Here is a 225,167-nt window from a genome sequence, read left to right on the forward strand (position 1 = left end):
CATGCTGCTCACCACCGTCGCGATGTTCGGCATGTCGACCCTGGACACCGGCTCCGGTACCGGCGTGATGTCGCTCTGGTTCGTGCTGATGGGCCTGGGCATCTCTCCGGTCATCGTCGGCGCCACCGAGGTCATCGTCGGCAACGCCCCGCTGGAGCTGTCCGGTGTGGCGGGCGGCCTGCAGCAGGCCGCGATGCAGGTCGGCGGCAGCCTGGGCACCGCCGTGCTCGGCGCGCTGATGGCCGCCAGGGTCACCGACGTGCTGCCGGGGAACTGGGCCAAGGCCGGTCTGCCGCCGGTCGAGGGCGCCCACGCCGAGGGCCTGAACCAGGCCGCCCAGCTCGGCATCGCCCCGCCGGCCCCGGCCGGCACCCCGCAGCAGGCGGTCGACGCGATGGCCTCCGCCGTCCACGACTCCTTCGTCAGCGGCATGTCGCTCGCCTTCGCGGTCGCCGCCGTGGTGGCCTTCGGGGCGGCCCTGCTCGGCCTGCTGACCCGCCGCGGCACCACCGACGCGGGCCCGGCCGTCCACATCTGACCCGGGCGCCACGACCGCGGCCCCGGACCCCGCCGGGTCCGGGGCCGCGGTCGTCCCGCTCCGGAGGACGACCCCGGGCGGGGACGGGAACGGCGAAGGGCCGGACCTCCGTGGCGGAGGTCCGGCCCTTCAGTGTGCCCACCGGCCGGTCAGGCGTCGCCGCCCGCGGCGCCCGGGTCGGCGGCCGCCACGTCCAGCAGCTGGTAGCGGTCGATCGCGTCCTTCAGGGCGCTGCGGTCGATCTTGCCCTGCTTGGCGAGCTCGGTGAGCACCGCCAGGACGACCGACTGCGCGTCGATGTGGAAGTAGCGACGCGCCGCACCGCGGGTGTCGGCGAAGCCGAAGCCGTCGGCGCCCAGCGACTGGTACCGGCCCGGCACCCAGCGCGAGATCTGGTCCGGCACGGCGCGCATCCAGTCGGAGACGGCGATGAACGGGCCCTCGGAGCCCTGGAGCTTCTGGGTCACGTACGGGACGCGCTCCTGCTCCTCGGGGTGCAGCAGGTTGAACTCCTCGGCCTCCACCGCGTCGCGGCGCAGCTCGTTCCAGGAGGTCGCGGACCAGACGTCGGCCTTGACGTTCCACTCCTCGGCGAGGATGCGCTGGGCCTCCAGGGCCCACGGCACCGCCACGCCGGAGGCGAGGATCTGGGCCGGGATCTGGCCGGCGGTGCCGGGCGCGTACCGGTGCAGACCCTTGAGGATGCCCTCGACGTCGACGTTCTCCGGCTCGGCCGGCATCTTGATCGGCTCGTTGTAGACGGTGAGGTAGTAGAACACGTCCTCGCCGTGCGGGTGCTGCTCGCTGGAGCCGTACATCCGCCGCAGACCGTCCTGGACGATGTGTGCGATCTCGAAGCCGTACGCCGGGTCGTAGGCGACGACGCCCGGGTTGGTCGAGGCCAGCAGGTGCGAGTGGCCGTCGGCGTGCTGCAGGCCCTCGCCGGTCAGCGTGGTCCGGCCGGCGGTGGCGCCGAGCACGAAGCCGCGGGCCAGCTGGTCGGCCATCTGCCAGAACTGGTCACCGGTGCGCTGGAACCCGAACATCGAGTAGAAGACGTACACCGGGATCAGCGGCTCGCCGTGGGTGGCGTAGGACGAGCCCGCGGCGATCAGCGAGGCGGTGCAGCCCGCCTCGGAGATGCCGTCGTGCAGCATCTGGCCGGTCGGGGACTCCTTGTACGCCAGCAGCAGCTCGCGGTCGACCGACTCGTAGGTCTGGCCGAGCGGGTTGTAGATCTTCGCCGACGGGAACAGCGAGTCCATCCCGAAGGTGCGGTACTCGTCCGGGGCGATCGGCACGAAGCGGTTGCCGATGCCCTTGTCGCGCATGAGGTCCTTGAGCAGCCGGACGAACGCCATGGTGGTGGCGATGGTCTGGTTGCCGGAGCCCTTCTTGACCGCCTTGTACGCGTCGTCGCCGGGCAGCTCCAGCTTGCGCGGGCGCACCTTGCGGGTCGGCACGTAGCCGCCCAGCTCCTGGCGGCGGTCGTGCATGTACTGGATCTCTTCGGAGTTGCGGCCCGGGTGGTAGTAGGGCGGGTAGCCCTCCTCGAGCTGCTTGTCCGTGATCGGCAGGTGCAGGCGGTCGCGGAAGCGCTTGAGGTCCTCGACCGTCAGCTTCTTCATCTGGTGGGTCGCGTTGCGGCCCTCGAAGTTCGGGCCGAGGGTCCAGCCCTTGACCGTCTGCGCGAGGATGACCGTCGGCTGGCCCTTGTGCTCGCGGGCCGCCTTGAACGCCGCGTAGATCTTGGCGTGGTCGTGGCCGCCGCGACCCAGGTGCTGGATCTGCTGGTCGGTCATGTTCTCGACCATCTTGCGCAGCCGCAGGTCGCCGCCGAAGAAGTGCTCGCGGATGTACGAGCCGGTCTCCGTCGCGTAGGTCTGGAACTGGCCGTCCACCGTGGTGTTCAGCTTGTTCACCAGGACGCCGTCGCGGTCCTGCGCGAGCAGCGGGTCCCAGCTGCGGTCCCAGATCAGCTTGATCACGTTCCAGCCGGCGCCCCGGAACTGGGACTCCAGCTCCTGGATGATCTTGCCGTTGCCGCGGACCGGGCCGTCGAGGCGCTGCAGGTTGCAGTTGACCACGAAGGTCAGGTTGTCCAGGCCCTCGCGGGCGGCGAGCGACAGCTGGCCGAGCGACTCGGGCTCGTCCATCTCGCCGTCGCCGAGGAAGGCGTAGACGTGCGAGTCGGAGGTGTCCTTGATGCCCCGGTGCTCCAGGTAGCGGTTCATCCGGGCTTGGTAGATCGCACCGAGCGGGCCGAGGCCCATCGAGACGGTCGGGAACTCCCAGAAGTCCGGCATCAGCCGCGGGTGCGGGTAGCTGGAGAGGCCGTACGGGAACTTCGACTTCTCCTGGCGGAAGGCGTCGAGCTGCTGCTCGGTCAGTCGGTCCAGGAGGAACGCGCGGGCGTAGATGCCGGGGGAGGCGTGACCCTGGAAGAAGATCTGGTCGCCCGACTCGCCCTCGGCGTCCTTGCCGCGGAAGAAGTAGTTGAAGCCGACGTCGTAGAGCGACGCCGAGGAGGCGAAGGTGGCGATGTGACCGCCCACGCCGATGCCCGGGCGCTGGGCGCGCGAGACCATGACGGCCGCGTTCCAGCGGGTCGCGTTGAGGACCTTGCGCTCGATCTCCTCGTTGCCGGGGAAGAAGGGCTCGTCCTTGGTGGCGATGGTGTTGACGTAGTCCGTGCTGCGCATCTCGGGCACGGCGACGCGCTTCTCGCGGGCGCGCTCGATCAGGCGGAGCATCAGGTAGCGGGCACGCTCGCGCCCCCGCTCGTCGATGGCCGCGTCAAGCGACTCCAGCCATTCCGCGGTCTCCTCGGGATCGAAGTCCGGGACCTGACTCGGAAGGCCGCCAATGATGATCGGGTTGCGATCGGATCCGGAAGCCACGCTGTTCCTTCACTGTCGGTCGAAACTTAGGTGTGTCGCGCCGCCTCCATCGTGCTACCGCGCTCGGAGATCCGTCATCTCTACCGATCGGTAACCGTTTCGCCTGGTGGGCGGCACGGTCTGGTGGTGTGCGGAGCGGGCGCTGTTGCCGACGCCGCGCACCACCGGGTGTTACGAAAAGAGGTGGTCCGACCTGGTTGCCCGTCCGTCCGATGGCGGGCGGTCGGGGTGAGGGCCAACAGGAGACTCTACGCCCGCGCACGCGCGGACCCCGAATGCCGTTCGCATCTCGGGCACGCGTACGGCCTGCGGACCGGGACCACCCGAAGCATCCTTGTCCTACGCAGAGAAGGGCAAATCGGTGTGATTCGCGACACCTCCGGCGGCGTGTCCCGGTGCGACACGTCAACCTTTGGAGGGGATCGGGGGTCGGGTACTTGCGCGAACCGCCGCGCCCGTGTGGACTACGGCCACAGCCTCGGCACGGATGCCGAGCCGAATACTGGAGGTTATTCCCGTGAGCGCGACCGCGGATCCCGCGGACAAGTCCAACCCGGCGCACCGTCTCGGTTTCGAGAAGGACCAGATCATCCAGGAGCTGGGGTACGACGAAGACACTGACCAGGAACTCCGCGAGGGCATCGAGGAGATCACCGGGACGGATCTCGTCGACGAGGACTACGACGACGTCGCCGACGCCGTCCTGCTGTGGCACCGCGACGACGACGGGGATCTGACCGACTCCCTCGTCGACGCCCTGGAATACCTGGCCGAGGGCGGCCTGATCTGGCTGCTGACGCCCAAGACCGGCCGTGACGGCCACATCGAGGCCTCCGACATCGCCGATGCGGCGCGTACCGCCGGCCTCTCGCAGACCAGCTCGATCGCCGTCGCCAAGGACTGGGCCGCGACCCGCCTGGCGACCAAGGCGGCCTCCAAGGGCGGCAAGCGCTGAACACCCCCTGAAGCCGTCGGACCGGGCCCCGCTGGAGCTTCCTCCAGCGGGGCCCGGCCGTTTCGGCGTCCGGGCTGGAGCCCCTGCCGGGGGTGGCGTTCGCCCAGGGCGAAAACGGCCGATCCGCGTACCGGCGGCCTCACCCGTCCGGCCGAACCGGCGCCGACGAATGCGAGGATGGCGCTCGTCGCGCCCGCCGCGCGGCCCTGTCGCGTTCAGAAAGGTCCCACCATGGCCATCGAGATCGGTACCGAGGCTCCGGACTTCGAGCTGAGGAACCAGCACGGCGAGCCGGTCAGGCTCTCCGACTTCCGGGGCGAGAAGAACGTCGTCCTGGTCTTCTACCCGTTCTCGTTCACCGGTGTCTGCACCGGAGAGGTCTGCGCGATCCAGAAGGAGCTGCCGCGTCTGCAGAACGACGAGGTGCAGGTGCTCGGCGTCTCCAACGACTCGCCCTTCACCCAGCGCGTCTTCGCCGACCAGGAGGGCCTGGACTTCCCGCTGCTCTCCGACTTCTGGCCGCACGGCGAGGTCTCCCGCGCCTACGGCGTCTTCGACGAGGAGAAGGGCTGCGCCGTGCGCGGCACCTTCGTGATCGACAAGGCCGGCGTGGTCCGCTGGAGCGTCGTGAACGACCTGCCGGACGCCCGCGACGAGCAGGAGTACCTGAAGGTCGTCGGCGCGCTCTGACGCGTCCGGGGGCGCTCGGCGCCCCGCGCGCAACCCCTGTGTGCGACCCTGCGCACACCTTCGTGCACGACCGTGCGGGATCCTGCGGGCCCGGCTTGGCGAGATTCGAACAGCCACGCCGGGCCCGTTCCCTGCCCGGGACGGGAACCCGGCACTACGATCGGTCCGTTGGCTGGTCAGAGGCTCGGCGGCAACCGCCCCCGACGCCTTGAACCGCACCACGGGGGCACCAGGGGTGCCTCCCGATTCTTGGAGGACAAGTGGGTGTCAGCCTGAGCAAGGGCGGCAATGTCTCGCTCACCAAGGAGGCTCCCGGCCTGGCCGCCGTGGTCGTCGGCCTTGGCTGGGACGTCCGTACCACCACCGGCACGGACTTCGACCTGGACGCCAGCGCCCTGCTCTGCAACGACCAGGGCAAGGTCGGCACGGACGGTAACTTCGTCTTCTTCAACAACCTGAAGAGCCCCGACGGCTCGGTCGAGCACACCGGCGACAACCTCACCGGTGAGGGCGAGGGCGACGACGAGCAGATCAAGGTCAACCTGGCCACCGTGCCGGCCGACGTGGCCAAGATCGTCTTCCCGGTGTCCATCTACGACGCCGAGAACCGGTCCCAGAACTTCGGCCAGGTCCGCAACGCGTTCATCCGCGTGGTCAACCAGGCCGACAACAGGGAGCTGGCCCGGTACGACCTCTCCGAGGACGCCTCGACCGAGACCGCGATGGTCTTCGGCGAGCTGTACCGCAACGGCGCCGAGTGGAAGTTCCGCGCCATCGGCCAGGGCTACGCCTCCGGCCTGCGCGGCATCGCCCAGGACTTCGGCGTCAACGTCTGAGTCCGGGACGGGCCCGGCGGGCCTGAGACGGTACCAGCGGGCCGGGGCGGCCGCGGACGTGACGCGTCCGTGGCCGCCCCGGCTTCGTGCTGTCCCGGCGCACTGGAAGGATGGGAGTTCAGGAAGTTCAGCCGGCCGGACGAGGCCGGACGGGGCCGCGGGGGAATACACCTGAGATGCGCCCCGGGAGGAAAGGGAGGAAGGACAGCCATGAGTGTCACGCTCGCCAAGGGTGGAAACGTCTCGCTGACCAAGGCCGCGCCGAACCTGACGCAGGTGCAGATCGGCCTCGGCTGGGACGCCCGCTCGACCACCGGTGCGCCGTTCGACCTCGACGCCAGCGCGCTGCTCTGCTCGGGAGGGCGGGTGCTCGGCGACGAGTACTTCGTCTTCTACAACAACCTGAAGAGCCCCGAGGGCTCGGTCGAGCACACCGGCGACAACCTCACCGGTGAGGGCGAGGGCGATGACGAGGTCGTGCTGGTCAACCTGGACCTCGTCCCGCCGCAGGTGGACAAGGTCGTGTTCCCGGTGTCGATCTACGACGCCGAGTCGCGGCTGCAGAACTTCGGCCAGGTGCGCAACGCCTACATCCGGGTGGTCAACTCCCTGGACGGTCAGGAGATCGCGCGCTACGACCTGACCGAGGACGCCTCCAGCGAGACCGCGATGATCTTCGGCGAGCTGTACCGATACGCGGGCGAGTGGAAGTTCCGCGCGGTTGGCCAGGGCTACGCCTCGGGCCTGCGCGGCATTGCCCTGGATTTCGGCGTAAACGTACAGTAAAGGCCCGAAACACGCAGACGTCGTGTTCGGTGCCATGAACTCGAAAGGTAACCAAGTCCCGTGTTCCTCCGCACATTCGGCTGGTCATTCGCGATCACCGTCATCGGGCTGATCGCAGCCGGCCTGCTCTGGGGAGCCGAGGGATTCGGCATTGTGCTGATCCTCTCCATCCTGGAGATCTCCCTGTCGTTCGACAACGCGGTGGTCAACGCCACGGTGTTGAAGCGGATGAACCCGTACTGGCAGAAGATCTTCCTCACCGTCGGCGTGCTGATCGCCGTCTTCGGCATGCGGCTCGTCTTCCCGCTGCTGGTCGTCGGCCTCACCGCGCACCTCAACCCGGCCACCGTCATCGACCTGGCGCTGCACTCGGACAAGACGTACGAGGGCATGACGTACGCCCAGTACCTGGAGGCGGCCAACCCGGCCATCGCGGCCTTCGGCGGCGTCTTCCTGCTGATGATCTTCCTCGACTTCATCTTCGAGGAGAAGGACTACAACTGGCTGGCCTGGATCGAGCGTCCGCTGCAGAAGGTCGGCAAGCTGGAGGCCCTCTCGACGGTCGTCGCGCTGGTCACGCTGCTCCTGGCGTCGAACTTCTTCGCCGGTGAGCACGCCGAGACGGTGCTGCTGGCCGGCGTGCTCGGCCTGGTCACCTACCTCTCCGTGAACGGACTCGCCTCGATCTTCGAGGCGGGCCTGGACGAGGAGGCCGAGAAGGAGGAGGAGGCGGAGAAGGCCGGGAAGTCCATCGTCCAGGTCGGCGGCAAGGCCGCGTTCTTCCTCTTCATGTACCTGGAGGTCCTGGACGCGTCGTTCTCCTTCGACGGCGTGGTCGGCGCGTTCGCCATCTCCAGCGACATCTTCCAGATCACCCTGGGTCTCGGCATCGGCGCGATGTACATCCGCTCGCTGACCGTCTTCCTGGTCCGCAAGGGCACCCTGGACGACTACGTGTACCTGGAGCACGGCGCGCACTACGCGATCGGTGCGCTCGCGGTGATCCTGATGGTCGGCATCGAGTACCACATCCCGGAGATCGTCACCGGCCTGATCGGCGTCGCGTTCATCGGTCTGGCACTCGGCTCGTCCATCCTGCGCAACCGCCGTGCGGCCGCCGAGGGCGGCGACGGCGAGGAGCAGGAGCTGGTGAGCTCCACCAAGTAGGCGCCCCGGCGCAGACACGAACGGCCCGTCCCCGGCGAGAGGGGGCGGGCCATTCGGTGTTCCGGGGTGTTCCGGGGTGCTCCGGTGGCGGTCCGGCGGCGGGACGCCGGTGTGGTTCGGTGCGCTGTCCGGCGCCGGGGTCCGGCACCCGGGTCCGGCACCGGGGCGCGGTCAGCCGAGCTGCTGCTCGATGGCGCGGAGCTTCCGCTCCAGCGAGTCCAGCTTGGGCATCGACAGGGTGTCGTCGTCGGCCGTCAGGTCGAGGGTCGAGCTGCGGTAGGACGAGGACGACGAGCCGCTGCGGTAGGAGGACTCCTCGGAGGTCCCGAGCGAGGAGGAGCCGAGAGCGGACGAGCCGAGGGTGGACGAGCCGAACGAGGTGCCGACGGCGGCCCGCGGGCGGCGGCCGGCCTCCAGGGCGCTGCGCGGGGCCGGCTCCAGCGAGGAGGCGGTCTGGGAGGTGGTGGCGTCCGCTCCGGTGGCTAGGGCAGGCTCCGTAGCGCTCGGGCCGTCTCCGGCGGCGGTGAGCGCGGGCACCTGGCGGCCGCCGCGGGCCCGGGCGAGCATGCCGCCCTGGCGGGCGATGGCCTTGAGCTCGGCGCGCTCGCGGCGGTCGGCGGTCCGGGCGCGCATCTTGGCGTCCAGCTTCGCCTGGCGCTCCTCACGCACCTCCTCGACGGCCTCGTCCAGGCTGCGGACGTTCTCCAGCAGCATCAGCGACCAGGCGGCGTAGGTCTCCCGGGGGGCGCGCATCCAGCGCACGATCCGGATCTGCGGCAGCGGGCGCGGGACCAGGCCCTGCTCGCGCAGCGCGGCCTTGCGGGTCTGCTTCAGCGCGCGGTCGAAGAGGATCGCGGCCGAGATCGACATGCCGGAGAAGAACTGCGGGGCGCCGTCGTGCGACACGCCGCGCGGGGCGTGCACCCAGTTGAACCAGGCCGAGGCGATCGCGAACACCCAGACCAGCAGGCGCGAACCGAGCGCCGCGTCACCGTGGCTGGCCTCGCGCACGGCGAGCACCGAGCAGAACATCGCCGCGCCGTCCAGGCCGAACGGGACGAGGTACTCCCAGCCGTTGGAGAGGCCGAGGTTCTCCTTGCCGAAGCCCACCAGGCCGTGGAACGACAGCGCGGCCGCGACGCCGGCGCAGCAGAACAGCAGGACGTAGGAGGAGATCCCGTAGATCATCTCCTTGCGCCGTCGGCGCTCCTCGCTGCGCTCCCAGGAGTCGCCGGGCTCCTCGGTCTTGCTGTTGTTCTTGAAGCGCAGCGTCGCCACCAGGATGGCGGTGAACAGCAGGGCTGCGCCGCCGATGACGGTCCAGACCAGCTGTATGGAGGTCAGGTTCATTGCGGGTCGGGCCTCGGGTTTCCGCAGGGGACAGGTCACAGTGCGACACGAGAGGACAGGACCCCTCCCCGGAACGGGGCCTGACGGTGCGTCGCTGCTGCCGGTGCGCCTCCGCACCCCTGGACGGGGGCGGGCGGGACACCTGTGCGGCAAGACGATATCGCGTCCGAGGGGGCGGCATGTTACGGGAGGGGAGCTTCGGCCCGCCAATCGACCCGCCGGTGGGGGTGGCGGTACCCTGCCGCGGCCGTCGGCGCCGCTCGGCGGTGTCCCGGGTGCCGGGGTGGGTAGGGAGTTCGTTACCCGGCGGGCGCGGTGATGCCCGATCATGGAGCGGCGGACCGTCAGACCGCCTGGCGGCCCTGGGGGAGGACTGGGATGGCCTCGATTTGGGAGTACCTGCGCGGGGAGCGGAACACGCTCGACCCGGGTGGGCAGTACAAGGTCACGCTCACCAAGTCCACCCCGCAGCACGCGATCACCGGGGCCGCGGCCACCACCGGCTACCTCTACGTCAACCTGCACTGGACCAACCGGATAGAGGCCCCGCGCGCGTCCGGCCGGGACGTGCTGCGGCGGTTCTTCAACCCGCGCATCCTCAGCCCGATGGAGCCGGACGCGCAGCACGCCCAGGTCAACGTGGACCTCGACCTGGCCTGCATGTACGAACTGGCCGACGGCAGCCGCGGTGTCGTCCAGCCGCTCGGCGGCTACTTCGGAGACCTGCAGCGCGCGCCCTACGTCAAGCTGAGCGGGGACGACCAGTACGGGGCGCCGTCCGGCGAGACGATGTACGTCAACCTGGAGAAGAAGGACCAGTTCAAGCGGCTGCTGATCTTCGTCTACATCTACGACGGCACGCCGGCGTTCGAACAGGCCAACGCCGTGGTGACGATCGTGCCGCAGACCGGTCCGCGGATCGAGATCAAGCTGGAGGAACGCGCCCACGCCGCGCGCTCCTGCGCCGTGGTGCTGATCGAGAACGCCGGGGACAACACGCTCACGGTGCGCCGCGAGGTGCGGTACGTGAACGGGTTCCAGGCGGACATCGACCGGCTGTACGGCTTCGGGATGCAGTGGCAGCGCGGGTACAAGAGCAGCTGACCCGGCCGACCGCCCGGCCACCGGTGGGTCCTCCGACGGCCGGCGGGGGAGGTGGGGCCCAGGACGGCCGGCCCTCCGGCGGCCGGGCGGCTCAGCGGGGCTGGAACTGCGGGCCCTGCGGCGGCAGCGCGAACTCCTCGGCGCCGGCCGGCCGCTGGCCCTGCCCCTGGTGCTGCGGGGGCTGGTGCTGCGCGGCGTTCGGCTGGGGGTAGCCGTAGCCGCCCTGCTGCGGTGGTTGCTGGGGCTGCTGGTGCGGGTAGCCGTAGCCGCCCTGCTGCTGGGCGTGCTGCGGCTGCGGGTAGGGCTGGTTCGGCGTCGGCTGGGGGTAGCCGTAGCCGCCCTGCTGCGGTGGTTGCTGGGGCTGCTGGTGCGGGTAGCCGTAGCCGCCCTGCTGCTGGGCGTGCTGCGGCTGCGGGTAGCCGTACCCCGGCCGGGTGTCCGGGGGCGCCGGCGGGGCGGGCGGCAGCGTGGGCGGCGCGGTCGGCGGAGGGGGGGAGTTGGCGGGGACGCCCGCGGCCGGCGCGGTGGTGGGCGGCGCGGGCGCGGCGGGCAGCGGGACGGCCGGGGCCAGGGTGTAGGTGCCGGGCTCCGGGCGAGGGGCGGGGCGGGGGTCCGGCGGCGCGGTGCGGGGGTCCACCGCCGGGGCGGCCGGGGCGGCGGAGCCGGCGTCCGTCTCGTCCTCGACGGTGATGCCGAAGTCGGTGGCCAGGCCGATCAGGCCCGAGGCGTACCCCTGGCCGACGGCCCGGAACTTCCAGGCCCCGGCCCGGCGGTAGAGCTCGCCCGCGACCAGTGCGGTCACGTCCTCGGCCTCCGGCATGGCGAATTCGGCGAGCGCGGGCACGCCCTCGCCGCCGGCGGCGTCGTAGAGCAGGACCCGCAGGCCGCTCACCGAGCGGAACGAACCGCCCTCGGAGGAGCCCGCCAGCACCACCCGGTCGACGTCGAGCGGCAGCTTGCCGAGCTCGGCCTCGATGGTGTCGACGACCTCGGCGCCGCCGGCCGTCTGCTGCTTGGGCAGGTGGCGGACCATGCCGGAGGGGTGCCGCGGCTGGTTGTAGAAGACGAAGTCGGCATCCGAACGGACCCTGCCGTCGGCGCCGAGCAGCAGCGCGGAAGCGTCCACGTCCGGCGCACCGGGCGTGGCGCTCCAGCGCAGCACGGCGCGGACCGCCGCGACCGGCAGTGCGATGTTGGCGCCCTTGGCCATCACGTGCGTCATAGCCGACCATCCTGCCTGTTCGCCACCCCTTCGGACAACGTGACCGAAGGTGGCGAATCGGAGGGACTTTGCCAACACTTGCGCTTTGTGAAGCGGAGGGTAATCTTCCGAGAATTCGATGTTTCGGAACAGCATTCGACCGGAAGCCGTCCGTACGATGGGCGGCCAGAGGCTCCCGGGAGAGTCCGGCGAGGCTCCGGTCAAGGGTTCGGCAGGGGGTGGCAGGAGCGCGTGCCCGGGAACCACCACGCCCGGTGAGTCGGTTGACCCTCTGGAAGACCCGCCCGTGCGGGGCGGGATCCGACGGTCCCGTTCCGAATCCAGCACACGACACCCCGCCCGACGTCCGCCCGGTGCCCCACCGGACCCGCGCCCGATCCGGCGCCCCGATCCGGCGCCCGCCCCCGCCCTGCCGCCAGCCCCGTGCCCGGTCCCGGTTCCTCCGGCGCCCCGAGCCTCCGTCGAGCCCGCTCGGCCCGTCCGACGAGCCCTTCGCACACCCGGAATCCCGCCGCAGAGGCGGTCACAACCCCTGAGGAGAGCACCTTGCGCCATTTCGGCCACCTCGCCGACGACGTACGCGGCCGGCTCTTCCTCGAACCGCCTCGCGACTTCTCCCCGGAGAGCGATGCGGCCGTCCTCGCGACCGCGCTCGGCGCCACGCTCTACAGCCCGGCCACCAGGCCGAGCCTGAAGGCGGACATCCGCAAGCAGGCGGCCCGAGGCGTCGTCTCGATGGTGCTCTGTCTGGAGGACTCGATCGCCGACCACGAGGTCGCCGGTGCCGAGGCCAACCTGGTCGCGCAGCTCGGCGCACTGTTCGAGGAGGCGGTGGGGGTGGACGCCTCGGTCGGGGGAACGTTCGACGGAACGGTCGCGGAAGGCGGGGTCGCACGGCCGGACGAGGGTGCCGTGAAGGCCGAAACCTTCACTGATTGCGCACATGATCTCCCCCTTCTCTTCGTTAGAGTGCGTGCCGCCGCCCAGATCACCGACCTCGTCGAGCGACTCGGCCCGGCGATCCGGCTCCTGACCGGGTTCGTGTTCCCCAAGTTCACCGACGAGAGCGGCGCGGAGTACCTGGAGGCGCTGACCGCCGCCGAGGCGGCCACCGGGCGGCGGCTGTTCGCAATGCCGGTCCTGGAGTCCCCGGAGCTGGCGCACCTGGAGACCCGCCGCGAGCAGCTGTTCGGCATCGCCCGGCTTCTCGACAAGTACCGCGAGCGCGTCCTCGCCGTCCGGCTCGGCGTGACCGACCTCTGCTCGGCGTACGGCCTGCGCCGCTCGCCCGACCTGACGGCGTACGACGTCGCCCTGGTCGCGGCGGTGATCGGGGACGTGGTGAACGTGCTCGGCCGGGCCGACGGCACCGGGTTCACCGTCACCGGGCCCGTCTGGGAGTACTTCCCGGTCCAGGAGCGGATGTTCAAGCCGCAGCTGCGCCGCACCCCGTTCGCCGAGGCCGAGCCCTCCGGGGAGGCGGTCCGGCAGCGGATCATCGAGCACGACCTGGACGGCCTGATCCGCGAGTTCGAGCTGGACCGGGCCAACGGCCTGCTCGGCAAGACCTGCATCCACCCCAGCCACGTCCCCGCCGTGCACGCGCTCTCGGTGGTCACGCACGAGGAGTACTGCGATGCCCGGGACATCCTCGACCAGGAACGCGACGGCGGCGGCGTGCTGCGCTCGGCGTACACCAACAAGATGAACGAGTCCAAGCCGCACCGGGCATGGGCGGAGCGCGTGCTGCTGCGCGCCGAGGTGTTCGGGGTGGCCCGGGAGGACGTCAGCTTCGCCGAACTGCTCTCGGCCTGCCTCTGTGGCTGAGGCTCCGCCGGGTGCCGGGTGCCGGGTGCCGGGTGCCGGGTGCCGGGTGGTGGGGGCCGGCGCCGGGTGGTGGGGGCTTTCGCCGGCACCGCTCGCGCCCCGGTTCGACCCCGCACTACCCTGTCCGACCCCGTACCACTGCAGGACCCCGCACGATCCGCAAGACCCCGCACGACTCGCACCATCGAAGGCAGGACCAGTAGTGACAGCACAGCAAGAGTGGACCGGCCGCTGGGTGGCCGACCGTGCCGGAGTCGCCCTGACCGGCTCGGACCGCCTCCCCGAACTGGTCGGGCTGGCCCTGCGCGAGAACCGCAGACGCGCGCACCTGCTGGTCTCCACCGTGCTCGGCAAGCACGTCCCGCAGCGCCCGTCCGTGGTGCACGGTGCCGGCCTCGACCTCGGCCGACGGGTGCGCGAGCTGCTCGGCGAGGCGGCGGCCGCGCGCGCCGTCGTACTCGGCTACGCGGAGACCGCGACCGGGCTCGGGCACAGCGTCGCCGACGGGCTGGACGCCCCCTACCTGCACTCCACCCGCCGCACGGTGGCCGGAGTGGCCCCGGTCGGCGGCTTCGAGGAGGAGCACTCGCACGCCACCTCCCACCTGCTGCTGCCCGCGGATCCCGAACTACTGGCCGGAGAGGGCCCGCTGGTCCTGGTGGACGACGAGTTCTCCACCGGCAACACCGTGCTCAACACCATTCGCGAGCTGCACCGCCTCCACCCGCGCGACCACTACGTCGTGGTGGCCCTGGTCGACCTGCGGGGCGAGGCGGACCGTGCCCGGCTGGCCGACACGGCGGCCGAACTCGGTACCCGGCTCGACCTGGTGGCCGCCGCCGGCGGCCGCGTGGAGCTGCCGGCCGACATCCTGGACCGCGCCGAGCGCCTGATCGCCGAGGTGGGCCCGGCGCCGGAGCCACCCGCCACCGTGCCGGCCCCGCTGGTCCGGGTCGAGCTGGACTGGCCGGAGGGCCTGCCGGACGGCGGCCGGCACGGTTTCACCGCCGCACACCGCGACCAACTGGACGCGGTGCTCCCGCAGTTGGCCGACCAGCTGGCGGCTGCGGTGGAACCGGCTGCGGTGGAACGGGCGGTGGTGGAACGGGCGGTGGTACAGCCGGGCGCCACGGGGGGAGACGGCGCCGATGACGCCGATCGGGCCGAGAACCGGGCCGCCGGCCGGGTGCTCGTCCTCGGCTTCGAGGAGCTGATGTACGCCCCGCTGCGCCTGGCCGGCGCCCTCGCCGAACGGCTCCCGCACGGCGAGGAGCGGGTCCACTACTCCACCACCACCCGCTCGCCCGTCCTCGCCGTGGACGACCCGGGCTACGCCATCCGCACCCGGCTCGCCTTCCCCGCCCACGACGACCCGAGCGACGACTCCCCGCGCGAGCGCTTCGTCTACAACGTCGCGCCCGGCACCGACCCGGACCGCCGCTTCGACACCGTCGTGCTGGTGGTCGACGACGTCGCCGACACCCCGGCCCTGCACGAGGGCGAGCGGGCCCTGCTGACCCAGCTGCGACAGGTCACCGACCGGGTGGTCCTCGCGGTGCTGCCCTCGCACCGCCCGGTGCGCCTGCCGCGTCCCCAGTACGGCCCCGACTTCTCCTCCTATCGTGCCGACGAGGTGGCCTGGCTGCTCAAGGATCTCTCCGACGTCGCCCTGGAAGCCCCGACCGAGGAACGCGAGGAGGCCGTCCAGAGCGGCGGCGCCCACTACGCGGAGTCGTTGCCGGTCGAGTACCAGCCCAGCCCGGAGTACCAGGAGCTGTTCCACCAGGCACTGCGGGTCTCCGCCCGTCGGATCGCCGTCGCCGTCGGAACCGTCGCCGAGACGCTGGTGCGCGAGCGCGGCCGCGGCCTGGTCCTCGCCTCGCTGGCCCGGGCCGGCACGCCGGTGGGCATCCTGATCCGCCGCTGGCTCGCCTTCTCGCACGGCCTGGCCACCCCGCACTACGCGGTGTCGATCATCCGCGGCCGCGGCATCGACCCGGTCGCGCTGCGCTACCTGGCCGCCCACCACCACGCCCCCGACGTGGTCTTCGTCGACGGCTGGACCGGCAAGGGCGCGATCACCCGTGAGCTCGCCGACGCCGTCGCCGGTACCGCCTTCGACCCCGGGCTCGCCGTTCTCGCCGACCCCGGCCGCTGCGTCCGCACCTACGGCACCCGCGACGACTTCCTGATCCCCTCCGCCTGCCTCAACTCCACCGTCTCCGGCCTCGTTTCGCGCACCGTGCTGCGCGCCGACCTGATCGGGCCGGACGACTTCCACGGCGCCAAGCACTACGCCGACCTGGCCGGCGCCGACGTCTCCGGGGCCTTCCTGGACACCGTCTCCGACCACTTCGCCGCCGTCCGCGAGGAGGCCCTGGCAGCGGCCGATCAGCTGGTCACCGCCGACCGCGCTCCCGACTGGGCCGGCTGGGCGGCCGTCGAGCGGATCAGCGCGGAGTACGGCATCGACAACGTCAACCTGGTCAAGCCCGGCGTCGGCGAGACCACCCGGGTCATGCTGCGCCGCGTCCCCTGGCGGGTGCTGGCCCGGCGCGGCGCCGGCGCCGACCTCGACCACGTCCGTCTGCTCGCCGCCCAGCGCGGCGTCCCCGTCGAGGAGGTGGACGACCTGCCGTACTCGTGCGTCGGTCTGATCCACCCCCGCTACAGCCGCGGAGCGACCGGCGTCTCCGGCACGGCCGTCCTCCTGAAGGAGTCCTGAACCCGATGAGCAGCACCGGCAGCTTCCTGGTCGCGAGCGACCTCGATCGCACGCTGATCTACTCCAACCGCGCCCTCGCGCTCGACGTGCCCGACCGGCTCGCTCCGCGGCTGCTCTCGGTCGAGGTGCACGACGGCAAGGCGCTGTCGTTCATGACCGAGCGGGCCGCCGCCATGCTGGTCGAGCTCGCCTGCGAGGCCCTGCTCGTGCCGGTCACCACCCGGACCAAGACGCAGTACGAGCGCGTCAACCTGCCCGGTCCGACGCCGGTTTGGATCCCCGCGTACGCGATCTGCAGCAACGGCGGGCGTCTGCTGGTCGACGGCGTGCCGGACGAGGACTGGCAGGCGGAGGTGGCCGGCCGGCTGGCCGCGGCCTCGGCGCCGCTGGCCGAGGTGGTCGAGCACCTGGCGTTGTGCGCCGACCCGGAGTGGACGCACAAGCGGCGGGTCGCCGACGACCTCTTCGCCTACCTGGTCGTGGAGCGCGCCGAGTTGCCGGCCGGCTGGCTGGAGGAGCTGACCGGCTGGTGCGCCGAACGCGGCTGGAGGGTCTCGCTGCAGGGCCGCAAGGTCTACGCCGTGCCGACGCCGCTCAGCAAGAGCGCGGCGCTGGCCGAGGTCGAGCGGCGGATCGGCGGGGCCACCGTGCTGGCGGCCGGCGACTCGCTGCTCGACGCGGACCTGTTGCTCGCGGCCGACGCCGGCTGGCGCCCGGGGCACGGCGAGCTGGCCGACAGCGGCTGGACGGCGCCGGGCGTCACCGCGCTCGACCAGGTAGGCGTGGCGGCAGGGGAGGAGATCGTCCGTCAGTTCCTCGCCCGGGTCCGGGGCGCCGTGGACGTGGCGGACGCCGTCGCGGCGGGGTAGTGCAGCCGGCGGGGCCGTCTGCGGCGGGGGCGTCCGTCGGTACCGGGCCGGGGACGCCCCCGGGCGACCGGCCGCTCAGCCGCAGCAGCCGCCCCCGCAGCAGCCGCCGCCCCCGCCCCCGGACGGGGCCTGCTGCGGGGCGCCGCCGGAGGCCGCGCCGGTGACGGCGACGGTCGACAGCAGCTTCACCGTGTCCTCGTGTCCCTGCGGGCAGACCGCCGGGTCGTTGGCCTGGGCCATCGTGCGGCGGAGTTCGAAGGTGGCCCCGCAGGAGCGGCAGCGGAAGTCGTAACGTGGCATACCGGCAGGGTACCCAGGCTCAGGCTGTGCGGCGCTTCTCCCGGACGTACAACTGCTTGCGGACCCGGGCCACAACCGAGCCGTCCGCCGCCAGCACCTCGGTGTCGAACCAGACCAGGGCCTTCTTGCCCTCCTGCGTGAGCTCGCGGATCTCGGCGAGGCGGTCCTCGGTGAGGACGAACTCGGCGAAGATGTCGCCGCGTCCGGGGGAGACGAAGCTGATCTCGGCGGCCGCGTCCCACACGACGTAGTCGCGGCCGAGGTTCTGCATCACCAGCAGCATCCAGAACGGGTCGGTCATCGCGAAGATCGAGCCGCCGAAGTGCGTGCCCACCCAGTTGCGGTTCAGTCGCCCGAGCCGGAGCCGGACCTTCGCCCGGCGGTAGTCGTCCGAGACGTCCAGGACCTTGACCCCGGCGAAGAGGAACGGCGGCCAGAGGTTGATGCCGCGCCGGAACGTGCGGGCGGAGACGTTGCGCTTACGAGCCATGGCGCGACTCTAGCCCACGAAGTTACCCGCGGGTAACCCTTCTCGGGGAGGCCTCCCCCTTCTCCTCCCCCGCCCCTCCCGTTCGCTTTCCCTTCCCCTCCGCCGCTCGTCTCCGGTGCGTCCTACCGGTGACCGCCGATGTCCCCGCGGATCATCCCCACCACCTGCGCCGCGGTCTCCCGCACCCCCGCCAGCTCCGTGAGGAAGTGCCAGTAGTCGGGGTGCCGGCCGGCCGCCTCCAGCTCGGCGACCGCCCGGTCCAGCCGGCCGACCGCCGCGTCCAGCGGAGCGGCGTGACGCGGGTCCGGCGCCTGCCGTCCCGCCATCGCCAGCCGCTGCGCGTCGCGAAGCGCGAACCTGGTCCGCTCGATCTCCCGGTTGGGGTCGTGCTGTACCTCGTTCAGCTGCCGCAGCCGCTCGTTCACCGCCACCACCGAGCCGTCCGCGGTGTCGAGCAGGGCGCGTACCGTGCCGATCGCGCCCGTCGCGTCCGCCCAGCGCTGCTCGTCGCGCGCCCGCGCGGCCTCCGTGAGTTTCTGCTCCGCCGCCCGTCCGGTCTCCGCGACCTGGTCCGGCACCCGCTGGAGGTCCTGCCAGCACGCGGTGGAGAACCGCCGCCGCAGCTCGCTCAGCGCCGGCTCCACCGTGGCGGCCTTCGTCTCCAGCGCCTGGATCCGCGTCCGCAGGCTGGCCACCCGCCGGTCGATCTCCCGGGCCCGCTCCGGCAGGTGCTCCGCGTCGGCGGCGATCGCGTCCGCCCGCTCCGTCACCCGCTCGGCCCGCTGCAGCGTCGCCGCCACACCGTGCCGGGCCGCCCCCTCGTTCAGCCGGCCCAGCTCCGGCGCCAGCTCGGCCAACCGGGCCGCCAGGTCGTCCGCCTTCAGCCCCGCCCCGCGCACCGCCTCCAGCGCGGTGGTCGCCGCCAGCAGCGACCGCTTCGCCTGCTCCACCGCCGGGGTCACCCGCATCAGCTGCGACTCCGCGTGCTGCAGCACCGGCTGCAGCCGCTCCAGGAACCCGTTCAGCTCCGCCTGCGCGGAACCGAGCTGCCCCTTCACGTCCTCCAGCTGATGCCGCGCCCGCGCCGCCGCCCCGGACTCCAGCTCCGCCGCGTCCAGATCGTGCGCGTCCAGCGCCGCGAGGTAGTTCACCGTCACCTGGTCGACCCGGCCGGAGATCGCCTCGAAGTCCGCCGCCGCCCGCTGGGCCGTCGCTCCGTCCGCAGCCGCGCGCACCGTCTCCACGGCCAGCCGCACCTCGCGCTGGGTCGAGTCCAGCTCGTAGAACGCCTGCTGTGCCGCGTCCCGGGCCGCCTTGGCCTCGGCCCGCATCCCTTCGCCGCTGCGCCGTCCCCACCAGCCGCCGCGCCCGCCGCCGGCACTGCCGAACGACGACGCCCCGGCTGCCGCCAGCGCGCCCGCGACCACCAGCGGCAGCACCAGCGCCTCGGCCACCGCGCTCCCCGGCTGCCGCCCCCGCCTGCTCCCGCCGGCCACCCTCACTGCGCGCTCCCTGATCCGACCGCTGTTCCTCCGCCCATTCTTCCCGATCACCCCACCCCACCGGCACCCCACCCGTCCCACTCGCCGACCACGTGCACCGGACCACCGTCCGGACCAGGTACCCTAGGCAGTCGTCGTCGCCCCTCCCGGGCCACGCCGGGGGCGCGTAGCTCAGTGGTAGAGCGCTGCTCTTACAAAGCAGATGTCGGCGGTTCGAAACCGTCCGCGCCCACAGACACGAAGGGTCCGTTCGCGAGGTGGCAGCCTCGGGGGCGGGCCCTTCGGGGTTTCGGGGCTGGGTTGGGAGGCGGGCTGGGGTGGGGCGGGGGAGGATCGGGGGTGGTGGGGAGGCGGACTGAGCCGACGAGCGGATGTGGTCGCTGATGGAGGAGCAGGTCGGAGCGGCCGGGGAGGGGGAGGGCCGGGCGGAGCTGTCGGCGCGGCTCAACTGTTTGCGGGCGGCCGTGCTGGGGGCCAATGACGGGGTGGTGTCCACGGCGGGGATCGTGACGGGTGTCGCCGGGGCGTCCGGCTCGCGGACGGCGCTGTTGGCGGCCGGGGTGGCGGGGCTGTTGGCGGGGGCGATGTCGATGGCGGCGGGGGAGTACGTCTCGGTCAGTACCCAGCGGGACACCGAGCGGGCGGCGCTGGAGAAGGAACGGCGCGAGCTGGCGGAGGACCCGGAGGGGGAGCTGGACGAGCTGGCCGACTTCTTCCGGGGGAGCGGGTTGAGCGACGGGCTGGCACGGCAGGTGGCCGTGGCGCTGACCGAACGGGACGCGCTGGCCGCGCACGCGCACACCGAGCTGGGCATCGACCCGAAGGCGCTGACCAATCCCTGGGAGGCGGCGCTCGCCAGCGCCGCCGCGTTCACGCTGGGCGCGCTGGTGCCGCTGCTCGCGGTGCTGCTGCCGCCGCAGGACTGGCGGTTGGCGGTGACCGTGGCGGCGGTGCTGGTCGCGCTGACGGTGTCGGGCTGGACGAGTGCCCGGCTGGGCGGCGCGGGGCCGGCCCGGGCGGTGCTGCGGAACGTCGTGGGCGGTGCGCTGGCGATGGTGGTGACGTACAGCGGCGGTGTGCTGCTCGATCACGTCACGGGATAGCGGAGTGCCGGGGGTGTCGTCCCGACAGGCGGGCCGGGTGGGGCTGTGTTTGTGTGGGCCCAAACCCTTGGGAGAGGTGGTCCACCGTGACGATGCCCCCGTTCGGATCGAACGATCCGTTCTCCGATCTGCTCAGCCGCTTCTTCGGGATGAGCCCGATGGCCTCCCCGCCCGCCGTCCAGCGGGTGCCGATCGGGCGGCTGCTGAGCGAGTCGGCGCAGGAGCTCCTCTCCCTCGCCGCGCAGCGGGCCGTCGAGGACGGCGGCAGCAACCTCGACACCGGGCACCTCGCCTGGGCGGCCACCCGGGTGGAGCCCTCGCGCCGGATGCTGGAGCGCGCGGGGGTCGACCCGAAGCAGCTGGCCGACGACCTGAGCAAGGCCCTGCCGGTCGGGGACGGGCCGGTCACACCGAACGGGCAGCCCTCGCTCACCCCGTCGGCCAAGCGTGCACTGCTCGCCGCCCACGCCCGCTCCCAGGCGGCGGGGGCGTCGTACATCGGGCCGGAGCACGTCCTCGGCGCGCTGCTGGAGGAGGAGCGGTCGGGCGCCGGCACGGCGCTGCGCGAGGCGGCGCCCTCGCAGGAGGCGCTGCGCACGGTGCTGGACGGTCGCGGCGTGGGCGGCGAGCGCAGCAGCACCGGCGCGCACCCCAGCCCGACGCCCACGCTGGACGAGTACGGCCGCGATCTCACCGACGAGGCCCGGGCCGGGCGGCTGGACCCGGTGGTGGGCCGGGCGGAGGAGATCGAGCAGACCGTCGAGATCCTCTCCCGCCGCACCAAGAACAACCCGGTGCTGATCGGCGAGCCGGGTGTCGGCAAGACCGCGATCGTCGAGGGACTGGCACAGCGGATCGTCTCGGGCGACGTGCCGCAGAGCCTCAAGGAGAAGCGGGTGGTCTCGCTCGACCTGACCGCCCTGGTGGCGGGCTCCAGGTACCGGGGGGAGTTCGAGGAGCGCCTGAAGTCGGTGATCGACGAGGTCACGGCGGCGGAGAAGAGCGTGATCCTCTTCCTGGACGAGCTGCACACCGTGGTCGGCGCGGGCGGGGGCGGCGAGGGCTCGATGGACGCCGGCAACATCCTCAAACCGGCCCTGGCCCGGGGGGAGTTGAGCGTGGTCGGCGCCACCACCCTGGACGAGTACCGCAAGCACGTGGAGAAGGACGCCGCGCTGGAGCGCCGCTTCCAGCCGGTGCTGGTGCCGGAGCCGAGCGTCGCCGAGACGATCGAGATCCTGCGGGGCCTGCGGGACGCGTACGAGGCGCACCATCAGGTGCGGTTCACCGACGAGGCGCTGGACGCCGCCGCGACCCTGTCCGACCGCTACGTCAGTGACCGCTTCCTGCCGGACAAGGCCATCGACCTGCTGGACCAGGCCGGGGCGCGGGTGCGGCTGCGCAGCCTGAGCGCCTCCACCGAGGCGATGCCGGTGCAGGAGCGGATCACCAAGCTGCGCCGCGAGCTGGAGGAAGCCGTCGCGGACGAGGAGTTCGTGCGGGCGGCCAACCTGAAGACCGAGCTGCGGCAGACCGAGGACGAGCTGGCGGTGATCGGGGAGTCCCGCGAGGAGGTCGTCGACGTCACCGCCGACGACATCGCGCAGGTGCTTTCGGGCCGGACCGGCATCCCGGTCGCCGAGCTGAACGCGACCGAGCGCGAGCGCCTGCTCCGGCTGGAGCAGCACCTCCACGAGAAGGTGATCGGGCAGGACCAGGCGGTCACCGCGGTCGCCCAGGCGGTGCGGCGCGGCCGGGCCGGGATGGGCGACCCGGAGCGGCCGACCGGCTCCTTCCTCTTCCTCGGCCCGACCGGGGTCGGCAAGACCGAGCTGGCCAAGGCACTGGCCGGGCTGCTGTTCGGCGACCCGGACCGGATGATCCGCTTCGACATGAGCGAGTTCCAGGAGAAGCACACCGTCTCCCGGCTGATCGGCTCGCCGCCCGGGTACGTCGGCTACGAGGAGGCCGGGCAGCTGACCGAGGCCGTCCGCCGCAAGCCGTACAGCGTGCTGCTCTTCGACGAGGTGGAGAAGGCGCATCCGGACGTCTTCAACCTGCTGCTGCAGGTGCTGGACGACGGCCGGCTGACGGACTCCCAGGGGCGCACGGTCGACTTCCGCAACACCGTGGTGATCATGACCAGCAACATCGGCTCGCAGCGGATCCTCGACCACGCCGGTGACGTGGACGAGATCCGCGACGACCTGATGCGCGACCTCCGGGCACGGTTCCGCCCGGAGTTCCTCAACCGGATCGACGAGGTGATCGTCTTCCACGCGCTCACCCGGGAGGACCTGCTCCAGGTGGTGGACCTGATGCTGGAGCGCAACCGGCGCCGGCTGCGGGCGCAGGACGTCCGGCTGGAGGTCACCGAGGGCGCCAAGGAGTGGCTGGTGAACCGTGGCTACCAGCCGGAGTTCGGGGCGCGGCCGCTGCGCCGGACGATCCAGTCGGAGCTGGACAACCGGATCTCCAACCTGCTGCTGGACGGCACGGTGCAGGAGGGGGACACGCTGCTCGCCGAGGTGAGCGGCGGTGACCTGGTGGTGGCGCCGGCCGGGCCGGAGCCCTCGGCGACCGCCGAGGGGGCGGCGCCCCACACGGCGTAGCCGCAGGTCGACGGAACCGCCAAAGGGCGGGGGTGGGGGCGGGGGCCGGACCCCGCCCCCGCGTCGTCCTCAGTCCTGCTGCGGTCAGTCCTGTTGCGGGAAGACCTCGCGCAGCAGCGGGTCGGGCAGCCCGCGGCGGTGCCACTCCCGGGGGTAGCCCAGCGAGACCTCCTGGAAGCGGATGCCGTCGTAGCTGGTCACCCGGGGGATGTGCAGGTGGCCGTAGATCATCGCGGCGGTGTTGAAGCGGCGGTGCCAGTCGGCGGTCAGCTCGGTGCCGCACCACTGGGCGAACTCCGGGTACCAGAGGATCTCGGTGGGCTGGCGGACCAGCGGGTAGTGGTTGACCAGGACGAGCGGCAGCTGCGGGTCGTGGGCCGCGAGCCGTTCCCCGGTGAGGCGGACGCGTTCACGGCACCAGGAGTCGCGGTCCGGGAACGGGTCGGGGTGGAGCATCCGCTCGTCCGTGCAGACCACGCCGCTGCTGTAGGCGGCGGCCAGGGACTCCTCCTTGGTGGTCGTCCCCGGGGCCCGGAAGGAGTAGTCGTACAGAAGGAACAGGGGCGCGACGGCGACCGGGCCGCCGGCGCCCTCCCAGACCGGGTAGGGGTCCTCGGGGGTCACGACGCCGAGGCCGCGGCAGAGTTCCACCAGGTGCTCGTAGCGGGCCACGCCGCGCAGCTGCACCGGGTCGTCGGGGTGGGTCCAGAGCTCGTGGTTGCCGGGGGCCCAGATCACCCGGGCGAAGCGCTCGGCCAGCAGCCCCAGGGCCCACTCGATCGAGGTGGTGAGTTCGGCGACGTCGCCGGCGACGATCAGCCAGTCGTCGGGGGACTCGGGCTGCAGCTTCTCCACCAGGTCACGGTTCTCCTGGTAGGAGATGTGCAGGTCGCTCACGGCGAGCAGACGGCCGGCCCGGCCGGTCCCTCCCGCCCGTGCGGCGCCCGCGTCGCTCCGGTTCTCGGTGGTCACTCCAGCCCCCATGTGGTCACCCGGCCCATGGCGCCACAGTACGTGGTGGATGCGGACGGTGTCCCGGGTTGGCCGGATCATGCCGGATACCGCGGCGGCGTCCTGAGCGGGGCTCAGTCGCCGATCTGCCAGAGCACTCCGTGGGCGGTGGCGTTGGTGACGACGAGGATGACCAGTGCGGCCACGCCGAGCACGAGGCCCAGGACGGCGCGCCCGCGGCGGCTCGTACCACGGACGAGGGCGAGCGTGGCGAGCGTGATCGCGAGCGGGCCGAGGACGAGGTTGAAGAGCAGCAGGCCCGGCAGGCCGAGCAGGAACGAGGCGACGGCCAGGTTGTCGGCCTCGGCGGTGCTGTGACGGGGCGTGACGGTGCTCATGATGGCGAATGGTCCTTCCGGGGGAGGAAGAGCGCGGACGGGAGCGGGCGGGCTCATACTCGGGACTCTGCACGGGCCGGGGCGTGGGGTTCAGCGCTGTCGCAGCCGGGCGAGGCCCTCGCGGGCGCCGAACGCCAGCAGCCAGGCGGTGATGGCGGCGGAGGCGGTGAGGAAGACCGGGAGCGAGGTGTGGGCGGCGGCGCCGACCAGGGCGCCCAGGGCGATGAGGGCGGTGAGCAGGATCATGACGGTCCCCTCCAGAGGCCGTGCGCCGTCGGTCGGCACGGCTTTCGGTTTACAACTGTTCGCTGAATCCTCCGCCACTCTACGCCTGGCTGGCCAAGTTCGGCAAACACTTGTTTACTGAATGGCGTGAGTCACACCATGGGGGCCAGGCAGGCCCAGAAGCGGCAGAGTCGGCGTGCGTTGCTGGACGCGGGGCTGCACCTGTTGGCCGATCAGAACCTGGCGAGCCTCGGCGTGCGCGAGGTCACCCGTGCCGCCGGGCTCTCGCCGGCCGCGTTCTACCGACACTTCCCCGACCTCGCCGCGCTCGGCGTGGCCCTGGTCGAGGAGTCGCTCGCCAGCCTCCACGTCATGATCCGCTCGGTGCTCGCCGGCGGGGACGGGGCCGAGGAGGTGATCGACCGGGCGGTGGAGGTGATCGAGCAGCACGTCCGCGACCACCGTCCGCACGTGCGCTTCCTCGCGCGGGAGCGGCACGGCGGGGTCCGCCGGGTGCGGGAGGCGATCGACGCCGAGCTGGGGCGCTTCGCCGCCGAGGTCGGGGCGGCGCTGGCGCTCCAGTCCGCGTCCGAGGGGTGGAGCCCGGAGGACCTTCAGATGTTGGCGGAGCTCTACGTCGACCGGATGGTCTCCACGGCCGCCGCCTTCCTGGAGGCGCTGGAGGCGCTGGAGGTCCCGGGCGCCGACTCGTACGCGGACCCGGGGGCCTCCGCGGACCCGGGGGCCTCCCCGGGCGCCGACCCGGCCGCAGTGCGACGGATCGCCGTCGCGGCCGGGTTCCAGCTTCGGTTGATCAGTGTCGGACGCCGCCACTGGCACGACAGTTGAACCCCGCCGGCCGCACCGGCCGGACCTGACCTCTCCGTTGTGGTCGGACTCTTGACATCACGTCATGTCCGCGCCAGCTTTGGTGCACCCCCACAGCGAGAGGTCTCTCATGAAGAAGCCGCTCATAGGCATGCTCGCCACGCTCCTGTTCGCCGGGGCCGCCGCCCTGGCCGGCGCCCCCGGCGCGGCGGCCGCCCCGTCGCCGGCCGCCCTCGCCGCGGCCGGGACCGGAACGCAGGACCAGGCCCCGGCGCAGGGACAGGCGCCGGTCGCCGCCGTGAACTTCGCCGGGACGGTGGCGCTCAGCAACTGCTCCGGCTCGCTGGTCCGGCTCCCCGGCTCCGCCGCCGGCGACCCGGCGCTCGTGCTCTCCAACGGCCACTGCCTGGAGACCGGGTTCCCCGGCCCCGGTGAGGTGCTTGTCAACCGGTCCTCCAACCGGTCCTTCACGCTGCTCAACTCCTCCGGCGGGAAGGCCGCCACGCTGCGCGCCACCAAGATGGTCTACGGGACGATGACCGACACCGATGTGTCGATCTACCAGCTGAACACCACCTACGCCTCGATCAAGTCGCGCTACGGCATCGCCCCGCTCACCGTGTCGGCGACCCACCCGGTGCAGGGCACCCCGATCAAGGTCGTCTCCGGGTACTGGAAGAGGATCTACTCCTGCTCGATCGACGGCTTCGCCTACCGGCTGAAGGAGGGCAGCTGGACCTGGAAGGACTCGGTCCGCTACACCTCCAGCTGCAACACCATCGGCGGCACCTCCGGCTCGCCCGTGGTCGACGTCAACACCGGCCAGGTCGTCGCCGTGAACAACACGGGCAACGAGGACGGCCAGCGCTGCACCGACAACAACCCCTGCGAGGTCGACCCGAACGGTGTGGTGACCGTCCGCCAGGGCATCAACTACGCCCAGGAGACCTACGGCATCCCGGCCTGCTTCGCCGCCGGCAACCGCCTCGACCTCGCCCTGCCCGGCTGCACCCTGCCGCGCCCCTGACCAGCACACCTTTCGCCGGTGGGCCATCCGCGATCCCGCGGGTGGCCCACTCGGCCGTCTACCGGACGGCCGACCCGACGGCAGCCGCCCGCCGGCTGCCGGAGAGTGTCCGACAGTTCCGTTGATCCGATGGAGAGTTGATGTCAACCAAGCTCAGAAGGCTGCTGGTCGCCGTCCTGCTCGTACCGCTGCTCGGCCTCGGCGCGGCTACGCCCGCCCTGGCGCAGCCCGACCCGGGGGCGGCCGCCGGCGCGGCCGGCTCCGTCGCCGACAACCCCTCGGCCGACATCAGGGACCGGCTCGCGGCCATCCCGGGCATGACCGTCACCGAGGAGAAGCCCGCCGGCGACGCCGAGCACCGCTACTTCCTGCTCACCTACACCCAGCCGATCGACCACTTCCGCCCCTGGCTGGGCACCTTCCAGCAGCGGCTGAGCGTGCTGCACCGCGGCTACGACCGCCCGACCGTCTTCTACACCAACGGCTACACGCTGCGCACCACGCCGTCCCGCACCGAGCCGGCCAGGCTGACCGACGGCAACCAGGTCTCGATCGAGTACCGCTACTTCACGCCGTCCCGGCCGGAGCCCGCCGACTGGACGAAGGCCGGCATCCGGCAGGCCGCCACCGACTCGCACCGGATCATCACCGCGCTCAAGCGGATCTACCAGCGCGAGTGGCTCTCCACCGGGGCCAGCAAGGGCGGCATGTCCTCCACCTACCACCGCCGCTTCTTCCCCGACGACGTGAACGGCACCATCGCCTACGTCGCGCCGAACGACGTCGACAACCGCGAGGACTCCGCCTACACCGAGTTCTTCCGGAACGTCGGCACCCCGGAGTGCCGCGCCGCGCTCTCGGCGGCCCAGCGTGAGCTGCTGGTCCGCCGCGACCGCCTGGAGGCCCGCTACGTGGCCGACAACGTTGCCGCGGGTTCGACGTTCACCACCACGGGCAGCGCCGACCGGGCGTACGAGGCCGGGGTGCTCGACACGGTCTGGGCGTTCTGGCAGTACAGCACCGAGGCGGACTGCGCCAGCGTGCCGGCCGCGGCCACCGCCACCGACGACCAGCTGTACGCGTGGTTCGACGCGCAGGTCGGCATCACCGGGAACAGCGACCAGTCGCTCGCCACCTACACGCCCTACTACTACCAGGCGGGCACCGAACTGGGTTCGCCCACCTTCGCCGTGCCGCACCTCAAGGGCGTGCTGAACTACGACTTCAAGGAGCTGTACTCGCCGCGGACGTACGTGCCGAAGAACATCCCGATGCGGTTCGACCCGTCCGCGATGCGCGACATCGACCGCTGGGTGCGGCACTCGTCCGAGCGGATCATCTTCGTCTACGGCCAGAACGACCCGTGGGGCGCCGAGCCGTTCCGGCTGGGCTGGGGCAGTGAGGACAGCTACGTCTACACCGTTCCCGGCGGCAACCACGGCTCCAACATCGGCAAGCTGCCGGCGGCGGAGTCGGCGGAGGCCACCGCCAAGGTGCTGGAGTGGGCCGGCCTGGCCGACGCCGAGGGCGCACGTTCGCTCGCCCAGAGCCACCGGATCCCGCCGTTCGGCCCGCTGGACGAGGAGGGCCTGAAGGTCGAGCGGGACCGCCCCTGAGGCCGGTCCCTCCGGGGCCACCCGCCGGCAGCGCGCCGGAGGGTGGCCCCTTCGCGTGCTCCGTGTGCGCGCCCCCTCCCCGAAGCGCTGAATCAGTGCTTCAATTCTTCCATGGCCTACCGACGCACGCCCGCCGTCCAAGCCCGGCTCGACGCCCAGCGCGAAGCGGTGCTCCAGGCCGCGGTCGGGCTGCTCGCCGAGCGCGGGTACGGCGGCTGCTCGATGGCGGCGGTGGCGGACCGCGCCGGGATCGCCACCGGCAGCCTCTACCAGCACTTCGCCAACAAGGCGGAGCTGTCGGTGGAGCTGTTCCGCCGGGTGGTGAACCGGGAGATCGACGCCGTCCACGCGGCCGTCGCCCGCCGCGAGTCCCCGGAGCAGCGGATCGCGGCCGTGGTGGAGACCTTCGCCGCCCGTGCCCTGCGCGCGCCGCGGCTCGCCCACGCGCTGCTGGTCGAGCCGGCCGATGCCGTCGTGGACGCCGAGCGGCTGGTCTTCCGGCGGGCCTTCCGCGACGTGATCGCCGCGGAGATCGCGGTCGCGCTGGCGGCCGGCCGGCTGCCCCGGCAGGACCCGGAGCTGACCGCCGCCGCGATCGTCGGCGCGGTCGGCGAGGCGCTGGCCGGGCCGCTGGCAGCGGCCCCCGCACCCCGAGCACAGGCGCGAGCACAAGCACAAGCACACGGCCGGGCTCCGGCTCCGGAGCCGACGGCCGCACCCGCCCCCGGGGACGACCTGCCCGACGTCGTCCCCGCCCTGGTCTCCTTCACCCTGCGTGCCCTGGGAGGACGCGATGACAGCGACGCATGAGGTCACCAACCAGGTGCCCCTGCCGTACGGACACGACACCGCCGCCGACCCGGCCCTGATCGCCGCCCTGCACCGGGCCGGCGCCGGCTGGGCCGAGGACGAGCTGCACGAGCTCGGCCGCCTGGCCGGTTCCGAGCAGGCCGCCGAGTGGGGCCGGCTGGCCAACGAGAACCCGCCCGTCCTGCGCACCCACGACCGCTTCGGGCACCGGATCGACGAGGTCGAGTTCCATCCGTACTGGCACGAGCTGATGCGAACCGCCGTCGGTCACGGCCTGCACGCCGCCCCGTGGCAGGACGACCGGCCGGGCGCGCACTCCGCCCGCGCGGCCAAGTTCCTCGTCTGGGGCCAGGTCGAGGCCGGCCACACCTGCCCGATCTCGATGACCTACGCCGCCGTCCCCGCCCTGCGTGCGACCCCCTCGCTCGCGGCCGGGCTGGAGCCGCTGCTGGCCTCCCGGGAGTACGACTTCGGACTGCGCGAGCCGCACGCCAAGCGCGGGCTCATCGCCGGAATGTCGATGACCGAGAAGCAGGGCGGTTCGGACGTCCGGACCAACACCACCACCGCCGTCCCGCACGCCGACGGCACCTACCGGCTCACCGGGCACAAGTGGTTCACCTCGGCGCCGATGTCCGACCTCTTCCTGACGCTCGCCCAGGCGCCCGGCGGGCTCAGCTGCTTCATGGTGCCGCGGATCCTGCCCGACGGCGGGCGCAACCGCTTCCACCTCCAGCGGCTCAAGGACAAGCTGGGCAACAAGTCCAACGCCTCCGCCGAGATCGAGTACGACGGCGCGGTCGGGTGGCTGGTCGGCGAGGAGGGGCGCGGCGTGCCGACCATCATCGAGATGGTCAACACGACCCGGCTCGACTGCACCGTCGGCGCCGCCTCCGGCATGCGCCTGGGGGCCACCCGCGCGGTGCACCACGCGCTCCACCGGCAGGCGTTCGGCCGGGCGCTCGTCGACCAGCCGCTGATGCGCAACGTGCTCGCCGACCTGGTCGTCGAGTCGGAGGCGGCCACCACGGTCGCGATGCGCCTCGCCCAGGCCACCGACGGCGCGCTGGCCGGGGACGAGACCGAGGCGCTGGTCCGGCGGCTCGGTCTGGCGGTGAGCAAGTACTGGGTCTGCAAGCGCGGTCCGGCACACGCCGCCGAGGCCCTGGAGTGCCTCGGCGGCAACGGGTACGTCGAGGAGTCCGGCATGCCCCGGCTCTACCGGGAAGCACCGCTGGTCTCGATCTGGGAGGGCTCCGGCAACGTGGCCGCCCTGGACGCACTGCGAGCCATGGCCAGGCGTCCGGAGACCGTCGAGGCCTTCCTCGGCGAGCTGGACGCGGCGGCCGGTGCGGACCGCCGGTTGGACGCGGCCGTGGGCGACCTGCGCAAGCAGCTCGCCGACCCGGGTGAACTGGAGTTCCGCACCCGCCGGCTGGTCGAGTCGATGGCGCTGGCCTTCCAGGGGTCGCTGCTGGTGCGCCACGGCGACCCGGCGGTGGCCGACGCCTTCTGCGCCTCCCGCCTCGGCGGCGACCACGGCGCCGCCTTCGGCACGCTGCCGGCAGGCGTGGACGCCGGGGCGATCATCGACCGTGCCCGTCCGGTGCCCGCATGAGCGGCGGGCACCCGGGCGGCACCGGGCGGCGGACGGCCGGTCGGGCCGACGCCGCGCCCGGGGCGGCCGACGCCGCCGGTCGGGCCGACGCCGCGGAGGTGGAGGCGGCCGAGGTCCGCGCCTTCTGGCGGGGCCTCGGCCTCCCCGGCCTGATCGACGTGCACACCCACTTCATGTCGCAGAACGTCCTGGACAAGGTGTGGGCGTACTTCGACGCGGCCGGCCCGCTGGTGGACCGGCCGTGGCCGATCACCTACCGCGAGGCCGAGGACGAACGGGTCGGCCGGCTGCGGGACTTCGGCGTCCGGGCGTTCACGTCCATGCTCTACCCGCACAAGCCCGGCATGGCCGACTGGCTCAACGGCTGGGCCGCCGGCTTCGCCGCCCGCACCCCGGGCTGCCTGCACACCGCCACCTTCTTCCCGGAGCCCGGCGCGCCCGGGTACGTGGCCCGGGCGCTCGCGGACGGCGCCAGGGTCTTCAAGGCGCACCTCCAGGTCGGCGGGTACGACCCGGCGGACCGGCTGCTCGACGAGGTCTGGGGCCTGCTGGCCGAGACCGGCACGCCGGTGGTGACGCACTGCGGCTCGGGGCCCGTCCCCGGCAAGTACACCGGCGCGGGTCCGATCGGTGAGGTGCTCGCCCGGCACCCGCGGCTGCGGCTGGTGGTGGCCCATCTCGGGATGCCGGAGTACACCGACTTCCTCGACCTCGCCGAGCGGTACCCGGAGGTCCGGCTCGACACCACCATCGCCTTCACCGACTTCGCCGAGCGGGACACGCCGTTCCCGCCCGCCGAACTGCCGCGCCTGGCGGGGCTCCGGGAGCGGATCCTGCTCGGCAGCGACTTCCCCAACATCCCGTACCGGTACCGGCACCAGCTGGAGGCGCTGGAGCGGCTGGGGCTGGGGGAGGAGTGGCTGCGGGCGGTCTGCCACGACAACGCCGCCCGGTTGTTCGGGCTGTCCGTGCATCCGACCGGCTGACGGGCGGTGCCGGCGGTGCCGGTGGTGCGGTCGGGTGCCGGGCGGCCGGGCCGTAAGGGAGCGGCCGGGCGCCCCGGGCCCGGTGCCCCGCCCGTCGGCGCACCCCCTCCGCCCGCCGGGGGCTCACGCCACGGTGGCGAGCACCCGGAGCACCTCCCCGTGCAGCCCGGGCGGGGCGGCGAGGAAGCTGTCGGAGGTGGTCGACCAGGCCGCCCCGGCGGCGTCCGTCACCGCCGCCCCCGCCTCGGCGGCGATCAGCGCGCCCGGCAGCAGGTTGACCGCGTCCGTCCCGTACTCCCAGAACAGCGTCAGGTGCCCGGATCCCACCTGGGCCACCTGCAGGGCGGTCGGCCCGAGGTTGCGCACCGCCAGGACCTCGGCCAGCACCGCCGTCAGCGAGGCGCCGGCCCGGCGCAGCGCCGGTTCGTCCGCGGCGACCAGCGGCGGCTGGCTGGTCCCGGCGACGGCCACCGCGAGCTCCCGCTCCGGCGGCGCGACGGGCCTCCCGTCCAGCTCGGCCCCGCCGCCCCGCACCGCGCGGTAGGTCCGCCCGCCGAGCTGCGGCGCGTGCACCACGGACAGCACCGCGGCCCCGTCCCGGACCAGGGTGGCGGTGACCGCCCACTGCTGCTGCCCGAGCAGGTACTGCACGGCGCCGTCGGTGGCGTCGCAGAGCCACCACTCGCCCCCGGTCGGCACCGTGCCCTCCAGTTCGTCCGTCACCCAGCCCGCCTCCGGACGGAGTTCGGCCAGCCGGGCCCGCAGCTCGGCGGCGGCCGGGCCGTCCAGTTCGGCGAAGTGCGCCATCGCCTCCGCCACCGTCCGCCCGGGGGTCGGCCCGGCCGGGCGCACTGCGGCCAGCCGGGCGCCCACCGCCCGGACCGCCGTCTCGACACCCGGCAACAGCTCCCTGAGCTCCCGGACCTCGTCGTTCATCGCCGACTCCCTTCCCCGGTTCCCCGGGCCGAGCGGGTCCCCGTCGGCCGGGTTCTGTTCGATTCAGGACAAGGAGTACCGTCAGGGCCGCCGAACAGGACGCTCGAACCGGGCTCGACGACGGAGATCGGACACCGTGGACCTCTCAGTAGCCGATCCGGACACCGTGCTGGACGCGCTGGACCGCCGGCTGGTCTGCGCGCTCCAGGTCGACGGCCGGGCCGAGACCGGCCGGATCGCCGAGGTGCTCGGCGTCTCCACCCGGACGGTCACCCGCCGCCTCGCCCGGCTCCACCGGTCCGGGCTGCTGCGGGTGGTCCGGATGCCCGACGTCGAGGACGCGGCGGTCGGTGCGCTGCTGCTGCGGGTCCGGGTGCTCCGCGGCAAGGTCGACACCGTCGCACGGGCGCTCGCCGACCGGTCGGACGTGCCGTTCGTCGACGTGATGCTCGGCGGCCAGGAGGTCGGCGCGGTGGTGCTCAGCGACGCCGGCTCCCGGGACCGGCTGCTGTACGGGCAACTGCCCGCCACGGCGGCGGTCACCGAGACCACCACCCACGCCGTGCTGCACGCCTACGCCGACGCCGGCCAGTGGCGGGCCGGCTACCTGGACGAGGCCGAGGCGGCAGCCCTGGCCCCGCCGCCGTCCGTCCCGCGGCCGGCGGCGGGGGAGACACCGCTCGACGCGCTCGACCGCGCGCTGCTGGCGCGGCTCGGCACCGACGCCCGGCAGTCCCACGCCGCGCTCGCGGCGGCGGTCGGTGCGCCCGAGTCGACGGTCCGCCGCCGGCTGCACCGGCTGGCCGAGGGCGGGCTGCTGCGCACCCACACCACGATCGACCCGCGCCTGCTGGGCATGGCCGTGGACGCCAACCTCTGGCTCGACGTGCCCCCGGGCCGGCTCGCCGAGGTCGGCACGGCACTGGCCGGCCACCCCCAGGTACACGGGGTGTTCGCCACCAGCGGCCCGGCCAACCTGATGGCCACCGTGTTCTGCCCGGACCACGGTGGCCTCTACCGCTTCGTCACCGGGACGCTCGGCCCGCTCGGCATCACCCGGGCCGAGACGGCGATCGTCGGACGGGCCGTCAAGCGGGCGGGCGTCGTGCTGTCGGACACGGCCCGGCCGCCGCGGATCAGGCTCCGGTAGTGGATCCGGGGCGGATGATCATCAGAACCACCACCACGGCCCAGAGCAGGTTGAACACCCCGGCCGTCATCGGCAGCAGCTTCAGACCCTGGACGGCCTTGCCGTGCTCCGCCGCGTCGGCGTCGAGGTCGAGTGCGTCCACCGCGGCCTGCTGCGCGGGCAGGACGAAGAGCAGCAGCGAGAGGCCAGCGAGCGCGGTGAGCACCATCGAGACGATCAGCCAGGACTGCCCGAGCACGTCCATCACCTGGGCGACGCCGATGCCCATCACCGGGACGGCTATCCCCAGCAGGGCGTAGACCTGGGTGATCCGGTGCAGCGTGCGCAGGATCCCCGCGTCGGCCGCCCGGTCGGGCCCGCCGGCCAGTGCGGCCCGGGCCTTCCGCGGGAACATGCTGACGGCCACCGCGACGGGGCCGATGAACAGCACCGAGGCGAGGACGTGCAGGCTCAGCAGGAACTTGGCCATGGCGGGGACACCCCTTGGATCCAACGGGGGCTGCGCACCGGTGAGGCGGCGCGGACAGCCGGGGCGTGCGGTTCCGACCCCGAGCACGCACGCTAACACCGCTTATCCGGAGGCCGTCCGCGCGGGTCCGGGGCCCCGAAGGCGGTGGGAGGCCCCCGCTCCCGAGGGGCTCCGCGGCCTCAGCCGGCCTCGGGCGCCAGCGTCACGATGCGCGGGGCGGCGGTGCTCGCCGCACAGATCACCGCGCCCCGGACGGGGTCCGTCCAGTCGACCAGGTGGAGGTCCTGGTAGCGGCTCCGCAGCGGCCGGCCCGGCGGGACGTCCAGCGGCAGCGCGGAGAGGTCGACCTCCGCGAGCCCGTCCAGGCTGGTCCGCCCGAGCTTGATCAGAGACTCCTTGCGCACCCACTGCCGCAGGAACGCCCGGCCAGGCTCCGGGTGCGTCTCCACCCGCTGCAGCTCCGCCGGGGCGAGCACCCGGCCGGCGACCTGGAGGAGCGAGCCGCTGCGCGCCGTCAGCTCGACGTCGACGCCGACCGGGTGGCGGCCGGCGGCGGCCGCGACCACGCCGTGGGTGTGCGAGAGGCTGACCCGGACGTCCGGGTGGTCCGGGAGGGAGGGGCGGCCGTGGTCGGCCTTGCCGCAGTCCGGGCAGTTCTGGGCCAGCGTGATCGTGTCGGCCGCCACGCCGAGCAGGCGGGCGGCGCAGAGCCGGACCAGGATGTGCGCGGCGGTGAAGTCCGCCCGGCCGGACTCCTGCCGGAACCGCGCGGCGCGCTCGCGCTCGACCGCGGTGAGCAGGTGCTCGCCGGCCTCGGGGTGCCGCAGCACGTCCGCGCTGGCCGACACGGCGGCGATCGGGGCGTGCGGGTCCTGGTCCTCGGAAGTCATGTCCCCAACCTAGCCGGACGCGCAGGCGCCGGGCGCGTTGGCCCGTCCGGATGATTGGCGGATCGGTGCTGATGGTCCGTAGGGTATGTTTCGTCCGATTTCGTGACTTATATTGTGAATCTTCCGGAATTGATCCGGTATCAAGTGAGCTGCGGGGCAGGTCGGTGCGGCCTGCCCCCTTCGCGGTGCGGAGGACGTTTCGATGGGTCAGGGCAGCACCGGTGCGCCGGGACACAGGACAACCGCCACCAGGGGGCCGGTCGCGGTCCGGCGGCGCCGCGCCGTCCGGATCGGTGTGGCGACCGCGGTCGCCGCAGTGCCGATGGCCGCCGTACTGACGGCCGGTTCGGCCGCTCCGCTGGCGCCGCCGCTGGGCGCCTGCACCGGGCCCGACTGCCCGGCCACCTGGCCCACGCCCCCGCACAACGGCGACTTCGCCGGGCGGGACGCCACGATCAACGTCTTCACCGGCGGCGACTACACGGTCACCGGCCGGGCCGCCGAGGCGGAGGGCAGGATCGTCACCCTCGGCGATCTCACCGTGGACAAGAGCCAGGGCGGCGGTGCCTTCAACATGGGCGTGGTGGGCGTCGGTTCGAGGGTGGTGCCGCCCGACGGGAGCGACTTCGTCACCGTCGGCGGCGACGTGGACGTGAGGTCCGGCAACCGGATCCTCATCGGCGGCAGCGACGCCACGCACCGGGTCTTCGGCAACCTGCGTCACGCGGGCGACCTCACCGGTACGGTCGACATCGACCCCGCCGGGCAGGCGATCAAGGACGCGGGTGCCGTCGCGCCCTTCCGGGGGCTGCGGACCCGGATCGAGGAGATCTCCACGTGCACCGGCAGGGCGACCGCCACCGGCACCGTCACCGTGACGAACAGCGAGGCGACCTTCGCCGGCGACGGGACCAGCAGGCGGCAGGTCTTCAACGTCGACCGGAACCTCGGCTCGGCGGCCCGGCAGATCGGCCTGGTCTTCACCGGCATCCCCGCCGGCGCCACCGTGGTGGTCAACGTCCTGCCGGACGACGCGATCATCAACACCTACACCGGCACCGGCCTGCCGGGGGACCAGATCACCGAGCTGCGCCCCCGGCTGCTGTGGAACTTCCCCACCGCCACCACCGCGCGGCTGCTGGGCGGTGCGCAGTTCCAGGGCTCGGTGATGGCCGGCAACCCGGCCTCGACCACCACCATCGCGATGCCCGGCGTGAACGGTCGGGTCTACCTGGCCGGCAACCTGGTCCAGACCGGCAGCGGTGGCTACGAGATCCACAGCTACCCCTTCGACGGGGACCTGCCGGACTGCGCCGCGACGCCGAGCCCGTCGCCGACCTCGCCGTCCCCCTCCCCGACCTCGCCGAGCCCGACCTCGACCACCACCTCGCCGAAGCCGACCACCACGTCGCCGAAGCCGACGTCCCCCAGACCGACGTCCCCCAGACCGACCTCCCCGACCCCCACCTGGACGGAGTCCGGCTCGTCGAGCGCGTCGCCGACCGGTGCGACCACGCACCCGACCAGCCGCCGCCCCACCAGCCACCGGCCGACCAGCGGTTCCCCGACCGGCGGTGCTGAACTGCCGTCGACCGGCGGGAGCGGCGCCCCGGCCGTCCTCGGCCTCGCCGGCGCCGGTCTGCTGGCCCTCGGCGGACTCGGAGTCCTGGCCGCCCGCCGCCGCGGCCGGCACAGCTAGGGCGTACAGGGCCCGCGACGCCGGACGGCCCTCGCCCCGGTACGGGCGAGGGCCGTCCGGTGCGTACCCGTCCGGTGCGCGCCCTCAGTGCTCGTCGAAGAAGCGTGCCACTGTCGCGCGCTCGGCGGCCACGGCCGACACCGGCTCGCCGACCACCCGCCCCGCCAGCTCGACGGCCAGCTCGCCCACGTCGTGCCGGAGCGTGACGGCGGCGAGCGCCTGGTCCACGGCTATCTGCGCGCGCGCCTCGGCGACCAGCCGGTCGCGCTCCCGGAGACCCTCCTCGCGGGCGGTCGCGATGGCCGCCGCGCCCTGCTCGGCGGCCTCCTGCCGGATCCGGGCCGCCTCGTGCCGGGCGTCCGCCAGCACCTTCCGGTACGCCTCGTGCGTCCGGTCGGCCTCGGCGTCGAGCTCCTCCGCACGCTCCAGCCGGCCCTCGGTGGCGTCCCGGCGCTCGGCCTGCACCCGCTCGATCCGCGGCAGGACCTTCCGCCCGAGCAGCCAGGTCATCAGGAAGAAGCAGGCCAGGCCGACGACCAGTGCGGCCGGCTCGGGCTTCAGCGGTCCGAGTTTCTCCAGGTCCATGCACCCCTCCTGCGCTCTGACGAGCCGTCATGAGTAATGCTGCCCCGGCGTGTTGCGGTGAACCGTCGGGGAGGGGGTGCGGGGGAGGCCGTCGCGGACCCCGCGCCTCAGGTCACCTCGCCGCGGCGGGAGAAGCGCTCCTCGCGCCACTCGCCGCTCTCCAGCACCTCGGCCAGCTGCTGCGCTGCGTCCCAGACGTCGGTGTGGGAGAGGTAGAGCGGGGTGAAGCCGAACCGCATGAGGTCCGGGGCGCGGAAGTCCCCGATGACCCCGCGCTCGATCAGCGCCTGCACCACCGGGTACCCGTCGGCGTGCCGCAGGGCCACCTGGCTGCCGCGTCGGGCGTGCTCGCGCGGGGTGGCCACCTCGATCCCGTCCAGGCCCTCCACCAGGGTGATGAACAGGTCGGTCAGCGCCAGGCTCTTGGCCCGCACCGCGGCCAGGTCGGCCCGCTCCCAGACGTCCAGCGAGGACTCCAGGGCGGCCTGGCCGAGCAGCGAGGGCGAACTGGTGAGGAAGCGGCCGATGCCGTCCTTCGGGTCGTACCCGGGCTCGAAGGCGAACGGGCGGGCATGCCCGAACCAGCCGCTCAGCGGCTGCTGCGGACCGGCCGCCAGGTGCCGGCGGGCGACGTGGAGGAAAGCCGGCGAGCCGGGGCCGCCGTTCAGGTACTTGTAGGTGCAGCCGACCGCGAAGTCCGCTCCGGCCGCACCGAGCTCGACCGGGAGCGCGCCCACCGAGTGGCAGACGTCCCAGATCATCAGGGCGCCCGCGGCCTGCACCCGGGCGGTGATGCCGGGCATGTCCAGCAGCTCGCCGGTGCGGTAGTCCACGTGCGAGAGGACGACCGCGGCGACGTCCCCGTCCAGGTGCCGGTCCAGCTCCTCCGGCGTGACCAGGACGCTGCGCGCGCCCTCGAAGAGCGCGGTCACGCCCTCGGCGATGTACAGGTCGGTGGGGAAGGCCGCGCCGTCGCCGAGCACCGTCCGGCGGCCGGGGCGCAGCCGCAGCGCGGCGGTCAGCACCTTGAACAGGTTGACCGAGGTGGTGTCGCAGACCACCACCTCGTCCGGCTCGGCCCCGATCAGCGGCGCGATCCGCTGGCCCAGCCGGTACGGCTGCTCGAACCAGCCGGCCTCGTTCCAGCTGCGGATCAGCTCGCGGCCCCACTCCTCCTCGACGACCTGCCGCACCCGCCCGGGGGTGCGGGCCGGCAGCGCGCCGAGCGAGTTCCCGTCCAGGTAGACGACGCCGTCCGGCAGGGCGAACTCCTTGCGGAACGCCGCCAGCGGGTCTACGGCGTCCAGCGCCGCGCACTCCTCGCGCGTGATCATGCCCACCTTCTTGCCCACTCTCTCGCTCACAGCTCGCTCACATCTCGTCCCGGACGGACCACAGCTCGGGGAAGACGTCCTGCTCGGCCGCCTTGCGCAGCCAGCTCAGGCCGCTGGAGCCGCCCGAACCCGGTTTGGCTCCCATCGCCCGGCGGACCGCCGCCAGGTGGCGCTGGCGCCAGCGGGTCACCCGCTCGGCGACGTCCAGCAGCGCCTCGGCGAGCGGCTGGAGGGAGGCGAGGTCCGGGTCGGTGTAGACCCGGCGCCAGGCCGCCTCCACCGCCGGGTCGGTCCGGTGGCGCTGCTCGGAGGGCTCGTGCGGCACGGCGAGCCCGCGCCGGGCCAGCAGGGCCAGTGCGTCGTCGTACAGGCTGGCGGAGCGCAGCGCCTCGGCCAGCTCGGCACGCGTCTCCGGCACCTCGTCGTACATCCGCAGCAGCGCGGCGTTCTTGTTGCCGAGCAGGAACTCCAGGTGCAGGAAGGCCGAGGACTGGAAGCCCGAGGCCTCGCCGAAGACCGAGCGGAAGGCGTTGAACTCCTGCGGCGTCATGGTCGCCAGCAGGTCCCAGGACTCCACCAGCACGTCCTGGGCGTGGGTGCCCCGGCGCAGTGCGGCGAGCGCCTCCGGCAGGTCGTCCTCGCGCAGCGCATGCTGGGCGATCGTCCACTCGTGCCGCAGCAGGCCGAAGAGCAGCTCCATCACCTGGGTGGTGACGATGAACGACAGCTCGGCCGGCACCTTGCTGCGCGGGTTCTGCAGGCTGTGCAGCTCCGCCAGCCGGGCGTAGCGCGCGTACGGGGTGCCGTGACCCGGCTCGCCGCCCCGAACGAACGACAGGCTGGGTGTTTCCACCGAGTCGTGCCCCATCCCGATCCCTCCTGATGACCCCGTCCGTTGCGGGGGCCCCATTGTGCGGCGGTCACGGCCTGCTCTTGAATGGGTTCCGGGCACGGTAACCGCTCTCGAACCTGTCGTTCGCGAGGTCTTCGGGCCGACCGGCTTTACGATCGTGAAATCACCGCCGGAAGGCGCTCCGACGGTCGCCGGAGCCCCGCTGACCTGCGCCGAACGGCCGGCCGGAGTGCCGGCCGGCCCCAGACCTCCCGGGAGTCGCCATGGACGCCGTCGACCGCCGCCTGCTGGCCGAGCTGCAGGCCGACGCCCGGCTCTCGTACAACGAACTCTCCCGCCGGGTGAGCCTCTCCGCACCCGCCGTCGCCGAGCGGGTGCGCCGTCTGGAGGCCGACGGGGTGATCGCCGGCTACCACGCGCACGTCGACCCCGCCCGGGCCGGGCTGCCGATCACCGCGCTGGTCCAGCTCCAGTGCTACGGGCCGCGCTGCGTGCTGCGCGATCCCGAGGTGGCGACCTGGCCGGAGGTGCTGCAACTGCACCGGGTGACCGGCGGGGCCTGCTGCATCCTGCTGGTCGCGGTGCCCGCGATGGCGGACTTCGAGGCGCTGATCGACCGGCTCGGCGCCCACGGGCAGCCTGCCAGCTCGATGATCCTCTCCAGCCCGGTGCCCTGGCGCCCGGTGGTCGCGCCGTAGGTTCCGGTGGGGCCGTCCCCGCTCAGTGGCCCTCGGCGATGGGGACGCCGAGCCCGGCCAGGCCGTTCAGGAAGAGCTCGACGCCTACCGCCGCGAGCAGCAGGCCGAGGAGTCGGGAGACCACCTCCAGCGAGGTGCGGTGGGTGCGCTGCATCAGCGGTGCGAGCGCCGCCACGCAGAAGTAGTTGATCACCACGACCGAGACGTAGGCGCCCACGACGGTGGTCCGCCAGCCCCAGTCGTCCTTGGCGAGCGAGGCCACCAGGACCGCGCTGATCGCCAGCGGGCTGGCGATGTAGGGCAGCAGCAGTTCGCGGATGCCGTCGACCATCGGGTTGCGCAGGTGCTCGTCCTCCTCGTCGCTTCCGGCCCCGAGGTGGATGCCCAGGACAAGCGCGACGGCGTAGATGAAGAAGATCACGCCGCCGGCCAGCTGGATCGACTGGTCGCTGATGTGGAACAGCGAGGTGACGGCGTCGGCGGTGTAGCTGAGCACCAGCCCGATCACCGCCGAGATCACGGTGGACCAGGCCGCCAGCCGACGCAGCTCCCCGGTGGTGCGGGTGCCCGCCAGCCGGGCGAAGGAGAGCAGGACCTTCGGCGGCCCCACCACGGCGAAGAAGGCGATGAAGGCGCTGCTCAGGTTGAAGACGAACATGTGCCAAGGATGGCCGGGATGATCATCGGAGCTGGACTGCCACGCCCTCGGAGCGCAAGGTGGCCAGGATCGCGTCGAAGTAGTCGAGCCGCCGCTCGCCGATGACGACGGTGCCGGTGAGGTGCCGCCGGGCCGTCCCGGCCTCCTCCCAGATCAGGGTGAACGGGGGCGTGGGGCCGAAGCTGCCGTGCAGGCAGTCGGCCAGGGCGTCGAGGTTGGAGCCGTAGTAGCCGCCGGGGCCGATCAGCGCGGCGCCGAGCGCGGTGTAGAAGGCGGCGCGGTCGGTGATCCGGCTGCCGTCCAGGACGTAGACGGGCGGTTCGGGCCGGGTGACGCTCATCGGCTCTCTTCCTGGGCGCGGCGATATTCCTCGATGACTCGATGTTCGCCCGGATGGCGGTCCCGAGTCGAGTCGGCACGCCCTTTCGGCTGCTATGGAAGCCGGATCACCCTCCGCTGGAACGAGGATTCGACATGTGTCTCAACCGTAAGGATCTGGGCCTGCTGGCCCTGCGCAGCGCCGTCGGCGGGGTGCTGATCGCGCACGGCACGCAGAAGCTGTTCGGCTGGTTCGGGGGCGGCGGCCTCGATGCGACCGCCGAGGCGATGGAGCACATGGGCTTCCATCCGGGGCGGCGGAGCGCCCTCGCGGCGGGCCTCGGCGAGGCCGGCGGCGGCGCGATGCTGGTGGCCGGGCTGGCCACGCCGGCGGCCGGCGCGGTGGTGGCCGGCACCATGGCCGGAGCCGTCGCGGTGCACGCGCCGGCGGGCTTCTTCATGACCTCCGGGGGCTACGAGTACCCGGCCTTCCTGGGGGCGACCGGCCTGGCACTGGGCCTGGCCGGTCCGGGCCGGTACTCGCTGGACCACTGGAGCGGGCACGCCTTCGACCGCCCGTCGGTGGGTGTACTGGCCTTCCTCGCCAGTGCGGCCGGGGCCTACGGCGTGGTGGCCCGCCGCCGGCACGTGGTGCGGCTGCGCGAGGAGCGGGCCGTCGTGGAGTCGGAGTCGCAGGAGGGCTCCGGGCTGTCCTGACCCCGACCCGAAGGCGGGAGGCCCCGGTCCGCTCCGGGGCCTCCCGCACGCCCGCGGCCGGCGGGGCCGGCGGGGCCGGCCCCACTGGCAGTCTCACCCGGATGCGCCGCCCTGCTGGCGGACCCGGCCGCCGCCGCCGAGGGTGGGCCGGGAGGCGTGCCGGGTACCCCGGCGCCGGGCAGAATCGAGGACCCGATGGACCGCCAGCCGGACCGCCAGTCGTTGACCGGGGCGACCCGCCCCACCCGCACCACCGTCGCCGACGTGACCGCCCCGGTGGTCCGCCGCCCGCGGCGCGCCGTGGCCGGCGTGCTGGCGGCCGCCGTGCTCGGCGGCGCAGCGCTGGCGGGCTGTTCCTCGGACGGCAAGGCGAGCAGCGTCGTCTCCTCGGCCGCCGGCGCGGTGGAGTCCGGCCTCTCCGCCGCGGCGTCCGCGGCAGCCTCCGCCGCGGCCTCGGCGGCCTCCTCGGTGGCGAGCGGGCTCTCATCGGCGGCCGCGTCCGCCGCCGCGTCGGCCGAGGCGGCGGCCTCGTCGGCGATCGCGAGCGTCAAGGGCGGGCTGGACGCCAAGGGCGACGTCACCGCCGGCGCGGTGACGATCGGCTCGGACGGCAAGGCCTCGGTGCCGCTCACCGTGAAGAACAGCGGGCAGCAGTCCAACCGGTACGTGATCCAGGTCAACTTCACCGACGACTCCGGCAACGTGCTGGATGCGACGGCGGTGACCGTTCCGGACGTGGCCGCCGGGCAGAGTGCCCAGGCCACCGCGACCAGCAACCGCAACCTCACCGGCACCGTCAAGGCGGAGGTGGCCAACGCCGTCCGGTACTGAGCCCGGGAGCGACGGAGATCCGGCGCAGTACCGGATCCGCGCCCGGTACCGGACCCGGCGCGGTGCCGGACCGCAGGTCGGCGGGGGTGCCGGGGGAGAGGGCCAACCTTAAGGGCGGCTCAAGGGCCGCCGGCACCCCTTGACGGGGTAGTTGGTCTAGTCCATTTTAGTGCCCAGGTGCAGGGAGCCCCTGAACCGGCGTCAGCGGTCCGCCGCTGGCGCCGGTTCGGCATATCCCGGTGTCCGTCACGGCACGTCCCCGCTCGATTCCCTCCCCCGTTCTGTCATGTCCTGGTCGTGCGGCCCCACCCCGTACGTGTCCCCCAGCGCCGACGGAATCCCCCACAGACCAGGAGTCACGCACCCATGCTCCGTTCACGCATCGAAAGGGCCGGCAGCCCGGCCCCGGAGCCCGGCCGCCGCCGGCGCCCGAAGAGCCTGGCCGCCCTCGCGGCCGGGACCACCGCCTCCCTGCTGCTCGGCGCGGGCCTCGCCCTCGGCGGCGGCGCCGCGGCCAACGCGGCCGTCACCAACTCCACGGGCGCGCCCGCCACCAGTGGCGGCATCAAGGTGGCCTACTTCGACCAGTGGTCGATCTATGCGAACGCGTACTACCCCAAGACGATCCAGGACACCGGCGTGGCCGGGAAACTGGACTACCTGATCTACTCGTTCGCCAACATCCACCCGACCGGCCTGGGCTGCTTCGAGGCCACCAAGGCCGCCAACCAGGACGACAACAACCCGAACGCCGGCGACGGCGCGGGCGACGCCTTCGCGGACTACCAGAAGAGCTTCGGCCCGGACATCTCGGTGGACGGCGTCGGCGACGTCTGGGGCCAGCCGATCGCGGGCAACTTCAACCAGCTCAAGAAGCTGAAGGCGAAGAACCCCAACCTCAAGATCCTTATCTCGCTGGGCGGTTGGACCTACTCCAAGTACTTCTCGGCGGCGGCCGCCACGGACGCCTCGCGCAAGCACCTGGTCTCGTCCTGCATCGACATGTTCATCAAGGGCAACCTGCCGGCCGACGCCGGCTACGGCGGCCCGGGTTCGGCGGCCGGCGTCTTCGACGGCATCGACATCGACTGGGAGTACCCGGGCGGCGGCGGCCACACCGGCAACCTCTCCAGCCCGAACGACAAGCAGAACTTCACCCTGCTGCTGAAGGAGCTGCGCGAGCAGCTCGACGCCCAGGGCAAGGCCGACGGCAAGACCTACGCCACCGCGGCAGCGGTCGGCGCCGGCCAGGACAAGATCCGGAACGTCGAGACCGACAAGATCGGCCAGTACCTGACGTTCCTGGACATCATGACCTACGACATGCACGGTGCGTGGGACGCCAAGGGGCCGACCAACCACCAGGCCCCGATCTACTCCGGCCCGGACGACCCGATGGCCCCGGCCGCGCCGGGCCACGGCAAGTACTCGGTCGACGCCGCGATCAAGGCCTACACCGCCGGCGACGCCGACTACGGCATCCCGGGCGGCTTCCCCGCGAAGAAGATCAACGTGGGCATCCCGTTCTACTACCGCGGGTGGACCGGCGTTCCGAACAACGGCCGCAACGGCCTCTTCCAGTCCGCCACCGGCCCGGCCGCCGGCGCCTCGATGTCCGGCAGCGTGCCCGGCATCCAGATGTACAAGGAGCTGGCCGGCTTCGTCGACAACCCGGCGAAGACGTTCTGGGACGACACCGCGAAGACCACGTACTTCTACGACGGCACCACGTTCTGGAGCGGTGAGGACGCCCGCTCGATCCAGGCCAAGGTGGACTACGCCCACTGCAACGGCCTCGGCGGTTCCTTCGCCTTCTCGCTGTACGACCTGGGCGCGAAGACCGCGCTGTTCGACAAGATGGTCGAGGCCACCAACGGCTCCGCCGCGGGATGCCCGGCCGCCCCGACCACGCCGCCGACCACGCCTCCGACGACCTCGCCGACCACGCCGCCCACCACGCCTCCGACCACGCCGCCCACCACGCCTCCGACGACCCCGGCCGGTTGCGCCGGGGCCCCGGGCTGGGACGCGGCCGCCACCTACGCGACCGCCGGCACCAAGGTCTCCTGGAAGGGCCACTACTACACGAACAAGTGGTGGACCAAGGGCGAGGACCCCGCCACCACCGGCCAGTGGGGCGTCTGGACCGACAACGGTCCCTGCTGACGCGGCACTGAGCCGACGAGGGCCTGACGGACCCTCGCACCGTACGAGTCCGGCCCGCCGGGGAGCTGCTCCCCGGCGGGCCGGACCGCTGTCGTCCCCCGACTCCGCCGCCCCGTCACCCTCGCCGGGCCGGGCCGGACGTGCCGGATCAGTCCAGGTCCGCGGTGCGTCCCAGGGCGTCCGGCTGGGACTCCTCGATCCGCCGCAGCATCCGGGCCAGCTGGTTGGAGAGGACGGCGCGCTCGTCTCCGGAGAGGTCCTGGAGCAGTTCCTCCTCGAAGACGGCGGCCATCCGCATCGACTCCAGCCACTTGTCGCGGCCGTTATCGGTCAGCTCGATGATCACCCGGACCCGGTTGGTCTCGTCGCGCTCCCGGGTCACCAGGTCCTCGGCGACCATCCGGTCGATCCGGTGCGTCATCGCCGCCGGGGTGAGGCCGAGCCGCTTGGCCAGCTCGCCCGGACCCAGCCGGTACGGGCTGCCGGCGACCACCAGGGCCTTGAGCACCTCCCACTCCGCGGAGGTGATTCCGAGCACAGTCAGCTGCCGGTCATAGGCGACGCCCATCCGCCGGGCGACCCGGGAGAGCGTCTGCACGATGGTCTCCACCTGCGGGTCCACGGTGGGGAACTCCCGCTGGTAGACGGCCACCTGCTCGGCGATGCCCAGCTCTCGGGCGGTGGCCGGCGCGGGCTTCTCTGCAGTCATGCGGACCAGTGTCGCACGCGGGGTGCACCCCTTAAGCCTTTGACTCCTCACTCTTCTGGTGCTAAGACTATATCTCGCAAGACTTTAGCTCTTAAATCTTCTGGTCTTAAGAGTGTTCAGTGAAACAGTGAAGGGGTGTGCACGGTGGCCGGCACGGTGAAGCAGCAGAGGCAGCAGACGCGCGGGGCGGGCCCGCTGCGCCGCGTCCAGATCGGGAATGCGCTGAGCGCGTTCGGCAGCGGGTTCACGATGCCGTACATGTTCGTGTACGTGGACCAGGTGCGCGGCCTGGGCTCGCTGGCCGCGGGGATGGTGTTCACCGTCTTCGCGCTGGCCGCGCTCGCCGTGCTCCCGCTCACCGGGCGCGGCATCGACCGGTACGGCCCGCGCCCGGTGCTGCTGGCCGGCGCCGCCCTGGCCGCCACCGGTGCGTTCGCCTTCGGCCACGCCACCGGCACCCCGGCCCTGCTGGTCTCGTCCTTCCTGTTCGGCGCGGGTGTCACCACCTGCCAGCCGGCGCTGGCCACGATGATCGTCCGCTGCTCGACCGCCGCGACCCGCTCGCACGCCTTCGCGCTGCAGTTCACCCTGGTCAACCTGGGGATGGGCATCGGCGCGCTGGTCGGCGGCCAGATCGTCGACGTCGCCGACCCGGCCAGCCTGACCCGGCTGTTCACCATCGAGGCCGCGACCTTCCTGGGCCTGGCCCTGGTCACCGGCACCGCGCACGTTTCGAAGGGCCACTGGCCGCACGCCGCCCCCGTCCTGGTCCAGGAGAAGGCGGACGGCCCGCAGGGTCTGCGCGCCCTGGTCGCCGACAAGGCGATGCTGCGGCTCTGCGTCCTCGCCGGCCTGATCTTCTTCACCTGCTACGGCCAGTTCGAGTCCGGCGTCGCGGCCTTCGCCACCGACACCGTCGGCACCGCGCCCTCCACCCTGGGCATCGCCATCGGCGCCAACGCGCTGACCATCGTGGTGCTGCAGATGTTCATGGTGCGGATCACCGCGCGCCGCCGCCGCACCACCGCGATGGCCGCGGCCGGCGTGGTCTGGCTCGGCGCCTGGGCGATGGCCCTGGTCGCCGGTCTGATCCGGACCGAGACCATGGCCGCCACGGTCGCGATCGTCTCGATCTACGCCCTGTTCGGGGTCGGCGAGTCCCTGCTCGCCCCCACCATGGGCCCGATCGTCGCCGACCTCGCCCCGGCCCGCCTGCTCGGCACCTACAACGCCGGGTACGCCCTGGTGAAGCAGATCGCGATCGCGGTCGGCCCGGCCGTCGGCGTGCTGCTGGTCGGCTCCGGCACCTGGCCGCTCTACCTGGCGGCGATGGCCGGTTCCACCCTGCTGGTCGTCGCCCTGGCGCTGCGGCTGCGGCCGTACCTCACCGCCGCCCAGGACAACGCGCCGGCCCCGGCCCCGGTCCGCACCCTCCCGATCCGGGAGCTGCAGACCGCCGCGTGACGCGCGCCGTGCGACGCCCCGCACGGCCGTGCGACGGGCGCCCACCAGGTCACCTGGTCGGCGCCCGTCGCGCTTGGTTTCCCGACGACCGACACATAGTGTCGGTTGCTGTTGACCGCCCGGCCCCGGCCGGCACAGGCGAGACAGGCGAATCGGCGAGGCAATGACGCAAGCGGCGCTCACGCACCCACCCGCACCCCCGGCCCCCGCAGCCCCCGTACCGGCTCCGCGGGGGCTGCTGCGCCGGGCGGCCGATTGGTCCGGCTGGCTCGGGCCGATCGGGGTGGCGCTGTTCGCCGGGCTGCTGCGCTTCTGGAACCTCGGCTACCCCAACGCCTTCGTCTTCGACGAGACGTACTACCCCAAGGACGCCTGGTCGCTGCTCCGGCAGGGCTACGAGGGCACCTGGCCGGACAGCGCCAACGCCGACATCCTCGCCGTCCCGCAGCAGATCCCGCTCACCTCCGCGCCCGAGTTCATCGCCCACCCGCCGCTCGGCAAGTGGGTGATCTCGCTCGGCGAGTGGGCGTTCGGCCTGCACCCCTTCGGCTGGCGGTTCATGACCGCCCTGCTCGGCACCGTCACCGTGCTGATGCTCGCCCGGATCGGCCGCCGGCTCTTCGGATCCACCCTGCTCGGCTGCACCGCCGCCCTGTTGATGGCGGTCGACGGCCTCCAACTGGTGATGAGCCGGATCGGTCTGCTGGACGGCGTCCAGATGTTCTTCGTGCTCGCCGCGTTCGGCAGCCTGCTGATCGACCGCGACCGCACCCGCGCCCGGCTCGCCGTCGTCCGCGACGCACACGGCGGCGACACCGTCCGGCTGGGGTGGCGGCCCTGGCGGATCGCCGCCGGCATCCTCATCGGCGCCGCCGGCGCGGTCAAGTGGAACGGCGCCATGGTGCTGGTCGCCTTCGGCCTGCTCACCGTCCTGTGGGACCAGTCCGGCCGCCGCTGGGCCGGTGCCCGCCGTCCCTGGCGCTCGATGCTGCGCCGGGACGCGCTGCCCGCCCTGCTCGCGGTGGCCGGTTCGGCCCTGGTGGTCTACGTCGGGGCCTGGGCCGGCTGGCTGGCCACCGGCGGCGGCTACGACCGGCTCTGGGCCGCCGACCGTGCCGGACTCTCCCCGGCGAGCCTCCTCGGCGTCCCGTTGCCGCAGGTGCCGATGACCTGGGTGCCCGCGCCGCTGCGCAGTCTCTGGCACTACCACTCGCAGATGTACGACTTCAACACCGGGCTGAGCACCCCGCACACCTACCAGTCCAACCCGTTCAGCTGGCTGGTCCAGGGCCGTCCGGTCTCCATGTACTGGGAGCAGGTGCCGGCCGGGCAGCAGGGGTGCACCGCCTCCGGCGGCTGCGCCACGCAGATCCTCGGCCTCGGCACCCCGCTGCTCTGGTGGACGGCCTGCTTCGCCCTGGCCTACCTGCTCTGGCGCTGGTTCTTCCGACGGGACTGGCGCTCGGGCGCGGTGCTCTGCGCCGTCGCCGGCGTCTACCTGCCCTGGTTCCGGTACCAGGAGCGGACCGTCTTCTCCTTCTACATGGTCGTCCTGGTGCCGTTCCTCTGCCTCGCCGTCGCCCAGATGCTCGGCGCCATGCTCGGCCCGGAGGGCTGCTCGCCGCGTCGGCGCCGGATCGGAGCGGCCGGGGCCGGGCTGATCGTGCTGGCGATCGTGGGCTGCTTCGCGTTCTTCTACCCGCTCTACACGGCGGAGGTGATCCCGATGTCGTCCTGGCAGGACCGGATGTGGTTCACCAGCTGGATCTGACCGCCGTGACCCGGTCGGCGGCCGACCAGCTGCTGCCGGTCACCCCCGGGCTCGGGGTGGTCACCGCGGTCCTGCTCGCCGCCGCCGTGGCGGTGGCCGGCCGGGGCCTGCTCGGCCACGGGCACGCCGTGCTGCGGGCCGGACTGCGAGCGGTGGTGCAGCTGGCCGCCGTCGCGCTGGTGATCACCTGGGTGGTCGGCTCGCTCTGGTGGTCGGCGCTGTTCGTCCTGTTGATGTTCGCGGTCGCGGTCCGGACGGCCGGGCGACGGATGACCCGGGGGCCGGCCTGGGTCTGGGCCGCCGCGCCGATCGCGGCCGGGGTGGCTCCCGTTCTCGGGCTGCTGCTGGCCGTCGGGCTGCTGCCCCCGAAGGGCCTGTCGGTGATCCCGGTCGCCGGCATCCTGATCGGCGGCGCGCTCACCGCTACCTCGCTGGCCGGCCGGCGCGCGCTGGACGAGCTGCGACAGCGGCACGGCGAGGTGGAGGCGGCGCTGGCGCTCGGCTTCGAGGAGCGTGACGCCCGGCTGGAGATCTGTCGCACCGCGGCCGCCACCTCGCTCGTCCCGGCCCTCGACCAGACCCGGACGGTGGGCCTGGTCACGCTGCCCGGCGCGTTCGTCGGCATGCTGCTCGGCGGGGCCACCCCGGTGCAGGCGGGCGCGGTGCAGCTGTTCGTGCTGGTCGCGCTGCTCGCGGTGGAGTCGGTGGCGATCGTGGTGGTGCTGGAGCTGGTGGCCCGGGGCCGGGTGGCCACCGGGCCGGCGACCGGCGGGAGGCCGGACGGCATCGGGTAGTCTGGACGGCGTTGAAGGGGAGTAGCCCTCCACCGGACCGTCGACATACTGGCCCCCGCGCGGGCCCGGCGCCCGGGGCGCGCGTCTTTCGGGGCGGTGCCGGCGAGACCTTCGGCCGCAGTGCTGTGACTTCTGACCAGTGCTGTCGGGCCGGAGCGACCCCTGACGGAGCTGCCGAGGCCGGACAGCCCGACCGAGGGATACCGATCTCCCCATGAGCCTGACCGTCGCCGTCATCACGTTCGGCATCGTCTTCCTGGCCGAACTGCCGGACAAGACCGCACTGGCCAGCCTGATGCTCGGCGCCAAGTACCGCGCGAGCCACGTCTTCGCCGGTATCGCCGCCGCCTTCGCCCTCCAGGTCGGCATCGCCCTGGTCGCCGGGCAACTGCTCTCGCTGCTGCCGCAGCGCTGGGTGGAGGGCGTCACCGGCGTGCTCTTCCTGGCCGGCGCGGCCATGCTGCTCTTCCACGGCGGCGGGGGCGAGGACGGGCACGCGGCCAAGGAGCCGTCCTCGAACGGCTTCTGGAAGGTGGCCGGGGCCAGCTTCGTGGTCGTCGCGGTGGCCGAGTTCGGCGACCTCACCCAGATCATGACCGCCAACCTGGCCGCCAAGTACGCCGACCCGCTCGCCGTCGGCCTCGGCGCCTGGCTGGCGCTCTGCGCCGTCGCCGGGATCGCGATCCTCGGTGGTCAGAAACTGCTGAAGCACGTCCCGATGAAGGTGATCATCCGGGTGGCCGCCGGCGTGATGGTCCTGATGGCCGGGGCCAGCATCTTCCGCGCCGTCACCGGCTGACGGCCGCTCAGCAGTCGCCCGGGTCGCTCTCCAGTGCGGCCCGGGTCTTGGGTCCGTACACCGCGCCGCCGGCGATGACCTCGCCCTTGATCTTGTAGCTGCGCTGGAAGTCGGCCAGCACGCTCTGGGTCCACCAGTCGAAGGTGCCGGTCGCGATCGATTTGTCGACGAATCCGCAGGAGGCGGCGGAGAGCCGCAGCTGCATGTCCTTGACGTCCGGTCCGCTCATCCCGCGCTCCAGCACCCGGGTGGTGGGCGTGGGGGTCGGCGTCGGGGTGCTGGTCGGGGTGGGGGTCGGCGCCTGGGTGGTCGGCGCCGGAGCCGGGGGCGCCGCGGGGGGAGCCGCGACCGTGGTGGGGGTGGCCGCCGGGGCCGCGGTCCTGCTCGGCTTCGCCGTTCTGCTCGGGCTCGGGCTCGGCGCCTCGCTGCTGGACGGCGGCGCGCTCGGGCTCGGGGGCGGCGCGGGCGTGGTCGGGTCGACCGGCGCTGGGGCCAGCGTGCGGGACGGCAGGGGCTGCGCCTGCCGCTCGGGCTCGCCGGAAGGCGTCACGGCGTAGGCGAGGCCGACGGTGAGCGCCAGCAGGCCGGCGCCGGCCGCGACCACCAGTCCCCGGCGCCGGGTCAGCGGGCTGCCCGCGGCCTGCTCCTGCGCACGCCGGGCCGCCCGGCCGCCGGTGCGGGCGGAGCCGTCGGGGGCCGCACCGGCGAAGGCGAACAGGCCGATCTCGTCGCCACCGTCCGCCGCCGGCTCCTCCGTGCCGTCGTAGGGGTGCTGCGGGTCGTGCGGGTGCCGCTCGTCGTAGTCGTGCCGCGGGTCGTAGGGCTGCCGACCGTACGGCGCCTGCTGACCGTACGGCGGCTGCGGTGCGGTCGGGGCCTGCTGAGGTGCCGACATCACCGGGGGCAGCACGGCGGTCGCGTGGGCGTCCGCGTCCGGACCGGTCGGCGGGGCAGCCGGCGGCCGGTGGCCGATCGGCTGCCCGGCCGAAGGTGCCCGGGCCGGTACGGGCCGGGTCGGCGGCAGCAGGGTGGTGGCGAACGGATCCGCCGGGGCACCGGCCGCCGTGGGGGCTGCCACCTGACCGGCGGCCAGCGGCACGTACGGGCGCACCAGCGGCGGGCCCTCCAGCTGCGGCAGCACGGCCGTCTCGATGAGTGCCGGGTCGGTGAGCGCCGGGTCGGGGAGGCAGCTGCACCCGGCGGAGCGTGCGGTTCCGCACGTCGGGCAGTGCTGGTCCGGCATCGGCCGGCCCTCCTCGGTCTCGGATCTGGCCCCGTGTCTGCTCGGGCGCGTGTTCCCGGGGGCGAACGCGCCTGATTATGCAGGACGTCCCCGTGGGCGGACAGGGGTGTCCGGCCCGGTCCGGGGGTGTTGTGCCGGTTGGTGGTGTTTGTTGCCTGATGAACGGTCGGCGCCCCGGGGGCGTACCCCGGATGGCGGTCGGAGTGACGTTCGGCTCAACTGGACGGCGCAAACCAGGGCATTTCTGACAGCATGGTGAGTCGGGAGTGATCTTTCGCACGGACCCCGGCCCGACCGGGGCCGCGACCCCTACGGAGACCCCATGACGGATCCGATCGCCGCGTCCGGCCGGAGCCCGGCGAGCGAGCCGGGTCCGCCGCAGGTCTCCGCCCGCAACCTCTGGGTGCCCATCGGCGCCCTGCTGCTGGCGATGCTGCTGGCCGCGCTCGACCAGACCATCGTCTCCACCGCGCTGCCCACCATCGTCAGCGACCTCGGCGGCCTGGAGCACCTCTCCTGGGTGGTCACCGCCTACCTGCTCGCCTCGACCGCGGCCACCCCGCTCTGGGGGAAGCTCGGCGACATGTACGGCCGGAAGCGCTTCTTCCAGGCCGCGATCGTCATCTTCCTGGTGGGCTCGGCGCTCTGCGGCGTCGCCCAGAACATGGGCGAGCTGATCGCCTTCCGCGCGCTCCAGGGCCTCGGCGGCGGCGGGCTGATCGTGCTCACCCAGGCCATCGTCGGCGACCTCGTCCCGCCCCGGGACCGCGGCAAGTACCAGGGCCTCTTCGGCGCGGTCTTCGGCGTCACCAGCGTGCTCGGGCCGCTGCTCGGGGGGCTGTTCGTGGACCATCTCAGCTGGCGCTGGGTCTTCTACGTCAACCTGCCGATCGGCGTGGTCGCCCTGGTGGTGATCGCCGCCGTGCTGCACGGCGTCGAGGTGAAGCACCGCCACCGGATCGACTACCTCGGCACCGTGCTGATCGCCGCGGTGGCCACCTGCCTGGTCCTGATGACCTCGCTCGGCGGGACGACCTGGGCCTGGAGCTCCTGGCGGATCACCGGCCTGGGCGTGCTGGGGGCGCTGCTGCTCGTCGCCTTCGTTCTGGTCGAGCGGACCGCGGCCGAACCGGTGCTGCCGCTGCGGCTGTTCCGCTCGCGGACGTTCAGCCTGGTCGCCGTCATCTCCTTCGTGGTCGGCTTCGCGATGTTCGGGGCGCTGACCTACCTGCCGACCTTCCTCCAGGTGGTCATGGGCGTCTCGCCGACGCTGTCCGGCATCCACATGCTGCCGATGGTGCTCGGGATGCTGGCGACCTCGATCGGCTCGGGCCAGGTCGTCGCCCGGACCGGCCACTACCGGGCGTTCCCGATCGCCGGAACGGCCGTCACCACCGTCGGCCTGGTCCTGCTCTCCCGGCTCGACGAGAACACCGGCACCTTCGAGATGAGCTGCTACTTCCTGGTCTTCGGCCTCGGCCTGGGGCTGGTGATGCAGGTGCTGGTGCTGATCGTGCAGAACTCCGTCGGCTACCGGGACCTGGGCGTGGCCACCGCCGGTGCCACCTTCTTCCGCTCCATCGGGGCGTCCTTCGGCGTCTCCGTCTTCGGGGCGGTCTTCGCGGGCGGCCTGGCCGACCGGCTGCGGGACGCCCTGGCCGGCGTGCCGCTGCCACCCGGCTTCGACCCCGGGGCGATCACCGCCGACCCACGCGTGATCGACGGGCTCCCGGAGGCCACCCAGACCGCGATCCTGCACGCCTACGCCGAGTCGATCACCCAGGTCTTCCTCTACGCGGTGCCGATCGCCGCCCTCGCCTTCGTGCTCTCGCTCTTCCTGCGCGAACAGAAGCTCCGTGAGACGGTGACCGCCCCGGACCTGAGCGAGTCGATCGGTGTCAACCCGGTGGAACGCTCCTCGCTGGACGAGATCGCCCGTGCGCTGTCGGTGCTGAACAGCCGCGAGGCCCGGCGGGACCTCTTCCGCCGGATCACCGCCACGGCCGGGCTCGACCTCAAGCCCGCCTCCAGCTGGCTGCTGCTGCAGACGTACCACCACGGCTCGGTCGAGCCGGCGGAGCTGGCCGAGCGCCGGATCGTCCCGTTCGCGGTGATCGACGAAGCCGTCCGCGAGGTGGAGGGGCGCGGCCTCGCCTCCCGCACCGGCGGACTGCCGCTGCGCCTGACCGAGCCCGGCGAGGCGGTCGCACTCCGGCTGGTCGCGGCCCGCCGGGAGCAGCTCGCGGAGCTCCTCGGGGACTGGGACGAGAAGCAGTTCGACGACCTCGCCGCCCTGCTGACCAGGCTCTCCACGACGCTCTGCGCCGACCGCCGGGACCGGCCGGACCCGGCCGGCCCGGAACCCCCGTACCGGGGCGAGGGCCGGTCGTTCTGACGCCGCGAGGCGGCCGGGTCGGGGCGTGGCTCCGGCCCGGGGCCGGAGGGGTCGAGGGGGCCCCGGAGGCCCACGAGGCGCCCGGGGTACGCAGGGCAGGAGTCGACCGGTGTGGCGCAAGTCATAAGCATGGCCCCGCGCCCAGTGGGGGAGAGAGTGCATGACAATGCGTCGGCGACGCCGACCGGTTCACGACGCGGGCTCAGGACGATTGCTAAGCCATCCCGGCCGGATCCTCATCGACGGCGCCACGGTGGTCCACCAGGATGGGTGATCAGTTGTTCGTCGAACCTTTGGGGGAGGTTCGCTGTGACCTGCACATCATCGTGGACCGTGCGCGGACCGGTCGCGGCGGCTGCCGCGGCGGCGGTGCTCACGGGCGGTTCGGTGGCGGAGGCGCAGCCCGCCGCCCGTGACGCGGTGCCGGTGGTCGAAGCGGCGGCGGTGCCTGCCGCCGAAGCCCGGGCCGAGGAGCGGGCGGGCGACGGCCTGAGCGCCGTGGCCCACTTCTACGGGGCCCTGAGCACGGGGAACACCGCTCTGATGGCGCGGGCGGTCAGCCGGGGCTGGGTCGACGTCCCGACCCGCCCGGGCCTCGGCACCGGCGTGGCCGGGGCACAGCAACTCGTCCGCGAGGTCCGGGCGGCCTTCCCGGACCTGGTGGAGGCCGTCACCGGCATCACCCGCAGCGGCGACCGGATCCACGTGTCGCTGCAGCACTGCGGTACGCACTCGGCGGAGTTCGCCGGCGTCCCGGCGACGTACAAGTACGTCTGCTTCCGCGGCGAGGAGACCCAGACCGTCAGGAACGGCCTGATCTCCAGCACGGAGCACTGGGAAGACATCGACGGATTCCTCAAGGAGGTCGGAAAGTGACCGCGAACATCACCCCTCGCCGGGCGGACGACTCGGGCGATCTGAAGAACTACCTGCTGGACAGCACGGACCTGGTGAAGATACCCGGCCTGGTCCGCAGCGAGACGGTCAGCCAGGAGGAGTGCTACCGCCTCATGGTGGAGGGCACCAAGGAGACCTACTCGCACGAGGAGGTCTTCGGCCAGTACTGCTCGCTCGGCGAGTACATCGACGTCCCCTACGACGTCGTGTTCGAGTACGCGGCCAACGTCCACTCGATGGAGGAGTGGACGTTCAGCGTCCGGGACCTGCGCCACGTCGGAGGCGGCCTCTACCGGGGCACCGAGGCCATCCAGCCGAACACCGAGATCTTCATCCGCGCCGACGTGATGAAGGGCCCCGAGCACGGGCTGGTGTTCTACCCCTGTGCCTGGGACCAGGGCAAGGAGCTCTGGATGCGCTACTACTTCACGTTCATCGACGCGAACAAGACGCTGGGCCGTCCCGGCACCGTGGTGCTCTGGACCAACTGCAAGCACCCGTACTACGACCGGTCCGTCACCGACGTCCCGGACTACATCGCCGAGGGCCGGGCCCGCACCGACCGGTACTGGGTCGGCGACATCTGGCCGAACTTCGACGCCATCCACCGCATCGAGACGGCCAACCTCAAGCGGATCCTGGAGCACCGCTTCGGCAACGGCCGGGCCGGCGGCTGACGGCATGGCGACGGAACCGAAGGGCCACACCGCCGGCCCGCAGGCACAGCTGATCGACGTGGTGAACGTCCTGCCCGACTGCGTGGTCTCCAACGCCGGCGCCCCGGGGGCCGACGACGACCTCGGCGACCACGAGTTCTTCCGCGGCGTCGCGGAGCGCAGGTTCGCCTCGCCGGACCAGACCTCGGCCGAGCTGGGCGCGGCGGCCTGCACCAAGCTCCTCGACCGCACGGGGCTGGCCGCCGACGAGGTCGACCTCATCATCTACAACTGCATCTTCAACGACACGTTCTGGCCCGGGATCGGCTCGGCGGTGCAGTCGGAGATCGGAGCCACCCGCGCCACCGTGCTCCAGCTCGACACCAGCTGCTGCTCCTGGCTGTCCGGGCTGCGCACCGCCAAGGCGTTCGTGGAGTCCGGCATCCACCGGAACGTCATCGTCCTGACGGTGACCAACTTCGTCTCCCGGCTACCGGAGTTCCAGAGCTCCAAGCGCTCCCGGGTGCTCGGCGACGGCGCCACCGCCACGCTGGTGGCACCCGGCCGTCCGAGCATCCTCTCCGCCTACGAGCGCTCGCACGGCGAGAACTACGGCCTGCTGCGCTTCGAACCGGAGCTGGTCGACGGGGTGTTCCGCAACTACTGGGAGCGCGGCTGCGGGCCGATCACGGTGAACTTCACCAAGGAGCGGCTGGCGGCCATCCGGGAGAACTCGATGTCCCTGGTGCCGGACGCGGTCGCCGCCAGCCTCGCCGAGGCGGGCCTGACGAGCGACGACGTCGACTACCTGATCACGCACCAGCCGAACGAGGACTTCCTCGCCGAGTGGCGCAAGCGGTGCGGGATCGAGGAGGCGCGGACGCACGACACGCTGGCGAAGTACGGCAACCTCTTCGCCGGCTCCATCCCGGTGACGGTCGCGGACGCACTGGACCGCGGCCTGATCAAGGACGGCAACATCCTCGCCTTCGGGACCTTCGCCAACGGCGGGGACCTGGTGAGCGCCATGACCGTCCGCTGGCACGCGGACCGGTGACAAAGCGCGCCGCCCGGCCGGGGGCGTGACCCCGGGTCGGAGCGGGGCGGGACGGCCGGCCGGACCGGTGGGGACACGGGGACGGCCGGCTGCTCCGGCATGCACGGGAACGACGGGGAGGCCGGCCGGACCGGCTTGACGGGGGACCAACGGGGAGAGAAGGCAGGGGGAGAGATGGCAGGGGCAACGACGACGGGGACGACGACGGAGGCCGCCACGGTGCCGGACCGGGCCGGGTCGGCGGCGGCGTCGGACCGGGCAGGAGCGACCGCGGCGACGGTCGCCGACGCGCTGGTCACGTCGCTGCGCGACTGGGGCGTGCGGTACGTCTTCGGCGTCAGCGGCGCCAACATCGAGCATCTGCACGACGCGATCCACCGCCTCGGACGCGGCCGGCTGGCCTCGGTCCTGGCCCGCCGCGAGGACGGCGCCGCCTTCATGGCCGACGGACACGCCCGGGTGCACCGCACGCTCGGCGTCTGCTGCTCGACCTCCGGCGGCGCGCTGGTCAACCTGGCGGTCGGCCTGGCCGAGTCCTACGCGGAGTCCGTCCCGGTGCTCGCGCTGGTCGGACAGCCGCCGCAGGCGCTGGCGGGCAAGGGCGCGTTCCAGGACGGCTCCGGCATCGGGCGGACGGTGGACGCCGCGCTGCTGCTGTCGGCCGTCACCAAGCGCACCGTGACGCTGACCGACCCGGAGCGGCTCTGGGACGAGCTGGCGGAGGCGGCCCGCACCGCCCTGTCCGGGCGCCCCGGCCCGGTGGCACTGCTGGTGCCCCGGGACGTCTTCGAGCGGACGGTGCCCGAGCGGCCGGCCGACTGGCCGTCCGCGCCCGAGGAACTGGTCGAGCGGCCCGAGACGGACGAGGACGAGGTGCGGGCCCTGTTCGACGCGCTGCGGGAGGCGCAGCGGCCGGTCGTGCTGCTGGGGCACGGCGTGCGCCGCAGCGCGGACCGCAACGCGGTGGCGGAGTTCGTCCGGGAGGCGCGCATCCCGGTCGCCACCACGATGTCGGCGCGCGCCGAGTTCTCCAACTCCGACCCGTTGTTCCTCGGCGTGGCAGGTGTGGTGGGCCACCCCTCCGCGCACGCCGCGGTGCGGGACTCCGACCTCGTCGTGGCGATCGGCGCGGGCCTGAACGCGATGACCCGGGGCCCGCTCGGCGATCTGCGCGGGGACCGCCTGGCAGTGGTCAACATCGACCCCGGGGAGGCGTCCCGCGCGGCCTCACCCGGGTTGGTGGTGCGGGCGGACGCCGGCGCGGCGGCCCGGCGGCTCCTTGAGCTGCTGCGCAAGGAGCCCTTCCAGGCCGAGGAGTTGTCGGGCTACCGGCGGACGAGGTTCCGGCCGCGGCCGGCACCCGGGCTCGGCCCGGTGCAGGCCGGCGGCGGCCTGATGCAGAGCGAGGCGATCGCCGCGCTGACCGCCTGGCTCCCGGCCGAGGGGCACCTGGTGCTGGACGCGGGCAACTGCGCGTCCGCCGCGATCCACCTCAGCGACGTGCCCGACGGGGCCAGCTCGACCATCGCGCTGGGCGCGGGCGGCATGGGCTACAGCCTCGGCGCGGCCGTCGGCGCCCAACTGGGCTCCGCCGCCGGCGTCCGCACCGTGGTGATCCTCGGTGACGGCGCGTTCCTGATGAACGGCCTGGAGGTGCACACCGCGGTCGACCTGCGGCTGCCCGTCCTGTACGTGGTGTTCAACAACGCCATGCACGGCATGTGCGTGACCAGACAGCAGACCTACTTCGACTCCCGGATCGAGTCGGTGCGCTACGCACCGGTGGACATCGCCACGGTGGCGCGCGGCCTCGGCGGCCCGGACCGCCTCTGGGTGGCGAGCGTCGACAGCCGGGAGGAGCTCGACCGGGCCCTGGCCGAGTACGCGGGCCGCAGCGCCGCGGCCCCCGAAGGGACCGGCCTGCCGGGGCTGCTGGAGTTGCGGCTCGCCCGGGAGGAGGTGCCGCCGTTCACGCCGTTCCTGCCGCTCGACGAGCCGACCTACTTCGTCGACGAGGCGGCGCCGGCGGCGGTCACGGTGCCGGCGCCGCGTTCGGCGGCGCCGGGCCGGTCGGGGGTGTCGGCGTGAGCGTGGGCGTCGGCGGGGTCGGCCGGGTCGGCACCGACGAGTCCGGTCCGGCCCGCTGCCCGGCGTGGCCGAAGCCGTCGCGGAGGCCGCCGCCGAGGCACTCCGCCGTGGAACTGTGAAGGGAAGGAGTGAGGAATGACTGTTCTCGTCATCGGCGCGACGGGGTTCCAGGGCGGTGCCGTGGCCCGGCTGCTAGCCGAACAGGGGCGGCCGGTGCGCGGCTTCGCCCGGACCGTCTCGACCGCGGACAAGGCCGTCCCCGGCGTGGACGTCGTCACCGGCGACCTCGGGGACGCGGACTCCGTGCGGAAGGCCTTCGCCGGCGTCACCCACGCATCCGCCGTGATCCCCCAGGTCTACGACCGCGACACGGTGGTGCGCTTCGCGCGGAACGTCGCCCGTGCGGCCCGCGAGGAGGGCGTCGAGCGGCTCGTCGTGAACGGCAACACCCGCGTCCCCGCGCAGCGCACGGAGTTCACCGGCTTCGAGACCCGGCGGGAGGCCGAGCAGATCCTGCTGGAGTCCGGCGTCCCGACGACCGCGCTGCGTCCGCCGGTCTACCTGGACAACCTCTACAGCCCCATCGCCGGGCCCGCGCTGGTCAACGACGGCGTGCTGGCCTTCCCGGTGCCGCGGCCGGTGCGGATCGCCTGGCTCTCCCACGAGGACCTCGCCAGGGCCACGGTGGCCGCGCTGGCCACCGCCGACCTCGCGGGGGAGACGATCGACCTGGGCGGCGCCGAGCTGCTGAGCGGCCCGGAGCTGGCCGAGCGGTTCACCGCCGGTCTGGGCCGCGAGGTCCGCTATGTCCCGCTGCCGCCCGAGCAGTTCGAGGCCGGGCTGGCCCAGGCCTTCGGTCCGGAGACCGCTGCCGGGATCGCCGGCACCTACCGCTGGGTCGCCACCGAGGAGGGGGCTGGCCTGCTGGAGTCCGACCCGGCGGCGGTGGAGTCGGCGCTGGGCATCCGGCTGACCCCGGCGGCCGATTGGATCGCCGCCCGCGACTGGCAGGTCTGGGCGGCGCGATGAGGCGCGCGGCGGTGTCGTGAAGAGCCGCTGGCCCCGAGCACCCGGTTGCTCAAGGCCGTGGCCGTCCCCGCCGGGGCGAGCCCCCGCCGGCTGGGCATGAGTCCTGCACCGTACCTGCACAAGGTCGGGGCCGGGCGGGAGCCGGGACGGTGCGGTGCCGGGGACGGTCCGCGGCCTCGGGGTCAGGAGACCGCGCGGACCGCCGGGCCGTGGAGGCTCGGGCCGTGGAGGCTGGGGCGACTGCCCCGGTATTCGCCCGGCGGCATCCCGAACCACTTGCGGAAGGCGAGGTGGAAGCCGACGCTGCTGCGGTAACCGACCGCCTCCGGAATGACGGACAGGGCCCGGTCGGTCTCCGTGAGCAGCCGGGCCGCCTCCCGCATCCGGCGGGCGGTCAGATGCCGGCCGGGGCTCTCGCCGACCAGCTCGCGGAAGGCCGCGGTGAACGCCGTCCGGGACATCCGCGCCTCGTGGGCCAGCCGTTCGACCGTCCACGCTTCCCCGAACCTGCCGTACACGGCGAGCAGCGCTCGGCTGATGCCGGGGTGGTTGAGCGCCCGCATCGCCGGATAGTCGTCGGCCAGGCGCTTCGCCGCCTCGCCGCGCAGCGCCAGGCCGAGTGCCAGGACCAGGGCGGTCTCGAAGCCGCGCACGCTGATCAACCGGTGCTCGCCGGGGTCCCCGTCGGGCTCCGCGGACAGCGCGTCCAACGTGTGGTGCAGCAGCGGCTGCCGCCGGACGAGACCGCGGTCCAGCACGATCATCGGCGGCAGCGCCCGGTACAGCGCCGACTCGCCGGCGGAGTTGTAGGACAGACCGCCGCAGAGCATCCGGGTCTCCGGTCCGGGCCCGGGCAGCCGTACCACTCCGAACCCCTCGGACGCCCCGGGCGGCAGCGGGGTGGCGGGGGTTGCGGCGTCCTGACCCGCCACGGCGCGCTCGGCGGTCCGGCCGGCCAGGACGGTCGGCAGCGGTACGGCCTTCCGTCCGGGCCGGTCGCTCAGCGCGTGCGGAGCCCCCCACGGGAAGATCGCAAGGTCGCCCTGGCGCAGCACCGAGCTGCGCAGATGGAGTGCGGCGCCGGGCAGTTCGACCTCGTCGGCGAGGGTCGCCCAGCACGAGCCCTCGACGATGTAGTGCAGCACCGCACAGTTCTCGGCCGGGCCGCGGATCCCCCAGGGCGCCCGAACGCGCCAGTGGGTGTGGAACGCCCCCTCCAGACGGAGCGAGCCGAGCAGTTCGCCGAGTACGTCGTCCATGAGTCCAGTCCCCCCGGCACAGGCTACTGCGGACGGGGGCCGCTTCTCATTGCGGAAGCTTTAAACCTCACGGGCGGGGCTTACAGCAAGATGACATATCGTCAAATCGGTCCCACGTCGCACCGATTGCTGCGGGCGGTGGGGTGCTCCCGGAGGCGACGGCGCCCGCACCGCGGCGGGTCGCCGTGGTGCGGGCGGGCGGTCGTCTGCGGGGGGTGCGGGCGGCCGTGAGCGGCTGTCGGCGCGCCCGCTCCGGCCGCGTCAGTCCAGGCGGACCTGGCCGCCGCGGTTCAGGTAGTCGACCATGCCCCAGGAGGCCTCGTTGTTGCGCAGGTTCGAGGTCAGGTTGCCGCCGCGGCCGGCCGGGACGTAGTTGGCGTCGCCGTAGAACCACGGGTAGACCCAGACGCCGATGGTGGAGCTGCTGGCGTTCTCGACGGAGGCGGCGTTGTTGCGCACCTTCTGGCCGTAGCCGGCCGAGCCGTACTGGTCCTTCTTCCAGAAGGTCTCGTCGATCTGGCCGTCCTGGAGCTGGTATTCCATCGTCATCGCGCCTTCGGCGCCCGGCGAGTAGTAGATGCAGAACATGAGGCCGCTGGCGCCGCCGCTGTCCTTGCACCGGACCGGCGAGGACCAGGTGCTCCATCCGTTGATGGTGGTGGTGCTGGCGTTGGCCGGGACCGCGCCGGTGAGCATGGTGGTGCCGGCGACGGCGAGGGCGGCCGCGCCGGTGGCCAGGCGGCGGCCTGCGGACTTGAGCTTCATCGGTCGATGGCTCCTTCACTGGGTGGTGGTGTCGACGGTCCGCGGAATCGGTCCGCGGGCCGGGGGAGATGGTCAGAGGGTGGGCGGCGCGGGGGAGGACCAGTCGTGGTCGAGCAGCCGTCCGAGCGAGCGGACCTCGGAGTCGAGCGCCGCCTTGACGGTCGCCAGGTCCTTCGCGCGGCGGCCGATCGCGACGTTCTGCAGGGTCGACTCGGTGGCGAACCAGATGCCGGTGAGGTTGGTGCGGCGCTTGCAGTCGACGTCCGCCACGGCCTGGGCGATCTCCGTCGCGCTCGGCACCGGGTCCTTCATCGACGGCACGGCGGTGGGAGCCTGCAGCGGATCCGGGAGGTCGAAGCCGTGCTCCTTCATGCAGCCGGTCCAGGCGGCGATCGCCGCGGCCACCTCCGGGGCGGACTTCGACTCGGTGAAGCTCCCCGACTTGATCTCGGTCACCGCACCCTGCGGGCCGTTGCCGGGGCCCTGCGGGCCGCCGGCCGCGCCCGGCATGATCCGGTCGAGCTCGGCGAAGCAGCCTCCGTCCGGGAGTGGCTTGCCCTGGTACGAGGTCGCACGGGTGCCCTGCGCCTGGTCGACGCCGAGCAGGACGGTCCTCGCGGCGGCGGGGAGCGCGGCCAGTGAGGCCGGCTGTTCGCCCGCGGCGGGCGCGGCCGCCGTCTGGGGCATGTGGTAGCCCCAGCGGGCGGCGCTGTCCGGTTCGGTGACGCCGTAGCGGCGGTTCATCGGGGTGTAGGTGCGGGCGGCCGTGTCGTCCGGCCCGGGCTTGGCCGGCACCGGGTAGTCCAGCCCGTACCGCTTCATGCAGGAGCCGGTGGCCGCCTTGCGGACCCACTCGAACTGCACGGACTGAACCGGTGTCAGCATGTACTGTTCAATGGGAAGATGGAGCTCGTCCACACCGGTGCCCGCCGACGGCGTCGCCACCGGGGTGGTCGGCGGTACGACGATCGGCGCCGCCGCGGGCGGCCCGCCTGCGCAGCCGCTCAGCGTGGTGAGTGCGGCGAGGGCGGCGAACGTCGCCCGCAGCCCGGTGCCCGGGCCGCGGGCGGCGAACGTCGCCCGCAGCCCGGTGCCCGGGCCGACGGCGCCCGGCGCGCGGCCGGACGTCCGGCCGCGGGCAGTCCTTCCGCTCCCGCTCAAGGGCATGGCGGATCGCTCCTCGGTTCTGGGGGCAGGGGTTCGGCCGGTGCGACTCGACGCGTCGCGACCCGGCGGGCCCGGCTCGACGCCGGGCGATGGCCAGCCTAGGTGCCCGATCCGGGCCGATCGCCGCGTTCAATCCCGTGGGACGGAGCAGACTTCGTCCCACCGTCGTGACCAGCACTTTGAGACGTCACGCAGCCCGAAGTGGAGACGTCCCACGGTCGCCGGCGTCAGGTGTAGGAGACTGCTCGCACGATGAGAACCGGGACTCGCCGAGCCCCGGTCGATGAGGAGGTGCGTCATGTCCGTCGTGAAGATCAACGTGCTGACCGTTCCGGCCGAGCAGCGGGCGGAGCTGGAGAAGCGGTTCGCGTCGCGGGCCGGATCCGTCGAGAACTCGGACGGCTTCGAGTGGTTCGAACTGCTGCGCCCGGTCGAGGGGACGGACCAGTACCTGGTCTACACCCGCTGGCGCAGCGAGGAGGACTTCAAGGCCTGGATGGAGGGCCCCATGCAGGCGGCTCACCGTCAGGGTCCGCCGGCCGCCGAGGGCGAGGCGCCCAAGCGCCCCGCCGCGTCCGGCTCCACCCTGTGGTCCTTCGAGGTCGTCCAGTCGGCCGGCCCCAAGGCCTGAGGCTCCACCCCGCCCGGCGCGGCCCCGGACCCGTCCGGGCCGCGCCGGTGTCAGGTGCCGATGGGATCCCCTGTATCCGCGCACCTGCAGGCAGCGCTGAGGTTCTGGCCTCTGCACTCCCCGCGTCGGGGGACGCGCCCGGCCCGAGAGGAGCGACGGGCGAGAACCTGGGCAAGTGTCGAGAGCTCAGGCGGGTAGCACCTGGTGGGGGGTGGTTGGCTGCCGTTCGGCGATGAGGTCCGGCAGTCGGCGCATGTCGTGGAAGACGACGGTGTCGGGGCCTTCGAGGCGTTCGGCCGGGGTGAGTCCGCCGGCGTAGCCGAAGGCTCGCATGCCGGCGGCGCGGGCAGCGTGGACGCCGGGTCGGCTGTCCTCGACGACCGCGCAGGCTTCGGGATCGACGCCCATCTGCCGGGCGGCGTGCAGGAACAGGTCGGGGGCGGGCTTGCCGCGGGAGACTTCGGTGGAACTGTAGATGCGGCCTGCGAAGCGTTCGTAGAGGCCGGTGCGGCCCAGGGTGTGCCGCATCTTGTCGTGGGAGCCGCTGGAGGCGACGCACGTCGGCAGAGTGAGCGCATCGAGTGCTTCCGGCAAGCCGTCGACCGGGGCGAGCTCGGCGTCCACGGCCTCCCGGTGGAGCTGCTCGAACTTCTCCGACCAGATCGCGGCCGTGTCCGGGCCGAGCCGGGCGGCGATCTGCTCGTGGATGGCGGCGTGCGAGCGCCCGATGAACCGGTCCACGACCTCGTCCTCGGTCAGCGGCCACCCGAGTTCGGCTCCGAGGGTGACCTGGACACGAGCGGCGATGCGCTCGCTGTCGACCAGCACGCCGTCGCAGTCGAATATGACGAGTTCAACGGGCTTGATCATTCCCGCAGCATAGGCCTTGCCGTTCACACTGCGGCGGCGACACCCGTCGGAACTCCACTGTGCTGGAGACCGATTGGGAGGCGACGTTCCGCACCGTCCCCCGCCGGCTGTTCCTGCCGAACTCCTCCCTCCGCGCGGGGCGAGTGGATCCACAGGGCGGAACACCTCGTCCAGTGGCGAGAGTTGAGCGGCTCGGGCATCCCGCTCGTCCGGCCGGTCATGTCGTCGGCCGACCGGCTGATGCGGGGCGCGTCGCGTGGCGCTCGGCGTGCGCCGGGTGGGGTGCGCTTGCGCCGCCCGATCGGGTGACAGGAAGGGGAATCGGGCGCCCGGCTGCGGCATTGCGGTGACCATTGCGGCGCGGGTGCCCGGAAGGGCGCCCGGTGTTCGACGAACAGTGAGGCCCGGCGGTGCTGGAACACCCCGGGGCGCGGCACCAGGAGAACGAGAGCTCCCGAATGCACATTCATCGTATCCCCCGGCATGCGCCCGGGTACACGATCCTGGACAACGGGCATGTCGTCCGTAAGCACTCGCTGAGTTGGGCCGCGCGGGGGTTGCTCGGCTACCTGCTCAGCCTGCCCGACGGTTCCCGCGAGGACGTCCGGACGCTCGCCGCGAAGAGCGTGGAGGGCCGCGCGACCGTGGCTCGCGCCCTGCGTGAGCTCCAAGAGGCCGGCCACTACATCCGTCGGACGCACCGCGACCCGGTCACCGGCCAGGTCCGGACGGTGGTCTCCGTCCACGAAGTGCCCGTAACGGGCAAAGCGGTGCACACGGTGCCGCCGCTTCCCGCCACTCCGGCCGCCGGTCGGCCCGGAGCCGGGCCGACGGGGGCGGGAACGCGGGAAGCCCTTCCGTGAAGGAAGGGACGAAGGATGTGGAAGAGCCTTCCGTCCCTCCGTCCGAGAAGCCGACGGTGCCGATCGCGCCGTCGCCCCGCTCGTCGCACATGACGGCGGGCCTGGCACTGTTGCTCGAACTCGGTCGCCGCGAGCCCCGTTTCGCCCTGGCCGGCAGGCCGCTGAGCGACCAGGCGGGCCGGGTGGAGGGTCTGCTCGCGGGCGGCTGGACCGCGGACGCGCTGACGAGCATCCCGGCCGCACCGCTGCCGGAGAGGATCACCTGCAGCGTCGGGGCGATCGTCTCGGCGAGGCTGGCGGCGGTGCCGCCGGTCCCGGGAGGCGAACACGTGGCCGCCGTGCAGGTGGTGGGCGCCGTCGGTCACGAGTGTCCCGGGAGGGACGGCCTGTGCGGACGGCCGGTGGCCGCGGCCGGAAAGGTGTGTCCCGCGTGCCGGGGCGGCCGCACCCACTGATGGCCGATCACCCGTTCAGTCTGCACGGCTCTTCCGGCCTCACTACACTGGGTAGACCTGACTAGCAGTCAGGTGATTCCCCGGGGCTCCGGCCCCTTGAGTCGGCGCGGGCCGAGTGGAGGAGAGTCATGCCGCACTGGCAGAGCTTCCTGTGTGGAGCTGTGGGCGGTGGGCTGATCTTCCTCGTCTCCCTCTACCGCCATCTTCAGACCAGACGACAGTGGCCTTGGCGGGTCAAGAACGGCCCGACGTTCGGCATATACGTCACCGGCGAGCTGATTCGCATCGTTCTCGGCGCAATCGTCGCGTGGGGGCTGGCTGCGTCAGGTCCGCTCGGAACGCTGGGCGCGCTGATGGCCGGGGCGGGCGCCCCGGCCATCCTCGAACAATGGCAGCGCATGGGCCCGCACGTGGCGGCTGCCGGCCAGCAGGAGGGCGGCGGCACTCCTGTGCGGACTCCCCGTCAGGCCACGAGGGCGTCGCGAGGGCGAAAGCCCGCGCCGGAGTCGCCCGAGAGCCTGTCCACATCGACGGTATCCGAAGGTGGTGCGTGAAATGGCCGCGAGACTCTCCGATGCCCTGGCAAGGCGTGGGCCCGGCTACGAGTTCGACACCGCGGACAGCTGGTCCATGCCGCGGAGTTCTCGGATCGAGCGTGTTCTCGACGCCGTCACGCACAGCGGTCCGGGGTATTCGCCGGCCTCGGTACAGGAACTGGTCGAGAACCTCACCGCAGAGCGGCAGGCCAAGGCACACCTTGCGGAGTTCCTGGTGGAGTCCGTCAAGCGGCTGCTCGCGTTGCAGGACCACATGGAAGGTCGGCATTCGAGAGATGCCCGGAAGTGTGAGTTCCACCGGGTCGAGTTCAGGGAAGGGCTCCGCGATTTCTCCCTGTTCTTCGACGCCGAGTTCCAGTCGATCCTGCGGGAGATGAGAGAGAGCGCCGGTCCGCTCGACCTTCGGCAGCGCTATCTGATCGCGCGGTTTTCGAGACTGCACCGGAAGACGAGTGCGCTGTTCAGGGAGCTCGAAGACGAACTGGAGAAGCAGGAGAAGGCTCCTGAGGGTCCCGCCGTGCCGATCGCAGGGGCCGCTGGACGGGTCCTCCCCCGCCATGGTTCCGTGAGCGCGACCCGGCAGGTCAACCGTTCGCTCGCAAGCCTCCTGAACTCGGCGGTCAGGTAGCGGATCGGGGGCCCTCCGGCCGGCGGGAGAGCCCCCTCACGCCTCCGGCGGGCGGAACGTCGCCGGGGCGTCGAAGGCGGCGCGGCGGGTGGTCCGGCGCAGGGCGCGCAGGACGGACGTGCCGAGGGTGAGGCAGAGTACGACCGTGAGCGCCGCCCGGGGCAGGTCCCAGCCGAGCGAGGTGGCCAGGCAGTAGGCCGCGAACCGGACCAGGTTGGCGCTGACCGGGTCGCCCGGGACGAACGAGATCGAACCGGCGAGGCCCGCGATGTAGGGCCAGCCCTGGAGGTTCATCACCGTGCCGTAGAGGACCGAGGCCACGGCCCCGTACGCCGCGAGCATGACGAGCTCGCCGCGGCCGCGCAGGGTGGCGGCGCCCGGGAGCAGGCCCGCGCCGAGGCAGACCCAGCCCATGGCGAGCATCTGGAACGGCAGCCACGGCCCGACCCCGCCGGTCAGCAGCGCAGAGGCGAACATCGACAGCGAGCCGAGGACGAAGCCGAAGCCCGGCCCGAGCACCCGCCCGGCCAGCACCATGAGGAAGAACATCGGCTCCAGCCCGGCCGTCCCGGCGCCGAGCGGCCGCAGTGCGGCACCCGCGGCGGCGAGGACGCCGAGCAGGGCCACCGACTTGGCGTCCAGACCGGGCGCGCCACCGCCCGCCGAGCGCCCCTCGGAGATCTGGGCGACGACGACGGCGAGCAGGAGGGGCAGCAGGAGGGCGAACAGCCACGGGGCGTCGGTCGAGTGGCCGACCAGCGCGGAGTCGGTGGCAGCGAGCAGTGGCCAGCCGAAGCCGGCCACACCGACCAGTGAGGTGAGCGCCAGGACGGCGATCGAGCGGCGGCCGAGCGGGACGGGACGGGCGAGCCGGCGGCGGGTGGCGGTGAGCGTGTCCGCCGCGGGGACGGTCTTCGGGTCGGCGGCGGTCACGACGGCTCGACCTCCGCCAGGGCCCGCTCGACCTGGTGCACGGTGAGCCACGGGCCCGGGGCGAGCACCTTGGCGACCTGCGGCGCGAAGGCCGGGGAGGAGACCACGACCTCGGGGGTCGGGCCGTCCGCGACGATCTCGCCGTCCGCCATGATGACCGTGCGGTGGGCCAGCTCGGCGGCCAGCTCGACGTCGTGGGTGGCGAGCAGGACGGTGTGGCCCTCGGCGGCGAGCGCGCGCAGGATCTCGACCAGCCGGGCCTTGGCGGCGTAGTCCAGACCGCGGGTCGGCTCGTCCAGCAGCACCAGCGGCGGGCGCGCGGTCAGCACGACGGCCAGCGCGAGGGTGAGCCGCTGGCCCTCGGAGAGGTCGCGGGGGTGCGCGGCGTCGGGGACCCCGGGCAGCAGTCGCTCGACCAGGGCGCGGCAGGTGCCCGGGGCGGCGCCCGCGTCGGTGTCGGCGGCGGCGCACTCGGCGACGACGCTCTCCCCGTACAGCAGGTCGCGCGGATCCTGCGGGACGAGACCGACCTGGCGGATCAGCTCGGCGGGCCGGGTGCGGTGCGGCGTGCGGCCGCCGACCCGGACGCTGCCCGATGCGGGCTCGTGCAGGCCCACGAGCGTGCCGAGCAGGGTGGACTTGCCGGCGCCGTTGCGGCCCATGAGCGCCGTGATCTCGCCCGGGCGGAGGACGAGGTCCACGCCGCGCAGGGCCGGCACCGGGCCGCGTTTGACGACCAGGCGCTCGGCCTTCGCGACGGGGGAGACGGCGCCCCCTGGCGAGGCGACCCCCGTCGTACCGGCCTCCGCCGCGGCGGCCGGCCGCAGGCCGTCGAGGCGCGCGCGGAGGGAGGCGGCCTTGCGGCGGGCGTCCCGCACCGAGAGCGGCAGTGGACGCCAGCCGGCCAGCCGGCCGAGGCCGACGACGGGCGGGTGGACGGGGGAATGGGCCATCACCTCGGCGGGTTCGCCGAGGACGGGCGGTCCGCCGGGGCTCAGCAGCAGGACCTGGTCGGCGTACTGGACCACCCGCTCCAGCCGGTGCTCGGCCATCAGCACGGTGGTGCCGAGGTCGTGGACCAGCCGTTGCAGCACGGCCAGCACCTCCTCGGCCGCGCCCGGGTCGAGCGCGGACGTGGGCTCGTCGAGGACCAGCACCCGCGGATGGGCGGTGAGCACCGAGCCGACGGCGACGCGCTGCTGCTGGCCGCCGGAGAGCGAGGTGAGCGCGCGGTCGCGCAGGTCGGTGAGGCCGAGCAGGTCCAGCGTGTCCTCCACCCGCCGCCGCATCACGTCCGGTGCCAGGCCCAACGACTCCATTCCGTAGGCGAGTTCGTCCTCGACCGTGTCGGTGACGAAGTGCGCGAGCGGGTCCTGGCCCACGGTGCCGACCAGGTCGGCGAGTTCGCGCGGCCGGTGCTCCCGGGTGTCGCGGCCGCCGACGGTCACCCGGCCGTGCAGCACGCCGCCGGTGAAGTGCGGGACGAGGCCGCTCACCGTGCCCAGCAGGGTGGACTTGCCGGAGCCGGACGGGCCCACCAGCAGGCAGAGTTCGCCCTCGGGGACGGTCAGGTCGACGCCGCTGAGCGCCGGGGCGGCGGCGTCGGAGTACTGCACGGATACCTGCTCGAAGGTGATCACGAAACCCTCCGGGGCGGATGCGGGGCGGCGAACGCCGGGACCAGGCCGATCAGGACGGCGAGGACGGCGGCCAGGGGCAGGGCGGGTGCGGTCGGCGGCACGACGGTGGGCGCGAAGGCGGTCGGGTCGACGCCGGCGAGCCAGATCGTCGACGCGGCCACCGCGGCGCCGGATCCGGCGGTCAGCCACTCGGGCAGCGCCCACGGATCGGGGCGGTAGCGGGTCCGTACCGAACGGCGGCTGCCGAGCAGCAGGCCGGCGAAGGCGGCGGCCAGGCCGAGCAGCAGGACCGGCACGGCCCAGCCGGCGCCGCCGGCCGTGAGCAGCCCGTACGCGGCGAGGCAGATCCCGAGCAGACCGGCCAGGGTGAGGGCGGCGGTGGTGCGGGCCAGAGGCCGCGGGACGTCGGCGGTGCGGCCGAAGCCACGGGTGTCCATGGCGGCGGCGAGTGCCACCGAACGCTCCAACGCGCCCTCCAGGACGGGAAGTCCGACGCTCAGCACGGCGGCGATACCGCGGTCGGTGCGTCCGCGCAGGCGGCGGGCGGCGCGCAACCGCCGGACGTCGGCGACCAGGTTGGGCGCGAAGGTCATCGCCACCACGACGGCCACGCCGGCCTCGTAGAGTGCGCCGGGGAGCGTGCGCAGCAGCCGGGCGGGACTGGCGAGGGCGTTGGCGGCGCCGACGCAGACCAGCAGGGTGGCCAGCCGCAGGCCGTCGTAGAGCGCGGCGAGCAGGCCCTCGACGGTGACCCGGCCGCCGATGCGCACGCCCTGGGCCCAGTCGGGCAGCGGTACCTCGGGGAGGGTGAGGAGGACGTGCGTGCCGGGGATCGGCGAGCCGAGCAGCACGGCGAAGAGCAGGCGGATGCCGAGCACGAGCAGGCCGAGCCGGAGGAAGGCGCCGTAGGAGCGCGACCACGGTGCATCGCCGCGCCTGGCCGCCACGACGTAGCCGGCCACGGCGGCGAGCAGGAGCAGGAGGAGCGGGTTGGTGGTCCGGGTGGCGGCCGCGCCCAGGCCGAGCGCCCACAGCCACCAGGCCCCGGGGTGCAGCTGGCGGGGGCCTGCGGGTGGGCGGCGGGCGGCGCGGGGCGGGCCGGAGGCGCGGGATTCGGTCACGGGGGAGCGGTCCAGGGTCGGGTGCGGGCGGGTCTGGGGCCGGTGCGGGCGGGGCGGTGCCGGTTCCGGGCGGGAGGTCGGGCGGGCCGACCCCCGCTCCAGAGGGTCGCTCCAGCGGTGGGGAGGCGTGCGCCGCTCAGCGCCGGCGGCGGCCCTGCCAGAGCGCGCCTGCGGCCAGGACGGCCACCAGGGCGGCGCCGGCGATCAGGCCGATGTCGGGGCCGGCGTCGCCACTTCGGCTACTGGCGCCGCTCCCGCCTCCGCTGCCCGTGCCGCTGCCGTCGGCGGCCTGTGCGGAGGGCTTGTCGGCCGTGCCGAGCCGGTCGCCGCAGCCGGACTCCGGGTAGCCGGCGATGGCGCAGAGCAGGCCGTTGGTGTCGTACCGCAGGGGTGGGGCGACGGTGGCCAGCACCTCGGCCGAGGTGGCGTCGGCGGGGACGACGGCGCACGCCGTCCGGGGCCCGGGCGGGGTCTCGCCGGCGGCGTCCGCGGCGGTGCCGAAGTCGAGGACCACGGCGATCCGCTTGCGCCCGGACCGTTCCGGCGTGCTGCCGCAGATCGCGGCGAAGTCCCCGGGGCCGCCGGGCCGGGCGGCGTCCCGGCCGCCGTCCGGGCTCACCGCGAAGCGCCACCCGTCCACGCCGCCGTCCTGCGGGACGTAGACGGCGGGCCCTTGCCGCTGGTACGCCCAGGCGCCGTCGGACCACTTCCAGAACGACCAGTACCGGTATCCGGCCCCGGCCGCCTGGGCCCAGGCCGCCTGGGCCGGGGCCGCCGCGAGCATCAGCAGGATCAGCAGCCCGGTGATCACTCCGGCGGCGAACCGGACGACCGCCGGCGCCACCCGCCGGCAGCACGGCTGCTTGTCGGGCGCCGCCGTCTCACCCGCCACGCCCGGGTGGGACGCCGCACCCGGGCCGGACACGAAGCCCGGGCCGGCCGTGGCGTCCGGCCCGGGGGTGGCGGGGCCGGTCACGGCTTCTGGCCGCGCTTGCGCTGGAGGCTGAGCACCAGGCCGCCGCCGATGCCGATCAGCAGGCCCACGCCGATCAGCCACCACTGCCCGATGCCGCCGTCCTTCTTCTCCTCGGCCGGAGCCGACGACGCCGCGGCGGTCGAGGCGGCCGAGACCGCCTTGGGCGCCGGGCCGAGGGCGGTCAGCTGCGCGACCAGGTCGCCGCCGAACGAGGCCGGGTCGCGCTGGGCGGCCTGGGCGACCATCAGCAGCGTGGCGGTGGCGGCGGCGTCGGTGCCGCCCTTGGTCCAGGTGACGCCCTCCTGGGCGAGCCAGTCCACCGCGCCGGCGGCCTGCTGCGGGTGGCCGCCCTGGATCAGGCCGAGCGCGGCCCAGGCGGTGGCCGTGTAGTCGGGGGTCGGGGCGGCGCCCGGCGTGGTCAGCATGAGGTGCTGTCCACCCGCCGCGAGCTGCGCGGTCAGGTAGGCCCCGACGGCCTCGGCGGAGTCGGCGTGCGCGACCGGCGCCCCCGCCGGGGCAGAACCCGAAGCCGGCGTCGCGGCCGAACCGTCGGCGCACGGCAGGGCCTTGGGCGCGGCGTCGGTCCGGTTGGTGTTGGTGACCGGCAGCTTCCCGCCGGCCGCGGCCAGCGAGGCCTGGCCGGTGGCGAGCGTGTTCGCTTCGAGCGCCCCGTCCGGCTTGGGCTGGTAGGCGAAGGCGCCGCGCTGGTCGGCGGGAGCGGCGCAGCCGAGCTGGAAGAGCGCCAGCCCGTCGAAGGCGTTCTTGCCGGCCTTGGCGACGCCGGCCGGGTCTGCCTTGGCGGCGAACAGGGCGTTCACGGCCAGGCCGGTGGAGTCGGCGTCGCCGGGGCTTCCGGGGTTGTAGGCCCAGCTGCCGTCCGCGTTCTGGTTGGCCTTGAGCCACTGGACGCCCTTGTCGACGGCGTCCTGGTGCCCGCCGAGCGCGATCAGGGCCTGGACGGCGACGGCCGTCGCGTTGCTGTCCTCGGTCTTGGCGTCGCACGCGGCCGTGGTGTCGGCCCGGAACGACGGCCAGCCGCCGTCCGCGCACTGCTGGCCGGTGAGCCAGGAGACGGCCGAGTCGGCGGGCGTCACCTTGGCGCCGGCCAGCGCGGTGAGGGCGAGCGACTGCCGCCAGACCCCGTCGTACGTCGGGTCGCCCTTGCCGTACAGGCCCTCGGGGGCGGCGGGGGCGGCGCTCGGGGAGGGGCTGTCGGCGAGGGCCGGTGCGGCGGCGGTGCCGGTCAGCAGCGCAGCGGTCAGGGCGGCGGCGCCCAGGCGGGCGGCGGTGAGCATGGTCGGTTGAGCCTTTCGGTGAGCGGTGTGGTGGCCCGTGGGCCGATCCGTAGTCCTCGACGGTGCCGGGCGCTGCTCCTGCCCGGACTGGCCGCTCGCTTCGCCCCGGGCAATCCGACTCGCCCGGCCGTCCGGCGCCGGGCTCACGGTTGCGGGTCAGTGCCGGATTCGCACCGGCTTTCCCCGGGGGAGAAGCGGGATGGAGTTGTCTTGCCCGTCGACTCTAGCCGCCGCGCGGAGCCCGTCGGACCGACGTGGGCGAGAACACGTTCCACTCGCGGCCCGGCGCGGCCCGGTGCGCCGGGCCGGCCGCGGCCGTGGGGGCGTCCGAGGCCTCGCCCGGGCGTGCCGGGGGCGGGGGCGGGAGTCGGGCGGACGGGGAGAGCCGGGGGAGGGTCGGCGGAGGCCCGGGGGAGACACGGTGGAGGAACGGGGCGAGGGACGGCCCCGAATCGGCGCGGCCCTGCCCCGACGGAGCGCGGGCCGGTTCCGCGCACCCCTCAGGGCAGGGTGAGCAGCTGCGCCGCCGTGTGCAGGTCGGCGCGGACCTCCGCGATCGAGGCCCGGCCGGAGAGCCACGACACCAGGGCGGAGTGCCAGGTGTGCTCGATCACCCGGACGGCGGCACGCTGGCTCTCGGTGGGCGGGCCGGACTGGCCGATCGCGTCGAGGATCAACTGCCCGGTGGCCGAGCTCACCAGGTCCACCTCGGCGCTCACCGAGCGGTCGGCGAAGGAGAGGGCCCGGACCATCGCCTCGGCCAGCAGCGGCTCGCGCTGGAGCGCGTGGAACGCCCGGGTGAGCGTCTCGGCGACCCGCGGCGCCGGCTCCCGCTCGGCCGGCGGATGGCGCCTGACCTGCTCCTGAAGGCCCTGGAGCTGTTCCAGCATCACCGCCACCAGCAGGTGCACCTTGGACGGGAAGTACCGGTACAGGGTGCCGAGTGCGACCTGCGCGCCCTCCGCGACCTCGCGCATCTGCACCGCCTCGTACCCGCCGCGGGCGGCCAGGGCGGTGGCCGCGCGCAGGATCCGCCGGCGCCGTTCGGCCTGGCGCGCGGTCAGTGCGGTCAGTGGCGGGTCGGTCGCGCACGACCCGGGCCGAGCAGTGGTGGGCGGGCCGGGCGGCGGGCTGCAGGAGGAGTCGGCCGGCGGGGCCGTGGCCCCGGCCGGGGGAACGGTCGGATCCGCGGCGTCGGCGGTGGGAACGGTGGTGGGCGCGGGCGTGGCGGACGACGGCAAGGATGCTCCCGGGGCGCGAGAGTGGCGAGGTGTCCAACATGGTTCCGACGTGGTTCCGAACCGGTCCGGAACCGGTCCGGCGGAGCCGCTCCGGCGGGTCCGGTCGGGTGGTCCGGCGTGGCGTGAATCACCAGCCCTGGCGTCTGACGGAATGCTACGGGCCGGTATCTTCGAGGTCTCTCATTGTTCACATGGTCACTGGTGAACTCCACACCACACTGAAACCTGATCTACTTTAGCGACCGGCGGCACACCCGGCAGCCGACCGGCAGCACACCTAGCAGCAGAGATGGGGGCCGACGATGACCGCGCAGCCGCTGCGGATCGCCCTGTTGTCGTACCGCGGCGACCCGTTCTGCGGTGGCCAGGGCGTGTACGTACGTCACCTCTCCCGTGAACTGGCCCGCCTCGGGCACCACGTGGACGTGATCGGCGCTCAGCCGTACCCGGTGCTGGACGAGGTGGAGGGCCCCGGCTCGGTCCGCCTGGTCGAGCTGCCGAGCCTGGACCTCTACCGCGCCGACGATCCCTTCCGCACCCCCGCCCTCGCCGAGTACCGCGGTCTGGTGGACGTGCTGGAGGTCGCCGCCATGCGCACCGGCGGCTTCCCCGAGCCGCTGACGTTCTCGCTCCGCGCCCGCCAGTTCCTGGCCCGGCACAAGGGCCGCTACGACGTGGTGCACGACAACCAGACCCTCGGCTACGGCCTGCTCGGGCTGGCCCGGCACGGGTTTCCGCTGGTCACCACGATCCACCACCCGATCACCGTCGACCGGCAGCTGGAGCTGGACGCGGCCACCACCCGGCTGCGGCGGCTCTCGCTCCGCCGCTGGTACGCGTTCACCCGGATGCAGCGCCGGGTCGCCGCGCGGCTGGATCACATCGTCACCGTCTCCGGCTCCTCGAAGCGGGAGATCGTCGAACACCTGGGCGCCGCGCCCGGCGCGGTCTCGGTGGTGCCGATCGGCGCCGACACCCGGCTCTGGTCGCCGTCCGATCGGATCGCCCGGGTGTCCGGCCGGATCGTCACCACCTCCAGCGCCGACGTCCCGCTCAAGGGGCTCGTCCACCTGGTGGAGGCACTGGCGAAGGTCCGCACCGAGCGGGACGCGCACCTGGTCGTGGTCGGCAAGCCGCAGAAGGAGCAGGGGCCGGTCTCGGACGCGGTGCGGCGCTTCGGGCTGGAGCAGCACATCGAGTTCCGCACCGGGCTGACCGACGAGGAACTGGTCGACCTGTACCGCTCGGCCGAGGTGGCCTGCGTGCCGTCCCTGTACGAGGGCTTCTCGCTGCCGGCCGCCGAGGCGATGGCCACCGGCACGCCGTTGGTCGCCACCACCGGCGGGGCGATCCCCGAGGTGGCCGGGCCGGACGGCGGGACCTGCCTGGCGGTGCCCCCGGGCGACGCGGGCGCGCTGGCGGCCGCGCTCGGCCGGCTGCTGGACGACCCGGAACTGCGCCGGACCCTCGGCGAGGCCGGTCGCGAGCGGGTGTTGGAGCGGTTCACCTGGCGGCGGGCCGCCGAACTGACCGCGGAGGCCTACCGGGAGGCGATCGCCACCGGGACCGGGCGGCGGGCCCGCTCCGGTCCGGGCTGGCGCTATGTCGCCTGACGGCGCGTCGGGCCGTGCCGTCCGCTCCGCGCCGGGCCAGGCCCGGCGAAGCTCGCGGCGGCCGGCTCCAGGTCGGCTCGGGCCCGGCTCCAGGTCGGCCCGGGCCGGAAACGTTTGGTACCAAAGGAATGGGAGCCCGCAGTGCTGACCGTTGATTTCTCGCGCTTCCCGCTCGCCCCTGGCGACCGGGTGCTCGACCTGGGCTGCGGCGGGGGGCGGCACGCGTTCGAGTGCTACCGGCGCGGGGCCAACGTGGTCGCCCTCGACCAGAACACCGAGGAGATCGCCGAGGTCAGGAAGTGGTTCGCGGCCATGGAGCAGGCCGGCGAGGCCCCCGAGGGCGCGTCGGCGGTCGCGATCGAGGGCAACGCGCTGGCCCTTCCGTTCGAGGACGAGTACTTCGACAAGATCATCATCTCCGAGGTGATGGAGCACATCCCGGACGACAAGGGCGTGCTCAACGAGATGTTCCGGGTGCTCAAGCCCGGCGGCCTGCTCGCCGTCACCGTGCCGCGCTGGCTGCCGGAGAAGATCTGCTGGGCGCTCTCCGACGAGTACCACGAGGTCGAGGGCGGTCACATCCGGATCTACCGCGGCGACGAGCTGCTCGGCAAGCTCAAGGACGCCGGCCTGGAGCCGTACGGCACCCACCACGCGCACGCGCTGCACTCGCCGTACTGGTGGATCAAGTGCGCCGTCGGCGTGGACAACGACAAGGCGCTGCCGGTCAAGGCCTACCACCAGCTGCTGGTCTGGGACATCGTCGGCACCCCGGTGATCAGCACCCTCACCAAGGCCGCCGAGAAGGCGCTCAACCCGGTCATCGGCAAGAGCTTCGTCGCCTACGCCTCCAAGCCGAACCGCGCTCCGGGCGGGGTGGCGTGACCGCCGCCGTTCCCGAGGTGCTGCTGCTGGACGGGGTGCTCGACGCCGAGCAGGCCGCCGGCACCGTCCGCAGCATCCTCGCGGAGCAGCAGCGCGACGGCGCCATACCGTGGTTCACCGGGCACCACCTCGACCCGTGGGACCACACCGAGGCGGCGATGGCCCTCGACACGGCCGGCGAGCACGCGGCCGCGGAGGCCGCCTACCGCTGGCTGGCGGACCGCCAGAACGCCGACGGCTCCTGGTACGCGGCCTACGGTTACGGGCACGGCGGCCCGGACGGCGAGGTGGTCAACGCCGCCAAGGAGACCAACTTCTGCGCGTACGTCGCGGTCGGCGTCTGGCACCACCACCTCAGCACCGGCGACGACGCCTTCCTGGAGTGGATCTGGCCCGTCGTCCGGCGCGCGCTGGACTTCATCGTCGGCCTGCGGCTGCCCGGCGGACCGATCGCGTGGCGGGTGGCCGAGAACGGCGCGGCGACCGACGAGGCGCTGCTGACCGGTTCCTCCAGCATCCTGCACGCCCTGCGCTGCGGCCTGGCGATCGCCGACTACCTGGAGGAGCCGCAGCCCGACTGGGAGCTGGCGGCCGGTCGGCTGCGGCACGCGATCGCGCACCACCCCGAGCGGTTCCTGGACAAGGACCGCTTCTCGATGGACTGGTACTACCCGGTGCTCGGCACCGCGCTGCGCGGCCCGGCCGCGCTGGAGCGGATCGAGCGGGAGTGGGACCGTTTCGTCGTCCCGGGCCTGGGCGTCCGCTGCGTCAGCGACCGGCCCTGGGTGACCGGCGGCGAGAGTGCCGAACTGGCCCTGGCGCTCTGGGCGGTGGGTGAATCCGACCGCGCGGTGGACATCCTGCGCTGGATCCAGAAGCACCTGCGGCACGCCGACGGCTCGTACTGGACCGGGTACGTGTTCGAGGACGACGCCATCTGGCCCGAGGAACGCACGACCTGGACGGCGGGGGCGCTGCTGCTGGCCGTGGCCGCGCTCGGCGGCGACCCGGCCACGGTGGCGGTCTTCGGCGGCGACGACCTGCCGACCGGGCTGGTGGTCCAGGACTGCTGCTGAGCGGCCCGGCGGGGTCGCGTGCCCGTGAACGGTTGCGTCCTGCGGGGCCGCGCGCCCGGGTGCCGTTGCGTTCCGCGCGGTCGCGCGCCCGTGGAGTCGGCGTCAGGGCCCGGTGGACGCCGAAGGGGGCGGGACCGGAGAGATCCGGTCCCGCCCCCTTCGGCATGGTGCTGTCCGTCGTCCGGACGTCAGCCGCGCTGGATGCCCGTGGTGTCGACGAGCACGCCCTGGGTGCCGTCCTGGAGCTGGGCGACCAGCGCGGTGCCGCGCTGCTCGACCGCCAGGTACCAGGTGCCCGGGATCAGCTCGCCGACCGGGCCGCCGGCAGGGTTGTCCTTCGCGGCCAGCTGGCGCGGCGCCGGAACGGCGAACCAGAACGGCGCGAAGTCGGCCGACGGAGCCCCCGGGGCGGGCTGGGCCTGGCCGGCCGGGGCCGGCTGCGGGCCGGCCTGGGCCGCCGCGTCCTGCGGCTGGCCGGGCTGCGGGGCCGGGTAGCCGTAGCCGCCGGGCTGGCCGCCGAAGGCCGGGGACTGCGCCTGGTGCGGGTCCTGGCCCTGGGCCGGGTAGCCGTACTGGCCGGGCTGGCCCGGCTGCGGGGCCGGGTAGCCGCCGGCGAAGCCCTGCGGGGCGGCCGGCTTGTCGGTCACCAGCGGGGCCTTCAGGGCGGGCACCAGCGGGCCGGCCGCGGCCGCACCGGCGAGCACGATCAGCGCGATGACGGCGAGCCAGGCGCCGAAGCCGTGGTCCAGGCCCTTCGGGCCGCCGCCCAGCGCCCAGATCGAGGTCCAGAGCGCGGTGACGGCGAAGGCGACGCCCCACTGGTCCAGCCGCAGGCCGAGCACCTGGCGGTTGGTGGCGGCGGCGCCCTGGAAACGCTGCACCAGGATCAGCGCGGCGGCGATGATGCCGAGCAGGAAGACCGAGGGCAGGATGGGGAACAGGTCGCTGTCCCAGGCGTTCGTCGAGGTGTCGCCGCAGTACCTGCCGCTGCAGTCAACGGTCCAGTACGGCAGGAAGGATGCGATGAAGAGCAGGACGGCCGCACCTGCGACGGCGGCGTCTCCCCTGGTGAGAGCGCGCAGATTCACTAACGTTCCCCTCGTTGGTGTGTCGTGGTCGGCGGTTTTGCGTGGTCGGCTTGGCCGGCCCGGAAACTCCGAACGGACCAGAAGCCTAGGGCCAACCGCCTCGCGGGTGCACAGCGGGCTCGGGAATGGGGCGAAGTCGTTGCAAACTGCGCGCGTCCGTCCCCCTGCCGTCCACCATCGGGTCGGACGGTTCCTTCCCATCCGGACGCGGTCCGGATCCTTCCCGCCGCCTACCGCGTGGTCAGAAACGTCGTCAGCGCGTCGGCGATCCCCTGGGCCGCCTGCTGGCGCCACTGAGGGTCCGTCATCCGCTTGGCGTCGGTCGAGTTGCGCATGTTACCGCACTCGATGAACACCTTGGGGACGTTCGAGAGGTTCAACCCGCCGAGGTCGGAGCGGGTGTCGAGGCCCTGACTCGCCGTGTAGTCGGCGTACGGCTCACCCGTGGCCGAGCGGAAGCCGTCGCGCAGCAGCAGGCCGAGCCGGTGCGAGGGCGCGACGATCGCCGAGGTGTCCGCCTTCCCCGCGACCACCTTGGCGGGCATGATCACGTGGAAGCCGGTGCCGCCGGCCGGACCGCCGTCCCCGTGCACGGAGACCGCCGCGTCGGCGTGCGCCTCGTTCCCGGCCCTGGCGCGCTCGTCGATGCACGGGCCCCACGGCCGGTCGCCGTCCTGGACCAGCACCACCGTGGCGCCGCGGGCGGTGAGGATCGCCCGGGCCCGGCGGACCACGTCCAGCGTGAACTCGGCCTCGGTGAAGCCGGCGTTGGTGGAGGTGCCGGTGGTGTCGCACTCCTTGCGGGCGTTGCCGATGTCCACCTGGCGGTTGATCTCGGTGGTGTGGGCGAAGTTGCCGGGGTTGTGGCCGGGGTCGAGCAGGACGGTCCGGCCGGTGAGCGCTGTGGCCGAGGACGCCCCGGGGCCTCCGGAGGCGGCGGGAGCCGAGGCGACCGGCGCCGTGGTGCCCGGTCCGGCGGACGGCGCCGTGGTGCCCGTGGCGCCGGGGGCTGCCTCGGCGGGCGTGGCGGCGGAGGGCGCCGCGGGAGAGCTCGGCGGGGCCGCCGCCGTGCCGGTCCCGGCGCCGTCCGGGCCGGCCGTCCCCGACCCGCTCGTCCCGCTGGGGGTGCCGGCCGCACCGGCGGGTGCCGTGCCGTCCGCTCGGTCGTGGCCTCCGACGGCCTGCCAGCCCAGCCAGCCGGCCAGGCAGAGCGGCACCACGACGCCCACCACGGTGGTGGTGCGCAGCAGGAGGGAACGGCGGGGCCGGTCGTTGTCGTCGCGCGTGCCGGGGGTGGTGCGGGTCACGGGTGGTTCAGATCCTGTCCTGGGTGCGCGTGGTCAGGCCGTAGGTGTCGGCGATCGGCTTCCACTTCGCCACGAAGTCCTTCTTCGCCTGCGTGGCCTGCGGGTTGAGCTCGTCGGCGCGCTTCTTGTCGGCGGTGTTCGGGGCGGTGCCGGAGCAGCCCTGGGCCGATACCGACCGCGCCCAGCTCGCGTACGCGCGGTCGATGTCGGCGGACAGCTGCCAGGCCGACTTCAGCGTGGCCACCGCCTCCGCGCCGCCGGGCAGGTCGGTGACGGACAGTGCGGCGAGTTTGGTGAGCAGCTGGTCGCGCTGCTTGGCGCCGTTGTCGAAGACCTGCGCCGAGCTGTCGATGTCCGGTTTGGCGGGGCAGCTGTTCACCTTGGCGACCGCGTTGCCGATCGGCGCCTTCGCGCTCTCGCCCTGGGTCAGCAGCTCGTCCAGCGCCTTCGCCTGGCTCTGCGCGTTGGGGCCGGGCGCGCCGTCCGTCGGGCTGGCGGACGCGCCGGGGGAGGCCGTGTCGCCGGCGGTCGGGCTCGGCGCGCCGGCCGCGTCGGTGGGCACCGGGGCGGGCTGCGGGCTGCCGGAGCCGGTCGGGGCGTCCGCGGTGGCGGACGGGGCCGGGGCGGCCTGGTCGGAGGAGGAGCCCTTGTCCTTCACCGCCCAGAGGATGCCGCCGCCGAGCGCCAGCACGAACAGCACGGCGAAGGCGAGCAGCAGCGGTGCGCGCTTGTTGCCGGGGCGGTCCTCGTCGTCCAGGTCCTCGTAGCCGGTGGCGTAGTCCGGCTGCCCGTAGGCCTGTCCGTAGGGCTGGGAGCCGTAGGGCGCGGCGTCGTACGGCTGCGGGTACGCCTGCTGGGGGTGGCTCTGCGGTGGGTACGGGGCGCCCTGGGGCGCCTGGGGCGGGGCCGCAGGGTAGCCGGGGGCACCGGCCGGGGGCTGCGGGGCGCCCGGGTACGGACCCCGGCTCTGCGGGGCCGCGTGGTCCGGGAAGCCCGCGCCGGGGGCGGCCGGCGGGGCGGACGCCGGGAAGGCCGCCGCGGTCGGGGCGTCGTGGCCGGGGGCCGGGGCCAGGTACGGGCGTGCGCCGAGCGGCGGGCCCTGGTCGCCGACGGCGCCCGGCGCGGGCGGCTGGACCATCGGCGAGTGGGGCGGCTGCGGGGCCAGGGACGGCTGCGCCGGCGGCTGGAGCGCTCCGGCGGGCGGGGCCGGGGGCACGGTGGGGTTCGGCGCGGCCGCGGTGGCGGGCTGCTGCTGCGGGCCGCGGACCCAGCCGCCGGCGCCGCCGCGCGCGGTGGGGTCCCAGACCGCCGGAGCGGTGTTCTGCTGGTCGGTCATTGTGCTGGCCCCCACAGTCCGCCGGATGCTCTGCCTGGTGTCGTGTCGCCGCGTGTCCGTGCGGCCCGTCCTGGGGGCTGCCCGGTCGCCTGCCGCTCCGGCCGAACGGCCGCGCGGACACCGTACCGTTCGAACCCCCGCCCGACAGCCCCGGCACGACGTTAGAGCATCCGTGATCGCCTGTGGGGGCGGTCGGCGGATCTGCCCGGGGGTACGGCGGGAGCGCGGGGCCCGGCCGGCCGCCGGCGGTGCGGTCGGTCCGCGGTGCGGTCAGCCGGTGGTGCGGCGCAGCACGCGCAGGGAACCGGTCACCGAGATCTCCTCGAAGCCCTCGGCGAGCGCCCGCAGGTACACCCGGTAGGGCGCCTGGCCGCCGTCCGCCGGGTCGGGGAAGACGTCGTGCACGACCAGCAGGCCCTCGGGCGCCAGGTGCGGCACCCAGCCCTCGTAGTCGCCGGTGGCGTGCTCGTCGGTGTGGCCGCCGTCGATGAAGACCAGGCCGAGCCGGCCGCCCCAGAGCGCGGCGATCTGCGGAGAGCGGCCCACCAGCGCGACCACGTGCTCCTCCAGACCGGCCGCGTGCAGCGCGCGGCGGAACCGGGGGAGCGTGTCCATCAGGCCCACCTCCGGGTCCACGAGCTCCGGGTCGTGGTACTCCCAGCCGGGCTGCTGCTCCTCGGAGCCGCGGTGGTGATCGACGGTGAGCGCCACCGTCCCCGTCTCCCGGGCCGCCCCGGCGAGCAGGATCGCCGACCGTCCGCAGTACGTGCCGATCTCCAGCGCCGGCAGCCCGGTGCGCCGCGCGGCCGTCACGGCGGCGGCGTACAGCGCGAGGCCCTCGTCGACCGGCATGAAGCCGGTCGCGCCCTCGAACGCCGCCAGCACGTCGGCCCCGGGGCGGACGGTCTCCAGGAGGTCGGACATGCGGGGCTCCTTGCCGGGGTGATCGGGGCGGCTGCTTCGCCGTCGGACCCTACTCGACGGTACGGCCCGCCGTCGCCCCCGGCCCCGGGCCCGGCCCACCGGGTGCCGCCGCCGACCTGCAACGCCTGCGACCTGCCCGGCTGTGCCGGGTGCCGCCGCGGCCCGGGGCGCCCCGGGCCTGCGGGTGGAACGTGTTCTACTACGCGCGGGCGCGTCGTGCCAGAATCGGCTCCGACCCACCGATCCGAGGGGACGGGAGCAGCCCCATGCGCGCAGCCATCCTGCACAAGACCGGCCAGGACACGCTCGACGTCCGCGACGACGTGGCGGCCGTGGGCTTCGGCCCCGGAAAGGTGCGGGTCCGCCTGCGGGCGGCCAGCCTCTGCCACTCGGACCTCTCGGCGATGAACGGCGTCCTGCCGCAGCCCGCGCCGTTCGTGCCCGGACACGAGGGTGCCGGGGACGTCGTCGAGGTCGGCGAGGGCGTGACCGGGGTCGAGGTCGGTGACCGGGTGGTGCTCTGCTGGATGCCCCCCTGCGGCAGCTGCGTGCACTGCGAGCGCGGTCGCGGGCACCTCTGCGTGAGCAGCCTGCGCCGGCTCGGCGCGCCGGGCTTCCGCTTCGATGAGGACGGCGCGGGCGGACCGGTCGAGGCCTCCGGCTTCTACGGCACGGGCTCGTTCGCCGAGGAGGTGGTGGTCGAGCGCGACGCCGTGATCAAGGTCCCCGAAGACCTGCCGTACGAGCTGGCCGCCCTGATCGGCTGCGGGGTGACCACGGGCATCGGTGCCGCCGTCCACACCGCGCGGGTCGAGCCGGGCGCCTCGGTCGCGGTGATCGGTGCGGGCGGCGTGGGCGTCGCGACCGTGCAGGGTGCGCGGGTCTGCGGCGCCGGCCGGATCGCGGTGGTGGACCCGGTCGACTCGCGGCGCGAGCGGGCGCTGGCCTTCGGGGCCACCGACGCGCTCGCCCCCGAGGAGCTGAAGCGTCTCGCGAAGGGCCTGCCGGGCGGCGGGTTCGACTACGTCTTCGAGGCGGTCGGCCGGGCGGCCACCGTACGGGCCGGGTACGACGCGGCGCGGCGCGGCGGCGCGGTGGTGGTGATCGGTGCCGGAGCGCAGGACGACCTCGCGCAGTTCACCATGGGCGAGCTGTTCTTCAACGAGAAGCGCCTGCTGCCCTCGCTGTACGGCGGGGCGCCGGTGCCGCGCACCGTCGCGCTGGTGGTGGACCTGTGGAGGGCCGGGCGGATCGACCTCGCCGGGATGGTCACCCACCGGGTCGGCCTGGCGGACGTCAACGAGGCCATCACGCAGATGCGGAGCGGCGAGGCGCTGCGGACCGTCGTCACGCTGGACTGAGTCGGTGGGGTCGTCGGTGGCCGGTGGCCGGTGACCGTGCCCAGGGCCGAGTCGCCGGGGCCGGCGCCCTCGGCGAACGGAAGGGCCCGCCGGGGTGGGTGACCGGCGGGCCCTCGACGCGACGTGGCGCCGGGGTTCAGTTCTGCGCGGCGGCGGCGCGGTGCCGGCCGTGCGGGTCGACCTCGGGCCTGTCGTCGGCGGCGGAACGGCCGCGGTGGCGGCCGTGCGACGCGGTGTCCTCGGCCGTGATCTCGTCGGCGTCGGTCCCGTTGGCCGCGGGTCCGGTGGTGTCGGTGAGGGTGTCGGACATCAAGATCGTCTTCCGTGGGAGGGGGCGGATGCTTCGGCGCCTGACTGGCGCCACGGGCGCGAGTGGGCGCGTGACCGGCGTGACCGGTGCGATCGGCCGCGTGGGCCGCGCCGGAGCCGGTGATCACGGCCCGTGCCCCGGCCACCATAGCCGCACGGGTGGACAAGATCCTATCGAGATCACGACGGGTGCCCGGGGAGCGGTCCGGCGTGATAACGGCCGACACGAGGGCCGGTCGACCCCGGCCGGTGGCCGACCGGTTCGCGGTGGAGCGGGGACGGTGTCCGGAGGTCGCCGTGCCGGGCGGGTGCTCCCGCGTCGCCGTCCGGCCGCAGCGGCCGGCGGGCCCGCGGAGGGGGCGGCGAGGGCTGCGCAGGAGGTCGGCCTGCCCGACTTCCCATGCCGGGGCGCGGGGCGCTGTGGCGGCCCATCGGGCGGTGGCCGCGTCGAGAGTGGCGCCGGCGAGGGCGGCGCGGCGGCCGGGTCGGCCGGGTCGGCCGGCATCGCGGTGATCGGGGCGAGGGCGTACCGGCGGCCGGCGTACCGGCAGCCGCCGCCCCGGCCGTGGGGCCCCGGCCGCTACCCCGGTCGGCCGGTGCGCAGGAACGCCGCCAGCAGCTCGTGGAGCACGGCGGCACCGTCCTCCGCCAGCACCTCGTGCCCGGAGCCGGCCGCCTCCACGTACCGGAAGTCCGCGCCCTCGGTCCGGCCGATCCGCAGCAACTCGTGCCGCAGCGAACGGGACTGGCTCACCGGGACGACCTCGTCCCGGTCCCCGTGCACCACCAGCAGCGGCGCGCTCAACCGGTGCGCGAGCTGGAGCACGTCGCGCGGTCCGCGGGCGTCGGCGACCGGCTCGCCGCCTCCCAGTCGCGTGGTCAACGCCCGTACCGGGGCGGCTGCTTCGGCCAGCAGCCGGGCCCCGGACAGGAACGGTGCGACCACCGCACAGCGGGCGACGTGCTCGGTCGGCGCGTGTGCGGCCGCCAGCAGGGCGAGGAACGCGCCGTAGCTCGCGCCGAACAGGGCGGGCGGCTCCAGGCCGAGCGCCGCGCGCTGGCCCGCGATGCCGTCCAGCAGGTACAGGACGTCGTCGAGGTCCGGCCCGCCCCAGGAACCGCGGATGGCCATCGCGTGCGCCACCCCGTAGCCCGTGGATCCCCGTTGGTTCGGCGCGACGACGGCGAGTCCCTCGGCCGCCATCCGCTGCAGGGTGGGGTCGAACTCGAGCCGCCAGGCGTCCGCCGGGCCGCCGTGCAGGGCGAGGACCAGGTGCGGGCTGCTCAGCCAGGCCTCGCCGCCGTACACCACTGCCTCCAACGGGCCTGCTGGTCCTGCGAGTTCGATGCTCTGCGCCGGGTGCCAGCGGCCGCCGTCCCCGGGCTGGGTGGAGCCGTCGAGCCGCCAACCGGGCGGTGCGGCGGCGGAGGTGCGCGCATCGCCGGGCTGCCTTGGCAGGGCGGTGTCCCGCCATGGGCCGGGCAGGCCGGGGCCGAGCGGGGCCAGCTGCAGGGGCAGCGGGGCCGGTCCGGACCCGGGGGCGGCCGGTCCGTGCGCCAACAGCTCGTCCACGTCCAGGCCGGCCAGGGCTGCCGGATGGTCGGGGGCGGAGTACGGCATCCGCAGCGCCGCCTCCGACCAGTGCGCCACCGCGCCGAGCCGGCCGGGCGGCACCGGCAGCGGGTCGAGTCGTCCGAGCGTGGGCCGCCAGAGCGCGAGCGAGGAGCCGGCACCGTGGTCGATCTGGATCGCGACGCGGACCCCGTCCGCGGCCGACCGCAGCGCCACCGGCCGCAGGAACACGCCCGCCACGTGCAGGCGTTCGGGGAACCGCAGCGGCTCGCCGCCGCCCAGCACGCCCCAGCCGAGCCGGTCGCTGCCGGGGGCGTCGCTGCGCACCATCGCGAAGCGGCTGTCGGGGTCGAACAGCGCCAGCCGGTCGTTGCTGCGCTCGCCGATCTCCAGCAACGGGGTGACCGCGCCGCTGCGCAGGTCCAGCACGACGCTGCGGACGATGCCGTCGGCCACCCGGTCCAGCGCCAGCAGTGAGCCGGCGCGGTCGAGCCAGACACCGCCGCCGTGCAGTCCCGGGATCTCGGCGACCTGCCGGGGCTCGCGCCCGTCGTCGTGGACCAGCCAGACGGTGGTGGCCGGCCGGGTGTCGCCGCCCAGCGCGACGGCGACCGGTGCGCCGGGGCCGGCCGGGGCGTCCGCCGGGAGCGGCAGCAGCCGCAGGCCGGGGCGTCGGAGCGTGGCCAACGGGGTTTCCAGGACTGTCGGTTCGGTGCCGGGCGGGGCGGCGGTGAGCCTCACCAGCTCGTGCCGCTCACCCTCGTGCCGGCAGATCAGGACCGATCCGTCGGGCAGCGCGACCAGTTGGGAGTGGAGGTTCTCGGACCGGTTGCCGGGCAGCGCCAGCGCGGTCGGGACGGCGGGGCCGGTCGCGGGCAGCTGCCAACTCTCCGCGTACCAGCCGCCGTCGGCCGCGGAGGCCAGGCAGGCGGCGTGGCTGCCGTCGGCGGCGAAGGTGAAGCTGTGCCGGCGCAGGGCCTGCGTCGCGGCGCCGATGACCACGTTCATGTCGTCCTCACCTCGCCGGTCCGGGGCCGGGCTTCACCCGGCCGGCGACGCAACCCGGCGGTGCCGGCCGGCGCGTCGTCCGCCCGGCGCGGTACCCCGGTGGTGCCGCGCGGCGCGTCATCGGTCCCGGACGTCCCGCCGGCGCCCGGACGGTGCGCGGGGTGCGCCGGCACCGGGTCCACCCACAGCCGGGGGCCGCCGTGCCGGAGCCGGAGCAGGAAGGCGAGCGCGCCCGCCGTCCCGGTGCCGTACGCGGCGGCGCAGCCGGTGCCGGTCTCGTCGGGCAGGACCAGCAAGCCGTCGCGCAGTGCCGACCTGGCCACGATCAGGTGGGCCAACTCCTCTGCGCCCGTCCGGAATTCCGCATCGCCGGTGGCCTCGGCCAGGTCGAGCAGGTAGTCGCCGTCGCCCGCCAGCCCGTGGCAGGCGCCGGTGCCGCAGTGCCAACGGCCGGCCAGCACCGCCCGCCCGGCGGCGACGGCGAGCCGGTGTGCGGTCGCATCGCCGGTCACCTGCCAGAGCCGCAGCAGGAAGGTGCCCACGCCCGACGCCCCGCTGCACCAGTGGGCCAGCCGGATGTGCTCCGGGTCGTCCGCGCCCTGCGGCCACCACGCAACCGCGGACCCGCCACCGGCCCCGGCGTCCGCGCCCCCGGGGCCGCGCGCGTCCCCCCTGCCGGACGTGTCCCCGAGGCGACGCCCGTCCTGCGGCCCGCCCTCTGACGTGGCGCCGGGCTCCCACCGCACCGTGGCGGCGAGCGTGCGCCCGGCCTCGGCAGCGCCGGCCAGCAACGCCCGGTCGCCGGTTGCCTCTGCGGCGGCCAGCAGGAACGTGCCGACCCCCGCGACCCCGTGCGCGAACCCGAGGTGGGCGATGCCGGCGAGCGCCGATTCGAAGTCCTCCGGCACCGGCCAGACCGTGCCGTGGGCGGTGGTCCGGCCGGCGGCCAGCAGACCGTGCCCGCAGCGGACCGCGCGGTCCAGGAAGGCCTGCGCCGACTCCTCGCCCAGCTCCTCCGCCGCGCATCGCAGTTGGAGGAAGCCTGCGCCCGCTGCGCCGTGGCAGACGTCCGGGTTGGGCCACTCGACGGCTATCCGGCGGGCCAGTTCGGCGGCGCGCTCGGCGAGGGCGTGGTCGCCCAGGGCTCCGGCGGCGTCGAGCAGCGCCCAGGCGGCGCCCGAGCGCCCGAAGTGCAGCCCGGGCAGGACGACCGGCTCGGCGGCGCACCGGCGCTCGATCCATTCGACGGCCGTCCGGGCGGTCCGCCGGGCCTCCTCCCGGACGTCGGCGGGAAGGCCTCCGGTGGACGCGGCCCGGGTGAGCACGGCCAGGACGCCGGCGGCACCGTGCTGCACATTGCAGGGGTCGGACTGCCGCCCGGCCGGGACGGTGGGCCAGAGCCGGTCGCGCCGCAGCGGGGTGGCGGTCGCGGAGAGGTGCCGGAGCCCGTCGTGCAGGACGCGGTCGAGGACGGCCGCGACGCCCGCCGGCACGGCCTCCGCCCGGGTGCGGCCCGCCGTCTCCGCGCCGACCGGACCCCGCCCCGCACCTGCGGCCGTCCGTCCCTCGGCCGCAGCACCCGGCGCCTGGTCCGCAGCACCCGGTTCCTGGTCCACGGCACCCGCGCCCGAGACCCCGGCCGCCGTGACGGGGACGCCGCCGCGCGCCGCCTCCGCCAGGGCCTCCCGCACCCGGTTCAGGCTCCATCGCAGCTCCGGCTCCTCCGCCCGCAGCCCCAGCACCACCGGTGCGAGCCGTCGCGCGGTGTCGCCGGAGCGGGCGGCGAGGGCGAGCCAGCGGCCCAGCCGGTCGGCGACCGGGCGGGCGTGCGGCAGGTCCTCGGGCAGCAGCGGGTCGTGGCCGGTGGCGAGCAGGAAGAACAGCCCGCCGAGCGCGTAGAGGTCGGCCGCCGGCTCGGCCACGTACAGGCCGTCCGTGACCTGGCCGGGCCGGCCACCCGCACCGGCTCCGGCGGCCGGGCCGACCGTGGCCGGGCCGACCAGGGCCAGCCGGCCCGGGCCCTGCTCGGGGGCCCGGTACCCGGGGGTGCCGGCCGAGCCGACCCTGCGGCCGGCCTCGGCGGCCAGCTCCAGATCGACCAGCCGCAGCGAGCCGTCCGGCTGCACCAGGACGTTCCCGGGGGAGAGGTCGCGCAGCACCAGCCCCAGCTCGTGGACCCGTTCCAGCAGGTCGAGCAGCGTCTGCGCCATCGGCCAGGCCTCGGCCCAGTCGACGTCCGGGCTGCCGTCGCGGTGGAGCCGGGCCGCGACCCAGCTGTCCAGCGGTTGTCCGGCGATTCGTTCCTGCACGAGGAAGAGCGAGTCGTCCTGCTCGACCAGTTCGACCGGATACGGCGCCAGCCCCCGCCCCTCCAGCCCGGTCAGCAGGGCCGCCTCGTGCCGCAGGGCGGCCCGGGCGTCGGTCCCCGCGCGGTCCACCTCGATGTGCGCGCGGGCCTGCTTGACCACGACCTCCGCGCCGCTGTCGGTGTCCCGCCCCAGGAAGACGCCGCCCTTGGCGCTGTGCCGGATCGCGCCGGTGATCACGTACCGTCCGGCGAGCAGTACCCCGCCGGCGCCGCGCCGGGCGGCGGTCGGCCTGGCCGCTCCGGGGCGGTGGCCGGTCCCGGACCGCCCACCCGCTCCACCGGCGGCCCCGACGCCCGGCCGGCCGGCGCGGCTGTCGGGACCGGGACCCGCGCCACCACCGCGCCCCGCCGCGGGCCCGTCGTCCGAGCCTCCCGCCGGACCCGCCGGCTCACGCAGGGGATCGCGCACCCACGGCGGGCACCGGTACGACGCCCCGAGCACGTCCTCGACCCGCTCACCGGCCGGCCCGCGCAACATCGAGCGGTACCCGCCGTCGTTGCCGAGCTCGGCGCGCGACGCGAAGGCGCCGTACCGGTAGTGCACCAGGCTGCCGGGCCGGTACGGGCGGTCGGAGAGAATCACCGGGCCGGGCAGACCGTCGGTCGCCAGGTGCAGGGCGGCGACCAGCCGCCGGAACTGCTCCTCGCCCGCCGGGTAGACGGTGATGAACTTGCCGGCCGAACCCCTCTCGCTGTTACGTGAGTTGAGCTCGTGCAACTGCTCCTGTCCGGCTGCGAACCTGAATGCGCACGGGTCGTCGGCCAGCGTTTCGACGGCGGCGGCCAGCACCGCGCCCCCCACCGCGGACGCGGCGCTGACGTGGATCTTCCAGCCCTCCCCGGCCAGTTCCCCCCGGGTCGGCCTGGCCGTGCACCAGAAGCCGTCGACGGTGACGTCCCAGTCCCCGCCGCCTCCCCGGCTCCCGGCGCCGGCCAGGGCCGACCGCGCCACCTCCGACCACGCGCCGACCGCACGCGGCGCGTGGTCCGCCGATCCCGTTCCCCCGGCCGTCCGAAGCGATGTGCCTGCCCCCATCCGCTTTCACACCCCTTCGTCTCTGCGGTCGCCCCCCGGGTGCACACTGCTCCGGCACCCGGGCACGCGGCCACGGCCTGATCGGTTTCTCGGAAGTACGGGAGTGCCGCCCCGGCCGCGTCCGCCGCGGGGCCGGTCCGAGCCGGTGGCCCCCCTGCGGCGGAGCGCCCTTCCGACCCCCCGGTCGGGGCAACTCCCATTCGCGGAAGTGAAGTTACTTTCGGTTTCGGCACGGCCTCAATGCGTGGCGAGTCACTTCACTCGTAAGGGTGATCTGCGCGCGATTTCGAATTCGTGCGAACCGATCGGTGTGCGCGCCGGCACCCGCGCACCCCGGCGGCAGGGGCGCCCGGACGGCTCGCACACCGGCTCGGACCGGCGCGCGGGGGCGGCCCGACGGCACCCGAACGCCGCTCACCGCAGGTTGACGCGCACCTGTGCGTCCCGTCCCCCATGCCGCCGATCCGCACCACCGGCCGCCCCGCGCACCCGCCCGCCCGCGGCACCGCGGCCTCCCGCCCCGACCGCCCCGACCGCCGAGGCCGCCCGGGCGGCCCGGACGCCCCTGCGCGCACGGTAGTCTCGACAGGTGCCGAATCTGTCCGACGTCATCACCGCACTCGAAGAGGTCTACCCGCCCCAGTGGGCGGAGTCCTGGGACGCCGTCGGCCTGGTCTGCGGCGACCCCCGGGCCGAGGTCCGCCGCGTGCTCTTCGCCGTCGACCCCGTGCAGGCGGTCGTCGACGAGGCCGTGGAGTGGGGGGCCGATCTCGTCGTCACCCACCACCCCCTCTATCTGCGCGGCACCACCAGCGTCGCCGCGACCACCTTCAAGGGCCGCGTGGTGCACACGCTGATCAGCAACGGCATCGCCCTCCATGTGGCACACACCAACGCCGACCACGCCGACCCGGGCGTCTCGGACGCGCTGGCCGAGGCCGTCGGCGTCCGCGTCACCGGTCCGCTGGTGCCGGACCCGACGGACCCGCTGGGCCGGCGCGGTGGCGGGCGGGTCGGCCTGCTGGAGCCCCCGCTCACCCTCTCCGCCTTCGCCGCGCAGGTCGCCGAGGGCCTGCCAGCCACCGCCGCCGGGGTGCGCGTGTCCGGCGACCCGACCCGGCTGATCAGCCGGGTCGCGGTCTGCGGCGGCTCCGGTGACAGCCTCTTCGCCGAGGTGCGGGCGGCCGGCGTCGACGCCTACCTGACCGCCGACCTGCGCCACCACCCGGCGTCCGAGGCCGCCGAGGCGGCTCCGGTCGCCCTGCTCGACGCCGCGCACTGGGCCACCGAGTGGCCCTGGCTCGCCCTGGCCGAGCGGGCGCTGCACGGCGCCGCCGAGAAGCGCGGCTGGGCCGTGGATACCAAGGTCTCCCACCGGGTCACCGACCCGTGGACCGCGCACGCCCCCATGTCCTTCACCGCCTGACCCGATTCACAGGAGCTCTCCGCTTGAACGCCGCGCCCGCCGACCAGATCCGCCTGCTCGACCTCCAGGCCATCGACTCGAAGCTCGACCAGCTGGCCCACCGGCGTCGCAGCCTGCCCGAGCACGCCGAGATCGACAAGGCCACCGCCGACCACACCGCGCTCAAGGACCTGGTCGTCGCCGCCCAGGCCCAGCAGGGCGACACCGCCCGCGAGCTGACCAAGGCCGAGCAGGACGTCGAGCAGGTCCGTGCCCGGGCCGCCCGCAACCAGCAGCGCCTGGACTCCGGCGCGATCACCTCGCCGAAGGACCTGGAGAACCTCCAGCACGAGATCGGCTCGCTGGCCAAGCGTCAGGGGGACCTGGAGGAGGTCGTGCTGGAGATCATGGAGCGGCTGGAGACCGCCCAGACCCGGGTCACCGAGCTGAGCGCCCGCCTGGAGCACTCCACCGTCGTGCTGACCGAGGCGGAGGGCCGCCGCGACGCCGCCTTCGCCGAGATCGACGCCGAGGCCGAGAAGGTCAAGCGCGACCGCGAGACCGTGGCCGCCGTCATCCCGGCCGACCTGCTGAAGACCTACACCAAGCTGCGCGAGCAGCAGGGCGGCGTCGGCGCGGCCCGCCTCTACCAGCGCCGTTGCGAGGGCTGCCGCACCGAGTTCTCCATCACCGAGCTGAACGCCATCAAGGCCGAGCCGGCCGACAAGGTCGTCCGCTGCGAGAACTGCTCGCGGATCCTGGTCCGCACCGCCGACTCGGGCGTCTGATCCCGTGGCCGGGCGCAGGCTCATCGTCGAGGCCGACGGCGGCTCCCGGGGCAACCCGGGGCCGGCCGGTTACGGCGCGGTGGTCCGGGACGGCGACACCGGCCAGATCATCGCCCGGGCCGCGGAGTTCATCGGCCACGCCACCAACAACGTGGCCGAGTACAAGGGCCTGATCGCCGGCCTGAAGGCGGCCCGGGAGATCGACCCGGACGCCTCGGTGGACGTCCGGATGGACTCCAAGCTGGTGGTGGAGCAGATGTCCGGGCGCTGGAAGATCAAGCACCCGGACATGCAGCCGCTCGCCGCCGAGGCGCGCACCGTCCTGCCGCGCGGCCAGGTCGAGTACACCTGGATCCCGCGCGAGCGGAACAAGGACGCCGACCGTCTCGCCAACGAGGCGATGGACGCGGGCAAGGCCGGCCGCGCGTGGGAGCCCGGGCCGCCCGTCGGGACGGCTGCCGCGCCGCGGGGCGCCGGCTCGGCGGCGGAGCCCGTGGAGCCCCCGCTGGAGAAGGCCGTCCCGAAGGCCGGCTGGGCCGCCCCCGCGGACCTCGGCACGCCGACCACCTTCGTCCTGCTCCGGCACGGCGAGACCCCGCTGACCCCGGAGAAGCGGTTCTCCGGCAGCGGCGGCAGCGACCCCGCGCTGTCCGAGAAGGGCCGCTGGCAGGCCGAGCGCGCCGCCGCGGCGCTGGCCGCGGCCGGCTCCGTCCAGGCCGTGGTCAGCTCCCCGATGCGCCGCACCCGGGAGACCGCGGAGACCGTCGCGGCGCGCCTCGGCCTGGAGGTCCGCTACGAGGACGGGCTGCGCGAGGTCGACTTCGGCGCGTGGGAGGGGCTGACCTTCGCCGAGGTGCAGGAGCGCCACCCGGACGACCTCCACGCCTGGCTCGCCTCGCCGAAGGCCAGGCCGACCGGCAGCTCGGAGAGCTTCACCACCCTCACCCACCGGGCCGGGGTCGCCCGCGACAAGATCCTCGCCCGCCACCCCGGCAGGACGGTGCTGGTGGTCTCGCACGTCAGCCCGATCAAGACGCTGGTCCGGCTGGCGCTCGGCGCACCGCCGGACTCGATGTACCGGATGGAGCTGTCGGCCGCCTCGCTCTGCGCCGTCCAGTACTACGCGGACGGCAACGCCTCCGTGCGGCTGCTCAACGACACCGGGCACCTGCGCTGACCGCGGCGGCGGGCTCCGGACCGGAGCCCGCCCGCGGTCGCCCGCCGCGGTCCGCGGCCGGCCTGGCCGGTCAGTGCACCTCGGTGACCACCACGTCCAGCTGCCACGGCTTGCGGGCCGTGCCCTCGGCCGCGACCTCCACCCGGTGGCCCAGCTCCAGCAGCGCGTCCATCAGCTCGCCAGGCGTCTTCGGCTCGGCGCCGGCCACCAGCAGGTCGCGGACCAGCCGGCCCTTGGTCGCCTTGTTGAAGTGGCTCACCACGGTGCGCCGGCCGTCGCGCTCCTGCAGTACCCGGACGGTCGCGGTCCGGGACACCACCTCGCCGGCGGGCTTCCACGCCGCCGCATAGGCCGAGCTGCGCAGGTCCAGCACCAGCCCGTCCGCCGCCTCCGGCAGCACGGACTCCATCGCGCCCCGCCAGAACGCCCCGAGCGCCCCCAGGCCGGGGAGTTTCACGCCCATCGAGCAGCGGTAAGGCGGGATCCGGTCGCCGATCCGCACCGCGCCCCAGAGCCCGGAGAAGACCAGCAGCGAACGCTCGGCCCGGTCGTACGCGGCCTCGTCCAGGGTGGCCAGCCCGAGGTTGTCGAACAGCACCCCGGTGTACACCTCGCCGGCCGGGAACGCGCCCGCCGTCGGGAGGCCCGCGTTGCGGGCGATCTCGCCGCGCAGGCCCGGGCTCAGGCCGAGCACCCCGGCGGCGACGTCCTCGTCACCCCGGCAGAGCCCGACCAGCGCCTCCAGCGCCCGCGTCCGCGCGGCCGTCAGCCCGGACAGCGAGAGCCCGTCCAGTGCGACCGGCACGCCGTCCCCGGACGCGGCCTTGCCCTCCGAGGGCGGCAACAGCACCAGCACAGCGGACTCCTCAACACTTTGTGTCGGACGCGATCCCCGCCACCCTACGCAACCGCGTCCGCCTCCCGGTAACCCGCGACCGCCACCGCCCCGGCCCCGCCGCCGAGGGCGAGGCAGAGCGGCGAGTAGGCGCGGACGTCGAGCCGGCGGAACCGCGCCGACCGTCCGCCCGACCCGAGGCCGGACAACAGCAGCCCGCCCGCACCGCGCGCCAGCAGCACCGCGGAGACGGTCCGCACCCCGGCCCGCCGCACCCGCGCCGGCCCCGCCGCCGGGAGCACCCCGGCCTCCGCCCCCACCAGGTACGCGGCCACCCCCAGCGCCCCGGCCACCGCGAGGCACGCCGCGGCCGACGGCATCCGGTCGCCCCGGCCGACCACCGCGTCCGCGAGCTCCGCGGAGGTCCGCAGGGGCCACGGGGACACCGCCCAGACCGCGTGCAGCACCCCCGCCCCCGCCAGTGCCCCGGCCACCACGGCCCCCGTCGTCGTCACCGCGCCCATCACCCGGCCCCCTTCGCCGCACCGATGCCTCGCTGCTCACGCTAGGGCTCCTTACGCGCCCCGCCCCAGCCGCCCCGAAACCGGTGTCGCCGCCGTCCTGCCCGCCCTATCGTCGAGCTGAACGAGGAGAGTGACGCGATGACCCTGCACCCCCTGGACCTCGCCTCCGGCGGCGACGCCGTGGAGGAGTCCCTGTCCGTCCGGCTGCCCGCGGACCTGCCGCCGGAGACCCGGCAGGCGCTGGAGTTCGCGCTGCGTGCGGCCGCCCAGGCCGTGATGGCCGGCCGCGTCCGGGTCAGCGAGGCGCCGGGTGCGGACCGCGCGGAGCTCGCGTTCGAAGTCCGCCAGTCCGAGCTCCCGGACGCCCTGGCCGAGCCGGTCCGCGACGAGCGCCCCGACCGCGCCGCGCGCCGCGCCGCCATGGTCGGCCGGATCCGCGAGGCCAACGCGGAGACGCTGGAGAGGCTGAAGGACCTGTGAGCGGGCCGGGGGGAACCGGGACCGAGTACCTCGACCTGGAGGACGTCACCTACCTGGCCGGCGGCCCGGAGAACATCCGTGATCCCGGCGCCCTGCTCTCCGCCCTGGGCCGCCCGCAGGCGACCCTGTTCGGTGCGGAGGCCTACCCGGACCTCTGGTCCAAGGCGGCCGCGCTCGGGCAGAGCCTCGCCCGCAACCACCCGCTGGTCGACCGGAACAAGCGCACCGCCTTCGAGGCGATGCTGCTCTTCCTCGACTGCAACGGCGAGCCCTACACCGACCCGCCGCCGGATGCGGCCGTCGCCTTCGTGCTCCGGCTCGCCACCGGCGGCTACGACGACAACGTCGCCCTCGCCGCCAAGGACCTCCGGGAGCTGCTGGGGCGCTGAGCACGGCAGCCGGGCCGCCACCCGGAGCCCGGGGACCCCGCCACCCGGACGGTCGGTTCCGCACCGGCCCGGAAGGGCCCGCGTGGGAGGATCGGACCGTGTCCGCACCCGCCTCCGCGGCGTCCGCCGCCGCCCCCGCCCCCGCGGCTCCGGCCCCCGGCCGGCGCCGGAGGCTGCTGATCCTGGCGATCTGCTGCCTGAGCCTGTTCATCGTCGGCCTCGACAACACCGTGGTGAACATCGCGCTCCCGGAGATCCAGAAGGACCTGGGCGCCCAGGCCTCCGGTCTGCAGTGGGTCATCGACGCCTACACCCTGGTACTGGCCTCGCTGCTGATGCTGTTCGGCTCGGTGGCCGACCGCTTCGGGCGGCGCCGGGTGTTCCAGAGCGGCCTGCTGCTCTTCGTGCTCGGCTCGCTGCTCTGCAGCATGGCGCCGAGCCTGGAGTGGCTGGTGGTGTTCCGCGCGGTGCAGGCCGTCGGCGGCTCGATGCTCAACCCGGTGGCGATGTCGATCATCACCAACACCTTCACCGAACCGCGTGAGCGGGCCCAGGCGATCGGCGTCTGGGGCGGTGTGGTGGGCATCTCGATGGCGCTCGGCCCGTTGCTCGGCGGTTTCCTGGTGGACGGGGCCGGCTGGCCGTCGATCTTCCTGATCAACGTTCCGGTCGGCCTGGCCGCCTGCCTGCTGACCGCCCGCTACGTGCCCGAGTCGCGCGCCCCCCGGGCCCGCCGGCTGGACCCGGTCGGACAGCTGCTGATGGTGGTCCTGCTGGGCTGCGGCACCGCCGCGATCATCGAGGGCCCGGAGCACGGCTGGACGTCGCCGCTGATCGTCGGGCTGGCCGCCGCCGCACTGGCCGCACTGGTCGCCTTCCCGCTCTGGGAGCGGCGGGTCGCCGAGCCGCTGGTCGATCCGCGGTTCTTCCGCAGCGCGCCGTTCACCGGCGCCACCGTGACCGCGGTCTGCGCCTTCGCCGCGCTCGGCGGCTTCCTCTTCCTCAACACCATCTACCTCCAGGACGTCCGCCGCTTCAGCCCCGTCGAGGCGGGCCTGTGGACGCTGCCGATGGCCGGGATGATGCTGGTCTGCGCCCCGGTCTCGGGCCGGATCGTCGGCAGCCGGGGTCCGCGCGGCCCGCTGGTCGCGGCCGGCCTGGGCCTCGCGGCGAGCGGTGTGCTGCTCACCCGGCTCGCGGCGGACTCCCCGGCGGCCCTGCTGCTCCTCGCCTACGCGCTCTTCGGGTTCGGCTTCGGCATGGTCAACGCACCGATCACCAATGCCGCCGTCTCCGGCATGCCGCGCGCCCAGGCGGGCGTGGCGGCGGCGGTCGCCTCGACCAGCCGGCAGGTTGGCCAGTCGCTGGGCGTCGCGGTGATCGGCACCGTGGTCACCTCGGCCGTGATCGGCCCGGTGCTCACCGGCTTCGCCCCGGCCAGCCACGCGGGCTGGTGGATCGTGGCCGGCCTCGGCGCCGCCATCCTCGTCCTGGGCCTGGTCACCACGACCGCCTGGGCGACCGGCACCGCGACCCGGGTGGCCGCCCGGCTCGGCGGTGAGCCGCCCACCGCCCGGCCCGGCGTACGGGAGGCGCCGCCCGAGCGGCTACCATGACCACTACGGCGGAAGAGCCGGCCGGGCGGTCGCGACGGGTCCCAGACCCGCCGAGGAACGTCCGGGCTCCACAGAGCAGGGTGGTGGGTAACGCCCACCCGGGGTGACCCGCGGGACAGTGCCACAGAAAACAGACCGCCCGCCGCTTCGGCAGCGGGTAAGGGTGAAACGGTGGTGTAAGAGACCACCAGCGACCGGGGTGACCCGGCCGGCTCGGTAAACCCCACCTGGAGCAAGGTCAAGATCGGTGCCCTCGGGCGCCGTGCGCGGATGTCCGAGGGCTGCTCGCCCGAGTCCGCGGGTAGACCGCACGAGGCTGTCGGCAACGGCAGCCCTAGATGGATGGCCGCCTCCTCGGGCCGCGCGAGCAGCCCGGGAGACAGAACCCGGCGTACAGGCCGACTCTTCCGTCGCCGACCTGGGAAAGGCCCCCTGACCTGCAACTTCGCAGGACAGGGGGCCTTTCCGCATTGAAAGCGCGTAACCGCTTGCTGACTCTTCGTGTCTATTGCGGCCTGTTTCTGGGTGCTGTGTGGCGATTGAGTGGCGGTGAAAACACGGTCTTCGGCTAGTGCGACCCGCCTTCGGCCGCAGGACTCGCACAGCCACGCCGCACTGTCCGGCCTAGGCAAGTCCCGGCCGTCCTGCTCATGGCCAGGGATTCGGGTCTCAGATGGACTGCTCGATTTGCTCGAAGATGTCCGCGTCCGTCTCCTGCTGCCAGGTCGGCAAGTCGTCCCAGTCAGCGACATACGAAGGCTTCGGATTCTCGATGTGCTTGTGGATCTGGGCGATCCGGCAGAGCGCGACGAAGCGGCCCTTCTGCTCGCGAGTCAGGTGGGCCGTGGTGCCGTTGCTGACCTTGACGAAGTCGCGGACCTGTCCGAACACAGCGGCTGCTGACTGTCGCTCCCACTCGGGGGTGTCCTCCCAAGGTGTGATGTGGCCGGGCTTGGGCTCGCCGGGGAAGTGCTTCTTCACGCCGTCGATCCATGCCTCGCGGAAGATCCGGCCGTCGTCCGTCACGTCTTCTCCTTGTCGTCAAGCGGCGCGCGAAAGCGCCGTGATCTTCTGGTTCAGGGCCGAGACTCGGCCCTCTGACAGCAGCGGCGCAAGACGTCCCTGGAGGCCTACCAGCTTCTTCCCGATGAAACCGGAGCCGGTCCGGTCGGCCAGTTCGATCGCGGCCTCGCTGTACTGCACGACCTGGTCCAGGTCTCCACGCTCGGCACCGAGAGCTGCAAGTTCGGCAAGTACCGCTCCGCGCCGACGCAACGACAAATCCTGCTTGAGTGCCGCCGTCAACGACTTCTCGGCAAGGTCGGGACGACCGAGTTCGAGATAGCAGGTGCCACGCTCCTCGGCGAGCCGCGAACCGTCGAACCGGAGCCAGCCACCGTTATGGATCTGCCCGTCGAGGGCGTGCACCTGGTCCGCTGCGTCGAGCGCCTCTTGGCACGCGTCCAGGTCGCCCAGGCCCGCGTAGGCCTCGGCCTGGACGGCGGCCACCCAGTACCGGGTCGAGAGTTGTCCGTCTCCCCGCTGAGCGACCCGCGAGGCCGCAGACAGCATGGGGGCCGCCACGGAGAACCGGCGCTCATACAGCTCGATGAAGGCGTGCCGGGTCATCGCGCACGCCCACAGGTCGTAGGCTTCGGCTTCCCTGCTGGCGCTTGCCGCCAAGGCGTAACAGTGCGCGGCGTCGGTGTACCGGTTGGCGTCGAAGAAGATCTCCCCGGCGAGCTGGTAGAGATCACCCGCCAGAGTGCAGAGGTGCTTGTGCTCAGCCTCCGTCCGCGCACCCTTAAGTTCCTGCGCCAACGCCCCGAGCTGATGCCGTACGAGCGGGTATACGGACTGCTTCGACTCGGACCAGCCGAAGATCTGCCACAAGTGCGAGTTCAGCGCGCCGGCGCCCTCCACCGACGCCCGGCGGGTAGCCGCTCCCGCATCGGGCGGCGGCATCGCGACCAACGTCCCCGTTATGGTCAGCAGGCCCAGGAAGTCGCGGCGTTTCATGTCGTCAGCATCACCAGAGGTCGGGGGATTCTCGGGGATCACCGCGCTGGCGTGAAGCATCAGCTGCGGGAAGAGGAGATCTTCGAACTGTTCGGGTGTGATCTTCAACAGCCTGGCGATCTTCGGCCGCTGATAGGGCTGGGGATCGGTTTTGCCGCTCTCCCACCTCACGACGGTGGACGTCGCCACCCCGTTCAGTTCAGCGAACTTCTCCTGACTGTAGCCCAGGGACTTGCGGCGTTTCTTCAGGTCTAACCGCTTCATCGAACGTTCCCCGAGGTCAGACCCGAATCCGCAGGTAGTGGCCGATGGTCCGTCAGTTGTTCTTTGGGGTGGGTCGTCGGCCGGGGTTCGGGGCTTGTGGGTAGGCCGGGGGCCCGGCTGTCGTGCCGGGTGGGCGGCTTTCCAGGGCGGTTGCGGTCGGCTCGGGCCGGGGCGGTCGGTCAGGTGGGCAGGAGGTGGCGGTGCGCCCGGATCCGGGCCAGTGTCTGGGCGATCAGCTCGCCCGCTTGCGCGGTGAAGTGCAGTTCGTGGCGGCGGGCAGTGGCCGTCCAGCGGGCAGCCCGGCGGATGAGCAGGCGGCGCACGGTGGCGATGCGGCGCCTCGCGACGCCGAGCGGGGCGAGCATCTGCAGCCACGCGGTGAGGTTGTAGGCCAGCAGCGCGTCCCACATCCACATCGCGTTGACCTGGTGGGAGGCGGAGGGCAGATGGTTCAGGCCGGCTCCGTGGGCGGCGTCGCGGAACAGTTCCTCGATCCGGGTGCGGCGGCGGAACTCCCCCTGCGCCGCCGCGATCTCCTCGTCCAGGTCCAGCTCCTCGTTGGTCGCGATGAACGAGGAGGCGTATGCCTGTTCCTCCAGACCGTCCAGGACCAGAGCGAGCTGGTCCCGCCCGACGGTCCGCGAGCGGCGCGAGCGCGGGTCCGCCGACAGGACGGCGGCGTCGTAACACACCCGGCGTGCCATCACGCGCGTGCCCCCGGGCCAGCCCGCGGGCACGTAGTCGAGCATGGCGACCTGCGCGTCCGGGTAGTCCACGGCGTCGATCCAGTCGTCCTCGTGCACGGCGGCGACCGCCCGCCACACCGGCCGGCTACGGGGCACGGCGAGCCGGAACAACGCCTGGCGGGCCACGATCTTCTCCGCGACCTTGCCCGCGTAGTAGCCGGAATCGCCCTGGAACAGGATCTGCCCGTCGGCTCCGGCGGCGCGCACGGCGTCCACCGCCCGGCTGATCTGCGCCGGGGAAACGGTGCGGCCGTCCGAGCGACCGTCGAGCAGGTCCGCGACCAGCACCGTGCCGGCCTGGGCCCAGTGCGCCGCGTGCACCCGCCCCGAGACCTCGCCCTTGTAGGAACGTAGGACCTGCTCCTTGCGGGTGGAGAACACCTCGATGTCCTTCGCGTCCAGGTCGATCGTGATCGGTCCGGACAAGATCCTCGCCCGCTCGCCGACCGGTAGCGCGGCCAGCGCACGGGCGCTGACCTGGGCCGAAGCCCGCTCGATACCCTCGCGCTGGGCCTGTCCGAAGCGGGCCGCGAGCGTGGCGGCCGTCGTCGCGGCAGGGACCGGCGCGGGCAGCAGGCCTTCACCGACCCGGTCCGCACGCAGGCGGTCGAAGCCGACCAGGTGGTCCTCGCCGGTCAGTTGCACCACCGCCGTCGCCAGCGCGAACTCCCCACCCGACAGGCCCCGGTCGCGCTCCTTGACCGGCCCGATCCCCGCGTCCAGCGCGGCGGTGATGCCCAGCGCCCGGTCCAGATCGGCCACCAGCAGCAGGCCGCCGTTCTCCGTCAGCGCCCCGTCCGGCACACCCACCGCGGCATGCAGTCTGGTCCAGCGCCTGCCGGGGGTGCGGGAGGCGGTACGGCGACGCGATATCGTCTTCACTCGACAGGTGCACTTTCACGTTTGAGCTGGTCAAGGTGTAGGAACCCCGATCTTCTCACTCGCGAAGTGCACCTGTCGTCGTATCAGCTACCCACCGCCGCCACTACCTGCGGATTCGGGTCTGAGCTTGACCGCGACGGCGACGGCGTCGCCTGCGAACCGAAACCCTGACCTGCTCCCGAGGTAGCCTGTCCAGCCTCCTTGGTCACTGGATCGGCAGCGACCGCTCGCACTCGTGGCAGCGCCGCTCAGCCAGCGCCAGCAGGTACCAGGGCTCGCCGGGGCGGCCTGTAATGCGCGTGCTCCAACGGGCCGGTATCCGTGCGCGGCTGCGGATCCTCGGGCACATCGGGATCCGCGCCCGCTGCGTGCACTGCCTGCACGGCGGGCTTGACGGTGGGCGGATGGCTTCGAACTGCACCTTGCGGGAGTTGGCCCGGGGCGCGTCGGCTGGAAGTGCAGTCGACCCTGCTATCAATAACACCGACGGCTTGGCGTACCTGTATGGCGGCGGCTGGGGAGGAGCCGATGTACGTCGGCCCTGACCCCTCTTTGAGGGGCAGGGCCGACGACGGTACGTGCCTGGCGGTGCCGGGCGCATGCGCTGTTTATGCAGCACCGGCCTCGGTGATCACTGGGAGATTCGGCTCTTCCTCAGGGAAGATCACCGCGTTTGGTTGCCCTTTGTTGATCCCAGGGCTCGATTCTGTTGATGCTCGGGTGGCGGGCTTGGACAGAGTTCAGCCGCAGTTGTGCTTGGATCCCCAATATGCCTGAGCGATCTCGTGGCCGTTGGGGTCCCACATGGAGATCTCCTCCCACACGCAGCCCCCGCTGTTGTTGTAGGCAGTCAGGGGGCCGGCGTAGGAGGAGAAGTAGCCGTCGTCGGTCTTCGCCACGTCCTTGTCGGAGTAGAGCCAGAACTGCATGCGCGTCTTCTGGCCGACGAACACGCGCTTGACGGCAACTTCGCAGTTGTTGCTGCCGTTCCAGTAGCCGTAGATGCTGGCGACCACGGTGTCGGAGTAGGCGCCCTCGCCCTTAATGTCCTTCGGCCCCCATACGAGGCTCCCGGGGCAGCCATACCCGGCAGCGTGCGCCTCGCCGGCGCTTATGACTCCGAACCCGACCGTAGATCCCATGACGAGTGCAACGGATGAGATGATCCGCACAGCCTTTGCCTTGATGGACAAAGCTCTTCCAATCGACTAGAAGAATCCGGGTAGCCACCAGGTAAGTCGCCCCCCGGCGAACCTTTAGGCACCGTCGCAGTTTGCGCGGGATGCCTTGCTGGCATTGATACTTTAATGCTGTGAGCTGACTGTCAATCAGCAAGATCTATTGACTTGCCTGTCAAGTGCGAGTTTTGGACACGGCGATTTGCGTCCCTCGTTCTGGCCGTAAGGCCTGAAAAGATCGGACCCAGTCGCTCGTTGGCCCCCTAGGGTGGAGTTCTAGTCTGGTTTGCTCGCCTATGTGACTATCTTTGATGGGCCACCGGTGGCCGGATCTGTGGCAAGTTGGGGCACGTTGTTTGGCCTTATCGGGTCGAGTTGCGCGCCATGATGATCAATTCAGTAGCATTTGGATGCGAAGCGCAGGATTCCGCTTGACTGTCATGCCCAAGTGGTGCATCTCGGTAGTTTCGTACTTAAGGTTCTTTTGTCAACGATTGCAGGAAAGGAAAAGTCGGGCCAGCTCTGGCTGGCCCGACCTGAATACAGAACGCAACAACACCAGATCGCGGCGATGCCTGCCCGTAGTACCTACGGGCACTGCGCCCGTGTGGTCGCTCTGACTGCGAAGCCGCGAAACGGATTCAATACGGCGAAAGCATCAGCCGTAGGTGGTGTTGGCACAGATGTCGTCGTCTGCTGACCGGGCGTCATTGGTGACGGTGGTCGGTAGCGGGGATGGCGCTGAGGGTGTTGCCTGGGCGGCAGGGGAACCGGCGGCGGCTGAGCCGCCGTTGGCCGTCGCGAAGTCCTTGCCGACGATCACGGTGACGCCGGGCTGGTTGCTGGGTTCGACCTTTGCCCCGGGGAACAGCTCGGCAACCTTCTCGGCATTGCTCTTCTGGCCGGCGCCGTACTCGACCATCGTGGTCGTGTACTTCGAGTTGCTGGCATTGCCGGCCTTGGTGACGCTGAACTTCGCCACCTTGAGCAGGTCGGCTGCCTTGCCCACCATGCCGCTGGTGGTGGTCCCGTTGTAGACGGACACTTTGATGTTCGAGTTGTCGGCGTCGGCTGTAGGGGCGGGGGTTGAGCTCGGCGTAGTCGGCGCTGCGACCGTAGCTGGGGAGCTAGGGGCGTCCGGCTGCTCCCCGGTGGCGTTCTGGCCGTCGATGGTCCGGTCGGCCTTTATGGTGTCCCAGAGCTTGTTGGCGTCCGGCTGGACGATGTCGATGTTCTTGTCCTGGGTGCGGTACCGCCAGGGCAAGGTGACGAACTTGAGGTCGTGCATGTCGATGTTCTTCAGCGAGAGGCCGAAGGAGAGCAGCTTGTCCGCGGAGTTCAGTCCGGGGTCGACGATCATCGACTTGGTGGCGGCGTCCGCGAGCGGCAGCAGCGTGGTTGGGTTGAGCCCCTGCTTCTTGATGTTGGAGGCGAGCGAGCCCAGGAAGGCCTGCTGACGCTTCATCCGGCCGATGTCGGAGCCGTCGCCGATGCCGTAGCGCAGCCGGACGTAGTCTAGGGCCTGCTGTCCCTGGACCTTCTGCGGCCCCTGGGGCAGGACGACGGCGCCCTTCTTGGGCAGCTTGGGGTTGATGTCGCCCTCGTAGATCGGCTTCGGCAGGCAGACGTCCACCCCGTTGACGGCCTTGGTCATGGCGGAGAAGCCCTGGAAGTCCACCACGATGGTGTGGTCGACCCGGATTCCGGTGAGCTTCTCGACCGTATTCTGGGTGCAGGCCGGGTTGCCGTCGTCGCTCTCGCCCTTCGAGAAGGCGGCGTTGAACAGGTCGCTGGTGGCAGCCTTGGACCACTTGCCGTTCGGCAGCTTGCAGGACGGGATCGCCACCATGGCGTTGCGCGGGATGGAGATGCCGACGGCGTGCTTGTGGTCCGCGTAGACGTGCAGCAGGATCGTGGTGTCCGAGCGGGCGCCGCCGTCCTCGCCGCCGCCGAGGTCGGCGTTGTTCTTGCCGCGGCTGTCCGAGCCGATCAGCAGCACGTTCACCGGCTTGTTGCCGTCCGCGTCGGCCTGGGCCTCCGGCGGGCGGTCGGTGGCGATGGCGTCGGCGTCGAAGGACTTGATGTTGGCGTTGAGCTTGAGGTAGATCGCGCCGCCGGCGCCGGATATCAGCACCAGCACGCCGGCCGCCGACCAGGCGACGATCTTCTTCACGTTCTTCTTGGGCTTGCGGCTGTTGCGCGCTGCTGCCCGCCCGCCTGCTGGCGGTAAGTTCTTTCCCTTTGCGGCCCGCCTTGCCTCCGCACGGCCACCCACGCGTGGCGAGGGCATGCTACCGGATCCGGCAGTCTGCACTCCGGAGCCACCGCCAGGTGGTGACTCACGACGGTTCGCCAGGCCTTCGCCGGTGCGGTCGGACATATACGTGCCTCTCGTTGTTGCCAGTACTTCCGCGAAGCCTCTCCTGCCGAAGCCCGAGCCCCCGTACAGGAGGACGATCAGGGACTGACTGAGGTTGCAAGGCTGAGTGGAGACGTCCTCCATTGCTGCTCTGCCGATCAGTCAGGTTCCTTTGTCAACGCCCTAGTAAGCGGTTCTCGCCTTGGCGGAGCATACAAGTAGACCGCAGGCAAGGTGCTCTGACCCCTCTTCATGTCTACTGGTGCTGCATCGCTCAATCGCGTAAGGATCTTGTCTGCTGAACGGTGAAGTCTGGGAATGGCATTGGGCCGGCCTCGATGGCTCAGCGATGTAGCTACCTTGGTGGTCAAGCCGCCTGGCGTGATTGGCAGTACCCAGATTCCGGCAGAAGGTAGCCAAACAGCAGAAACTGCCGATGCCCCATCTGGGTGGACAAATCAGGCATAGGTGCAAATGCTGTCTCGGCGGTTGCTCAGCCGAAGGTGAGGTCGGCGCAGGGGTCGGTGTCGGCCCCGCGGGAGTTCTCGGCGATGCCGGTGGGCACCCCGCTCGGCGCGGGCGGCGTGGTGCCGGTGGTGGTGGCGCCGGGGGTCGGGCCGCCGGGGCGCCGGCCGGTCGGGGCCTCCGGGGCGGAGTCGGTCCCCGTGGAGTCGAGCCCGGTGGACAGGCTCGGGAGGTAGTCGCGGCCCAGGGTGACGGTGATGCCCCCGTTGCCGGCCTCCTCGGTCAGCCGGGCCCCGGGGAAGAGCGGTGCCAGCTGGTCGGCGGCGTTCTTCAGGTCCGGGTCGTAGGCGATCTCGGTCTGCAGTCGGCCGCCCTTGGTGGCGTCCAGGGTGACGTTCTGGAAGCCCCGGCCGCGGATGGCCTCCGCGCCCTTGCCGGCGAGGCCGGCGGTGCCGACGCCGTTGACCACGGTGATCGCGGTGTTCGCCTGCTCGGGGGTGAGCGCGGTGGGCGTCGCTCCCGGCGTGGCTCCGGGCGCGCCGGTCGGGGAGGCGCCCCCGGGGACCTGCCCGGTGCCCTGGCCGTCCAGCGTGCGGTCCTCGCGGAGCAGCTTCCAGAGGGTGTCGACGTCCGGGTGAACCAGGTCGACGCGCCCTATCTTCTCGGTGGAGAAGCGCCAGGGGGTGGTGACGAAGGTGATGTCGGAGAGCTTGATGCCCTGCAGCGACTGGGCGAAGTCCACCAGCTTCATCGCGGTGCCCAGGCCCTCGTCCACGGTGAGCGAGCGGGTGGCGGCGTCGGCCAGCGGGAGCAGGGTCGGCAGGGAGAAGCCGAGGCCCTGGATCTTACTGATCATCGAGGAGAGGAAGGCCTGCTGGCGCTTCATCCGTCCGATGTCGGAGTTGTCGCCGAAGCCGTAGCGGGCTCGCAGGTAGTCCACGGCCGGCTGGCCGGAGAGCCGCTGCATGCCCTTCTTGAGCCGGATGTTGTGCGAGTTCACGTCGTTGGGGACGCAGACGTCCACGCCGTTGATCGCCTCGGTCATCGCGGCGACGCCCTTGAAGTCCACCACGATGGTGTGGTCGATCCGCAGGCCGGTCAGCGTCTCGACGGTGTTCTGCGTGCAGGCCGGGTTCCCCTTGGGGAACTCGCCTATGGTGAAGGCCGAGTTGAACATCTGGTTCGTCCTCGGCGCCGTCCAGCCGCCGCTCGGCAGCCGGCAGGCCGGGATGGTCACCAGGGCGTCGCGGGGTATGGAGACCCCGACGGCGTGCTTGTGGTCGGCGTAGACGTGCAGCAGGATCGCGGTATCCGAGTGGCCGACGCCGAGGTCGCCGCCGCCGAGGTCGGCGTTGCCGTCGTCCCGGGTGTCCGAGCCGAGCACCAGGACGTTCACCGGCACCGAGGCGCCCGGGGTGACCGGGACGGGTGCCGGCGGCCGCTCGGTGGCGACGCCCCCCGCGTCGAAGGTGCTGATGTTGCTGTCGAGCCGGTGGTAGAACCAGGCGCCGGCGCTGGCCACCGACAGCACCAGAACGGCCGCCAGGCCCACCGCGGTCCGTAAGATGCGCCGACGGCGCGAGCTGCTGCTCATCCTCCCCGGCCCCCGTCCTCTATGTCATCTTTGTACGCACCGGCGCCTGGGCAGGCCGGTGCGAGTCTCGAACGTTAGACGTTTCGGGGAAGTGTTCGGTTACAGCCGACGGCCGGCCAATTGGTCCGGACCGGCCGCTCGGGCTGTGATGCTGCTCACTAGTGAGGCTATTTGCCTAACGATGCCGTTTTAGTCCGGCGCAATGCTCCGCGGACGGTGGTGCCGACGCAGGTGGCGGGCAGGTCGGAGGCCCGCTAGGCGTGAGCATCGGCCTTGTTGCCCGGTACGGGACGGGCGGTGGCCACGACGAGGCGGGTGTCGGCGTCGATGACGACCTGCCCGGTCGCCGAGAACCGGTAGTTGCGGCTCGACGCCGCGATGCTGCGGTCGCGCACGGGGATCAGGGTGCCGTCCACGATCCACAACCGCTCCACGCTCGGGGCCGGGCGTGGAGCGGCCGCCAGCGCCAGGAGCGGGCCCAGGCGCTGGACGATGCGGCACATCGTCGCCGACGAGAGCCCGAACAACGGCGCCAACTGCCGCATGGTCAGGTTCGTCCGGTAGTACACAGCTACCAGCAGCACCCGGTCCGCCAGCGGCAGACACCACGGCCTTCCACCACCCGGCCCGTTGTCACCCCGCTCAAGCATCACCCGCACCAGGCCTTCGAACTGCCGCATCCGTAGCCCCGTGAACGTCTCCACCCACACCGGCTTAGCCCGAAGCACCCGACCCATACCGGAGAAATGCCCGGTCTCGGCGGGCTCGACGCCGTCCGGGCCCAGAGCCCAATCAGGTTCCACATCGAAGAGGACAACGTCGATCCCATGAACCCCAGACTCAGGGAGCTGGGCCACATCCACACCCGGGGTGCGCTGTCCGCGGAGCCGCCGGCCGCGGCGCTGACAACCCCAGGGAGCCGGCCAGGTCGAACTGCTGCCGAGGCCCCCGAACGCGTCCTCGTCGGCGACGTCCACCACGACCAGAACCGCACGCTGATCCCCACCCTCACCGCTCGCGGGATCCTCCGAGTGCACCTGTACGGCGGGCCCGAGCATCGCCCGGAGGCCGAGGAACTGGCCGTCAAGCTCACCGACGCGCACGACGCGGCCAAAGCCCGTGTGGTGTGGTTCCAGGACGCCGCTGACCCGGTGGCGGCCTCCACCCGCGTGCAGCTCCGTACCTTTGACCAAGACGCATCGGCCGTTGAGGGAATCGAAGCCCTCGGCGAGCAGCCGGAAGCTGTCCGGGCCACATTTGCCGAGTTCGCCGAGAAGCTGGCCGGTGAGGGTTTCGTTTTCCTGCACTCCCGGATCGACAGCGTCGGCCCTGTGCTGGTCGCTGTCCAGGACGGGCGCGTGGCGGGGGCGATCGGGCCCATGGAGACCATGACTGACCCCATCGGCAAACAACGACTTCTCCCGCAGTACTTCGGCGTTCTGCCGGAATATCGCGGCCACGGCCTCGGGCGGCTTCTGTGGCGTGCGGCGATGCACTGGGGCAAGTCGCACGGCGCCGACTACCAGCTCTTGCAGACGGCTGCTGGGGGTGCATCCGACCGGCTGTGCCAGAGCGAGGGTCTCGCCGACCTCGGGTTCGTCTGCACTACTACCGTCTGACGAGAGCGTGACGATGGGCGCGGAGGGGCCACTGGCCTGCTCGGGATGTGGCGATTGAGTGGCGATCGGGAGTCCCCTCGGGGCATTTGCCCAGCTCAGTGCCCCTAAGGAGACTATGCCCGGCGTACAGGCCGACTCTTCCGCCCCCTTCCCCCCCGACTGCCCGTCAGGACGGGTGTGCGCCGACCGCGTCGCGGATCTGGTCGCCGAGGCCGCCGTTGACGCGGGCGCAGTTGGCGCAGCAGAAGAACCGGCCGGCCACCTCCACGCCGTGGCCCACGATCCGGACCTGGCACTGCTCGCAGCGGGGCGCCAGCTTCTCCATCGCGCACTCGAAGCTGTCGAAGGTGTAGGTGTCGCCGGTGATCGTCTTGATCTCGAAGGCGAGCCAGTAGTCATTGCCGCAGGTGACGCAGATGGCCATGGTGGCCGTCTCCCTTCCGGTGTGGGGCTGACCGACCGGGTGGGCGCTCAGCCCTTCCCAGTGTCGGATCGGCCCCCGGGACCGGCCACTCGGAGCGCGCCCGCGGGTTGACGCTCGGAGCCCCGTGCGGCTCAGCCGGACGAGGCCGAGAGCTCCTCCAGGGCCAGGACGGCCCGCTCGGCGTCCTCGGCGGCGACGAACAGGTGGTCGTGGTGGAAGCCGGCCACCACGTTGCAGCTGATCCCCACCTCGGCCAGCCGGCCCGCCACGGCGGCGGTCAGGCCCACGGCCTCCAGCGCGGAGTGGATCTGCAGGGTGATCCAGGCGGCGACGTACTCGTAGCGCAGGCCGAGCGAGTCGGCCTCCTCCTGGGCCACCACCACCGTCACGCCCTCGGGCTCGGCGACCGTCACCACCGGTCGCATCCCGGCGGGCACCTTCGCCGGGAGCGAGCAGTAGACGTACCGCCCCGGGTTGAGCAGCGGGCGCATCCCGCGCAACAGCGTCGCTAGATCTCGTTCACCGGCCATGCCCGCCACCGTAGCGGCCGACCGCCCGCGCGCCGGGCTGTCGGGCGGCTGTGTCGGAAACCGTTGACGAGCGACAGTCACCGATATATCGTCGAGTTATCGAGACAGTTACTCGACTGTCCGGGCGACTGCCCGGCATGCGCCGGTCGCACCGGTCGTCGCGGTCTCGATCGAGGACAGGTCGACCGGCGGGCGCCGGTCGACGACCAGGGACACGACGGAGGTGAGCGCCATGCGCTCGGGACGTTTTCGTGAGGAGGGCCCGCGCGGCCGACGCCGCGGTCCGGGCCCGGAGTTCGTGGGCATGCCCGGCGAGGGCTTCGAGGGCCGGGGGGCGTTCGGCCCCTTCGGGCCGCCGCCGTTCGGGCCGGGGCGCCCGATGGGCGGGCCGTTCGGCCCGGGCTTCCGCGGCCACGGCGGGCGTGCCCACGGTCCGCGCGGTCGGCGCGGCGGGCGGGCCCGGCGGGGCGACGTGCGCGCCTCGCTGCTGGCGCTGCTCAAGGAGCGGCCGATGCACGGCTACGAGATGATCGCCGAGATCACCGAGCGGACGGGCGGGGCCTGGCGGCCGAGCCCCGGCTCGATCTACCCCAACCTCCAGCTGCTGGAGGAGGAGGGCCTGATCACGGCCGAGGAGGTCGGCGGCAAGCGGCTGGTCTCGCTCACCGAGGCGGGCCGGGCCGAGGCCGACGCGGGCCCCGCGGAGCCGTGGGCGGAGGCCGGCCGGGAGGTCGACTGGGAGGCCGTGCAGGAGGTCGGCCAGGCGCTCGGCGCCGTCGACCACGCGATCCGGCAGGTCATGGCCACGGGCACGGAGGCGCAGCGCGCCAAGGGCCTGGCGGTGCTCAACGAGGCCCGCAAGAAGCTGTACCTGATCCTCGCCGAGGACGAGTGACGGTCCGGGGGGGCGGTGGGGCCCGGCCGTGGACGGCGGCGGCCGGTGGCGGAGACGGTGCGGCTGCTCGGGTGCTCAGTCGCGGATGGCGAACAGCGCCGCGCACGCGAGCAGCAGCACCGCCCAGCCGAACCAGAGCCAGCCGTTGGGGCCGATCACCGCGCTGTAGAGGCTGACCGCCACGAGCAGGGCGCCGGTGACGGCGGCCGCCTGCCGGTTGCGGTGCATCGCCGCCGCGGACCGGCTCCTGGACTGCTGGTGACGTGCGGTCCTCGCCATGGCCGTCCTCCCGGGGGGAGCGGCGGTCGTCACCCGGAGGCGCGGGCGGTGGCCGCCTCGTCGTACTCGTAGCGCCAGAACCAGCGGACGCCGTCCAGCTGCTTGGCCCGGACGTACACCAGTGTGCGCGCGGGAGTGTCCCCGTGCGCGGGGACCGGCACCTTGTAGGTCTTGGGCACGCCGTACATCGGCCCCAGGGGGATCGGGAGGATTCGGCCGTCCAGGGGGCCGCCGACGAATTCGGTGTCCGTGCTCTTCACCTCACCAGGGTCTCACCCCGCCCGGGCGAACGGTCGTGCGAGGCGGCCCGGGGAGGCCCTGTGCGATCCGGGGGGGGCCTTGTGACGTGGGCGTGCCGGGAGTGTGACCGGAGAGGCACCGCCCCCGGTCATCCGAAGGCCCCGCGCACCCTTATCCTTCCTGTACGCCCTCGGGGTTCACCCGGGTCAGCGGGCCCCGTACGGGCCGGGCGAGGCGCACGTCGGCGTGTCCGTCGGGCCGCCGAGCCGCCGCCTGCGTGCTGCCGCGACTCCGTACCGTGACCCGGGCGTCGGCCGTCCGGCAACCCCGGCTCCGGCCGACGGGGCGTGGACGGCAGGGCCGAGCACCGCCCCGGGAAGCAGCGGGGGGCGCCGCGCGTTGCGTCGGAGTGGTACGTCGAATGCTGTGTCACACCAGGCACGGCAATGCGCGGAAGGGGCCCGATGGAAGCCGGCGGCAGGTGGACGACCTGGTGGCAGAGGCGTGATCGTCAGCGGGCCCGGTCGGCCGACGGGGACGGTCCCACAGCCCGGCTGGACCAGTTGTTGGGCGCCGTGCGCGCAGGCTTCCCGCTGGCACCGGCCGCACATCCGGCCGGCCACCGGTGTTCCTGTGACCGGGTCGCCTGTCCGGCGCCGGCCCAGCACCCGGTGTCCTTCGCCTGGCAGACCCAGGCGACCACCGATCCCGAGCAGGTCGCCCGCTGGCTCTCCCGGGACCCGCAGGCCAACTTCGTCACCGCGACCGGCCGCGTCCACGACGTGCTGGACGTGCCCGCCGAGGCGGGCCGGCTGGCGCTGGAGCGACTGACCGCGCTGGGCGTCGAGGGCCCGGTGGCGGCCGTGGGCGATGACCGGTACCTCTTCTTCACCGCCACCCGGGGCACCCCGGTGGACGAGGACGAGTGGTGGCCGAGTGCCCTGGACTCCACCCCGGACACGATGTCCGAGCACCCCGGGCTGCGCTGGCACTGCCGAGGCTCGTACACCCTGCTGCCGCCGGCCGCGCTGCCGGACGGCTCCGCGGTCCGCTGGCTGCGCGGGCCCGACCAGCCGCTGCCGGACCCGCTGCGGGTGCTGGACGTGCTCACCGACGCCTGCACCGAGGTGGGCGCGGTGGCCGAGGAGCAGTGGCTGATCGGCTGATCGGCTGATCGTCCGACCGGCCCGTCCGGCGCGGTCCGGCACCCGCGGACCCGTCGACTCACGGACCCACGGACTCGACGAGAAGGCCCGGGCGCGAGCGCCCGGCCTCTTCGTCTGCGGGCCGTCGCCCGCCGGTCGGCTACGGCAGGGTGAGGATCTCCGCGCCGTCCGCCGTGACGACGAGCGTGTGCTCGAACTGGGCGGTGCGCTTGCGGTCCTTGGTGACGACCGTCCAGCCGTCGGCCCAGATCTCGTAGTCGTAGGTGCCCAGGGTCAGCATCGGTTCGATGGTGAAGGTCATCCCCGGCTTGATCACCTCGGTCGCCCGCTCACTGTCGTAGTGCGGCACGATCAGGCCGGAGTGGAAAGACGTGTTGATGCCGTGCCCGGTGAAGTCCCGCACGACGCCGTAGTCGAAGCGCTTGGCGTAGGACTCGATCACGCGGCCGATCACGTTGATCCGGCGGCCGGGCTTGACCGCCTTGATCGCCCGGTTCAGCGCCTCGCGGGTCCGCTCGACCAGCAGCTTGGACTCCTCGTCGACGTCGCCGCAGAGGTAGGTGGCGTTGAGGTCGCCGTGCACCCCGTGGATGTACGCGGTGGCGTCGATGTTGACGATGTCTCCGTCCTGGAGGACGGTCGAGTCCGGGATGCCGTGGCAGATCACCTCGTTGATCGAGGTGCAGACGGACTTCGGGAAGCCCCGGTAGCCGAGGTCGGACGGGTAGGCGCCGTGGTCGCACATGTACTCGTGGGCGACGGCGTCCAGGGCGTCGGTGGTGACGCCCGGCGCGATCAGCTTGGCGGCCTCCTCCATCGCCCGGGCGGCGATCCCGCCCGCGATCCGCATCTTCTCGACGGTCTCGGCGGTCTGCACCTCGGGCCCGGTGTACGGCGCCGGCGCGGGTCGTCCGACGTACTCGGGGCGAGCGATGTGCGCGGGGACCTTGCGGGTGGGGGACTGGATGCCGGGTACGAGAGCCATGGCCGCGAGTCTATCCGTCGGGTCCCGCCCCGCCCGGTGGTGTGCGGGCGGCCCCGCTCCGGGGAATGATCGGTACGACCGATCGGTTCGGCCGGTCGGTGCGACGCACCTCACGGACGGGAGACCGCCATGCCCCTCGGGTTCCACCGCAAGCCGACCGGCAAGCCCGGCGAGTGGTTCTACTGCATCAAGCACGCCAAGGTGGAGGAGGGGCCCGAGTGCCCGGCCAAGGACCGGCTCGGGCCGTACGCCAGCCGGGAGGAGGCTGCGCACGCCCTGGAGATCGCCGAAGAGCGCAATCGCGAGTGGAAGAACGACCCGCGCTGGAGCGACCGGCCGGCAGCGGACGACGGTACCGAGTAGCCGGACGGTCCCGCGGCGGGGAGCCGGCGGGCCGACGGGCCGACGGGCTCCGGGCCCGAGCGGGCGTCAGCCCGGCTGCTCGCCCCGGTACTTGGCGCTGGTCAGCGGCGCGAGCACCCGCCAGCCGAGTGCGGTGTACAGCGCGTGCCCGTCCGGGGTGCCGGCCAGCACGCCGGTCTGGGCGCCCCGCTCGTACGCCGCGGTGACCAGCGTCCGGATGACCAGGCTGCCCAGGCCCCGGCGCCGGTGCTCCGGCGCGGTCTCGATCTGGTCGACGACGGCGGTGGCGCCGGTCGGGGCGACCTGACCTCGCGCCGCCAGCGCGCCGTCCGTCGCGGTGACCAGGGTGCGGACCACACCGCCGCGGGACCAGGTGCGCAGGCGGTAGCCGTCCGGGGCGGCGAGCCGGTGGGCGGGCGCCGGGGCGAGCGGGGCGGTCATCAGGTAGCCGGGCTCGTCGTCGATCCACCACTGCGGGCCGAGCCAGGGAGAGGTGACGGCCGGGTCCGCGAAGATCTTGAGCCACGTTCCCTCGGCGCGGACGGCGCCGGCGACCTTGCGGACGTCCTCCTCCCGTACGGCGTCGCCGACGGCGTCGAAGACGTGCCGCGTCACGTGACCGCTGAGGCCGACGTCGACGGTGTAGCCCCACGGCTCGACGACGGCCGGTGCGGCTGCCCGCGAGGCCGTCCATCCGTCGACCCAGCTCCGGACGACGTTCTCCGACGTGATCCCCAGCACGGCCACCCCTTCCGTTCGACGGTCCGGACATCCGGACCGAGGAGCAGTGTAATAACCCAGGATGGCACGTGCCACTTACTTTCCGGGAGGGCGGCCGGTCGGCTACCAGCGTCCGACCGTCGGCCCCGCCGTCAGCCGGCCGGCCAGGTCGGCCAGCCGGGCGAGCGCCGGGCGGCGTGCCGGGGAGCGCCCGGCGGCAGCGCTGACCAGGTGCTGGGCGAGGTCGAACGGCTCCTCCTCGGCGGTGCCGACCGCGAGCCGCTCGTGCGCCAGGGCCGCCAGCTCGGCCGGCCCGGCGGTGCCGTCCAGGGCGAGCACGGTGGCCCCGCCGTGCCGGGCGTCCTGCACCCGCTGCAGCAACTGCTCCCCGGCCGCCGCCGGGGCCACCACCAGCACCGTCGACCCGCGCCCGGCCGCGGCGAGCCGGCGCAGGTCGTGCGTCAGATGGGCCGGGGCCATGGCCGGCACCCGGTGCCTCAGCAGGATGGGTGCCAGCCCGGGGGCGTTTGACCAGGCGGCCTCGTCCGCGAGGTGGGCGGCCAGGTGCCAGGGCTCGTACGCCTCGGTGCCGACCAGCAGCAGGCCTGCGGAGCCCCGCCGGTCGACAGCGTGGCGCAGCGATCCCGCGAAGCCGCCGGCCGCCTCCAGCCAGCCGGTGCCGGCGAGCCGCTCACGGAGTGCCGAAACTCTCACCGCGTCCATGGGCCACAGAATGTCGTGGCCGACCCGCGGTTTGGCAGGATCGGCCCATGACTTCCCTCGATTCAGCGACAAACCCGGCCCATGAGCTGCCCGACGTCTCGCAACTGGTGGTGGGCGTCCTCGGCGGCACCGGCGACCAGGGGCGGGGGCTCGCCCACCGGCTGGCCAAGGCGGGCCAGCAGGTGATCATCGGTTCCCGCGACGCGGCGCGCGCCGAGGCCTCGGCGGCCGAACTCGGCCTCGGCGTGCGCGGCGCCGACAACGCGACCACCGCGCGCGAGAGCGACATCGTGATCGTCGCGGTGCCCTGGGAGGGGCACGCCGCCACCCTCACCGCCCTGCGCGAGGAGCTGGCCGGCAAGATCGTGGTGGACTGCGTCAATCCGCTCGGCTTCGACAAGCAGGGCGCGTACGCGCTGGTACCGGAGGAGGGAAGCGCCGCCCAGCAGGCCGCCGCGCTGCTGCCGGACTCCCGCGTCACCGCCGCCTTCCACCACCTCTCGGCGGTGCTGCTGCAGGACGAGTCGATCGAGCGGATCGACACCGACGTGATGGTGCTGGGCGAGGAGCGCGCCGCCACCGACGTGGTGCAGGCGCTGGCCGGGCGGATCCCGGGGATGCGCGGAGTCTTCGCGGGCCGGCTGCGCAACGCCCACCAGGTGGAGTCGCTGGTGGCCAACCTGATCTCGGTCAACCGCCGGTACAAGGCCCACGCGGGCCTGCGGATCACCGACGTCTGAGGCCGGTCCCGCCCGCGCCGGGCACCCCGGGCCGGCGGGTACCGGCGACGCGCCGACCGCCGACCTCACCCCTGGGCCCGTCCCGGAGGTGAGGTCGGCGACAATGGGGGCCGACCGTCAGCCCGCGCTAGGAGCCAGTCACCATGCCCCGTACGTCCCTCTTCGCCGCGATCGTCGTCGTCCTCGCGCTGGCCGCCGCGGTGATCTCCGTGGTGAAGGACAACTACTGGGGGCTGATCTGGCTCCCGCTCGCCGGCATCGCCAGCAACGTGGTCTGGATGAACCTGCGCCGCGCGAAGCTGGTGAAGGCCGCCGCCGAGCAGGGCTGAGCCCGGTCGGCAGGCGGCCTGGCGGCCCCGGGCTAGTCCCGCCAGAAGCGGAACAGGTCGTGGCCGAGGGCGGCGAAGCTGTCGTCGCTCACGCCGAACAGGTGCATCAGCCCGTACACGGCGTCGAAGAAGAAGCGGTTCACCTCGGGCTGCCAGAGCAGCGCGAACACCGCCAGCATCCCGTACGGCGCGAACGGCTCGACCGCCCGCCTGGTCTGGTACGACAGCCACGGCTCGACGATGCCGTAGCCGTCCAGGCCGGGAACCGGCAGGAGGTTCAGCAGCGCCGCACTCAGCTGGAGCAGACCGAGGAAGGCGAAGGCGCAGGCGAGCGGCGAGTACGGCAGCTGCATGCCGTGCCACTCGACCGGGGTGGCCGGGTCGTCCAGCCAGCCCGCGCCCACCGGGACCAGCAGCAGTGCGGCGCAGACCAGGTTCACCAGCGGGCCGGCCGCCGAGATCAGGCTGTGCTTGAGCCGCCCCTGGATCCGGTGCCGCTCGATCCAGACCGAGCCTCCGGGCAGGCCGATGCCGCCGAGGATCACGAAGACGATCGGCAGCACGAAACTGAGCAGGATGTTGGCGTACTTGAGCGGGTTGAGCGTCAGGTAGCCCTTGGCGCCGACGGTGAGGTCGCCGCCGTGCAGCGCGGTACGGGCGTGCGCGTACTCGTGGAGGCAGAGCGAGACCATCCAGCCGGCCACCACGAACAGGAACACCCCGAACCGGGCGTTGCCGTACCCCGAGTAGACCGCCCAGCCGGACGTGCCCAGTACGGCGAGGAGCACCCAGAACACCGGACTGATCCGGCGGTCCTCGCTGCGCGAGCGCTGCGTTGCGGCGAAGGTCATGAGTGGGTGCTCCGGGGGCTGGGGAAGGGGGCAGGGGTCGATCATGCCGGGCCGGACGGTCGCCGGACAAGCCGTCCCGGGTGAACGTACGAGGCCCCGCGCGGGGTTCCGCGCCACGGGTGGGCCCGGACAATTGTGCGTGCCGGCCGCGCCCATCGACCAGAATGGGCGGGTGCACTACGGCATCCTCGGCACCACCACGGCCCACCACGACGACGGCACGCCGGTCCCGCTCGGCGGGGTCCGGCTGCGGGCGCTGCTCGCGGCGCTGGTCCTGCGGCAGGGACGGCCGGTGGCGGCCGACCTGCTGGTGGACGAGGTCTGGGACACCGAGCCGCCGCAGGACTCGTCGGCCGCGCTGCAGACCCTGGTCGGCCGGCTCCGCCGGACCATCGGCCGCGACCAGGTCGGCTCCGGGCCGGCCGGCTACTGGCTGACCGAGCCCCGGACCGACCTCGGTGAGTTCCAAAGGCTGGCCGGGGAGGGGCGCCGGGCGCTGGAGGAGGGCGACCACGGGTCCGCCGCCGAGCGGCTGCGGGCGGCGCTGGCGCTCTGGCGCGGCCCCGTGCTCGCCGACCTGCCCGACCGCAGCGGCCCGGCCACCCGGCTGGAGACCCAGCGGGAGGAGGTGCGCCGGCACCGGATCCTCGCCGACCTCGCCCTCGGCCGGGCGGCCGAGCTGGTGGCGGAGCTCGCCGAGCTCTGCGACCGGCAGCCGCTGGACGAGCCGGTGCAGTACCTGATGGTCCGGGCGCTGCACGAGAGCGGGCGCACCGCCGAGGCGCTGCGCCACTACGAGCGGACCAGGCGCACCCTCGCGGAGGAGCTCGGCGTCGACCCGGGTCGCCAGCTCCGGACTCTCCACGCGGAGCTGCTAGCCCCCGCGGACCACCCACCGGCGGACCGTCCGGCCCCGGCCGCGGCGGCGCCGACCGTCCCCGGGCCCGCCGCCGAACCGTCCGCCACCAGCACGCAGACCGCCACCCCGGCCGCCGCCACCCCGCCGCCGCCCCGCAGCGCGGGCAACCTGCGCACCCGCCTGACCAGCTTCGTCGGCCGCGAGGACGACCTCGCCGCCCTGCGCGGCGCCCTGACGGGCAGCCGGCTGGTCACCCTGACCGGCCCCGGCGGCTCCGGCAAGACCAGACTCTCCGTCGAGGCCGGCCGCGCCGAGCAGGCGGCCGGACGCTGGCCGGACGGCGTCTGGCTGGCCGAACTCGCCCCGCTGGAGAGCCCGGCCGCGGTGCCCGCCGCCGTGGTCTCCGCGCTCGGCCTGCGCGAGACCGTGCTGCACACCGGCGGTGTGGTCGCCGAGGTCATCGAGACCCGCTCGGAGGACCCGTTGCGCCGGCTCGTCGAGCACTGCGGCCACCGCCGGATGCTGCTCGTCCTGGACAACTGCGAGCACCTGATCCAGGCCGCCGCCGACCTCGCCGACCGGCTGCTCGCCGAGTGCCCCGGCCTGACCGTCCTCGCCACCAGCCGGGAACCGCTCGGCGTCCCCGGCGAGACCGTGCGGCCGGTGGAGCCGTTGCCCGACCCGGTCGCGCTGCGCCTGCTCGCCGAGCGCGCCGCCGCGGCTCGACCCGGCTTCGACCCGCGGCGCGAGCCCGAGGCCTGCGCCGAGATCTGCCGGCGGCTGGACGGCCTGCCGCTCGCCATCGAGCTGGCCGCCGCCCGGCTGCGGGTGATGACGGCCCGGCAGATCGCCGACCGCCTGGACGGCCGGTTCGCGCTGCTCACCGGCGGCAGCCGCACCCTGCTGCCCCGCCAGCAGACCCTGCGCGCGGTGGTCGACTGGAGCTGGGAGCTGCTCGGCAAGCCGGAGCGGGCGGTGCTGCGGAGGCTGTCGGTGTTCGCCGGCGGCTGGACGCTGGAGGACGCCGAGGCGATCTGCGCCGACGACGTCGAGGTGCCCCGCGAGGAGGTCGCCGACCAGCTGCTCTCGCTGGCCGACAAGTCGCTGGTGGTGGCCGACCTGAGCGGGGACGGCTCGTCCCGCTACCGGATGCTGGAGACCATCCAGGAGTACGCCGAGGAGCGGCTGGCCGGGGCGGCCGAGCGGGCCGAGGTCGAGCGCCGCCACCTCGTGCACTTCCGCGAGCTGGTCCGCACCGCCGATCAGCACGTCCACGGTCCGGCGCAGCTGCGCTGGCTGACGGTGCTGGAGCGCGAGCACGACAACATCCGGGCCGCGCTGCGCCGGGCCGTGGACCGCGGCGAGGAGCAGGAGGGGCTGGCCCTCGTGCTCGGGATGAGCTGGTACTGGTCGCTGCGGGGCTTCAGCCTGGAGGCCCGCGGCTGGTACGACGCGGTGCGCGCGCTCGGTCCGGACCCGTTCGACCCGGCGGGCCCGCCGGCGGAGCCGCTGGAGCGGCAGGTCCTGGAGTACGGGGTGCCGATGCCTCCCGGGGTGGCGGCCGAGGCGCGCCGGCAGCTGGAGATCTTCCGGCTGGTCGGGCTCTTCGAGGGGAACCTCGACGTGCTGGCCGACCGGGAGGCGATCAGCGTGTCACGGAAGTTGCTGGAGGCCTACACCCCGGACCTCCCGCAGAGCTACCGGTTCCCGGGGGTGCTGCGGGTGTTCGCCGCCTTCCTGGCCGGCCGGCTGGACGTGATGCGCGACCTGATGGAGGAGGCGGTCGCGGGCTGTCGCCGCCACGGCCGCGCCGCCGACCTGGCGTTCGTCCTGCAGATCCGGGCCAAGACGATGAACGACTGGCCCGGCGGCCTGGAGCAGTCGCTCCGGGACGGCGAGGAATCGCTGGAGCTGTACCGGGGGATCGGCGACCGGTGGGGGATGTCCCAGGCCTACGCGGCCCACGGCGAGGCGCTGGCGGGCCAGGGCCGCTCAGTGGAGGCGGTCGCCGCCTACCAGCGGGCGATCGAGCTGGCCGAGGAGCTGGATGCGCCGCAGGAGGTGCCGATGCTGCGGGTGCACCTCGGCAGCGCGATGCTCGAACAGGACCTCGACGCCGGTGAGCGGTACATCCGCGAGGCCCTGGACATGATCGACCCGGGCGAGATCCAGGCGGCCAACGGCGCGCTGCTCTTCGGGCACCTGATGCTCTGCGGGATCAGTGTCGAGCGCGGTGCGTACGACGACGCGCTGGCCGAGCTGGACCAGGTGAACTGGACCAACAGCCGGATCGGGACCTTCGCCCCCGACCTGGTCGGCGGGATGCTGACGGTCACCCGGGGCTGGATCACCGCGCGGGCCGGCGATCCGGAGCGGGGCTTCGAAATCCTGGACGAGGGGCGGCGGCTGCTGCGCGCGGTGCCGCCCGAGGGCAGCGGCTTCGCGGAGCAGCTGTCGGTCATGCTGGTCCCCCCGGTGGCCGGGGTGCTGCGGGTCTTCGCCGAGCGCGACCACGACCTCGCCGCGGCCCGCAAGGCGGCCGTGCTGCTCGGTGCGCACACCGAGCTGAACGGGCCGAAGGGCGGCTACCTGGACCGGGTCGAGCGGGCGGCCGCCGAGGCGAGCCTGCGCGCCCTGCTCGGTGACGAGGCGTTCGAGGCGGCCCACACGGAGGGCGCCCGCCTGTCGCTGCCGCAGACCAGTTCCCTGCTGGACGACCTGCTGGCCTGACGGTTCGTCGGACTGTGGCCGGCGGGGCCGAAGGCCGGCCGGCCGACCCCCCGTCCCCAGGGGCCGGCCGGCGGCTGCGACGGCCGGCTCAGGTCCGCCTGCGGAACCGGGCCACCGCGAGCGGGGCGAAGACCAGGGTGACGCCGACCGACCAGCCCAGCACGATGAGCACCGGGTGGGCCAGCGCCCCCTCGCCGTTGAGCAGCGAGCGGCAGGCGTCGGCGAGGGCGGAGAGCGGGTTGACCTTGGTGAAGGACTGCAGCCAGCCCGGCATGGTGTCGGTCGGCGCGAAGATCGAGCTGCCGAACTGCAACGGCATCAGCACGAGCATGGCGACCCCCTGGACGGCCTGGGCGCTCCGCAGCGCCATGCCGAGCAGCATCGAGATCCAGACGATCGACATGCCGAACACCAGCGAGAGGCCGATCGCGGCCAGGACCTCCAGCGGTCCGGTCTTCACCTCGAAGCCGAGGACCAGCGCGAAGCCGATCAGGATGGCGAAGGAGAGCATCGCCCGGCAGGTCTCCGCGGCGATCTTGGACAGCAGGACGGCGGCGCGGCCGATCGGCAGGGTGCGGAAGCGGTCCATCACCCCGGTCTGGAAGTCGCTGTTCAGACCGGTGCCGACGGCCATCGCCAGGGTGATGCCGGTCTGTCCGAGCAGGCCGGGGATCATGTACTGCTTGTAGGCGTCCTGACCGCCGGAGATCGCGCCGCCGAAGACGTAGACGAACAGCACGGTGAAGATGATCGGCATCAGCACGGCGTCGAACATCGACTCCGGGTCCGCCTTGATCCGCATCAGGTTGCGGCGGGTCAGCGCGCCGACGTGGCGCAGGTGGCCGGCCAGGTCGATCCGGGCGTCCTCCACCCGGGCGGTGGCGACGGTGGCGGTGGTCATGCGACGGGCTCCTTGGCAAGGCTCGGGGCGGGCGCCGCGGCGGTCGCGGGCTTTCCGGTGATGGTGAGGAACACCTCGTCCAGGCTGGGCACCTTGGTGTCGATCCCGGCGACGGCGAAGCCGCGGGTGCCGAGCGCCCGGATCACCGCGGTGAGCTGTTCCTCACCGGTGATGGGCACCGAGAGCAGCCCGGTGTCCGCGGAGAAGGTGGCCTCGGCGATGCCCGTCTCGTGCAGGCACCGGGCCATCTCGGGCAGCTCGGCCCGGTGGACCGGGCGGACCTGCAGGGTCTGGCCGCCGACCTGGGCCTTGAGCTCGGCGACGCCGCCGGCGGCGATCACCCGGCCCTTGTCGATCACGGTCAGCTCGTCGGCGAGCTGCTCGGCCTCCTCCATGTACTGGGTGGTCAGCAGCACGGTGGAGCCTTCGGCGACCATCCGCTGCACCTCGTCCCAGACCTCGTTGCGGGTGCGCGGGTCCAGGCCGGTGGTGGGTTCGTCCAGGTAGAGGACCCGGGGGCGGCCGATCATGCTGGCGGCCAGGTCGAGGCGGCGGCGCATGCCGCCGGAGTAGGTCTTGGCGACCCGCTTGGCGGCGTCGGTGAGCGAGAACCGCTCCAGCAGCTCGGCGGCGCGCTCCTTGGCGTCCTTGCGGGAGAGGTCGAGCAGCCGGCCGATCAGGTAGAGGTTCTCGTAGCCGGAGAGCATCTCGTCGACGGAGGCGTACTGGCCGGTGAGGCCGATCGTGCGGCGCAGCTGCCTGGGCTGGCGCAGCACGTCGTAGCCCCCGACGCAGGCGGTGCCGGCGTCCGGCTTGATCAGGGTGGAGAGGATGCGGACCAGGGTGGTCTTGCCGGCGCCGTTGGGGCCGAGCACGCCGAGCACGGTGCCCTCGCGGACGGTGAGGTCGACCCCGTCGAGGGCCTTGGTGGTGCCGTAGTGCTTGACGATGCCGCGGACCTCGACGGCGTTGCCGGCGGTGCGCCCCCGGTCGTTCGGGGCGGTGGCGATTGGTGTCATGCCCTCAGGTTGTCCGGCCCGGCTGTCAGCGGGCTGTCACCGCCCGGCGGGGGCGGGTGGGGCGCCGGCGCCGCGCTGTCACCTCGCTGTCATCCCGCCGTCGGGGGCCGGACGCGGCCGCCCTCGTGCCCGCAGGAGTCCGGACACGGCGGAGCCCCGCCCCCTCCGGGGGAGGGGAGCGGGGCCCGGTCCGGCGGTCCGTGGACCGTCAGTGGAAGGTGTGCTCGGGCGCCGGGAAGGCGCCGGAGCGGACGTCCTCGGCGAACTCGCGGGCGGCCTCGCCGAGCACGGCCCGCAGGTTGGCGTACTGCTTGACGAACTTCGGCACCCGGCCCGCGGTCATGCCGGCGAAGTCGGTCCAGACCAGGACCTGGGCGTCGGTGCCCACGCCCGCGCCGATGCCGACGGTGGGGACGGCCAGCTGTTCGGTGACCTGCGCGGCCAGCTCGGCCGGCACGGCCTCCAGGACGACGGCGAAGGCGCCGGCCTGCTGGACCGCCTTGGCGTCGCGCAGCAGCTGGTGCGCCGCCTCGTCGCCGCGGCCCTGGACCGGGTAGCCGCCGAGGGCGTGCACGGACTGCGGGGTGAGCCCGATGTGCGCCATCACCGGGACGCCGGCCTCGACCAGCAGCTCGATCGAGCGGGCGCTGCGTTCGCCGCCCTCCAGCTTGACCGCGCCGACCCCGGCCTCCTTCATCAGCCGGGCGGCGTTGTGCATGGCCTGCGCGGGGGACTCCTGGTAGGAGCCGAACGGCAGGTCGGCCACGATCATGGCCCGCTTGGTGCCGCGGACGACGGCGGCGGAGAGCATCACCATCTGATCCATGGTCACCGGGACGGTGGTCTCGTAGCCGAGGTGGCAGTTGCCGGCCGAGTCGCCGACCAGCAGCACGGGCGTGCCGGCCTCGTCGAAGACGCCCGCGGTGAGGGCGTCGTAGGCGGTGAGCATCGACCACTTCTCGCCGCGCTGCTTGGCGGCGGCGAGATCGCGGACGGTGACGCGGCGGTTGGTGACCCCGCCGTAGAGGGAAGCGGTCGACGCCTGGTTCTGGGCAGGCGAGGGCGAAGAAGCGTTCATCGAACAGGCTCCTGAAGGGTTGTCGTCTCGTGGCGCCGTGTGGCGTCCCCGGATCACCTCCATGCTTGCACGCCCCGGCGCGGGCGCAAAGAGGGGTGCCGCCGCGCCGGTGGGATCTTCGGCACGCCGGGCGGTTCGCCGGGCGTCGGGCCGGGCGTCGGGCCGGTCCGCGGGCCGGCCCGCGGGCCGGGCCGCGCATCCGCCGGGGGGCGGCCCGTTCTTTGCCCACGTTTTACGAAACGGATTCGTCTCGTATCGAAAATGGCGCTACGCTCCCTTCGGGGGTTACGAGACGCCATCGGCTCGGAAATGCCCGCCAGTGTCACGCCACCACGGACGGGGAGACCGCCATGACCACCGCAGCCGCGCCACCACGGGTACCGGAAGCCATCCACCGCCGCCGCTGGGCGATCCTGGGCACGCTGGTGCTCGCCCTGCTCGTCGTCGTCCTGGACAACTCGATCCTCAACGTCGCGATGAAGACCATCGCCTCCCCGGCGCCCACCGGCATCGGCGCCAGCCAGAGCGACCTGGAATGGGCGATCAACTCCTACACCCTGGTCTTCGCCGGCCTGCTGTTCACGGCCGGCCTGCTCGGCGACCGGTTCGGCCGCAAGCGCGCCCTGCTGGCCGGCATGGCGGTGTTCGGGATCGCCTCGCTGCTCTCCTCGCTGGCCGCCTCGCCGGGTGAACTCATCGGCTACCGCGCGCTGATGGGCGTCGGCGGCGCGCTGGCGATGCCGGCCACGCTGGCCATCATCATGAACGTCTTCGAGCGCGCCGAGCAGCCCAAGGCGATCGGCATCTGGGCCGGCGCGGTCGGTCTGGCCATCGCCATCGGCCCGATCACCGGCGGCGTGCTGATCGAGCACTTCTGGTGGGGCTCGGTCTTCCTGATCAACGTCCCGATCGTGATCGTCGCCCTGATCGCGATGGTGCTGCTGGTGCCCGAGTCGAAGGACCCGAACCCGGGACGGCTCGACCCGGTCGGCGTACTGCTCTCGATCATCGGCCTGGTCGCACTGATCTTCGGCATCATCAAGGGCGGCGAGCTCGCCGACTTCACCTCCCCCGAGGCCTGGGTGCCGATGCTGGTCGGCGCCGCGGCGCTGGCCGCCTTCGTCTGGTTCGAGCGCCGCACCGCTCACCCGGCGCTGGACGTCACCTGGTTCCGCAACCGGGTCTTCAGCGCCTCGGTGGCCGTCGTCGGCGTGGTCTTCTTCGCTCTGATGGGCGTCTCGTTCTTCGGCGTCTTCTACACCCAGAGCGTCCGCGGCTACAGCGCCCTCCAGGCCGGTGTGCTGATGCTGCCGCTGGCCGTCGCCCAGCTGCTGTTCGCCCCGCGGGCCCGGCTGGTGGTGGACCGCTTCGGCGTCCGGGCCACCTGCGCCGGCGGCATGGCGCTGATCGCGGTCGGCTTCCTCGGCTACCTGCTGCTGGACACCGACACCCCGATCTGGGTGCTGGTGGTGCTCGGCCTGCTGATGGGCTCCGGCATGGCGCACGTCATGCCGCCGGTCACGGTCGCCATCATGGGCTCGCTGCCGCGCGAGAAGGCCGGCGCCGGCTCGGCCATCAACAACACCTTCCGCCAGGTCGGCGGCTCGCTCGGGGTCGCCGTGCTCGGCGCGGTGCTCTCCACCGTCTACCGTGACGGCATCGCCGACAAGCTGGACGCGCTGCCGACCGAGGCGCTGCGGGAGAAGGCGGGCGAGTCCCTGGAGGCCACCCTGGCCGTCGCCGGGCGGCTCGGCCCGCAGGGCGCCGGGCTGGTCGGACCGGCCAACGACTCCTTCGTCAGCGCGATGCACGTGGTGGCCGGGCTCTCCGCCGGCATCACGATGGTCGGCGCGCTGCTGGCCTGGTTCCTGCTCCCCGGCCGGGTGCCGGCCGCCGGCCAGGGCGGTGCGGGCGGCCACGGCGGTGCGCCCGGCGCGGCGCAGGCCGGCCAGGCCCAGGCCGGCCCCGAGCAGACGGCCGACCCCGCCGGGACGTCCCGCCCGACGGCCCCGGCGCGCGCCTGACCAGCGGCCGCACTGAGCGACAATGGGCCCTGCCCGTCCGGATCCGTCCGTGCGGGCAGGGCCGCGGCCGTACCGGGACTTCCCGGATCCGGGGCCGCGGACGACAATCGGGAGGTTACGGGAGTGGGAGACGGCGCCGTGTGCACACGAGCGGCCGGGCAGACGGGAGCGGCGATGACCACCGACACCACGACCGCGTCGGACTGTGCCGCCCCGCGCCGGGGACGCCCCCGCAGCGAGGCCGCCGAGCAGGCCATCTTCGCCGCGGTCGAGGAGCTGATGGCCGGCGGCACCAGCCTGCCCGAGCTGACCATCGAGGGCATCGCCGCCGCGGCGGGCGTCGGCAAGGCCACCATCTACCGGCGCTGGCCCAACAAGGAGGCGCTGCTGGTGGACATGGTCAGCCGCATGGAGGAGCCGCTCCCCTCCACCACCGGATCGGTCCGCGGAGACCTGGTCGCCATGATCGAGTACATGCGGCTGCGCGGCCTGGCCAAGCGCTCCCGCTGGGTGCTCAAGGCCGCGCTCGGCCAGATGCACAGCTCGCCCGAGCTGCACGCCGCCTACCGGGAGCGGGTGATCAAGCCGCGCCGGCAGGCCGCCCGTGAGCTGGTCCGCCGCGGCATCGAGGAGGGCGAGCTCCGCTCCGACCTCGACGAGGACCTCGTCGGCGACCTGCTGGTCGGCCCGATCCTTGCCCGCAGCGTCCTCTGGGACGACTCCGACCTGGAGGACCCGGCGCTGGCCGTCAAGATGGTCGACGCCCTGCTCCAGGGCCTCGGCGGCCCGGCCGCCCGGGGCTGAGCCGCCGCCTCGCGCCGTGCGCCCCGGCGCACCGCCGTGGTGTGGCTCACCAAAGCGGGCCGCGCCGGAACCCGCTCCACCGGACCGGCGTCTGTCCCGGCATAGGCTGAGCCGGGGATCCGATCGAACCGGCACCGGTCCGGCGCCTCGCCCGCCCCACCGGCGGCGCTGCGCGCCGGATCGGCAGACGGCACGAACGACGGGAGCCACGGCATGGCGCAGGCGGACAGGGCGGACCGGACGGCGGTACCGGAGGCGGGGGGCAGCGGCCCGGCCGACGGCGGCTCCGGCTCCCGTCCTGACGGCCCGGGCGCCGACGGCGGCTCCGGCTCCCGCCCCGAGGGTCCCCGCCCCGACGGCCCGGGCGCCGACACCCCGGGCGGCGGCCGCGGCGGGTTCCTGGGCCTGCGGCACTGGGGCCGGGACGGCCGGGGCGGCACCATCTGGCGGCGCGGCCTGGCGGTCGCCGCCCTCGCCCTGCTCACCGCGGCCCTGCTGGGCCTGCACGCCGACGTGCCCAACACCGTGGGCAACCTCGGCAGCCTGCTGGAGACCTTCCTGCCCTGGCTCGGCCTGGCCGTCCCGGTGCTGCTGGTACCCGCGCTGCTGCGCCGCTCGGCGACCGCGCTGATCGCCCTGCTGCTGCCGACCCTGATCTGGCTCAACATGTTCGGCGGCCTGCTCAGCGACAAGAGCGGCGGCACCGGCGACTTCACGGTGGTCAGCCACAACGTGGCCGCGGCCAACACCGACACCCAGGGCACGGTGAAGCTCCTCAAGGACTCCGGCGCGCAGATCGTCGCCCTGCAGGAGCTGGCCGGAAAGGCGCTGCGCGGCTACGAGACCGGGCTGGCCGACGCCTACCCGTACCACGCGGTCGATGGCACCGTCGGCCTCTGGTCCAAGTACCCGATCAGCGGGGTCTCGGTGGTGGACATCAAGATGGGCTGGACCAGGGCGTTCCGTGCCCAGGTCGCCACCCCGCAGGGCCCGGTGGCGGTGTACGTGGCGCACCTGCCGTCGGTCCGGCTGAAGGCCGAGGGCGGATTCACCGTCAGCCAGCGCGACGCCAGTGCCCAGGCGCTCGGCGACGCGATCGAGGCCGAGCAGCTGAAGAAGGTCCTGCTGCTCGGCGACCTCAACGGCACCATGAACGACCGCAGCCTGGCGCCGATCACCTCGCAGATGCGCTCGGCCCAGGGCGCGGCCGGCGACGGCTTCGGCTTCAGCTGGCCGGCGTCCTTCCCGATGGCCCGGATCGACCAGATCATGAGCAAGGGCGGCCTGAAGCCCGCCGACTCCCGCACCCTGGGCCGGGACGGCAGCGACCACCTCGCGGTGGCCGCCACCTACCGGTACTGACCCGGCCGCGGGCTCAGCCCCGGCGCCACCGGTTGGTGATCGGGAGGCGGCGGTCCCGGCCGAAGCCCTTGACCGAGATCTTCGGGCCCGGCGGGTACTGCCGCCGCTTGTACTCGGCGGTGTCGACCAGCCGGACGACGCGGTCCACCACCGCCGGGTCGAAGCCCGCGGCGACGATCGCGTCCCGCCCCTGGTCGCCCTCGACGTAGAGGTCGAGCACGGTGTCCAGCAGGTCGTAGTCCGGCAGCGAGTCGGTGTCCTTCTGGTCCGGCCGCAGCTCGGCGGACGGCGGCTTGGTGATGGTGTTCTCCGGGATCGGGGGCACCTCGCCGCGCCGCTCGGCCTCCTCGTTCCGCCAGTTGGCCAGCCGGAAGATCAGCGACTTGTAGACGTCCTTGATCGGGCCGAAGGCGCCGACCGAGTCGCCGTACAGCGTGGAGTAGCCGACCGCCAGCTCGCTCTTGTTGCCGGGCGCGAGCACGATGTGCCCCTCCTGGTTGGAGATCGCCATCAGCAGCGTGCCGCGCAGCCGGGACTGCAGGTTCTCCTCCGCCAGGCCGGTCAGCTCGGTGGCCGCCATGTAGGCGTCGAACATCGGGGCGATGGGCACCGTCCGGAAGTGCAGCCCGGTGCGGCGGGCCAGCTCGGCGGCGTCGTCCCGGGAGTGCTGCGAGGAGTACCGGCTCGGCATCGAGACGCAGTGGACGTTCTCCGCGCCGATCGCGTCGACCGCGATGGCCGCCACCAGGGCCGAGTCGATGCCGCCTGAGAGGCCGATCAGCACCGAGCGGAAGCCGTTCTTGCGTACGTACGCCTGGGTGCCGGAGACCAGCGCGGCCCAGATCTCGGCCTCGTCGGAGACCCGCGGGGCCACCTCGGCGCGCAGCGGCTCGACCGGGGTCGGCCGCACCTCGCCGTCCAGATCGGTGCGGACCAGGTGCAGGCCGTCGCTGAGCAGCAGCCCGTCGGTGTGGTCGCTGCTGGCGGCCGGCAGGTCCAGGTCGAGGAGGAGCAGGTGCTCCTCGAACTGGGGGGAGCGGCCCAGCACCTCGCCGTCCGGGGCGACGACGATCGAGTCGCCGTCGAAGACCAGCTCGTCCTGGGCGCCGACCATGTTGACGTACGCCAGCGGGCAGCCCGCCTCGGCGGCGCGGCGGCGGACCAGCTCCAGCCGGACGTCGTCCTTGTTCCGTTCGTACGGGGAGCCGTTGATCACCAGCAGCAGGCCGGCCTCGGCCTCACGGGCGGCGGTGACCCGGCCGCCGTCCTGCCAGATGTCCTCGCAGATCGCGAGGGCGACGTCCACGCCGTGCAGCCGCAGCACCGGCAGCTGGTCGCCGGGGACGAACCAGCGGTACTCGTCGAAGACGCCGTAGTTGGGCAGGTGGTGCTTGGCGAACCGGGTGACCACCTCGCCGCGGTGGAGCACGGCGGCGCAGTTCTGCGGCGATCCGGCCGGGCGGCCGAACCGCGGCGAGGCCTGGTCGGAGCGGCCGAGGTAGCCGACCACCACCGGCAGCTCGCCCAGTCCCTCCGCGGCCAGCCGGGCGGCGAGCTCGACCAGCGCGGACCGGGACGCCTCGACGAACGAACGGCGCAGGGCGAGGTCCTCGACCGGGTACCCGGTGAGGGCCATCTCGGGGAAGGCGACCAGCTGGGCGCCGGCCTCGGCGGCCCGCTTGGTCCAGCGCACCACCTCATCGCTGTTGCGTGCGATGTCGCCGACCCAGGGGTCGGTCTGGCTCAGGGCGAGACGGAGATTGGGCATGGCCCCGAGTGTAATCGTCTATCTGACGCAATGTCCCGGGCGGGGGTCACCACTGCCCCGCGGGGCGGTGATCCGCCATGATGGGGAACAGGCGCTCCCAGGTGGTTTCCGGGCGTAACACGAACGTAAAGAGCAGAGGTGAGACTGTCCCCATGGGCAAGCAGCAGGAGTTCGTGCTCCGGACGCTCGAAGAGCGTGACATTCGTTTCGTCCGGCTGTGGTTCACCGACGTGCTCGGGTTCCTGAAGTCCGTAGCGGTGGCCCCGGCGGAGCTGGAGCAGGCCTTCGAGGAGGGCATCGGCTTCGACGGCTCGGCGATCGAGGGCTTCGCCCGGGTCTACGAGTCCGACATGATCGCCAAGCCGGACCCGACCACCTTCCAGATCCTGCCGTGGCGCTCGGAGACGCCGGGCACGGCCCGGATGTTCTGCGACATCCTGATGCCGGACGGCTCGCCGTCCTTCGCCGATCCGCGGTTCGTGCTCAAGCGCACCCTGGAGAAGGCCTCGGAGCAGGGCTTCACCTTCTACACGCACCCCGAGATCGAGTTCTTCCTGTTGAAGAACCTGCCCGGCGACGGCACCCCGCCGATCCCCGCCGACCAGTCCGGCTACTTCGACCACACGCCGCGCGGCGTGGGCCACGACTTCCGCCGCCAGGCGATCACCATGCTGGAGTCGATGGGCATCTCGGTGGAGTTCTCCCACCACGAGGGCGCCCCCGGGCAGCAGGAGATCGACCTGCGCTACGCCGACGCGCTCTCCACCGCCGACAACATCATGACCTTCCGCCTGGTCATGAAGGAGGTCGCGCTGGAGCAGGGTGTGCACGCCAGCTTCATGCCGAAGCCGTTCTCGGACCACCCCGGCTCCGGCATGCACACCCACCTCTCGCTCTTCGAGGGCGACCGCAACGCCTTCCACGAGTCCGGTGCCGAGTACCAGCTCTCCAAGGTCGGCCGCTCCTTCATCGCCGGCCTGCTGCGGCACGCCGCCGAGACCGCCGCGGTCACCAACCAGTGGGTCAACTCGTACAAGCGGATCTGGGGCGGCTCCCAGCGCACCGCCGGCGCGGGCGGCGAGGCCCCGTCGTACATCTGCTGGGGCCACAACAACCGCTCCGCGCTGATCCGCGTCCCGATGTACAAGCCCGGCAAGCAGGGCTCCACCCGGATCGAGGTCCGCTCGCTCGACACCGGCTGCAACCCCTACCTGGCCTACGCCGTCACCCTGGCGGCGGGCCTCAAGGGCATCGAGGAGGGCTACGAGCTCCCGCCCGGCGCCGACGACGACGTCTGGGCGCTGACCGACTCCGAGCGCCGGGCCCTCGGCATCCAGCCGATGCCGCAGAACCTCGGCGAGGCGATCGACCTGATGCAGCGCAGCGAGCTGGTCGCCGAGACGCTCGGCGAGCACGTGTTCGACTTCTTCCTGCGCAACAAGCGCCAGGAGTGGGAGGAGTACCGCTCCGAGGTCACCCCCTTCGAGCTCCGGAAGAACCTCCAGGTGCTCTGACGATCAGTCAACGGCAAAGTGGGCCCGCTCTGTTCGGAGCGGGCCCACGGTGCTGTCGCGGGCTCCGGGGCCCGCGTCGGCGGCCGTGCAGGGCGGGGCGGGCGTGCCGGGGCGGGCGTCCCCCGCGCACGCTAATTCGTTAGGCCGATGCGGTTACACCCCAGCGGTGCGAACCGTGAACGGGTGACGGAGAGGCGTATTCAGAAGATCCGTTTTGCGGATCATCCTGGAGCGTCATGCGTACTCGAATCACCACCCTGGTCCTGTCCGGACTGGCCTCGGCCGCCCTCGTGTGGGGCGCGGACGGCACGGCCTACGCCTCCCCCCTCGTCGACCACGGCGCAGCCTCGGAATCCGTGGAGGCCCAGGGCGAATGGGTCGACAGCCTCCTGCGCCTGGCCGAGGAGGACACCGACTCCGCCGTCAGCACCTGGACCTTCAACGGTCGCAGCACCATCCACTCCTCGCCGGTGGTCCGTCCGGCCCACCGGGCCGACACCGAGACCGACGACGCCTGGGCCGACGGCCCGGCGGGGGAGTCCCCGGAGTCGGCCGAGGGCGACTCCGCCGAGCAGGACGCCCCGGCCCAGCTGGGCGAGGACGGCGTCGTGCGCACCCGGCCGGCGGTTTCGTCGTCGCCGGAGCTCGCGACCCCCGAGAGCCGGACGACCGGTGGCGGTGAGCAGGCCGAGCAGGCCGAGCACGCCGAGCACGCCGAGCCCTGTGTCGAGGACGGGCAGGGAGACGACGACGGTCACGAGCCGTCCGACTGCGACTGCCAGTCCGGTGACCACGGCGGCCACGAGGGCCACGGGGGTCACGAGGGCCACGGTGACCAGGGCCAGAACCAGGGCCAGGGACAGAGCAACGAGCAGAACCAGGGTCAGGACCAGGGCCAGGGTCAGGATCAGGGCCAGAGCCAGAGCGGCAAGCAGAACCAGGGCCAGGAGCAGCACGTCCACGTGACCGTGGTCGTGAAGAACGACGTCATCAACAAGCTCGACAACAGCGCGAACAACAGCGCCGCCAGCAGCTCGAACAACTCCGCGCACAACAGCGCGAAGAACACGGCGCACCAGTCGGCCTCGCAGGACAACAAGCTGTCCAACCACCAGAACCAGAAGAACCAGCAGGCCTCGCACAACGTGAACAAGACGAACCTCGTCGCGCAGGGGGGGAAGCCGGGCAAGGCGGTTCACCAGGGCGGCGGTGAGCACGGCGGGAAGCCCGTGCACCACGCCTCGAATCAGGAGCACCACGCCAAGCCGCACGGCAAGGACGCGGAGCACGAGTCCGGGCACCACCACGGCGAGCTCGCCGAGACGGGTTCCCAGGGGATGTCGGTCATGATCGGCCTCTCGGCCGCACTGCTCGCGGCGGGCGTGGCGGCGATGCGGCTCGGCCGGCGGCGTGCATGACCGCACCCGTCCCCCGGGGCGCCGGGTAACGGCGCACGGCGCGGTCGTCCGCAGGGGAGCCGTCCCGGCCGTCCAACGGCCGGGACGGCTCTGCGGGCAGGGGCGCACCGTTCGCCCGTCCGTCGGCCGGCCTCAACCGACCACCCCTGCGAGGGGCTCCGCTACCGCAGTTCGGGAGGCGGCGTACGGGCGGCGTCCACCGGCTCCTCCCGGACCAGGCTGCCCCAGACGGCCATTCGGTAGAGCGAGGTGTAGACCGGCGTGCAGGTCGTCAGGGTGATGTAGCGGCCGGGCCCGGTGTAGGGGGAGCCGGTGGGCACCGGGGCGATGACGCCTGTGTCGTCCTTGGAGGTCCTCGGCAGCGTGGCGTCGACGCGGTACACGTACCAGCGGTCGCGGGTCTCCACGACCAGCGGGTCGCCCGGCTTCAGTACGTCCAGGTCGTGGAACTTCGCGCCGTGGCCGTCCCGGTGGGCGGCCAGGGCGAAGTTCCCCCGTGGCTCCCATGGCATGGCGGAGGCGTACGGCTCCGTGTAGGCACCGGCGACGCCCTCCGCGAGGGTGGCCTCGTCGGTGCCGGTCTTGATCAGCACCTGGTATCCGGCGCCCATCGCGGGCACGTGCAGGAACCCGATGCCGTCGTCCTCCCCGAACGGGGCCGGGACGGCGGCGTCCGTGCTTCCGGTCGGTGCTGCCGCCGTCGGTGGTGCCGCCGGAGCCGCCGCCGTCGGTGGGGCCGCCGGGGCCGCCGCCGACCAGCGCTGGCGCAGGTGCTCGGCGGCGAGATCCGCCTGCCGTGAGGCCGTGAGGTTCGTCCACCACAGCGCGTGGACGACCAGCAGGGCGAGCAGCACGCCCGCGGTGAACAGCAGGTCGCCGAGCGCGCCGGCCGCGGCCCGGAGCGGGCGCCGGTTCCGGGCTCGCGCCGCGGACGGGTGCGCGGTCGCCATGGGCTGTCCTTCGCTGAGGGTGGGGAGAGGGCGTCGGACCGCGATGGGCGCGGTCCGCGGAGCGGCGGGTAGGCCCCCGCCCGAGCTGTCCGGGCCGGTCATGGGCGTACTTCACCGCGTCCCCGGACGGGCGGGCAAGCCGACACGCCAGACCGGCGGCCGGGCGGGGTCCGGTCCGCGGTCATGCCCGGCGCGGCGCGGCGGGGGCGCGTAATCTGCTGAACCGAGGGATGGAGGGGCCATGGCGGTGGAGGAGCAGCGGGCCGGGAGCCGGGTGAGCCGACCGGAGATCAGACTGGTCCGGCGCGGGTTCACCGACCCGGCGCAGGCCGTCCGGCTGCTCGCCGGCCCGGGGCTGGAGGGCCTGGCGGACGACCCGGTGCTGCTGGACGCGCTCGGCGCCACCGCCGACCCGGACCTCGCCCTGCTCGGCCTGGCCCGCCTGCTGGAGGCCGCCGACGAGGCCGACCGGCACACCCTTCGCGACACCCTGACCACCTCCAAGCCGCTGCGCGACCGGCTGCTCGGCGTGCTCGGTGCGTCCACCGCGCTCGCCGACCACCTGGCCCGGCACCCGCACGACTGGCACGCCCTGGTCACCTTCGAGCTGCGCGACATGCACCCCGGCCCGGACGACTTCCTGCGCGCCCTGCAACAGGCCGTCCGGGCGGACGGCACGGGCAGTCCGGCGGACGCCCTGCGGGTCGCCTACCGCCGCTGCCTGCTGGCCATCGCCGCCCGCGACCTCACCGGTACCACCGACCTGGCGCAGACCGCCGCCGAGCTCGCCGACCTGGCCGGCGCCACCCTGCAGACCGCACTGGACCTCGCCGCCGAGCAGGACCCGGACGCCGCCCGGGCCTGCCGGCTGGCCGTCGTCGGCATGGGCAAGTGCGGCGGCCGCGAGCTCAACTACGTCTCCGACGTCGACGTCATCTTCGTCGCCGAGCCGCAGGAGGGCGCCGACGAGCACGAGGCGCTCAGGGCCGCCACCCGGCTCGCCGCCGCGCTCACCCGGCTCTGCGCCGACACCACCGGCGAGGGCACCATCTGGCCGGTCGACGCCAACCTGCGCCCCGAGGGCCGCAACGGCCCGCTGGTGCGCACCCTCGCCAGCCACACCGCGTACTACCAGCGCTGGGCCAAGACCTGGGAGTTCCAGGCGCTGCTCAAGGCCCGGCCGGTGGCCGGCGACGCCGAGCTGGGCGCCGCCTACCTCGCCGCGCTGGAGCCGATGGTCTGGCAGGCCGCGGCCCGGGAGAACTTCGTCACCGACGTGCAGCAGATGCGCCGCCGGGTGATCGACTCCATCCCGGCCACCGAGCTGGACCGCCAGCTCAAGCTCGGCCCGGGCGGGTTGCGCGACGTCGAGTTCTCCGTCCAACTGCTCCAGCTGGTGCACGGGCGGACCGACCCGGCGCTGCGCAGCGGCAACACCCTGGAGGCGCTGGCCGCACTCTCCCGGGGCGGGTACGTCGGCCGGGCCGACGCCGCCTCGCTGGACGCCGCCTACCGCTTCCTGCGATCGATGGAGCACCGGATCCAGCTGCACCGGCTGCGCCGCACCCACCTGATGCCCACCGGCGAGGATGACCAGCGCAGGCTGGCCCGCTCGCTCGCCCCGCTGATCAACGACGACACCCGGGCCGACCCGGTGGCCGCGCTGCAGCGGGAGTGGAAGCGGCACGCCGTCGAGGTCCGCCGGCTGCACGAGAAGCTGTTCTACCGGCCGCTGCTGGACGCCGTCGCCGAGCTGCCGCCCGGCGCGGCCGGCCTGACCCCGGACGCCGCGCGTGCCCGCCTGGAGGCGCTCGGCTACGCCGACCCGGCCGCAGCACTGCGCCACCTCACCGCGCTCGCCTCCGGTGTCAGCCGCAAGGCGGCCATCCAGCGGACACTGCTGCCGGTGCTGCTCGGCTGGTTCGCGGACTCGGCCGACCCGGACGCCGGGCTGCTGAACTTCCGCCAGGTGTCCGACGCGCTCGGCCGCACCCCCTGGTACCTGCGGCTGCTGCGGGACGAGAGCGCCGCCGCCGAGCAGCTGGCCCGGGTGCTCTCGGCCGGCCGGCTCGCCCCCGACCTGCTGCTGCGGGCGCCCGAGGCGGTGGCCATGCTGGGTGACCCGCAGGGGCTGGTGCCGCGCGGCCGGGCCGTGCTGGAGCAGGAGATACTGGCCGCCGTCGGCCGGGCCGACTCCGCCGGCGCGGGGGTCGCCGCCGCCCGCTCGGTGCGCCGGCGCGAGCTCTTCCGCACCGCGGCCGCCGATGTGCTCGGCCGGCTGGGCGACGACCCCGCCGAGGCCCTGGAGGCCGCGGGGGAGGCGCTCACCGCGCTGAACGCCGCCACGCTGCAGGGCGCGCTGCGGGCCTGCATCGCCGGCTGGGAGGCCGAGCACGGCGGTCTGCCGACCCGGATCGCGGTGATCGCGATGGGCCGGTTCGGAGGCCGCGAGCTCGGCTACGGCTCGGACGCGGACGTGCTCTTCGTCCACGAGCCGCTGCTCGGCTCGCTGGAGCAGGACGCCGCCCGGGCCGCCCAGGCGGTCTGCCACGAGCTGCGCACGCTGCTGGCCGCGCCGTCCACCGAGCCGCCGCTGCTGGTCGACGCCGATCTGCGGCCGGAGGGCCGCAACGGTCCGCTGGTGCGCACCCTCGCCTCGTACACCGCGTACTACCGGCGCTGGTCGCACGCCTGGGAGAGCCAGGCGCTGCTGCGGGCCGAGCCGGTGGCCGGCGACGAGGACCTGGGGGCGCGGTTCCGGCAGCTGATCGACCCGCTGCGGTACCCGGGTGTCGGGGTGCCGGAGCGGGACCTGCTGGAGATCCGCCGGATCAAGGCCCGGATCGAGGCCGAGCGGCTGCCGCGGGGAGCCGACCCGACCACCCACACCAAGATCGGTCGGGGCGGGCTGGCGGACGTCGAGTGGACCGTCCAGCTGCTCCAGCTCCAGCACGGGCACGAGCTGCCGGCCCTGCGCACCACCCGGACCAGGGCCGCGCTGGCGGCCGCCGTCGAGGCCGGGCTGGTGGACGAGGAGGACGCGGCGGTGCTGGACACCGCCTGGGTGCTGGCCTCACGGGTGCGGTCCGCGGTGATGCTGGTGCGCGGTCGGCCCGGGGACAGCTTCCCCGCGGACGCCCGCGAGCTGGCCGGGGTCGCGCGCTACCTCGGCTACGGCGCCGGGCACAGCGGCGAGCTGGTGGACGACTACCGGCGGGCCACCCGGCGGGCCCGGGCGGTGGTGGAGCGGCTGTTCTACGGCTGAGGGCTGCCGGCGCCCGCCCGGGGCGCCGCGCGGGCGGGGACGCGAAGAGGGCCCGGTGACCACTCACCGGGCCCTCTTCGAGCGTATTCGGGTGCTGCCGTACGGAGGTCAGCGGCGGGCGGTGCTCACGGCGGGCTCGCTCCACTGCTCCGGCACGGTGATCGGCTCCTCCGGCGTCTCCCGGGCGGGCACCCTGGGCAGTTTGTAGACCGAGGAGTGGTAGAGCCAGCGGGCGGTGAGGAAACCGACCAGGAGGCAGACCAGGCCGCCGACCGCGTCCATCCAGAAGTGGTTCGCGGTGGAGACGATGACCACCAGGGTGGCGGCCGGGTAGAGCAGGCCGAGCAGCCGGACCCACGTCCGGCGGGCCAGGAAGAAGAGGGTCAGGCCGCACCACATCGACCAGCCGATGTGCATCGAGGGCATCGCCGCGAACTGGTTGGAGACGTGTGTGGCCGGGCCGGAGGCCATCGAGCCCCACGTGCCGTGCGTCTTCACGGTGTCGATGAAGCCGCCGTCGGTCATCAGCCGGGGCGGGGCCAGCGGGAAGAAGTAGAAGCCGACCAGGGCGATGCCGGTAGTGACGAACAGCACCGTGCGAGCCCCGACGTAGCGGCCCGGGTGGCGTCGGTAGAGCCAGACGAGAACACCGATGGTGACGACGAAGTGCAGCGTGGCGTAGTAGTAGTTCATCCCGGTGATGAGCCACCCGACGCCGTCCATCGCGTGGTTGACCGAGCGCTCGAACGCGACGCCCAGGCTGTGCTCGAAGTCCCAGATCCAGGAGGCGTGCTTCTGGGCTATCGCCTCCTGCTCGGGCACCGCGTTGCGGACGAGGGAGTAGAGCCAGTAGCTGATACCGATCAGTGCCAGCTCGAACCAGATCCGCGGTCGGGCCGGCGAGCGGCGCTGGTCGCGGACACGGCTGCGCAGGGCGGCCGAGCGGGACTGGGCGACCCGGGTGGCTCCGTCGGGCATCCGGCCGGGCTCGGCCGGGGCCGCCGCGGGAGTGCCGGATGCCGCGTCGGGCTGTTCGGCGCCGGGCTGCTGGATGTCGGTCGGTTCCCCCATGGACGAGAAGTCTGCCAGACGTCCCGTAGCCGTCTGCTCATCCTGCGGAAGTGGATTCTTCACCGGTTGTCCCCCTTGAGGGCTAGGGGGTCTCTCCCACCGGGGTAGGGCGTGCGGATGGGTCTGGTGCGAACCGGTGGGACGGGCATAGCTCCCATTGTCACGCCGGGCGGATCGGCCGGCGCAATCGGGGGTCGGGAACCGGTACGAGGAGCGTATTTTCCCTGCGCGAAACCGTTTCTGCATCTTGCTGAAACAGATTGCAGCCCGCTAGCGTCCTCGCAACTCGATCACCCCTTTCCCCCGCAAGGGAGCCCTCCGTGGCCGATGTCACGCCCCGCCGCCGGCGGAGCACCACCCGCAGACCCGGCCGGACGGCGGTGCTGCTCGCCGCCTCGCTGACGGCCGCCACCCTCGGCACCGCCCCGGCCGCGTTCGCCGCCGCCCCGCCGGCACCCCCCTCGGACGCCGCGCTGGCCGCCACCGCCGGGCGGCACGACCTCACCCGCGAGCAGTTCTACTTCGTGCTGCCGGACCGCTTCGCCAACGGTGACCGGGGCAACGACACCGGCGGCATCACCGGCAGCCGGCTGGAGCACGGTCTCGACCCCGCGGACAAGGGCTTCTACCACGGCGGCGACCTCGCCGGCCTGATCCAGCGGCTCGACTACATCCAGAACCTCGGCACCACCGCTATCTGGATGGCCCCGATCTTCAAGAACAAGCCGGTCCAGGGCACGGGCTCGGACGTCTCCGCCGGGTACCACGGCTACTGGATCACCGACTTCACCCAGGTCGACCCGCACTTCGGCACCAACGAGCAGCTCAAGGAGCTGATAGCCAAGGCGCACGCGCGCGGGATCAAGGTCTTCTTCGACGTCATCACCAACCACACCGCCGACGTCATCGACTACCAGCAGAAGCAGTACGGCTACCGGAGCACCGGCGCCTACCCGGTGCTGGACGCCGACGGCCGGCCGGTGGACGAGACCGCGCTCGCCGACGCGCGGGCCGCCTGGCCGAAGCTGACCAAGGACTCGTTCCCGTACAGCCCGGTCTTCCGCAACCCGGCCGACGCCACCGCCAAGACCCCGGCCTGGCTCAACGACCCCGCCCTGTACCACAACCGGGGCGACTCGACCTTCGCCGGCGAGTCCGCCACCGAGGGCGACTTCTCCGGCCTGGACGACCTCGACACCCAGAACCCGCGGGTGGTGCAGGGCTTCGAGAAGGTCTACCAGCAGTGGGTCAAGGACGCCGGCGTGGACGGCTTCCGGATCGACACCGTCAAGCACGTCAACATGGCCTTCTGGCAGCAGTGGGCTCCGGCGCTCAAGGACTTCGCCGCCAAGCGGGGCAACAAGCGGTTCTTCATGTTCGGCGAGGTGTACTCCGGCGACCCGGCGATCACCTCGCCGTACGTCACCAAGGGCCGGCTGCAGGCGACGCTGGACTTCCCGTTCCAGAACGCCGCCCGCTCCTACGTCTCGCAGGGCGGCTCGGCGAAGGCCCTCGCCGACGTGTACGGCCAGGACTACCGCTACACCACCGCCGACACCGACGCCTACGAGCTCCCGACCTTCCTCGGCAACCACGACATGGGCCGCTTCGGCTCCTTCCTGCTGAGCGACAACCCCGGTGCCGACGACGCCACCCTGCTGCGGAAGGACCGGCTCGGCACCGAGCTGCAGTTCCTCACCCGCGGCCAGCCCGTCGTCTACTACGGCGACGAGCAGGGCTTCACCGGTGCGGGCGGCGACAAGGACGCCCGGCAGGACCTCTTCGCGTCGCAGACCCCCTCGTACAACACCGACCGGGTGCTCGGCGGCTCCGCCGGCTCCGCCGACCGCTACGGGCAGGACGGCGCGCTCTACCGGGGCATCGCCGGGCTGGCCCAGCTCCGCCGCGACCACCCGGCGCTCGCCGACGGCGCCCAGATCGAGCGGTACGCCGCCGACGGCGCGGGCGTGTACGCCTTCTCCCGGATCGACGCCGGCCAGCAGGTCGAGTACCTGGTCGCGGTGAACAACGCGACCGAGGCGAAGACCGTCACCCTGGACACCTTCGCCGCCGGGCAGGGCTTCGACCGGATCTACCCGGCCGCGGGCGAGCAGCTGACCAGTGGCGCGGACCGCAGGGTGACCGTGACCGTGCCCGCGCTCTCCTCGGTGGTCTTCAAGGCCGCCGGCAGGCTGGCCCCGGTCGCGGCCGCGCCGGGGCTGGTACTCCGCCCGCCGGCCGACGGCAGCAGCGGCACCGTCACCGTCGGCGCCGACGTCGACGGGGGCGGCTTCAACCGGGTCACCTTCGCCGCCCAGATCGGCACCGGGCCGTGGCAGACCCTCGGCACCGCCGACAACGGCACGTACCGGGTCACCCAGGACCTCGGCGCCGTGGCGCCCGGCACCGTCGTCCGCTACAAGGCCGTGGTCCAGGACTCCAACGGCCACCTGCGCTCGGCCACCGCGAGCTTCACCACCGGCGCCCCCGCTCCCGAGCCGGTGCCCAGCGCGGCCGCCCGCCCCTACGCCGTCGTGCACTACCAGCGCCGCAACGGCGACTACGACGGCTGGAACCTCTACGCCTGGGGCGACATCGCCGACGGCGAGGGGACCCAGTGGCCGGCCGGGCACGGCTTCACCGGCCGTGACGCCTACGGCGCCTTCGCCTACGTCAAGCTCAAGCCCGGCGCCTCGGACGTCGGCTTCATCGTGGAGAAGGACGGCGCCAAGGACGTGGACGCCGACCGCCACATCGACGTCGGGGCGACCGGCGAGATCTGGCTCAAGGAGGGCGACCCGACCGTCCGGACCGCCGCCCCCGGACCGGTCGACACCCCGCCCGCCGGCACCGCCGTCATCCACTACAACCGCCCCGACGGCGACTACGACGGCTGGGGCCTGCACGACTGGACCGGCGCCGCCCAGCCCACCGACTGGGGCAGCCCGCTGATGCCGGTGCGCCGCGACGCCTTCGGCGCCGTCTTCGAGGTGCCGCTCGCGCCCGGCGCGACCAGCCTCAGCTACATCCTGCACCGGGGCAACGACAAGGACCTGCCGAACGACCAGTCGCTGGACCTCGCCGCCACCGGCCGCGAGGTCTGGATCCTCGGCGGCCGGGAGGGCTACCTGCTGCCGCAGACCGCGGCGGCCTCCTCCCAGGTGGACCTCGGCTCGGCCAGGGCGCAGTGGATCGACGCCCGTACGGTGGTCGTCCCGGCCGGCTACGGCGCCGGCGACGCCGCCCTGGCCGGCGGCACCAGCGCCCAGCTCGTCTACGACCCCGAGGGCGGCATCACGGCCGACAAGGGCGTGCTGAGCAGGGCCGGGCAGTGGATCCGGCTCACCCCCGTCCAGGGCGGGCTGACCGATGCGCAGAAGGCGAAGTTCCCGCACCTGGCGGGCTACCGGGCCTTCACCGTGGACCAGCGCGACACCGGGCGCGTCGCGCAGGCGCTCCGCAGTCAGCTGCTCTTCACCGAGCACCTGCCGAGCGGGGCCGCGCTGGCCGCCACCGGGGTGCAGATCCCCGGCGTCCTGGACGACCTGTACGCGCGCCGCACCGGCCGGGTGGACTTCGGCCCGGCCTACTACAACGGCAAGGTGGCGCTCTCGGTCTGGGCGCCGACCGCGCAGGAGGTCTCCGTCCAGCTCTTCGACGGGCCGGAAGGCGGCACCCCGAAGACCGTGCCGATGAAGCTGGACGACGAGACCGGCGTCTGGGAGGTCGTCCGGGACAAGGCCGAGCTGGACGGCAAGTACTACCTGTACCAGGTGAAGGTCTGGGCCCCGTCGGTGCAGCGCACGGTCGTCAACACGGTGACCGACCCGTACTCGGTGGCGCTCTCCACCGACTCGCGGCGGAGCCTGGTCGCCGACCTCGCCGCCCCGGCGCTGAAGCCGCAGGGCTGGGACGACCACGCCGTCCCGAAGGCCGTCCCGCCGGCCCGCGAGCAGATCCAGGAGCTGCACGTCCGCGACTTCTCGGTCGAGGACGCCACCGTGCCGGCCGCCGAGCGCGGCACCTACCTGGCCTTCACCGAGTCGCAGTCGGCCGGCATGAAGCACCTGCGCGAGCTGGCCGGGGCCGGGGTGACCACCATCCACCTGCTGCCGACCTTCGACATCGCCACCATCCGGGAGAACCGGGCCGAGCAGAAGCTGCCGGCCTGCGACCTCAAGGCGCTGGCGGCGGACAGCGAGAAGCAGCAGGAGTGCGTGGCGGCCGTCGCGGCCCAGGACGCCTACAACTGGGGCTACGACCCGCTGCACTACAACGTGCCGGAGGGCTCGTACGCCACCGACCCGACGGGCACGGCCCGGACGGTGCAGTTCCGGCGGATGGTGCAGGCGATCCACGCGGCCGGCCTGCGGGTGGTGCTCGACGTGGTCTACAACCACACCGCCGCGAGCGGCCAGGCCGAGCACTCGGTGCTGGACAAGGTCGTCCCCGGCTACTACCAGCGGCTGGACGCCGACGGCAAGGTGACGACGGACAGCTGCTGCTCCGACACCGCCCCCGAGCACGCCATGATGAACCGCCTGGTGGTCGACTCGGTGACCACCTGGGCGCGCGAGTACAAGGTGGACGGCTTCCGCTTCGACCTGATGGGACTGGACCCGAAGTCCACCATGCTGGACGTTCAGGCCGCCCTGCGGCGGATGACGCCGGACTCGGACGGAGTGGACGGGAAGAACGTCCTCCTCTACGGCGAGGGCTGGAACTTCGGCGTCGTCGCGAACAACGCCCGGTTCGAGCAGGCCACCCAGCTCAACATGGCCGGCACCGGCATCGCCACCTTCGACGACCGGATCCGGGACGCGGCGCGCGGCGGCAACTTCATGCTCTCCTCCGCCCCGCAGCAGGGCTTCGCCTCGGGCCTGTTCACCGACCCCAACGGCTCCCCCGCCAACGGCGGACCCGAGGAGCAGCGGGCCCGGCTGCTCAAGCAGATGGACCAGATCAAGGTGGGGCTCACCGGCAACCTGGCCGGCTACACCTTCACCGACAGCTCCGGACGGACCGTCACCGGCGCCGGCGTCGACTACAACGGTGCGCCGACCGGCTACGCGGCCAAGCCCGGCGAGGCGGTCGAGTACGTGGACGCGCACGACAACACCGACCTGTTCGACGCGCTGGCCTACAAGTTGCCGGCCGGCACCGCGCCCGCCGACCGGGCCCGGATGCAGGCCCTGGCGCTCTCGCTGACGGCGCTCGGCCAGGGCACCGGCTTCGCCCAGGCCGGCAGCGACCTGCTGCGCTCCAAGTCGCTGGACGCCAACGCCTACGACTCCGGTGACTGGTTCAACGCCATCCACTGGCCGGACCCTGTGACGGGGGAGGTCGACGGCAACGGCTGGGGCCGCGGGGTGCCGATGGCGGCCGACAACCGGGAGATGTGGCCGGCCGCGAAGTCGCTGCTGGCCAACCCGAAGCTGACGGTCGGTGCCGCCGACATCCGGGCGACGAGCCTCCAGTACCAGGACTTCCTGCGGATCAAGCGGTCCTCGCCGCTGTTCTCGCTGCCCACCCTGGCCGAGGTGCAGCAGCGGCTCTCCTACCCGCTCTCCGGCGCGGCCGGCGAGACGCCCGGGGTGATCACTCTCCACCTGGACGGCACCGGGCTGGCGGGCGCGGAGAAGGGCGTCACCGTGGTGTTCAACGCCACGCCCGGCGCGCAGAGCCAGACCGTGGCCGGGCTGAAGGGCACCGCGCAGGCGCTGCACCCGGTCCAGGCCGGCGGGGCCGACCCGGTGGTCAAGCAGGCCGGATTCGACCCGTCCAGCGGCACGTTCACGGTGCCCGGCCGCACCGTGGCGGTGTTCGTCCAGCGCTGACGCAGCGTCCGGACCCGGGCCCCGCACCGCCTCCGGGGTGGTGCGGGGCCCGCGCCGTCCTCCGGGCCGGGCGGTGCGCCGGGTGGCCGAAAACCGTCGCTGGCACGGCCGGAACGGTGACGTGCCGCCGCCGTCCGGCGCTTCCGGCCGGGTTTCGGCGCGGGCGGCCGATCCGAGCACTGGTCAGTGCCCGCCGGGGGTGGCCGAACGTTCCGGCGAAAATGAAAACGGTCGTCACGAGGTCTCGCGCCTGTAACACAGTCAAGGGGCCCACCGGTATACGGTTTCGATCGCTAATCGGCCATTTCGTGGCATGCATCTGTCATTCACGACGCGTTTGCTGCCACGATTCCTCCGGCTGCAGACGAGGGGGCCCCACCCCCCGGTGCGGCTGTCACAGGCCAGGAACAGCGCGCCCCATCGGAAATCGTTCCACCCTGCTCCGCAGCAACCGCACCCGCGCCGCACACCGGCGGCGGGGGCCCCCACTGAGCCGCAACCCTGCGGCCAGGTTCTCTCCACCGCACGCGAACCCGCGCCGGTCGGAAAAGGAGTCCGCATGTCCCGCTACACCCAGGCCCGGAAGGCGGCGGTTGTCATGGCCGCCACCACCGCGCTGCTGGTGACCGGCTTCCCGGTCATCGCGCAGGCGGCCACCCCGGACGCGCCGGCGGCCGTCGCCGCCCAGCAGGCCAGCCGTGCCGAGCTGATCTCCTCGGCGACCCAGCAGTCCGCCTCCCTCGCCCAGACCCTGGGCCTGGGCAGCGAGGAGAAGCTGGTCACCAAGGACGTCGTCCAGGACGCCAACGGCGCCCGCCACCTGCGCTACGAGCGCACCCTCAACGGCCTGCCGGTGCTCGGCGGCGACCTGGTGGTCCACCAGGCCCCGGGCGGCACGACCACGGGCGTGGACCGCGCCAGCACCGCGGCACTCACCGGTGTCAGCACCACTCCGAAGCTGGCCGCGCCGGCCGCGCAGTCCGCCGCGCTGGCCGCCGAGTCCGGGTCCGCGCTGGAGAGCGCGCCGCGCCTGGTGGTCTGGGCCGCCGACAACAACCCGCGGCTCGCCTGGGAGACGGTCGTCTCCTCGACCGAGGCGGACGGCACGCCGAGCAAGCTGCACGTGGTCACCGACGCGACCTCCGGCCAGGTCATCCAGAAGTTCGAGGGCGTCAAGACCGGCACCGGCAAGGGCGTCTTCGTCGGCAACGTCACCATCGGCACCACCCAGTCGGGCTCGACGTACCAGATGAAGGACGGCGCCCGCGGTGGGATGTACACCACCAACCTGAACCACGGGACCTCCGGCACCGGCACCCTGTACAGCAAGTCCACCGACAGCTGGGGCGACGGCACCGCCTCCAACAGCGAGTCCGCCGCGGTCGACGCGCACTTCGGCGTCGCGGCCACCTGGGACTACTACAAGAACACCTTCGGCCGCAGCGGCATCCGCAACGACGGGGTCGGCGCCTACAGCCGCGTCCACTACGGCAACAACTACGTGAACGCGTTCTGGGACGACGACTGCTTCTGCATGACCTACGGTGACGGCAGCGGCAACACCCACCCGCTCACCGAGCTCGACGTGGCCGGCCACGAGATGAGCCACGGCGTCACCGCCGCCACGGCGAACCTCAACTACTCGGGCGAGTCCGGCGGCCTGAACGAGGCCACCTCGGACATCTTCGGCACCATGGTGGAGTTCTACGCCAACATCCCGACCGACAACCCCGATTACCTGATCGGCGAGTTGATCGACATCAACGGGAACGGCACCCCCCTGCGCTACATGGACAAGCCGTCCAAGGACGGCGCGTCTGCCGACTACTGGTCCTCCACCGTCGGCAACAAGGACGTCCACTACTCCTCGGGCGTCGCCAACCACTTCTTCTACCTGCTGTCCGAGGGCAGCGGCGCGAAGGTCATCAACGGCGTCAGCTACAACTCGCCGACCCAGAACAACATCGCCGTCACCGGCATCGGCCGGGACAAGGCCGCCGCGATCTGGTACCGCGCGCTGACCACCTACATGACCTCCACCACCAACTACGCCGCGGCCCGCACCGCGACGGAGAAGGCGGCCACCGACCTCTACGGCGCGGGCAGTGCCGAGCTCACCGCGGTCGGCACCGCCTGGGCGGGCGTCAACGTCGGCACGGCGCCGAACCCGGGCGGCGTCACCGTCACCAACCCGGGCAACCAGAGCACCAAGGTCGGCACCGCGGTCAACCTGGCGATCAAGGCCAGCGGCGGCTCCGCCCCGCTCAGCTACTCGGCCACCGGCCTGCCCACCGGCCTGTCGATCAACGCCTCCACCGGCGTGATCACCGGCACGCCGACCACCGTCGGCACCTCCAACGTCACCGTGACCGCGAAGGACGCCGCGAACAAGACCGGGACCACCAGCTTCACCTGGACGGTCACCGACACCAGCAGCACCTGCACGCCGGCGCAGCTGCTCGGCAACGCGGGCTTCGAGTCGGGCGCGGCCACGCCGTGGACGGCCACCAGCGGCGTCATCGACGGCGGCTCCTCGCAGGCCCCGCACAGCGGTTCGTGGAAGGCGTGGCTGAACGGCTACGGCTCGACCCACACGGACAGCCTCTCCCAGACGGTGACCATCCCGTCCGGTTGCAAGGCCACCCTCAGCTTCTACCTGCACATCGACACCGGTGAGTCCGGCTCGACGGCGTACGACAAGCTGACCGTGACCGTCAACGGCACCGCGCTGAAGACCTACTCCAACGTGGACGCCGCCGCCGGCTACCAGCTGCGCACCTTCGACCTGTCGGCCTACGCCGGCCAGTCGGTCACGCTGAAGTTCAACGGCACCGAGGACTACTCGCTGCAGACGAGCTTCGTGATCGACGACACCTCGATCACCACGAGCTGAACCCGGCCGGCAGGACCGGCTGAAACCAGGTGAGACAGGGAGCAGGGCCCGGCAGCACGGCTGCCGGGCCCTGCGTCGTGCGGTCCCGCCCTTCGTCCGGCCCCCTTCGGCGTCGCGCGGCGTCGTCCTCGCCCGGCCCGCCGGGACGGCGTACGATCACGGCGTCCCAGGACACGGCACGACCCGTCCACACCACCGCCACCGTGCACCCGCACCCGTCCGACAGGGCCTCCGCATGAAGCTGATCACCGCGATCGTCAAGCCGTTCAAGCTGGACGAGGTCAAGAGCGCGCTGCAGGCCGTGGGCGTGCACGGACTGACCGTCACCGAGGCCAGCGGGTACGGGCGGCAGCACGGGCACACGGAGGTCTACCGGGGTGCCGAGTACCGGATCGACCTGGTGCCCAAGGCCCGGATCGAGGTCGTGGTGGAGGACGAGGACGCCGAGCGGGTGATCGAGGAGATCGTCCGCGCCGCCCGCACCGGGAAGATCGGCGACGGCAAGGTCTGGTCGGTGCCGGTGGAGACCATCGTCCGCGTCCGCACCGGCGAGTACGGCCCGGACGCCGTGTAGCCCGTACGACCCCGGGGGGCCCTACGGCCGGTGTGCGCCGCGCAGGCCCGGGACCTGCTGCCAGGCCTCGTCGGCGGCGATCTGCTGCCACCGGGCCAGGTCGATCGGCGGGCTGGACCGGGTCCGGTGCGGGTTGAGGGACGGGTCCTCGGCGTCGTGCATCGTGCCGTTGTGCACGGCGAGTCCGACCCGGGTGCCGTCCGGGTACGGCGTCCAGATCCGGTAGGTGGTCCAGCCGGTGTCGGCGCTCGCCAGCACCTCGACGATCTGCGGGGCCGGACCGGGCCCGCCGGCGGTGGTGCAGCTGTAACCGGTGGCCCGGGCGGCGTCGGTACGGGTGCCGCAGGAGGGCGCAGTGGCGCCGGAGGCCGGGCCGTGCACCTCGACCGAGACGGTGGCGGCGCCCTTCCCGTCGTCGTACCTGGTCCAGAGCACCGCGTCGGCGGTCGGGTCGAGGGTGAGCTGGTCGCCGCCGGCCTCGGCGTCCAGCGTGGTGCCGGGGCCGATCAGCCGGGCCAGGGTGTCCTGCAGTGCGGCGCGTTGGCGCTGCCTCAGATCGTCCTGGCCGGAGGCGGCGAGGGAGGCGGCTGAGCCGTCGGTGGGGGAGCCGGCGGCGGTGGGCGCGGCGGGGCCGGCGCTGCGGCCGAGCGGGTCCGGCAGACCGGTCAGGGTGACGGCGGCGGCCAGCGTGAGGACGGCCGCGGCCGAGGCAGTGGTGGCCAGCCGGCGGCGCCGGCGTAGCACGCGGCCGCGCCGGGTGGCCTCGGCGAGCATCACGGCGACCGGCGGGTGCAGGTCCTGGACGCTGCCGGCGAGCAGTCTGCCGAGGTCGTGTTCGAGGTCCGGGTCGAAGTCCGGGTCGGGGGCCAAGACGGGCTCCTGGTCGGGTCGGGTCGGGTCGGGTCGGGTGCGGCGGGGGTGGCGGGACGGGACGCGCGGCGGGAGTTGTGGGCGGCGGGGTGCGGGTTCAGGGGCGGAACAGCAGCTCGCGGTCGTCCGCCAGGACCTCGCGGAGCCGGGCGAGCGAGCGGGTGGAGAGCCCCTTGACGGCCGCCGGAGTGGTGCCGAGCATCTCGGCCACCGCCTCGATCGGATGGTCCTCCAGGTACCGGAGCACCACCACCGCGCGGTTGCGCGGCGGCAGGGTTCGCAGTGCGGCGACGAGGGTGAGCCGCAGGTCGCTGCCGGCCGCGGGGTGGTCGTCCGGACCGGCCGGGGTGTCCGGCAGGTCGCCGACGGCGATCTCGCCGGAGCGGCGCAGCCGGCGGTGCGACAGGTAGCAGCGGAGCAGCACCTTGCGGGCGTAGGCGTCGAGCGCGGGCTCGTCGTCGCCGCGGCGCAGCCGGCCCCAGACCGAGTACATCTTGGCCAGGGTGGTCTGGACGAGGTCCTGGGCCTGGTGCCAGTCGCCGCACATCAGGTAGGCGACCTGGAAGAGCCGCCCGGCCCGATTGGCCGCGAACTCCTCGAAGTCGCCCGCCCTGTCCATGCCGCCCCCCGTGGTCGTCGCCGTTCGCCGTCCGTATCCACGCTTCGGCCGGAGGGAAAGTCGCACACGAGTTTCCGGAGCTGCAGAAACGTTGCTTCCAAGGCCTTGACGGGCCCCGGTGTCGACCCTAGGTTCAGCGCTGCAAGTTTCCCGCAAGTTTCAGCAAGCTTTCACGCGCGGTACCCCAGGCTGCCCCCACCCCAGCCCCCAGGAGACAACGTGGTCACCACCGCCCCCACCCGCCGGCCTGCCAGAGTGGCCGGCGCGCTGACCGCCTCCGCGGCGCTCGCGCTCTCGCTCACCGCGGCCCTCGGCGCCGCCCCCACCGCCCAGGCCGCCCCGCCGGCCAACGGAAAGGACGTCACGGCGACCCTCTTCGAGTGGCGTTTCGACTCCGTCGCCAAGGCCTGCACCGACACCCTCGGCCCCAAGGGCTACGGCTTCGTCGAGGTCTCGCCGCCCCAGGAGCACATCCAGGGCAGCCAGTGGTGGACCTCCTACCAGCCGGTGAGCTACAAGATAGCCGGGCGCCTCGGCGACCGGACGTCCTTCAAGAACATGATCGACACCTGCCACGCGGCCGGCGTCAAGGTGATCGCCGACTCGGTGGTCAACCACATGTCGGCCGGCTCCGGTACCGGGACCGGCGGCACCGTCTACAGCAAGTACAACTACCCCGGGTACTACCAGGACTGGGACTTCCACTCCTGCCGCACCGCGATCAGCAACTACGGCGACCGCGCCGACGTGCAGAACTGCGAGCTGGTCAACCTCTCCGACCTGGACACCGGCAGCGCCTACGTCCAGCAGACCATCGCGAATTACCTGGACGACCTGGCCTCGCTCGGCGTCGACGGCTACCGGATCGACGCGGCCAAGCACATCGCCGCCACCGACCTCGCCGGCATCAAGGCGAAGACGGCCGACCCGAACGCCTTCTGGGTGCAGGAGGTCATCTACGGCGCCGGCGAGCCGATCCAGCCCTCCGAGTACACCGGCACCGGCGACGTGGACGAGTTCCGCTCCGGTACCTGGCTGAAGAGCGCCTTCCAGGGCGGTCGGATCGCCGACCTCGCGTCCTGGGGCTCGGGGCTGCTGCCCACCGACAAGGCCCGGACCTTCGTCGACAACTGGGACACGGAGCGCAACGGCTCGACCCTGACCTACAAGGACGGCTCCGCCTACACGCTGGCCAACGTCTTCATGCTGGCCCACCCGTACGGCGCGCCCAACGTCTACTCCGGCTACGCCTTCACCGGCCACGACGACGGCCCGCCGAACGGGGGCACCGTCAACGCCTGCTACAGCGACGGCTGGAACTGCACCCACGCCTGGCGGCAGGTGGCCAACATGGTCGGCTTCCGCAACGCGGTGGCGGGCACCGGCATCACCGACTGGTGGTCCAACGGCAACAACGCGATCGCCTTCGGCCGCGGCGGCAAGGGCTTCGTGGCGATCAACCGCGAGTCCGGGCCGGTCACCGAGACCTTCCAGACCTCGCTGCCGGCCGGGTCGTACTGCGACGTCCAGCACGGCGACCCGACCGCGGGCGGCTGCACCGGCGCGTCCTACACGGTCGGTTCGGACGGGCGGTTCACCGCCACCGTCGGCGCGGGCGACGCGGTGGCCCTCCACGTCGGCGCGCCCGGCGGCTCCGGCACCCCGGTGACCGGCGGCGCCTCGTTCGCGGTCGACGCGACCACCGTGTTCGGGCAGAACATCTACGTGGTGGGCAACACCGCCGCGCTCGGCGGCTGGGACACCGGCAAGGCCCTGCTGCTCTCCTCGGCCTCGTACCCGGTCTGGAAGCTGGACGTCTCGATGGCCTCCGGCACCGCCTTCGAGTACAAGTACATCCGCAAGGACGCCTCGGGCGCGGTGACCTGGGAGTCCGGTGCCAACCGGACCGCGGCGGTGCCGGCCTCCGGCTCGGTGACGCTGAACGACACCTGGCGCAACTGACCCGTCCCCGGGACCGCGGGCCCGGCCTGCGGACCCGCCCCGGCTGACGGCCGCCCCTGTACACGATGGGGGCGGCCGTCAGCCTGTTGTGCCGGTGGTTCGCTCGGGCGAGTGGCTTCGCGGGGTTCAAACCCCCGGGTCGGGTGAAGGCTGCCAGCATCGCGGCATGAGCACCACCTCCGTCGTCCTCGACATCGAACTCTGCGGCGGCCGCTGGGACGGCCACCGCAAGCGCGTGAACGCCGCCGCCCCGCCGCCCTCCCTGCGGATGGTGCTGCGGGCCGAGCTCCCCGTCACCGAGGCGGGCGAGTACTGGCCGACCACCAGCGTCTACCTGCTCGACGTGGAGGGCGGCCGGCGGCGCTACCGCCACTCGCACGACGACTAGCACGCCGTGGGCCGGCACGGGCCCCGCGGCTCGGCCTCCGCGGCTCGGCCTCCGCGCCTCAGCCCCGGCCGATGTACGGCATGGCGGTGGCCATCACGGTGGCGAACTGCACGTTGGCCTCCAGCGGCAGCCCGGCCATGTGCCGGACCGTGCGGGCCACGTCGCCGACGTCCATGGTGGGCTCCACCGCGACCCGCCCGTCCGCCTGCCGTACGCCGACGCTCATCGCCGCCGTCATGTCGGTCGCCGCGTTGCCGATATCGATCTGCCCGCAGGCGATCCGGTACGGCCGGCCGTCCAGCGACAGCGACTTGGTGAGCCCGGTGACGGCGTGCTTGGTCGCGGTGTAGGCGATCGACTGCGGGCGCGGCACGTGTGCCGAGATCGAGCCGTTGTTGATGATCCGGCCGCCCCGCGGGGCCTGGGCCTTCATCTGCCGGAACGCGGCCCGGGCGCAGAGGAACGCCCCGGTCAGGTTGAGGTCGACCACGGCGCGCCACTCGGCGACGTCCAGCTCGTCCACCGGGGTCGGCGCGCCGAAGGTCCCGGCGTTGTTGAACAGCAGATCGACCCGGCCGAACCGCCCGGCGGCCGCGGCGAAGAGCCCGTCCACCGCCTCCGGGTCGGTGACGTCGGTCGGCACCGCGACCGCCCCGGCGTCCGGAGCGGCCGCCCGGCAACGGTCTGCGGTCTCGTTCAGCGGCTCCTCGCGCCGCCCGGCGAGCACCAGCCGCCAGCCGGCGGCGGCCAGCTCCACGGCCACGGCGCGGCCGACCCCGCTGCCGGCTCCGGTGACGACGGCGATCTGCTGGGGCATGGCGGTCCCTAAGAATGTGAGGCGGTCCGGGAGGACCGGGTGTGGCTGATGGCGGTTTGCCGTTCATGGCTTCTGAGGAATGGTCGCCCGGTCCTTCGGGACGCTCCGACCACTGATTGAGAACTGCGGTCCTCGGACGTGGTGCGACGGGCGAGCCGATCGTGCCCGATCCGGGGCGCCGCGTCACTGGTGCGAGGGCCCAAACCGTAGCGGCCACGGGACCGCTCCGGCTGTGCTCCCCGCCGTCCGGCGGGGGCAGGGGCCCGCCGACCGGCGGGCCGGGCCGGGTCCTTTACCGGATCGGGGACAAACATTGGATTGCCACTGGCGATGGCGCAACCGGGTTGACGCGCCTCACGTCATAAGATCGCAGGGCGGCGCGCCCCCGCGAGGGGCGGCGCGCCGGTCCCCCGGGCCGCGGACGACGTCGCGCCCCGGGCCATGTCCGGCCCCACCCGGGGGCCGCCGTCCGGCTCCCGAGGGGAGCGGGCGTGACACCGGTCGGAGAGTCCTCACCGTGCAGCCGCAGTCCACCCGAATCCGCGCCGTGCTGACCGGCGCCGCCGCCTTCACCCTGGCCGCCTCGCTGGCGGCCTGTGGCAGCACGGACGGCAGCGGGAAGGGGGACTCCGCCAAGGGCGGCGGCGCGGGCGCGGCCGGCGCTGCGGCCTCCGGCGCGCCGGAGGCGGGCGGCAGCAGCTCCGCCGCGGCGCCGACCGCCACTCCGACGCCGACCGCCCCGAGCAAGGTGCTGATGCCGACCGGTCCGGCCGCCCCGATGACCAAGGCCCGGGACACCGCCGCCGGTGCGATCATGGTGACCACGCTGAACGGGCTCAAGTCCGGCGTGTCCGGCAAGGTCTGGATCTGGCTGCCGCCCGAGTACAACGACCCGAAGTACGCGAAGACCGGCTTCCCCGTCCTCACCCTCTACGCGGGCGGCCAGAGCAACGGCTACAACACCTGGACCGACAACCAGCTGCCGATCCAGGAGGAGAACGTCGAGCTGGTCAAGGCGGGCAAGGCGCACCCGTTCATCATGATCATGCCGGTGCAGAACTTCACCGCCGATGAGAAGAACGCCCTCGACTGCGCCGACATCCCGGGCCAGCCCAAGATGGGCACCTGGATGGCCGAGGACATCCCGGACTTCGTCCGCGCCAACTTCCGCACGATCAAGGGCCGCGACGGCTGGGGTCTGATGGGCGCCTCCACCGGGGCGTTCTGCAGCGCGAAGCTCGCCCTCCAGCACCCGGACAAGTTCAAGGCCGCCGTCCCGATCGACGGCTACTTCAACCCGGACTCGGGGCTCTGGAAGGGCCACGAGACCGAGCGCCAGGCCAACAGCCCGGACGTGATGGTCGGCCAGGGCAAGGCCGACGTCAAGATGCTGGTCACCGCCGGCGGCGCCAACGCGTACGAGACCAGGCTGGTCAAGGCCTGGGTCGCCAAGGCCGCGCCGCCGCTCTCGCTCGAGTACTACGAGCAGCCCGGCGGCAAGCACCTCACCAGCGACTTCAAGAAGATGATCCCGGACACGCTGCAGTGGTTGTCCAAGAACCTGGCGGGTCCGCAGAGCGACTGACGCTCCACTGCTGTGCGGTGCCCCGGCGCCGCGTGCGACGCCCCGGTGGCCCGGCCCGTGCAGGGCCGGGCCACCGGGGCGTCGGTGTCCTCGCAGGGCTCCCGCGTCGTCCGACCGGCGTCCGGCGGAGTACAGCGGGACTCGGCGCCGCAGGGGCGGGCGCGGGGCTTCGCAACGCGCTGACCTGCGCGTCAATCGGACATTGATTCATGCCTGATCGACTGTGGCCACTGTGGTGGGACTGCAATCCGCCGCCGCGCAGTCGTCCGTGGCGATGCCGCCAGCCGTGCCAAGCCGTGAAGAGAGTGCCATGCCGAGCCACCTGCTGCCCGTAGCGTCCCCGTCCGTTCCCGCCCAGGGCGAGCCCTCGCGCGGCCGGGCCGCCGACGTGGAGCCGCAAGCCCTCCGGTTCGCCGGACTGCGCCTGGTGCACGCCGCGCTCCGCCGCGACCTGGCGCGGCTGCCCAACTCGCTGCGGCTGATCCAGCCGGGCGAGGACGAGAAGGGTGCGGCGCTGCTGCGGCACTGGCACTTCGTCACCGCGATGCTGACGTGCCACCACGAGCAGCAGGACACCCGGCTCTGGCCGCTCGTCCGCCGCTTCGCCCCGGAGCTGCGGCTGCTGCTCAACTGGCTGGAGGCGGACCACCACAACCTCGACCACTCGTTCACCCGGGTCACCACGCTGGTCCGGATCGCCAGCCGGGACGCCGGCAGCGCCTGGCCGGTCGCCTACGCCATGGAGGACCTCGCCGCACGGCTGGAGACCCACCTGCGGATCGAGGAGCGCCAGCTGCTGCCCCGGATGGAGCTGGTCTTCGCCGGCTCCTCCCGGCTCGGCGGACTGCCCGAGCTGCTGGACCTGCTGCGCGCCGCCGCCGGCCCCGGGACCGCCGACGCGCTCGCCTGGCTGCTGGACGGTGTCGAGCCGGCGGTGGTGGAGCAGCTGATCGCGGAGTGCGACGACGACGTGGCCCGCAACTGGCCGCACTGGCAGGCCACCTACCAGCGCTGCACCGCCCCGCTCTGGGGCCCCGCCGACGTCCGGGAGCAGCTCGCCGACTGACCGCCGGTGCTTTCGCGGGCCGTCGATCTACGCGCGTGGCATATGCCGGACGGCTATGCCGAGGTCCGGCAGGCCGGTGCCGCCCCGGCCGGCACCGCGGGCAGCTCGTGGCCGACCGACGGCAGCGTGACGTGAGGCCTGCGGAACAGGTCCACGCGCCGGGCGCCGGCGCCGCCACCGCGCGACCACCACGCCGAGATCCACGCCGAGATCCACCTCGGCCGCTGATCCGGGCGCCCGGTGGCCGGCGGGCGGCGCACCCGCTACTCCGGCAGGCGGTTGAGCCAGGTCAGCGGGGTGACGTGGATCGCCTTGTCCGGTGAACCGCTCCACTCCACCGGAAGGCCGACCGCCTCCAACGCCGTGACCACCTCGCGACCGATCCCCGTCGTCCGCTGCTCCGCCGACTCCTTCGGCTCGCCGGCGCCCCGGAAGCCGCCGTACCGGAGCATCAGCCCGCCGCCGGCGGCCGCGCTCTCGGTGTCCTGCTGGTGGAAGAAGACGAAGCCGCGCGAGCCCTCCTCGGCCTCGCCGCCGATCTCCGCGTAGCCGCAGCTCGCACAGCACGTGAAGTCCATGGCCGCCACGACGCCGCGCTCCTCCAACGCGTCGAAGGCCGCCGCCAGACGGTCCACGTCGGTGGTCGCGGGCCAGGACGCCTGCTCGGCCAGCCGCTCCCGCCAGAGCGGGCCGACCAAGGCCGCGGCGTCCTGCGCCGAGAGCCCCTCCTCCTCGAACTCTTCGGCCAGGGACTCGGCTATCTCGTCCGATTCCTGGAAGCCGCAGCGGATCAGCTCGCGGGCGCGCTCCTCGGCCTCGCGCCGCAGGTCGGAGGCGGGTTCGGGCGCGGGGGTCACGGTCTCCTGGTCCATGGCCGCATCCTCGCACCGGCCACCGACAGTCCCCTCGCCGGGGCCCGCGCCGTGTGCGGCCGGCGGCCTCAGCCCGAGGCGAGCCGGAACTCCAGGTTGCCGAACCGCACCTGGTCGCCGGGCCGGACCCGCACCCCGCCGGCGATCCGCAGGCCGTTCACGTGCGTTCCGTTGGTCGAGCCGAGGTCGTACAGCACCCAGTCGTCGCCTTCCCGCCGCAGCTCGGCGTGGTGGCGCGAGACCGATATGTCGTGCAGCCGCAGCCCCGAACCGGGGATCCGGCCTATCGTCAGCTGTCGCTCGTCGCCCTGGGGCAGGCTCAGCCCCGGCAGCCGTTCGAGCCGCCACGCGCCGCGCAACCGCACGCCGAAGGCCGAGACCTGACCGACCGTCCGCAGCACGAACCGCCCGATCGGGTTCCGGGCCGGCAGGTCCGCCAGCGCCGAGTCCAGTTCGGACCGGCTGTTGGCCTGCAGCACCAGCTCCATCCGCCCGAGGAAGGTGTCGTGCGACAGGCGGCCGCTGCCGGCGCCTTCCCGCAGCACGTCGAGCGCGTGGTCCCGCTCGGCCTCGGACGGCCGGACCACGTGTGTCCGGATTTCAGGAGAGCTCATGGCCCGATTGTCGGCGCAGCCGGCCCCGGCTGTCCAGAATCCCCCTCGGCCGTCGAGGACCCGTATCAGGACGGTTTCCCGGCCGCGGCCAGGATCTTGACGGTGGTGTGCAGGAAGCGGGCCGTGGCCGAGCCGCGGTAGGACCGGCCGAAGAGGTTCGCGGGGGCGTTCCAGCGGCCGTCCCGGAGGTGGACCACCACGTACGCGGTGCCGGCGTCGGCGCCGATCACCTCGTAGTCGCCCTTGGGCGAGGTGTACGGGACGGGGAAGTCCGCCGGCAGCGGCTCGGTGAGGAAGTTGACGACCAGCCGGACGTCCGGGGTCACCTCGATGCCCGCGAAGGGCTCGGCGGCGAGCACCGCCTCGACCTCCTCGACGGTGCGCAGCAGCACCGGCACCGGGAAGCCGAGCGCCTCCTCCAGGTGCCCCTCGATCCGGCGGGTGAGCGCGGCGCGGTCCGGCTCGTCGGTGGTGAAGAAGACGTTGCCGCTCTGGATGTACGAGCGGACGCCGTCGAGCCCGAGCTCGCCGAAGAGGGCCCGCAGCCGCTCCATCTTCACCGTCCGGCCGCCGACGTTGACGGCCCGGAGGAAGGCGATGTACGTGGTCGTGGTGGTCACCGGGCCAGTCTGCCACCGGCCTCCGACACGGCGTGCGCGCCGGACCGCGGCCGTCGGTGCCGGGTGCCAGACTGGCGCCATGGCTACCTGGCAGGACTTCGAGTACGAGGCTCCGGACCTGGCCCCCGCCGTACGGGCGCGCTTCGAGGCCAACAAGCACCACGTCCTGGCGACGCTGCGCAAGGACGGCTCGCCCCGGGTGAGCGGCATCGAGGTGGACTTCACCGGCGCCGATCTCACCTTCGGGTCCATGTACGGCGCGATGAAGGCGCGAGATCTCCGCCGGGACTCCCGTTTCGCGCTGCACGCCCACCCGGGGGACGAGACCCTGACGGGCGGCGACTCCAAGGTCTCCGGCCGGGCCGTGGAGATCACCGACGAGGTCGAGATCGCCGCCTGGGTGGCCGAGCTGCCGGAGCCGCCGCCGGGCCCGTTCCACGCCTTCCGGCTGGAGCTGGAGCAGGTGGTGCACACCACGGTGGAGGACGAGCACGTCTGGATCACGTCCTGGCGCCCGGGGCAGCCGGTGCAGCGCGTCCGGCGGGAGTGACCGCGGCGCGCGGGCCCCGGCCGCCCTGGCCGGGGCCGCGCCTTCGAACCCGTCCGGGCCCGTTCTTCCGAGGAGGGTGACTGCCCTACGGCAGTACGGAGCTGAGGGCCTCCGGGGTGCGGGCCACCACGGCGTGGCCGTCGTCGGCGGTGATGATCGGGCGCTGGATCAGGATCGGGTGCTCGGCCATCGCGGCGATCCAGCGCGCTCGGTCGCCCGGCTCGCGGGTCCACTGCTTCATGCCGAGGTCCTTGGCGGCCTGCTCGTCGAGCCTGGTGATGTCCCACGGCTCCAGGGCCAGCCGCTCCAGGACCTGCTCCAGCTCGGCGGCGGTCGGCGGGTCCTCCAGGTAGCGGCGCACGGTGTACTTGGCGCCGACGGACTCCAGCGCCCCCAGCGCCGTCCGGCACTTCCCGCAGCGCGGGTTGATCCAGATCTCCATGCCGTCAGCCTACCGACCGCCCCTGCCAGGTCGCCTTCCCGGCGCTGCTCGACCGCTTCCCGCGACTCGCTCCCGGCGGCGTGCCCACCCGGCGGGACCGTCCGGTCCTGCGCGGCTACGAGACCGTGCCGATCACCGTCCGCTGACCGGGACGCCGGGCCCGCCCGGGCCCGGGCGGGAGGCCGTGGCCGCGCCGCTGGGGGAGCATGGAGGGGCGGAGCGGTCACCCGGACCGTCCACCCGGGCCGGTCCACCCGGACCGTCCGCCCCCGTCGGCCGGCCAGGAGGTTCCCGCCGTGCCCGCAGCGCTTCGCCCGTCGCACCAGGTGGCCGCGGAACGGAGACCACCGCGCTGGGTGGCCTGGGTCCCGGTGCTGCTGGTGGTGCTCGACCTGGTTTTCGAAGCGGTCGTCCCGGGCGCCGTCGCGGCCGGCTTCCTGCTCATCGCGCTGCCCGTCGTGGTGGCCTTCAGCCACGGGCCGACGGCCACCGCGGCCGCCACCGTCGGCACCATCGCGCTCCAGCTGGTCCTTGCCGAGCGGGCCGGCCACCTGGGCGAGCAGCACCACGTCTGGGTCTACCTGTCCACCCTGCTGGCCGGGATCACCGGTACCGCCCTGTCCTGGCAGCGGATCCGGCAGGGCCGCACCCTGCGGCGCGCCCGCACGGTGGCCGAGACGCTCCAGCGCACGGTGCTGCGCCCCGTCCCCGAGCGGGCCGGGGGCCTGCGCGTCGCGGGTCTGTACCGCCCGGCCCAGGCCGAGGTCCTGATCGGCGGCGACCTCTACGAGGTCTGCGACACCCGCTTCGGCGCGCGGGTGCTGCTCGGCGACGTCCGCGGCAAGGGCCTCGGCGCCGTCCGGACGGTGGCGGACGTGCTCGGGGCCTTCCGGGCGACCGCCCACGACACCGCGGACCTGGTCGAGCTCGCCGAACAACTGGACCGCGCGGTGCTGCGCGACGCCGCGGGCTGGGGCGACGAGGAGCTCTTCGTGACGGCCGTCCTGCTCCAGTACCGGCCCGGCGAGGGCCGGGCCGAGCTGGTCAACCGGGGCCACGTCGCACCGCTGCTGCTCTCCGACCACACCATCGCCGAGGTGAGCTGCCCCTTCGAGTTGCCGCTCGGCCTCGGCGACCTCCGGGCGGGCGCCCCGCGCAGCGAGCCGGCCGCCGTCCCCCTCCCGCCCGGTCACACTCTGCTGCTCTTCACCGACGGCGTGAGCGAGGCCCGCGACGCCACCGGCGCCTTCTACCCGCTGGCCTCCCGCCTGGCCGGGCTGGGCACGACCGCGCCGGACCGGTTGGTCTCCTTCCTCGCCCGGGACGTCGACGCGTACGCGGGTCTGTTGGCCGACGACCTCGCCGTGCTGGCCCTCACTCCGGCGTAGGACCTCCCCGCTCCGTCGGGCCGGTCCGCGAACAGCCGCCTGCGCACGGGCGCCGTCCGGGGCGACGGGCGCCCTCCCGCCCGATGGGGGCCGAGGAGGGAGCCGGGGCTCGGCCCGTGCTGGTCCGGTCCTGGCCGGGTCGATCGGCCGGCGATCCGGGAAGGCGGTGGTCACGTTCCGGGCGGCGCCGAGATCTTCCGGAAAGCGACCTTCTGCGACCCGGTGCACTCCTAGAGTGATGTCCGTCCTCGCTTGACAGTCCCGACGGGAGGCGACTCGTGGCCACGGAGAATCCGGCGCGGAACAACGCCCCCCGAATGCCGGTTTCGCGGTCCAGGGTGTTTCGGCCTGCTGATCGGCGAATCGGCGCGGTGGGCTTCGGCTGTGCGGGATTGAGTCCCTGGATGTACACCCGCCCGAACCTCGACGACCACGCCTGGACGGCACTGCTGAACGCGGCGGTCGACCTGGGTGTCACACTCCTCGACACCGCCGGGGTATACGGCGAGGGCCACAACGAAAGGCTGATCGGGCGGGCCGTCACCCACCGGCGCCGCGAGGTCCTCATCGCCACCAAGGTCGGTTTGGTCGTCGACGACTTGGCCACCCTGGCATTGCGTCGCGACGGCAGGCCGGAACACCTGCGCCGGGTGGTGGAAGCGAGCCTGCGCCGTCTGCGCACCGAACACGTTGACCTGTGCTATTTGCACCGTATCGACCCGGCCGTACCTCTTGAGGAGAGCTGGGGCGCCTTGGCGGAGATGGTGGCAGAGGGGAAGATCGGCCATCTCGGCTTGTCGGACGTCCAGGTCCACGAGGCCCGTCGAGCGCATCGCACGCATCCTGTCGCCGCCGTTCAGTCCGAGTTCTCGCTCTGGTCCCGACAGCCCCTCGGCAACGGGAGGCACGGGGACGGCATCATCGGCTGGTGTGCCGAGAACGACGCGTTGTTCGTCCCCTTCTCGCCTCTCGGCCGCGGCTTCCTCACCGGCGACATCACCCCCGAGACGCGCTTTCCGCCCGGCGACCTACGCGCTCGCCACCCCCGCTTCACGCCAACGGCTCGCACCGACGACCGGCACATCATCGCCCTGCTGGGCGCGGTGGCCGAGCGGCGAGGCGCCACCCGGGCGCAGGTCGCACTCGCCTGGATCCTGGCCCAGGGCGGGCACATCGTCCCCATTCCCGGAACAACCCGCCTGGACCGCCTCCAGGAGAATGCCCTGGCCGCCGGTCTGGAGCTGACGGACCGAGACCTCGCCGACCTCGACGGTGCGACCCCGGCCACCGGCGGGTAGCTTGCCGACCGCGGCGAGGGACCCGGCGGTGAAGAACCCGGCGGCGAAGAAGACGCCGCAGCCCGCAGAACAGATCTCCTCGACCACACGCGAGCGTTTCCGCGGGTCAGCGAGGTGCTGACCCGCGGAACGACAGGTGCGGCGGGTCACCGGCGCCGATGGACGGGCACGACCAGGTAGTCCTGACCGGGGACGACGCCTCCAGGGTTCATCCGCATCCGGGGGACCGTGGTGCGGTGTACCGGGTGGTGCTCGACACGGCCCCCGATCAGCCGTTTCGGTCCGGGCGGCCGGAGCCTGCGGTGGGCCGGTCGCCCCAGCCGGCCCGGGCGATGAGGTCGTCCCAGTCCGGCACCGCGCTGTGCGGAAGGCGGTGGCGCAGGAGCTGGCCGGGGAAGCTCAGCGGGGAGGCCTTGGCGGGGTTGCCCATGGCCTGGGCGACGATCGCGTCGGCTATCGCGTAGCCGAGGTCGTCACGCGGGAAGGCGCCGTGCACCCGTTCGGCGAAGCCCTCGGGCAGGGCCTCCCTGCCCCGGCCCATGACGTCGAGGGCGATCCCGGCCTGGGCCAGGGCGACCTCCGGGGCCTTGCGGGCGGCGATCCCGTCGGAGGTGTGGAGGGCGACGGCGTCCCACACCACGGCCACCGTGGTCTCGTCGGCCCCGCGCTCGCGCAGGAAGGCGGCCGCGAGGTCCGCCCCGTCCACCTCGAACCGCTGGCCGCCGTTGCCCTGTTCGGTCAGGCCCAGGTCGTGCAGCACGCAGCCCAGGAAGAGCTGCTCGTCGTGGTAGTCCGCGCCGGCCCGCAGGCCGCGGTGGCGCCCGAGCTCCCGGGCGAACAGGTAGCCGCGCACGCTGTGCCGGAAGAGGTACGGCTCCTCCGCCTCTTCGGCGAGCCGCAGGGCGGCGACGGCCAGCTCGCTGCGCGGAAGATCGAACTCGCTGTACCAGTCGGGTGGTTGGATGCTCATGATCCGGCTCCTCGTTTCGGTGCGGAGGGTATGCACCGATCCTGCGTCCGACCCGGCGGGTCCCGTGAGTGGCGCGAATGCCTTACTGCGCTAAATTCTGGACATGCATGTCGTCGCGGTCCTGGCGCTGGACGGTGTCCTGCCGTTCGAACTGTCCCTGCCCGGTCAGGTCTTCGGCTCCGCGGGCCGGGCGGCCGGCCAGCCGCACTACGAGGTGCTCGTGTGCGCTCCGGGGCGAACCGTCACCACCCCGTCCGAGTACGGGGCCCTCCGGCTGACGGTCCCGCACGGTCTGGAGGCGCTGTCCGAGGCGGACACCGTGATCGTTCCCGGCCACTCGGGGTTCCTCGATCCCGTGCCCGCCCCGGTGGGCGAGGCGCTGCGGACGGCGGCCGACCGCGGGGCCCGCATCGCCTCGCTGTGCATCGGAGCGTTCACCCTCGCCGCCGCCGGCCTGCTCGACGGCTGGCGGGCCACCACCCACTGGCAGTACGCCGACGAGCTCGCGCGCCGCCATCCCCGCGTCGAGGTGGACCGCGACGCGCTGTTCATCGACCAGGGCCGGCGGGCGACCTCCGCAGGCATCGCCGCCGGGCTCGACCTGTGCCTCCACCTCGTCCGCCGGGACCTCGGCTCCGCGGTCGCCGCCGCCACCGCCCGCCGCATCGTCATGCCCCTCCAGCGCGACGGCGGTCAGACCCAGTTCATCGAGCACCCGGCGCCGGAGGACCGCACCACCTCGCTGCGGCCCACTCTCACCTGGATGGAGCGCAACCTCCACCAGCCGCTCACCCTGGCGGAGATCGCGGGACACGCCGCCCTGAGCATCCGCAGCCTCAACCGCCGCTTCCGCGCCCAGACCGGCACCACGCCGCTGCAGTGGCTGCTCCGCGCCCGCGTCGACCTGGCCCGCGAACTGCTCGAGACCAGCGGGTTGTCCGTCGGGCAGATCGCCGATCGCACCGGCCTCGGAACCCCCGCGACGCTCCGGCACCACTTCCACCGCTTCGTCGGCACGACCCCGCAGAGCTACCGTCGGACCTTCCACCCGTCGGCGTAGGAGCGACGGCGCGGCACGCGACGAGGTCGGCGCCTCCCGCCGCCCCGGACCGGGACCGGGGCCCAGCGGGTCAGTCGGCGAGGGCCGTAGGGCCCTCGCACCGTCGGCGGGTGCTGGGCACAGTGGAGCGGACGGGGTCCGCAGGTGGGCGGGACCGCCGATGACGAGGAGGTCCGGTGGGTGCGGCGGACGAGCGCGGCCGTGAGCAGGGGCTGGGTGTGTCGGCGCTGGTGTCGATCGGCATCGGCGGCATGGTCGGCGGCGGGATCTTCTCCGTCCTCGGGCTCACCGTGCAGGTGGCCGGGGCGGGCGCCTACGTGTCGTTCCTGGTCGGCGGGACCGTGGCGGCCCTGACCGGGGTCTCCTACGCACTGCTGTCCGTGCGCCTGCCCAGCCGCGGGGGCACGGCCGCGTTCCTGGACCGGGCCTTCGGCACCCGCGTCGCCGGGCCGCTGAACCTGCTGCTGTGGCTCAGCTACTTCGTCATGCTCGGCCTCTACGCCGTCGCGTTCGGTACGTACCTGGCCGCGCTGCTGGGCCTGCCCGGCGGCTGGCACCGACCGCTGGCGAGCATCGTGGTGGTCGCCTTCGCCGGCCTCAACCTGGCCGGCGCCCGGGTGGTCGGCCGGGCCGAGTCCGTGCTGGTCTACTTCAAACTGGCCGTGTTGCTGGTGTTCTGCCTCGGTGGGCTGGTGTTCGTCGACCCCGCCAGGGTCTCTCCGGCGGCGTACCCGCACGGCGGCGCGATCGTCTACGCCGGGTGCCTGATCTTCCTCGGCTACGAAGGCTTCGAGCTCATCGCCAACGCCGCCGAGGACGCCGCGGACCCCGCACGGACCCTGCCGCGCGCGTACCTGATCTCCATCGGGAGCGTCATCGCGCTGTACGTGCTGGTGGCCTTCGTCGCGGTCGGCAACCTCACCGCGCAGCAGATCGCCCAGGACCGGGACTACGCCCTCGCGGTCGCGGCCCGGCCGCTGCTGGGACAGGCGGGGTTCTCGCTCATCGCGATCGCCGCGGTCGTCTCCACCGCGAGCGCCATCAACGCCACCCTGTACGGCACCGCCAAGTTCACCTACCTCATGGCCCGTCACGGTGAGCTCCCCGAACACCTGGCCGAGCCGGTGTGGAACCGCCCGATCGGCGGACTCATCGCCACCACGCTCGGCACCCTCGTGGTCGTCAACCTGGTCGACATCCAGGGCATCAGCCTCATGGGGTCGGCCGGCTTCCTGATCGTCTTCGCCGCAGTGAACCTCGCCGCCGCCAAGCTCCCCGGGCTCCGCCCGGCCGCGCGAGCCGCGTCACGCTGCGGCGTGGTGGCCTGCGCGGGTTGCCTGGCCGCTCTCCTCTCCTACGCCGCCGCCAACATCCCGAAGCAGCTCGCGGTCCTCTTCGGCATGCTCGCCACCGCGGTCATCGCCGAGGCCGTCATCCGTTCACGCGGCCGCACCCTGCCGCGGACCGCCTCCCACCGCGTCCCGGACCGGCCCGGGCGTCCCTGAAGCCCGGGACGCCCGGGAGCAGCGGGCCGTGGACCCCGACGGAGCGGGCGGCGCCCCACCGATGAGCGGGCCGAAGGCCCCAGGACTACTGACACCGGCCGGGCGACGGGCGTCAGGCGCGCTCCCGCGTGCGCGTCGACGGGCCCGTCCGCCGGGCGATCGGGCCGCTCACCATGGCGCGTGAGGCGACACGCCCGGTGGCCGACAGGGGGGATCCAGCCCCTCCCGCAGGTGTTGTCATATCCTGGAAATACCCCCTAGGGTATTTTGGAGTGAGTCGGTCGTGGTTCGAGAGGTAGCCCTCGCGGCATTCGCCGCAGACCGGGAGGCGTCGCCGCCCGGTCGCTCTCCGGCCGCGACCTGCCCGTCCGAACCGCCCGACTCGACACCACGAACGGAGCACCGCATGGAATACGGCATTCCCGTCACCCTCGATCTGCCCTTCGCCGACGCCGTGGAGCGCGTGCGAGCAGCACTCGCAGAGCAGGGCTTCGGCATCCTCACCGAGATCGACGTCCGGGGCACCCTGCAGGCCAAGCTCGGCGAGGAGATCGAGGACTACGTGATCCTCGGTGCCTGCAGGCCGCTGCTCGCCCACCGCGCCCTCCAGGTCGACCGCCGCGTAGGGCTGCTGCTGCCGTGCAACGTCGTGGTCCGTGCGGTCGGCGAGCGCACCGTGGTGGAGGCGATGGATCCGCAGCTCATGGTGCGGGTCGCGGAGCAACCCGCGCTGGAGGCCGTCGCCGACGAGGCGGCCACCCGCCTGCGCGCCGCGCTGGACGCCCTCGCGGACTGACCGGCGCCCTCCGGGCCCGCCGCGGCGGGCCCTTTTCTCCGCCCTTCCATATACCCCCTCCCGTATTTTGCGCCCTGTCGGGCCACCCAGGAACGGAGCATCCCGTGAACCACCCGGACACCGCCGCCGCCCGGCCCTCCACCGCGCCTCCCGCGCAACCACCCGGCCCGCCGGGCCTGCTGGGCCGGCTCGGGGCCTGGTCGGTGCGGCACTTCAGGGCCGTCCTGGCCGGATGGCTGCTGGTCGTGATCGGCCTCGGGGCGTTCGCCCCCCAGGTCACCACCGCACTGTCCGGCGCGGGGTGGCAGGCCAACGGTTCCGAGTCCGTGAAGGTCAGGCAGGTCGCCGAGCAGCACTTCGCGGGCAACGCCTCGACCGCGCTGCAGATCGTGATCGCCGCCGACCAGCCGGTGAGCGAGCCCGCCGTCCAGCAGGTGATCGCCAAGGCCGGCGAGCTCGCTGCGGCCGACCCGCGGATCTCCACCGTCGTGGCGCCCCAGCCCGGCGCGACGATCAGCCAGGACGGCCGCACCGCGATCCTGCTGGCCGGCGCCAAGGCGTCCCCGGACGACATGGTCCGCGCCGCCGACGACCTGAAGGGGCCGCTCAACTCCCTCTCCAAGGAAGGGATCAGCGTCCACGCCACCGGCGCGTCCGTGCTGTGGAGCGACTTCAACACCGCCAACCACGACGCCATGATGAAGTCCGAGATCATGTCCTGGCCGGTCACCCTGGCCATCCTGGTCCTCGCCTTCGGCTCGCTGGTCGCCGCCGGGCTGCCACTGCTGCTCACCATGGCCGGCCTGGCCGCCTCCGCCGGATCGCTGGTGCTGATCAGCCACCTCTTCCCGGTCTCCATCTGGGCGATGAACTTCGCCATGATGTTCGCCCTCGCCCTCGGCATCGACTACGCCCTCTTCCTCGTCGTCCGCTTCCGCAGCGCCCGCATGGGCCGCTCCCTCACCAGCGCCGGCGCGGTCGCCGAGACCATGGACACCGCGGGCAAGGCCGTCCTGCTCTCCGGAGCGACCGTGCTGGTCAGCCTGTCCGCCGTCATGCTCGTCCCCTCCCCGGCGTTCCGGTCCATGGCCGGCGGCATCATGCTCGCGGTCCTGTTCGTCCTCGCCGCCACCCTCACCCTGCTGCCCGCCGTCCTCGGCAAGCTCGGCCACCGCGTCGACGCCCTCGCCCTGCCCTGGGTCAAGACCGGCGAGCACCGTTCCCCGCGCTTCGGCGCCTGGGGCGAGCGCCTGTGGAAGCACCCCTTCCGCTACGGCGCCCTCGCGCTGGCCGCCCTGATCGCCCTCGCCGCACCGGTCGTCGGCCTGCGCACCGCGATGCCGTCCATCACGGTCATCCCCGCCCACGACAGCGCCCGCGCCGGCTACACCGCCGTCCAGCAGGCGTTCGGCCCCGGCGCACCCGGCACCCTGCAGATCGTCACCCCCGCCGACCAGGCTGCCTCGGTCGGCGCCCAGATCACCCGCACCCCCGGTATCGCCGGCGTCATGCCCGCCCAGAGCGCGGCCGACGGCTCCGGCTGGTCGATGATCCAGGCCGTGCCCTCCGTCGACCCGTCGAGCCCGCAGCTCGGCTCCACCGTGGACGCACTGCGGGCCGAACTTCCGCACGACACCCTGGTGGGCGGCGCGGCGGTGGAGAACCTCGACCTGCAGCACCTGCTCACCGAGAAGACCCCGCTGGTCATCGGCGTGGTGATGGCACTCGGCTTCCTGCTGCTGCTGGTCGCCCTTCGTGCGCCGCTGATCTCCGCGCTGGGCACCGCCGCCAGTCTGCTGTCCACCGGTGCCGCGTTCGGTGTCGCCCGGCTGGTCTTCCAGGACGGCCACGGCGCGGGGCTTCTCGGCTTCAAGTCGCAAGGGTTCCTGGACGGCTGGGCGCCGGTGTTCTTCTTCGCGATGATCTTCGCGATCGCGATGGACTACACCGTCTTCCTGCTCGCCTCGGCCAAGGAGCACTACGAACGCAGCGGCGACCCGAAGGAGGCGATGGTCGGCGCGCTGGCCCACTCCGGGCGGGTGGTCTTCGCTGCGGCCGGGGTGATGGTCGCAGTGTTCTTCACCTTCGCCCTGTCCGGGCCACTGCCGCCCAAGGAGATGGGAATCGTCCTCGGCGTCGCCGTGCTCCTCGACGCGGCCTTGGTCCGGCTGGTCCTGCTGCCGGTGATCCTGCGGCTGACCGGCCGCGCCGCCTGGCACACCCCGGCCTGGCTCGACCGGGTCCTGCCGAAGATCTCCTTCTCACACGGCTGACCCGTCCCGCTCGCCGGTGGCCGGGCGCAGTTCGGCGCTCGCGCCACCGGCGCTCGTTCGTGGTGCCGACGGCGCGGGCCCGCCCGTGCCGTCGGCGCGCGGCCTCCGGGGCGCAGGGCTGCGGACGGAGTCGCTGGGGCGGGCACTGCGTCCACGCGGGGCGCTGTCGCCGCATTGCGGTGGAGCATCGCCTGGTGGACGCGGATCGGGCCGTGCCGGGTATCCCCGGCACGGCCCGATCGACCGGCGCTCGCTCGCCCGCTCAGCGGCGGCCCAACAGCCTCGCCAGGAAGCCGCCCTTGGCCGCGCTCCGGTCGCAGTTGCAGCGGTCTTCCTTGCGGACTCCGGCAAGCACCTGGTCGACGTGCATGCCGCACCCCGCGTAGGTGACCTTGCCGCAGCTGCGGCAGGTGGTACGTCGACACATGGCAGGACTCCTCGCGATCAGCCGGAAGAAGGGCGTTCCCTTCTCCTCCAATATACCCGGAGGGGTATTTTTCAGGGCTGGATGGCCGTCGCTCACGCCGCTCGGCCCTGCGGCCCGTCCAGCGTGGCGGGCATCATTGCCGCGGCCACGGTGAGCAGGGCATGCCAGGCAAGTCGGCGGCGCGAGTGCTGCGGTCCGTCGCAGGAAGGGCCTCGCGCACGCCGCGGAGTGTCCGATGCCGACGAACCGGCGGGCGCCCCGGGGCTCCCGGGGTGGGAACCCGCCCGGCTGCGTCGCGACCTGGGCGACCTGCGCCGCTCCGGCGGCAGGCGCGGTAACGGCTCCCGCCCCAGGGCGGACGGCCATGCCGGGCCCTGAATTCAGGCGCTCTGCGGGCCCGTCTTCCGCCTCACCCTCATCTCGCATCGCGAGCCGAAGGACGGTCGGCGGCGGGTCCGGAAACAACGCTTCCGCAGGTCAGAAGGGTGCCTGACCTGCGGAAACGGTGAGAGACCGACCTGCGTTTCCGCGGGTCGGAGGGGGTCCTACAGGTCGTAGTACAGCTCGAACTCGTGCGGGTGCGGGCGCAGGGCGATCGGGGCGATCTCGTTGGTGCGCTTGAAGTCGATCCAGGTCTCGATCAGGTCCGGCGTGAAGACGTTGCCCGCGAGCAGGTACTCGTGGTCGGCCTCCAGCGCCTCCAGCACGGCCGGCAGTGAGGACGGCACCTGCGGGACGTTGGCGTGCTCCTCCGGCGCGAGCTCGTAGAGGTCCTTGTCGACGGGCTCCAGCGGCTCGATCTTGTTCCTGATGCCGTCGAGGCCGGCCATCAGCATCGCCGAGAAGGCCAGGTACGGGTTGGACGACGGGTCCGGCGCGCGGAACTCGATGCGCTTGGCCTTGGCGTTGGAGCCGGTGATCGGGATGCGGATCGCGGCCGATCGGTTGCGCTGCGAGTAGACCAGGTTGACCGGCGCCTCGAAGCCGGGCACCAGCCGGTGGTAGGAGTTCACCGACGGGTTGGTGAAGGCCAGCAGCGACGGGGCGTGCCGGAGCAGGCCGCCGATGTAGTAGCGGGCAGTGTCGGAGAGGCCTGCGTAGCCCTGCTCGTCGTAGAAGAGCGGGGAGCCCCCGCTCCAGAGCGACTGGTGGACGTGCATGCCCGAGCCGTTGTCGCCGAAGATCGGCTTCGGCATGAAGGTGGCGGTCTTGCCGTTGCGCCACGCGACGTTCTTGATGATGTACTTGAACAGCATCAGGTCGTCGGCGGCGTGCAGCAGGGTGTTGAACTTGTAGTTGATCTCCGCCTGGCCGGCCGTGCCGACCTCGTGGTGCTGGCGCTCGACCTCCAGACCGGCCGCGGCCAGCTCCAGTGACATCTCGGAGCGAAGGTCGGCGAAGTGGTCGACCGGCGGGATCGGGAAGTACCCGCCCTTGTACTTGACCTTGTAGCCGCGCGCGTCGCCCTCGGCGGCGCCGGTGTTCCACGCGCCGGCCTCGGAGTCGATGTGGTAGAAGGACGCGTTGGCGCTGGTCTCGAAGCGGACCGAGTCGAAGACGTAGAACTCGGCCTCGGGGCCGAAGAACGCGGTGTCGGCGATGCCGGAGGAGGCGAGGTAGGCCTCGGCCTTCTTGGCGACGTTGCGCGGGTCGCGGCTGTAGGCCTCGCCGGTGACCGGGTCCTGGATGAAGAAGTTGATGTTGAGGTGCTTGTCCTTGCGGAACGGGTCGAGCCGGGCCGTGGCCAGGTCGGCGACGAGTGCCATGTCGGACTCGTGGATGGCCTGGAAGCCGCGGATCGACGAGCCGTCGAACATCAGCGTGTCGGCCGGGTCGAAGGTCGCGGCGGGCACGGAGAAGTGCTGCATGACGCCCGGGAGATCGCAGAACCGGACGTCGACGAACTTCACATCGTTGTCCTGGATGAACTGCTTCACTTCGGCGGCGTTGTTGAACATCCATCCTCCTCGGCGTGCGAATGGGGCTCACCCTAGGAATGGCCCGTTTCCAACCGGTGACCCGGTCGTTTCCTGAATGTTAACTGCCGCCGTCGAACGGGCGGCAAAGCCGTACGCTCCGGGGCAAATCGCTTCGCCCGCCCAGGCGGCGCCGTCAAAGTGGTCTGGACCACTTGGCCGGCTCGGTGGAAAGCCCTGGGAGGCCCGATTCACCCTCCGGGGGAGTCGGTGGCGGCTCCCGGCGTACGCCCGGTTAGTGTGGATTCGTGGACACCAGAGAAGCGTTGGGATCGTGGATCGACGGCCCGAAGGCGGCCGCCGAGAAGATGGGCGCCGACTTCGGCTACCGCGGTGAGCGCCTCGGGCTGCCCGAGGAGGGCACCGGCTCGGTCGCCGGACCGGGCCGCCGGCTGGGCGCGCTGTTCGTCGACGGCTGGCTGGTCTCCCTGGTCGCCTTCGGGCTCGTCGCCAAGGGCTCCCCGGCCTCGGCCAACCTGTGGACCACCCCGCTGTTCTTCGCCGTCACCGTGGTGCTGCTCGCCACGACCGGGACGACGGTCGGCAAGCGGCTGTTCGGCCTCCGGGTGGTGCGCCTGGACGGCAGCCGCGCCACGATCCCGCAGGTGATGCTGCGCACCCTGCTGCTCTGCCTGCTGGTGCCGGCCCTGGTCTGGGACCGGGACACCCGCGGCCTGCACGACAAGGCCGTCGGCACCGTCGAGGTCCGCATCTAGTCCGGGTCCCCGGCGCTCCCGCGCCCGGGGAACCCCGGTCGGGCCGGCCCGACCGGGGTCCCAAACACCGAACGGCCCCGCCGCGGAGGTTCCGCGGCGGGGCCGTCTCGTCTCGATGGGGAGGGTGGCTCAGCGGGCCTGGCCGCCCTTGGGCATCCGGGCGCCCTTGGGCATCGGGCCCTTGGGGATCGGCGCCTTGGAGAGCAGGTCGCCCAGCGCGCGCAGCCGGTCGTTGGTCTCGGTGACCTGGGCCGGGGTGATGGCGCGCGGCAGCCGCATCAGGTGGATCTGCAGCTTCTTCAGCGGGACCTCGTCCTCGCCGTTGCCCACGACGATGTCGTAGACCGGGACGTCGCCGACGACCCGGGACATCTTCTTCTTCTCGGATGCCAGCAGCTGGCGCACCCGGTTCGGGTTGCCCTCACCGATCAGCGCGATGCCGGCCCGGCCCACGGCGCGGTAGACCGCGTCCTGGTTGCGGGTCACCGCGACCGGGGTGGAGCTGGCGCTCCAGCCGCGGCGGATGTTGTTCAGCACCGCCGCGACGGCCCCCGGCTGGCCCTCCATCTGCCCGAACGCGGCGCGCTCGGCCCGGCGCCCGAAGACGATCGCCATGGCCAGGAAGGCCACGATGAAGCCCAGGATCCCCAGGTAGACGGGGTGGTCGATCGCGAAGCCGATGGCGAGGAACACGCCGAAGGTCAGCAGGCCGACGCCGGCGATGATCAGGCCGATCTTGGTGTCGACCTTCTTGGTCATGGTGTACGCCAGGCGGATCTGCTTCAGTCGCCCGGGGTTCTCGGATGTTTCCCTCGCCATAACGCTCATGGTACGTGCCGTGGGTACGGGATATCCAAGCCCGGGTACCCGTTCGCCGCGAACGTGACCCTGGTGAACCCGTGCGGTCGCGCAGCGGTACCGGCCTCAGCGCCGCGCGGCCTCCGCGGCCGGCCCGACGGGCAGCGCGTCGCGCTCCCTGGCCGCCGCGTACCGCCGGTTCTCGCAGACCGCGGCCCAGGCGTTGCGCCGGGCCTGGCGCTGGCCGCCCGCCAGCAGAACGCTCTCGGCCAGTCGCAGCGCGGTGCCCACCGACCGGATGCCGACCTGCATGTCGAACAGCTCCCCTCGTGGTGGAAATGGTTCGAACGCCCCCATCGTCACCACCCCGTGTTACCAGGCCGTGACCTGCCAGTCAAAGCCCGGTGAACCGGAAGGGGCGGAGCCGTGGCTCCGCCCCTTCGGATGGCTCAACCCGGCCTGTGCGAACGGGCCCGGCCGGCCCCTGCGGCCGTCAGACCGCGGTCTGCGCCCGGTGGTCCAGCGCCTGCCGGTACAGCCGCCCGGCGCGGTACGAGGAGCGCACCAGCGGGCCGGACATGACCCCGGCGAAGCCGAGCTCCTCGGCCTCCTGCTGCAGCTCGACGAACTCCTGCGGCTTCACCCAGCGCTCCACGGGGTGGTGGCGCAGCGACGGGCGCAGGTACTGGGTGATGGTGATCAGCTCGCAGCCGGCCCCGACCAGGTCGGCCAGGGCCTGGCTGACCTCCTCGCGGGTCTCGCCCATGCCCAGGATCAGGTTGGACTTGGTGACCAGCCCGGCCGCGCGGGCCTGGGTGATGACGTCCAGCGAGCGCTCGTAGCGGAACGCGGGCCGGATCCGCTTGAAGATCCGCGGGACGGTCTCGACGTTGTGTGCGAGCACCTCGGGGCGGGACGAGAAGACCTCGGCCAGCTGCTCCGGCACCGCGTTGAAGTCGGGGATGAGCAGCTCGACGCCGGTGCGGCCGGCGGCGCGCCCGGCCGTCATCGCGTGGACCTGGCGGACCGTCTCGGCGTACAGCCAGGCGCCGCCGTCCTCCAGGTCGTCGCGGGCGACGCCGGTGATGGTGGCGTAGTTGAGGTCCATGGTCACGATGGACTCGGCGACGCGGCGCGGCTCGTCCCGGTCGAACTCGGCGGGCTTACCGGTGTCGATCTGGCAGAAGTCGCAGCGGCGGGTGCACTGGTCACCGCCGATGAGGAAGGTGGCCTCGCGGTCCTCCCAGCACTCGAAGATGTTCGGGCAGCCGGCCTCCTGGCAGACCGTGTGCAGCCCCTCCTTCTTCACCAGCGACTGGAGGGCGTTGTACTCCGGACCCATCTTCGCGCGGGTCTTGATCCACTCGGGCTTCCGCTCGATGGGGGTCTCGCTGTTGCGGACCTCCAGGCGGAGGAGCTTCCTGCCGTCGGGCGCGACAGCGGACACGTGCGACTCCTAGAACTAGACGGGGTACCCCCAGGGTACGCCTGTGCTTGTGCGGCCTTCGCCGGGCCTGCGGCCCGCAATCGCAGGGCAACAGTGCTACCCGTGGGTAGATTCCCCGGGCCCGGTCGGGGACCGGGCCCGGAGGCCCGGGGGCTCAGCGGCCGGGTGCGGGCTCCGGCAGCTCGGCGAACACGTCCGCCAGGTGCTTCTCGACCCCGGTCAGGGCCTCCCCGACCGGGAAGTCCCGGCCCAGCTCGCCGGAGAGCGAGGCCACGCCGGCGTCCCGGATGCCACAGGGCACGATCCGGTCGAACCAGGTCATGTCGGGGTCGCAGTTGAGTGCGAAGCCGTGCATCGTCACCCCGCGCGAGACCCGCACGCCGATCGCGGCGAGCTTGCGGTCGTCGCCGCGCTGTCCGGCGTTGGAGGGCGCGTACTCGGGTCCGGCCAGCCGCGGGTCGATGCCCAGCGGCAGACCCATCCGCAGGGTGAGCCTGCCGATGTCGACGACCTGTGACGGGTCCACCACCGCGTCCGGGATGGTCTCGCCCAGCACCCAGACGCCGCTGCGGCCCTCGACCCGGGTGGTCTCCACGCCGAACTCGCCGCAGGCCCGGATCAGCGCCTCCTCCAGCCGCCGCACGTACGCCACGACGTCCATCGGCTCGGGCAGTTTCACGATCGGGTAGCCGACCAGCTGGCCGGGGCCGTGCCAGGTGATCTCGCCGCCCCGGTTGACCTCGACCACCGGCGTGCCGTCTAGCGGGAGGTCGGCCGGGTTGGTGCGCCGGCCCATGGTGTAGACGGGCGGGTGCTCCAGCAGCAGCACCGTGTCGGGGATCTCGTCGGCGACCCGGAGCGCGTGCAGCCGCTGCTGCTCCTCCCAGGCCTCCTGGTACGGGACCGCGCTCTCGCCCATGCCCATGCGCACGAACCGTATGTCCTTGCTCATGAGCCCACCTCGTTGCGCTCCGCGGTCACTGCTGCTCCTTGCCAGGCGTTCGAGACCAACCTCGCCACTGTACGCCCCGGCCGGTGGCGCCGTTCAGGCGCCCGAGAGCAGCTGCAGCCGGAGCGCGAGCTGGAGTTCCAACGAGCGCTCGGGGTGGTTCCAGTCCCGCCCGAGCAGCACCTCGACCCGGTCCAGCCGCTGCACCACGGTGTTCACGTGGACGTGCAGCGCGTCCTTGGCCCGGGTCAGGCTGCCGCCGCAGTCGAAGTAGGCGCGCAGGGTGCGGACCAGCTCGGTGCCGCGCCGGGCGTCGTAGTCCAGCAGCGGGCCGAGCGTCGCGCCGACGAAGCCGTCCACGTCGGGGCCGTCGCCCAGCAGCACGCCGAGGAACCCGAGCGCCCGGGCCGAGGCGCCCTCGCCGGACCGGCCGAGCACCCGCAGCGCCCGGACGCAGCGCAGGCCCTCGGCGTGGGCGGCGGCCAGCGCCACCGGGCCGGCGGCCGGGCGGCCGGCGCCCACGGTGACCGGGAACCCGGCGAGCCGGGCCAGCCGCTCGGCGGCCCGCTCGGCCGCCGGCCGGGCCGTGTCCGCGGTGTCCGGCCCGTCGGGGCCGCGGCCGCCGGGCGGGGCGTCGTCGGCCGGGACGAGCAGGACGACGGTCTCGCCGTGCTCGGCGCCGATCCCGCGCGAGCCGAACAGGTACCGCTCTGCGGCGCGGGCCAGCCGGCTGCGGTCGGTGGCGGCGGTCCCGGGTGCGCCGGCCGGCTCGGCGACCAGCACCACGTGCGGACGGCCGAGGTCGACGCCGAGCCGGCGGCCGCGTGCGGTGAGCCCGGCCGGGTCGCGGTCGGGCGCGGTGAGCAGGTCGGCGAGCAGCTCGCCGCGGACCCTGTTCTCGGCCTCGGCGACCGAACGGCGCAGCAGCAGGAGCAGCGCGGTCACCACGCTCGCCCGCTCGAACAGCCGCCGGTCGGCGTCGTCGAGGTCCGGGCGGCCGCGCAGCACCAGGGTGCCGAGCGGCTCCTGGCCGGCCAGCACCGCGCAGACCCAGGCCTCGCCGTGCCGGACCGAGCGGCCCTCGGTCCGGGAGGCGGCCGCCGCCTCGGCCAGCCCGTCGGCGGCCGCCGGCCGCCCGGCCAGCGACTCGCCCCCGGTGTCCAGTACGGCTATCTCGCCGCCGAGGAGGGCGGCCACCGCGGCGGCCACGTCCGGCACCTCGGCCCCGCGCAGCACCAGGTCGGTGAGCCGGTCATGACTCTGCTCGGCCCGCTGGACGGCCGCCGAGTGGGCTCGGATCAGCTCGTTGGCGGAGTTCAGCTCGGCCAGCGCGGCCCGCGTGTCGGCCAGCGACTTGGCGGTGTCCAGGGCGATCGCGGCGTGCGCGGCCAGCGTGCAGAGCAGCGCGACCTCGTCGGGGGAGAAGGCCCGCGGGGAGCGGTCGGCGGCGAACAGCACACCGATCACCTGCCCGCCGAGCAGCAGCGGGACCCCGATGATCGCCACCAGGCCCTCGTCCAGGACGCCCGCGTCGATGGTGCCGGTGTGGTGGAACCGCTCGTCGGTCCGGTAGTCCGGGGTCGCGTACGGGCGGGCGGTCTGTGCGACCAGGCCGCCGAGGCCGTCGCCGAGGCTGAGCCGCAGGTTCTGGAAGAGCACGGAGACCGAACCGTCCGTCACCCGCATGTAGGTGTCGCCGGCGGCCTCGTCCGGGAGGGTCAGGTAGGCGGTGTCGGTGCCGAGCAGCATCCGGGCCCGGCGGACGATCGCCTGCAGCACGGTGTCGAGCTCCCGGGAGGCCGCGAGGTCCCCGGCGGTGTCGAACAGGGCGGTCAGTTCGGCCTCGCGGCGCCTGTGCTGACGCAGCGTCCGGTGGACCCGCAGCGCCTGCCAGGTGGCGTCGTCGATCTCGCTCAGCACCGCGGCCGGGGCCCCCTGGCGCCGGGCGTCGGCCAGCACGTCGGCGAAGTCCTCGGTGGCGGCGCCGGAGGCGAGCAGGTCGAGCAGCCGGCGCAGTGCCGGTGCCGAGCCGGTGCCGGGGTCGGTCATGGTGCGGGCCGCCAATCGCAGTGAGCGGGAAGCGCGATGGTACGCCAGGGGTACGACGGGCCGGCGCTCGCGAGGGAGACGAGCGCCGGCGCCGGGGGAGCGTCGGGCCGCGGCGGGCGAGGGGTCGTCAGGCCGTGGCGGGCTTCACGACCGCGGCCGCCTGTTCGGGGGGCTCCGGTCCGGTCCCGACGTCCGCGAGGTCCCGGCCGCGGGTCTCCCGGGCGCAGAGCACGGCCCCCACGGTGATCAGGGCGGCGATCGCCACGTACACCGAGATCGGCGTCGAGCTGCCGTGGTCCTTCAGCAGCGCGGTGGCGATCAGCGGCGCGGGCGCGCCAGCCGCGACCGAGGCGAACTGGGCGCCGATCGAGGCGCCCGAGTACCGCATCCGGGTGGCGAACAGCTCGGAGAAGAAGGCCGCCTGCGGTGCGTACATCGCGCTGTGGAAGACCAGCCCGACCGTCACCGCCAGCACCAGCCCGCCGAACGACCCGGTGTCCACCAGCCCGAAGAAGACGAAGGCCCAGATCCCGACGCCCACCGCACCGGCCAGGTACACCGGCTTGCGCCCGACCCGGTCGGAGAGCGCCCCGAAGACCGGTATCAGGGCGAACTGGACCGCCGAGGCGATCAGCACCGCGTTCAGAGCGGTCTGCTTGGGCAGGTGAACGTGCGTCACCGCGTAGGCCAGGACGAACGTGGTCATCACGTAGTACGAGATGTTCTCTGCCATCCGGGCGCCCACCGCCACCAGCACCTCGCGCCAGTGGTGCCGGAACACCGCGACCAGCGGCGGCCGCTCGGCCTTCGCCGTCGCGCCCTTGCGCGCCTCGGCCCGCGCCAGTGCCTCCTTGAACAGCGGTGACTCGTCGACCGCCAGCCGGATCCACATCCCGACCCCGACCAGGACCGCGGAGAGCAGGAACGGCACCCGCCAGCCCCAGGCGAGGAAGGTCGCGTCCGACTGCACCGTGGTCAACAGCGAGAGCACGCCGGCCGCCAGCAGGTTCCCCGCCGGCGCGCCGCCCTGCGGCCAGGACGCCCAGAACCCGCGGCGCCGCTGGTCCCCGTGCTCCGACACCAGCAGCACCGCGCCGCCCCACTCGCCGCCGAGCGCGAACCCCTGGACCAGCCGCAGGGCAGTCAGCAGGACCGGTGCGGCCGCCCCGATCGAGTCGTACGTGGGCAGGCAGCCGATCAGCGTGGTCGACCCGCCCATCAGCAGCAGGCTCACCACCAGCAGCCTCTTCCGCCCGATCCGGTCCCCGAAGTGCCCGAAGACCAGGGCGCCCAGCGGTCGGGCGGCGAACCCGATCGCATAGGTGAGGAAGGAGAGCAGGGTCCCGGTCAGCGGATCACTGGTGGGGAAGAACAGCTTGTTGAAGACGAGCGCGGCCGCTGTGCCGTAGAGAAAGTAGTCGTACCACTCGATGGTGGTCCCGATCAGGCTGGCGGCCACCACTCTCGGGAGTGAGCGGCCCGCCGCCGGGGCGGATGCGGGTGCGGAGGCGGTCATGGTTCCTCTTCCTCGTTCCTTCTGTCGCGTCGCTCAGTGCGCGGTCCAGCCGCCGTCGACGGCGAGGCTGGTGCCGGTGATGTAAGAGGCGTGAGCCGAGCAGAGCCAGACGGCGACCCCGGCCACCTCGGCCGGCTCGATCAGGCGCTTCACGGCGGTGCGGTCGAGCATGATCTGCTCCACCACCTCGTCCTCGCGGATGCCGTGGGCCAGGGCCTGGCCGGCGATCTGCTTCTCCACCAGGGGGGTGCGGACGTACGCCGGGTTGATGCAGTTGCTGGTGACGCCGTGGGGCGCGCCCTCCAGGGCGACCGTCTTGCTCAGCCCCTCAAGGGCGTGCTTGGCGGTCACGTAGGCCGACTTGAACGCGCTGGCGCGCAGGCCGTGGACGGAGGAGATGTTGATCACCCGTCCCCAGCCCTGCCCGTACATGTGCGGGAGGGTCCGGCGCAGGATCCGGAACGGCGCCTCGACCATCACCCGCTGGATCAGTGTGAACCGGTCGACCGGGAACTCGTGCACGGGCGCGACGTGCTGGAGGCCGGCGCTGTTGACCACGATGTCGGCGTCGTCCGGCAGGGCCTCCACCGCCTCCGGGTCGGAGAGGTCCGCGACGAGCGCGGTGCCGCCGATCCGCTCGGCGAGCTCGCGGGCCGGGCCGGCCGCGAGGTCGACGGCGTAGACCCGGGCGCCGGCCTCGGCGAGGGCCTCGGCGCAGGCCCGGCCGATGCCCGAGGCGGCGCCGGTGACCAGGGCCGTGCGGCCGTCCAGCGGGCGGGCTGAAGTGGTGTCCATGGCCGAGAACGGTAGGAATCCGAAGGCTCGGCTCCCATGGAGCGGTCCACTACAGCGCCGGGGTGGACTGTGGTGGTCGTCGCCATGACGGCCGAACGTCGGTTCTCCCGTCCTGAGCCAAACCCATCCTGTCCTGGCTTCCCCACAATGGGCGCCGATGCTTCACCCGTTCGGAGGATTGCTCGGTCAGAACCACCCATAGCGCCCGAATGCTCGCTACATTCACGCCGATTCCCGACAGGGGGCGCCGCCACAGGCAGCCGAAGTGCTGGTGGAGCCGGTGCGGCGTCCGAGAGGTGTTGACTGACTATGCCCCAACTGCCTGCAACCGACAGCCCGGCGTACGGACCGCTCGACCCGCTCGACCAGCACCGAGGTCCGGTCGACCGGGCCCTTCCGGACGCCCCCGACGCCCCGACCGCCGACGAGTTGCGAGTGCCCGCCCGGGCCACGTCCGTCACGCCCGAACGGCACCAGGGCGCGGTGGCCTCCCCGGACGGGCCCGGCACGGCCGTGGCCGCTCCGCCCGCGTCGGCGTCCGGCCACAACGGCCCGTCGCCGCAGAACGGACAGCTCGCCGCGCTCATCGAGGAGGCCGGCTTCTCGCACGCCGGCCTGGCCCGCCGGGTCGACCAGCTCGGCCTGGAACACGGCCTGGACCTGCGCTACGACAAGACCTCGGTGACCCGCTGGCTCCGCGGCCAGCAGCCGCGCGGTGCCACCCCGGCGCTGATCGCCGAGGTCTTCACCCGCCGGCTCGGCCGCCGCCTCACCGCCCAGGACCTCGGCCTGGACGCCTGCGCCCCGGTCTACGCCGGCCTGGAGTTCGCCGAGACGCCGCAGGAGGCGGTGGACATCGTGGCGAGCATGTGGCGCAAGGACAACGGCCCGCAGTCCGAGCTGCGCCGGATCGCCTTCACCCCGGCCGGGCTGGTCGTCCCCAGTCGGGACTGGCTGATCGGACGGACCGACGAGCGGGTCGCCCGCGACGGCTCCACCCTGCCCCGGCCCGACGGGGCAGGTCCGCCGCCCACGGGCACGGCGGCGGCCGGTGCGCCCGCGGCCGGTGCACCCGGCGCCTCCGTCGCGCCCTCGGCCCGCACCCCGGTGTCGGGCCAGGCCGGTGCACCCGCCGCACGGTCCGCCACCGGAGCTGCGACCGGGTCGGCCGCCGGGTCGGCCGCCGGTGCCGGGGCGGCGCTCGGCCGGGTCCCGACCCAGAGCCGGCGTCCGCCGGTGGCCGTCGAGCCGCCGTACACCGACCCGGCCCGGGAACCGCGCCCGGCGCTGCGGGTCGGCCGGGGCGACATCGCCGCGATCCGCGCGGTGGGGGACCTCTTCCGCGCGCTGGACCACGCCTACGGAGGAGGTCACGCCCGCCAGGCACTGGTCCGCTACCTGGAGAGCGAGGCCGAGCCGATGCTGCGCGGCCGCTACGGCGAGCAGATCGGCCGGGCGCTGTTCGGCGCGGTCGCCGACCTCACCAGACTCGCCGGCTGGACGTCCTTCGACATCGCCGCCCACGGCCTGGCCCAGCGCTACTTCGTCCAGGCGCTGCGCCTCTCCCAGGCGGCGGGGGACCGCGCGCTCGGCGGGTACGTCCTGGTGACGATGAGCCAGCAGGCGGTGCACCTCGGCCACGGCCGGGAGGCCGTCCAGCTGGCCCGGGTGGCCCAGCAGGGGGTGGGCACCGCCGTGCCGCCCACCGTCCAGGCGCTGCTGCACGCCGCCGAGGCGCGCGGCCACGGCCTGCTCGGCGACGTCAGGGCCTGCACCACCGCTCTGGTGCGGGCCGAGCGCTCGCTGGCCTCGGCCCGATCCGGGGACGAACTCCCCGCCTGGGCCCGGTACTTCGACGAGGCCCAGCTCTCCGACGAGTTCGCCCACTGCTACCGGGACCTCCAGCAGTGGCGCACCTCGGCCCAGCACGCCGAGAAGTCGCTGCGGCTGCGCTCGCCCGCCTACGCCCGGAGCCGGATCTTCTGCCGGCTGGTGTTGGCCACCGCCCGGCTCGGTATGGGCGACCTCGACGAGGCCTGCTCGATGGCCACCGACGCGCTGCGGGCGGCGGGGGAGATGCGCTCGGCCCGCTCGCTGGAGTACGTGCGGGACTTCCACCGCCGCCTCACCCCCTACCGCGGCAGCCCGGTGGCCCGTGCCTTCGAGGAGACGGCTCGCCAGTCGGGGGTGATCTGACGCCGGCGACGCTGGCGACGACGACGGCGGCGGCCGGGATCAGGGCCAGGGCGAGCGGGTCGGGCCGGACGCCGGCGCTCACCGGGTGACCGGACCGGGGCCCGGCGCAACCGTCCGAACGGCGTCCTATCCGTACCGGCAAGCCGTCGGCCACCACCTCGGCAGCCGGGCGGCGTGTTCCCGACCGCCGCCCGGCTGCCTTGGGCCACCCCGGCCGTCCCGGCTGTCCCGGGCCGCCCGGGCCGTGTGGTGCCGGCCAGCCGTCCGAGGGGCGTCAGGCCGCCGCCGCCTCCCGGGCGCCGACCGGCAGTCCGAGGTCGCGGACCACGGCCTCCGCCGCCCGGCGGCCCGACACCAGGGCCCCCTGTGCGCTGCTGGTGTCCCGGTGGTCGCCGCAGACGTACAGTCCGGCCAGCAGCCGCACGGGACGCCGGCTGTTGTGCGGCGGCGGCATCGCCGGGACCGCGTCCGGGACGTGCCGCACGCTCAGGAACTGCCAGCCCCTGGTGGGCGTGCCGTACAGCTCCGCCAGCCGCCCGCGCACCGCCGGTTCGAGTGCGGCGGGCCCGCCGGCGTCGAAGGAGCGCCGGCCGAGCACCGTGGTGGCGATCAGCGCCTGCCCGGCGGGGGCGTACGAGGGGTGCAGCTCGGTGAGCACCACCGAGTGCGAGACCAGCGCGGGTTGCCCGCCCGGCCGGTCGCCGTCCAGCAGCAGGACGGGCTCGCCGATCGGAGTCCGGTCGGCCGCGTGGTAGTAGGTCGTGACGGGGTGGAAGTCCGGCACCCGCAGGCCCGGCAGCAGCTCGGCGGCGGAGCGCGCCCCGGTCGCCACCACGACGGCCTGGGCGCCGATCCGCCCGTGCCCGGCCGTCTCCACGCCGTCGGCGGCGATCGCGGTGACCTGCACCCCGGTCCGCACGGTGGCGGCGGGGAGCACGGCGGCCAGCTGGGCCGGCACGGCCGCGATCCCGCCGGCGGGCAGGCAGAGCCGGCCGCGCGCGTAGCTGCGCAGCACCAGGTCGGCGATCCGGCTGCTGGTGCCGAGGGCCGGATCGCTGAGCAGGGTGGCGAGCAGCGGACGCAGGAAGCCGTCGACCGCGCGCGGTGCCGGACCGCGTTCGGCCAGCGCGCGGGCGGTGGTGGTCTCCGGCCGGCTCTGCAGCCGCCCTGCCGGGGTGGTGGCCAGCCGGCCGAGCCAGCTGCCCAGCCGCGCCCGGTCCAGCGGACTGCCCAGCGGCGCCCGGGTGGTGGCCTGGCGGGCCGCGGGCAGCTGGGGGTCGCCGGCGCGGTACCGGCGGCCGCCGTTGTGGACGAGTACGCCGGGTGCGAGCGGGCGCAGTTCGAGGCGGTCGAGGTCGAGGACCCGCCGCAGCTCGGGATACGCGGTGTTGAGCAGCTGGCTGCCGTGGTCGAGCCGGAAGCCGTCCAGCTCGCGGGTGGCCATCCGGCCGCCGACCCGGTCCGTGGCCTCCAGGACCTGGACGCTCAGGCCGTAGCCGGTGAGGACGCGGGCGGCGGCCAGGCCCGCGAGTCCGGCGCCCACCACGACGACGTCCGGGTCGGACTGTCGGCGGGCGCGGCGAATGAAGTCGTACGTGGGCACTGGCGTGCTCCCTCCCTGGGTTCCCGGGGCTCCGGCCGACGCGGGCAGCGAGGTGCCGGGCACGGTCCGACCATGTGATGCCCAGTCAGTAAGAGCGTCAGACAAGCGCATCGGGCCGGATCCGGGCTCCGGGAAGGGTTGGGCGGCACGGTGCGGGGGCGCGGTCACGGACTGTGCGCCCAATCGGCCGCGTTCGGGGGTCGGCGGGCGCGCACGGTCACCGGGGGCGTGCGACGCGCCCACCGTGTGCTCCCGTGCGCCCCCTCCCGGAGACCCGCCCGCCCCGCTCGGCATATGCCCCTGGCCAGCGCAGATGCCGTAGCGGGCGTACGCGGGCCCGCACCGGCCGGCGCGGACACCCGCGTGGACGCGCGACGGCCGCGGCGTACACCCCGTGGCCGTCTTGACGTACGCCGTTGCGCGTACCGGCCCGGAGCGTGTCGGCCCGGCGGGTACCGGCCCGGAGCGTGTCGGGGCCCGTGCACCGGGATCCGCGGCCTCCCGTGCCGCGGGCGGCCCTACAGTGCCGCCCGCACCGCCGAGTCGACGTCCGGGTGCTGGAACCGGAAGCCGGCCTCCAGCAGACGCCGCGGCACCACCCGGTGGCTGCCGATCACCTCGACGGCCAGCTCGCCGAGCACCGCCTTGAGCACCGCCGTCGGCACCGGGAACGGCGTCGGTCGGTTCAGCACCCGCCCGATGGCCGCCGTCAGCTCGGCGTTGGTCACCGGCTCCGGCGCGGAGAGGTTGAAGGCGCCGCTGAGGTCCTCCCGGTCGATCAGGAACCGCAGCGCCGCGACCTCGTCGGCCAGTGAGATGAAGCTCCAGTACTGCCGGCCGTCGCCGAGCCGCCCGCCGAGGCCGAGCTTGAACAGGGGGAAGAGCCGTGCGCCGGCCCCGCCCGCGGCGGAGAGCACCAGCCCGGTGCGCGGGTGGACAACCCGGATCCCGGCCCGCTCGGCGGGCCGGGCGGCGGCCTCCCACTCGACGCAGACCTCGGCCAGGAAATCGTCCCCGGCGGGGGCTTCCTCGTCGATCACCGCGTCCCCGGTCTGTCCGTACCGGCCCACCGCCGAGGCGCTGACCAGGACCTTCGGCGGCTCCTTCAGCTCGGCCAGGGCGACGGCCAGCGTCTCGGTGCCGAGCACCCGGCTCTCCCGGATCTCGCGCTTGTAGGAGTCCGTCCACCGGTGGTCTCCGACCCCGGCCCCCGCCAGGTGCACCGCGGCGTCGACGCCGGCCAGGCCGTCCAGGTCGACCTGGCCGAGCAGCGGGTTCCAGCCGATCGCCGTGGTCCCGTCCGGCTGCGGGCCGGTCCTGGAGCGGCGCCGGACCAGCCGGACCACCTCATGGCCGTCCGCCAGCAGCGAGCCGACGAGCGCCGTGCCGATCAATCCCGTGGAGCCTGTGACCGCGATTCGCATGGGGTCATCCTCGCAGCCGGGACCGGCCGTGCCGGCCAGCCCGCAGGCGCGTCCCGACCGACGGGTCGCAGCGGGTGGTGGCCGAAATTCCGTATCCGCCCGGGGCGGCGCTGATTAGCATGGCGCGCATGCACGCCGAAGATCTGATCATCCGCCCCGCGCAGGCCGCGGACGAGAAGGAGCTCTCCGAGCTCAACCGTGCCGCCTGGTCCTGGCTGAGCGACGTCTCGCCGCAGCCCGCCGAGGATCACAGCGTGTTCGACGAACGGCACACTCCGGACCAGTTCCTGATCGCCCGGTTCGACGGTCGGCTCGTCGGCTACGTCAGGGTGGTCCCGCCCACGCCACTGGCCAGCAACCGGCACGTGCGGCAGATCCAGGGCCTCGCGGTCGGGGCCGAGGCCCGCGGCCGCGGGATCGGCCGGGCGCTGGTCGAGGCCGGTTGCGCGGCGGCCGAGGCGGACGGCGCCCGCCGGATCACCCTGCGCGTGCTGGGCCACAACGCCCCGGCCCGTCGCCTCTACGAGTCCTGCGGCTTCGTCGTCGAGGGTTCGCTCGCCGAGGAGTTCCTGATCGACGGCGCGTACGTGGACGACATCTGGATGGCCCGCTCGCTGACGGCCTGAGCCGAGGCCGAGCCAGGCCCGCGCACACCCCACCCCACCCCGCCCCGCCCCCGGCCACCGGGCCCGCGCACGGCCCGTACCCGGCCCGCGCACTGCCCGGACACCCTGCGCGCACCGTCCTGACACGGCGCTGACCATCCGTCAGGGCCGGTGTGCGGGTGGTGCAGAGTCGTGACAAACCCGACCTGTCTGGAGTAGCACCGCGCCGGGTAGCGTACGGCCGTGAGCAACTCGACGCCTCCCGGGTGGTACCCGGTACCGGGAACGGACGGCACGGCCGGCCATGAGCGCTGGTGGGACGGCAGCGCCTGGACCAGCGACGTCCGCCCCGTCCAGGCGGGCGGCGGCCAGATTGCCGACGCCCCGACGCAGGTCTCCTGGCAGTCCGCGCAGCCGCCGGCCGCGCCGCCCTCGTACGGCTACGGCGCCCCCCAGCAGGGCTCGCCCGGGTACGGGTACCCCGCGCAGACCCAGCCGTCCTACGGCTACCCGCAGGGCTCCTACCCGCCACCCCCGCAGCCCGGCCGGATGAAGGCCGGCGCCGTGGTCGGGATCGTGGTCGGCGTACTGGCCGTGGTCGGCGTGGTGGCCGCGATCGCCCTGAACAGCGGCGGCGACCCCAAGGCCGAACCGCCGCCGAACCCGACGGTCACCGTGACGGCCAACCCGAGCCCGACCGCGAGTGCGAGCCCGAGCCCGACGCGGAAGCCCACCTCCACGCCCGCGCCCAGCCTGCCACCGGTCCCGGTGCTCAAGGAGACCGCGACCGACAGCCAGCACTCCATCACGGTGCCGGTCTACCAGGGCTGGGACGCCTCGACCGACACCACGCACTCGACGGTCTTCCTGGGCAGCGGGCGCTACACCTGCCCGGGCGGTGGCTCCTGCATCCGCGGCCAGTTCTCGATCGAGAAGGACACCATCTCGGGCAGCTCCGCCCGGGCGGCCGCAGAGGCGGCGATGCCCGTCTACGCCTCGGCGATCTTCAACAACGTCACCTCGCACACCGACGCCGGCTCCTCCAGCACCACGGTGGCGGGTGTCTCGGGGTACGCCGTCCGCTGGCACATCACCACCTCGGACGGCACCAAGGGGTACATCCTGCTGGTGGCCGTCCCGGCCAAGGGCGGCGGCTACGTGGCCTTCGAGGGCGGCGTGGACGACGACCCGAGCGCGCCCGACCCCTCCGTGCTCGACCAGATCCTCAAGGGCATCAAGCAGGACGGCAGCGCCTCCGGCTCCGGCGCCTGAGCCGGCCGGCTCCTCCGCTCGGCCCTTCCGGCGGCGCGGAAGCAGGCCCGCCGTCCGGCCGGCCGGCCGGACGGCGGTCGGCCCCGCCCGTGCTCAGTCCCCGTAGCGCTCCCAGAGCTTGGGGAACCGCTTCGCCATGGCGTCCGGGTCGTCGAAGTCCAGGGCCGGGCCGGCCGGCCGCGCGGGCTGGCGCCCGCCCACCTCGGGCAGTGGCAGCCCGGTCAGCTGCTCGTACGCCTCGTCGGCGGCGTAGCCGAGGTCCTCGGCCTCGCCGTCCTCCTCCTCGTCGAAGTCGGGGAGCAGGTCGGCCAGGTCGTCCGGCTCGTGCAGCCCGCCCTCGAACACGTCCCGGCCCTGGCCGATCAGCCAGCAGCGGAAGTAGTCGAAGCTGTCGTCGGAGGCACCGCCCAGCAGCAGGTGGGCCGCGCCCCACAGGTCGATCCGGTAGGCGCGCTGGAACCGGGCCTCGAAGAGCCGGGCGAAGTCGATGACGTCGTCCGGGGTCAGTTGGACGAGCCGCTCGACCAGGCGGTCGGCCTGTTCGTCCGGGTCGCCCTCGGCGTCCTCCCGGGTGTCGTCGATGATCTGCCAGAAGTCGGTCTCGTCCATCACCGCTCCAGCATCCCCGTTCACCCGCGCCCGCGCATGCGATGGGGCCGCGAACCGCCCGTTCTACCGATCACGCGGGCGCGGACCGGCCACCCCCCGGGCCCCGGACGCGCGGAACCCCGCGCCGTCCGGGGACGACACGGGGTTCCGGTACCTCCGGGGAGCCTTACAGGCCGAGCTCGACCTCGAACTCGCCGGCCTCCAGGATCTCCTTCACGGCCACCAGGTAGCGGGCGGCGTCGGCGCCGTCCACCAGGCGGTGGTCGTAGGAGAGCGACAGGTAGGTCATGTCGCGGATGCCGATGGCGGTGCCGCCCTCGGCCTCGATGACGACCGGGCGCTTGACGGTCGCGCCGATACCCAGGATGGCGACCTGGTTCGGCGGCACGATGACGGTGTCGAACAGCGCGCCGCGCGAGCCGGTGTTGCTGATGGTGAAGGTCGCACCGGACAGCTCGTCCGGGCTGATCTTGCTCTCGCGGACCTTGGTGGCCAGCTCGGCGGTCTTCTTGGAGATGCCGGCGATGTTGAGGTCGCCCGCACCCTTGATGACCGGGGTCATCAGACCCTTCTCGGAGTCCACCGCGATGCCGATGTTCTCGGTGTCGAAGTAGGTGATGGTGCCCTCGGACTCGTTGATCCGGGCGTTGATGACCGCGTGGCTCTTCAGCGCCTGGGCGGCGGCCTTGACGAAGAACGGCATCGGGGACAGCTTGACGCCCTCGCGGGCGTGGAAGGAGTCCTTGGCCTTGGCGCGCAGCGACATGATCTTGGTGACGTCCACCTCGACCACGCTGGTGAGCTGGGCCTGCTCGTGCAGGGCCTTCATCATGTTGTCGCCGATGACCTTGCGCATGCGGGTCATCTTGACCGTCTGGCCGCGCAGGGCGGACGGCGCGGTGGCGGCCTTCGGCGCAGCGGCCGGGGCGGCGGCCGGGGCCGGGGCGGCGGCCGGGGCCGGGGCGGCCTTGGCGGCCTCGGCGGCGGCCAGGACGTCCTGCTTGCGGATGCGGCCGCCGACACCGGTGCCGGTGACGGCGGACAGGGCGACGCCCTGCTCGGCGGCGAGCTTGCGCACCAGCGGGGTGACGTAGGCGTCACCGGCGTCGGCCACCGGGGCGGCCGGGGCCACCGGGGCGGCGACCGGGGCCACCGGGGCGGCCGGGGCGACGGGGGCCGGGGTAGCCACCGGGGCGGCGGGGGCCACCGGAGCCGGGGCGGCCGGGGCGACGGGGGCCGGGGCAGCCACCGGGGCGGCGGGGGCCACCGGAGCCGGAGCGGCCGGGGCGGCGGCGACGGCACCCGCGGCACCGATCAGCGCCAGCTGCGCGCCGACCTCGGCGGTCTCGTCCTCGCCGACCAGGATCTTCACCAGGGTGCCGGCGACCGGCGACGGGATCTCGGTGTCGACCTTGTCGGTGGAGACCTCCAGCAGCGGCTCGTCGACCTCGACGGTGTCGCCCTCGGCCTTCAGCCAGCGGGTGACCGTGCCCTCGGCGACCGACTCGCCCAGCGCCGGCAGCAGCACCGGGGTGGCGTCGGCGGCCGGAGCGGCAGCGGCGGCGGGCGCGGCCGGAGCCTCGGCGACCGGGGCCGGAGCGGCGGGCGCCTCGGCGACCGGAGCGGCGACCGGGGCCGGGGCGGCGGGCGCGGCCTCGGCGGCCGGGGCCGGAGCGGCCACCGGGGCGCCGGAGCCGTCGTCGATGATCGCCAGCTCTGCGCCGACCTCGACGGTCTCGTCCTCGCCGACCTTGATCGAGGCCAGGATGCCCGAGGCCGGGGCCGGGATCTCGGTGTCGACCTTGTCGGTGGAGACCTCGAGCAGCGGCTCGTCGACCTCCACCCGCTCACCCTCGGCCTTCAGCCAGCGGGTGACCGTGCCCTCGGAAACGCTCTCGCCCAGCGCGGGCAGTGTTACTGAGACCGCCATGGTTTCAGCGACTCCTATCAAGTCTTGCGTACTGGAATGGGGAAATTCGGGGCGTGATCAGTCGTGCGCGTGCAGCGGCTTGCCGGCCAGCGCCAGGTGCGCCTCGCCCAGGGCCTCGGACTGGGTCGGGTGGGCGTGGATGAGCTGCGCGACCTCGGCCGGCAGGGCCTCCCAGTTGTAGATCAGCTGAGCCTCGCCGACCTGCTCGCCCATGCGGGCGCCGACCATGTGGACGCCGACCACGGCGCCGTCCTTGACCTGGACGAGCTTGATCTCGCCGGCGGTCTTCAGGATCTTGCTCTTGCCGTTGCCGGCCAGGTTGTACTTGAGGGTGACGACCTTCTCCTTGCCGTACAGCTCGACGGCCTTGGCCTCCGAGATGCCCACCGAGGCGACCTCGGGGTTGGAGTAGGTCACGCGCGGGACGCCGTCGTAGTCGATCGGCACGGGCTTCAGGCCGGCCAGGCGCTCGGCGACCAGGATGCCCTCGGCGAAGCCGACGTGGGCGAGCTGCAGGGTCGGGACGAGGTCGCCGACCGCGGAGATGGTGGGCACGTTGGTGCGCATGTACTCGTCGACGAGGACGTAGCCGCGGTCCATCGCGACGCCGTTCTCCTCGTAGCCGAGGCCGGCCGAGACCGGGCCGCGGCCGATGGCGACGAGCAGCAGGTCGGCGTCGATCTGCTTGCCGTTCTCGGTGGAGACGCGGACACCGGTCTCGGTGTACTCGACGCCGGAGAAGCGGGCCTTCAGCTCGAACTTGATGCCGCGCTTGCGGAAGGCGCGCTCCAGCAGCTTGGAGGAGTTCTCGTCCTCCAGCGGGACCAGGTGCGGCAGCGCCTCGACGATGGTGACCTCGACGCCGAAGGACTTCCAGACGGAGGCGAACTCGACGCCGATCACGCCGCCGCCGAGGATGACGGCCGACTTCGGGATGCGGTCGAGCTTGAGGGCGTGGTCGGAGGAGATCACGCGGTCGCCGTCGATGGTCAGGCCGGGCAGCGACTTCGGGACCGAGCCGGTGGCGAGGACGATGTGGCGGCCCTCGATGCGCTGGCCGTTGACGTCCACCGAGGTCTGCGAGGAGAGCTTGCCCTCGCCCTGGATGAAGGTCACCTTGCGGGAGGCGACCAGGCCCTGCAGACCCTTGTACAGGCCGGCGATGACGTCGTCCTTGTACTTGTGGACGCCGTTGATGTCGATGCCCTGGAAGGTGGCCAGCACGCCGAACTCGGCGGCCTCCTTCGTCTCGTCGGCGATCTCGGCCGCGTGCAGCAGCGCCTTGGTCGGGATGCAGCCGCGGTGCAGGCAGGTGCCGCCCAGCTCACCCTTCTCGACCAGGGCAACGCTCAGACCCAGCTGAGCGGCGCGGAGCGCCGCGGCGTAACCGCCGCTTCCGCCTCCGAGAATGACTACGTCGAAAACGGTGCTGGCGTCGTTCGCCACGTCACGTCCTCCATGCAATGGGGTGGGTCGCCGGGCCGGTCGCGGTCCGGTGGGTCGGAAGCCTTTGTGGGGCGCCCAGTCGTGCCGGAAATACATCTTCGCACTTGTTCGCGGCGGCTGATGTCCGGGTCCACCCCAGGGGTGTCCCAGAGGGTGGTCACCGGGGTGGCCGGGGCCCCGCTGGAAGGGCATCGTCGCAGCTCACGGCAGCGCTGACAGTACGGGAGGCCGGGCTCCGGAGGCCCCGGCGCCCGGCTGGTTCCGCACTGCGGAACAAAGTTTCGCCCGCAGCGAACAGGGGTGCGGGCTGCGGGTTCGCCGCCTACTCGCAGGTAACGGTGCTACCGGCGGGTAGACGGCGCGGAAAGCCGGACGGGGTCCGGCGCTCGCGCGCCGGACCCCGTCGGGTGCAGACCGTGGATCAGGCCTTGTCGCCCGCCGCGGTCCGCTCCGCGAAGCGGACCAGGGTGCGCACCGCGCTCGCGGTGCCGCCCTTGGGGGTGTAGCCGAACGGCGCGCCCTCGTGGAAGGCCGGGCCGGCGATGTCCAGGTGGGCCCAGTCGATGCCCTCGGCCACGAACTCCTTCAGGAACAGGCCGGCCACCAGGCCGCCGCCCATTCGGTCGCCCATGTTGGCCAGGTCGGCGATGGTTGACTCGGTCATGCCCTTGCGCAGCTCGGCCGGCAGCGGCATCGGCCAGGACTGCTCGCCGACCTCGCCCGCGAGGGTGTGCAGGGTCTCCCGCAGCTCGTCGTCGTTGGCCATCACGCCGAAGGTGCGGTTGCCGAGCGCCAGCACCATCGCGCCGGTCAGGGTCGCCACGTCGACGATGACGTCCGGGTTCTCCTCGCCGGCCCGCACGATGGCGTCGGCCAGCACCAGGCGGCCCTCGGCGTCGGTGTTCAGCACCTCGACGGTCTTGCCGCCGTACATCTTCAGCACGTCGCCCGGGCGGGTGGCCGAGCCGGACGGCATGTTCTCCGCCAGCGCGAGCCAGGCGGTGACGTTGACGGCCAGACCGAGCCGCTTGGCGGCGACCACGGCGGCGAAGACGGCGGCGGCGCCGGCCATGTCGCACTTCATGGTCTCGTTGTGGCCGGCAGGCTTCAGCGAGATGCCGCCCGAGTCGTAGGTGATGCCCTTGCCGATGAAGGCCAGGGTGGCCTTGGCCTTCGGGTGGGTGTAGGCCACCTTCACCAGCCGCGGCGGGTTCACCGAGCCGTTGCCGACGCCCAGCAGACCGCCGAAGCCGCCCTTGACCAGGGCCTTCTCGTCCAGCACCTCGACCTTGAGGCCGTGCTCCTTGCCGGCCGCCTGGGCGATCGCGGCGAAGCCCTTGGGGTTCAGGTCGTTCGGGGCGGTGTTGACCAGGTCGCGGGCGCGGTTCATCTCCTCGCCGACGACCGCGGCGCGCTCGACGGCGGCCTTGGCGTCCTTGCTGCCCTTGCGGGCGGCGAGCAGGACGAGCTCGCCCACCGGCTCCTTGCCGTTGCCGTTGCCCTTGTAGGTGCCGAAGGCGTACGAGCCGAGCAGGCCGCCCAGCGCGACCGCCTCGATCTCCTCGGCCGACTCGGCCGGCAGGAGCAGCGCGGCCTTCTTGCTGCCGGCCAGGGTGCGGGCGGCGACACCGGCGGCGCGGCGCAGCGCCTCCAGGCCGTAGCCGTCCTCGGCGGCCTCGCCGAGGCCGACCGCGAGCACGAGCGCGGCCTTGAGCCCGGTGGCGGAGGGAACCTTCACGGCCTCGCCCTCGGCGCCGGTCGCGCCCAGGGTGGCGAGGACCTCGGCCAGCTTGCCCTCGAACGCCTCGTTCACGGCCTCGGCGCCGGGAGCCAGCACAATGCCCTTGGGGCCCTTCGCGACACCGATCACCAGGGCGTCCGCACGCAGCGAGGCGGCGGCGGAGGTGCTCACAGACAATGCAGTCACGTAATGCGTCCTGTTCTTTCGCGGTCCACGACCGGTCGCGGCGTGGCTGCCGCACCGGCGCAGCCGGCTGCCGCGGCGGGCCTCCCGCCGGCACGTGCCGGGCCCGGGGCCCCTGGCGCGGGCGCCCGCCGGTCGCGGCGGCCGCACACGCCGGAGACCCCGGCTCCTCGACGGGGCCGGGCGGGCAGGGCCTGCGACGCTGCAGGGCTGCGGTGCTCACCGCATGGTAGTCCGCATGGTGGGATCACGCGCCGCCGGTCTCCGAGCTGGGGCCGCGGGCTTCCCGGCCCTGCGGCCGACGGGGGTTCAGCCCAGCAGGGCGAGTGTCAGCAGTGAGCCGGTCGCGGCGGTCTCCGCCATCGCCCCGAGCACGTCCCCGGTGATCCCGCCGAACCGCCGCACGCAGCGCCTCAGCAGCAGCCAGGAGCAGCCGACCCCGACCCCGACGGCCAGTGGCAGCCGTAGTGCTGACCATCCGTCGGCCCAGCCCAGGGCGGCCAGGAGCAGTGCCGCGCCCGCCGTCGATGCGGCGGCCGCGGCCGGGGTGACGGTGCCCGCCACCATCGCCCCCAGGCCGCCCGGGCGGGCGGCCGGCACCGGGCGCAGGCAGCCCCAGCCCAGGGCGCAGCGGGCGGTCGCGGCCGCGGTGAGGACGGCGAGCGCGCCGCGGGCCGGGGAGACGTCGAACTGCCCGGTCAGCGCGGCGACCTGGGCCAGCAGCACCAGGACCAGCGTCAGCACCCCGAACGGACCGATGTCGGACTGCTTCATGATGCGCAGCGCATCCTCGGCGGGTTTGCCGCTGCCCAGGCCGTCGGCGACATCGGCGAGCCCGTCCAGGTGCAGCCCCCGGGTCAGCGCGGCCAGGACGGCGACCGCGGCCACCGCGCCGAGCGGGGCGCCCGCGCGCCAGCCGAACAGCGCACCCGCACCGGCCGCGACCGTGCCGAGCACCAGCCCGACCACCGGGGCGGAGACCATCGCGCGCCCGGCCGCCGGGCGGTCCCACCGCTCGACCCGGACCCGCAGCACCGACAGCGTGCCGAACCCGAACCGCAGCCCGTCCGCCCACGACGCCGGCGGTTCGTCCCGCATGCCCCACCGCTCCTTCGTCCCGATCCCCGATCGCGTCCGGCACGGCCGGGGTCGCGCCCCGGGGCCTCCGGGGCCCGGCCCCGGAGGCCGTCCTCCGGCCGTCCGGCCCGGGCCGCCCGCTGCTGGCCCTCCGCTACAGGCGTTACAGGCGGCCCAGCAGCTCCGCCGCCGTCGGCAGCTTCGCCGGCTCCTTCGGGGCCGCCGGGACGAACGCCGCCGGTGCGTGCTCGGCGAGAGCGTCCGCCGCGGCCTGCAGCAGCGGCAGCGCCATCAGCGCGCCGACGCCCTCGCCCATGGTGATGCCCTGCTCCTGCATCGGCGTCAGCGTCAGCCGGTCGTACGCCTTCGCCTGCGCAGGCTCGCCGCTGGACTGCCCGGCCCGCCACCACTCCGGCGCCCGGAACGCGATCCGCTGCGCGACCAGTGCACACGCCGCCGAGACCACGCCGTCCAGGACGACCGGGAGCTTGCGCACCGCGGCCTGCAGCAGGAAGCCGGTGATCGCGGCGAAGTCGGCGCCGCCGGTGGCGCCGAGCAGCGCCAGCTGGTCGCCGAGCACCGGCCGGGCCCGCCGCAGCGAGTCCCGGACGGTCGCGCACTTGACCATCCACACCTTGTCGTCGATGCCCGAGCCGCGCCCGGTCACCGCGGCCGCGTCCGTCCCGCAGAGCGCGCCGACCAGCACCGAGGCCACTGTGGTGGAGCCGACCCCGAGGTCGCCGAGGAGAATCAGGTCGGTCCCGGCGTCGGCCTCCTCGTCGGCGACGGCCATCCCGGCCCGGAACGCCGCGGCCGTCTGTTCCGCGGTCAGCGCGTTCTCGGTGTCGATCCGGCCGGAGCCGCGCCGCACCCGGTGCACCACGACCTCGTCGGGGAACTCCGAGGGGTCCGCGTCCACCGCGACGTCGACCACCCGCACCGCGGCGCCGAAGCGCCGGGCCAGCAGGGCCACCGGCGCCGTGCCGTCGAGCACCGCCCGCACCCGGGCCGCGGTGCCGCCCTGCGCGGGCAGCCGGGACACACCGAGAGCCGCCACCCCGTGGTCGGCGGCGAACAGCAGCACCTTGGGCGCGGAGAGCGGGCGGACCGGGGAGCGGCCCTGTACGGAGGAGAGCCAGCTGCCGAGCTCCTCCAGCCGGCCGAGGCCGCCACGCGGCCGGTCCAGCGCCTGCCAGCGCTCCTCGGCGGCCCGTCGCGCACTCTCGTCGGGGCGCTCGACGAGCGAGGAGAACGTATCGAGATCCACGGTCGTGTCCATCGCGTCGAAGGCTACACGCCGCCGGAGTTCAGCCTGCGGCGGGCTTGACGGTCAGCACCTGCCCGGCCACCACCAGCAGCACCCGCTCCGAGGCGTCCGCCACCGCCATGTTGAGCCGGCCCAGGGTGTCGCGGAAGCGGCGGCCCGCCGCGGTGGCCGGGACGACGCCCATCCCGACCTCGTTGCTGACCGCGACCACCCGGCGGGCCGTCCCCGCCCAGGCCGCGGCCAGGGCCGCGCACCGCCGCTGCACGGCGGCCTCGCCGGAGTCCGCCCAGACCGCGTCGTCCCAGGCGCCGCACTCGTCCATCACCGCGGTCAGCCAGAGCGCCAGGCAGTCGATCAGCACCGGAGCCGGGTCGGTGGTGTCGGCCAGCACCGCCTCCAGGTCGCAGGTCTCGGCGGTGCGCCAGCTCGCCGGGCGCCGCTCCCGGTGCAGCTCGACCCGCTGCGCCCACTCGGCGTCGCCGTCCCGGGCGCCGCCGGTGGCGACGTAGAGCACGTCCGGGTGCGCGGCGAGCAGCTGCTCGGCCTTGGTGGACTTGCCGGAGCGCGCGCCGCCCAGAAGCAGCGTGCGGGGGAGTTCGGGGTCGGGTGCCATGCGGTCATCCTGCCGGACGAGGCATACGGAAGATCGGGCCGGGCAGGCTAAGGTGCGCAGCACAGAGCACAGAGCACAGAGCAGTGGTCGTCGGCGGGAGGAGCCGGGCATGGTCTGGACGTGGCGGTACGAGAAGGCGGACGGCACCGTGGTGGCCGCCCCGAACGGCCAGGAGGAGTTCGCGGGGCAGGGCGACGCCGAGACCTGGATCGGCGAGACCTGGAAGCAGCTGGCCGAGGACGGCGTGGACACCGCGGTCCTGCTCGACGACGGCCGGGAGATCTACTCGATGAGCCTGCACGAGGCCTGAGCGGTCCCGAGGCTCCTCCGCAGGACAGGCTCTCGGCCGCGCCCCCCTACTTGGCGCCGAACACGTGCAGTAGTGCGGCGACCTGCCGGTACGGGTCGGTGCGGCCGGCCCGCTCCTCGGCCTCCAGCAGTTGGGCGAGCTGCCGGCCGTCCACCGGCGGTGCCACGTTCTCGGGGGTGTTGTCGGTGAAGACCCGGACGCCGTACCAGTGCCGCAGCGGCACGGACACCTCGGAGAGGGTGACGGCGAGGTCGGACAGCCGGTCGGCGCGGGCCGCCAGCCCGAGCCGGTTGTAATACCGGTCGGTCTCGAAGGCGTGCAGGGCGGCCCGCCAGTCCCCGGCGGCGGCGGGCCGCAGCGCCAGGGCGTCACGGTTGCGCACGAGCAGGGAGAGCAGCCCGCCGGGGGCCAGCAGCCGGGCCAGCGAGGCGATCATCGGGTCCGGGTCCGGCAGGTACATCAGGACGCCGTGGCAGAGCACGACGTCGAAGCTGCGCGGCCCGAACCAGCGCCCGCACTGGTGGCCGTCCCCGCTGAGCAGTTGGACCCGGTCGCGGACCTCGGGCGGCTCGTCGGCCAGCGCGGCCTGGGCGGCGCCGAGCGCGATCGCGTCGGAGTCTATGCCGGTGACGTAGTGGCCGGCCCGGGCCAGGCGCAGGGCCTGAGTGCCCTGGTCGCACCCGATGTCGAGGACGCGCTGGGCGGTGCGGCCGGCGAGCTGCTCGGCCAGCTGCCGGGCGACCAGCTCCTGCCGGACGAGGTTGCGCAGATCGCCGTGGCGGTCCGGCCGCGGGGCGTTGCCGCCGGCGAAGGAGCCGCTGCGCGAAGGCAGCCGGCGCTCCTGAGCGAGCCGGTCGTGCCCGCCGTCCCCCTGGCCCGGAAGCGCGTACAGGCCGGGCCCCTCCCAGGCAGGAGGGGCCCAGCCGGAGTCCACCGGTTCGGCGGTCAGGGCTTCTCCCCGCGCCGCACCTGCGGCTTGGGCAGCCGCAGCCGGCGCATCTGCAGGATGCGCATCAGGCCGTAGGCGACCGCGCCGCGGGTGTTCTGGCCGGCGAAGCGCTCGCCGAGCTGCTTGCGCAGCCCGAGGCCGAGCCGGAGGAAGTCCAGGACCACCAGGACGAAGAAGAGCAGGAACAGCACGTTGGAGAGCAGCTGGAGGGCCGGCACCTTGATGACGCTGAACACCAGGATGACCACCGCGGCGGGGAGGAAGAACTCCGCGAGCGACCAGCGGGCGTCCACGTAGTCGCGGACGAACTTGCGCACCGGGCCCTTGTCGCGGGCCGGCAGGTGGCGCTCGTCGCCCTCCAGCAGCGCGGTGCGCTGCTTCTCGCGCTCGACCCGCATCTTCTCGCGGGCCTGGCGGGCGGCCTCCTTGCGGTCCTTGGGCACGGTCACGCGGGTACGCCGGTTGGCCTCGGCCTCACTGCGCTTGGGCGTGGGGCGGCCCTTCTTCGCCTGCGGGTCGCGCGGCTGGGTCGTCTGGTCCTGCTCCAGCACGGCGGCGGAGGCAGCGGCATCATCTGAACGGCGTCGGAACACACCACCAGCGTACGGGGTGCGGCACGGCTTCTCGGGGTGCCCTTGGACCCAAACGCATATCGATCCGGACCGGCCGCCGCCGCGGGCGGGTTTCCGGGGGCGTTCCCGTAGGGGATCACTCCGGTGGAGGAGAGCGGGGATGAGGGGCGGATCCACCCCGGGGATGAGGCCCCCACGGGGTGTGCTGTAGCAGTCTTGTTGCAGGCAGGTGCACTGCGGCGACGGGCTCGCTGCACATACACTCGTCGTGTCTGGTAACGAGATAGAGACCGCAGGCCGGAGAAGGGGGCACCCGAGGCCCATGAGCGACGGAATCATGAAGCGTATGGGGCTGATCTTCCGCTCCAAGGCGAACAAGGCCTTGGACCGGGCGGAGGATCCGCGTGAGACGCTGGACTATTCGTACCAGAAGCAGCTCGAACTGCTGCAGAAGGTACGTCGCGGTGTCGCGGACGTGGCCACCTCGCGCAAGCGCCTGGAGCTCCAGCTGACCCAGCTGCAGCAGCAGTCCGCCAAGTACGAGGACCAGGGCCGCAAGGCGCTCTCGCTCGGCCGGGAGGACCTCGCCCGCGAGGCGCTCACCCGCAAGGCCAACATGCAGTCCCAGATCACCGACCTGGAGATGCAGTACCAGCAGCTCCAGGCCGAGGAGGAGAAGCTGACGCTCGCCTCCCAGCGGCTGCAGGCCAAGGTCGACGCCTTCCGCACCAAGAAGGAGACCATCAAGGCCACCTACACCGCGGCCCAGGCGCAGACCCGGATCGCCGAGTCCTTCTCCGGCATCTCGGAGGAGATGGGCGACGTCGGCCTGGCGATCCAGAGGGCCGAGGACAAGACCGCACAGATGCAGGCCCGCGCGGGCGCGATCGACGAGCTGCTGGCCTCCGGCGCCCTCGACGACGCCAGCGGGCTCGGCCGCAAGGACGACATCGAGGCGGAGCTGGAGCGCGTGGCCGGCGGCTCGGACGTCGAGCTGGAGCTGGCCCGGATGAAGGCCGAGCTGACGGGCGGCTCCCCGGCCTCCGGTCCGCAGGCCATCGAGCAGGGCCGGCCGCAGGACGCCGCCCCGCAGCAGGACACCCCGCGCATCAACTACAACAAGTGATCTGAGCTTCACCCGACCGACCAGGGAGACGCACGGCATGATCATGAGGGTCATGGGGGAGGGCCAGTTCGAGGTGGGCGACGCCCATCTGAGCCGGCTCAACGAGCTCGACGAGGAGCTCCTCGCCGCGCTGGAGTCGGGGGACGAGGACCACTTCCGGCGGGCGCTCGGCGAGCTGCTGGGCGCCGTGAAGAAGCACGGCAGCCCGCTTCCGGACGACTCCCTGGAGCCGTCCGACCTGATCCTCCCGAATGTCGATGCGACGATCGACGAGGTCCGGCGGCTGCTGCGGGCCGAGGGCGAAGGCCTGATCCCCGGCATCCCCGAGTAGCCGAAATCTCGCTTCGGACGCCAGACGACGCAAGGGCGGGCCCCCTCCACGCGGAGGGGGCCCGCCCTTTGTCGCTTTGCGACGGGGCGGGGCCGGCTACGGCAGGGCGAGCATCCGGTCCAGCGCCGCCTTGGCGTACTTCTCGGTCTCCGGGTCGACGGTGATCACGTTCGGCACCCGGCCCTCGACCAGCGACTCCAGCGCCCAGACCAGGTGCGGCAGGTCGATCCGGTTCATGGTCGAGCAGAAGCAGACCGCGCGGTCGAGGAAGACGATCTCCTTGTCCGGGTGCGCCTTGGCCAGGCGGCGGACCAGGTTGAGCTCGGTGCCGATGGCCCACTTGGAACCGGGCTCGGCGGCGTCCAGCGCCTTGATGATGTACTCGGTGGAGCCCACCATGTCGGCGGCCGCGACGACCTCGTGCTTGCACTCGGGGTGCACCAGCACGGTGACGCCCGGGATGCGCTCGCGCACGTCGTTCACCGAGTCCAGCGAGAACCGGCCGTGCACCGAGCAGTGGCCGCGCCAGAGGATCATCTTGGCGTCCCGCAGCTGTTCGGCGGTCAGGCCGCCGTTCGGCTTGTGCGGGTTGTACAGCACGCAGTCGTCCAGCGACAGGCCCATCTCGCGGACCGCGGTGTTGCGGCCGAGGTGCTGGTCGGGCAGGAAGAGCACCTTCTCGCCCACCCGTCGCCCACCGGCGGCCTCGATCGAGGCGCTTCGCGCCGCACCCTCCTCGAACGCCCACTCCAGGGCGCGCTTGGCGTTGGAGGAGGTGCAGATGGTGCCGCCGTGCTTGCCGGTGAAGGCCTTGATGTCGGCGGAGGAGTTCATGTACGAGACCGGGACGGTCACGTCGGCTATGCCGGCGTCGGTCAGCACGTCCCAGCACTCGGCGACCTGCTCGGCGGTGGCCATGTCGGCCATCGAGCAGCCGGCCGCGAGGTCCGGGAGGACGACCTGCTGGGCGTCGGTGGTGAGGATGTCCGCGGACTCGGCCATGAAGTGCACGCCGCAGAAGACGATGTACTCGGCCTCGGGCCGGGCGGCCGCGTCCCGGGCCAGTTTGAAGGAGTCGCCGGTGACGTCGGCGAACTCGATGACCTCGTCGCGCTGGTAGTGGTGGCCGAGGATGAAGACGCGGTCGCCGAGCGCGGCCTTGGCCGCCCGGGCGCGCTCGACGAGGTTCGGGTCGGAGGCGGGGGGGAGGTCTCCCGGACACTCGACGCCGCGCTCGCTGTTCGGGTCGGCCTCGCGGCCGAGCAGCAGCAGAGCGAGCGGCGTCGGAGTGGGGTCGACGCCGTAGGTCTCGGTGGTGGTGGTCACGGGCGGGTGCCCTTCTGTGCGGCCGATCAGTCGGTGCAGCCTTCTCGTCTATCTGACGCTATCTATGATAACCGGTTAGCGTCAGACTGACGATGGCCATCCTGTCGATGTGACGAGAACCGCTCGCCAGATCGGCACCCTCCGGTGGCCGGGGGAAAGATGCGCCGGGTCCGGCGTGGCCGGGGCGATATCCGCAGGCGGCCGGGTATGGCTGTGCCCCATGAAGGCAATCGCGATCCGCCGCTACGGCGGCCCCGAGGTGGTCGAGTACACCGAGCTGCCGGACCCGAAGGTCGGGCCGGACTCGGTCCTGGTGCAGGTCAGGGCGGCCGGGGTGAACCCGGTGGACTGGAAGGTCCGGGAGGGCCGGCTGGACGGCCTGATCGACGCGCACTTCCCGCTGGTGATGGGCTGGGACGCGGCCGGGGTGGTCCGCGCGGTGGGCGGCGGGGTGACCGAGTTCGAGCCCGGCGACGAAGTCTACGGCTACGTCCGCAAGGACACGGTCGAGCACGGCACCTACGCCGAGCTGGTCGCCGCGCCCGTCCGCACCCTGGCCCGCCGGCCCGCCGCCCTGAACTGGGCGCAGTGCGGCGGCCTGCCGCTGGCCGGGCTCACCGCGCTGCAGGCGCTGCGCGCCGTGCGGGTCGGTGCCGGCGACACCGTGCTGGTGCACGCCGCCGCCGGCGGGGTCGGCCACCTCGCCGTCCAACTGGCCCGGGCCTTCGGGGCCCGGGTGATCGGCACCGCCGGCGAGCGCAACCACGACTACCTGCGGGGGCTGGGCGCCGAGCCGGTGGCCCACGGCGAGGGCCTGGCCGAGCGGGTCCGCGCGATGGCCCCGGACGGGGTGGACGCGGCCGTGGACCTGGTCGGCGGCGGTGCGGCCGGGCTCTCGGCCGCCCTGGTGGCCGATCCGGCCCGGATCGCCTCGGTCGCCGACTACGGGGTGCGGGCGCTCGGCGGGCAGTACGTCTGGGCCCGCCCGGACGCCGCCGGGCTGGCCGAACTGGCCGAGCTCGCCGACGCGGGCCGGCTCACCGTCACCGTCGCCTCGACCTTCCCGCTCGCCCAGGCCGCCTCGGCGCAGGCACTGAACGCGGAGGGCCGCACCCGCGGGAAGATCGTCCTGCTGACCTGCTGACCTGCTGACCTGCTGGCCGCAGGCGGGCACGGACGGGGAACGGACCGGGCACGGACCGGGACCGGCCCGTCCACCGGCGGCGGCCCGTCCACCGGCCGTCATCTGCAAGCCGTGAACTCGGTCATGGCATCCGCCAGAATGGGTGCCGAACCGTTTCGGCGGCCTGCCGACCCCACCCGCCGATCCCGTACGACCTGTGGAGCCCCGCACCGATGAGCAGCAGCCGAGCGCACGAGACGGTCGGGGCCGACCTCGACGAGACCGATCGTCTCCTGCTGGCCCGGCTGGGCAGCGACGGCCGCGCCTCCTACGCCGAGATCGGCCTGCAGGTGAACCTCTCCGCCACCGCCGTCCGCCGCCGGATCGACCGGCTGCGGGCGCGCGGGGTGGTCCGCGGCTTCACCGTCGTCCTCGATCCCTCGGTGCTCGGCTGGCAGACCGAGGCCTTCGTCGAGGTCTACTGCCGCGAGCGGACCGCTCCCGAGGAGATCCTGGCCAGCCTGCGGCAGTTCCCCGAGGTGGTCGCCGCCTGGACGGTCACCGGCGACCCGGACGCGCTGGTCCACCTGCGCGCCGTCGACATGCGCCACCTGGAGGCGGTCATCGAGCGGATCCGCCGGGAGCCCGGCGTCCAGCGCAGCCGCTCCTCCGTGGTGCTCTCCCAGCTGATCGGCTGACCCTCCCCAGCCGGCGGCCCGGCCCCCGGACGGCCCAACCCGGCCCCCGCGCAGGAATCCTGCGCGGACCCCGTCGAAGACGCTCGAAACCTGCCTGACCAGCCGCGTTCGGACGCGCGGTACGGGCCCGGTGCTGCCTACGCTGATCACGTCCGGCAAAAGCGGTGGCGACGTCCCGCGCGGCCGGCGGCCCCCGACCCCCACAGCCGAGAGGGACACCCGTGTCCGCAGCCCCCGACCGCATGCACCGGCCCGACAGCGAGCTGGTCGACCTGGTTTTCGACTACATGCGGGAGCGGCTGCAGTACGACCCCGTCCCGCTCGACCACCCCGGTGACGGCGAGCACCTCCGCGCCCAGCTGTCCGGCCTGCTGAACCCGGACGGCAACAACCCGGCCGACGTGCTCAAGCTCTACGACCACGAGCTGTCCCGCGCGGTGATTTCCGCGGACAGCCCGCGCTACCTGTCCTTCATCCCGTGCGCCCCGACCAAGGCCGCGCTGCTCTTCGACATGGTGGTCTCCTGCGCCTCGCTGCAGGGCATCTCCTGGCTGGAGGCGGCCGGTGCGATCGCCGCCGAGAACCAGGTGCTGCGCCTGATAGCGGACCGTGCCGGGATGCCCGCGACGGCCGGCGGCACCTTCGTCTCCGGCGGCTCGGCCGGCAACCTCTCCGCCCTGGTGGTCGCCCGCGACACCGCGCGCCGCCGCCTGGGCGTCGGTCCGGAGGCCCGGCTGCGGATCGCCGTGGCCGACCAGGTGCACTCCTCCGTCAAGAACACCTTCAACATCATCGGCGTCGAGGCCTTCAAGGTCCCGGCCGTGAACCGGCGGTTCACCGGTGAGGCGCTGCGCGCCGCGCTGGCCGCAGACCCGAACCCGGAGACGGTGATCGCCGTCGTGGGCACCGCCGGCACCACCAACGAGGGCATCGTCGACGACCTCCAGGGCCTGTCCGAGGTCGCCCGCGAGCGCGACATGTGGTTCCACGTGGACGGCGCCTACGGCGGCGCGGGCCTCTTCGCCCCGTCCGTCCGGGCCCGCTACAACGGCATCGAGCACGCCGACTCCTTCGTGGTCGACCCGCACAAGTGGCTGTTCGCCCCGTTCGACTGCGCCGCGCTGATCTACCGCAACCCGCAGCTGGCCCGCTCCGTGCACACCCAGGACGCCTCCTACCTGGACGTCCTGCACACCGAGGGCGACGAGTGGAACCCCACCGACTACGCCTACCACCTGACCCGGCGTGCCCGCGGCCTGCCGCTCTGGTTCTCGCTGGCCGTGCACGGCACCCAGGCGTACACCGACGCCATCGAGACCGGTCTCCAGCTGGCCCGGGACACCGCCCAGCTGATCCGCGACACCGAGCACCTGGAGCTGCTGTTCGACCCGCAGCTCTCCGCGGTCTGCTTCAAGCGCAAGGGCTGGACCAACGACGACTACTACCGCTGGTCGCAGCAGCTGCTCGCGGACCAGATCGGCTTCGTCACCCCGACCGGCTGGGACGGCGAGACGGTCGCCCGCTTCGCCTTCCTGCACCCGGGCACCACGATGGAGATGGTCCGGGAGATCCTGGACACCATGGCCTGAGCCGACGCGCTCCAGGGACCCCCGCGCGGCCCGCGGGGGTCCCTGGCGTTCAGAGCAGCCCGCCGTCGGGCAGGTACGGGGTCGGCGGGCGCATCCCGTGCAGGCCCAGGTAACCCCGGGTCTCCACGCTCAGGCCCACCTCCAGGCCGACGTCCAGCGCCCACTCCTGCTCGGCGGTCAGGTACTCGACCCGGGCCGGGACGCCGTCCGGCACCCGGGCCAGCGCCTCGCGCAGCAGCCGGACGGCGATCCGCTTCGAGGTGGCGGCCAGCAGCTTCACCTCGCCGCCGTCGCGGTAGCAGTAGCCGCTGCCGGCCAGTGCGTCGGCGACCAGCAGCTCCTCGAAGTGGGCCAGCATCAGCTCGTGGTCCGGCCCGTGCGCGGCACCGCGCAGCCGCCGGTCCACCGAGTCCAGCAGGTGCCGGTGGGTGGCGTTGCCCGGGTGCACCGGGATGTCGCCGGGGTCGACCAGCCCCGACCGGTCCACCCGACCGGTCAGCCGCATCGCCGGGTGCAGCGTGAAGCCGGCCCGGCGGCAGCACCGGGCCGCCGCCGGCGACGGCGGGGCGCAGAGCATCCCGCGCAGGCAGCCCCGGCCGTACGCGGCGGCCCGCTCCAGCAGCAGTCGCCCGACGCCCTTGCCCCGGGCCTCCGGCCGCACCGCGAGCAGCGCGAGGACCCACAGGCCCTCCCGGCGCAGCGACAGCACCGTGCCGACCGGCTGGCCGTCCCGCTCCGCCAGCCAGCAGCCCTGCGGGTCGGTGCGGACCAGGTGCCTGGTGCGGGCCGGGTGGTACACCGACGGCGGCCCGTCCCACTCCCGGGCGCCGGGGGCGCCGGGGGCGGGATCGGGGAGCGGGGCGAACGAGAGGCGGGCGAGGTGCTGGACGGCCTCCGCGTCGGCGGCGGTGTCCTGGACCAGTCGCAGGATCATGCCCACCATCCTGGCCGCGGCGGCGTCCGGACGGGGCCGGTTCGTCCGGATCGGCGCACGGGGCGGTGACCGAGCCCCGCCGGTGTGCGAGCATGGGAAGCGCAGTAGGGGAGCCGGTGCACACCCGGCCCACGGAAATTCCGCCGCAGCAGACCACCGAAGACCAGCGCCGCCCGGGAAATGAATCCGGACGGCGATCGGTTGGTACTGGCGGCAGACCGTCGTCAAGACCGGGAGAAAGCAGATGACCGTCCAGGACGAGACCACCGTCGAGAGTGGCATCCTCCTCACCGATGCCGCCGCGGCCAAGGTCAAGGGCCTGCTGGAGCAGGAGGGCCGCGACGACCTCGCGCTGCGCGTCGCCGTCCAGCCCGGCGGCTGCTCCGGCCTGCGTTACCAGCTGTTCTTCGACGAGCGTTCGCTCGACGGCGACGTGGTCAAGGACTTCAGCGGTGTCAAGGTCGTCACCGACCGCATGAGCGCCCCGTACCTGGGTGGTGCGACCGTCGACTTCGTGGACACCATCGAGAAGCAGGGCTTCACGATCGACAACCCGAACGCCACCGGCTCCTGCGCCTGCGGCGACTCGTTCAGCTAGTCGGCAGACGGCGAAGGCGGCTCCGGATCCTTCCGGGGCCGCCTTCGGCGTTCCTGCGGGCCGCGCCCCTACCGCCCGGCGATGTCCGGGCCGGCCCCGTCCGGGTTCGGCCCGGCGGCCGCGTCGGTCTCCAGCGGCACGGTCTGGCCGTTCGAGGAGTCGACGACCGTCCGCCCGGCCAGCGGCTGCTTCAGATCGGCCGCCACGGTCTGCCGCTTGGCCAGCTCGGCGCAGCTCTGGCCGGCCGGGATCGGCGCCGCCAGCGTGACCCGCACGTCCACCCGGCCCGGCTTGGACTCGTCGGCCTTGAGCGCGTAGCGCTCGCAGACCCCGCCGTAGAACCAGACCGTCAGCCGGTTGCCGTCCACCCGGTAGGTGATCGCGGGGTGCACCGCGGGCTTGCCGTTCGGGTCCGGCTCGCCGACCGCGATGCCCTCGCGCGGCGGAGTGGGCGCCGGTGTCGGGGTCAGCGCCGGTACCGGGGGGACGGAGCCCGGCGTGGGGTCCGCCGGCCGTGGGTCGGGGGCGGTCACCGAGGGGTCGGCCGACGGGGCCGAGGCGGACGGCGCCGCCGGGGAGGCGGGGGCCTCGGGGGCCGTGGAGTCCGTGGGGGAGGCCGTACTGCCCGCGGACGCCGCGGAGGAGCGGGTGGCCGACTCCGCGGCGGACTTGCCGCCGTCGCCGTCGCACCCGGCCACCGCGACGGCCGCCGCCAGCATCAGGGCGGCCACCGCCGCCGTCCGCCGCCCGCGCGGGCGGCCGCCGCGCGCGCCGCTCGCACGCCGGGGCATCGGCTCCAGATCCGTCAGGTCCATCTGTCCATCCTCCCGAGGGCTCAGCGGCACCGCCTCGGCGGCCGCACCGCGCGGATGTGACGTGGCCCGGACGGATCCGGTTCCCGTGGGTCCGCACCCCGCCCCCGTTGCGTCCCCCGCGCCGGGTGGGACCCGGCCCGCAGGCGCGGCCTACATCCCGTACTCGGCCATGCCCGCGACCAGGCGCTGCGCCCCGGACGGGACGCGGAAGCCGGCCGGCGCGGGGGCGCTGGGCTCGGGGCCGGTCGCCAGCAGCGGCCAGAAGCGCCGCAGCTGCCGGGAGGAGTCCACCAGCGCGTCCAGGGTCTCGCCGTCGGCGTCGCCCCGCAGGGCGGCCGGAACACGCATCGGGTGGTGACTGGGCATCATCGGCCATCGCTCCGATCCACGGCGCCGCGGCGGCGCTGCCGCGGCTCGGTCGGGACCGGACCGGCCCCTGCCAGCGACCCTAGGCCGACCTCCCGGCCCCCACCAGAGCTACCCGGGGGTAGTACACGTTCGAGGGCGGCGGGTGCCAACTGCGGCGGTATTGCCGTCGTGTGCCCTGTCCCGGGTACCGTGGGTGGGTTCGCCCCCTGCTTTCCATGGCCATGCCGCCATCCATGAGGAGACCTCCCGTGCGTATCGCCGTCGCCGGCTCGATCGCCACCGACCACCTGATGACGTTCCCCGGCCGGTTCGCCGACCAGCTCGTCGCGGAGCAGCTGCACACCGTGTCGCTGTCCTTCCTGGTCGACACCCTGGACATCCGCCGCGGCGGTGTCGCCCCGAACATCGCGTTCGGCATGGGCGTCCTCGGACTGCGCCCGATCCTGGTCGGTGCGGCCGGCGCGGACTTCTCCGAGTACCGCAGCTGGCTGGAGCGCAACAACGTGGACTGCCAGTCCGTCCACATCTCCGAGACCCGGCACACCGCCCGGTTCATGTGCACCACGGACGAGGACCACAACCAGATCGCGTCGTTCTACACCGGCGCCATGGCGGAGGCCCGCAACATCGAGCTCAAGCCGATCGCCGACCGCGTCGGCGGCCTGGACCTCGTGCTGGTCGGCGCGGACGACCCGCAGGCGATGGTGCGCCACACCCAGGAGTGCCGTACCCGCGGCTACGCCTTCGCCGCCGACCCGTCCCAGCAGCTGGCCCGCCTGGACGGCGACGCCATCCGGGAGATCGTCGACGGCGCCGCGTACCTGTTCACCAACGAGTACGAGGCCGCGCTGATCGAGACCAAGACCGGCTGGGACGCCGAGGAGATCCTCACCCGGGTCGGCACCCGGATCACCACCCTGGGCAGCAAGGGCGTCCGGATCGACCGCAAGGGCGAGCCGCCGGTGCTGGTCGGCTGCGCCCCCGAGGAGAGCAAGACCGACCCGACCGGCGTCGGCGACGCCTTCCGGGCGGGCTTCCTGGCGGGCCTCTCCTGGGAGCTGGAGCTTGAGCGCGCGGCCCAGCTCGGCTGCATGCTCGCCACCCTGGTGATCGAGACCGTCGGAACCCAGGAGTACGAGCTGCGCCCGTCGGCCTTCCTGAAGCGCTTCGAGGCCGCCTACGGCGCCGACGCCGCCGCCGAGATCCGGGCCCACCTGGTCAAGTAGTCCGGCCGCTCCGGTCCGCCCGGGTGCGCCGCCCGGGCGGACGGGTCAGGCGGTCCGCCGGACCAGGTAGGCCGCGCCCCGGTCGGCACCGTAGTCGGCGGCCGGGGCCTCGCCCACGTACTCCTGACCGCGCATCCCGCACCACGCCGGGATGTCCAGCCGGGCCGCCTCGTCGTCGGCCAGCACCGCGACGGTGCCGCCCGGGGGGACGTCGCCGATCCGCTTCGCCAGCTCGATCACCGGCAGCGGGCACCGCTTGCCGAGCGCGTCGATCACCAGGCCGGCGGCCGGGCCAGCAGCCCGCGCGGCCTCCGGGGCCGCCTCGGCGGCCCCGGCGCCCGCAGGCGCCGGCAGGTCCAGCCCGAGCGGGGCGCGGATGCCGGCCACCAGGCCGGGCAGCACGGCCAGGAACCGCTCCACGTCCTCCGCCGCCGCCCCGAACGGCAGCGAGACCCGGACGTTCCCCTCGGTGAGCACGCCCATCGCGGTCAGGACGTGGCTCGGCGTCAGGGTGGACGAGGTACAGGAGGAGCCCGAGGAGACGGCGAAGCCGGCCCGGTCCAGCTCGGTCAGCAGCACCTCGCCGTCCACGTACAGGCAGGAGAAGGTGACGAGGTGCGGCAGCCGCCGCACCGGGTCGCCGACCACCTCCACCTCGGGCACCAGCTGCGGCACCGCCGTCCGGATCCGCTCGACCAGGGCGTGCAGCCGGGCGTTCTCGCGCTCGGCCCCGGCCCGCACGGCCCGCAGGGAGGCGGCCGCGGCCACGATCGCGGGGACGTTGACGTACCCCGGCACCCGGCCGCTCTCTCGCTCGTCGGCCGGCAGCGGCGACGCGTAGCGGACGCCCTTGCGCACCGCCAGGACGCCGACTCCGGCCGGCCCGCCCCACTTGTGCGCGCTCGCCGCCAGCAGCGACCAGCCGGCCGGGACGTCCGCGCGTCCGGCGCTCTGCGCCGCGTCCACCAGCAACGGCACGTCGCCGCAGCGCTCGGCGACCTCGGCCACGGGCTGGACGGTGCCGACCTCGTGGTTGGCGGACTGCAGCACGGCGAGTGCGGTGTCCGGCCGCAGTGCGGCCGCGAACACCTCGGGGGAGACCCGCCCGTACCGGTCCACCGGGACGGCCGTCACCGAGCCGCCGGCCGCTTCGCCGGCGGCCACCGGCCGGGGGGACGCCCACCGCTCGGCGGTGTGCAGCACGCTGGAGTGCTCGACCGCCGAGTGCACCAGGTGGGAGCCGCGCCGCCGGTTGCCGGCCAGCGCGCCGAGCATCCCGAGCTGCACGGCCTGGGTCCCGCTGGCGGTGAAGGAGATCTCGTCGGCCCGGGCGCCGAGCACCTCGGCGACGGTCTCCCGGGCGGCGTCCAGCAGCATCCGGGCCTGCCGGCCGGAGCGGTAGAGCCGGGCCGGGTCGGCCCAGCCCTCGTCCAGGGCGGCGGTCAGCGCCTGCCGCGCGACGGGGTGGAGCGGTGCGGTGGAGGCCACATCGAAGTACACGGTCACATTTAACGCCACTCCCGGGGGCATTCCGGTCCGTCCGCTCCGCTTACCGGCCGTCAGTCGATCAACCCGAATGTCCGATTCGTCCATGCCGGACGGGCCGTCACCCACGTTGTCCGAGGTCATCCCCCGATCGGGCGTACGGGCCTCGAATGCCTACGATGACCTGCGGCGCAGCCCTTGCCGGGCCTGATCGGGCGACCGGGCGGCGCGTTACCGGGACCTGCCCGTCAGCAGCGCATAAGGCTGGAGTAGGGTTTGGCCCGCATAAGCATTCAAACCGTGCCCGTGGACGGGTCGCCGGGGAGGTCCACTCCTCTCCGGGGCGACGCGAAGGCGGGCGAGACTTCGGGAAGGCGCTACGTGAGTCCCAACGGCTCCGACCGCTCGCCGCGGCGCACGATGCGGCGGAAGCTGCCTCAGGCGCTGGCACTGGGCCTCGTCATCGCGACCGCCACCGGCTGCTCGGCCAACGACCTCCCCAGGCTTGGCCTCCCAAGCCCCGTCACCGAGGAAGGGCCGCTGGTCCTCCACATGTGGCAGGGGTCCTGGATCGCGGCACTGGTGGTCGGCGCACTGATGTGGGGTCTGATCCTCTGGAGCGTGATCTTCCACCGGCGCAGCCGCACCGGCGTGGAGATCCCCCCGCAGACCCGGTACAACGTGCCCATCGAGGCGCTTTACACCGCGGTCCCCATCATCATCGTTTCGGTCCTCTTCTACTTCGTCGCCCGCGACGAGACGAGGCTGACCGCCATCTCCGCCAAGCCGCAGCACACGGTCAACGTGGTCGGCTTCCAGTGGAGCTGGGCGTTCAACTACGAGAACACCGAGACGCCCGACCCGGCCAACAAGGACGCTGCCTACGACGTGGGCACGCCGGCCGAGGTGCCGACCCTGTACCTGCCGGTCAACGAGTCGGTGAAGTTCGTCCTGACCTCCCGGGACGTCATCCACGACTTCTGGCCCGTCAACTTCCTGATGAAGATGGACGTCGTCCCGGGCGTGGTGAACCAGTTCGAGGTCACCCCGAACGTCAAGGGCGAGTACATGGGCAAGTGCGCCGAGCTCTGCGGCACCGACCACTCGCGCATGCTGTTCAACGTCAAGGTCGTCGACCGCGCCGACTACGACAAGCACCTGGCGGAGCTGCGGGCCAAGGGCCAGACCGGCGCGGTGCCCTCCGGCATCACGACCATGGGAAGTGAAGAGAAGTGACCATCCTCAACGAGCCCGCCGCGGCCGGCGGGGGCGCCGGGGCCGTCACGGTCGGGGCGCAGCGGACCCGCAAGCCGGGTTCCACCATCATCAAGTGGCTGACCACCACCGACCACAAGACGATCGGCACCCTGTACCTGGGCACGTCGTTCGCCTTCTTCCTGATCGGCGGCATCCTCGCGCTGGTCATGCGCGCCGAGCTCGCCCGTCCCGGGACCCAGATCCTGTCGAACGAGCAGTTCAACCAGGCGTTCACGATGCACGGCACGATCATGCTGCTGATGTTCGCGACGCCGCTCTTCGCCGGCTTCGCGAACTGGATCATGCCGCTCCAGATCGGCGCCCCGGACGTGGCGTTCCCGCGTCTGAACATGTTCGCGTTCTGGCTGTACCTGTTCGGCTCGACCATCGCGGTGGCCGGCTTCATCACCCCGCAGGGTGCGGCCGACTTCGGCTGGTTCGCCTACTCCCCGCTGTCGGACGCCGTCCGCTCGCCGGGTGTCGGCGCCGACATGTGGATCATGGGCCTGGCGTTCTCCGGCTTCGGCACGATCCTCGGTGCGGTCAACTTCATCACCACGATCATCTGCATGCGCGCGCCCGGCATGACGATGTTCCGGATGTCCATCTTCGTCTGGAACGTCCTGCTGACCGCCGTGCTGGTCCTGCTGGCCTTCCCGGTGCTGGCCGCCGCGCTGTTCGCCCTGGAGGCGGACCGCAAGTTCGGGGCGCACGTCTTCGATCCGGCCAACGGCGGAGCGCTGCTCTGGCAGCACCTCTTCTGGTTCTTCGGCCACCCCGAGGTGTACATCATCGCGCTGCCGTTCTTCGGCATCGTGTCGGAGATCATCCCGGTCTTCAGCCGCAAGCCGATGTTCGGCTACTCCGGCCTGATCGCGGCCACCATCGCGATCGCCGGTCTGTCCGTGACGGTGTGGGCGCACCACATGTACGTCACCGGCCAGGTGCTGCTGCCGTTCTTCTCCTTCATGACCTTCCTGATCGCGGTCCCGACCGGTGTGAAGTTCTTCAACTGGGTCGGCACCATGTGGAAGGGCTCGCTGAGCTTCGAGACCCCGATGCTCTGGACGGTCGGCTTCCTGGTGACCTTCCTCTTCGGCGGTCTGACGGGTGTTCTGCTGGCCTCCCCGCCGATCGACTTCCACGTCTCGGACTCGTACTTCGTCGTCGCGCACTTCCACTACGTGGTCTTCGGCACCGTCGTCTTCGCGATGTTCGCCGGCTTCCACTTCTGGTGGCCGAAGATGACCGGCAAGATGCTCGACGAGCGCCTCGGCCGGATCACCTTCTGGACGCTGTTCATCGGCTTCCACGCCACCTTCCTGGTGCAGCACTGGCTCGGCGCGGAGGGCATGCCCCGCCGCTACGCCGACTACCTGGCCTCGGACGGTTTCACCACCCTGAACACCGTCTCGACCATCGGCTCGTTCCTGCTCGGCCTGTCGATCCTGCCGTTCCTCTACAACGTCTGGAAGACCGCCAAGTACGGCGAGAAGATCGAGGTCGACGACCCGTGGGGCTACGGCCGCTCGCTGGAGTGGGCGACCTCCTGCCCGCCGCCGCGGCACAACTTCCTCACCCTCCCGCGGATCCGCTCCGAATCCCCGGCCTTCGACCTCCACCACCCGGAGATCGCCGCGCTGGACTACCTGGAGAACCACGGTGAGCCGGCCAAGCACCTTGCCGGTGTGACCCCGGCGAAGTACGACAACCCGCAGCTGGGCAAGGGCAAGAAGGAGGGCGACGCCTGATGAAGGAACAGGGAAAGATCTTCCTCGGCCTGGCGGTCTTCGTCCTCGCGATGGCGATCACCTACGGCCTGTGGACCAACAGCTCGGACCTCGGTGTCGAGGCGGCCGGTACCACGGCGCTCTTCCTGGCGTTCGCCCTCTGTGCCTTCATCGGGTACTACCTCGCCTTCACCGCCCGGCGGGTGGACAGCGGCGCGGGTGACAACCCCGAGGCCGAGGTCGCGGACGACGCCGGCGAGCTGGGCTTCTTCGCCCCGCACAGCTGGCAGCCGCTCTCGCTCGCGGTCGGCGGCGCGCTCGCCTTCATGGGCGTGATCTTCGGTTGGTGGCTGCTGTACTGGTCGATCCCGATCATCCTGGTCGGCCTGTTCGGCTGGGTCTTCGAGTTCTACCGGGGCGAGAACCAGAACCAGTAGGTTCCGTCCCTCGCACAGGGCCGGGCATCCCGCACGGGGTGCCCGGCCCTGTTGCGTCCCCGGAGTGAGGCCCTCACTCCGCCGGCCCAACGGCGCTTCCCCCGGATGTCGCTCCGCCGCCCACCGTTCCTACGATCTGATCAATCGTGCGAACCCTCGGAGGCGGTCATGGCCGACAGGCGCGGAATCGCAGGTATAGGCAGCATCTCGCTGGCCCTCGCAGTGCTGGTCCCGCTGGCCGCCTGCACGTCCGGCGACAAGGACGACTCCGCCGGCGCCGTCCACAAGGTCGACGCGGCCCCGCTCGTCCACGTGTCGGCCGAGGGCAAGGTGGACCCGTCCCAGCCCGTCACGGTGACCGCCGTGCCCGGCAGCCGGCTCACCGACGTCACCGTGGTCGGCCCGGACGGCCGGGTGGTGGCCGGGACGCTCTCGGAGGACCAGCGCAGCTGGCAGACCACCGGGCGGCTGAAGGCGGCCACCGACTACACCGTCCGGATCGCGGCGGACGACGGCAAGGGCGGCCGCGGTGAGACCACCTCGGCCTTCTCCACCCAGGCGGCGCAGCGCCTGCTGACGGCCAAGCTCGGCCCGGACTCCTCCGGCACCGGCCTCTACGGCGTCGGCCAGCCGCTCACCGTCCAGCTCTCCGAGGCGGTCAAGGACCCGCAGGCCCGTCAGGAGGTCGAGCGCGCCCTGACCGTCACCTCGCAACCGGCCGTCACCGGCGGCTGGTACTGGGTGGACGACAGGAACCTGCACTTCCGCCCGCAGGACTACTGGCCCGTCGGCACCACCGTCAGCCTGGTCTTCGAGGGCACCGGCAGCCGGATCGCGGACGGCCTCTACGGCGGCGACCGCGCCGCCCTGGCGCTGCGGATCGGGGAGCGGGTGGAGTCGGTGGTCGACGCGGCCACCCACGAGCTCACCCTGAAGCGCAACGGCGAGGTGGTCCGGACGATCCCGGTGACCACCGGCAAGCCCGGCTTCGACACCCGCAACGGCGTCAAGGTGGTGCTCGGCCAGGAGCGCCAGGTGCGGATGAGCGGCGAGACGATCGGCATAGCCGCCGGCAGTTCGGAGTCGTACGACCTGAACGTCGAGTGGGCCACCCGGGTGACCTGGAGCGGCGAGTACGTGCACGCGGCGCCCTGGTCGGTGGACTCACAGGGCGTGGCGAACGTCAGCCACGGTTGTACCGGCATGAGCACCGAGAACGCCAAGTGGTTCTACCAGAACACCCGGATCGGCGACCTGGTCACGGTGGTCAACAGCCACGGGGCGACCATGGAGCCGTTCGGCAACGGCTTCGGCGACTGGAACGTGTCCTGGACCGACTGGGTCAAGCACAGCGCCCTCGGACAGGCCGTCAGCACCACTCCGCCGGCCTCCCGGGCCCCCGCCGCCGGGATGATCCGCCCGGAGGTCTGAGCGGCCTCCCGGGCGGGGGCCCGGGACGCCGGTCCTTCGCGCCCGCCGTCCGTCAGCCCTCCTGGCCCGGCTCCCCGTAGGCCAGCCGCAGAGCGGTCTGCGCGGCCGTCAGGGCGTCCGCGAGCGGCACCCCGAGGCGCCGGGCCCGCTCGGCGTACTCGGCGGCGGCCGCGGCGGCCAACCGGTGGCCGGTGTCGCCGGTCGCGGCGATCAGCGTCCCGCCCCGCCCGTGCGTCTCCACCACCCCGTCCGCCTCCAGCTCGCGGTAGGCCCGCGCGACCGTCCCGGCCGCCACCCCGAGCTGCTCGGCCAGCGCCCGCACGGTGGGCAGACGCAGCCCGGTCGGCAGCTCGCCGCTGCGGGCCCGGTCGGCGATCTGCGACCGGATCTGCTCGAACGGGGGAGTGGTGGCGGCGGGGTCGACGGACAGCTCCACGATGGCTCCTGACGAAGGGGTGGCGGACGGAAAAGCCCGAGGGCCGCCGACCAGAAGCGTTCTGGTCGGCGGCCCTCGGGGTGGTGCGGGGTGCTACGGGATCAGTGGTGGCCGTGGCCGCTGGTGATCTCGTGGTGCTCCTCGGAGGTGGGCTTGGGGATCTGGGCGCCCTCTCCGTAGAAGCCGCGGGAGAGCTTGGCCCGGGTGCGGGTGAGGACGCCGGCCCTGCTGGCCACACCGTTCTCGTCCGTCTGGGCCGGCAGCTCGACCGGCTGGACCTGCTCGTGCGCGGTGAGCTTGTACAGGTCGGCCTGCGGCAGCTGCGCGTGGACCTCGACGAACTCGCCGTGCGGCAGGCGCTTGATGACGCCGGTCTCGCGGCCGTGCAGCACCTTCTCCTTGTCCCGGCGCTGGAGGCCGAGGCACCAGCGCTTGGTGATGATGAAGGTGAGGACCGGCACCACGAAGAAGCCCACACGGACGAAGTACGTGATGTCGTTGATCGACAGGTGCAGGTGGGTGGCGAACAGGTCGTTGCCACCACCGATCAGCAGCACCAGGTACAGGCTGATCCAGGCGGCGCCGAGCGCGGTGCGGACCGGGGCGTTGCGCGGGCGGTCCAGGATGTGGTGCTCGCGCTTGTCACCGGTGATCCAGCCCTCGATGAACGGGTAGACCGCGATCGCGGCCAGCACCAGCGGGAAGATCATCAGGGGGATGAACACGCCCAGGTTCAGGGTGTGGCCCCACAGGCCGATCTCCCAGCCCGGCATGACGCGGATCAGACCCTCGGAGAAGCCCATGTACCAGTCGGGCTGGGCGTCCGTGGACACCTGGTCCGGACGGTACGGGCCGTACGCCCAGATCGGGTTGATCGTGGCGATCGCCGAGACGGCCGCGACCAGACCGAACACCAGGAAGAAGAAGCCACCGGCCTTGGCCATGTAGACCGGCATCAGCGGCATGCCGACGACGTTCTTCTCGGTCTTGCCCGGGCCCGCCCACTGGGTGTGCTTGTGGTAGAAGACCAGGATCAGGTGCGCGACCAGCAGGCCGAGCATGATGCCCGGGATCAGCAGCACGTGGATGGTGAAGAACCGCGGCACGATGTCGTGGCCGGGGAACTCGCCCCCGAACAGGAACATCTGGATGTAGGTCCCCACCAGCGGCATGGCGAGGATCGCGCCTTCCATGAACCGGATGCCGGTGCCGGAGAGCAGGTCGTCGGGCAGCGAGTAGCCGAAGAAGCCGTCGAACATGCCCAGGACCAGCAGCAGGAAGCCGAAGACCCAGTTGATCTCACGCGGCTTGCGGAACGCGCCGGTGAAGAACACGCGCATCATGTGCACGAGCATCGCGGCCACGAAGACCAGGGCGGCCCAGTGGTGGATCTGGCGGATCAGCAGACCGCCGCGGACCTCGAAGCTGATGTCGACGGTCGACGCGTACGCCTCGGACATCTGGATGCCCTTGAGCGGGACGTACGACCCGTCGTAGATCACCTCGCCCATGGAGGGCTTGAAGAACAGCGTCAGGTAGACGCCGGTCATGATGATGATGATGAAGGTGTAGAGGCAGATCTCGCCCAGCATGAAGGACCAGTGGTCCGGGAAGATCTTGCGCAGGTTGGCCTTGGCGAGGGAGTAGATCCCCAGCCGGCCGTCCGTCCAGTCAGCAGCGGCTTCCCACTTGTTGGCGGGATTGGCGCGCGTGCTGGCGGGCTTGGCGGCACCGGAGGTGGTGCTGCTCGCGCTACTCATCGAGCACGCTCCCAGTAGCTCGGGCCGACGGGCTCCGCGAAGTCGCCGGTGGCGACCAGGAAGCCCTTCTCGTCAGTGGTGATCTTCAGCTGCGGCAGCGGGTGGCCGGCCGGGCCGAAGATGACGCGCGCGCCGTCCGACAGGTCGAAGGTCGACTGGTGGCAGGGGCAGAGCGCGTGGTGGGTCTGCTGCTCGTAGAGGCTGATCGGGCAGCCGACGTGGGTGCAGATCTTCGAGTAGGCGAGGATGCCCTCGAAGCCCAGCTCCCGGGACTTGTCGTCCTTGATGTCCTCCGGCGCGATGCGCACCAGCATCAGGGCGTCCTTGGCGATCTGCTGCTGGAAGTCCTCGTCGTGGACGTGGAGGCCCTCGGGCATCGCGAAGGTCAGCGACCCCGTGATGATGTCGTCGGCCTTCATCGGCAGGTTGGTGTTCATGTTGATGAGCTGCAGCGGCTTGGCCTCGGTGGCCTCGCGCCAGCCGGTGTGCGCCAGCTTGTCCTCGGGCAGCGGGCCCAGGTCGCGCAGGAGCACCACACCGGACAGCGGCACCAGCGCCATCGAACCGATGAGGGTGTTGCGGATCATCTTGCGGCGGCCGAAGCCGGACTCCGCGGCACCCGTCTTGAACTGATCGATGACGTCGGCGCGGAGCTCGTCGTCGGCCTCGATCGGGTGACGCTCGGCCGGCAGCTCGTGGTCCGACATCAGGGTGCGGGCCCAGTGGACCGCGCCCGCGCCGATCATGAACAGGGCCAGGCCGAGGGTCATGCCCAGGGCGAAGTTCATCTCGCTGATGTGGCCCAGCGGCCAGACGTAGATGATCTTGTCCGGGTCGATGGCCACGAAGGACGCGATGAAGCCGATGGTGGCGAGCATCGAGACCACGAACATCAGCGAGACCTGGCGCTCGGCGCGCTTGGCGGCCCGCTCGTCGATGTCGGTGCGGCGCGGTTCGTGGGCCGGCAGGCCCGGGTCGGCGAACGGGTCGCCGTGGGCGGCCACCTCGTGGTGCCCGGCGGAGCCGTGCGACTCCGGCAGCTTCTCTTCTGACATGTCGTGGCTCATGACTTCTTGGCCTTGGTGGTGTGGGCGGCGACCCAGATCGCGACCGCGATGAGCGTTCCGAGACCGAAGATCCAGCCGAACAGGCCCTCGGTCACCGGACCGAGGCTGCCGAGCGTGAGACCACCGGGGTTCGGCTCATCGTTGGTGGTGTGGCGGACGAAGGCCACGATCTGCTTCTTCTGCTCCTCGGGCATGGTGGTGTCCGGGAACGACGGCATGTTCTGCGGGCCGGTCTGCATGGCCTCGTAGATGTGCTTGGCGTCCACGCCCTCCAGCGACGGGGCGTACTTGCCCTTGGTCAGGGCACCGCCCTGGCCGGCGAAGTTGTGGCACTGGGCGCAGTTGGTGCGGAACAGCTCGCCACCCTTGGAGATGTCCTCGGGGTTGGTCGAGGTGAACTGCTCCTCGGTCGGCGTCACCGGGCCGGGGCCGAGCGAGGACACGAAGGCGGCGAGCTGGTCGATCTCCGCCTGCGAGTAGATGGTCTTCTTGCGCGGCACCTGGGCGCCGGGCTGCTGGGCCGGCATGCGGCCGGTGCCGACCTGGAAGTCGACCGCGGCGGAGCCGACGCCGACCAGGCTCGGACCGTCGCTGCTGCCCTGGCCGTTCAGGCCGTGGCAGGAGGAGCAGCCCACGGCGAAGAGCTTCTTGCCCTCATCGATCGCGAGCGACTGCGCGGCGACGTCGGCCTGCGCCTTGTCGGCGGGCGCGAACGCGGCGTACAGCCCCCCGGTTGCCGCCAGGGCGAGAAGTAGGACGACCAGCGCCGCCAATGGGTGGCGCCGTCGTGCGGAGAGCTTTTTCACGGAATAACCCCGGTGTCAGGATCTGGTCGACTGGTGGGTGCACCCGGCGGCCGGTCTGGCCGGCACGAGGCTGCCTCTCTAGGGCTGCGCGCGCGGTCGGTCGGTGGGAGCGTCGGCACCGGACGAAGCGGCCCGTCGCCGGTGAGGGCGGGGCCGTGCGCCGGTGGCCAGCGACCTGATCAGCTGGTTACTTGATCAGGTAGATGGTCGCGAACAGGCCGATCCACACGACGTCGACGAAGTGCCAGTAGTACGACACCACGATCGCGGCGGTGGCCTGCTCGTGCGTGAACCGCTTGGCTGCGTACGTCCGTCCCAGGACCAGCAGGAAGGCGATCAGACCACCCGTCACGTGCAGACCGTGGAAGCCGGTGGTCAGGTAGAACACCGTGCCGTACGGGTCGGAGGACAGCGAGAGGCCGTCCTTCTTGACCAGCTCGGTGTACTCGAAGACCTGGCCGCCGATGAAGATCGCGCCCATCACGAAGGTGATGACGAACCACGAGCGGAGCTTCTTCACGTCCCCGCGCTCGGCGGCGAAGACGCCGAGCTGGCAGGTCAGCGAGGAGAGCACCAGGATCGTGGTGTTGACCGAGGAGAAGGGCACGTTGAGGGCGTGCGCCTTCTCGGTCCAGAACTCGGCTCCCTTGACGGAGCGGAGCGTGAAGTACATCGCGAAGAGGGCCGCGAAGAACATCAACTCGGAACTGAGCCAGACGATCGTTCCGACGCTGACCATGTTCGGCCGGTTGACCGATCCGTGCGCGTGCCCGGTTTCTACTGCTGTTGCTGTCGCCACGACGGACATTATGTCGGTCCCTTATTCCGTCTTCACGCCGGGGGGTCTCCCTCGGAGTGTCCGGTGCGTGCGGTATGCCCCGGTGGCGCCGGGCGGGGCTTCCGGACGGCGGCTGAGCAGCGGCGTGTCCCTTTTCTGACGGTTCTTCGCGGGCCCCTTCGACCCCCTTGCCCAGCGTGTCGCTGCACCGCTGCGAGGGGCCCGGGAAGTAAGGGGAGCGGCCCCGCAGTCGGCCGTACGGGTGGACTGCGTGCGCGGGGGTGACGGGCCGTCCTCCGGGAGGGTGAGCCGGGGGCGCGGCGGCTTGAGGGGGATCGTGCGGGACGGCCTCGGCGGGGGGTGATCGGGAGTAGCATCCGGAGTGAGGTGAACGTGGTCCGGATCACACGTGAGGGAGCAGGGCCCATGGCGTACAAGTCCGACGAGAGGCTGACCGTCCTCGTCTACAGCCACGACCGCAACACCCGCGAGCAGGTGCTGACGGCCCTCGGCCGCCGGCCCGCCGAGGACCTTCCGGAGCTGGACCACCTGGAGTGCGCGACGCACCCCGCAGTGCTGAAGGCGCTGGAGAAGGGGGGCGTCGACCTCTGCGTGCTGGACGGCGAGGCGGTGCCGGCGGGCGGGCTGGGGCTCGGGCGGCAGCTGAAGGACGAGATCTACGGCTGCCCGCCGGTACTGGTGCTGATCGGCCGGCCGCAGGACACCTGGCTGGCCGCCTGGAGCCGGGCCGACGCCGCGATCTCCCGGCCGGTGGACCCGGTGGCGCTCGCGGAGGCCGCCGCCACGCTGCTGCGGGCCCGGGTGGCCAAGCGGGCGCCTGCCGTCCGCTAGGCCGCGCCCCGCGGGCGCCGTCTCAGTACGAGAGAAGAAGTCCGGCGGCGGGACCTCGGCGTCCCGCCGCTCGATAGGCTGGCTCCATCCGTACGGACATCCCTTTCCGGGAACCGACAACAGCTGGAGTCAGCCATGGTGAACGTGAACCCTGCGAACGGCGGCAACGACCCCGTGCAGGTGGTCCGCACCTGGCCCGACGTCCTGTCGGCACTGCTCAGGGGTGAGGACCTCGACCGCTCCGCCTCCTCCTGGGCGATGGACCGGATCATGAGCGGCGAGGCCTCCCCGGCCCAGGTGGCCGGCTTCATGGTGGCGCTCCGCTCCAAGGGCGAGACGGTGGAAGAGGTCACCGGCCTGGTGGACGCGATGTACGCGCACGCCGAGCCCCTCAGCATCCCCGGCCCGGCGGTGGACATCGTGGGCACCGGCGGCGACCGGGCCAAGACGGTGAACATCTCCACCATGTCCGCGATCGTCGCCGCCGCGGCCGGCGCCAAGGTGGTCAAGCACGGCAACCGGGCGGCGAGCTCCGCCAGCGGCTCCTCGGACGTCCTGGAGAAGCTCGGCATCAGCCTCGACCTGTCCGCCCGGCGGGTGGCCGAGGTGGCCGAGGAGGTCGGCCTCACCTTCTGCTCCGCGGCGCGCTTCCACCCGTCGATGCGGCACGCCGCGACCGCCCGGCGCGACCTCGGCGTTCCGACCGCGTTCAACATCCTCGGCCCGCTGACCAACCCGGCGCGGGTGACCGCGCACGCGGTCGGCTGCTTCGACACCCGGCTGGCCGGGCTGATCGCCGGCGTGCTGGCCGGGCGCGGCGCCCGCGCGCTGGTCTTCCGCGGCGACGACGGCCTGGACGAACTGACCATCACCACCACCTCGCGGGTCTGGGTCGTCCGCGACGGCGAGGTCACCGAGACCACCTTCGACCCGCGTGCGGTCGGCATCGAGCCGGTCGGCATCGAGGCGCTGCGCGGCGGCGACCCGGCGTACAACGCGGATGTGGCCCGCCGGCTGCTGGCGGGCGAGCACGGGCCGGTCCGGGACGCCGTCCTGCTGAACACGGCCTCGGCCCTGGTGGCGCTCGACCTCACCGACGCGCCGCTCGCCGAGCAGCTCGCGGCGGGCATGGCGCGGGCCGCCCGGGCGATCGACTCCGGCGCCGCACAGGATCTGCTGAAGCGCTGGGCGGAGGCCACCAGCAAGGCGTGAGAAGGCAGTCGGGGCCCGCGGGGAGGCGTTCCCGCGGGCCCCTCGCGCTGTCCGGATGGCGGAATGCCGTTTGACCGCCCCGGCGGGCGCGACCTAGAGTCCTGGCCAGGTCATGAGTGACAGCGCGAAGCCCCAGCTTGCTGTCCGGCAACCCTCCGTCCGTGGCGGGGTGCCCTGGGTGAGGACCGGGCTCCGTGGCGATCCGTCCGCGGGGCAAGCGCGGACGCCGGACGGCATGCACCCCGGGGTCCTCACCCCGTGAAGGAGTGCACCCGTGTCCCTCGTCTCCACCGAACTCCGTGCCCCGCTCGCCGTCCTCGGCCGCGACGTGCAGGTCCCGCTCGCCGACGGTGCGAAGGTCGAGTACGCCGCGCTCGACTACGCCGCCAGCTCCCCGGCGCTGCAGCGGGTCTGGGACGACGTCGCCGCCTACGCTCCCTACTACGGCAGCGTGCACCGCGGCGCCGGCTACCTCTCCCAGCTCTCCACCGACCTGTTCGAGCAGAGCCGCCGCACCGTCGCCGAGTTCCTGGACCTGCGCGAGGGCGACCAGGTGGTCTTCACCCGGGCCACCACCGACTCGCTCAACCTGCTGGCCGGTGCCGTTCCGGCGGGTACCCGGGTCTTCGCCTTCGAGACCGAGCACCATGCCTCACTGCTGCCGTGGGCCCACGCCGGGCTGGCCGTCACCTACCTGCGAGCCCCTCGCTCGCGGGCCGAGGCGGTCGCCGCCCTGGACACCGCGCTGGCCGCGGCGCCCGAGGGGCCCAAGCTGCTCTGCGTCACCGGGGCCTCGAACGTCACCGGCGAGCTCTGGCCGGTCGCCGAGCTGACCCGGACCGCCCACCGGTACGGCGCCCGGGTGGTGCTGGACGCCGCCCAGCTCGCCCCGCACCACCGGGTCTCGGTCCGGGAGCTGGACGTGGACTGGATCGCCTTCTCCGGCCACAAGATCTACGCGCCGTTCGGTGCCGGGGTGCTGGCCGGCCGCGCCGACTGGCTGGACGCGGCCGAGCCCTACCTGGCCGGCGGCGGCGCGACCCGGACGGTCGCCCGGGAGACCGACGGCTCGGTCGCCGTGCAGTGGCACACCGGCCCGGCCCGGCACGAGGCCGGCTCGCCGAACGTGATCGGCGCCTACGCCATCGCCTCTGCCTGCCGGGCGCTCGCCGAGGCGGGCTGGGACGCGCTGGAGGCCCGCGAGCAGCAGCTGGTCGCCCGGCTCACGGCAGGCCTGGCCGGGATCCCGCAGGTGAAGGTGCTGAACCTGTTCGGCGCCGACTCCGCCCGGGTGGGCGTCCTCTCCTTCGTCGTCGAGGGCTGGAACAGCTCGCACTTCTCGGCCGCGCTCTCCGCCGAGTACGGCATCGGGGTGCGCGACGGCCTCTTCTGTGCGCACCCGCTGGTGCGCACGCTGCTCGGCGACGAGGACGTGGCACCGTCGGAGTGCGGTGCCCCCGAGCCGTCGCTGCCGGGTGAGCGGAGCCTGAACGCGATCCGGGTCAGCTTCGGCGCCGGTACCCCGGACGAGCACGTCGAGCGGTTCCTGGCCGCCGTCCGCGAGCTGGTCACGGACGGCGCGGCGTGGACCTACCGCAACGAGGGCGGCCGCTGCGTCGCGTCGGTGCAGGTCGACCGGGGCCGGCGCGCGGGCTGAGCCGGCCCTGAGCGGCACGGGCGGGGACTACTCGTCCAGGCCGAGCGCGAAGGCGGCCTCCAGGTCGTGCTGGGAGTACGTGCGGAAGGCGATCTGGGTCTCGGTGTGGGCCACGCCCGGGACCTTGTTCAGCCGGCCGGGGATGACCTCGGCCAGGTCGTCGTGGCGGCGCACCCGCACCATCGCCACCAGGTCGTAGCCGCCCGTGACCGAGTAGACCTCGCTGACGCCCTCGATGGCCGCGATCGCCTCGGCGATCTCCGGGATGCGGTCGACGCTGGTCTTGATCAGGACGATGGCGGTGATCACTGTTCCGGCTCCTTTGTGAGGTGCCGCCAGGGTATCGGGCGTCAGCCAGGGCGTCGCGGGAGACGGGTGGCGAGCGTGCAGGCGTAGAGGAAGCCGGCCGCGAAGCCGATCACGTGCACCAGGTAGGCCACCCTCCCCCAGTCCGGCGGTTGGGAGGTGCCCGCGGACCCGGCCGCGTTCACCGACCACCACTGGAGAACGAACCAGAGCCCGAGCACCACCCAGGCCGGGAACCGCAGCGGCAGGAAGAGCAGCAGCGGGACGAGCGTGGTGACCCGGGCCCGCGGGTTCAGCCGCAGGTAGGCGCCGAGCACGGCCGAGATCGCCCCCGAGGCACCGATCAGGACCCGGGTGGAGTCCGGCGCGTGCGCCTCGGCCAGCGCGAACCCGTACGTCGCCAGCGAGCCGGCCGCCAGGTAGAAGAGGGCGAACCGGGTCCGGCCGACCCGCTCCTCGACGGTGGGGCCGAAGACGTAGAGGAAGAGCAGGTTGCCCAGCAGGTGCAGCCAGCCGGCGTGCAGGAAGAGCGCGCTGAGCACCGAGAGCGCCGGGTGCTTGCCCGGCGTCGGGGCGGCCGGGCAGCCGGGCACCGGGTCGGGGGCCTGCGCCAGCTGTTCGGCGGTCAGCGGCCGGCCGGCCAGCAGTTCGGCGGGGACGGCTCCCCAGCGCTGCTCGTACCGCTGCTCGGCGCAGACCCGGGCCTGCCCGCGGCCGTACAGGGGGTTGATGCCGGCCGCCGGGCCGAGCAGGAAGACCAGGACGTTGAGTGCGATCAGGGCGTAACTGACGGCCGGGACCGCCGCGGCCGGGCGACCGCCCCGCGCACCGGTGTGGTCGAGGACCGGGATCGCCATGCGGCCAAGCATCCCTCCGCCGGGCACCGGTGACACCGGGCGTGCGGCAGGTGGGCTAACTGCGGAACGCCCTGACCGGTGGCCGCGGTGGTCGCCCCAGGCAATAGGCTTGGGGCGGGCATTCCCGCCTCCCGCCGCCGATGCCGGGGCTCCGGGGGGAGCGCCTGAGCCCATCCAGGGACCACCCGAGAGGATCCCCGATGACCGTCCCCGCTCTGACGCCCGAGACCCGTTGGCGCTGCACGCTCTGCGGCAACCTCACCCGCTTCGACGTGACCCGGTCGCTGCGGGTGACCGAGTTCCTCCACTTCGACCTCGCCGGCGAGTCCGAGGTGGAGGAGACCGAGGTGCACAACGAGACCGTCGAGTCGGTGCGCTGTCGCTGGTGCAACGCGGTGGACCAGGTCGAACTGGTGGCCCGCCCGGGCGCTGAGGACACGGCGCCGTCCGAGGGCGCCGAGCAGGGCTGATGCCGGACCGTGCGGTGGGCGGCAGGGCCGTCCGCCGCACGGGACAATGACAGGCGGAGCGCACGGAGCGTGACGACGGGGACGGCCGCGGTCGGCCGTACCCGCTGGACCAGGATCGGAGCCGAGGACGTGGTGGACGCAGCGAACGAGCCCGCGGGGCCGCAGGGGCGGCAGCCCGCTGTGGACGCGCAGGCGCCGGACGCGGCCGAGACCGCGGCCGCCCCGTCCGCAACCGCGGCCCCGGCCGGGCCGGCCGCCGGTGAGGAGCCCGGCGAGGAGCCGGCGGCAGGCCGCGCCGCCGAGCAGCTCGACCGGCCGCTGCCCGAGGGCGTGCGCCGCCGGGTGGTCGGCCTCGCCGCCGACGCGCTCGGCGGGCTGCCCCCGGGCGACCTGCCGCAGTCGCTGCGCCAGTACGCCAAGTTCACCCCGGCCCGGCGGGCCAAGTACGCGGCCACCGCGCTGGCCGCTGCGCTGGAGTCCGAGCCGGCCTTCCGGGTGCGGATAGCGGACCGGCTGCGGCTGGGCCAGCCCGACCTCGTCCGGGCCCTGGAGTCGGGCACCGTCCCCGCGGCCGCCGACCCGATGGACGTCGCCGCCGCGGCCTACCTGGTCCGTTCGGCGGGCTGGAGCCGGCTGGTGGCCGAGGCCGGTGAGGAGGCCGAACGCGCCGGCGCCGAGGGTGCGGCGGCGGAGGCGGCCCAGCTGGTGGAGAAGCTGCAGGCGGAGCTGGCCGAGCTGCGGGCCGCCGCCCGGGCCGACCTGGACCGGCACCGGGCCGAGTCGGACGACGTCCGCAAGGAGGGCGACTCGCTGCGGCGGAAGGTGCGGTCGCTGGAGAGCGACACCCGCCGGGCGCAGGCCGAGACCCGTCGGGTCTCGGCCGAACTGGAGGCGCTGAAGGCGCAGGCCGCCGCCGAGCGCAGCGCGGCCGAGAGCGAGGCGCGCCGGCTGCGGCACCGGATCTCCGAGCTGGAGACCACCGTGGAGCAGGGGCGCCGTTCGGCCCGCGAGGGGCGCAGCGTCGAGGACATGCGGCTGCGGCTGCTGCTGGACACCGTCCTGCAGTCGGCGCAGGGGCTGCAGCGGGAGCTTGCGCTGCCGGTCTCCCAGATCCGCCCGGCGGACCTGGTGGAGGCGGTGGTGCCGGGGTCGGCCTCGCCGCACGACGTGGCCCGGCGCGCCCTGGCCGAGGACGATCCGGCGCTGCTGGACCAGCTGCTGGCGATCCCGCAGGTGCACCTGGTGGTGGACGGCTACAACGTGACCAAGACCGGCTATCCGACGCTGCCCCTGGAGCAGCAGCGGATCCGGCTGCTGGGCGGTCTGGCGATGCTGGCACAGCGCACGCAGGCGGAGGTCACCTGCGTGTTCGACGGGCAGGACCTGGACGTACCGGTGATCATGGCGCCGCCGCGCGGCGTCCGGGTGCGCTTCAGCCGGACCGGGGAGACCGCGGACGAGCTGATCCGCCGCCTGGTGCGGGCCGAGCCGCAGGGCCGTCCGGTGGTGGTGGTCTCCACCGACCGGGAGGTCGCGGAGGGCGTGCGGAAGGCGGGCGCGCGCCCCGTCGCGTCGGTGCTGCTGCTGAATCGGCTGGCTCGGCCGTAGGCTTCCGCTGTGACCGGGCGGACGTACGTGACACCTGGTCGGCGCCCGGTTTGCCGGGGTGTGGCGATCTCGTGAAGTCATGGCGGGCGGCCGGAGTTCACGCCATCGGGGGAGTGGCGGAAAGCCTGGATCTTCACTAGGGTCTGGCGTCAAACCTATTTTCCGGATTCTCACTCGATCGGGTGAGTCCATTGGAAGAAGGAGCCGGTCCCTTGGCCTCCCACCGCCGTCCCAAGCAGCCGAGCCGCGCGCGGGTCTCCGTGCTCACCGCTGCCGCTGCGACCGCGGTCGCTCTCTCCGCCCAGGTCGCCGCCCACGCCGCGCCCAGCCCGTCGCCGAAGAAGGACGACGTGAAGGCGCAGATCGACCAGCTGCAGGAGGAGGCCGAGCAGGCCACCGAGAAGTACAACGGCGCCAAGGAGCGGGCCGACCAGCTCCGCAAGCAGGCCGACCAGCTGCAGGACCAGGTGGCTCGCGGCCAGGACGAGATGACCCAGCTTCAGGGTGGGCTGGCCGCGGTGGCCGGCGAGCAGTACCGCACCGGCGGCATCGACCCGTCGGTCCAGCTGATGCTCTCCTCCGACCCGTCCGGCTACCTGGACAAGGCCTCCAGCGTGCAGCAGGCCTCCTCCAGCCAGACCGAGGCGCTCAAGGGGCTGCAGGACCAGCAGCGCCGGCTGGACCAGCAGAAGGCCGAGGCCGCCGCCGTCCTCGCTTCGCTGGACAGCACGACCAAGGACCTCAACCAGGCCAAGACGGACGTCAACAAGAAGCTGAAGGAGGCCCAGGACCTCCTGAACTCGCTCAGCGCCGCCGAGCGGGCCTCCCTGCGCGCCGCGCAGCAGGCGGAGGACCGCGCCTCGCGCGGCGCCGAGCGCGCGGACCTCGGCAGCCTGCCGCAGGCGAGCGGCTACGCCGGCACGGCCGTCTCCATCGCCATGAGCAAGCAGGGCTCTCCGTACGTCTGGGGTGCCACCGGGCCGAGCACCTTCGACTGCTCGGGCCTGATGGTCTTCGCGTACGGCAAGGCCGGTGTCTCGCTGCCGCGCACCTCGCAGGCGCAGGGCAACGTCGGCACCCGGGTGCCCTCGCTCGCCGAGGCCCAGCCCGGGGACCTGATCATCTACCGCAGCGACCGCAGCCACGTCGGGATGTACATCGGCAACGGCATGGTCGTGCACGCGCCGCACACCGGTGACGTGGTGAAGGTGATGAAGGCCGACGCGATGCCGATCAACACCATCCGCCGGGTCTGACGGACCGACACGCCCCCGCGGGCGCCCCGGAGCGGACCTGTGATCCGCGCCACCCCGATTCCGGAGGGTGGCGCGGGTTTCTTCTGTTCCGATGACAAGCGATCAGCTCCGCGTACGGTGGCGATCACATCCGGTCATATTCACAAATGAATATGGATGATGTTCCGGCTTTTTTCTGACAAGGATTTGAACGGATCACGGTTCTGTTACTAGGGTCGGGCCTTGAACCACCGCACAGTCGATCACCCAGCCTGGGTGGCGGCGGAGGTTTACCGCCGAGTTCGCGAAGCAGCGGGACGGGCCGCAGGCCCGTCCGAGTGGGAGCCCAGTAGTCGGGGGCGCTGTGGAACGGAGCCGGGGAACCATGTTCCTCCGGGGTGAATCGGCGCCAGGTCGGCCGGTGGAACGGCCGATGAGGCGTCGTAGGGCCTTCTTCCGGCCCGAACCCGTCAGCTCACCCGGTAGGCGGACGTTGGAAGAAGGAGTCCGCCTTCGTGGCGTCCCATCGTCGTCCCAAGCCCGCCGGCCGCGCCCGTGTCTCGATCCTGACCGGTGTCGCCGCCGCGGCCGTCGCCCTCTCCGCGCAGTCCGGTGCCCACGCCGACCCGACGCCGACCAAGGACCAGGTCAAGGAGCAGGTCGACCAGCTCAACGAGCAGGCCGAGGTCGCGACCGAGAAGTACAACGGCGCCCAGGCCAAGCAGCAGGAGCTGCAGAAGCAGGTCGGCGAGCTGCAGGACAAGGTGGCCCGTCAGCAGGCCGCGGTCACCGAGGCCCAGGGCGGCCTCGCCGAGATCGCCGGTGAGCAGTACCGGACCGGCGGCATATCGTCGACCGTCCAGCTGATGCTCTCGTCCAGCCCCGACAACTTCCTCAACCAGGCC

General features: G+C 73.1%; 198 protein-coding genes, 1 tRNA gene, 1 other RNA gene, 1 pseudogene and 2 riboswitches (2 of these 203 only partly in view). Of the genes and pseudogenes, 102 read left to right on the top strand and 99 right to left on the bottom strand.

Annotated features, from left to right (window positions below; genetic code table 11):
• On the top strand, positions 1-538 hold the end of the coding sequence (locus tag ACF9IK_RS24945; protein WP_395296321.1) for an MFS transporter. The gene continues 1,067 nt to the left of window position 1, outside the view; only the last 538 of its 1,605 coding nucleotides appear in the window; its start codon lies beyond the left edge, outside the window; the stop codon is at positions 536-538.
• 149 nt (positions 539-687) lie between these two features.
• Here ACF9IK_RS24945 and aceE read toward each other — a convergent pair whose 3' ends face one another.
• On the bottom strand, positions 688-3,438 hold the full coding sequence (gene aceE / locus ACF9IK_RS24950) for a pyruvate dehydrogenase (acetyl-transferring), homodimeric type (protein WP_395296322.1): 2,751 nt from the start codon (positions 3,436-3,438) through the stop codon (positions 688-690).
• 517 nt (positions 3,439-3,955) lie between these two features.
• On the opposite strand from aceE, the gene ACF9IK_RS24955 reads away from it, so the two are divergent.
• The 5 genes from ACF9IK_RS24955 to ACF9IK_RS24975 all read left to right on the top strand — a co-directional run bounded on the left by ACF9IK_RS24955 (position 3,956) and on the right by ACF9IK_RS24975 (position 7,872).
• Entirely contained in the window at positions 3,956-4,393 is a 438-nt protein-coding gene (locus ACF9IK_RS24955) for a DUF3052 domain-containing protein (protein ID WP_395296323.1), read from the top strand.
• A gap of 231 nt (positions 4,394-4,624) precedes the next feature.
• Positions 4,625-5,083 (top strand): peroxiredoxin, encoded by a 459-nt coding sequence (locus tag ACF9IK_RS24960; RefSeq protein ID WP_395296324.1) that lies wholly within the window; start codon positions 4,625-4,627, stop codon positions 5,081-5,083.
• Positions 5,084-5,343: 260 nt separating this feature from the next.
• On the top strand, positions 5,344-5,919 hold the full coding sequence (locus ACF9IK_RS24965; protein ID WP_395296325.1) for a TerD family protein: 576 nt from the start codon (positions 5,344-5,346) through the stop codon (positions 5,917-5,919).
• Positions 5,920-6,129: 210 nt separating this feature from the next.
• Positions 6,130-6,705: a TerD family protein gene (locus ACF9IK_RS24970; RefSeq protein ID WP_395296326.1), complete on the top strand. Its 576-nt coding sequence runs from the start codon at positions 6,130-6,132 to the stop codon at positions 6,703-6,705.
• Positions 6,706-6,765: 60 nt separating this feature from the next.
• On the top strand, positions 6,766-7,872 hold the full coding sequence (locus ACF9IK_RS24975; RefSeq protein WP_395296327.1) for a DUF475 domain-containing protein: 1,107 nt from the start codon (positions 6,766-6,768) through the stop codon (positions 7,870-7,872).
• Positions 7,873-8,043: 171 nt separating this feature from the next.
• Here ACF9IK_RS24975 and ACF9IK_RS24980 read toward each other — a convergent pair whose 3' ends face one another.
• Complete coding sequence (locus ACF9IK_RS24980) at positions 8,044-9,222, bottom strand: DUF2637 domain-containing protein (protein ID WP_395296328.1); 1,179 nt, start codon at positions 9,220-9,222, stop codon at positions 8,044-8,046.
• A gap of 378 nt (positions 9,223-9,600) precedes the next feature.
• Between ACF9IK_RS24980 and ACF9IK_RS24985 the strand changes: the two genes are divergently transcribed.
• Positions 9,601-10,326 carry a Tellurium resistance gene (locus ACF9IK_RS24985; protein WP_395296329.1) on the top strand — a complete coding sequence of 242 codons (726 nt, stop codon included), beginning with the start codon at positions 9,601-9,603 and terminating at the stop codon, positions 10,324-10,326.
• 91 nt (positions 10,327-10,417) lie between these two features.
• Here ACF9IK_RS24985 and ACF9IK_RS24990 read toward each other — a convergent pair whose 3' ends face one another.
• Positions 10,418-11,548: a TerD family protein gene (locus ACF9IK_RS24990; protein ID WP_395296330.1), complete on the bottom strand. Its 1,131-nt coding sequence runs from the start codon at positions 11,546-11,548 to the stop codon at positions 10,418-10,420.
• Between the two features lie 546 nt (positions 11,549-12,094).
• Here ACF9IK_RS24990 and ACF9IK_RS24995 point away from each other — a divergent pair.
• The 3 genes from ACF9IK_RS24995 (at position 12,095) to ACF9IK_RS25005 (ending at position 16,969) form a co-directional block, all read left to right on the top strand.
• A complete protein-coding gene (locus ACF9IK_RS24995) occupies positions 12,095-13,375 on the top strand; it encodes an HpcH/HpaI aldolase/citrate lyase family protein (RefSeq protein ID WP_395296331.1) in 1,281 nt (426 codons plus the stop codon).
• A 202-nt stretch (positions 13,376-13,577) separates the two neighbouring features.
• Positions 13,578-16,100, top strand: coding sequence for a phosphoribosyltransferase (locus ACF9IK_RS25000; RefSeq protein ID WP_395296332.1), 2,523 nt, complete (start codon positions 13,578-13,580; stop codon positions 16,098-16,100).
• A 5-nt stretch (positions 16,101-16,105) separates the two neighbouring features.
• Positions 16,106-16,969: an HAD family hydrolase gene (locus ACF9IK_RS25005; protein ID WP_395296333.1), complete on the top strand. Its 864-nt coding sequence runs from the start codon at positions 16,106-16,108 to the stop codon at positions 16,967-16,969.
• Positions 16,970-17,044: 75 nt separating this feature from the next.
• On the opposite strand, the gene ACF9IK_RS25010 is transcribed toward ACF9IK_RS25005, so the two are convergent.
• From ACF9IK_RS25010 to ACF9IK_RS25020, 3 genes are all read right to left on the bottom strand, one after another.
• Complete coding sequence (locus tag ACF9IK_RS25010) at positions 17,045-17,269, bottom strand: FmdB family zinc ribbon protein (RefSeq protein ID WP_395296334.1); 225 nt, start codon at positions 17,267-17,269, stop codon at positions 17,045-17,047.
• A gap of 19 nt (positions 17,270-17,288) precedes the next feature.
• On the bottom strand, positions 17,289-17,759 hold the full coding sequence (locus ACF9IK_RS25015; RefSeq protein ID WP_395296335.1) for a DUF4442 domain-containing protein: 471 nt from the start codon (positions 17,757-17,759) through the stop codon (positions 17,289-17,291).
• A 122-nt stretch (positions 17,760-17,881) separates the two neighbouring features.
• Positions 17,882-19,213 (bottom strand): hypothetical protein, encoded by a 1,332-nt coding sequence (locus ACF9IK_RS25020; protein WP_395296336.1) that lies wholly within the window; start codon positions 19,211-19,213, stop codon positions 17,882-17,884.
• 208 nt (positions 19,214-19,421) lie between these two features.
• Between ACF9IK_RS25020 and ACF9IK_RS25025 the strand changes: the two genes are divergently transcribed.
• The 3 genes from ACF9IK_RS25025 (at position 19,422) to ACF9IK_RS25035 (ending at position 22,976) form a co-directional block, all read left to right on the top strand.
• Positions 19,422-19,493, top strand: a tRNA-Val gene (locus ACF9IK_RS25025).
• A 151-nt stretch (positions 19,494-19,644) separates the two neighbouring features.
• Complete coding sequence (locus tag ACF9IK_RS25030) at positions 19,645-20,364, top strand: VIT1/CCC1 transporter family protein (protein ID WP_395296337.1); 720 nt, start codon at positions 19,645-19,647, stop codon at positions 20,362-20,364.
• A 92-nt stretch (positions 20,365-20,456) separates the two neighbouring features.
• Positions 20,457-22,976 carry an ATP-dependent Clp protease ATP-binding subunit gene (locus ACF9IK_RS25035; protein ID WP_395298676.1) on the top strand — a complete coding sequence of 840 codons (2,520 nt, stop codon included), beginning with the start codon at positions 20,457-20,459 and terminating at the stop codon, positions 22,974-22,976.
• Positions 22,977-23,060: 84 nt separating this feature from the next.
• Here the strand turns inward: ACF9IK_RS25035 and ACF9IK_RS25040 are convergent, their stop codons facing one another.
• The 3 genes from ACF9IK_RS25040 to ACF9IK_RS25050 form a co-directional block, all read right to left on the bottom strand.
• Positions 23,061-23,960: a metallophosphoesterase family protein gene (locus ACF9IK_RS25040; RefSeq protein WP_395296338.1), complete on the bottom strand. Its 900-nt coding sequence runs from the start codon at positions 23,958-23,960 to the stop codon at positions 23,061-23,063.
• 101 nt (positions 23,961-24,061) lie between these two features.
• Complete coding sequence (locus ACF9IK_RS25045) at positions 24,062-24,325, bottom strand: DUF4190 domain-containing protein (protein WP_395296339.1); 264 nt, start codon at positions 24,323-24,325, stop codon at positions 24,062-24,064.
• A gap of 90 nt (positions 24,326-24,415) precedes the next feature.
• Entirely contained in the window at positions 24,416-24,571 is a 156-nt protein-coding gene (locus ACF9IK_RS25050; protein WP_238740725.1) for a hypothetical protein, read from the bottom strand.
• A 126-nt stretch (positions 24,572-24,697) separates the two neighbouring features.
• Between ACF9IK_RS25050 and ACF9IK_RS25055 the strand changes: the two genes are divergently transcribed.
• The 6 genes from ACF9IK_RS25055 to ACF9IK_RS25080 all read left to right on the top strand — a co-directional run bounded on the left by ACF9IK_RS25055 (position 24,698) and on the right by ACF9IK_RS25080 (position 31,435).
• Positions 24,698-25,399, top strand: coding sequence for a TetR family transcriptional regulator (locus ACF9IK_RS25055; protein ID WP_395296340.1), 702 nt, complete (start codon positions 24,698-24,700; stop codon positions 25,397-25,399).
• A gap of 109 nt (positions 25,400-25,508) precedes the next feature.
• Positions 25,509-26,405: a trypsin-like serine peptidase gene (locus tag ACF9IK_RS25060; protein ID WP_395296341.1), complete on the top strand. Its 897-nt coding sequence runs from the start codon at positions 25,509-25,511 to the stop codon at positions 26,403-26,405.
• Between the two features lie 140 nt (positions 26,406-26,545).
• Entirely contained in the window at positions 26,546-28,021 is a 1,476-nt protein-coding gene (locus ACF9IK_RS25065; protein WP_395296342.1) for a S28 family serine protease, read from the top strand.
• A gap of 111 nt (positions 28,022-28,132) precedes the next feature.
• Entirely contained in the window at positions 28,133-28,831 is a 699-nt protein-coding gene (locus tag ACF9IK_RS25070) for a TetR/AcrR family transcriptional regulator (protein ID WP_395296343.1), read from the top strand.
• Positions 28,815-30,449, top strand: a complete 1,635-nt coding sequence (locus tag ACF9IK_RS25075) for an acyl-CoA dehydrogenase family protein (RefSeq protein ID WP_395296344.1) — start codon at positions 28,815-28,817, stop codon at positions 30,447-30,449. The genes ACF9IK_RS25070 and ACF9IK_RS25075 overlap by 17 nt, the downstream gene beginning before the upstream one ends.
• On the top strand, positions 30,446-31,435 hold the full coding sequence (locus ACF9IK_RS25080) for an amidohydrolase family protein (protein ID WP_395296345.1): 990 nt from the start codon (positions 30,446-30,448) through the stop codon (positions 31,433-31,435). The genes ACF9IK_RS25075 and ACF9IK_RS25080 overlap by 4 nt, the downstream gene beginning before the upstream one ends.
• Before the next feature lie 123 nt (positions 31,436-31,558).
• Here ACF9IK_RS25080 and ACF9IK_RS25085 read toward each other — a convergent pair whose 3' ends face one another.
• Positions 31,559-32,371 (bottom strand): inositol monophosphatase family protein, encoded by an 813-nt coding sequence (locus tag ACF9IK_RS25085; protein WP_395296346.1) that lies wholly within the window; start codon positions 32,369-32,371, stop codon positions 31,559-31,561.
• A gap of 136 nt (positions 32,372-32,507) precedes the next feature.
• Between ACF9IK_RS25085 and ACF9IK_RS25090 the strand changes: the two genes are divergently transcribed.
• Positions 32,508-33,521: an Lrp/AsnC family transcriptional regulator gene (locus ACF9IK_RS25090; RefSeq protein ID WP_395296347.1), complete on the top strand. Its 1,014-nt coding sequence runs from the start codon at positions 32,508-32,510 to the stop codon at positions 33,519-33,521.
• Here ACF9IK_RS25090 and ACF9IK_RS25095 read toward each other — a convergent pair.
• Together ACF9IK_RS25095 and ACF9IK_RS25100 are read right to left on the bottom strand one after the other, a co-directional pair.
• A complete protein-coding gene (locus ACF9IK_RS25095) occupies positions 33,508-33,990 on the bottom strand; it encodes a DUF2269 family protein (RefSeq protein ID WP_395296348.1) in 483 nt (160 codons plus the stop codon). The genes ACF9IK_RS25090 and ACF9IK_RS25095 overlap by 14 nt on opposite strands.
• Positions 33,991-34,169: 179 nt before the next feature.
• On the bottom strand, positions 34,170-34,880 hold the full coding sequence (locus ACF9IK_RS25100; RefSeq protein WP_395296349.1) for a 4'-phosphopantetheinyl transferase family protein: 711 nt from the start codon (positions 34,878-34,880) through the stop codon (positions 34,170-34,172).
• 202 nt (positions 34,881-35,082) lie between these two features.
• Here ACF9IK_RS25100 and ACF9IK_RS25105 point away from each other — a divergent pair, with 202 nt between their 5' ends.
• Positions 35,083-36,579 (top strand): choice-of-anchor A family protein, encoded by a 1,497-nt coding sequence (locus ACF9IK_RS25105; protein ID WP_395296350.1) that lies wholly within the window; start codon positions 35,083-35,085, stop codon positions 36,577-36,579.
• An 84-nt stretch (positions 36,580-36,663) separates the two neighbouring features.
• Here the strand turns inward: ACF9IK_RS25105 and atpF are convergent, their stop codons facing one another.
• The 3 genes from atpF to ACF9IK_RS25120 form a co-directional block, all read right to left on the bottom strand.
• Positions 36,664-37,164, bottom strand: coding sequence for a F0F1 ATP synthase subunit B (gene atpF, locus ACF9IK_RS25110; RefSeq protein WP_395296351.1), 501 nt, complete (start codon positions 37,162-37,164; stop codon positions 36,664-36,666).
• Between the two features lie 107 nt (positions 37,165-37,271).
• Positions 37,272-38,498: a kynureninase gene (gene kynU / locus ACF9IK_RS25115; RefSeq protein WP_395298677.1), complete on the bottom strand. Its 1,227-nt coding sequence runs from the start codon at positions 38,496-38,498 to the stop codon at positions 37,272-37,274.
• A 37-nt stretch (positions 38,499-38,535) separates the two neighbouring features.
• The gene (locus ACF9IK_RS25120) at positions 38,536-39,366 is read right to left on the bottom strand and encodes a tryptophan 2,3-dioxygenase (RefSeq protein ID WP_395296352.1); all 831 of its coding nucleotides are present in this window, start codon (positions 39,364-39,366) and stop codon (positions 38,536-38,538) included.
• Positions 39,367-39,614: 248 nt separating this feature from the next.
• On the opposite strand from ACF9IK_RS25120, the gene ACF9IK_RS25125 reads away from it, so the two are divergent.
• Positions 39,615-40,049, top strand: coding sequence for an Lrp/AsnC family transcriptional regulator (locus tag ACF9IK_RS25125; RefSeq protein WP_238740699.1), 435 nt, complete (start codon positions 39,615-39,617; stop codon positions 40,047-40,049).
• A 22-nt stretch (positions 40,050-40,071) separates the two neighbouring features.
• Here the strand turns inward: ACF9IK_RS25125 and ACF9IK_RS25130 are convergent, their stop codons facing one another.
• Together ACF9IK_RS25130 and ACF9IK_RS25135 are read right to left on the bottom strand one after the other, a co-directional pair.
• The gene (locus ACF9IK_RS25130) at positions 40,072-40,707 is read right to left on the bottom strand and encodes a MarC family protein (RefSeq protein WP_395296353.1); all 636 of its coding nucleotides are present in this window, start codon (positions 40,705-40,707) and stop codon (positions 40,072-40,074) included.
• Positions 40,708-40,729: 22 nt separating this feature from the next.
• Positions 40,730-41,047: a barstar family protein gene (locus ACF9IK_RS25135; RefSeq protein ID WP_395296354.1), complete on the bottom strand. Its 318-nt coding sequence runs from the start codon at positions 41,045-41,047 to the stop codon at positions 40,730-40,732.
• A gap of 134 nt (positions 41,048-41,181) precedes the next feature.
• On the opposite strand from ACF9IK_RS25135, the gene ACF9IK_RS25140 reads away from it, so the two are divergent.
• The 3 genes from ACF9IK_RS25140 (at position 41,182) to ACF9IK_RS25150 (ending at position 44,739) form a co-directional block, all read left to right on the top strand.
• On the top strand, positions 41,182-41,742 hold the full coding sequence (locus ACF9IK_RS25140) for a DoxX family protein (protein ID WP_395296355.1): 561 nt from the start codon (positions 41,182-41,184) through the stop codon (positions 41,740-41,742).
• Between the two features lie 195 nt (positions 41,743-41,937).
• The gene (locus ACF9IK_RS25145; protein WP_395296356.1) at positions 41,938-42,573 is read left to right on the top strand and encodes an FxLYD domain-containing protein; all 636 of its coding nucleotides are present in this window, start codon (positions 41,938-41,940) and stop codon (positions 42,571-42,573) included.
• A gap of 366 nt (positions 42,574-42,939) precedes the next feature.
• Positions 42,940-44,739, top strand: coding sequence for a glycosyl hydrolase family 18 protein (locus ACF9IK_RS25150; RefSeq protein WP_395296357.1), 1,800 nt, complete (start codon positions 42,940-42,942; stop codon positions 44,737-44,739).
• A 148-nt stretch (positions 44,740-44,887) separates the two neighbouring features.
• Here ACF9IK_RS25150 and ACF9IK_RS25155 read toward each other — a convergent pair whose 3' ends face one another.
• Entirely contained in the window at positions 44,888-45,448 is a 561-nt protein-coding gene (locus ACF9IK_RS25155) for a MarR family winged helix-turn-helix transcriptional regulator (RefSeq protein WP_395296358.1), read from the bottom strand.
• A gap of 156 nt (positions 45,449-45,604) precedes the next feature.
• Between ACF9IK_RS25155 and ACF9IK_RS25160 the strand changes: the two genes are divergently transcribed.
• The 4 genes from ACF9IK_RS25160 to ACF9IK_RS25175 all read left to right on the top strand — a co-directional run bounded on the left by ACF9IK_RS25160 (position 45,605) and on the right by ACF9IK_RS25175 (position 50,276).
• Positions 45,605-46,912 (top strand): MFS transporter, encoded by a 1,308-nt coding sequence (locus ACF9IK_RS25160; RefSeq protein ID WP_395296359.1) that lies wholly within the window; start codon positions 45,605-45,607, stop codon positions 46,910-46,912.
• Between the two features lie 163 nt (positions 46,913-47,075).
• Positions 47,076-48,683, top strand: coding sequence for a dolichyl-phosphate-mannose--protein mannosyltransferase (locus ACF9IK_RS25165; RefSeq protein ID WP_395296360.1), 1,608 nt, complete (start codon positions 47,076-47,078; stop codon positions 48,681-48,683).
• Positions 48,662-49,477: an ABC transporter permease gene (locus ACF9IK_RS25170; protein WP_395296361.1), complete on the top strand. Its 816-nt coding sequence runs from the start codon at positions 48,662-48,664 to the stop codon at positions 49,475-49,477. Before ACF9IK_RS25165 ends, ACF9IK_RS25170 begins: the two co-directional genes overlap by 22 nt.
• Before the next feature lie 214 nt (positions 49,478-49,691).
• Positions 49,692-50,276, top strand: coding sequence for a TMEM165/GDT1 family protein (locus ACF9IK_RS25175; RefSeq protein ID WP_395296362.1), 585 nt, complete (start codon positions 49,692-49,694; stop codon positions 50,274-50,276).
• A 7-nt stretch (positions 50,277-50,283) separates the two neighbouring features.
• On the opposite strand, the gene ACF9IK_RS25180 is transcribed toward ACF9IK_RS25175, so the two are convergent.
• Complete coding sequence (locus tag ACF9IK_RS25180; RefSeq protein WP_395296363.1) at positions 50,284-51,519, bottom strand: peptidoglycan-binding domain-containing protein; 1,236 nt, start codon at positions 51,517-51,519, stop codon at positions 50,284-50,286.
• 322 nt (positions 51,520-51,841) lie between these two features.
• On the opposite strand from ACF9IK_RS25180, the gene ACF9IK_RS25185 reads away from it, so the two are divergent.
• The 6 genes from ACF9IK_RS25185 to ACF9IK_RS25210 all read left to right on the top strand — a co-directional run bounded on the left by ACF9IK_RS25185 (position 51,842) and on the right by ACF9IK_RS25210 (position 59,641).
• A complete protein-coding gene (locus ACF9IK_RS25185; RefSeq protein WP_395296364.1) occupies positions 51,842-53,914 on the top strand; it encodes an MFS transporter in 2,073 nt (690 codons plus the stop codon).
• 333 nt (positions 53,915-54,247) lie between these two features.
• On the top strand, positions 54,248-54,790 hold the full coding sequence (locus ACF9IK_RS25190) for an ester cyclase (protein WP_395296365.1): 543 nt from the start codon (positions 54,248-54,250) through the stop codon (positions 54,788-54,790).
• A complete protein-coding gene (locus ACF9IK_RS25195; protein WP_395296366.1) occupies positions 54,787-55,488 on the top strand; it encodes a hypothetical protein in 702 nt (233 codons plus the stop codon). Before ACF9IK_RS25190 ends, ACF9IK_RS25195 begins: the two co-directional genes overlap by 4 nt.
• 4 nt (positions 55,489-55,492) lie before the next feature.
• On the top strand, positions 55,493-56,524 hold the full coding sequence (locus ACF9IK_RS25200; RefSeq protein ID WP_395296367.1) for a 3-oxoacyl-ACP synthase III family protein: 1,032 nt from the start codon (positions 55,493-55,495) through the stop codon (positions 56,522-56,524).
• 174 nt (positions 56,525-56,698) lie between these two features.
• A complete protein-coding gene (locus ACF9IK_RS25205; RefSeq protein WP_395296368.1) occupies positions 56,699-58,612 on the top strand; it encodes a thiamine pyrophosphate-binding protein in 1,914 nt (637 codons plus the stop codon).
• Positions 58,613-58,747: 135 nt separating this feature from the next.
• Positions 58,748-59,641, top strand: a complete 894-nt coding sequence (locus tag ACF9IK_RS25210) for an SDR family oxidoreductase (RefSeq protein WP_395296369.1) — start codon at positions 58,748-58,750, stop codon at positions 59,639-59,641.
• A 182-nt stretch (positions 59,642-59,823) separates the two neighbouring features.
• Here the strand turns inward: ACF9IK_RS25210 and ACF9IK_RS25215 are convergent, their stop codons facing one another.
• From ACF9IK_RS25215 to ACF9IK_RS25225, 3 genes are all read right to left on the bottom strand, one after another.
• Positions 59,824-60,900, bottom strand: coding sequence for an AraC family transcriptional regulator (locus ACF9IK_RS25215; protein ID WP_395296370.1), 1,077 nt, complete (start codon positions 60,898-60,900; stop codon positions 59,824-59,826).
• Positions 60,901-61,161: 261 nt separating this feature from the next.
• On the bottom strand, positions 61,162-61,665 hold the full coding sequence (locus tag ACF9IK_RS25220) for a hypothetical protein (RefSeq protein ID WP_395296371.1): 504 nt from the start codon (positions 61,663-61,665) through the stop codon (positions 61,162-61,164).
• Between the two features lie 72 nt (positions 61,666-61,737).
• Positions 61,738-62,832, bottom strand: coding sequence for a hypothetical protein (locus ACF9IK_RS25225; protein ID WP_395296372.1), 1,095 nt, complete (start codon positions 62,830-62,832; stop codon positions 61,738-61,740).
• A 298-nt stretch (positions 62,833-63,130) separates the two neighbouring features.
• Between ACF9IK_RS25225 and ACF9IK_RS25230 the strand changes: the two genes are divergently transcribed.
• Positions 63,131-63,463: an antibiotic biosynthesis monooxygenase family protein gene (locus ACF9IK_RS25230; protein ID WP_395296373.1), complete on the top strand. Its 333-nt coding sequence runs from the start codon at positions 63,131-63,133 to the stop codon at positions 63,461-63,463.
• Positions 63,464-63,649: 186 nt separating this feature from the next.
• On the opposite strand, the gene ACF9IK_RS25235 is transcribed toward ACF9IK_RS25230, so the two are convergent.
• A complete protein-coding gene (locus ACF9IK_RS25235) occupies positions 63,650-64,333 on the bottom strand; it encodes an HAD family hydrolase (RefSeq protein WP_395296374.1) in 684 nt (227 codons plus the stop codon).
• Between the two features lie 458 nt (positions 64,334-64,791).
• Here ACF9IK_RS25235 and ACF9IK_RS25240 point away from each other — a divergent pair, with 458 nt between their 5' ends.
• The 4 genes from ACF9IK_RS25240 (at position 64,792) to ACF9IK_RS25255 (ending at position 66,836) form a co-directional block, all read left to right on the top strand.
• Positions 64,792-65,196: a helix-turn-helix domain-containing protein gene (locus tag ACF9IK_RS25240; RefSeq protein WP_395296375.1), complete on the top strand. Its 405-nt coding sequence runs from the start codon at positions 64,792-64,794 to the stop codon at positions 65,194-65,196.
• Between the two features lie 56 nt (positions 65,197-65,252).
• Positions 65,253-65,651, top strand: coding sequence for a hypothetical protein (locus ACF9IK_RS25245; RefSeq protein ID WP_395296376.1), 399 nt, complete (start codon positions 65,253-65,255; stop codon positions 65,649-65,651).
• Between the two features lie 128 nt (positions 65,652-65,779).
• Positions 65,780-66,205: a hypothetical protein gene (locus ACF9IK_RS25250; RefSeq protein ID WP_395296377.1), complete on the top strand. Its 426-nt coding sequence runs from the start codon at positions 65,780-65,782 to the stop codon at positions 66,203-66,205.
• Between the two features lies 1 nt (position 66,206).
• Positions 66,207-66,836, top strand: a complete 630-nt coding sequence (locus tag ACF9IK_RS25255; RefSeq protein WP_395296378.1) for a hypothetical protein — start codon at positions 66,207-66,209, stop codon at positions 66,834-66,836.
• A 36-nt stretch (positions 66,837-66,872) separates the two neighbouring features.
• Here ACF9IK_RS25255 and ACF9IK_RS25260 read toward each other — a convergent pair whose 3' ends face one another.
• From ACF9IK_RS25260 to ACF9IK_RS25285, 6 genes are all read right to left on the bottom strand, one after another.
• On the bottom strand, positions 66,873-67,769 hold the full coding sequence (locus tag ACF9IK_RS25260) for an ECF transporter S component (RefSeq protein ID WP_395296379.1): 897 nt from the start codon (positions 67,767-67,769) through the stop codon (positions 66,873-66,875).
• Positions 67,766-69,409 (bottom strand): ABC transporter ATP-binding protein, encoded by a 1,644-nt coding sequence (locus ACF9IK_RS25265; RefSeq protein WP_395296380.1) that lies wholly within the window; start codon positions 69,407-69,409, stop codon positions 67,766-67,768. The genes ACF9IK_RS25260 and ACF9IK_RS25265 overlap by 4 nt, the downstream gene beginning before the upstream one ends.
• Positions 69,406-70,530, bottom strand: coding sequence for a CbiQ family ECF transporter T component (locus ACF9IK_RS25270; protein WP_395296381.1), 1,125 nt, complete (start codon positions 70,528-70,530; stop codon positions 69,406-69,408). Before ACF9IK_RS25270 ends, ACF9IK_RS25265 begins: the two co-directional genes overlap by 4 nt.
• A 136-nt stretch (positions 70,531-70,666) precedes the next feature.
• Positions 70,667-71,506 (bottom strand): SCO2322 family protein, encoded by an 840-nt coding sequence (locus ACF9IK_RS25275; protein WP_395296382.1) that lies wholly within the window; start codon positions 71,504-71,506, stop codon positions 70,667-70,669.
• A complete protein-coding gene (locus ACF9IK_RS25280) occupies positions 71,503-72,801 on the bottom strand; it encodes a prenyltransferase/squalene oxidase repeat-containing protein (RefSeq protein WP_395296383.1) in 1,299 nt (432 codons plus the stop codon). Before ACF9IK_RS25280 ends, ACF9IK_RS25275 begins: the two co-directional genes overlap by 4 nt.
• Before the next feature lie 500 nt (positions 72,802-73,301).
• Positions 73,302-74,042 carry a TetR family transcriptional regulator gene (locus ACF9IK_RS25285; protein ID WP_395296384.1) on the bottom strand — a complete coding sequence of 247 codons (741 nt, stop codon included), beginning with the start codon at positions 74,040-74,042 and terminating at the stop codon, positions 73,302-73,304.
• A 302-nt stretch (positions 74,043-74,344) separates the two neighbouring features.
• Here ACF9IK_RS25285 and ACF9IK_RS25290 point away from each other — a divergent pair, with 302 nt between their 5' ends.
• The 3 genes from ACF9IK_RS25290 to ACF9IK_RS25300 all read left to right on the top strand — a co-directional run bounded on the left by ACF9IK_RS25290 (position 74,345) and on the right by ACF9IK_RS25300 (position 77,616).
• Complete coding sequence (locus ACF9IK_RS25290; protein ID WP_395296385.1) at positions 74,345-75,655, top strand: glycosyltransferase family 4 protein; 1,311 nt, start codon at positions 74,345-74,347, stop codon at positions 75,653-75,655.
• A gap of 141 nt (positions 75,656-75,796) precedes the next feature.
• Positions 75,797-76,540 (top strand): class I SAM-dependent methyltransferase, encoded by a 744-nt coding sequence (locus ACF9IK_RS25295; protein WP_313763482.1) that lies wholly within the window; start codon positions 75,797-75,799, stop codon positions 76,538-76,540.
• The gene (locus tag ACF9IK_RS25300) at positions 76,537-77,616 is read left to right on the top strand and encodes a prenyltransferase (RefSeq protein WP_395296386.1); all 1,080 of its coding nucleotides are present in this window, start codon (positions 76,537-76,539) and stop codon (positions 77,614-77,616) included. The genes ACF9IK_RS25295 and ACF9IK_RS25300 overlap by 4 nt, the downstream gene beginning before the upstream one ends.
• A gap of 188 nt (positions 77,617-77,804) precedes the next feature.
• Here ACF9IK_RS25300 and ACF9IK_RS25305 read toward each other — a convergent pair whose 3' ends face one another.
• From ACF9IK_RS25305 to ACF9IK_RS25320, 4 genes are all read right to left on the bottom strand, one after another.
• Complete coding sequence (locus ACF9IK_RS25305) at positions 77,805-78,704, bottom strand: hypothetical protein (protein WP_395296387.1); 900 nt, start codon at positions 78,702-78,704, stop codon at positions 77,805-77,807.
• 230 nt (positions 78,705-78,934) lie between these two features.
• Complete coding sequence (locus tag ACF9IK_RS25310; protein ID WP_395296388.1) at positions 78,935-80,011, bottom strand: N-acetylmuramoyl-L-alanine amidase; 1,077 nt, start codon at positions 80,009-80,011, stop codon at positions 78,935-78,937.
• 7 nt (positions 80,012-80,018) lie between these two features.
• On the bottom strand, positions 80,019-81,347 hold the full coding sequence (locus ACF9IK_RS25315; RefSeq protein ID WP_395296389.1) for a hypothetical protein: 1,329 nt from the start codon (positions 81,345-81,347) through the stop codon (positions 80,019-80,021).
• 270 nt (positions 81,348-81,617) lie between these two features.
• On the bottom strand, positions 81,618-82,271 hold the full coding sequence (locus ACF9IK_RS25320; RefSeq protein WP_395296390.1) for a class I SAM-dependent methyltransferase: 654 nt from the start codon (positions 82,269-82,271) through the stop codon (positions 81,618-81,620).
• A 266-nt stretch (positions 82,272-82,537) separates the two neighbouring features.
• Between ACF9IK_RS25320 and ACF9IK_RS25325 the strand changes: the two genes are divergently transcribed.
• Positions 82,538-83,632, top strand: coding sequence for an alcohol dehydrogenase catalytic domain-containing protein (locus ACF9IK_RS25325; RefSeq protein ID WP_395296391.1), 1,095 nt, complete (start codon positions 82,538-82,540; stop codon positions 83,630-83,632).
• Positions 83,633-83,768: 136 nt separating this feature from the next.
• Here ACF9IK_RS25325 and ACF9IK_RS25330 read toward each other — a convergent pair whose 3' ends face one another.
• From ACF9IK_RS25330 to lanL, 3 genes are all read right to left on the bottom strand, one after another.
• Positions 83,769-83,942: a hypothetical protein gene (locus ACF9IK_RS25330; RefSeq protein ID WP_395296392.1), complete on the bottom strand. Its 174-nt coding sequence runs from the start codon at positions 83,940-83,942 to the stop codon at positions 83,769-83,771.
• Between the two features lie 579 nt (positions 83,943-84,521).
• The gene (locus tag ACF9IK_RS25335) at positions 84,522-86,522 is read right to left on the bottom strand and encodes a S9 family peptidase (RefSeq protein WP_395296393.1); all 2,001 of its coding nucleotides are present in this window, start codon (positions 86,520-86,522) and stop codon (positions 84,522-84,524) included.
• Entirely contained in the window at positions 86,519-89,842 is a 3,324-nt protein-coding gene (gene lanL / locus ACF9IK_RS25340; protein WP_395296394.1) for a class IV lanthionine synthetase LanL, read from the bottom strand. Before lanL ends, ACF9IK_RS25335 begins: the two co-directional genes overlap by 4 nt.
• Before the next feature lie 673 nt (positions 89,843-90,515).
• Here lanL and ACF9IK_RS25345 point away from each other — a divergent pair.
• The 3 genes from ACF9IK_RS25345 to ACF9IK_RS25355 are packed head-to-tail and all read left to right on the top strand — an operon-like array spanning position 90,516 to position 93,296.
• Positions 90,516-91,352: a Nif3-like dinuclear metal center hexameric protein gene (locus ACF9IK_RS25345; RefSeq protein ID WP_395296395.1), complete on the top strand. Its 837-nt coding sequence runs from the start codon at positions 90,516-90,518 to the stop codon at positions 91,350-91,352.
• Between the two features lie 23 nt (positions 91,353-91,375).
• Positions 91,376-92,119 (top strand): zinc ribbon domain-containing protein, encoded by a 744-nt coding sequence (locus ACF9IK_RS25350; RefSeq protein WP_395296396.1) that lies wholly within the window; start codon positions 91,376-91,378, stop codon positions 92,117-92,119.
• Between the two features lie 4 nt (positions 92,120-92,123).
• Positions 92,124-93,296 carry a bifunctional RNase H/acid phosphatase gene (locus ACF9IK_RS25355; protein WP_395296397.1) on the top strand — a complete coding sequence of 391 codons (1,173 nt, stop codon included), beginning with the start codon at positions 92,124-92,126 and terminating at the stop codon, positions 93,294-93,296.
• A 70-nt stretch (positions 93,297-93,366) separates the two neighbouring features.
• Here the strand turns inward: ACF9IK_RS25355 and yaaA are convergent, their stop codons facing one another.
• On the bottom strand, positions 93,367-94,152 hold the full coding sequence (yaaA, locus tag ACF9IK_RS25360; protein WP_395296398.1) for a peroxide stress protein YaaA: 786 nt from the start codon (positions 94,150-94,152) through the stop codon (positions 93,367-93,369).
• Positions 94,153-94,196: 44 nt separating this feature from the next.
• Entirely contained in the window at positions 94,197-94,646 is a 450-nt protein-coding gene (locus tag ACF9IK_RS25365; RefSeq protein ID WP_395296399.1) for a DUF3995 domain-containing protein, read from the bottom strand.
• Between the two features lie 147 nt (positions 94,647-94,793).
• On the opposite strand from ACF9IK_RS25365, the gene ACF9IK_RS25370 reads away from it, so the two are divergent.
• The 4 genes from ACF9IK_RS25370 to rnpB all read left to right on the top strand — a co-directional run bounded on the left by ACF9IK_RS25370 (position 94,794) and on the right by rnpB (position 97,550).
• On the top strand, positions 94,794-95,135 hold the full coding sequence (locus ACF9IK_RS25370; RefSeq protein WP_395296400.1) for a hypothetical protein: 342 nt from the start codon (positions 94,794-94,796) through the stop codon (positions 95,133-95,135).
• Positions 95,132-95,524 carry a type II toxin-antitoxin system death-on-curing family toxin gene (locus tag ACF9IK_RS25375; protein WP_395296401.1) on the top strand — a complete coding sequence of 131 codons (393 nt, stop codon included), beginning with the start codon at positions 95,132-95,134 and terminating at the stop codon, positions 95,522-95,524. Before ACF9IK_RS25370 ends, ACF9IK_RS25375 begins: the two co-directional genes overlap by 4 nt.
• Positions 95,525-95,622: 98 nt before the next feature.
• The gene (locus ACF9IK_RS25380; RefSeq protein WP_395296402.1) at positions 95,623-97,140 is read left to right on the top strand and encodes a DHA2 family efflux MFS transporter permease subunit; all 1,518 of its coding nucleotides are present in this window, start codon (positions 95,623-95,625) and stop codon (positions 97,138-97,140) included.
• Between the two features lie 13 nt (positions 97,141-97,153).
• An RNA gene (gene rnpB, locus ACF9IK_RS25385) (RNase P RNA component class A) lies at positions 97,154-97,550 on the top strand.
• Positions 97,551-97,809: 259 nt separating this feature from the next.
• Here rnpB and ACF9IK_RS25390 read toward each other — a convergent pair.
• From ACF9IK_RS25390 to ACF9IK_RS25400, 3 genes are all read right to left on the bottom strand, one after another.
• Complete coding sequence (locus ACF9IK_RS25390; protein ID WP_395296403.1) at positions 97,810-98,166, bottom strand: hypothetical protein; 357 nt, start codon at positions 98,164-98,166, stop codon at positions 97,810-97,812.
• A 15-nt stretch (positions 98,167-98,181) separates the two neighbouring features.
• Complete coding sequence (locus ACF9IK_RS25395; protein ID WP_395296404.1) at positions 98,182-99,423, bottom strand: helix-turn-helix domain-containing protein; 1,242 nt, start codon at positions 99,421-99,423, stop codon at positions 98,182-98,184.
• 179 nt (positions 99,424-99,602) lie between these two features.
• Complete coding sequence (locus ACF9IK_RS25400) at positions 99,603-101,051, bottom strand: IS1380 family transposase (RefSeq protein WP_395296405.1); 1,449 nt, start codon at positions 101,049-101,051, stop codon at positions 99,603-99,605.
• Between ACF9IK_RS25400 and ACF9IK_RS25405 the strand changes: the two genes are divergently transcribed.
• Entirely contained in the window at positions 100,986-101,222 is a 237-nt protein-coding gene (locus tag ACF9IK_RS25405) for an excalibur calcium-binding domain-containing protein (protein WP_395296406.1), read from the top strand. The genes ACF9IK_RS25400 and ACF9IK_RS25405 overlap by 66 nt on opposite strands.
• Before the next feature lie 569 nt (positions 101,223-101,791).
• On the opposite strand, the gene ACF9IK_RS25410 is transcribed toward ACF9IK_RS25405, so the two are convergent.
• The 4 genes and pseudogenes from ACF9IK_RS25410 to ACF9IK_RS25425 all read right to left on the bottom strand — a co-directional run.
• Positions 101,792-102,244 carry a hypothetical protein gene (locus ACF9IK_RS25410; RefSeq protein ID WP_395296407.1) on the bottom strand — a complete coding sequence of 151 codons (453 nt, stop codon included), beginning with the start codon at positions 102,242-102,244 and terminating at the stop codon, positions 101,792-101,794.
• Between the two features lie 643 nt (positions 102,245-102,887).
• A complete protein-coding gene (locus tag ACF9IK_RS25415; RefSeq protein ID WP_395296408.1) occupies positions 102,888-104,402 on the bottom strand; it encodes an LCP family protein in 1,515 nt (504 codons plus the stop codon).
• A gap of 679 nt (positions 104,403-105,081) precedes the next feature.
• Positions 105,082-106,647 (bottom strand): LCP family protein, encoded by a 1,566-nt coding sequence (locus ACF9IK_RS25420; RefSeq protein ID WP_395296409.1) that lies wholly within the window; start codon positions 106,645-106,647, stop codon positions 105,082-105,084.
• 257 nt (positions 106,648-106,904) lie between these two features.
• Positions 106,905-107,384: pseudogene (locus ACF9IK_RS25425) on the bottom strand (helix-turn-helix domain-containing protein); the annotation flags it as partial.
• Positions 107,385-107,393: 9 nt separating this feature from the next.
• On the opposite strand from ACF9IK_RS25425, the gene ACF9IK_RS25430 reads away from it, so the two are divergent.
• Positions 107,394-108,266 carry a GNAT family N-acetyltransferase gene (locus ACF9IK_RS25430; RefSeq protein ID WP_395296410.1) on the top strand — a complete coding sequence of 291 codons (873 nt, stop codon included), beginning with the start codon at positions 107,394-107,396 and terminating at the stop codon, positions 108,264-108,266.
• Between the two features lie 166 nt (positions 108,267-108,432).
• On the opposite strand, the gene ACF9IK_RS25435 is transcribed toward ACF9IK_RS25430, so the two are convergent.
• A complete protein-coding gene (locus ACF9IK_RS25435) occupies positions 108,433-108,690 on the bottom strand; it encodes a Prokaryotic metallothionein (RefSeq protein ID WP_313763465.1) in 258 nt (85 codons plus the stop codon).
• Between the two features lie 131 nt (positions 108,691-108,821).
• Positions 108,822-109,220 (bottom strand): ACT domain-containing protein, encoded by a 399-nt coding sequence (locus ACF9IK_RS25440; protein ID WP_395296411.1) that lies wholly within the window; start codon positions 109,218-109,220, stop codon positions 108,822-108,824.
• Positions 109,221-109,452: 232 nt separating this feature from the next.
• Here ACF9IK_RS25440 and ACF9IK_RS25445 point away from each other — a divergent pair, with 232 nt between their 5' ends.
• Complete coding sequence (locus ACF9IK_RS25445; protein WP_395296412.1) at positions 109,453-110,115, top strand: PadR family transcriptional regulator; 663 nt, start codon at positions 109,453-109,455, stop codon at positions 110,113-110,115.
• 75 nt (positions 110,116-110,190) lie between these two features.
• On the opposite strand, the gene ACF9IK_RS25450 is transcribed toward ACF9IK_RS25445, so the two are convergent.
• Together ACF9IK_RS25450 and ACF9IK_RS25455 are read right to left on the bottom strand one after the other, a co-directional pair.
• Positions 110,191-110,394 carry a hypothetical protein gene (locus tag ACF9IK_RS25450; RefSeq protein ID WP_395296413.1) on the bottom strand — a complete coding sequence of 68 codons (204 nt, stop codon included), beginning with the start codon at positions 110,392-110,394 and terminating at the stop codon, positions 110,191-110,193.
• A 29-nt stretch (positions 110,395-110,423) separates the two neighbouring features.
• Positions 110,424-110,654 carry a hypothetical protein gene (locus ACF9IK_RS25455; RefSeq protein ID WP_238741548.1) on the bottom strand — a complete coding sequence of 77 codons (231 nt, stop codon included), beginning with the start codon at positions 110,652-110,654 and terminating at the stop codon, positions 110,424-110,426.
• A 444-nt stretch (positions 110,655-111,098) separates the two neighbouring features.
• Between ACF9IK_RS25455 and ACF9IK_RS25460 the strand changes: the two genes are divergently transcribed.
• Complete coding sequence (locus ACF9IK_RS25460; protein ID WP_395296414.1) at positions 111,099-111,800, top strand: bifunctional DNA primase/polymerase; 702 nt, start codon at positions 111,099-111,101, stop codon at positions 111,798-111,800.
• A gap of 139 nt (positions 111,801-111,939) precedes the next feature.
• On the opposite strand, the gene map is transcribed toward ACF9IK_RS25460, so the two are convergent.
• On the bottom strand, positions 111,940-112,785 hold the full coding sequence (map, locus tag ACF9IK_RS25465) for a type I methionyl aminopeptidase (protein WP_395296415.1): 846 nt from the start codon (positions 112,783-112,785) through the stop codon (positions 111,940-111,942).
• Positions 112,786-112,914: 129 nt separating this feature from the next.
• Between map and ACF9IK_RS25470 the strand changes: the two genes are divergently transcribed.
• Positions 112,915-113,148, top strand: a complete 234-nt coding sequence (locus tag ACF9IK_RS25470) for a hypothetical protein (RefSeq protein ID WP_395296416.1) — start codon at positions 112,915-112,917, stop codon at positions 113,146-113,148.
• A gap of 66 nt (positions 113,149-113,214) precedes the next feature.
• Here ACF9IK_RS25470 and ACF9IK_RS25475 read toward each other — a convergent pair whose 3' ends face one another.
• Together ACF9IK_RS25475 and ACF9IK_RS25480 are read right to left on the bottom strand one after the other, a co-directional pair.
• Positions 113,215-113,889, bottom strand: a complete 675-nt coding sequence (locus tag ACF9IK_RS25475) for a GNAT family N-acetyltransferase (RefSeq protein ID WP_395296417.1) — start codon at positions 113,887-113,889, stop codon at positions 113,215-113,217.
• Positions 113,890-113,991: 102 nt separating this feature from the next.
• Positions 113,992-114,591 carry a hypothetical protein gene (locus ACF9IK_RS25480; RefSeq protein WP_395296418.1) on the bottom strand — a complete coding sequence of 200 codons (600 nt, stop codon included), beginning with the start codon at positions 114,589-114,591 and terminating at the stop codon, positions 113,992-113,994.
• Between the two features lie 47 nt (positions 114,592-114,638).
• On the opposite strand from ACF9IK_RS25480, the gene npdG reads away from it, so the two are divergent.
• On the top strand, positions 114,639-115,331 hold the full coding sequence (gene npdG, locus ACF9IK_RS25485; protein WP_395296419.1) for an NADPH-dependent F420 reductase: 693 nt from the start codon (positions 114,639-114,641) through the stop codon (positions 115,329-115,331).
• A 143-nt stretch (positions 115,332-115,474) separates the two neighbouring features.
• Positions 115,475-115,660 (top strand): hypothetical protein, encoded by a 186-nt coding sequence (locus ACF9IK_RS25490; RefSeq protein ID WP_395296420.1) that lies wholly within the window; start codon positions 115,475-115,477, stop codon positions 115,658-115,660.
• Between the two features lie 32 nt (positions 115,661-115,692).
• Here the strand turns inward: ACF9IK_RS25490 and ACF9IK_RS25495 are convergent, their stop codons facing one another.
• Positions 115,693-116,511 carry a site-2 protease family protein gene (locus tag ACF9IK_RS25495; RefSeq protein ID WP_395296421.1) on the bottom strand — a complete coding sequence of 273 codons (819 nt, stop codon included), beginning with the start codon at positions 116,509-116,511 and terminating at the stop codon, positions 115,693-115,695.
• 172 nt (positions 116,512-116,683) lie between these two features.
• Between ACF9IK_RS25495 and ACF9IK_RS25500 the strand changes: the two genes are divergently transcribed.
• Entirely contained in the window at positions 116,684-120,100 is a 3,417-nt protein-coding gene (locus tag ACF9IK_RS25500) for an AfsR/SARP family transcriptional regulator (RefSeq protein WP_395296422.1), read from the top strand.
• Between the two features lie 88 nt (positions 120,101-120,188).
• Here the strand turns inward: ACF9IK_RS25500 and ACF9IK_RS25505 are convergent, their stop codons facing one another.
• From ACF9IK_RS25505 to panB, 3 genes are all read right to left on the bottom strand, one after another.
• Positions 120,189-121,001, bottom strand: a complete 813-nt coding sequence (locus ACF9IK_RS25505; RefSeq protein WP_395296423.1) for an ABC transporter permease — start codon at positions 120,999-121,001, stop codon at positions 120,189-120,191.
• Positions 120,998-122,020 (bottom strand): ATP-binding cassette domain-containing protein, encoded by a 1,023-nt coding sequence (locus tag ACF9IK_RS25510; RefSeq protein WP_395296424.1) that lies wholly within the window; start codon positions 122,018-122,020, stop codon positions 120,998-121,000. The genes ACF9IK_RS25505 and ACF9IK_RS25510 overlap by 4 nt, the downstream gene beginning before the upstream one ends.
• Before the next feature lie 208 nt (positions 122,021-122,228).
• The gene (gene panB / locus ACF9IK_RS25515; RefSeq protein ID WP_395296425.1) at positions 122,229-123,098 is read right to left on the bottom strand and encodes a 3-methyl-2-oxobutanoate hydroxymethyltransferase; all 870 of its coding nucleotides are present in this window, start codon (positions 123,096-123,098) and stop codon (positions 122,229-122,231) included.
• Positions 123,099-123,448: 350 nt separating this feature from the next.
• On the opposite strand from panB, the gene ACF9IK_RS25520 reads away from it, so the two are divergent.
• The 3 genes from ACF9IK_RS25520 (at position 123,449) to ACF9IK_RS25530 (ending at position 127,288) form a co-directional block, all read left to right on the top strand.
• Positions 123,449-125,122, top strand: coding sequence for a DHA2 family efflux MFS transporter permease subunit (locus tag ACF9IK_RS25520; protein WP_395296426.1), 1,674 nt, complete (start codon positions 123,449-123,451; stop codon positions 125,120-125,122).
• Positions 125,123-125,296: 174 nt separating this feature from the next.
• The gene (locus ACF9IK_RS25525; protein WP_395296427.1) at positions 125,297-125,926 is read left to right on the top strand and encodes a TetR/AcrR family transcriptional regulator; all 630 of its coding nucleotides are present in this window, start codon (positions 125,297-125,299) and stop codon (positions 125,924-125,926) included.
• 213 nt (positions 125,927-126,139) lie between these two features.
• Positions 126,140-127,288, top strand: coding sequence for an endonuclease/exonuclease/phosphatase family protein (locus ACF9IK_RS25530; RefSeq protein ID WP_395296428.1), 1,149 nt, complete (start codon positions 126,140-126,142; stop codon positions 127,286-127,288).
• Between the two features lie 13 nt (positions 127,289-127,301).
• Here ACF9IK_RS25530 and ACF9IK_RS25535 read toward each other — a convergent pair whose 3' ends face one another.
• Entirely contained in the window at positions 127,302-129,056 is a 1,755-nt protein-coding gene (locus ACF9IK_RS25535; protein WP_395296429.1) for an NAD+ synthase, read from the bottom strand.
• A gap of 152 nt (positions 129,057-129,208) precedes the next feature.
• Here ACF9IK_RS25535 and ACF9IK_RS25540 point away from each other — a divergent pair, with 152 nt between their 5' ends.
• Together ACF9IK_RS25540 and ACF9IK_RS25545 are read left to right on the top strand one after the other, a co-directional pair.
• On the top strand, positions 129,209-130,570 hold the full coding sequence (locus tag ACF9IK_RS25540) for a glutamine synthetase family protein (RefSeq protein ID WP_395296430.1): 1,362 nt from the start codon (positions 129,209-129,211) through the stop codon (positions 130,568-130,570).
• 236 nt (positions 130,571-130,806) lie between these two features.
• Positions 130,807-131,988: a hypothetical protein gene (locus ACF9IK_RS25545; RefSeq protein WP_395296431.1), complete on the top strand. Its 1,182-nt coding sequence runs from the start codon at positions 130,807-130,809 to the stop codon at positions 131,986-131,988.
• Between the two features lie 161 nt (positions 131,989-132,149).
• Here the strand turns inward: ACF9IK_RS25545 and ACF9IK_RS25550 are convergent, their stop codons facing one another.
• The gene (locus tag ACF9IK_RS25550) at positions 132,150-132,938 is read right to left on the bottom strand and encodes a class E sortase (RefSeq protein ID WP_395296432.1); all 789 of its coding nucleotides are present in this window, start codon (positions 132,936-132,938) and stop codon (positions 132,150-132,152) included.
• Between the two features lie 241 nt (positions 132,939-133,179).
• Here ACF9IK_RS25550 and ACF9IK_RS25555 point away from each other — a divergent pair, with 241 nt between their 5' ends.
• On the top strand, positions 133,180-136,203 hold the full coding sequence (locus ACF9IK_RS25555) for a bifunctional [glutamine synthetase] adenylyltransferase/[glutamine synthetase]-adenylyl-L-tyrosine phosphorylase (protein WP_395296433.1): 3,024 nt from the start codon (positions 133,180-133,182) through the stop codon (positions 136,201-136,203).
• Positions 136,204-136,311: 108 nt separating this feature from the next.
• On the opposite strand, the gene ACF9IK_RS25560 is transcribed toward ACF9IK_RS25555, so the two are convergent.
• Positions 136,312-137,274 (bottom strand): phosphatase PAP2 family protein, encoded by a 963-nt coding sequence (locus tag ACF9IK_RS25560; protein ID WP_395296434.1) that lies wholly within the window; start codon positions 137,272-137,274, stop codon positions 136,312-136,314.
• Positions 137,275-137,594: 320 nt separating this feature from the next.
• On the opposite strand from ACF9IK_RS25560, the gene pulA reads away from it, so the two are divergent.
• The 3 genes from pulA to ACF9IK_RS25575 all read left to right on the top strand — a co-directional run bounded on the left by pulA (position 137,595) and on the right by ACF9IK_RS25575 (position 146,578).
• Complete coding sequence (pulA, locus tag ACF9IK_RS25565; RefSeq protein ID WP_395296435.1) at positions 137,595-143,111, top strand: pullulanase-type alpha-1,6-glucosidase; 5,517 nt, start codon at positions 137,595-137,597, stop codon at positions 143,109-143,111.
• A 559-nt stretch (positions 143,112-143,670) separates the two neighbouring features.
• Positions 143,671-146,004: a M4 family metallopeptidase gene (locus tag ACF9IK_RS25570; protein WP_395296436.1), complete on the top strand. Its 2,334-nt coding sequence runs from the start codon at positions 143,671-143,673 to the stop codon at positions 146,002-146,004.
• 235 nt (positions 146,005-146,239) lie between these two features.
• The gene (locus ACF9IK_RS25575) at positions 146,240-146,578 is read left to right on the top strand and encodes a P-II family nitrogen regulator (protein WP_395296437.1); all 339 of its coding nucleotides are present in this window, start codon (positions 146,240-146,242) and stop codon (positions 146,576-146,578) included.
• A gap of 21 nt (positions 146,579-146,599) precedes the next feature.
• Here the strand turns inward: ACF9IK_RS25575 and ACF9IK_RS25580 are convergent, their stop codons facing one another.
• Both ACF9IK_RS25580 and ACF9IK_RS25585 read right to left on the bottom strand, forming a co-directional pair.
• Positions 146,600-147,448, bottom strand: coding sequence for a hypothetical protein (locus ACF9IK_RS25580; protein WP_395296438.1), 849 nt, complete (start codon positions 147,446-147,448; stop codon positions 146,600-146,602).
• A gap of 97 nt (positions 147,449-147,545) precedes the next feature.
• Entirely contained in the window at positions 147,546-148,067 is a 522-nt protein-coding gene (locus tag ACF9IK_RS25585) for a SigE family RNA polymerase sigma factor (protein ID WP_395296439.1), read from the bottom strand.
• 219 nt (positions 148,068-148,286) lie between these two features.
• Here ACF9IK_RS25585 and ACF9IK_RS25590 point away from each other — a divergent pair, with 219 nt between their 5' ends.
• Positions 148,287-150,029: a carbohydrate-binding module family 20 domain-containing protein gene (locus ACF9IK_RS25590; protein ID WP_395296440.1), complete on the top strand. Its 1,743-nt coding sequence runs from the start codon at positions 148,287-148,289 to the stop codon at positions 150,027-150,029.
• 166 nt (positions 150,030-150,195) lie between these two features.
• Positions 150,196-150,417: a hypothetical protein gene (locus ACF9IK_RS25595; protein ID WP_395296441.1), complete on the top strand. Its 222-nt coding sequence runs from the start codon at positions 150,196-150,198 to the stop codon at positions 150,415-150,417.
• Between the two features lie 58 nt (positions 150,418-150,475).
• On the opposite strand, the gene ACF9IK_RS25600 is transcribed toward ACF9IK_RS25595, so the two are convergent.
• The gene (locus tag ACF9IK_RS25600) at positions 150,476-151,234 is read right to left on the bottom strand and encodes an SDR family oxidoreductase (RefSeq protein ID WP_395296442.1); all 759 of its coding nucleotides are present in this window, start codon (positions 151,232-151,234) and stop codon (positions 150,476-150,478) included.
• Positions 151,235-151,751: 517 nt separating this feature from the next.
• Here ACF9IK_RS25600 and ACF9IK_RS25605 point away from each other — a divergent pair.
• The gene (locus ACF9IK_RS25605; RefSeq protein WP_395296443.1) at positions 151,752-152,819 is read left to right on the top strand and encodes an alpha/beta hydrolase; all 1,068 of its coding nucleotides are present in this window, start codon (positions 151,752-151,754) and stop codon (positions 152,817-152,819) included.
• Between the two features lie 310 nt (positions 152,820-153,129).
• Positions 153,130-153,885 carry a hemerythrin domain-containing protein gene (locus ACF9IK_RS25610; protein ID WP_395296444.1) on the top strand — a complete coding sequence of 252 codons (756 nt, stop codon included), beginning with the start codon at positions 153,130-153,132 and terminating at the stop codon, positions 153,883-153,885.
• Positions 153,886-154,148: 263 nt separating this feature from the next.
• Here ACF9IK_RS25610 and ACF9IK_RS25615 read toward each other — a convergent pair whose 3' ends face one another.
• From ACF9IK_RS25615 to ACF9IK_RS25625, 3 genes are all read right to left on the bottom strand, one after another.
• Positions 154,149-154,757 (bottom strand): DUF6891 domain-containing protein, encoded by a 609-nt coding sequence (locus ACF9IK_RS25615; protein WP_395296445.1) that lies wholly within the window; start codon positions 154,755-154,757, stop codon positions 154,149-154,151.
• Positions 154,758-154,825: 68 nt separating this feature from the next.
• Positions 154,826-155,371, bottom strand: a complete 546-nt coding sequence (locus ACF9IK_RS25620) for an FHA domain-containing protein (RefSeq protein WP_395296446.1) — start codon at positions 155,369-155,371, stop codon at positions 154,826-154,828.
• Between the two features lie 65 nt (positions 155,372-155,436).
• Positions 155,437-155,991, bottom strand: a complete 555-nt coding sequence (locus ACF9IK_RS25625; protein ID WP_395296447.1) for a DUF1697 domain-containing protein — start codon at positions 155,989-155,991, stop codon at positions 155,437-155,439.
• Positions 155,992-156,070: 79 nt separating this feature from the next.
• On the opposite strand from ACF9IK_RS25625, the gene ACF9IK_RS25630 reads away from it, so the two are divergent.
• Positions 156,071-156,541 carry a pyridoxamine 5'-phosphate oxidase family protein gene (locus ACF9IK_RS25630; RefSeq protein ID WP_395296448.1) on the top strand — a complete coding sequence of 157 codons (471 nt, stop codon included), beginning with the start codon at positions 156,071-156,073 and terminating at the stop codon, positions 156,539-156,541.
• 85 nt (positions 156,542-156,626) lie between these two features.
• Here the strand turns inward: ACF9IK_RS25630 and ACF9IK_RS25635 are convergent, their stop codons facing one another.
• A complete protein-coding gene (locus ACF9IK_RS25635) occupies positions 156,627-156,983 on the bottom strand; it encodes an arsenate reductase family protein (protein ID WP_395296449.1) in 357 nt (118 codons plus the stop codon).
• Positions 156,984-157,279: 296 nt separating this feature from the next.
• Between ACF9IK_RS25635 and ACF9IK_RS25640 the strand changes: the two genes are divergently transcribed.
• Positions 157,280-158,371 (top strand): PP2C family protein-serine/threonine phosphatase, encoded by a 1,092-nt coding sequence (locus ACF9IK_RS25640; protein ID WP_395296450.1) that lies wholly within the window; start codon positions 157,280-157,282, stop codon positions 158,369-158,371.
• Positions 158,372-158,688: 317 nt separating this feature from the next.
• Positions 158,689-159,669, top strand: a complete 981-nt coding sequence (locus ACF9IK_RS25645; protein WP_395298678.1) for an aldo/keto reductase — start codon at positions 158,689-158,691, stop codon at positions 159,667-159,669.
• 268 nt (positions 159,670-159,937) lie between these two features.
• Here ACF9IK_RS25645 and ACF9IK_RS25650 read toward each other — a convergent pair whose 3' ends face one another.
• Positions 159,938-160,639 carry an HD domain-containing protein gene (locus ACF9IK_RS25650; protein WP_395296451.1) on the bottom strand — a complete coding sequence of 234 codons (702 nt, stop codon included), beginning with the start codon at positions 160,637-160,639 and terminating at the stop codon, positions 159,938-159,940.
• Between the two features lie 103 nt (positions 160,640-160,742).
• On the opposite strand from ACF9IK_RS25650, the gene ACF9IK_RS25655 reads away from it, so the two are divergent.
• From ACF9IK_RS25655 to ACF9IK_RS25670, 4 genes are all read left to right on the top strand, one after another.
• Positions 160,743-161,699 carry a GlxA family transcriptional regulator gene (locus tag ACF9IK_RS25655; RefSeq protein WP_395296452.1) on the top strand — a complete coding sequence of 319 codons (957 nt, stop codon included), beginning with the start codon at positions 160,743-160,745 and terminating at the stop codon, positions 161,697-161,699.
• Between the two features lie 176 nt (positions 161,700-161,875).
• A complete protein-coding gene (locus ACF9IK_RS25660) occupies positions 161,876-163,204 on the top strand; it encodes an APC family permease (RefSeq protein WP_395296453.1) in 1,329 nt (442 codons plus the stop codon).
• A 406-nt stretch (positions 163,205-163,610) separates the two neighbouring features.
• On the top strand, positions 163,611-164,000 hold the full coding sequence (locus tag ACF9IK_RS25665; protein WP_395296454.1) for a DUF302 domain-containing protein: 390 nt from the start codon (positions 163,611-163,613) through the stop codon (positions 163,998-164,000).
• Between the two features lie 104 nt (positions 164,001-164,104).
• Positions 164,105-166,273, top strand: coding sequence for an MMPL family transporter (locus ACF9IK_RS25670; protein ID WP_395296455.1), 2,169 nt, complete (start codon positions 164,105-164,107; stop codon positions 166,271-166,273).
• A gap of 262 nt (positions 166,274-166,535) precedes the next feature.
• Here ACF9IK_RS25670 and ACF9IK_RS25675 read toward each other — a convergent pair whose 3' ends face one another.
• The gene (locus ACF9IK_RS25675; RefSeq protein WP_395296456.1) at positions 166,536-166,700 is read right to left on the bottom strand and encodes a hypothetical protein; all 165 of its coding nucleotides are present in this window, start codon (positions 166,698-166,700) and stop codon (positions 166,536-166,538) included.
• A 545-nt stretch (positions 166,701-167,245) separates the two neighbouring features.
• Positions 167,246-168,658, bottom strand: coding sequence for a type I glutamate--ammonia ligase (gene glnA, locus ACF9IK_RS25680; RefSeq protein ID WP_395296457.1), 1,413 nt, complete (start codon positions 168,656-168,658; stop codon positions 167,246-167,248).
• A 266-nt stretch (positions 168,659-168,924) separates the two neighbouring features.
• On the opposite strand from glnA, the gene ACF9IK_RS25685 reads away from it, so the two are divergent.
• Complete coding sequence (locus ACF9IK_RS25685) at positions 168,925-169,392, top strand: RDD family protein (protein WP_395296458.1); 468 nt, start codon at positions 168,925-168,927, stop codon at positions 169,390-169,392.
• Between the two features lie 129 nt (positions 169,393-169,521).
• Here the strand turns inward: ACF9IK_RS25685 and ACF9IK_RS25690 are convergent, their stop codons facing one another.
• The 7 genes from ACF9IK_RS25690 to ACF9IK_RS25720 form a co-directional block, all read right to left on the bottom strand.
• The gene (locus ACF9IK_RS25690; RefSeq protein ID WP_395296459.1) at positions 169,522-170,220 is read right to left on the bottom strand and encodes a DUF4191 domain-containing protein; all 699 of its coding nucleotides are present in this window, start codon (positions 170,218-170,220) and stop codon (positions 169,522-169,524) included.
• 96 nt (positions 170,221-170,316) lie between these two features.
• Complete coding sequence (locus tag ACF9IK_RS25695; protein WP_238740517.1) at positions 170,317-170,502, bottom strand: hypothetical protein; 186 nt, start codon at positions 170,500-170,502, stop codon at positions 170,317-170,319.
• A 181-nt stretch (positions 170,503-170,683) separates the two neighbouring features.
• Positions 170,684-171,637: a lipoyl synthase gene (gene lipA, locus ACF9IK_RS25700; RefSeq protein WP_238740515.1), complete on the bottom strand. Its 954-nt coding sequence runs from the start codon at positions 171,635-171,637 to the stop codon at positions 170,684-170,686.
• Between the two features lie 154 nt (positions 171,638-171,791).
• Entirely contained in the window at positions 171,792-172,589 is a 798-nt protein-coding gene (lipB, locus tag ACF9IK_RS25705; RefSeq protein WP_395296460.1) for a lipoyl(octanoyl) transferase LipB, read from the bottom strand.
• Positions 172,590-172,682: 93 nt separating this feature from the next.
• Positions 172,683-174,635, bottom strand: coding sequence for a helix-turn-helix domain-containing protein (locus ACF9IK_RS25710; RefSeq protein ID WP_395296461.1), 1,953 nt, complete (start codon positions 174,633-174,635; stop codon positions 172,683-172,685).
• Positions 174,636-174,762: 127 nt separating this feature from the next.
• Positions 174,763-176,151, bottom strand: coding sequence for an MFS transporter (locus ACF9IK_RS25715; RefSeq protein WP_395296462.1), 1,389 nt, complete (start codon positions 176,149-176,151; stop codon positions 174,763-174,765).
• Between the two features lie 33 nt (positions 176,152-176,184).
• Positions 176,185-176,946: a 3-hydroxybutyrate dehydrogenase gene (locus ACF9IK_RS25720; RefSeq protein ID WP_395296463.1), complete on the bottom strand. Its 762-nt coding sequence runs from the start codon at positions 176,944-176,946 to the stop codon at positions 176,185-176,187.
• A gap of 309 nt (positions 176,947-177,255) precedes the next feature.
• Between ACF9IK_RS25720 and ACF9IK_RS25725 the strand changes: the two genes are divergently transcribed.
• Positions 177,256-179,142 carry a regulator gene (locus ACF9IK_RS25725; protein ID WP_395296464.1) on the top strand — a complete coding sequence of 629 codons (1,887 nt, stop codon included), beginning with the start codon at positions 177,256-177,258 and terminating at the stop codon, positions 179,140-179,142.
• Between the two features lie 274 nt (positions 179,143-179,416).
• Here ACF9IK_RS25725 and ACF9IK_RS25730 read toward each other — a convergent pair whose 3' ends face one another.
• Entirely contained in the window at positions 179,417-180,745 is a 1,329-nt protein-coding gene (locus ACF9IK_RS25730) for an NAD(P)/FAD-dependent oxidoreductase (RefSeq protein ID WP_395296465.1), read from the bottom strand.
• A gap of 518 nt (positions 180,746-181,263) precedes the next feature.
• Positions 181,264-182,169 carry a TIGR01777 family oxidoreductase gene (locus tag ACF9IK_RS25735; RefSeq protein WP_395296466.1) on the bottom strand — a complete coding sequence of 302 codons (906 nt, stop codon included), beginning with the start codon at positions 182,167-182,169 and terminating at the stop codon, positions 181,264-181,266.
• Between the two features lie 119 nt (positions 182,170-182,288).
• On the opposite strand from ACF9IK_RS25735, the gene ACF9IK_RS25740 reads away from it, so the two are divergent.
• Entirely contained in the window at positions 182,289-182,795 is a 507-nt protein-coding gene (locus tag ACF9IK_RS25740) for a GNAT family N-acetyltransferase (protein WP_395296467.1), read from the top strand.
• Between the two features lie 222 nt (positions 182,796-183,017).
• Positions 183,018-184,046: a DUF2510 domain-containing protein gene (locus ACF9IK_RS25745; protein WP_395296468.1), complete on the top strand. Its 1,029-nt coding sequence runs from the start codon at positions 183,018-183,020 to the stop codon at positions 184,044-184,046.
• A 93-nt stretch (positions 184,047-184,139) separates the two neighbouring features.
• Here ACF9IK_RS25745 and ACF9IK_RS25750 read toward each other — a convergent pair whose 3' ends face one another.
• The 7 genes from ACF9IK_RS25750 to cobU all read right to left on the bottom strand — a co-directional run bounded on the left by ACF9IK_RS25750 (position 184,140) and on the right by cobU (position 192,912).
• A complete protein-coding gene (locus ACF9IK_RS25750; protein ID WP_395296469.1) occupies positions 184,140-184,655 on the bottom strand; it encodes a DUF4240 domain-containing protein in 516 nt (171 codons plus the stop codon).
• Positions 184,656-184,821: 166 nt separating this feature from the next.
• On the bottom strand, positions 184,822-186,585 hold the full coding sequence (gene sucB, locus ACF9IK_RS25755; protein WP_395296470.1) for a 2-oxoglutarate dehydrogenase, E2 component, dihydrolipoamide succinyltransferase: 1,764 nt from the start codon (positions 186,583-186,585) through the stop codon (positions 184,822-184,824).
• A 57-nt stretch (positions 186,586-186,642) separates the two neighbouring features.
• Positions 186,643-188,031, bottom strand: coding sequence for a dihydrolipoyl dehydrogenase (gene lpdA / locus ACF9IK_RS25760; RefSeq protein WP_395296471.1), 1,389 nt, complete (start codon positions 188,029-188,031; stop codon positions 186,643-186,645).
• A 421-nt stretch (positions 188,032-188,452) separates the two neighbouring features.
• Positions 188,453-189,958, bottom strand: coding sequence for a leucyl aminopeptidase (locus ACF9IK_RS25765; RefSeq protein ID WP_395296472.1), 1,506 nt, complete (start codon positions 189,956-189,958; stop codon positions 188,453-188,455).
• A gap of 306 nt (positions 189,959-190,264) precedes the next feature.
• Positions 190,265-191,053 (bottom strand): adenosylcobinamide-GDP ribazoletransferase, encoded by a 789-nt coding sequence (locus ACF9IK_RS25770; protein ID WP_395296473.1) that lies wholly within the window; start codon positions 191,051-191,053, stop codon positions 190,265-190,267.
• 142 nt (positions 191,054-191,195) lie between these two features.
• Positions 191,196-192,311 carry a nicotinate-nucleotide--dimethylbenzimidazole phosphoribosyltransferase gene (locus ACF9IK_RS25775; protein ID WP_395296474.1) on the bottom strand — a complete coding sequence of 372 codons (1,116 nt, stop codon included), beginning with the start codon at positions 192,309-192,311 and terminating at the stop codon, positions 191,196-191,198.
• Positions 192,312-192,339: 28 nt separating this feature from the next.
• Positions 192,340-192,912 (bottom strand): bifunctional adenosylcobinamide kinase/adenosylcobinamide-phosphate guanylyltransferase, encoded by a 573-nt coding sequence (gene cobU / locus ACF9IK_RS25780; RefSeq protein ID WP_395296475.1) that lies wholly within the window; start codon positions 192,910-192,912, stop codon positions 192,340-192,342.
• A gap of 109 nt (positions 192,913-193,021) precedes the next feature.
• Between cobU and ACF9IK_RS25785 the strand changes: the two genes are divergently transcribed.
• The gene (locus ACF9IK_RS25785; RefSeq protein WP_238740483.1) at positions 193,022-193,222 is read left to right on the top strand and encodes a hypothetical protein; all 201 of its coding nucleotides are present in this window, start codon (positions 193,022-193,024) and stop codon (positions 193,220-193,222) included.
• Between the two features lie 46 nt (positions 193,223-193,268).
• Here ACF9IK_RS25785 and ACF9IK_RS25790 read toward each other — a convergent pair whose 3' ends face one another.
• Together ACF9IK_RS25790 and ACF9IK_RS25795 are read right to left on the bottom strand one after the other, a co-directional pair.
• Positions 193,269-193,991, bottom strand: a complete 723-nt coding sequence (locus ACF9IK_RS25790) for a class I SAM-dependent methyltransferase (RefSeq protein ID WP_395298679.1) — start codon at positions 193,989-193,991, stop codon at positions 193,269-193,271.
• A 176-nt stretch (positions 193,992-194,167) separates the two neighbouring features.
• Positions 194,168-194,764, bottom strand: coding sequence for a DUF3043 domain-containing protein (locus tag ACF9IK_RS25795; RefSeq protein WP_395296476.1), 597 nt, complete (start codon positions 194,762-194,764; stop codon positions 194,168-194,170).
• Positions 194,765-195,065: 301 nt separating this feature from the next.
• Here ACF9IK_RS25795 and ACF9IK_RS25800 point away from each other — a divergent pair, with 301 nt between their 5' ends.
• Complete coding sequence (locus ACF9IK_RS25800; RefSeq protein ID WP_395296477.1) at positions 195,066-195,869, top strand: PspA/IM30 family protein; 804 nt, start codon at positions 195,066-195,068, stop codon at positions 195,867-195,869.
• Between the two features lie 37 nt (positions 195,870-195,906).
• Complete coding sequence (gene pspAA, locus ACF9IK_RS25805; protein ID WP_395296478.1) at positions 195,907-196,200, top strand: PspA-associated protein PspAA; 294 nt, start codon at positions 195,907-195,909, stop codon at positions 196,198-196,200.
• Between the two features lie 96 nt (positions 196,201-196,296).
• On the opposite strand, the gene nadA is transcribed toward pspAA, so the two are convergent.
• Positions 196,297-197,526: a quinolinate synthase NadA gene (gene nadA, locus ACF9IK_RS25810; RefSeq protein ID WP_395296479.1), complete on the bottom strand. Its 1,230-nt coding sequence runs from the start codon at positions 197,524-197,526 to the stop codon at positions 196,297-196,299.
• A 220-nt stretch (positions 197,527-197,746) separates the two neighbouring features.
• Here nadA and ACF9IK_RS25815 point away from each other — a divergent pair, with 220 nt between their 5' ends.
• From ACF9IK_RS25815 to ACF9IK_RS25825, 3 genes are all read left to right on the top strand, one after another.
• Positions 197,747-198,670, top strand: a complete 924-nt coding sequence (locus ACF9IK_RS25815; protein WP_395296480.1) for an NADP-dependent oxidoreductase — start codon at positions 197,747-197,749, stop codon at positions 198,668-198,670.
• A 212-nt stretch (positions 198,671-198,882) separates the two neighbouring features.
• Complete coding sequence (locus ACF9IK_RS25820; protein WP_238740469.1) at positions 198,883-199,347, top strand: Lrp/AsnC family transcriptional regulator; 465 nt, start codon at positions 198,883-198,885, stop codon at positions 199,345-199,347.
• A gap of 221 nt (positions 199,348-199,568) precedes the next feature.
• Positions 199,569-200,936: a pyridoxal phosphate-dependent decarboxylase family protein gene (locus ACF9IK_RS25825; protein ID WP_395296481.1), complete on the top strand. Its 1,368-nt coding sequence runs from the start codon at positions 199,569-199,571 to the stop codon at positions 200,934-200,936.
• A 49-nt stretch (positions 200,937-200,985) separates the two neighbouring features.
• Here ACF9IK_RS25825 and ACF9IK_RS25830 read toward each other — a convergent pair whose 3' ends face one another.
• Positions 200,986-201,870, bottom strand: a complete 885-nt coding sequence (locus ACF9IK_RS25830) for a GNAT family N-acetyltransferase (protein ID WP_395296482.1) — start codon at positions 201,868-201,870, stop codon at positions 200,986-200,988.
• Positions 201,871-202,114: 244 nt separating this feature from the next.
• On the opposite strand from ACF9IK_RS25830, the gene erpA reads away from it, so the two are divergent.
• Positions 202,115-202,468 carry an iron-sulfur cluster insertion protein ErpA gene (gene erpA, locus ACF9IK_RS25835; protein ID WP_395296483.1) on the top strand — a complete coding sequence of 118 codons (354 nt, stop codon included), beginning with the start codon at positions 202,115-202,117 and terminating at the stop codon, positions 202,466-202,468.
• Positions 202,469-202,536: 68 nt separating this feature from the next.
• On the opposite strand, the gene ACF9IK_RS25840 is transcribed toward erpA, so the two are convergent.
• Together ACF9IK_RS25840 and ACF9IK_RS25845 are read right to left on the bottom strand one after the other, a co-directional pair.
• Complete coding sequence (locus ACF9IK_RS25840) at positions 202,537-203,283, bottom strand: hypothetical protein (RefSeq protein WP_395296484.1); 747 nt, start codon at positions 203,281-203,283, stop codon at positions 202,537-202,539.
• A 150-nt stretch (positions 203,284-203,433) separates the two neighbouring features.
• A complete protein-coding gene (locus ACF9IK_RS25845) occupies positions 203,434-203,652 on the bottom strand; it encodes a hypothetical protein (protein WP_395296485.1) in 219 nt (72 codons plus the stop codon).
• Positions 203,653-203,900: 248 nt separating this feature from the next.
• Between ACF9IK_RS25845 and ACF9IK_RS25850 the strand changes: the two genes are divergently transcribed.
• Positions 203,901-204,878: a carbohydrate kinase family protein gene (locus tag ACF9IK_RS25850; RefSeq protein WP_395296486.1), complete on the top strand. Its 978-nt coding sequence runs from the start codon at positions 203,901-203,903 to the stop codon at positions 204,876-204,878.
• A 45-nt stretch (positions 204,879-204,923) separates the two neighbouring features.
• Here ACF9IK_RS25850 and ACF9IK_RS25855 read toward each other — a convergent pair whose 3' ends face one another.
• Positions 204,924-206,408: a cysteine desulfurase/sulfurtransferase TusA family protein gene (locus ACF9IK_RS25855; RefSeq protein ID WP_395298680.1), complete on the bottom strand. Its 1,485-nt coding sequence runs from the start codon at positions 206,406-206,408 to the stop codon at positions 204,924-204,926.
• A gap of 336 nt (positions 206,409-206,744) precedes the next feature.
• Here ACF9IK_RS25855 and ctaC point away from each other — a divergent pair, with 336 nt between their 5' ends.
• The 4 genes from ctaC to ACF9IK_RS25875 all read left to right on the top strand — a co-directional run bounded on the left by ctaC (position 206,745) and on the right by ACF9IK_RS25875 (position 211,218).
• Positions 206,745-207,599 (top strand): aa3-type cytochrome oxidase subunit II, encoded by an 855-nt coding sequence (gene ctaC / locus ACF9IK_RS25860; RefSeq protein WP_395296487.1) that lies wholly within the window; start codon positions 206,745-206,747, stop codon positions 207,597-207,599.
• A complete protein-coding gene (gene ctaD, locus ACF9IK_RS25865; RefSeq protein WP_395296488.1) occupies positions 207,596-209,371 on the top strand; it encodes an aa3-type cytochrome oxidase subunit I in 1,776 nt (591 codons plus the stop codon). Before ctaC ends, ctaD begins: the two co-directional genes overlap by 4 nt.
• Positions 209,371-209,787 carry a cytochrome c oxidase subunit 4 gene (locus ACF9IK_RS25870; protein WP_395296489.1) on the top strand — a complete coding sequence of 139 codons (417 nt, stop codon included), beginning with the start codon at positions 209,371-209,373 and terminating at the stop codon, positions 209,785-209,787. Before ctaD ends, ACF9IK_RS25870 begins: the two co-directional genes overlap by 1 nt.
• 168 nt (positions 209,788-209,955) lie before the next feature.
• Positions 209,956-211,218, top strand: coding sequence for a L,D-transpeptidase (locus tag ACF9IK_RS25875; protein ID WP_395296490.1), 1,263 nt, complete (start codon positions 209,956-209,958; stop codon positions 211,216-211,218).
• Positions 211,219-211,270: 52 nt separating this feature from the next.
• Here ACF9IK_RS25875 and ACF9IK_RS25880 read toward each other — a convergent pair whose 3' ends face one another.
• From ACF9IK_RS25880 to ctaE, 5 genes are all read right to left on the bottom strand, one after another.
• Positions 211,271-211,654, bottom strand: a complete 384-nt coding sequence (locus tag ACF9IK_RS25880) for a GntR family transcriptional regulator (RefSeq protein WP_395296491.1) — start codon at positions 211,652-211,654, stop codon at positions 211,271-211,273.
• A 101-nt stretch (positions 211,655-211,755) separates the two neighbouring features.
• Positions 211,756-213,414: a cytochrome bc1 complex cytochrome b subunit gene (gene qcrB / locus ACF9IK_RS25885; protein ID WP_395296492.1), complete on the bottom strand. Its 1,659-nt coding sequence runs from the start codon at positions 213,412-213,414 to the stop codon at positions 211,756-211,758.
• Positions 213,411-214,481 (bottom strand): cytochrome bc1 complex Rieske iron-sulfur subunit, encoded by a 1,071-nt coding sequence (gene qcrA / locus ACF9IK_RS25890; RefSeq protein WP_428846374.1) that lies wholly within the window; start codon positions 214,479-214,481, stop codon positions 213,411-213,413. The genes qcrB and qcrA overlap by 4 nt, the downstream gene beginning before the upstream one ends.
• Complete coding sequence (qcrC, locus tag ACF9IK_RS25895) at positions 214,478-215,287, bottom strand: cytochrome bc1 complex diheme cytochrome c subunit (protein WP_395296494.1); 810 nt, start codon at positions 215,285-215,287, stop codon at positions 214,478-214,480. Before qcrC ends, qcrA begins: the two co-directional genes overlap by 4 nt.
• Before the next feature lie 187 nt (positions 215,288-215,474).
• Positions 215,475-216,095 carry an aa3-type cytochrome oxidase subunit III gene (gene ctaE, locus ACF9IK_RS25900; protein WP_238740439.1) on the bottom strand — a complete coding sequence of 207 codons (621 nt, stop codon included), beginning with the start codon at positions 216,093-216,095 and terminating at the stop codon, positions 215,475-215,477.
• Between the two features lie 396 nt (positions 216,096-216,491).
• On the opposite strand from ctaE, the gene ACF9IK_RS25905 reads away from it, so the two are divergent.
• The 3 genes from ACF9IK_RS25905 (at position 216,492) to ACF9IK_RS25915 (ending at position 219,786) form a co-directional block, all read left to right on the top strand.
• The gene (locus ACF9IK_RS25905; RefSeq protein ID WP_395296495.1) at positions 216,492-216,917 is read left to right on the top strand and encodes a hypothetical protein; all 426 of its coding nucleotides are present in this window, start codon (positions 216,492-216,494) and stop codon (positions 216,915-216,917) included.
• A 135-nt stretch (positions 216,918-217,052) separates the two neighbouring features.
• A complete protein-coding gene (trpD, locus tag ACF9IK_RS25910; RefSeq protein ID WP_395296496.1) occupies positions 217,053-218,129 on the top strand; it encodes an anthranilate phosphoribosyltransferase in 1,077 nt (358 codons plus the stop codon).
• 108 nt (positions 218,130-218,237) lie between these two features.
• Positions 218,238-218,355: riboswitch (SAM riboswitch) on the top strand.
• A gap of 48 nt (positions 218,356-218,403) precedes the next feature.
• Positions 218,404-219,786: an aminotransferase class V-fold PLP-dependent enzyme gene (locus ACF9IK_RS25915; RefSeq protein ID WP_395296497.1), complete on the top strand. Its 1,383-nt coding sequence runs from the start codon at positions 218,404-218,406 to the stop codon at positions 219,784-219,786.
• A gap of 27 nt (positions 219,787-219,813) precedes the next feature.
• Here the strand turns inward: ACF9IK_RS25915 and ACF9IK_RS25920 are convergent, their stop codons facing one another.
• Together ACF9IK_RS25920 and ACF9IK_RS25925 are read right to left on the bottom strand one after the other, a co-directional pair.
• Positions 219,814-220,095 carry an Lrp/AsnC ligand binding domain-containing protein gene (locus ACF9IK_RS25920; protein WP_030240061.1) on the bottom strand — a complete coding sequence of 94 codons (282 nt, stop codon included), beginning with the start codon at positions 220,093-220,095 and terminating at the stop codon, positions 219,814-219,816.
• A gap of 41 nt (positions 220,096-220,136) precedes the next feature.
• Positions 220,137-220,949, bottom strand: a complete 813-nt coding sequence (locus tag ACF9IK_RS25925; protein WP_395296498.1) for a rhomboid family intramembrane serine protease — start codon at positions 220,947-220,949, stop codon at positions 220,137-220,139.
• Between the two features lie 200 nt (positions 220,950-221,149).
• Here ACF9IK_RS25925 and ACF9IK_RS25930 point away from each other — a divergent pair, with 200 nt between their 5' ends.
• The 4 genes from ACF9IK_RS25930 to ACF9IK_RS25945 form a co-directional block, all read left to right on the top strand.
• Entirely contained in the window at positions 221,150-221,419 is a 270-nt protein-coding gene (locus ACF9IK_RS25930) for a hypothetical protein (RefSeq protein WP_395296499.1), read from the top strand.
• Positions 221,420-221,737: 318 nt separating this feature from the next.
• A complete protein-coding gene (locus tag ACF9IK_RS25935; protein ID WP_395298681.1) occupies positions 221,738-223,027 on the top strand; it encodes an NYN domain-containing protein in 1,290 nt (429 codons plus the stop codon).
• A gap of 212 nt (positions 223,028-223,239) precedes the next feature.
• The gene (locus ACF9IK_RS25940; protein WP_395296500.1) at positions 223,240-224,283 is read left to right on the top strand and encodes a C40 family peptidase; all 1,044 of its coding nucleotides are present in this window, start codon (positions 223,240-223,242) and stop codon (positions 224,281-224,283) included.
• 329 nt (positions 224,284-224,612) lie between these two features.
• Positions 224,613-224,767: riboswitch (cyclic di-AMP (ydaO/yuaA leader) on the top strand.
• Positions 224,768-224,777: 10 nt separating this feature from the next.
• A protein-coding gene (locus ACF9IK_RS25945) for a C40 family peptidase (RefSeq protein WP_395296501.1) crosses the window boundary here: on the top strand, positions 224,778-225,167 show its 5' end (the start). Its footprint extends 762 nt past the window's final position; only the first 390 of its 1,152 coding nucleotides appear in the window; it begins with the start codon at positions 224,778-224,780; its stop codon lies off the right edge, out of view.

It is taken from the genome of Kitasatospora hibisci, from assembly GCF_043950205.1.
Classification (GTDB): domain Bacteria; phylum Actinomycetota; class Actinomycetes; order Streptomycetales; family Streptomycetaceae; genus Kitasatospora; species Kitasatospora hibisci.

Coding starts and splice junctions, on each gene's coding strand:
- ACF9IK_RS24960 (WP_395296324.1), top strand. CDS start 4,625: ATGGCCATCGAGATCGGTACCGAGGCTCCGGACTTCGAGCTGAGGAAC.
- ACF9IK_RS24970 (WP_395296326.1), top strand. CDS start 6,130: ATGAGTGTCACGCTCGCCAAGGGTGGAAACGTCTCGCTGACCAAGGCC.
- ACF9IK_RS24980 (WP_395296328.1), bottom strand. CDS start 9,222: ATGAACCTGACCTCCATACAGCTGGTCTGGACCGTCATCGGCGGCGCA.
- ACF9IK_RS24985 (WP_395296329.1), top strand. CDS start 9,601: ATGGCCTCGATTTGGGAGTACCTGCGCGGGGAGCGGAACACGCTCGAC.
- ACF9IK_RS24990 (WP_395296330.1), bottom strand. CDS start 11,548: ATGACGCACGTGATGGCCAAGGGCGCCAACATCGCACTGCCGGTCGCG.
- ACF9IK_RS25005 (WP_395296333.1), top strand. CDS start 16,106: ATGAGCAGCACCGGCAGCTTCCTGGTCGCGAGCGACCTCGATCGCACG.
- ACF9IK_RS25010 (WP_395296334.1), bottom strand. CDS start 17,269: ATGCCACGTTACGACTTCCGCTGCCGCTCCTGCGGGGCCACCTTCGAA.
- ACF9IK_RS25015 (WP_395296335.1), bottom strand. CDS start 17,759: ATGGCTCGTAAGCGCAACGTCTCCGCCCGCACGTTCCGGCGCGGCATC.
- ACF9IK_RS25030 (WP_395296337.1), top strand. CDS start 19,645: ATGGAGGAGCAGGTCGGAGCGGCCGGGGAGGGGGAGGGCCGGGCGGAG.
- ACF9IK_RS25035 (WP_395298676.1), top strand. CDS start 20,457: ATGCCCCCGTTCGGATCGAACGATCCGTTCTCCGATCTGCTCAGCCGC.
- ACF9IK_RS25040 (WP_395296338.1), bottom strand. CDS start 23,960: ATGGGGGCTGGAGTGACCACCGAGAACCGGAGCGACGCGGGCGCCGCA.
- ACF9IK_RS25045 (WP_395296339.1), bottom strand. CDS start 24,325: ATGAGCACCGTCACGCCCCGTCACAGCACCGCCGAGGCCGACAACCTG.
- ACF9IK_RS25050 (WP_238740725.1), bottom strand. CDS start 24,571: ATGATCCTGCTCACCGCCCTCATCGCCCTGGGCGCCCTGGTCGGCGCC.
- ACF9IK_RS25060 (WP_395296341.1), top strand. CDS start 25,509: ATGAAGAAGCCGCTCATAGGCATGCTCGCCACGCTCCTGTTCGCCGGG.
- ACF9IK_RS25065 (WP_395296342.1), top strand. CDS start 26,546: ATGTCAACCAAGCTCAGAAGGCTGCTGGTCGCCGTCCTGCTCGTACCG.
- ACF9IK_RS25070 (WP_395296343.1), top strand. CDS start 28,133: ATGGCCTACCGACGCACGCCCGCCGTCCAAGCCCGGCTCGACGCCCAG.
- ACF9IK_RS25075 (WP_395296344.1), top strand. CDS start 28,815: ATGACAGCGACGCATGAGGTCACCAACCAGGTGCCCCTGCCGTACGGA.
- ACF9IK_RS25080 (WP_395296345.1), top strand. CDS start 30,446: ATGAGCGGCGGGCACCCGGGCGGCACCGGGCGGCGGACGGCCGGTCGG.
- ACF9IK_RS25085 (WP_395296346.1), bottom strand. CDS start 32,371: ATGAACGACGAGGTCCGGGAGCTCAGGGAGCTGTTGCCGGGTGTCGAG.
- ACF9IK_RS25095 (WP_395296348.1), bottom strand. CDS start 33,990: ATGGCCAAGTTCCTGCTGAGCCTGCACGTCCTCGCCTCGGTGCTGTTC.
- ACF9IK_RS25100 (WP_395296349.1), bottom strand. CDS start 34,880: ATGACTTCCGAGGACCAGGACCCGCACGCCCCGATCGCCGCCGTGTCG.
- ACF9IK_RS25105 (WP_395296350.1), top strand. CDS start 35,083: ATGGGTCAGGGCAGCACCGGTGCGCCGGGACACAGGACAACCGCCACC.
- atpF (WP_395296351.1), bottom strand. CDS start 37,164: ATGGACCTGGAGAAACTCGGACCGCTGAAGCCCGAGCCGGCCGCACTG.
- kynU (WP_395298677.1), bottom strand. CDS start 38,498: ATGATCACGCGCGAGGAGTGCGCGGCGCTGGACGCCGTAGACCCGCTG.
- ACF9IK_RS25120 (WP_395296352.1), bottom strand. CDS start 39,366: ATGGGGCACGACTCGGTGGAAACACCCAGCCTGTCGTTCGTTCGGGGC.
- ACF9IK_RS25125 (WP_238740699.1), top strand. CDS start 39,615: ATGGACGCCGTCGACCGCCGCCTGCTGGCCGAGCTGCAGGCCGACGCC.
- ACF9IK_RS25130 (WP_395296353.1), bottom strand. CDS start 40,707: ATGTTCGTCTTCAACCTGAGCAGCGCCTTCATCGCCTTCTTCGCCGTG.
- ACF9IK_RS25135 (WP_395296354.1), bottom strand. CDS start 41,047: ATGAGCGTCACCCGGCCCGAACCGCCCGTCTACGTCCTGGACGGCAGC.
- ACF9IK_RS25140 (WP_395296355.1), top strand. CDS start 41,182: ATGTGTCTCAACCGTAAGGATCTGGGCCTGCTGGCCCTGCGCAGCGCC.
- ACF9IK_RS25145 (WP_395296356.1), top strand. CDS start 41,938: ATGGACCGCCAGCCGGACCGCCAGTCGTTGACCGGGGCGACCCGCCCC.
- ACF9IK_RS25150 (WP_395296357.1), top strand. CDS start 42,940: ATGCTCCGTTCACGCATCGAAAGGGCCGGCAGCCCGGCCCCGGAGCCC.
- ACF9IK_RS25155 (WP_395296358.1), bottom strand. CDS start 45,448: ATGACTGCAGAGAAGCCCGCGCCGGCCACCGCCCGAGAGCTGGGCATC.
- ACF9IK_RS25165 (WP_395296360.1), top strand. CDS start 47,076: ATGACGCAAGCGGCGCTCACGCACCCACCCGCACCCCCGGCCCCCGCA.
- ACF9IK_RS25175 (WP_395296362.1), top strand. CDS start 49,692: ATGAGCCTGACCGTCGCCGTCATCACGTTCGGCATCGTCTTCCTGGCC.
- ACF9IK_RS25180 (WP_395296363.1), bottom strand. CDS start 51,519: ATGCCGGACCAGCACTGCCCGACGTGCGGAACCGCACGCTCCGCCGGG.
- ACF9IK_RS25185 (WP_395296364.1), top strand. CDS start 51,842: ATGACGGATCCGATCGCCGCGTCCGGCCGGAGCCCGGCGAGCGAGCCG.
- ACF9IK_RS25200 (WP_395296367.1), top strand. CDS start 55,493: ATGGCGACGGAACCGAAGGGCCACACCGCCGGCCCGCAGGCACAGCTG.
- ACF9IK_RS25205 (WP_395296368.1), top strand. CDS start 56,699: ATGGCAGGGGCAACGACGACGGGGACGACGACGGAGGCCGCCACGGTG.
- ACF9IK_RS25210 (WP_395296369.1), top strand. CDS start 58,748: ATGACTGTTCTCGTCATCGGCGCGACGGGGTTCCAGGGCGGTGCCGTG.
- ACF9IK_RS25215 (WP_395296370.1), bottom strand. CDS start 60,900: ATGGACGACGTACTCGGCGAACTGCTCGGCTCGCTCCGTCTGGAGGGG.
- ACF9IK_RS25220 (WP_395296371.1), bottom strand. CDS start 61,665: ATGAAGCTCAAGTCCGCAGGCCGCCGCCTGGCCACCGGCGCGGCCGCC.
- ACF9IK_RS25225 (WP_395296372.1), bottom strand. CDS start 62,832: ATGCCCTTGAGCGGGAGCGGAAGGACTGCCCGCGGCCGGACGTCCGGC.
- ACF9IK_RS25230 (WP_395296373.1), top strand. CDS start 63,131: ATGTCCGTCGTGAAGATCAACGTGCTGACCGTTCCGGCCGAGCAGCGG.
- ACF9IK_RS25235 (WP_395296374.1), bottom strand. CDS start 64,333: ATGATCAAGCCCGTTGAACTCGTCATATTCGACTGCGACGGCGTGCTG.
- ACF9IK_RS25240 (WP_395296375.1), top strand. CDS start 64,792: ATGCACATTCATCGTATCCCCCGGCATGCGCCCGGGTACACGATCCTG.
- ACF9IK_RS25250 (WP_395296377.1), top strand. CDS start 65,780: ATGCCGCACTGGCAGAGCTTCCTGTGTGGAGCTGTGGGCGGTGGGCTG.
- ACF9IK_RS25255 (WP_395296378.1), top strand. CDS start 66,207: ATGGCCGCGAGACTCTCCGATGCCCTGGCAAGGCGTGGGCCCGGCTAC.
- ACF9IK_RS25280 (WP_395296383.1), bottom strand. CDS start 72,801: ATGCTCACCGCCGCCCGCCTGGGCGCCGCCGCCCTGACCGCTGCGCTG.
- ACF9IK_RS25290 (WP_395296385.1), top strand. CDS start 74,345: ATGACCGCGCAGCCGCTGCGGATCGCCCTGTTGTCGTACCGCGGCGAC.
- ACF9IK_RS25315 (WP_395296389.1), bottom strand. CDS start 81,347: ATGACCGACCAGCAGAACACCGCTCCGGCGGTCTGGGACCCCACCGCG.
- ACF9IK_RS25320 (WP_395296390.1), bottom strand. CDS start 82,271: ATGTCCGACCTCCTGGAGACCGTCCGCCCCGGGGCCGACGTGCTGGCG.
- ACF9IK_RS25325 (WP_395296391.1), top strand. CDS start 82,538: ATGCGCGCAGCCATCCTGCACAAGACCGGCCAGGACACGCTCGACGTC.
- ACF9IK_RS25330 (WP_395296392.1), bottom strand. CDS start 83,942: ATGTCCGACACCCTCACCGACACCACCGGACCCGCGGCCAACGGGACC.
- ACF9IK_RS25335 (WP_395296393.1), bottom strand. CDS start 86,522: ATGAACGTGGTCATCGGCGCCGCGACGCAGGCCCTGCGCCGGCACAGC.
- ACF9IK_RS25370 (WP_395296400.1), top strand. CDS start 94,794: ATGACCCTGCACCCCCTGGACCTCGCCTCCGGCGGCGACGCCGTGGAG.
- ACF9IK_RS25395 (WP_395296404.1), bottom strand. CDS start 99,423: ATGAAGCGGTTAGACCTGAAGAAACGCCGCAAGTCCCTGGGCTACAGT.
- ACF9IK_RS25405 (WP_395296406.1), top strand. CDS start 100,986: ATGCAGTCTGGTCCAGCGCCTGCCGGGGGTGCGGGAGGCGGTACGGCG.
- ACF9IK_RS25420 (WP_395296409.1), bottom strand. CDS start 106,647: ATGAGCAGCAGCTCGCGCCGTCGGCGCATCTTACGGACCGCGGTGGGC.
- ACF9IK_RS25430 (WP_395296410.1), top strand. CDS start 107,394: ATGCCCGGTCTCGGCGGGCTCGACGCCGTCCGGGCCCAGAGCCCAATC.
- ACF9IK_RS25435 (WP_313763465.1), bottom strand. CDS start 108,690: ATGGCCATCTGCGTCACCTGCGGCAATGACTACTGGCTCGCCTTCGAG.
- ACF9IK_RS25440 (WP_395296411.1), bottom strand. CDS start 109,220: ATGGCCGGTGAACGAGATCTAGCGACGCTGTTGCGCGGGATGCGCCCG.
- ACF9IK_RS25445 (WP_395296412.1), top strand. CDS start 109,453: ATGCGCTCGGGACGTTTTCGTGAGGAGGGCCCGCGCGGCCGACGCCGC.
- ACF9IK_RS25450 (WP_395296413.1), bottom strand. CDS start 110,394: ATGGCGAGGACCGCACGTCACCAGCAGTCCAGGAGCCGGTCCGCGGCG.
- ACF9IK_RS25460 (WP_395296414.1), top strand. CDS start 111,099: ATGGAAGCCGGCGGCAGGTGGACGACCTGGTGGCAGAGGCGTGATCGT.
- map (WP_395296415.1), bottom strand. CDS start 112,785: ATGGCTCTCGTACCCGGCATCCAGTCCCCCACCCGCAAGGTCCCCGCG.
- ACF9IK_RS25470 (WP_395296416.1), top strand. CDS start 112,915: ATGCCCCTCGGGTTCCACCGCAAGCCGACCGGCAAGCCCGGCGAGTGG.
- ACF9IK_RS25480 (WP_395296418.1), bottom strand. CDS start 114,591: ATGGACGCGGTGAGAGTTTCGGCACTCCGTGAGCGGCTCGCCGGCACC.
- npdG (WP_395296419.1), top strand. CDS start 114,639: ATGACTTCCCTCGATTCAGCGACAAACCCGGCCCATGAGCTGCCCGAC.
- ACF9IK_RS25490 (WP_395296420.1), top strand. CDS start 115,475: ATGCCCCGTACGTCCCTCTTCGCCGCGATCGTCGTCGTCCTCGCGCTG.
- ACF9IK_RS25495 (WP_395296421.1), bottom strand. CDS start 116,511: ATGACCTTCGCCGCAACGCAGCGCTCGCGCAGCGAGGACCGCCGGATC.
- ACF9IK_RS25505 (WP_395296423.1), bottom strand. CDS start 121,001: ATGACCACCGCCACCGTCGCCACCGCCCGGGTGGAGGACGCCCGGATC.
- ACF9IK_RS25510 (WP_395296424.1), bottom strand. CDS start 122,020: ATGACACCAATCGCCACCGCCCCGAACGACCGGGGGCGCACCGCCGGC.
- panB (WP_395296425.1), bottom strand. CDS start 123,098: ATGAACGCTTCTTCGCCCTCGCCTGCCCAGAACCAGGCGTCGACCGCT.
- ACF9IK_RS25520 (WP_395296426.1), top strand. CDS start 123,449: ATGACCACCGCAGCCGCGCCACCACGGGTACCGGAAGCCATCCACCGC.
- ACF9IK_RS25525 (WP_395296427.1), top strand. CDS start 125,297: ATGACCACCGACACCACGACCGCGTCGGACTGTGCCGCCCCGCGCCGG.
- ACF9IK_RS25530 (WP_395296428.1), top strand. CDS start 126,140: ATGGCGCAGGCGGACAGGGCGGACCGGACGGCGGTACCGGAGGCGGGG.
- ACF9IK_RS25535 (WP_395296429.1), bottom strand. CDS start 129,056: ATGCCCAATCTCCGTCTCGCCCTGAGCCAGACCGACCCCTGGGTCGGC.
- ACF9IK_RS25540 (WP_395296430.1), top strand. CDS start 129,209: ATGGGCAAGCAGCAGGAGTTCGTGCTCCGGACGCTCGAAGAGCGTGAC.
- ACF9IK_RS25545 (WP_395296431.1), top strand. CDS start 130,807: ATGCGTACTCGAATCACCACCCTGGTCCTGTCCGGACTGGCCTCGGCC.
- ACF9IK_RS25550 (WP_395296432.1), bottom strand. CDS start 132,938: ATGGCGACCGCGCACCCGTCCGCGGCGCGAGCCCGGAACCGGCGCCCG.
- ACF9IK_RS25555 (WP_395296433.1), top strand. CDS start 133,180: ATGGCGGTGGAGGAGCAGCGGGCCGGGAGCCGGGTGAGCCGACCGGAG.
- ACF9IK_RS25560 (WP_395296434.1), bottom strand. CDS start 137,274: ATGGGGGAACCGACCGACATCCAGCAGCCCGGCGCCGAACAGCCCGAC.
- ACF9IK_RS25570 (WP_395296436.1), top strand. CDS start 143,671: ATGTCCCGCTACACCCAGGCCCGGAAGGCGGCGGTTGTCATGGCCGCC.
- ACF9IK_RS25575 (WP_395296437.1), top strand. CDS start 146,240: ATGAAGCTGATCACCGCGATCGTCAAGCCGTTCAAGCTGGACGAGGTC.
- ACF9IK_RS25585 (WP_395296439.1), bottom strand. CDS start 148,067: ATGGACAGGGCGGGCGACTTCGAGGAGTTCGCGGCCAATCGGGCCGGG.
- ACF9IK_RS25595 (WP_395296441.1), top strand. CDS start 150,196: ATGAGCACCACCTCCGTCGTCCTCGACATCGAACTCTGCGGCGGCCGC.
- ACF9IK_RS25600 (WP_395296442.1), bottom strand. CDS start 151,234: ATGCCCCAGCAGATCGCCGTCGTCACCGGAGCCGGCAGCGGGGTCGGC.
- ACF9IK_RS25610 (WP_395296444.1), top strand. CDS start 153,130: ATGCCGAGCCACCTGCTGCCCGTAGCGTCCCCGTCCGTTCCCGCCCAG.
- ACF9IK_RS25615 (WP_395296445.1), bottom strand. CDS start 154,757: ATGGACCAGGAGACCGTGACCCCCGCGCCCGAACCCGCCTCCGACCTG.
- ACF9IK_RS25620 (WP_395296446.1), bottom strand. CDS start 155,371: ATGAGCTCTCCTGAAATCCGGACACACGTGGTCCGGCCGTCCGAGGCC.
- ACF9IK_RS25630 (WP_395296448.1), top strand. CDS start 156,071: ATGGCTACCTGGCAGGACTTCGAGTACGAGGCTCCGGACCTGGCCCCC.
- ACF9IK_RS25635 (WP_395296449.1), bottom strand. CDS start 156,983: ATGGAGATCTGGATCAACCCGCGCTGCGGGAAGTGCCGGACGGCGCTG.
- ACF9IK_RS25645 (WP_395298678.1), top strand. CDS start 158,689: ATGCCGGTTTCGCGGTCCAGGGTGTTTCGGCCTGCTGATCGGCGAATC.
- ACF9IK_RS25650 (WP_395296451.1), bottom strand. CDS start 160,639: ATGAGCATCCAACCACCCGACTGGTACAGCGAGTTCGATCTTCCGCGC.
- ACF9IK_RS25655 (WP_395296452.1), top strand. CDS start 160,743: ATGCATGTCGTCGCGGTCCTGGCGCTGGACGGTGTCCTGCCGTTCGAA.
- ACF9IK_RS25665 (WP_395296454.1), top strand. CDS start 163,611: ATGGAATACGGCATTCCCGTCACCCTCGATCTGCCCTTCGCCGACGCC.
- ACF9IK_RS25675 (WP_395296456.1), bottom strand. CDS start 166,700: ATGTGTCGACGTACCACCTGCCGCAGCTGCGGCAAGGTCACCTACGCG.
- glnA (WP_395296457.1), bottom strand. CDS start 168,658: ATGTTCAACAACGCCGCCGAAGTGAAGCAGTTCATCCAGGACAACGAT.
- ACF9IK_RS25690 (WP_395296459.1), bottom strand. CDS start 170,220: ATGAGCGTTATGGCGAGGGAAACATCCGAGAACCCCGGGCGACTGAAG.
- ACF9IK_RS25695 (WP_238740517.1), bottom strand. CDS start 170,502: ATGCAGGTCGGCATCCGGTCGGTGGGCACCGCGCTGCGACTGGCCGAG.
- lipB (WP_395296460.1), bottom strand. CDS start 172,589: ATGAGCAAGGACATACGGTTCGTGCGCATGGGCATGGGCGAGAGCGCG.
- ACF9IK_RS25710 (WP_395296461.1), bottom strand. CDS start 174,635: ATGACCGACCCCGGCACCGGCTCGGCACCGGCACTGCGCCGGCTGCTC.
- ACF9IK_RS25715 (WP_395296462.1), bottom strand. CDS start 176,151: ATGACCGCCTCCGCACCCGCATCCGCCCCGGCGGCGGGCCGCTCACTC.
- ACF9IK_RS25720 (WP_395296463.1), bottom strand. CDS start 176,946: ATGGACACCACTTCAGCCCGCCCGCTGGACGGCCGCACGGCCCTGGTC.
- ACF9IK_RS25725 (WP_395296464.1), top strand. CDS start 177,256: ATGCCCCAACTGCCTGCAACCGACAGCCCGGCGTACGGACCGCTCGAC.
- ACF9IK_RS25735 (WP_395296466.1), bottom strand. CDS start 182,169: ATGCGAATCGCGGTCACAGGCTCCACGGGATTGATCGGCACGGCGCTC.
- ACF9IK_RS25740 (WP_395296467.1), top strand. CDS start 182,289: ATGGCGCGCATGCACGCCGAAGATCTGATCATCCGCCCCGCGCAGGCC.
- ACF9IK_RS25750 (WP_395296469.1), bottom strand. CDS start 184,655: ATGGACGAGACCGACTTCTGGCAGATCATCGACGACACCCGGGAGGAC.
- sucB (WP_395296470.1), bottom strand. CDS start 186,585: ATGGCGGTCTCAGTAACACTGCCCGCGCTGGGCGAGAGCGTTTCCGAG.
- ACF9IK_RS25770 (WP_395296473.1), bottom strand. CDS start 191,053: ATGCGGGACGAACCGCCGGCGTCGTGGGCGGACGGGCTGCGGTTCGGG.
- ACF9IK_RS25775 (WP_395296474.1), bottom strand. CDS start 192,311: ATGGACACGACCGTGGATCTCGATACGTTCTCCTCGCTCGTCGAGCGC.
- cobU (WP_395296475.1), bottom strand. CDS start 192,912: ATGGCACCCGACCCCGAACTCCCCCGCACGCTGCTTCTGGGCGGCGCG.
- ACF9IK_RS25785 (WP_238740483.1), top strand. CDS start 193,022: ATGGTCTGGACGTGGCGGTACGAGAAGGCGGACGGCACCGTGGTGGCC.
- ACF9IK_RS25800 (WP_395296477.1), top strand. CDS start 195,066: ATGAGCGACGGAATCATGAAGCGTATGGGGCTGATCTTCCGCTCCAAG.
- pspAA (WP_395296478.1), top strand. CDS start 195,907: ATGATCATGAGGGTCATGGGGGAGGGCCAGTTCGAGGTGGGCGACGCC.
- ACF9IK_RS25815 (WP_395296480.1), top strand. CDS start 197,747: ATGAAGGCAATCGCGATCCGCCGCTACGGCGGCCCCGAGGTGGTCGAG.
- ACF9IK_RS25820 (WP_238740469.1), top strand. CDS start 198,883: ATGAGCAGCAGCCGAGCGCACGAGACGGTCGGGGCCGACCTCGACGAG.
- ACF9IK_RS25830 (WP_395296482.1), bottom strand. CDS start 201,870: ATGATCCTGCGACTGGTCCAGGACACCGCCGCCGACGCGGAGGCCGTC.
- erpA (WP_395296483.1), top strand. CDS start 202,115: ATGACCGTCCAGGACGAGACCACCGTCGAGAGTGGCATCCTCCTCACC.
- ACF9IK_RS25840 (WP_395296484.1), bottom strand. CDS start 203,283: ATGGACCTGACGGATCTGGAGCCGATGCCCCGGCGTGCGAGCGGCGCG.
- ACF9IK_RS25845 (WP_395296485.1), bottom strand. CDS start 203,652: ATGATGCCCAGTCACCACCCGATGCGTGTTCCGGCCGCCCTGCGGGGC.
- ACF9IK_RS25855 (WP_395298680.1), bottom strand. CDS start 206,408: ATGCCCCCGGGAGTGGCGTTAAATGTGACCGTGTACTTCGATGTGGCC.
- ACF9IK_RS25870 (WP_395296489.1), top strand. CDS start 209,371: ATGAAGGAACAGGGAAAGATCTTCCTCGGCCTGGCGGTCTTCGTCCTC.
- ACF9IK_RS25875 (WP_395296490.1), top strand. CDS start 209,956: ATGGCCGACAGGCGCGGAATCGCAGGTATAGGCAGCATCTCGCTGGCC.
- qcrB (WP_395296492.1), bottom strand. CDS start 213,414: ATGAGTAGCGCGAGCAGCACCACCTCCGGTGCCGCCAAGCCCGCCAGC.
- qcrA (WP_428846374.1), bottom strand. CDS start 214,481: ATGAGCCACGACATGTCAGAAGAGAAGCTGCCGGAGTCGCACGGCTCC.
- ctaE (WP_238740439.1), bottom strand. CDS start 216,095: ATGTCCGTCGTGGCGACAGCAACAGCAGTAGAAACCGGGCACGCGCAC.
- ACF9IK_RS25905 (WP_395296495.1), top strand. CDS start 216,492: ATGGCGTACAAGTCCGACGAGAGGCTGACCGTCCTCGTCTACAGCCAC.
- trpD (WP_395296496.1), top strand. CDS start 217,053: ATGGTGAACGTGAACCCTGCGAACGGCGGCAACGACCCCGTGCAGGTG.
- ACF9IK_RS25925 (WP_395296498.1), bottom strand. CDS start 220,949: ATGGCGATCCCGGTCCTCGACCACACCGGTGCGCGGGGCGGTCGCCCG.
- ACF9IK_RS25930 (WP_395296499.1), top strand. CDS start 221,150: ATGACCGTCCCCGCTCTGACGCCCGAGACCCGTTGGCGCTGCACGCTC.